Annotated in this window: 171 protein-coding genes, 2 tRNA genes, 33 pseudogenes and 1 riboswitch (2 of these 207 running past the window's edge); of the genes and pseudogenes, 89 read left to right on the top strand and 117 right to left on the bottom strand. The window is 34.0% G+C overall.

What is annotated here, in order from left to right; genetic code table 11:
* The 8 genes and pseudogenes from P5P87_RS12665 to murI form a co-directional block, all read left to right on the top strand.
* Nucleotides 1-482, top strand: partial view of a CBS domain-containing protein gene (locus P5P87_RS12665; protein ID WP_198854440.1) — the 3' portion only. Its footprint begins 178 nt before the window's first position; the window shows 482 of its 660 coding nt (coding positions 179-660); its start codon lies off the left edge, out of view; the stop codon is at nucleotides 480-482.
* 98 nt (nucleotides 483-580) lie between these two features.
* Nucleotides 581-1,465 carry an NAD kinase gene (locus P5P87_RS12670; RefSeq protein WP_198854441.1) on the top strand — a complete coding sequence of 295 codons (885 nt, stop codon included), beginning with the start codon at nucleotides 581-583 and terminating at the stop codon, nucleotides 1,463-1,465.
* Between the two features lie 173 nt (nucleotides 1,466-1,638).
* Nucleotides 1,639-2,331: a type IX secretion system protein PorG gene (porG, locus tag P5P87_RS12675; protein ID WP_278019533.1), complete on the top strand. Its 693-nt coding sequence runs from the start codon at nucleotides 1,639-1,641 to the stop codon at nucleotides 2,329-2,331.
* Between the two features lie 3 nt (nucleotides 2,332-2,334).
* A pseudogene (locus tag P5P87_RS12680) lies at nucleotides 2,335-3,074 on the top strand (isoprenyl transferase).
* 48 nt (nucleotides 3,075-3,122) lie between these two features.
* A complete protein-coding gene (gene bamA / locus P5P87_RS12685; RefSeq protein WP_422854071.1) occupies nucleotides 3,123-5,744 on the top strand; it encodes an outer membrane protein assembly factor BamA in 2,622 nt (873 codons plus the stop codon).
* A gap of 42 nt (nucleotides 5,745-5,786) precedes the next feature.
* Nucleotides 5,787-6,825: pseudogene (locus tag P5P87_RS12690) on the top strand (OmpH/Skp family outer membrane protein).
* A 14-nt stretch (nucleotides 6,826-6,839) separates the two neighbouring features.
* Nucleotides 6,840-7,344 (top strand): annotated as a pseudogene (locus P5P87_RS12695) (OmpH/Skp family outer membrane protein).
* A gap of 149 nt (nucleotides 7,345-7,493) precedes the next feature.
* Nucleotides 7,494-8,270, top strand: coding sequence for a glutamate racemase (gene murI, locus P5P87_RS12700; RefSeq protein WP_198854447.1), 777 nt, complete (start codon nucleotides 7,494-7,496; stop codon nucleotides 8,268-8,270).
* Between the two features lie 3 nt (nucleotides 8,271-8,273).
* Here the strand turns inward: murI and bamG are convergent, their stop codons facing one another.
* From bamG to P5P87_RS12720, 4 genes are read right to left on the bottom strand one after another with little or no spacing between them, the layout of a single operon-like run.
* Nucleotides 8,274-9,257, bottom strand: coding sequence for a BamG family beta-barrel-assembly machinery protein (gene bamG / locus P5P87_RS12705; protein WP_278019534.1), 984 nt, complete (start codon nucleotides 9,255-9,257; stop codon nucleotides 8,274-8,276).
* On the bottom strand, nucleotides 9,211-9,510 hold the full coding sequence (locus tag P5P87_RS12710) for a hypothetical protein (protein WP_278019535.1): 300 nt from the start codon (nucleotides 9,508-9,510) through the stop codon (nucleotides 9,211-9,213). Before P5P87_RS12710 ends, bamG begins: the two co-directional genes overlap by 47 nt.
* Entirely contained in the window at nucleotides 9,511-9,981 is a 471-nt protein-coding gene (locus P5P87_RS12715; protein ID WP_278019536.1) for a hypothetical protein, read from the bottom strand.
* 16 nt (nucleotides 9,982-9,997) lie between these two features.
* A complete protein-coding gene (locus P5P87_RS12720; RefSeq protein WP_278019537.1) occupies nucleotides 9,998-10,840 on the bottom strand; it encodes a DUF4270 family protein in 843 nt (280 codons plus the stop codon).
* A 417-nt stretch (nucleotides 10,841-11,257) separates the two neighbouring features.
* Here P5P87_RS12720 and P5P87_RS12725 point away from each other — a divergent pair, with 417 nt between their 5' ends.
* The 7 genes from P5P87_RS12725 to P5P87_RS12755 all read left to right on the top strand — a co-directional run bounded on the left by P5P87_RS12725 (nucleotide 11,258) and on the right by P5P87_RS12755 (nucleotide 15,910).
* Nucleotides 11,258-11,911: a DUF6268 family outer membrane beta-barrel protein gene (locus P5P87_RS12725; protein ID WP_278019538.1), complete on the top strand. Its 654-nt coding sequence runs from the start codon at nucleotides 11,258-11,260 to the stop codon at nucleotides 11,909-11,911.
* A gap of 105 nt (nucleotides 11,912-12,016) precedes the next feature.
* On the top strand, nucleotides 12,017-12,934 hold the full coding sequence (locus P5P87_RS12730) for a Kelch repeat-containing protein (protein WP_278019539.1): 918 nt from the start codon (nucleotides 12,017-12,019) through the stop codon (nucleotides 12,932-12,934).
* A complete protein-coding gene (locus P5P87_RS12735) occupies nucleotides 12,924-13,250 on the top strand; it encodes a DUF4907 domain-containing protein (protein ID WP_278019540.1) in 327 nt (108 codons plus the stop codon). The genes P5P87_RS12730 and P5P87_RS12735 overlap by 11 nt, the downstream gene beginning before the upstream one ends.
* Nucleotides 13,251-14,366: a sensor histidine kinase gene (locus tag P5P87_RS12740; RefSeq protein WP_278019541.1), complete on the top strand. Its 1,116-nt coding sequence runs from the start codon at nucleotides 13,251-13,253 to the stop codon at nucleotides 14,364-14,366. It abuts the gene before it with no gap.
* Nucleotides 14,367-14,378: 12 nt separating this feature from the next.
* A complete protein-coding gene (locus tag P5P87_RS12745) occupies nucleotides 14,379-14,768 on the top strand; it encodes a peptidase associated/transthyretin-like domain-containing protein (protein ID WP_278019542.1) in 390 nt (129 codons plus the stop codon).
* Between the two features lie 158 nt (nucleotides 14,769-14,926).
* Nucleotides 14,927-15,091: a hypothetical protein gene (locus tag P5P87_RS12750; protein ID WP_278019543.1), complete on the top strand. Its 165-nt coding sequence runs from the start codon at nucleotides 14,927-14,929 to the stop codon at nucleotides 15,089-15,091.
* 105 nt (nucleotides 15,092-15,196) lie between these two features.
* A complete protein-coding gene (locus tag P5P87_RS12755) occupies nucleotides 15,197-15,910 on the top strand; it encodes a LytR/AlgR family response regulator transcription factor (RefSeq protein WP_198854455.1) in 714 nt (237 codons plus the stop codon).
* 87 nt (nucleotides 15,911-15,997) lie between these two features.
* On the opposite strand, the gene P5P87_RS12760 is transcribed toward P5P87_RS12755, so the two are convergent.
* Nucleotides 15,998-16,516 (bottom strand): gamma carbonic anhydrase family protein, encoded by a 519-nt coding sequence (locus P5P87_RS12760; RefSeq protein WP_198854456.1) that lies wholly within the window; start codon nucleotides 16,514-16,516, stop codon nucleotides 15,998-16,000.
* Between the two features lie 10 nt (nucleotides 16,517-16,526).
* On the bottom strand, nucleotides 16,527-17,516 hold the full coding sequence (locus tag P5P87_RS12765; protein WP_198854457.1) for a PorP/SprF family type IX secretion system membrane protein: 990 nt from the start codon (nucleotides 17,514-17,516) through the stop codon (nucleotides 16,527-16,529).
* Between the two features lie 143 nt (nucleotides 17,517-17,659).
* Between P5P87_RS12765 and P5P87_RS12770 the strand changes: the two genes are divergently transcribed.
* The gene (locus P5P87_RS12770; RefSeq protein WP_278019544.1) at nucleotides 17,660-18,559 is read left to right on the top strand and encodes a NifU family protein; all 900 of its coding nucleotides are present in this window, start codon (nucleotides 17,660-17,662) and stop codon (nucleotides 18,557-18,559) included.
* Nucleotides 18,560-18,914: 355 nt separating this feature from the next.
* On the opposite strand, the gene P5P87_RS12775 is transcribed toward P5P87_RS12770, so the two are convergent.
* The 7 genes from P5P87_RS12775 to P5P87_RS12805 all read right to left on the bottom strand — a co-directional run bounded on the left by P5P87_RS12775 (nucleotide 18,915) and on the right by P5P87_RS12805 (nucleotide 24,668).
* Entirely contained in the window at nucleotides 18,915-19,499 is a 585-nt protein-coding gene (locus tag P5P87_RS12775) for a hypothetical protein (RefSeq protein ID WP_278019545.1), read from the bottom strand.
* Nucleotides 19,487-19,933: a hypothetical protein gene (locus P5P87_RS12780; protein WP_233074002.1), complete on the bottom strand. Its 447-nt coding sequence runs from the start codon at nucleotides 19,931-19,933 to the stop codon at nucleotides 19,487-19,489. Before P5P87_RS12780 ends, P5P87_RS12775 begins: the two co-directional genes overlap by 13 nt.
* 99 nt (nucleotides 19,934-20,032) lie before the next feature.
* Nucleotides 20,033-20,293 (bottom strand): hypothetical protein, encoded by a 261-nt coding sequence (locus P5P87_RS12785; RefSeq protein WP_278019546.1) that lies wholly within the window; start codon nucleotides 20,291-20,293, stop codon nucleotides 20,033-20,035.
* A gap of 26 nt (nucleotides 20,294-20,319) precedes the next feature.
* A complete protein-coding gene (locus P5P87_RS12790; RefSeq protein ID WP_278019547.1) occupies nucleotides 20,320-21,060 on the bottom strand; it encodes a DUF2931 family protein in 741 nt (246 codons plus the stop codon).
* A 58-nt stretch (nucleotides 21,061-21,118) separates the two neighbouring features.
* Nucleotides 21,119-22,810 (bottom strand): phospholipase effector Tle1 domain-containing protein, encoded by a 1,692-nt coding sequence (locus P5P87_RS12795; protein ID WP_278019548.1) that lies wholly within the window; start codon nucleotides 22,808-22,810, stop codon nucleotides 21,119-21,121.
* A 3-nt stretch (nucleotides 22,811-22,813) separates the two neighbouring features.
* Nucleotides 22,814-23,401, bottom strand: a complete 588-nt coding sequence (locus P5P87_RS12800) for a hypothetical protein (protein WP_422854098.1) — start codon at nucleotides 23,399-23,401, stop codon at nucleotides 22,814-22,816.
* Nucleotides 23,352-24,668 carry a contractile injection system protein, VgrG/Pvc8 family gene (locus tag P5P87_RS12805; protein ID WP_278019550.1) on the bottom strand — a complete coding sequence of 439 codons (1,317 nt, stop codon included), beginning with the start codon at nucleotides 24,666-24,668 and terminating at the stop codon, nucleotides 23,352-23,354. Before P5P87_RS12805 ends, P5P87_RS12800 begins: the two co-directional genes overlap by 50 nt.
* A gap of 224 nt (nucleotides 24,669-24,892) precedes the next feature.
* Between P5P87_RS12805 and P5P87_RS12810 the strand changes: the two genes are divergently transcribed.
* Nucleotides 24,893-25,303 carry a YtxH domain-containing protein gene (locus P5P87_RS12810; RefSeq protein WP_278019551.1) on the top strand — a complete coding sequence of 137 codons (411 nt, stop codon included), beginning with the start codon at nucleotides 24,893-24,895 and terminating at the stop codon, nucleotides 25,301-25,303.
* 86 nt (nucleotides 25,304-25,389) lie between these two features.
* The gene (locus tag P5P87_RS12815; protein WP_278019552.1) at nucleotides 25,390-26,202 is read left to right on the top strand and encodes a mechanosensitive ion channel family protein; all 813 of its coding nucleotides are present in this window, start codon (nucleotides 25,390-25,392) and stop codon (nucleotides 26,200-26,202) included.
* Between the two features lie 3 nt (nucleotides 26,203-26,205).
* Here P5P87_RS12815 and tsaB read toward each other — a convergent pair.
* From tsaB to P5P87_RS12850, 7 genes and pseudogenes are all read right to left on the bottom strand, one after another.
* Nucleotides 26,206-26,878: pseudogene (gene tsaB / locus P5P87_RS12820) on the bottom strand (tRNA (adenosine(37)-N6)-threonylcarbamoyltransferase complex dimerization subunit type 1 TsaB).
* Nucleotides 26,879-27,169: 291 nt separating this feature from the next.
* Entirely contained in the window at nucleotides 27,170-28,462 is a 1,293-nt protein-coding gene (locus P5P87_RS12825) for an efflux RND transporter periplasmic adaptor subunit (protein ID WP_278019553.1), read from the bottom strand.
* A 6-nt stretch (nucleotides 28,463-28,468) separates the two neighbouring features.
* Nucleotides 28,469-29,920, bottom strand: coding sequence for a TolC family protein (locus P5P87_RS12830; RefSeq protein WP_198854467.1), 1,452 nt, complete (start codon nucleotides 29,918-29,920; stop codon nucleotides 28,469-28,471).
* A 77-nt stretch (nucleotides 29,921-29,997) separates the two neighbouring features.
* Entirely contained in the window at nucleotides 29,998-31,122 is a 1,125-nt protein-coding gene (locus P5P87_RS12835; protein ID WP_278019554.1) for an efflux RND transporter periplasmic adaptor subunit, read from the bottom strand.
* A 38-nt stretch (nucleotides 31,123-31,160) separates the two neighbouring features.
* Nucleotides 31,161-32,427: pseudogene (locus tag P5P87_RS12840) on the bottom strand (ABC transporter permease).
* Between the two features lie 2 nt (nucleotides 32,428-32,429).
* Nucleotides 32,430-33,674 (bottom strand): ABC transporter permease, encoded by a 1,245-nt coding sequence (locus tag P5P87_RS12845; RefSeq protein ID WP_198854470.1) that lies wholly within the window; start codon nucleotides 33,672-33,674, stop codon nucleotides 32,430-32,432.
* Nucleotides 33,667-34,368, bottom strand: coding sequence for an ABC transporter ATP-binding protein (locus P5P87_RS12850; protein ID WP_198854471.1), 702 nt, complete (start codon nucleotides 34,366-34,368; stop codon nucleotides 33,667-33,669). The genes P5P87_RS12845 and P5P87_RS12850 overlap by 8 nt, the downstream gene beginning before the upstream one ends.
* Before the next feature lie 178 nt (nucleotides 34,369-34,546).
* Between P5P87_RS12850 and P5P87_RS12855 the strand changes: the two are divergent.
* A pseudogene (locus tag P5P87_RS12855) lies at nucleotides 34,547-35,954 on the top strand (DUF4403 family protein).
* A 22-nt stretch (nucleotides 35,955-35,976) separates the two neighbouring features.
* Here P5P87_RS12855 and P5P87_RS12860 read toward each other — a convergent pair.
* From P5P87_RS12860 to P5P87_RS12940, 17 genes and pseudogenes are all read right to left on the bottom strand, one after another.
* A complete protein-coding gene (locus tag P5P87_RS12860) occupies nucleotides 35,977-36,240 on the bottom strand; it encodes a hypothetical protein (RefSeq protein WP_278019555.1) in 264 nt (87 codons plus the stop codon).
* Nucleotides 36,230-36,772, bottom strand: coding sequence for a DUF420 domain-containing protein (locus tag P5P87_RS12865; protein WP_278019556.1), 543 nt, complete (start codon nucleotides 36,770-36,772; stop codon nucleotides 36,230-36,232). Before P5P87_RS12865 ends, P5P87_RS12860 begins: the two co-directional genes overlap by 11 nt.
* On the bottom strand, nucleotides 36,772-37,458 hold the full coding sequence (locus tag P5P87_RS12870) for an SCO family protein (protein WP_198854475.1): 687 nt from the start codon (nucleotides 37,456-37,458) through the stop codon (nucleotides 36,772-36,774). Before P5P87_RS12870 ends, P5P87_RS12865 begins: the two co-directional genes overlap by 1 nt.
* 13 nt (nucleotides 37,459-37,471) lie before the next feature.
* A complete protein-coding gene (locus P5P87_RS12875; RefSeq protein ID WP_198854476.1) occupies nucleotides 37,472-38,113 on the bottom strand; it encodes a hypothetical protein in 642 nt (213 codons plus the stop codon).
* A gap of 79 nt (nucleotides 38,114-38,192) precedes the next feature.
* A complete protein-coding gene (locus P5P87_RS12880) occupies nucleotides 38,193-38,543 on the bottom strand; it encodes a cytochrome C oxidase subunit IV family protein (protein ID WP_278019557.1) in 351 nt (116 codons plus the stop codon).
* 18 nt (nucleotides 38,544-38,561) lie between these two features.
* The gene (locus P5P87_RS12885; RefSeq protein ID WP_198854478.1) at nucleotides 38,562-39,545 is read right to left on the bottom strand and encodes a cytochrome c oxidase subunit 3; all 984 of its coding nucleotides are present in this window, start codon (nucleotides 39,543-39,545) and stop codon (nucleotides 38,562-38,564) included.
* A 42-nt stretch (nucleotides 39,546-39,587) separates the two neighbouring features.
* Nucleotides 39,588-40,175: a cytochrome c oxidase subunit 3 gene (locus P5P87_RS12890; RefSeq protein ID WP_198854479.1), complete on the bottom strand. Its 588-nt coding sequence runs from the start codon at nucleotides 40,173-40,175 to the stop codon at nucleotides 39,588-39,590.
* 5 nt (nucleotides 40,176-40,180) lie between these two features.
* On the bottom strand, nucleotides 40,181-41,083 hold the full coding sequence (gene cyoE, locus P5P87_RS12895) for a heme o synthase (RefSeq protein WP_278019558.1): 903 nt from the start codon (nucleotides 41,081-41,083) through the stop codon (nucleotides 40,181-40,183).
* Nucleotides 41,084-41,240: 157 nt separating this feature from the next.
* Entirely contained in the window at nucleotides 41,241-43,364 is a 2,124-nt protein-coding gene (locus P5P87_RS12900; RefSeq protein WP_278019559.1) for an energy transducer TonB, read from the bottom strand.
* Between the two features lie 19 nt (nucleotides 43,365-43,383).
* Nucleotides 43,384-44,127: a deoxyribose-phosphate aldolase gene (gene deoC / locus P5P87_RS12905; protein ID WP_278019560.1), complete on the bottom strand. Its 744-nt coding sequence runs from the start codon at nucleotides 44,125-44,127 to the stop codon at nucleotides 43,384-43,386.
* Nucleotides 44,128-44,240: 113 nt separating this feature from the next.
* Nucleotides 44,241-44,624: a VanZ family protein gene (locus P5P87_RS12910; protein WP_198854483.1), complete on the bottom strand. Its 384-nt coding sequence runs from the start codon at nucleotides 44,622-44,624 to the stop codon at nucleotides 44,241-44,243.
* Entirely contained in the window at nucleotides 44,617-44,997 is a 381-nt protein-coding gene (gcvH, locus tag P5P87_RS12915; protein ID WP_091492358.1) for a glycine cleavage system protein GcvH, read from the bottom strand. Before gcvH ends, P5P87_RS12910 begins: the two co-directional genes overlap by 8 nt.
* A gap of 86 nt (nucleotides 44,998-45,083) precedes the next feature.
* Nucleotides 45,084-52,299: pseudogene (gene sov, locus P5P87_RS12920) on the bottom strand (T9SS outer membrane translocon Sov/SprA).
* Nucleotides 52,300-52,324: 25 nt separating this feature from the next.
* Entirely contained in the window at nucleotides 52,325-52,906 is a 582-nt protein-coding gene (ruvA, locus tag P5P87_RS12925) for a Holliday junction branch migration protein RuvA (RefSeq protein WP_095927916.1), read from the bottom strand.
* A gap of 78 nt (nucleotides 52,907-52,984) precedes the next feature.
* Nucleotides 52,985-55,279: pseudogene (locus tag P5P87_RS12930) on the bottom strand (NADP-dependent malic enzyme).
* 152 nt (nucleotides 55,280-55,431) lie between these two features.
* Nucleotides 55,432-55,857: a CBS domain-containing protein gene (locus tag P5P87_RS12935; RefSeq protein WP_198854486.1), complete on the bottom strand. Its 426-nt coding sequence runs from the start codon at nucleotides 55,855-55,857 to the stop codon at nucleotides 55,432-55,434.
* A gap of 398 nt (nucleotides 55,858-56,255) precedes the next feature.
* Nucleotides 56,256-56,498, bottom strand: a complete 243-nt coding sequence (locus P5P87_RS12940) for a helix-turn-helix domain-containing protein (protein ID WP_278019561.1) — start codon at nucleotides 56,496-56,498, stop codon at nucleotides 56,256-56,258.
* A gap of 91 nt (nucleotides 56,499-56,589) precedes the next feature.
* Here P5P87_RS12940 and P5P87_RS12945 point away from each other — a divergent pair, with 91 nt between their 5' ends.
* Nucleotides 56,590-56,928 carry a hypothetical protein gene (locus P5P87_RS12945; protein WP_278019562.1) on the top strand — a complete coding sequence of 113 codons (339 nt, stop codon included), beginning with the start codon at nucleotides 56,590-56,592 and terminating at the stop codon, nucleotides 56,926-56,928.
* A gap of 60 nt (nucleotides 56,929-56,988) precedes the next feature.
* On the opposite strand, the gene P5P87_RS12950 is transcribed toward P5P87_RS12945, so the two are convergent.
* The 16 genes and pseudogenes from P5P87_RS12950 to P5P87_RS13025 all read right to left on the bottom strand — a co-directional run bounded on the left by P5P87_RS12950 (nucleotide 56,989) and on the right by P5P87_RS13025 (nucleotide 89,801).
* Nucleotides 56,989-59,001, bottom strand: a complete 2,013-nt coding sequence (locus P5P87_RS12950; RefSeq protein ID WP_278019563.1) for an OmpA family protein — start codon at nucleotides 58,999-59,001, stop codon at nucleotides 56,989-56,991.
* An 8-nt stretch (nucleotides 59,002-59,009) separates the two neighbouring features.
* A complete protein-coding gene (locus P5P87_RS12955) occupies nucleotides 59,010-59,921 on the bottom strand; it encodes a PorP/SprF family type IX secretion system membrane protein (RefSeq protein ID WP_278019564.1) in 912 nt (303 codons plus the stop codon).
* Nucleotides 59,922-59,969: 48 nt separating this feature from the next.
* Complete coding sequence (locus P5P87_RS12960; RefSeq protein ID WP_278019565.1) at nucleotides 59,970-70,346, bottom strand: T9SS type B sorting domain-containing protein; 10,377 nt, start codon at nucleotides 70,344-70,346, stop codon at nucleotides 59,970-59,972.
* Nucleotides 70,258-73,596, bottom strand: coding sequence for a beta strand repeat-containing protein (locus P5P87_RS12965; protein WP_278019566.1), 3,339 nt, complete (start codon nucleotides 73,594-73,596; stop codon nucleotides 70,258-70,260). Before P5P87_RS12965 ends, P5P87_RS12960 begins: the two co-directional genes overlap by 89 nt.
* A gap of 526 nt (nucleotides 73,597-74,122) precedes the next feature.
* Nucleotides 74,123-75,050: pseudogene (gene queG / locus P5P87_RS12970) on the bottom strand (tRNA epoxyqueuosine(34) reductase QueG).
* On the bottom strand, nucleotides 75,047-76,393 hold the full coding sequence (locus tag P5P87_RS12975; RefSeq protein ID WP_278019567.1) for a cytochrome P450: 1,347 nt from the start codon (nucleotides 76,391-76,393) through the stop codon (nucleotides 75,047-75,049). Before P5P87_RS12975 ends, queG begins: the two are co-directional and overlap by 4 nt.
* 61 nt (nucleotides 76,394-76,454) lie before the next feature.
* On the bottom strand, nucleotides 76,455-77,270 hold the full coding sequence (locus tag P5P87_RS12980; protein ID WP_198854494.1) for an alpha/beta hydrolase: 816 nt from the start codon (nucleotides 77,268-77,270) through the stop codon (nucleotides 76,455-76,457).
* A 6-nt stretch (nucleotides 77,271-77,276) separates the two neighbouring features.
* Entirely contained in the window at nucleotides 77,277-78,299 is a 1,023-nt protein-coding gene (gene ruvB / locus P5P87_RS12985; protein ID WP_198854495.1) for a Holliday junction branch migration DNA helicase RuvB, read from the bottom strand.
* A gap of 107 nt (nucleotides 78,300-78,406) precedes the next feature.
* Nucleotides 78,407-80,209, bottom strand: coding sequence for a cytochrome c oxidase subunit I (locus tag P5P87_RS12990; RefSeq protein ID WP_198854496.1), 1,803 nt, complete (start codon nucleotides 80,207-80,209; stop codon nucleotides 78,407-78,409).
* A gap of 30 nt (nucleotides 80,210-80,239) precedes the next feature.
* On the bottom strand, nucleotides 80,240-81,430 hold the full coding sequence (locus P5P87_RS12995) for a cytochrome c oxidase subunit II (protein WP_278019568.1): 1,191 nt from the start codon (nucleotides 81,428-81,430) through the stop codon (nucleotides 80,240-80,242).
* A 19-nt stretch (nucleotides 81,431-81,449) separates the two neighbouring features.
* Nucleotides 81,450-82,844: a quinol:cytochrome C oxidoreductase gene (locus P5P87_RS13000; protein ID WP_278022792.1), complete on the bottom strand. Its 1,395-nt coding sequence runs from the start codon at nucleotides 82,842-82,844 to the stop codon at nucleotides 81,450-81,452.
* Between the two features lie 27 nt (nucleotides 82,845-82,871).
* Nucleotides 82,872-83,417 carry a c-type cytochrome gene (locus tag P5P87_RS13005; RefSeq protein ID WP_198854499.1) on the bottom strand — a complete coding sequence of 182 codons (546 nt, stop codon included), beginning with the start codon at nucleotides 83,415-83,417 and terminating at the stop codon, nucleotides 82,872-82,874.
* Between the two features lie 8 nt (nucleotides 83,418-83,425).
* Entirely contained in the window at nucleotides 83,426-83,950 is a 525-nt protein-coding gene (locus tag P5P87_RS13010; protein ID WP_278019569.1) for a DUF3341 domain-containing protein, read from the bottom strand.
* Complete coding sequence (gene nrfD, locus P5P87_RS13015; RefSeq protein WP_008466839.1) at nucleotides 83,943-85,346, bottom strand: NrfD/PsrC family molybdoenzyme membrane anchor subunit; 1,404 nt, start codon at nucleotides 85,344-85,346, stop codon at nucleotides 83,943-83,945. The genes P5P87_RS13010 and nrfD overlap by 8 nt, the downstream gene beginning before the upstream one ends.
* A gap of 34 nt (nucleotides 85,347-85,380) precedes the next feature.
* Nucleotides 85,381-88,433 (bottom strand): annotated as a pseudogene (locus P5P87_RS13020) (TAT-variant-translocated molybdopterin oxidoreductase).
* Between the two features lie 32 nt (nucleotides 88,434-88,465).
* Nucleotides 88,466-89,801 (bottom strand): annotated as a pseudogene (locus P5P87_RS13025) (cytochrome c3 family protein).
* A gap of 220 nt (nucleotides 89,802-90,021) precedes the next feature.
* On the opposite strand from P5P87_RS13025, the gene P5P87_RS13030 reads away from it, so the two are divergent.
* Nucleotides 90,022-90,411: an SPOR domain-containing protein gene (locus P5P87_RS13030; RefSeq protein ID WP_198854503.1), complete on the top strand. Its 390-nt coding sequence runs from the start codon at nucleotides 90,022-90,024 to the stop codon at nucleotides 90,409-90,411.
* A 157-nt stretch (nucleotides 90,412-90,568) separates the two neighbouring features.
* Here P5P87_RS13030 and P5P87_RS13035 read toward each other — a convergent pair whose 3' ends face one another.
* From P5P87_RS13035 to rimP, 5 genes are all read right to left on the bottom strand, one after another.
* Nucleotides 90,569-90,907 carry a DUF4920 domain-containing protein gene (locus tag P5P87_RS13035; protein WP_340696557.1) on the bottom strand — a complete coding sequence of 113 codons (339 nt, stop codon included), beginning with the start codon at nucleotides 90,905-90,907 and terminating at the stop codon, nucleotides 90,569-90,571.
* On the bottom strand, nucleotides 90,879-91,079 hold the full coding sequence (locus tag P5P87_RS25910) for a hypothetical protein (RefSeq protein ID WP_340696558.1): 201 nt from the start codon (nucleotides 91,077-91,079) through the stop codon (nucleotides 90,879-90,881). The genes P5P87_RS13035 and P5P87_RS25910 overlap by 29 nt, the downstream gene beginning before the upstream one ends.
* 151 nt (nucleotides 91,080-91,230) lie before the next feature.
* Nucleotides 91,231-94,110: a translation initiation factor IF-2 gene (gene infB, locus P5P87_RS13040; protein ID WP_278019570.1), complete on the bottom strand. Its 2,880-nt coding sequence runs from the start codon at nucleotides 94,108-94,110 to the stop codon at nucleotides 91,231-91,233.
* 61 nt (nucleotides 94,111-94,171) lie between these two features.
* The gene (nusA, locus tag P5P87_RS13045; protein ID WP_125722262.1) at nucleotides 94,172-95,425 is read right to left on the bottom strand and encodes a transcription termination factor NusA; all 1,254 of its coding nucleotides are present in this window, start codon (nucleotides 95,423-95,425) and stop codon (nucleotides 94,172-94,174) included.
* Nucleotides 95,426-95,445: 20 nt separating this feature from the next.
* Nucleotides 95,446-95,910, bottom strand: coding sequence for a ribosome assembly cofactor RimP (gene rimP / locus P5P87_RS13050; protein WP_198854506.1), 465 nt, complete (start codon nucleotides 95,908-95,910; stop codon nucleotides 95,446-95,448).
* 174 nt (nucleotides 95,911-96,084) lie between these two features.
* Here rimP and P5P87_RS13055 point away from each other — a divergent pair.
* From P5P87_RS13055 to P5P87_RS13065, 3 genes and pseudogenes are all read left to right on the top strand, one after another.
* Nucleotides 96,085-96,910: pseudogene (locus P5P87_RS13055) on the top strand (universal stress protein).
* A gap of 169 nt (nucleotides 96,911-97,079) precedes the next feature.
* Nucleotides 97,080-98,501 carry an aldehyde dehydrogenase family protein gene (locus P5P87_RS13060; protein ID WP_278019571.1) on the top strand — a complete coding sequence of 474 codons (1,422 nt, stop codon included), beginning with the start codon at nucleotides 97,080-97,082 and terminating at the stop codon, nucleotides 98,499-98,501.
* A gap of 63 nt (nucleotides 98,502-98,564) precedes the next feature.
* The gene (locus P5P87_RS13065; RefSeq protein WP_278019572.1) at nucleotides 98,565-99,371 is read left to right on the top strand and encodes an AraC family transcriptional regulator; all 807 of its coding nucleotides are present in this window, start codon (nucleotides 98,565-98,567) and stop codon (nucleotides 99,369-99,371) included.
* A gap of 97 nt (nucleotides 99,372-99,468) precedes the next feature.
* Here the strand turns inward: P5P87_RS13065 and P5P87_RS13070 are convergent.
* Together P5P87_RS13070 and P5P87_RS13075 are read right to left on the bottom strand one after the other, a co-directional pair.
* A tRNA-Gln gene (locus P5P87_RS13070) sits at nucleotides 99,469-99,539 on the bottom strand.
* A gap of 109 nt (nucleotides 99,540-99,648) precedes the next feature.
* Nucleotides 99,649-99,719: transfer RNA gene (locus tag P5P87_RS13075), tRNA-Gln, on the bottom strand.
* Between the two features lie 245 nt (nucleotides 99,720-99,964).
* Here P5P87_RS13075 and P5P87_RS13080 point away from each other — a divergent pair.
* Nucleotides 99,965-103,245: pseudogene (locus tag P5P87_RS13080) on the top strand (glycosyltransferase family 117 protein).
* A 100-nt stretch (nucleotides 103,246-103,345) separates the two neighbouring features.
* A complete protein-coding gene (locus P5P87_RS13085) occupies nucleotides 103,346-103,987 on the top strand; it encodes a polysaccharide deacetylase family protein (protein WP_278019573.1) in 642 nt (213 codons plus the stop codon).
* Nucleotides 103,988-104,011: 24 nt separating this feature from the next.
* Here P5P87_RS13085 and P5P87_RS13090 read toward each other — a convergent pair whose 3' ends face one another.
* From P5P87_RS13090 to P5P87_RS13120, 7 genes are all read right to left on the bottom strand, one after another.
* Nucleotides 104,012-104,314, bottom strand: coding sequence for a thioredoxin family protein (locus P5P87_RS13090; RefSeq protein WP_278019574.1), 303 nt, complete (start codon nucleotides 104,312-104,314; stop codon nucleotides 104,012-104,014).
* 72 nt (nucleotides 104,315-104,386) lie between these two features.
* Nucleotides 104,387-105,622 (bottom strand): metallophosphoesterase, encoded by a 1,236-nt coding sequence (locus P5P87_RS13095; protein WP_278019575.1) that lies wholly within the window; start codon nucleotides 105,620-105,622, stop codon nucleotides 104,387-104,389.
* A gap of 161 nt (nucleotides 105,623-105,783) precedes the next feature.
* The gene (locus P5P87_RS13100) at nucleotides 105,784-105,969 is read right to left on the bottom strand and encodes a hypothetical protein (RefSeq protein ID WP_198854513.1); all 186 of its coding nucleotides are present in this window, start codon (nucleotides 105,967-105,969) and stop codon (nucleotides 105,784-105,786) included.
* A gap of 104 nt (nucleotides 105,970-106,073) precedes the next feature.
* The gene (locus P5P87_RS13105; protein ID WP_278019576.1) at nucleotides 106,074-107,402 is read right to left on the bottom strand and encodes a sensor histidine kinase; all 1,329 of its coding nucleotides are present in this window, start codon (nucleotides 107,400-107,402) and stop codon (nucleotides 106,074-106,076) included.
* Between the two features lie 10 nt (nucleotides 107,403-107,412).
* Complete coding sequence (locus tag P5P87_RS13110) at nucleotides 107,413-107,667, bottom strand: helix-turn-helix domain-containing protein (protein ID WP_278019577.1); 255 nt, start codon at nucleotides 107,665-107,667, stop codon at nucleotides 107,413-107,415.
* 46 nt (nucleotides 107,668-107,713) lie between these two features.
* The gene (locus P5P87_RS13115; protein ID WP_278019578.1) at nucleotides 107,714-108,088 is read right to left on the bottom strand and encodes a response regulator; all 375 of its coding nucleotides are present in this window, start codon (nucleotides 108,086-108,088) and stop codon (nucleotides 107,714-107,716) included.
* A 186-nt stretch (nucleotides 108,089-108,274) separates the two neighbouring features.
* The gene (locus P5P87_RS13120; RefSeq protein WP_198854515.1) at nucleotides 108,275-108,484 is read right to left on the bottom strand and encodes a hypothetical protein; all 210 of its coding nucleotides are present in this window, start codon (nucleotides 108,482-108,484) and stop codon (nucleotides 108,275-108,277) included.
* 313 nt (nucleotides 108,485-108,797) lie between these two features.
* Between P5P87_RS13120 and polA the strand changes: the two are divergent.
* Nucleotides 108,798-111,642 (top strand): annotated as a pseudogene (polA, locus tag P5P87_RS13125) (DNA polymerase I).
* A gap of 82 nt (nucleotides 111,643-111,724) precedes the next feature.
* Here polA and P5P87_RS13130 read toward each other — a convergent pair.
* Together P5P87_RS13130 and P5P87_RS13135 are read right to left on the bottom strand one after the other, a co-directional pair.
* Complete coding sequence (locus P5P87_RS13130) at nucleotides 111,725-112,801, bottom strand: hypothetical protein (RefSeq protein WP_278019579.1); 1,077 nt, start codon at nucleotides 112,799-112,801, stop codon at nucleotides 111,725-111,727.
* A gap of 73 nt (nucleotides 112,802-112,874) precedes the next feature.
* Complete coding sequence (locus tag P5P87_RS13135) at nucleotides 112,875-114,728, bottom strand: alpha-amylase family glycosyl hydrolase (RefSeq protein WP_278019580.1); 1,854 nt, start codon at nucleotides 114,726-114,728, stop codon at nucleotides 112,875-112,877.
* A 522-nt stretch (nucleotides 114,729-115,250) separates the two neighbouring features.
* Between P5P87_RS13135 and P5P87_RS13140 the strand changes: the two genes are divergently transcribed.
* The 4 genes from P5P87_RS13140 (at nucleotide 115,251) to P5P87_RS13150 (ending at nucleotide 117,914) form a co-directional block, all read left to right on the top strand.
* Nucleotides 115,251-116,006: a sensor histidine kinase gene (locus P5P87_RS13140; RefSeq protein ID WP_278019581.1), complete on the top strand. Its 756-nt coding sequence runs from the start codon at nucleotides 115,251-115,253 to the stop codon at nucleotides 116,004-116,006.
* Entirely contained in the window at nucleotides 115,993-116,595 is a 603-nt protein-coding gene (locus P5P87_RS13145; RefSeq protein ID WP_278019582.1) for a LytR/AlgR family response regulator transcription factor, read from the top strand. Before P5P87_RS13140 ends, P5P87_RS13145 begins: the two co-directional genes overlap by 14 nt.
* Complete coding sequence (locus P5P87_RS26140) at nucleotides 116,592-116,720, top strand: hypothetical protein (RefSeq protein ID WP_422854072.1); 129 nt, start codon at nucleotides 116,592-116,594, stop codon at nucleotides 116,718-116,720. The genes P5P87_RS13145 and P5P87_RS26140 overlap by 4 nt, the downstream gene beginning before the upstream one ends.
* 81 nt (nucleotides 116,721-116,801) lie before the next feature.
* The gene (locus P5P87_RS13150; RefSeq protein ID WP_278019583.1) at nucleotides 116,802-117,914 is read left to right on the top strand and encodes a hypothetical protein; all 1,113 of its coding nucleotides are present in this window, start codon (nucleotides 116,802-116,804) and stop codon (nucleotides 117,912-117,914) included.
* Between the two features lie 37 nt (nucleotides 117,915-117,951).
* Here the strand turns inward: P5P87_RS13150 and P5P87_RS13155 are convergent, their stop codons facing one another.
* Entirely contained in the window at nucleotides 117,952-118,977 is a 1,026-nt protein-coding gene (locus P5P87_RS13155; protein WP_198854522.1) for a LacI family DNA-binding transcriptional regulator, read from the bottom strand.
* Between the two features lie 208 nt (nucleotides 118,978-119,185).
* Here P5P87_RS13155 and P5P87_RS13160 point away from each other — a divergent pair, with 208 nt between their 5' ends.
* The 6 genes and pseudogenes from P5P87_RS13160 (at nucleotide 119,186) to tsf (ending at nucleotide 123,853) form a co-directional block, all read left to right on the top strand.
* A complete protein-coding gene (locus P5P87_RS13160; protein WP_278019584.1) occupies nucleotides 119,186-119,932 on the top strand; it encodes a ferritin-like domain-containing protein in 747 nt (248 codons plus the stop codon).
* A 25-nt stretch (nucleotides 119,933-119,957) separates the two neighbouring features.
* Nucleotides 119,958-120,770: a ferritin-like domain-containing protein gene (locus P5P87_RS13165; RefSeq protein WP_278019585.1), complete on the top strand. Its 813-nt coding sequence runs from the start codon at nucleotides 119,958-119,960 to the stop codon at nucleotides 120,768-120,770.
* A 191-nt stretch (nucleotides 120,771-120,961) separates the two neighbouring features.
* The gene (rplM, locus tag P5P87_RS13170; protein ID WP_095927953.1) at nucleotides 120,962-121,417 is read left to right on the top strand and encodes a 50S ribosomal protein L13; all 456 of its coding nucleotides are present in this window, start codon (nucleotides 120,962-120,964) and stop codon (nucleotides 121,415-121,417) included.
* Nucleotides 121,417-121,803: a 30S ribosomal protein S9 gene (rpsI, locus tag P5P87_RS13175; protein WP_035645327.1), complete on the top strand. Its 387-nt coding sequence runs from the start codon at nucleotides 121,417-121,419 to the stop codon at nucleotides 121,801-121,803. The genes rplM and rpsI overlap by 1 nt, the downstream gene beginning before the upstream one ends.
* Before the next feature lie 176 nt (nucleotides 121,804-121,979).
* Nucleotides 121,980-122,750 (top strand): 30S ribosomal protein S2, encoded by a 771-nt coding sequence (rpsB, locus tag P5P87_RS13180; protein ID WP_278019586.1) that lies wholly within the window; start codon nucleotides 121,980-121,982, stop codon nucleotides 122,748-122,750.
* A gap of 138 nt (nucleotides 122,751-122,888) precedes the next feature.
* Nucleotides 122,889-123,853: pseudogene (tsf, locus tag P5P87_RS13185) on the top strand (translation elongation factor Ts).
* A 64-nt stretch (nucleotides 123,854-123,917) separates the two neighbouring features.
* Here the strand turns inward: tsf and P5P87_RS13190 are convergent.
* On the bottom strand, nucleotides 123,918-125,981 hold the full coding sequence (locus P5P87_RS13190) for a M3 family metallopeptidase (RefSeq protein WP_278019587.1): 2,064 nt from the start codon (nucleotides 125,979-125,981) through the stop codon (nucleotides 123,918-123,920).
* A 169-nt stretch (nucleotides 125,982-126,150) separates the two neighbouring features.
* Between P5P87_RS13190 and P5P87_RS13195 the strand changes: the two genes are divergently transcribed.
* The 12 genes and pseudogenes from P5P87_RS13195 to P5P87_RS13250 all read left to right on the top strand — a co-directional run bounded on the left by P5P87_RS13195 (nucleotide 126,151) and on the right by P5P87_RS13250 (nucleotide 135,753).
* Nucleotides 126,151-126,813 (top strand): queuosine precursor transporter, encoded by a 663-nt coding sequence (locus tag P5P87_RS13195; protein WP_278019588.1) that lies wholly within the window; start codon nucleotides 126,151-126,153, stop codon nucleotides 126,811-126,813.
* A gap of 123 nt (nucleotides 126,814-126,936) precedes the next feature.
* A complete protein-coding gene (locus P5P87_RS13200) occupies nucleotides 126,937-127,509 on the top strand; it encodes a hypothetical protein (protein ID WP_278019589.1) in 573 nt (190 codons plus the stop codon).
* Between the two features lie 32 nt (nucleotides 127,510-127,541).
* Nucleotides 127,542-128,102, top strand: a pseudogene (locus P5P87_RS13205) (DNA-3-methyladenine glycosylase I).
* An 86-nt stretch (nucleotides 128,103-128,188) separates the two neighbouring features.
* A riboswitch (TPP riboswitch) is annotated at nucleotides 128,189-128,286 on the top strand.
* A gap of 66 nt (nucleotides 128,287-128,352) precedes the next feature.
* Nucleotides 128,353-128,559 (top strand): sulfur carrier protein ThiS, encoded by a 207-nt coding sequence (gene thiS, locus P5P87_RS13210; RefSeq protein ID WP_111426250.1) that lies wholly within the window; start codon nucleotides 128,353-128,355, stop codon nucleotides 128,557-128,559.
* Nucleotides 128,560-128,703: 144 nt separating this feature from the next.
* Nucleotides 128,704-130,525, top strand: a pseudogene (gene thiC, locus P5P87_RS13215) (phosphomethylpyrimidine synthase ThiC).
* A 31-nt stretch (nucleotides 130,526-130,556) separates the two neighbouring features.
* Complete coding sequence (locus tag P5P87_RS13220) at nucleotides 130,557-131,168, top strand: thiamine phosphate synthase (protein WP_278019590.1); 612 nt, start codon at nucleotides 130,557-130,559, stop codon at nucleotides 131,166-131,168.
* A complete protein-coding gene (locus P5P87_RS13225) occupies nucleotides 131,126-131,866 on the top strand; it encodes a hydroxymethylpyrimidine/phosphomethylpyrimidine kinase (RefSeq protein ID WP_278019591.1) in 741 nt (246 codons plus the stop codon). The genes P5P87_RS13220 and P5P87_RS13225 overlap by 43 nt, the downstream gene beginning before the upstream one ends.
* Entirely contained in the window at nucleotides 131,859-132,497 is a 639-nt protein-coding gene (locus tag P5P87_RS13230; protein ID WP_278019592.1) for a thiamine phosphate synthase, read from the top strand. Before P5P87_RS13225 ends, P5P87_RS13230 begins: the two co-directional genes overlap by 8 nt.
* Nucleotides 132,478-133,254, top strand: a complete 777-nt coding sequence (locus P5P87_RS13235) for a thiazole synthase (RefSeq protein ID WP_278019593.1) — start codon at nucleotides 132,478-132,480, stop codon at nucleotides 133,252-133,254. The genes P5P87_RS13230 and P5P87_RS13235 overlap by 20 nt, the downstream gene beginning before the upstream one ends.
* Nucleotides 133,255-133,404: 150 nt before the next feature.
* Nucleotides 133,405-133,782, top strand: a complete 378-nt coding sequence (locus tag P5P87_RS13240) for a GxxExxY protein (protein WP_278019594.1) — start codon at nucleotides 133,405-133,407, stop codon at nucleotides 133,780-133,782.
* Between the two features lie 39 nt (nucleotides 133,783-133,821).
* Nucleotides 133,822-134,973, top strand: coding sequence for a 2-iminoacetate synthase ThiH (thiH, locus tag P5P87_RS13245; protein WP_278019595.1), 1,152 nt, complete (start codon nucleotides 133,822-133,824; stop codon nucleotides 134,971-134,973).
* Nucleotides 134,974-135,042: 69 nt separating this feature from the next.
* On the top strand, nucleotides 135,043-135,753 hold the full coding sequence (locus tag P5P87_RS13250) for a HesA/MoeB/ThiF family protein (RefSeq protein ID WP_278019596.1): 711 nt from the start codon (nucleotides 135,043-135,045) through the stop codon (nucleotides 135,751-135,753).
* On the opposite strand, the gene P5P87_RS13255 is transcribed toward P5P87_RS13250, so the two are convergent.
* The 4 genes from P5P87_RS13255 to P5P87_RS13270 all read right to left on the bottom strand — a co-directional run bounded on the left by P5P87_RS13255 (nucleotide 135,750) and on the right by P5P87_RS13270 (nucleotide 138,586).
* Complete coding sequence (locus tag P5P87_RS13255) at nucleotides 135,750-136,544, bottom strand: MOSC domain-containing protein (RefSeq protein ID WP_278019597.1); 795 nt, start codon at nucleotides 136,542-136,544, stop codon at nucleotides 135,750-135,752. The genes P5P87_RS13250 and P5P87_RS13255 overlap by 4 nt on opposite strands.
* A gap of 2 nt (nucleotides 136,545-136,546) precedes the next feature.
* A complete protein-coding gene (gene aat, locus P5P87_RS13260; protein ID WP_278019598.1) occupies nucleotides 136,547-137,185 on the bottom strand; it encodes a leucyl/phenylalanyl-tRNA--protein transferase in 639 nt (212 codons plus the stop codon).
* A 121-nt stretch (nucleotides 137,186-137,306) separates the two neighbouring features.
* Nucleotides 137,307-137,678: a DUF3127 domain-containing protein gene (locus P5P87_RS13265; RefSeq protein WP_095927972.1), complete on the bottom strand. Its 372-nt coding sequence runs from the start codon at nucleotides 137,676-137,678 to the stop codon at nucleotides 137,307-137,309.
* A 32-nt stretch (nucleotides 137,679-137,710) separates the two neighbouring features.
* Entirely contained in the window at nucleotides 137,711-138,586 is an 876-nt protein-coding gene (locus tag P5P87_RS13270; protein WP_278019599.1) for a flavin reductase family protein, read from the bottom strand.
* Between the two features lie 160 nt (nucleotides 138,587-138,746).
* Between P5P87_RS13270 and P5P87_RS13275 the strand changes: the two genes are divergently transcribed.
* Nucleotides 138,747-139,898 carry a sensor histidine kinase gene (locus P5P87_RS13275; RefSeq protein ID WP_198854542.1) on the top strand — a complete coding sequence of 384 codons (1,152 nt, stop codon included), beginning with the start codon at nucleotides 138,747-138,749 and terminating at the stop codon, nucleotides 139,896-139,898.
* Nucleotides 139,899-139,952: 54 nt separating this feature from the next.
* Here the strand turns inward: P5P87_RS13275 and P5P87_RS13280 are convergent, their stop codons facing one another.
* Nucleotides 139,953-140,342 carry an HIT family protein gene (locus P5P87_RS13280; RefSeq protein ID WP_278019600.1) on the bottom strand — a complete coding sequence of 130 codons (390 nt, stop codon included), beginning with the start codon at nucleotides 140,340-140,342 and terminating at the stop codon, nucleotides 139,953-139,955.
* Nucleotides 140,343-140,404: 62 nt separating this feature from the next.
* Complete coding sequence (greA, locus tag P5P87_RS13285; RefSeq protein ID WP_111288069.1) at nucleotides 140,405-140,881, bottom strand: transcription elongation factor GreA; 477 nt, start codon at nucleotides 140,879-140,881, stop codon at nucleotides 140,405-140,407.
* 157 nt (nucleotides 140,882-141,038) lie between these two features.
* Here greA and P5P87_RS13290 point away from each other — a divergent pair, with 157 nt between their 5' ends.
* Complete coding sequence (locus P5P87_RS13290) at nucleotides 141,039-141,455, top strand: Rieske (2Fe-2S) protein (protein WP_278019601.1); 417 nt, start codon at nucleotides 141,039-141,041, stop codon at nucleotides 141,453-141,455.
* 51 nt (nucleotides 141,456-141,506) lie between these two features.
* On the opposite strand, the pseudogene P5P87_RS13295 reads toward P5P87_RS13290, so the two are convergent.
* From P5P87_RS13295 to P5P87_RS13315, 5 genes and pseudogenes are all read right to left on the bottom strand, one after another.
* Nucleotides 141,507-143,700: pseudogene (locus tag P5P87_RS13295) on the bottom strand (TonB-dependent receptor).
* Between the two features lie 310 nt (nucleotides 143,701-144,010).
* Nucleotides 144,011-144,415, bottom strand: a complete 405-nt coding sequence (gene arfB / locus P5P87_RS13300; RefSeq protein ID WP_198854546.1) for an alternative ribosome rescue aminoacyl-tRNA hydrolase ArfB — start codon at nucleotides 144,413-144,415, stop codon at nucleotides 144,011-144,013.
* A gap of 1 nt (nucleotide 144,416) precedes the next feature.
* The gene (locus tag P5P87_RS13305) at nucleotides 144,417-146,531 is read right to left on the bottom strand and encodes a DUF4301 family protein (RefSeq protein WP_278019602.1); all 2,115 of its coding nucleotides are present in this window, start codon (nucleotides 146,529-146,531) and stop codon (nucleotides 144,417-144,419) included.
* Nucleotides 146,492-147,114, bottom strand: a pseudogene (gene pnuC / locus P5P87_RS13310) (nicotinamide riboside transporter PnuC). Before pnuC ends, P5P87_RS13305 begins: the two are co-directional and overlap by 40 nt.
* 20 nt (nucleotides 147,115-147,134) lie before the next feature.
* Nucleotides 147,135-147,864, bottom strand: a pseudogene (locus tag P5P87_RS13315) (phosphoglycerol geranylgeranyltransferase).
* A gap of 94 nt (nucleotides 147,865-147,958) precedes the next feature.
* Here P5P87_RS13315 and P5P87_RS13320 point away from each other — a divergent pair.
* The 3 genes from P5P87_RS13320 to P5P87_RS13330 all read left to right on the top strand — a co-directional run bounded on the left by P5P87_RS13320 (nucleotide 147,959) and on the right by P5P87_RS13330 (nucleotide 149,320).
* Nucleotides 147,959-148,555, top strand: a complete 597-nt coding sequence (locus tag P5P87_RS13320; RefSeq protein WP_198854550.1) for a Crp/Fnr family transcriptional regulator — start codon at nucleotides 147,959-147,961, stop codon at nucleotides 148,553-148,555.
* Nucleotides 148,556-148,637: 82 nt separating this feature from the next.
* Entirely contained in the window at nucleotides 148,638-148,925 is a 288-nt protein-coding gene (locus P5P87_RS13325) for a hypothetical protein (protein ID WP_198854551.1), read from the top strand.
* Nucleotides 148,922-149,320: a group III truncated hemoglobin gene (locus P5P87_RS13330; protein WP_278019603.1), complete on the top strand. Its 399-nt coding sequence runs from the start codon at nucleotides 148,922-148,924 to the stop codon at nucleotides 149,318-149,320. Before P5P87_RS13325 ends, P5P87_RS13330 begins: the two co-directional genes overlap by 4 nt.
* A 44-nt stretch (nucleotides 149,321-149,364) precedes the next feature.
* Here P5P87_RS13330 and P5P87_RS13335 read toward each other — a convergent pair whose 3' ends face one another.
* Both P5P87_RS13335 and P5P87_RS13340 read right to left on the bottom strand, forming a co-directional pair.
* Nucleotides 149,365-150,015 (bottom strand): 4'-phosphopantetheinyl transferase family protein, encoded by a 651-nt coding sequence (locus P5P87_RS13335; protein ID WP_198854553.1) that lies wholly within the window; start codon nucleotides 150,013-150,015, stop codon nucleotides 149,365-149,367.
* A 5-nt stretch (nucleotides 150,016-150,020) separates the two neighbouring features.
* Nucleotides 150,021-150,284, bottom strand: coding sequence for a hypothetical protein (locus P5P87_RS13340; protein WP_278019604.1), 264 nt, complete (start codon nucleotides 150,282-150,284; stop codon nucleotides 150,021-150,023).
* A 306-nt stretch (nucleotides 150,285-150,590) separates the two neighbouring features.
* Here P5P87_RS13340 and ahcY point away from each other — a divergent pair.
* From ahcY to P5P87_RS13385, 9 genes and pseudogenes are all read left to right on the top strand, one after another.
* Nucleotides 150,591-151,909: pseudogene (ahcY, locus tag P5P87_RS13345) on the top strand (adenosylhomocysteinase).
* A gap of 279 nt (nucleotides 151,910-152,188) precedes the next feature.
* Nucleotides 152,189-154,291, top strand: coding sequence for a patatin-like phospholipase family protein (locus P5P87_RS13350; protein ID WP_278019605.1), 2,103 nt, complete (start codon nucleotides 152,189-152,191; stop codon nucleotides 154,289-154,291).
* 697 nt (nucleotides 154,292-154,988) lie between these two features.
* A complete protein-coding gene (locus P5P87_RS13355; RefSeq protein WP_278019606.1) occupies nucleotides 154,989-156,068 on the top strand; it encodes a hypothetical protein in 1,080 nt (359 codons plus the stop codon).
* Nucleotides 156,069-156,107: 39 nt separating this feature from the next.
* Nucleotides 156,108-156,440, top strand: a complete 333-nt coding sequence (locus P5P87_RS13360; RefSeq protein ID WP_278019607.1) for a DMT family transporter — start codon at nucleotides 156,108-156,110, stop codon at nucleotides 156,438-156,440.
* A 15-nt stretch (nucleotides 156,441-156,455) separates the two neighbouring features.
* Nucleotides 156,456-156,920, top strand: a complete 465-nt coding sequence (locus P5P87_RS13365; protein ID WP_198854560.1) for a GNAT family N-acetyltransferase — start codon at nucleotides 156,456-156,458, stop codon at nucleotides 156,918-156,920.
* Between the two features lie 115 nt (nucleotides 156,921-157,035).
* Nucleotides 157,036-157,878: a bifunctional helix-turn-helix domain-containing protein/methylated-DNA--[protein]-cysteine S-methyltransferase gene (locus P5P87_RS13370; RefSeq protein WP_198854561.1), complete on the top strand. Its 843-nt coding sequence runs from the start codon at nucleotides 157,036-157,038 to the stop codon at nucleotides 157,876-157,878.
* 91 nt (nucleotides 157,879-157,969) lie between these two features.
* The gene (locus P5P87_RS13375) at nucleotides 157,970-158,683 is read left to right on the top strand and encodes a 2OG-Fe(II) oxygenase (protein WP_198854562.1); all 714 of its coding nucleotides are present in this window, start codon (nucleotides 157,970-157,972) and stop codon (nucleotides 158,681-158,683) included.
* Nucleotides 158,684-159,071: 388 nt separating this feature from the next.
* The gene (locus P5P87_RS13380) at nucleotides 159,072-159,317 is read left to right on the top strand and encodes an Ada metal-binding domain-containing protein (protein WP_278019608.1); all 246 of its coding nucleotides are present in this window, start codon (nucleotides 159,072-159,074) and stop codon (nucleotides 159,315-159,317) included.
* Nucleotides 159,304-159,912 carry an alpha-ketoglutarate-dependent dioxygenase AlkB family protein gene (locus P5P87_RS13385; protein WP_278019609.1) on the top strand — a complete coding sequence of 203 codons (609 nt, stop codon included), beginning with the start codon at nucleotides 159,304-159,306 and terminating at the stop codon, nucleotides 159,910-159,912. The genes P5P87_RS13380 and P5P87_RS13385 overlap by 14 nt, the downstream gene beginning before the upstream one ends.
* 4 nt (nucleotides 159,913-159,916) lie before the next feature.
* On the opposite strand, the gene P5P87_RS13390 is transcribed toward P5P87_RS13385, so the two are convergent.
* A complete protein-coding gene (locus P5P87_RS13390) occupies nucleotides 159,917-160,237 on the bottom strand; it encodes an MmcQ/YjbR family DNA-binding protein (protein WP_198854565.1) in 321 nt (106 codons plus the stop codon).
* 31 nt (nucleotides 160,238-160,268) lie between these two features.
* Entirely contained in the window at nucleotides 160,269-161,024 is a 756-nt protein-coding gene (locus P5P87_RS13395) for an NUDIX hydrolase (RefSeq protein WP_198854566.1), read from the bottom strand.
* 283 nt (nucleotides 161,025-161,307) lie between these two features.
* On the opposite strand from P5P87_RS13395, the gene P5P87_RS13400 reads away from it, so the two are divergent.
* Together P5P87_RS13400 and P5P87_RS13405 are read left to right on the top strand one after the other, a co-directional pair.
* Nucleotides 161,308-161,565 (top strand): hypothetical protein, encoded by a 258-nt coding sequence (locus P5P87_RS13400; RefSeq protein WP_198854567.1) that lies wholly within the window; start codon nucleotides 161,308-161,310, stop codon nucleotides 161,563-161,565.
* Nucleotides 161,566-161,713: 148 nt separating this feature from the next.
* Complete coding sequence (locus P5P87_RS13405; RefSeq protein ID WP_278019610.1) at nucleotides 161,714-163,735, top strand: DUF3857 domain-containing protein; 2,022 nt, start codon at nucleotides 161,714-161,716, stop codon at nucleotides 163,733-163,735.
* Between the two features lie 51 nt (nucleotides 163,736-163,786).
* Here P5P87_RS13405 and bglX read toward each other — a convergent pair.
* The 15 genes and pseudogenes from bglX to P5P87_RS13480 form a co-directional block, all read right to left on the bottom strand.
* Nucleotides 163,787-166,016: pseudogene (gene bglX / locus P5P87_RS13410) on the bottom strand (beta-glucosidase BglX).
* A gap of 11 nt (nucleotides 166,017-166,027) precedes the next feature.
* A complete protein-coding gene (locus P5P87_RS13415; protein ID WP_198854570.1) occupies nucleotides 166,028-167,452 on the bottom strand; it encodes a glycoside hydrolase family 30 protein in 1,425 nt (474 codons plus the stop codon).
* A 1-nt stretch (nucleotide 167,453) separates the two neighbouring features.
* Nucleotides 167,454-168,293, bottom strand: a complete 840-nt coding sequence (locus tag P5P87_RS13420) for an endonuclease/exonuclease/phosphatase family protein (protein ID WP_198854571.1) — start codon at nucleotides 168,291-168,293, stop codon at nucleotides 167,454-167,456.
* Between the two features lie 156 nt (nucleotides 168,294-168,449).
* Complete coding sequence (locus P5P87_RS13425; RefSeq protein WP_278019611.1) at nucleotides 168,450-169,697, bottom strand: cellulase family glycosylhydrolase; 1,248 nt, start codon at nucleotides 169,695-169,697, stop codon at nucleotides 168,450-168,452.
* Nucleotides 169,672-170,193 carry a cellulase family glycosylhydrolase gene (locus P5P87_RS13430; protein WP_278019612.1) on the bottom strand — a complete coding sequence of 174 codons (522 nt, stop codon included), beginning with the start codon at nucleotides 170,191-170,193 and terminating at the stop codon, nucleotides 169,672-169,674. Before P5P87_RS13430 ends, P5P87_RS13425 begins: the two co-directional genes overlap by 26 nt.
* 18 nt (nucleotides 170,194-170,211) lie before the next feature.
* Nucleotides 170,212-171,219: a glycoside hydrolase family 30 protein gene (locus P5P87_RS13435; RefSeq protein WP_278019613.1), complete on the bottom strand. Its 1,008-nt coding sequence runs from the start codon at nucleotides 171,217-171,219 to the stop codon at nucleotides 170,212-170,214.
* Nucleotides 171,179-171,682: a glycoside hydrolase gene (locus tag P5P87_RS13440; RefSeq protein WP_278019614.1), complete on the bottom strand. Its 504-nt coding sequence runs from the start codon at nucleotides 171,680-171,682 to the stop codon at nucleotides 171,179-171,181. Before P5P87_RS13440 ends, P5P87_RS13435 begins: the two co-directional genes overlap by 41 nt.
* 28 nt (nucleotides 171,683-171,710) lie before the next feature.
* Nucleotides 171,711-173,161 (bottom strand): annotated as a pseudogene (locus P5P87_RS13445) (glycoside hydrolase family 30 protein).
* 91 nt (nucleotides 173,162-173,252) lie between these two features.
* Nucleotides 173,253-174,707 carry a glycoside hydrolase family 30 protein gene (locus P5P87_RS13450; protein WP_198854575.1) on the bottom strand — a complete coding sequence of 485 codons (1,455 nt, stop codon included), beginning with the start codon at nucleotides 174,705-174,707 and terminating at the stop codon, nucleotides 173,253-173,255.
* Between the two features lie 156 nt (nucleotides 174,708-174,863).
* On the bottom strand, nucleotides 174,864-175,352 hold the full coding sequence (locus P5P87_RS13455) for a hypothetical protein (RefSeq protein WP_278019615.1): 489 nt from the start codon (nucleotides 175,350-175,352) through the stop codon (nucleotides 174,864-174,866).
* Nucleotides 175,342-175,746: a hypothetical protein gene (locus tag P5P87_RS13460; RefSeq protein ID WP_278019616.1), complete on the bottom strand. Its 405-nt coding sequence runs from the start codon at nucleotides 175,744-175,746 to the stop codon at nucleotides 175,342-175,344. Before P5P87_RS13460 ends, P5P87_RS13455 begins: the two co-directional genes overlap by 11 nt.
* Nucleotides 175,747-175,775: 29 nt before the next feature.
* Nucleotides 175,776-176,171, bottom strand: coding sequence for a RagB/SusD family nutrient uptake outer membrane protein (locus P5P87_RS13465; RefSeq protein WP_278019617.1), 396 nt, complete (start codon nucleotides 176,169-176,171; stop codon nucleotides 175,776-175,778).
* Complete coding sequence (locus P5P87_RS13470; protein WP_278019618.1) at nucleotides 176,137-177,285, bottom strand: RagB/SusD family nutrient uptake outer membrane protein; 1,149 nt, start codon at nucleotides 177,283-177,285, stop codon at nucleotides 176,137-176,139. Before P5P87_RS13470 ends, P5P87_RS13465 begins: the two co-directional genes overlap by 35 nt.
* Nucleotides 177,286-177,299: 14 nt before the next feature.
* Nucleotides 177,300-179,786: a SusC/RagA family TonB-linked outer membrane protein gene (locus tag P5P87_RS13475; RefSeq protein WP_278019619.1), complete on the bottom strand. Its 2,487-nt coding sequence runs from the start codon at nucleotides 179,784-179,786 to the stop codon at nucleotides 177,300-177,302.
* Nucleotides 179,722-180,411 carry a carboxypeptidase-like regulatory domain-containing protein gene (locus P5P87_RS13480; protein WP_278019620.1) on the bottom strand — a complete coding sequence of 230 codons (690 nt, stop codon included), beginning with the start codon at nucleotides 180,409-180,411 and terminating at the stop codon, nucleotides 179,722-179,724. The genes P5P87_RS13475 and P5P87_RS13480 overlap by 65 nt, the downstream gene beginning before the upstream one ends.
* A 1,207-nt stretch (nucleotides 180,412-181,618) precedes the next feature.
* Between P5P87_RS13480 and P5P87_RS13485 the strand changes: the two genes are divergently transcribed.
* Nucleotides 181,619-184,498 carry a helix-turn-helix and ligand-binding sensor domain-containing protein gene (locus P5P87_RS13485; protein ID WP_278019621.1) on the top strand — a complete coding sequence of 960 codons (2,880 nt, stop codon included), beginning with the start codon at nucleotides 181,619-181,621 and terminating at the stop codon, nucleotides 184,496-184,498.
* A 39-nt stretch (nucleotides 184,499-184,537) separates the two neighbouring features.
* Here P5P87_RS13485 and P5P87_RS13490 read toward each other — a convergent pair whose 3' ends face one another.
* Entirely contained in the window at nucleotides 184,538-185,824 is a 1,287-nt protein-coding gene (locus P5P87_RS13490; protein WP_278019622.1) for a UDP-N-acetylmuramoyl-tripeptide--D-alanyl-D-alanine ligase, read from the bottom strand.
* 114 nt (nucleotides 185,825-185,938) lie between these two features.
* A pseudogene (gene gldJ / locus P5P87_RS13495) lies at nucleotides 185,939-187,622 on the bottom strand (gliding motility lipoprotein GldJ).
* Nucleotides 187,623-187,835: 213 nt separating this feature from the next.
* On the opposite strand from gldJ, the pseudogene porU reads away from it, so the two are divergent.
* From porU to P5P87_RS13560, 11 genes and pseudogenes are all read left to right on the top strand, one after another.
* Nucleotides 187,836-191,675: pseudogene (porU, locus tag P5P87_RS13510) on the top strand (type IX secretion system sortase PorU).
* A 41-nt stretch (nucleotides 191,676-191,716) separates the two neighbouring features.
* The gene (gene porV, locus P5P87_RS13515; protein ID WP_278019625.1) at nucleotides 191,717-192,922 is read left to right on the top strand and encodes a type IX secretion system outer membrane channel protein PorV; all 1,206 of its coding nucleotides are present in this window, start codon (nucleotides 191,717-191,719) and stop codon (nucleotides 192,920-192,922) included.
* Between the two features lie 79 nt (nucleotides 192,923-193,001).
* Nucleotides 193,002-193,485 (top strand): annotated as a pseudogene (cdd, locus tag P5P87_RS13520) (cytidine deaminase).
* 159 nt (nucleotides 193,486-193,644) lie between these two features.
* Nucleotides 193,645-194,644 (top strand): annotated as a pseudogene (gene pdhA / locus P5P87_RS13525) (pyruvate dehydrogenase (acetyl-transferring) E1 component subunit alpha).
* Between the two features lie 5 nt (nucleotides 194,645-194,649).
* Complete coding sequence (locus tag P5P87_RS13530) at nucleotides 194,650-196,290, top strand: pyruvate dehydrogenase complex dihydrolipoamide acetyltransferase (RefSeq protein WP_278019626.1); 1,641 nt, start codon at nucleotides 194,650-194,652, stop codon at nucleotides 196,288-196,290.
* A gap of 91 nt (nucleotides 196,291-196,381) precedes the next feature.
* Entirely contained in the window at nucleotides 196,382-197,197 is an 816-nt protein-coding gene (locus tag P5P87_RS13535) for a gluzincin family metallopeptidase (RefSeq protein WP_278019627.1), read from the top strand.
* The gene (locus P5P87_RS13540) at nucleotides 197,151-198,119 is read left to right on the top strand and encodes a M1 family aminopeptidase (protein ID WP_278019628.1); all 969 of its coding nucleotides are present in this window, start codon (nucleotides 197,151-197,153) and stop codon (nucleotides 198,117-198,119) included. Before P5P87_RS13535 ends, P5P87_RS13540 begins: the two co-directional genes overlap by 47 nt.
* Complete coding sequence (locus P5P87_RS13545) at nucleotides 198,106-198,231, top strand: hypothetical protein (RefSeq protein WP_278019629.1); 126 nt, start codon at nucleotides 198,106-198,108, stop codon at nucleotides 198,229-198,231. The genes P5P87_RS13540 and P5P87_RS13545 overlap by 14 nt, the downstream gene beginning before the upstream one ends.
* Before the next feature lie 470 nt (nucleotides 198,232-198,701).
* Nucleotides 198,702-199,010, top strand: coding sequence for a carboxymuconolactone decarboxylase family protein (locus tag P5P87_RS13550; RefSeq protein WP_278019630.1), 309 nt, complete (start codon nucleotides 198,702-198,704; stop codon nucleotides 199,008-199,010).
* A gap of 37 nt (nucleotides 199,011-199,047) precedes the next feature.
* Nucleotides 199,048-199,233 (top strand): carboxymuconolactone decarboxylase family protein, encoded by a 186-nt coding sequence (locus tag P5P87_RS13555; RefSeq protein WP_278019631.1) that lies wholly within the window; start codon nucleotides 199,048-199,050, stop codon nucleotides 199,231-199,233.
* Between the two features lie 94 nt (nucleotides 199,234-199,327).
* The gene (locus P5P87_RS13560) at nucleotides 199,328-200,206 is read left to right on the top strand and encodes a helix-turn-helix domain-containing protein (RefSeq protein WP_278019632.1); all 879 of its coding nucleotides are present in this window, start codon (nucleotides 199,328-199,330) and stop codon (nucleotides 200,204-200,206) included.
* 40 nt (nucleotides 200,207-200,246) lie between these two features.
* Here P5P87_RS13560 and P5P87_RS13565 read toward each other — a convergent pair.
* Nucleotides 200,247-201,489: pseudogene (locus tag P5P87_RS13565) on the bottom strand (glycosyltransferase).
* 113 nt (nucleotides 201,490-201,602) lie between these two features.
* Between P5P87_RS13565 and P5P87_RS13570 the strand changes: the two are divergent.
* The 3 genes from P5P87_RS13570 (at nucleotide 201,603) to P5P87_RS13580 (ending at nucleotide 204,996) form a co-directional block, all read left to right on the top strand.
* Nucleotides 201,603-202,184 carry a MiaE family protein gene (locus P5P87_RS13570; RefSeq protein WP_278019633.1) on the top strand — a complete coding sequence of 194 codons (582 nt, stop codon included), beginning with the start codon at nucleotides 201,603-201,605 and terminating at the stop codon, nucleotides 202,182-202,184.
* A gap of 53 nt (nucleotides 202,185-202,237) precedes the next feature.
* Complete coding sequence (locus P5P87_RS13575) at nucleotides 202,238-203,272, top strand: AsmA family protein (protein ID WP_278019634.1); 1,035 nt, start codon at nucleotides 202,238-202,240, stop codon at nucleotides 203,270-203,272.
* A 107-nt stretch (nucleotides 203,273-203,379) separates the two neighbouring features.
* A complete protein-coding gene (locus tag P5P87_RS13580; RefSeq protein ID WP_479724217.1) occupies nucleotides 203,380-204,996 on the top strand; it encodes a hypothetical protein in 1,617 nt (538 codons plus the stop codon).
* A 59-nt stretch (nucleotides 204,997-205,055) separates the two neighbouring features.
* Here P5P87_RS13580 and P5P87_RS13585 read toward each other — a convergent pair whose 3' ends face one another.
* The 3 genes and pseudogenes from P5P87_RS13585 to rplU form a co-directional block, all read right to left on the bottom strand.
* Complete coding sequence (locus P5P87_RS13585) at nucleotides 205,056-206,351, bottom strand: hypothetical protein (protein ID WP_278019635.1); 1,296 nt, start codon at nucleotides 206,349-206,351, stop codon at nucleotides 205,056-205,058.
* Nucleotides 206,352-206,481: 130 nt separating this feature from the next.
* On the bottom strand, nucleotides 206,482-206,742 hold the full coding sequence (rpmA, locus tag P5P87_RS13590; protein WP_012023622.1) for a 50S ribosomal protein L27: 261 nt from the start codon (nucleotides 206,740-206,742) through the stop codon (nucleotides 206,482-206,484).
* Nucleotides 206,743-206,766: 24 nt separating this feature from the next.
* Nucleotides 206,767-207,202 (bottom strand): annotated as a pseudogene (gene rplU, locus P5P87_RS13595) (50S ribosomal protein L21).
* 273 nt (nucleotides 207,203-207,475) lie between these two features.
* Here rplU and P5P87_RS13600 point away from each other — a divergent pair.
* Nucleotides 207,476-208,799, top strand: a pseudogene (locus tag P5P87_RS13600) (M16 family metallopeptidase).
* A gap of 12 nt (nucleotides 208,800-208,811) precedes the next feature.
* Entirely contained in the window at nucleotides 208,812-210,860 is a 2,049-nt protein-coding gene (locus P5P87_RS13605) for a M16 family metallopeptidase (protein WP_278019637.1), read from the top strand.
* Nucleotides 210,861-211,021: 161 nt separating this feature from the next.
* Here the strand turns inward: P5P87_RS13605 and P5P87_RS13610 are convergent.
* Nucleotides 211,022-211,889 (bottom strand): annotated as a pseudogene (locus P5P87_RS13610) (DMT family transporter).
* Nucleotides 211,890-211,991: 102 nt separating this feature from the next.
* Here P5P87_RS13610 and P5P87_RS13615 point away from each other — a divergent pair.
* Entirely contained in the window at nucleotides 211,992-212,369 is a 378-nt protein-coding gene (locus P5P87_RS13615) for a heavy-metal-associated domain-containing protein (protein ID WP_278019638.1), read from the top strand.
* 76 nt (nucleotides 212,370-212,445) lie between these two features.
* On the opposite strand, the gene P5P87_RS13620 is transcribed toward P5P87_RS13615, so the two are convergent.
* From P5P87_RS13620 to mutY, 5 genes are all read right to left on the bottom strand, one after another.
* The gene (locus P5P87_RS13620; RefSeq protein ID WP_278019639.1) at nucleotides 212,446-212,850 is read right to left on the bottom strand and encodes a helix-turn-helix domain-containing protein; all 405 of its coding nucleotides are present in this window, start codon (nucleotides 212,848-212,850) and stop codon (nucleotides 212,446-212,448) included.
* Nucleotides 212,851-213,007: 157 nt separating this feature from the next.
* Entirely contained in the window at nucleotides 213,008-213,568 is a 561-nt protein-coding gene (gene gldD / locus P5P87_RS13625) for a gliding motility lipoprotein GldD (protein ID WP_278019640.1), read from the bottom strand.
* Between the two features lies 1 nt (nucleotide 213,569).
* Nucleotides 213,570-214,865 carry a gliding motility-associated protein GldE gene (locus P5P87_RS13630; RefSeq protein WP_278019641.1) on the bottom strand — a complete coding sequence of 432 codons (1,296 nt, stop codon included), beginning with the start codon at nucleotides 214,863-214,865 and terminating at the stop codon, nucleotides 213,570-213,572.
* A gap of 26 nt (nucleotides 214,866-214,891) precedes the next feature.
* Nucleotides 214,892-215,329 carry a single-stranded DNA-binding protein gene (locus P5P87_RS13635; protein ID WP_198855513.1) on the bottom strand — a complete coding sequence of 146 codons (438 nt, stop codon included), beginning with the start codon at nucleotides 215,327-215,329 and terminating at the stop codon, nucleotides 214,892-214,894.
* A 36-nt stretch (nucleotides 215,330-215,365) separates the two neighbouring features.
* Nucleotides 215,366-216,412 (bottom strand): A/G-specific adenine glycosylase, encoded by a 1,047-nt coding sequence (mutY, locus tag P5P87_RS13640; protein WP_278019642.1) that lies wholly within the window; start codon nucleotides 216,410-216,412, stop codon nucleotides 215,366-215,368.
* Nucleotides 216,413-216,552: 140 nt separating this feature from the next.
* Between mutY and P5P87_RS13645 the strand changes: the two genes are divergently transcribed.
* From P5P87_RS13645 to P5P87_RS13655, 3 genes are all read left to right on the top strand, one after another.
* A complete protein-coding gene (locus P5P87_RS13645) occupies nucleotides 216,553-216,843 on the top strand; it encodes an HU family DNA-binding protein (RefSeq protein ID WP_007805026.1) in 291 nt (96 codons plus the stop codon).
* A gap of 385 nt (nucleotides 216,844-217,228) precedes the next feature.
* Nucleotides 217,229-218,773, top strand: a complete 1,545-nt coding sequence (locus P5P87_RS13650; RefSeq protein ID WP_066032867.1) for an Rne/Rng family ribonuclease — start codon at nucleotides 217,229-217,231, stop codon at nucleotides 218,771-218,773.
* 108 nt (nucleotides 218,774-218,881) lie between these two features.
* A complete protein-coding gene (locus P5P87_RS13655) occupies nucleotides 218,882-219,652 on the top strand; it encodes a hypothetical protein (protein ID WP_278019643.1) in 771 nt (256 codons plus the stop codon).
* A gap of 1 nt (nucleotide 219,653) precedes the next feature.
* Here the strand turns inward: P5P87_RS13655 and pbpC are convergent, their stop codons facing one another.
* The 4 genes and pseudogenes from pbpC to P5P87_RS13675 form a co-directional block, all read right to left on the bottom strand.
* Nucleotides 219,654-221,492, bottom strand: a complete 1,839-nt coding sequence (pbpC, locus tag P5P87_RS13660) for a penicillin-binding protein 1C (RefSeq protein ID WP_278022795.1) — start codon at nucleotides 221,490-221,492, stop codon at nucleotides 219,654-219,656.
* A complete protein-coding gene (locus P5P87_RS13665; RefSeq protein WP_278019644.1) occupies nucleotides 221,374-222,030 on the bottom strand; it encodes a transglycosylase domain-containing protein in 657 nt (218 codons plus the stop codon). Before P5P87_RS13665 ends, pbpC begins: the two co-directional genes overlap by 119 nt.
* Before the next feature lie 187 nt (nucleotides 222,031-222,217).
* Nucleotides 222,218-227,906: pseudogene (locus P5P87_RS13670) on the bottom strand (alpha-2-macroglobulin family protein).
* Between the two features lie 192 nt (nucleotides 227,907-228,098).
* A pseudogene (locus tag P5P87_RS13675) lies at nucleotides 228,099-228,544 on the bottom strand (nucleoside deaminase).
* 60 nt (nucleotides 228,545-228,604) lie between these two features.
* Between P5P87_RS13675 and P5P87_RS13680 the strand changes: the two are divergent.
* The 3 genes in view from P5P87_RS13680 to P5P87_RS13690 are tightly spaced (at most 20 nt apart) and all read left to right on the top strand, a layout consistent with a single transcriptional unit that may run on beyond the window.
* Nucleotides 228,605-229,576: an energy transducer TonB gene (locus P5P87_RS13680; protein ID WP_278019645.1), complete on the top strand. Its 972-nt coding sequence runs from the start codon at nucleotides 228,605-228,607 to the stop codon at nucleotides 229,574-229,576.
* Between the two features lie 20 nt (nucleotides 229,577-229,596).
* The gene (locus P5P87_RS13685; RefSeq protein ID WP_278019646.1) at nucleotides 229,597-229,905 is read left to right on the top strand and encodes a hypothetical protein; all 309 of its coding nucleotides are present in this window, start codon (nucleotides 229,597-229,599) and stop codon (nucleotides 229,903-229,905) included.
* Nucleotides 229,896-230,686, top strand: the 5' portion of a protein-coding gene (locus tag P5P87_RS13690; RefSeq protein WP_233074009.1) for an energy transducer TonB. Its footprint extends 22 nt past the window's final position; 791 of the gene's 813 nt are visible here — the first part of the coding sequence; its start codon is at nucleotides 229,896-229,898; its stop codon lies off the right edge, out of view. The genes P5P87_RS13685 and P5P87_RS13690 overlap by 10 nt, the downstream gene beginning before the upstream one ends.

The raw sequence follows: 230,686 nt of genomic DNA on the forward strand, positions 1-230,686 counted from the left end.
AAAAAGCAATTGATTACAAATACGCTTTAGAACGTTTCTTTGCCAGAAAATCGATGATTTGGCTAGATGTTCTAGAGGTTTTTGCAAAAAACCACACGAATATCCTGCCTATTCTTGATGAAAACAATAATTATATAGGATACTACGAAATGGAAGACATCATGAAGTTTTTTCAGGAAACTCCATTTTTAAAAGAACCTGGTGCCATTATTATTGTACAAAAAGGGCTTTTGGATTATTCTATGAGTGAAGTAACTCAAATTGTAGAAAGCAATAATGGTAAAATTTTAGGCTGTTTTGTTTCTGAAGCTGATACAGAAAATGTTCAAATCACTGTAAAAATTGGCTTGGGAGCAATCAACGAAATTATTCAGACGTATAGAAGATATGGTTACGAAATTATTTCAGAGCATCAAGAAGACAACTATATCAATAGCTTAAAAGAGCGATCAGATTATTTAGACAAATATCTCAACATATAAATTATGAATGTGCCAATGAGAAAATTAGTTAATTAGATAATTTTCGCATTTCCAGATTATCTAATTGACACATTGACAAATTATCTAATTTACAACGAATGAAAATAGCCATTTACGGACAATACTATCAGAATAGCACTGAACCTATTATAAAAGACATCTTCACATTTTTCAATACCAACAACGTCGAAATGGTAATTGAAGAAAATTTCCTGAATATGCTTTATGAAAAACAGCTTATAAAAAAAGAATACAAAACTTTTTCGCCAAGTACTGCTTTAGATAATAGTTTCGAAATGTTGATTAGTATTGGAGGCGACGGAACGATTTTAAGAGCCGCTGCTTTTGTTCGTAATTCTGGAGTACCTTTATTAGGTATAAATGCTGGACGATTAGGTTTTCTTGCCAAAGTTCAGAAAGAAAATATAGATATTTTACTTCAATACGTTATTGATCAAAACTACACCACTTCTGAAAGAACTTTATTAGGAATCACATGCGAACCTTACAACGAAGCTTTTAAAGAACTTAATTTCGCTATGAACGAAGTTACAGTGAGTAGAAAAGATACCACTTCGATGATTACAGTAGAAACCTATTTGAACAACGAATATCTAAATTCTTATTGGGCAGACGGATTAATCATTTCAACGCCAACCGGTTCTACAGGATATTCTTTAAGCTGTGGCGGGCCAATTTTAACGCCAGATGTCAAAAGTTTAGTAATTACGCCAATTGCTCCACATAATTTAACTGCCAGACCTCTTGTTATTCCCGACGATACAGAAATTACTTTGCGCGTAACAGGAAGAGAAGACCAATATTTGGTTTCTTTAGACTCAAGAATTTCTTCGGTAAAAAACGAGTCTATTTTAAAAATTAAAAAAACAGATTACAAAATTAAAATGGTTGAAATACCAGACGAGACTTTCTTAAAAACCTTGAGAAACAAACTGCTCTGGGGAGAAGATAAAAGAAATTAAACTCTTTTCTGATTCTTCACTATACGATAATACCACATTTTCTCGTTCTGCATGTAGTGAATCATCATTAAATGGCTCAAAATCATAACGTAAATTGAAAAAAAAGCACATTTAACTAAAGGAACTTTGATTCGTATTGATAATTATTATATTTGCACGCAATTTTGAATTAAATGAAGAAAATTTTTAATTTATTGTTATGTTTTTTCCCCTTTATTACACTTAATGCTCAGATCAATGAGATTGGTGTTTTTCTTGGCGGAAGCAACTTTGTAGGCGATGTTGGAAAAACAACTTATATCGCTCCAGAAAAATTAGCTTTTGGTGTTCTTTACAAATGGAACAGAAGCCCAAGACACGCATGGAGATTCTCATATACACAGTCAAATATTAGTGGAAACGATTACAAATCTGATGAAACAGGAAGAAATCAAAGAGGCTATCGTTTTGACAATGACATAAAAGAGCTTTCTGCTGGTTTAGAATTTAATTTTTTCGATTTTAATCTGCACGATTATCACACAAAAATAACGCCTTACGTGTTTACTGGTTTAAATTATTTCTTCTTCAATAATCTATACCGATACACTGCAACTCCCAATACCGTATACGAGCTAAAGAACAGAAGTTCTATGTCTATACCTATTACATTAGGTATAAAATCAAATATATCTCCACGTTTTGTTTTAGTTGCCGAAGTTGGTGCACGCTATACATTTACGGATAATATTGACGGAAGCAATCCAAATACAAGCAATCCAAGTATTATGAAATTTGGAAATTTAAATAATAATGACTGGTATATTTTTTCTGGTATGACTTTAACCTATACCTTTGGAAAAAAACCATGCTATTGCGCATACTAAAAAATGAATTTAATAGAATCGATAGATCACAAAAACTTACCTAGACACCTAGCCATTATTATGGACGGTAACGGCCGCTGGGCAAAACAACAAGGTTTCATGCGCGCGTTTGGCCACGAAAATGGCACTAAATCTGTAAAAGAGATAATCAAAACCTCAGCTAAGCTTGGAATTGAATATTTAACTCTATATGCTTTTTCTACAGAAAATTGGAATCGTCCAAAACTTGAGGTTCAGGCGTTAATGAAAATATTGATTAATTCATTAAAAAAAGAGCTAGTTACCCTTCAAGAAAACAATATCAGACTTAATGCAATTGGAAATCTTGATAAATTACCAAAAACAGCCCAAAAAGAACTTTTGGATGTTATGGAAAAAACGAAAAACAATACTCGCTTAACTCTTACTCTCGCTTTAAGCTACGGTTCTAGAGAGGAACTGGTAAATGCCGTAAAGTCAATTAGTGATAAAGTTAAAAATAATATAATTTCAATAGACACTATTGACGATTCAATTATAAATGAGCATCTTTACACGCAAAATTTACCTGACGTAGATTTATTAATACGAACAAGTGGAGAACATAGAATAAGTAATTTTTTGCTGTGGCAGATTGCCTATGCAGAATTGTATTTTACTAATGTCTTGTGGCCAGACTTTAAAGACCAAGATTTATATGAGGCTATTATTAGTTATCAAAAAGAGAACGTAGATTTGGAAAAACCAGTGAACAAATTAAATAATTTTTTAGTGTTGCAAAAAAAATACAAATAGTCTTTACCCTTTTACTATTGGGTAGTTTTTCACAAATTAAAGCACAAGAAAGAGTTCCTTTTGATCAAGGAAAAAAATATATTTTAGCTAAAGTTTCTGTTGTTGGTAAAATAAGCTTCAATGAGCAAACTGTCGTAACCTTTTCAGGACTTCAAAAAGGTCAGGAAATCACTGTTCCTGGAGAAGAAATTAGTAGTGCAATTAAAAAATTAGGCAAGCTAGGTCTTTTCGACGAAATCGCATTCTATGTTAATAAAGTAGAAAACGACAGTATCTATTTAGATTTAGATATTGTTGAACTTCCTAAATTAAATGAGGTTAAAATCATTGGTGTTAAGAAAAGTAAAATAGAAGGCTTAATTAAAGACAATAACCTGACAAAGAACAAAATTGTCAACGAAAACTTAATTACCACTACCAAAAATTACATCGAAAACAAATACAAAAAAGAAGGTTTTTATAACACAAAAGTTACTATTACCAATACTCCCGATAGTATTAACGGACACCAAGTTAATATGCTTGTCCGAATAGATAAAGGAGATAAAGTTAAAATCAGCAGTATTGATTTTACTGGAAACAAACAACTTACAGACAGCCAATTGCGTGCTGCGATGAAAGACACTAAGCAGAAAAATTTCATTCGTGTATTTAAGGCTTCTAAATTTATTCCAGAGAAATACAAAACTGACTTAGAAAAAGTAATCTCTGCCTACAAAGAAAAAGGATATCGCGATGCTCGTATTATCTATGATTCTGTTCAGTATAACAAGAAAAAGAATACTCTAGCAATTAAGATTAATGTAGAAGAAGGTAACAAATATTACTTCGGAAATATTAAATTCTTAGGTAATACAGTTTATTCAGATCAGCTTTTAAATCGTTATTTAGGAATCAAAAAAGGAGAAACTTATAACGGAGTTTTACTAGAAAAAAGAATTGCTGATAAGTCAAAACCAGACGCAGAAGACATTACCAACTTATACCAAAACAACGGTTATTTGTTCTCAAACATTAATGCTGTAGAGGTAAAAACAGTTAACGATACTATTGATTTTGAAATTAGAGTTACTGAAGGTCCTATTGCTTACTTCAACAAAATTACTGTTGTTGGAAACGATAAAACAAATGACCACGTTATTTACCGTGAGTTAAGAACTAAACCAGGTGAAAAATACAGTAAAGAACAATTGGTTAGAACTATCCGTGAGATTGGACAATTAGGTTTCTTTGACCCAGAGGCAATTGATCCTAAATTTAAAAATGTTGATGCCGGAGCTGGAACTGTTGATATTGAATATAACGTAGTCGAAAAAGGATCTAGCCAGGTCGAACTTCAAGGAGGTTATGGCGGTGGAGGTTTCATCGGAACATTAGGTCTTTCGTTTAACAACTTCTCGGCGAGAAAGATTTTTGACAAAGAAGCTTACAAGCCTTTACCAATGGGAGACGGACAAAAAGTTGCTCTACGTTTGCAAGGAAGTACATACTTCCAAACGTATAGTTTATCTTTCTCAGAGCCATGGTTTGGAGGGAAAAAACCTGTACAGTTTAGTTCATCTCTTTCATACAGTAAGCAATTTCTTAACAATTACATCACTCGAACTGTTGATAAAAGCAAAAGTTTTAATATTTTTACAGTACAAGTTGGTTTAGCGAAAAGATTAACTGTGCCAGATGACTACTTTGTACTATCACAATCTGTAAGTTATCAGCACTATGACTTGAACAATTATAATACAGGTTTGTTTACTTTTGGTAACGGAGCCTCAAGAAACTTAGCTTATACTATTGGACTTTCAAGAAGTAATAAAGGGGTAAACCCAATATTCCCAACTTATGGTTCTGAATTTAGTATTACTGCAAAAGTTACGCCTCCATATTCATTATTTAATGGTATTGATTATGGTGATTTGAAAAACCAAAAAGAATACAAATCACAATACACAGGTGTAAATACATCTGATGATTATGGCCAGCCACTTAATACTGGAGATTACATCAAAACAGATGCCTCTGGAAAAACTGTAAGTGTTGGATCAGATTATGCAAGTGCCGATACAGATGTGGCGAAAGTCGATCAGAAAAAATACAACTGGTTAGAATACTATAAAGTTAAATTTAGAGGAGACTGGTATACTAAAGTTTATGGAAAATTAGTATTAAGAACACTTACAGAGTTTGGTTTCTTAGGAGCTTACAATCAAGAAAGAGGTGTAATTCCGTTTGAACGTTTTTACTTAGGAGGTGATGGTATGGCCAACTACTCAATGGATGGTAGAGAAACTATCCAGTTAAGAGGTTATCCAAACAACTCTTTAACCCCTGTAAATGCTGCAGGTGATGCAATTGGAGCAACGATTTACAACAAATTCTCAATGGAATTACGTTACCCAATTACATTAAAAGCATCGGCTTCTATTTTTGCATTAACGTTCCTAGAAGCAGGTTCATCATACCCAACTTTTAAAGATTATAATCCATTCGATTTAAATCGTTCTGCTGGTGCTGGTTTACGTGTATTCATGCCTGCATTTGGTTTATTGGGTATTGACTTTGGTTACGGATTTGACGCTCTTCCAGGACAAACAAAAGCTAATGGATGGGAAACACACTTTATTATTGGACAACAATTTTAGTGAAATAACGTTTGGTTAAAAATCATCAAATAAAGTTATGTTATGAGAAAACAATTTTTATTTATATTTTTAGCCTTGATTGTAGCAAATACAAGTCAGGCACAAGGAAAGACTACTCGAATTGGCTACATCGACATGGAATATATTTTAGAAAATGTTTCCGATTATAAAGAAGCTAAATCACAATTAGAGCAAAAAGCTCAAAAGTGGAAACAAGAAGTAGAGGCTAAAAAATTAAATATAAATAATTTGAAAGAAAGCTTAAAAACAGAAAAAGCTTTACTTACAAAAGAATTAATAGAAGAAAGAGAAACAGAAATTAAGTTTCTTGAACAAGAAATGATGGATTATCAGCAGAAACAATTTGGTTCTGATGGAAATCTAATGAGACAGAAAGCGACTTTAGCAAAACCTATACAAGATCAGGTTTTTACAGCTGTGCAAGATATAGCAGAAGCAAAAAATTATGATTTTGTTTTTGATAAATCATCAGATCTTACCATGCTTTTTAGCAATAAAAGGTTCGATATTAGCGATCAGGTTTTAAGAATTTTAAACCGTACTGAAAAACGTGAGCAACTGTCTAAAAAACAATTGAAAGAACAAGAAGCTAAAGAAAATATTGAAAATGCAATTGACGAAAATCCAGCAATGGCTGATCGCCAAAAAGCACTAGATGAGAAAAGAAGCGACTAGAGAAAAGCTAATTCAGGACAGAAAATTAGAACAGGAAGCTAAGAAGAAAGAATACGACGACAGAAGAAAAGCACTGCAAGAAGAAAGAGAAGCGAAAAAAAATGGCACGGTTTCTGGAACAGCTACAACAGCAGTTCCTGGTGCAGCCGCAACAACAGGTGACGCTAAAACAAGCTCAACTGCTAAAACTGCAACACCTGCAGCTACGGGAGAAACACCTGCCGGAGAACAGCCTGCAATGACAAAAGCAGAAGAAAGACAATTACTTTACGAACAACGTAAAAAAGAATTGGAAGAAAGAAGAAAGAAAATTTTAGAAGAAAGAGAAGCGGCTAAAAAAGCAAAAGAAGCCGAAACGCAAAAAGCAAATACGACCAATAATTAATTAATATTTTAAAAATGATGAAACAAATCAAAACTTTACTAATTGCTCGCAATTCTTATTTTAGGAGCAAGTAACACAATGAACGCGCAAGCGAAGGTAGCACATGTTGATGTAAGCGAGATCATGGGGAAAATGCCTGCTATGCTAGATGCTCAAAATCAACTGCAAAAATTAAGTGGTACATATGATGCTGAATACAAAAAAATGGTTGACGAATATCAAGTAAAAATCAAAAAGTACGAAGCTGAAGCCGCAACTGTAACTGATGCTGTAAACGGTGAGCGTTCTAAAGAGGTTCAAGATATGCAAAAGAGAATTGTTGATTACAGAGACAATGCTCAAAAAGAATTACAACAAAAAGAAACTGATATCGTAAAACCATTAATGGAAAAAGTTAGAGCTTCTATCCAAAAAGTTGGAAAAGCTAAAGGTTTCCAATATGTATTAGACGGTTCTACTTTATTATTAGCTGATGGTCCAAACATCACTGCTGACGTTAAAAAAGATTTAGGATTCTAAGAAATTAAATCTCGATAATTAAACTGCTCAATTTGTATAATTTGAGCAGTTTTTTTTTACAAAAAATTAAAGCTAATCTTTCGTATTATTTCAAGATTTGACTTAACTTAGAATAACAATTTTATTTAAAAAATATTTAAATTTGCTTTATGATAAACAATAATCCTATAGGCGTTTTTGATTCTGGTATTGGCGGAACTTCCATTTGGAGCGCCATTCATGATCTTCTTCCAAATGAAAAAACCATTTATCTAGCTGACAGCAAAAATGCGCCTTATGGACAAAAAACCAAAGAAGAAATTGTTGCGTTAAGTAAAAAAAACGTAGAGTTTTTATTAGAGAATAATTGCAAATTAATTGTCGTTGCTTGCAATACTGCAACTACAAATGCTATACTAGAACTTCGTGCAGATTACAACATTCCATTTGTAGGGATTGAGCCAGCTATTAAACCAGCTGCAACCAATTCTCAAACACAGGTAATTGGAATTTTAGCTACAAAAGGAACACTTAACAGTGAGCTCTTTAATAAAACTGCTGAGATGTTTCACAATACAAAAATCATTGAGCAAGTTGGTCATGGACTTGTACAGCTTATTGAGGATGGCAATTTGTATTCGCCAGAAATGACACAATTATTAGAGTCATACCTTCAGCCTATGATTGAAGCCAATATTGATTATTTGGTTTTAGGATGTAGCCACTACCCTTATTTAATTCCTCAAATAAAAAAAATTCTCCCAGATCATATTAAAATAATAGATTCAGGAGAAGCTGTTGCACGCCAGACAAAAAATCTGCTTCGTGATAAGGTTGGTTTTTCTGAAAGTACAGATCACGATCCAATATTTTATGTAAACTCAGATCCTAAAGTTTTAGAATCAATTTTAGAACATAAATATCCAGTAATCAAAAAAGACTTTTAAGTATTATTCAAACTTTCGCTTGACGAACCAAATTCCGTCCAACGATAAATTGAGTGATATTTTATGGTAATTTTCTTTTATCAAATCATTCGCGATTCTACCTTTCTGCCCGTAAGAATAAGAAATATTGAGTGACGAAAATGTATTTTCAATTGGTAGGTTTAGTCCAATAGAAACAGATGCGCTATTAACACGCTGTCTGTCGACTTCGAGGTAACCGTTGTCAAAATTTACACCAGCAGCATACCCTACTCGATCCCAGTATCTTCTAACATTCTTTTTGGCGCTATAAGTAAATCCAAGCGCAAAACGATCCTGATTTACAAATTCGCCATACAGATCAGACTGTTTTGTATTTTTCCAAAAACTCTTCTCATAATCTAAAGTCATATTCAAATTATTCTTAAATCGCTTACTAACTCCAAAGCCCAATTCTAAAGGCATATAATAATCGTCGGTCTTTGTGGCTATATTCGTTTCTATAGCAGTTTCTACTTCATCTGCAATACTTGCAACCGACTGCACTTTTGATGCATTTATTCTTGCTGGAACTTTAATTGTTGTTCCTATTGTAAGGGTCGAATCTATTTTAAATTGAGCTCCTAATGTTGCCCGAACTCCGCTATAATCTGTTTTTTTATGTATCGTGGTAACTGCATTCGAAATAAGAAAAGCACGATCATCAATTGTATTTCCAAAAAGCACCGTTCCAGTTACTCCTACTGTCAATTTTTTTCCAAATCTATATCCGTATGAAAAATCCAGATTGTTTAAACCTCCAGATCCTTGTGCTGTCACGTAATAAGATTCCTGACTGTCTGCAATTGGGAGTTCTAAATTTGAGATTTTAAATACCGAGCTAGAATATGGACGAAGCGCCAAACTAAAACCAGAATTTTTAGTAACAGGAAAAGCAAAAGCTAAATGAGAAAATTGAAAATTATTTCGATTTTCTGTACGATTGTCTGCTTTGATATGTTGTGGCAATGGCTTTTCCTCCAATATCAAAAAGAAAATGATTTTGATACATATATCCTAAAGATGCCGGATTTAAATTATTGATAAAAGTATCTGAAGGTAATGCAATACCTGAACCGCCAATAGAAGGCAGATAACCAAAGTCTGAATCGTACAAGCTTCCAACGCCATAAAGCGAATATGGAGAACTTGAGATACTTTGAGAAAATGAAGTTAGCGACATTAAAAGGAAGCAACTCCATAAAACAACTTTATTTTTCATTTAGTAAGAGATGTAATAAATTTTTAGCTGAATTTTATTATCGGCATATTTTTGATTCCCCAAAACAATTCTGTTAACAGATTTGGAAATTCCAGGCAACGTTAAAATAAGAGACGACCTAGAATCGGATGCTTTAAGCATTTCTTTCTGAAGAAAAGCTCCAACAGGAATTGTATAGCCAATATTTTCGTTAAATTCATCGCTTTTTTTGTTCAATATCCCGTATACGGTAGTTCCGGCAGAATTTGTTAATGCTCCGCTTATTCTGTTCAAATTATCGCCAACAAAAACAGAAAGAGAATCGGCCAGTGGATATTTGTCAGAATAAGAGTTATTGACAGGCTTTAAAATTAGCTCTGCATTTACGATAGCGCCATTAGTCGAAATATTTTTAAACTGTTTAATATTCGGAAATTCAACTCTACAGGCGACTCCAGTTCCTGACTGAATAAAACCTTGATTATTGGTCAAGTTACTAGACAGATTACTACTCGAGACGGGAAGATTCTGCGAGCAACGTTCCTGTTTTATCTAAAGAAATAGAATTAAACTGTTTTGTTTTGTCTAAAATGGTATAATCCAGAATATACGACTCCTCATCTGTATCTGCCATATATTTTGAATAATACAATCGCATTTTGCTACTTCCAGCGCTAAATCCTATTATATTGGAAGAATTGGATGTTTCTGGAACCAAAACAAGACCTTTTAAGTATTCTGTAAAACTGTCAAAATCTGTAATTTCTCTTTTTTTAATTTTCTGAAAAAGAGCTTCTCCAAATTCTTTATCCATTTTAATATTAATAGAGTCCTTTTGTTTTGGTCTTGGTATAAAAGATATTTTTCCCAAGCTTTCAGTGCTATAACTTAAAGCAGAATTGTTATAGAAATTACTATCGTCTGTATTAGGCTTAACTTTTTGAAGCAAACGATGAATGTCAAATGTTTGAACCTTTGTAGTATCTCCGTAATAATACTTATCATATTTAAGAATCATCGAAATCGAATCGAAAACGTAATTAACCGCTTCAGTATCTGAACCTGTATTATTCAATGCGTAGGAAGCTCCTGAAAGCTGAAAATAGCTGTCCGACTTTACTTTTCCAAAAATAGGATCATCATAATTCCCGATCAAGATTCTACTTTTATTCGAAGTTACCAGCGAGTCAAAATTAATGGTTGACATTTCTACGGTCACAGTATCTATCATGATTACTTTATTACTCAAAGCCAAATAATCTGACCCAACCGTAAATTCTCCAGTGTCTGTATCTGTACCACATGAAAATAAGGTCAGTACAAAAAGTAGTATCAATATAAACTTCTGCATAATTTAATTTTTGGACAAATATAAATTGTGCACTTTGGCGACACACTATAACATATACTATTGCGCTTTTTTAGGCTACTAATTGCACAAAACGATCTATAACCCAAAATCTGTTCTCGAATTTTAATTCGACCTTAAAAACGGCTGTTTTGTCTATCAAAACACGTCATATATATATCTTCTTTTTTTTAAGAGCGCCATCCATCTAATTTTGAGCCAATAAAATAAATAATGAAAGTAAGGTTTATAATTTGTTCTCTTTTTTTGATTTCATTTTTAGGTTTAAAAGCTCAAGAAAATTTTAGTGCCACTCTAAATTTCAAAACGGAGCCGACAGACAAGATAAATTTTAGCGAAACAAACATCGCAGTCTTTTATCAGAAGAAACTAGGAACAAAAAGCAAAATAGCTAACACATTGGAATATTCTAATTTGAAGGTGAATTACGAGTTTAATCCCTATAATTTTTATGCGGATCAGGACAAATTCAACCAAGTTCAAGACAAGTTCGAATATTCATCTGAAATAACAGAGAAAACAAGATGGCAACTTTCTGTAGTTCCTACTGCCAATTTTCAGAGCAAACTGGATTTTTCAGATGTTACCGTTTTAGGAAGTTTAGAAATTAGCCAGCAACTGAGCTCAAAATTCAATGTAATAGTTGGAGCTGGGCGAACATCGATTTTTGGAGCGCCAAAGTTTACGCCAATTGTTGCTTTTGATTATAAAATGAACGAGAAAACCGATTTTGAAATTGGATTTCCAGATTCGAGAATTTCTTATTCTAATAATGATCGAAATAAATTTAGTCTGACGAATAGTTTTAATGGAAACTTTTATCATTTAGACGAAAAAAACGTAGACAATAATGCCGAAAAAGCAGTTTTATCGCAAATGACATCGGCTTTGGAATATGAAAGAAATGTTGCTGCCAATTGGTTTTTAAATTTTAAAGCCGGTTACGATTTCAACAAAAAATACAATTTACTAGATAGCAACGACCACAAAATTTACGATTACAATAATGGAAATGGTTACGTTTTAGGAATAGGGATCAAATACAAACAATAAATTTTAAATACACTATGATTAATCTAAAAAAAGGAATTTTATTCACAGCGCTTTTTTCAAGCCTCTTTTTGATAAGTCTGCAGCAATGATAATGACGATGATGATTTGGTAGGAAACTGGATTAAAAAATCAGCCTTTGATGGCCCTGCAAGATCTAGTGCAACAAGTTTCGTTATCGGAGATTATGCTTATGTAGTTGGCGGTTATACTGGCGATGTTTATTTAAAAGATTTATGGGTTTACAACTCAAACGGAGATTATTGGGAACAAAAGGCCGATTTCGGCGGTATAGGAAGAAGTTCTGCTTCTAGTTTTGCTTTAAACGAAAAAGGTTATGTTGGTCTTGGTTATGATGGAACAAATAAACTGAAAGACTTTTACCAATACGATCCTACTGCAAACAGCTGGTCGCAAAAAACAGATTTTGCAGGAACTGCTCGTTACGCCGCTGTAGGTTTTCAGGTTGGTGGTAAAGCGTATTTTGGGACTGGTTATGATGGAAATTACTTAAAAGATTTTTATCAGTACGATGATCAAGCTAATACTTGGACTTTGGTAAATGGTTTTAGCGGAAACAAAAGACGTAATGCAACGGTTTTCACAATTGCAGATAAAGCATATTTAGTAACTGGTGTGAACAATGGTGTTTATCAAGAAGATTTCTGGGAATTTGATCCGTCTACAGATGTATGGACAAGAAAAAGAGATATTGATAAAGACACAGACGATGATTATAGCTACAACGATGATTACGCAATTGTTCGTTCTAATGCATCTAGCTTTTCTATGAATGGATTAGGATATGTTGTGGGTGGTGAAAACATAAAAACAGTTTGGGAATATAATCCGTCAACAGACTTATGGGTAGAAAGAACTCCAATGGAAGGTGCTACAAGAACAGATGCTGTAGGTTTTGCCATCAATAATCGTGGATTCTATATGTTAGGACGAATTGGTTCTACTTATTTTGATGATGCTTGGGAATTTAAGCCATTAGACGAACAAAGTGACGATGACAATTAATAATAAACAATACTTCTGGAGTAAAATCCAGAAGTGTTTGATAGTTTTTGCCATTCTTCTTTTTATTGCTTGCGCGAAAAAAGAATCTTTGAGAACGGCTTCTTTTAAAACAAGTTCTGGTTGGGGATATACAATTGCCTACAAAGAAAAAGTTTTAATTAAACAGTCGGTTATTCCTGTAATAAGTGATACTAAAAGTTTCAAAACAGAAGATGACGCCTTAAAGGTTGCCGATCTTGTTAAGCAAAAACTCAAACAAAACTTATCGCCAACGGTAACCAAAAATGAACTAATTTTATTAAAAATAAAATTGTAAATGCAGATAGATACCATTAAAAATACCGGCTACAACAAAATATTATTCCATTTTGCGATATGGGTTTTCTTTATTTTGACTTCGTTAATTCAGTTTTACGAAAGTCCATTTAAGATTAGTAACGACTTTTATGTGCAATGGACAACCGGAATTGTTTTGTTTTATCTGAACTATTTTTATTTGGTTCCAAATTATTTATTGCAAAAAAAATACTGGCTCTACTTTACGTTTGCTTTTGTTTTAATTGCAACATTTATGATCATAAGGATAAATTATTTTATCCCTGAATTTAGGCATTTAAGACCAGAAAATATAATGCCTCCAAGTACAATGCCTCATGATCCGCATTTTTTCCCGCGAGGCGAAAGAATGCATCAGAGAATTGAAATGAGACAGCCTCTTTTCTTTAAAATTGGCCCATCGTTTTTCTATATTCTGATCATTACAATCTCTGCAATTATTAGAACATTAACTGAATTTTATAATAATCAGCAAAATAAACTGATTGCCGAAACACATAGAACAAATACCGAATTAATCTATTTGCGCAAACAAACCAATCCGCATTTTTTATTTAATTCTTTAAACAGTATTTATTCTTTGGCACACAAAAAATCTGATTTGGTCCCTGATGCCATCGTAACCTTATCTGAACTTATGCGCTATATGCTGTATGAAACAGATAACAAAACGGTGGCTTTAGAAAAAGAAGTCAATTATATCCAGAATTATATCGAACTACAAAAGCTGCGATTAAACAATATCGAAGACATCGTAATCAATGTTCATGGCGACACTAAAAATAAATATATTGAGCCTTTATTATTGATTTCTTTTGTTGAAAATGCCTTTAAATATGGAACTGATTACAAAGGCGCGGCTCACGTAAGAATTAAAATTCTAATTACGGATAACAATCTTGATTTCTGGATTGAAAACACCATTGAGAATTATGTAAAAGATCCTGAAAATTCAGGAATTGGATTAGTGAATATCCAAAGCCGTCTTGATCTTCTCTATCCAAACGCACACGAACTAACCATTACTCAGGATAATGAATATTACCGAGTTCATTTGAATTTAAAGTTGGACGAAATTAAAACCGCAATACATTAAACAAAACTGATTATGGACAGAAAAAAATTCATCCGAAATGGTATTTTGGGCATTGCATCTTTGGCAACAGCTTCAAAATTTTTAGAATCTTGTTCTAAAAGCGACAATGATGAAACCGACTCAAGCAATTCTGGAGACGGAAGTTGCACTGTTTCTCCTGCTGAAACAAAAGGCCCGTTTCCGATTAAAACGCCGAGTCAGTTGGTTTTAGAAAACATCAAATCTGATCGCGTTGGAATTGCGCTATTGATTAATTTAAAGATTGAAAATAAGAATAACAATTGCGAACCTCTTTCTGGAGTTTTGGTAGATGTTTGGCATTGTGACAAAGACGGAAATTATTCTGAATATGGCGGCACGCAAATGCAGACAAACAGACTATACTTCTGTACATTTTCTTAGAGGAAGACAAACTTCGAACTCTAGTGGAGAAGTTTCTTTTATCTCGATTTATCCTGGTTGGTACCAAGGAAGAGCTCCGCATGTACATGTAGAAGTATTATCAAGTTCAGGAACTTCTTTGCTGGTAACTCAAATTGCTTTTCCTGAAACAATTTCAAGTGAAGTATATTCAAGTACAAATTATGCTCGCACACGGACAAGCAGATACTGCAAATACAAAAGACAATGTCTTTGCTGATAGCCTAGCCGATGAGCTGGCAACCATGACAGGAAACTTGACAGATGGTTTTACGCTAACTAAAACTATAACTGTTAACGCATAATTTTAATTAGTTAACCAGTATTTTATGAAAATTTTAAAACTTAATTCACTGGTTTCAAACTACTTTTGAATGCAAAATGTATTTTAAAAAATTAATTCAGAAAAGATGAAATGTGTAATTATTGATGACGAACCTTTAGCTGTAGAATTATTACAGGATTTTGTCAAAAAAGTAGAAGCTCTGGAGCTTATAAACACTTTCAATAATGCTATTGATGCTGTTTCATTTATCAATCAGAATAATGTCGATTTGATTTTTCTTGATATTCAAATGCCTCATTTTTCTGGAATTGATTTTTTAAATACGATAGAAAAAAAACCTCTTGTTATTTTTACAACTGCTTATTCTGATTATGCGGTAGAAGGATTTAATCTTGGCGCTGTGGATTATTTGGTTAAACCAATTCCGTTTCATCGATTTCTAAAAGCTGTTGTAAGAGCACAGCAAATTTTTCAGCCTGCAGCAAATCTTGCAATTGCGGAAAACAATAATACACCTGAAATTGAACAGGATTTTATGTTTGTAAGAGCTGAATATGAAAATGTAAAATTAAATTTTGCTGATATTCTTTTTATTGAAGGATTAAAAGATTATGTCAAAATCTACACGACAGATAATAAATTTACGCTTACGCTAATTAGTTTAATCAAATTAGAAAATCTGCTTTCAAGCAAAGGTTTTGCGAGAATTCACAGATCCTACATCATAAATATCAAACATGTAAAATCGATTCAGAAAAACAAAGTTTTAATAAGCGATAAAAGAATTCCAATCAGCGAAAGCTATAAGAGTACTTTCTTTGAAAAAATCAACCTCTAAATTTTTTAAATTCCAATAAAAAAATTCCAAATTCCAAAAAGCTAAAACTCTTGGAATTTGGAATTTCTATTTTGGATTTTTTTATTTCTATTCTTCGTTTTTAAACCAGCTAGAATACATTACATAATTGTTCGAAATACGCCCTATTTCGCCTGCAAAATCAGATTGGTCAATGTCTTTAACTTTTTTAGCAGGAACGCCAGCATAAATGCTTCCTGAAGTTACAACTGTATTTTGTGTCACTACAGCGCCAGCAGCAATTATAGCATTACTTTCAACCACACAATTATCCATTACAATTGCTCCCATTCCAATCAAAACATTATCGTGAATCGTACAGCCATGCACAATAGCATTATGTCCTATTGAAACATTATTTCCTATAATGGTGGGATGTTTTTGATAAGTACAATGAATTATAGCCCCATCTTGAATGTTAACTTTATTTCCAATTTTAATAAAATGAACATCTCCTCTCACAACGGCATTAAACCAAACACTGCAAGATTCTCCAAAAGTTACATCTCCTACAATAGTAGCATTTTCGGCAACATAACAATCCTCTGGAATTAGAGGTGATTTTCCGTTTACAGATTTAATCAGCATAAAATATTTTTTAGTTAACTGCAGGACAATTACAGTCGTAACGTTCTTTTTTGCAGAATAAATTAATTCCTAAAGTAATTTGATGAAAAGCTCCCGTGTCAAACTTAACATCTCCCATTAGTTGAGTATAGGTGTAAGCGAACATAAAATTCTTGAAATTAACCCCAATAATAGGCGTAAAGTACTGTAATTTTTGAGACGACACTCCGGTTCCCGAAACATATTGTGCGCCATCAAAACCTCTTCTATATGATAAAGCTGCCCATAGACTCCCGAAATCCATGCTTTTATAGGCTTTCATATTTAAATCTAGTGTTTTTGCCTTTGTTTGATCAAATAGCTGAAAAAGAATAGAAGGCTCCCAAGTCCAACTGCTGTTTTTTCCAAATACATAACCAGCACTTAATAAAAACTTTCTAAGATTATCGCTTTCATAATCTGTATATAACTCTCTTCTTGTTTCTAACAATCCTTGAACTGTTGCGTGCGCATAAAAATCCAGATAATTATATGATGCTCCAACGTCAACATTGAAATAAGAATCTTTCTGAATTGAACCAAAAACAATTGGATCAAAAGTTCCTCCAAATTTTGTTTCGTCTAATTGACTTTGTATTAAACCTCCACTAATTCCAAAAGACAACTGATTTAAATCTAGTTCATCTCTCGAAAACATAATATGGTGTGCATATGTTAGTTTTACACCTTTTTGAGAATGATAACCATTTTTATCATTAAATAAAATTATACCAGCTCCAGAACGTTCTCCCACTCTACCGTTAAAACTTAAAGTCTGCAATGATGGAGCGTCTTCTTCTCCAAACCATTGTTTTCTGGCTGTCAATCTTATTTTAGCACAGTTGGCTGCGCCTGCCATTGAAGGGTGAATTAAATAATAATTATCAGACAAATAATCTGAATAAACAGGTATTCCTTCTTGAGAATAAGAATAAAAAGTAGTAATGAGAAAAATTAATAAAACCTTGATTTTAAATTTCATAAAGACAATTTTGTTTCTATATAATTTTCACTCTTGCAATTTAACACGATTTCTTTGAAAAGAGTCTTAATTATTTTATTAAAAAATCAAATATAGGTATTAGTAGAAAATAACTTTAGTAAATTTGCAAAAAATATACAACCATGACAAAAATCACTATAAAAGAGACCCAGAACCCGACCATTTTAAAGTTCGAGTTTGAAGACTTTATTACTCAAAATCAAAACTTTGAGTTCAAAAATATTGACGAAGCGCAAGCTTCTCCTCTAGCCCAACAATTATTCTATCTGCCGTTTGTTAAGACCGTTTATATCTCTGGAAATTTCATCGCTATCGAAAGATACAGCATTGTAGATTGGGATGATGTAAAAGATGCAGTTGCAGAGCAAATTACTGCTTTTGTTGACAAAGGTGGCGTTATCATTAAAATTGATGAAACAAAAGCAAAAAAACAGCCAATTACAGTTTACGGAGAAACAACTCCAAATCCTTCTGCATTAAAATTTGTGGTAAGCAGAATGCTTACTCGTAATGCAGTAGAGTATAAAAACATTGACCAGACTGCTTCTTCTCCGTTAGCTCAGGAATTATTCAAATTCCCTTATGTGAAAGAAATTTTTATTGATGAAAATTATATTTCGGTTACAAAATATGAAATCAATAACTGGGATGAAATTACTTTAGAATTAAGAACTTTCATTAAACAATTTATAGAAAACGGAGGAACTGTTTTAGATGAAAGTTTAATTCAAACTAAAGCCAAAACTGAAGCAACAAAAGATGAAGCTTTTGACAAACTAGATGTTACATCTCAGCAAATTATTAATATCTTAGAAGAATACGTAAAACCAGCAGTAGCCGCTGATGGCGGAAACATTGCTTTTGAATCTTATAATGAAGATGATAAAACAGTAAAAGTATTATTACAAGGTGCTTGCAGCGGATGTCCATCATCTACATTTACTTTAAAAAGCGGTATCGAAAATATGCTTAAAAGCATGTTGAATGATGAAGCGATCAAGGTTGAAGCTGTAAATGCTTAATTTCAAAAGAAACAATATACAAAGCGTCTCAATGAGACGTTTTTTTTTGCAAAATATATTTGACATCAAATTACCAAAAGAATCTGTGTAAATTACCAATATTTTCATATGCAAACTTTACAGTTCGATTAAATATAAATTTTGCTTCTGTTTGATTATTTATAACTTTATAGTATTTATATTTTCTTTGACATAAGAACATAAATACGTGATTAATAACAACTTTACCATATATTCTATGAACCACCTTTTTTTTATACCTGCTGGAGCGGCGTCTTGCTCGTGAACATCATCCTTAATAAATTCTGTTATATAAACTTTGCGTTAACGAGCGGGGTACTCGTACTAGCAGAGGTTATTTATAGGAGTCATTAAAATTCCGTTTACTGTTAGGATAAATTCTAATGCTGTCGACCTCCAGTTCTTGATTGTTTAATAAAATTTCCAAGCTTCTGTTGTCTTTGGCAATTTTTAACTGAATTTCATTATCTCCTGAAAGCCCTTTAAAACGGCTGAATATTTCATTTTGATTGAAGAAAATCCTACCTTCAAATTTTTCTCCTATTCCTGTTTCCCAGAAAAACTGAAGGACATTTGGCAGTGCCCTGTCTCTTATTTTGTTTTCCAGCAGCCATGGACGCATCATCTGGTCTTTTTCTCCATTGTAATATTCTGTATTTATTGCAAATAATCTGAAATTAGGATTCTCAGAGGTAATTACGGGTTTCCAATTGTATCGCAGACGAAACATATCCCATTGATCACAATTGGCATCTGGATTATATAGTTTTTTTGCTAATTCATCAAAATATTCAGGAGTAAACCTCCATGTTTCCAGATGTTTATTTTTTGCAGATTCCAATTCTTTTGGATCAGTTACTGCTTTAGCCTGATATCTGCCGATTTCTATCACCTTCAAGCCATAATTTACCCAAACCACACCATGCCTTTTGGCGCAAAATCAAAAACAAGACTGGACATTCTATCATAAGATTTGTGTGCCGCATCTGCATCTCTCAACAGATCACGATCACCCTCGTATTTGTACTCCTCAATTATATTATTTTCCGCTTCACAAAAAGCATAATTTCTCCTTACCAAATCTTTCATTCGCTCTATAGGAAAATCAATTTTTAGCCTATAAAAAGCATTGTCATAACCCGCATAATAAGTTAGGTCTGCGCCTATAGGAGTGCCGTGCTGCTCTGTCCTCATCTTGCCTGAGCTCCCCCATGTGCCTGAGGAGCTTCCATACGGCATGCCTGCACGAATGCCTTCGAGGGTAAAAATTTCGTCTTTTACCATTTGTACTCTATATTTATTTGCAGGATGGCACATTTCGGCATGCCACTCGGGTGTTTTTTCATTTTTCATTTGGCAGCTGTTTATCTGTATGCCTATTAAAAAGCATACTATTATTTTTATAGATCTATTACCCATAGTGTATTTCATTTGCAAAAAGTATTTCAAATGTTATTTATAGGAGTCATTAAATTCTCGTTTACTGTTAGGATAAATTCTAATGCTGTCGACCTCCAGTTTTTGATTGTTTAATAAAACTTCCAAACTTCTGTTGTCTTTGGCAATTTTTAACTGAATTTCGTTATCTCCTGAAAGCCCTTTAAAACGGCTGAATATTTCATTTTGATTAAAAAAAATTCTCCCTTCAAATTTTTCTCCTATACCTGTTTCCCAGAAAAACTGAAAGACGTTTGGCAGTGCCCTGTTTCTCATTTTATTCTCCAGCAGCCATGGGCGCATCATCTGGTTTTTTCTCCATTGTAATATTCTGTATTTATTGTAAATAATCTGAAATTAGGATTCTCAGAGGTAATTACGGGTTTCCAATTGTATCGTAGACGAAACATATCCCATTGATCACAACTGGCATCTGGAACAGAAAATTCTTTTGCCAACTCATCAAAACGGGCAGGCGAAAAACGCCAGATATCTAAATATCTTTTTTTTGCAGATTCTAATTCTTTTGGGTCAGTTACTGCTTTAGCCTGATATCTGCCTACTTCTATAACAGTCAAGCCATAATTTACCCAAACCACTACCATGCCTTTTGGCGCAAAACCAAAAATAAGGCTGGAAATTCTATCATAGGAATTGTAAGCCTCATCTATATCACCTGTAATATATTGCAAACCAGGATCGCCTTCATATTTGCATTCCTCGATTGTTTTGTTTTTTACTTCACGATAAGCATAATTGCGCTTTACCAGATCTTTCATAAGCTCTACAGGAAAATCAATTTTTAACCTGTAAAACACATTTTCATAACCGGCATAATAGGTTATGTCTGCCCCTATGGGAGTGCCGTGCTGTTCTGTCCACATCTTGCCTGAGCGCCCCCATGTGCCTGAGGAACCTCCGTACGGCATACCTGCACGAATGCCTTCTAGGGTAAAAATTTCGTCTTTTACCATATCTACACTATATTTATTTTCAGGATGGCACATTTCGGCATGCCATTCGGGTGTTTTTTCATTTTTCATTTGGCGGCTGTTTATCTGTATGCCTATTAAAAAGCATGCTATTATTTTTATAGATCTATTACCCATTGTGTATTTCTCTTTTTCTGTATCGGCCTTCATAAGCGCCGTCTTTGGCAGGTGCCTGGCTCTCGCGAGAACCAAGTCCCAGTTCGTTGGCTTTTACAGACCAGTGCAGATACTGGTTTCTTAATTTTTTCAATACTTCTTCGTCAATATAATTCAGATAAGATTTTCGTTTGAGCTTCGATAAATACTCTTCATTTATAGAATTTTTATCATACAAATCGCCATTGTACATTTCGACATAGCTATTCCGCAAATCATTACAGACGTTTACATAATTATTTAAACTGTTGCAGACTGATTTTATAAACTCATCTTCTATTGAATAGGAAATTAATTTATTCTTTCTATATTCAACTTTAGCATCTTTAGAAAAGTGAAACATTAAATGCAGTGGAATCTGGTCATAAGTATTATACAGATTTCGTATTCCTACTACCGCATAAAATCGCTCTAAATCTTCTACAGATCCTTTTTTTATTTTATTGTCAATAGCAGATTTATGCACAACTCCAGCTTCAATTTGGTGTTTTTTATACCAGCCTTCACTAATTACTATTTTTTTTAGTTTTTCAACTTCTTGATCAGAATGATGAATCATTTTGTTGTAAAGTGATTCTCTTTTATAGTAAAGAGCCGAAACTTCTTTGGCATTGTTTATATAAGAACCACCAATATCTGAGTGCACCCCTGGCAAAGTAAGTTCTAAACCATGCAAGCCGGCGCTCTCTATATTGACTAAATCAAAGTTTTCGCGATATTCATCATCAGATGACAGTTGCAAAACAAAACGTGCTTTTTTAACTGCATCTAAATGTAAGTCTATACTATCGTTACCGTGATAAAATCCATAAGAAGCTACGGTATCATACAGACCCACAAAATTGATCTCGATTTTTTTTATGCTAAAATTCTCTTTTAATAAACAAGCGGCGAAGTAACCATGCCGGTCTAAAAGTGGGTGATTCGGTACTTTAAGAATACTATATTCATTTTTCATACCTTGATAATATCCGGGGGCCATTACCTGTACTTTATTATCAGGAAGCTGACTGTATATAACAGCAGGACTATTGGCTATATGCAAAAAATGTCTGGCAGCGGTTGCGCCACGGCTAAAACCATAAACATTCAATTTTAAAACATTTATTTCTTTGCCTCCATATTCTTTCAACATTTCTGGTGTTTTTACACATGCTTTTACCACTTTTGCCACTACCCCGCGATAGCCCATACCTATTGCGACATCTGGAAAAACATCGTCGCTTTCTAGATTTTCGGTGCCAATTCCTTCAATATATAAGGCGCTTTGAAAATCAGCAGTGGGATCTATAGCATCGTAGCCTCTTGCGACATTAGTATAATCGTTTTCAAAACTGTCATCTTCCTTATTCCCTACTTTTAGATAAGCATCATGATCTTTTGAATCTTGTTTTTTAGCATCGGTATTGGTTTTATTATTTTGTGTTCCATCAAAAAAAATATTTAAGCTTACATTAATAGCGTTATTTAATGAATCTTCAGGATGTAAGGGCTCATAATCTTTCTCAAAAATTCCTTCTTCGCCACCATTCCAGCGGTTTTTGCCCAAAGCATGAACCGTATAATCTCCATCTATGGCACGCAAATCCATTTTTCCTGTTGAAGTGTTTATCATTTCACCTTCAACAATTCTTAGAATACTCATGATTTATGAATTTATTGAGTTTTCGCCGCTGTATTTATTCAGGTTTTTAGAAGCGTGCACGTTTATATGTTCTTCTGTACTTATTAAGGAAGCTGTTTTGGCAATTTCCTTTCTTTCTCCTGTTTCAGATTCTCTATTTCCTTTTATAAATTCTGTTAGATTACCCATTACTTTTGTCATAAAATCGATTCCTATAGCGAGAAATTTTGAGCCTGTAATACTTTGTGTATAGTTACCTCCAATAATATCAGTTTTATGAACCCCAACATTAATATCCATATTCTGCCCCGCATTTATGCTGATATTTTCTCCTGCGTTGATTGTTAAATTTTTGGGAGCATCAATAGTTGTGTTTCCGTTTCCATCCATAAAATATTTATTGCCACTTGGATCTTCAAGCGAAACGCTTCCATTGGCATCATTAAAAGTAGCTGTAATTCCAGAACGGGTTTTCATAACCTTCAAATCATTATTCGGCGTACTATAACCGCTTTTTTCTTTTCTGCTGGTCATAGTTCCTATTACAATAGGCAGTTCGGCGTTATTGCCCTGAAAATCTACAAAAACCGTATCTCCTATTTCGGGAATAATGTGAGAACCTCTGGCATCGCCTCCGTATTCTTCGCATTAACGGAATGTAAGGAGTGGTTTCGCCTTTGGCTTCCTGCCATGGCATCTGCACCTGTACGGCGCTGAGTCCGTCAGGGTCTGCGTTTGCCGTTACAATTGCCGTTTGGCTCTGGCAGTACGGCACCAGATCGGGGTCAGTTTCAGATGAAAATACAGAATTGTTGAAATTTATGGCTGTAAACTCGTTTTCGTAGCCTCCACCATCATCGCATATGTGTCTGATGTGGGTAACTCTGTAAGAGCTTTCGAGCTGCATATCGACACCGCTAATTCTTACTTTGTTTCCTATAGTAATGCCGGGAACTTCGCTTGATGCTGTAACCTCCATCAATCGACTTAAAACGGCACGCATTTTATTTTTGGTGTATTCTTCTGAGGTTGTTCTCACATATCCGCCAACAGGGTTCTGATTTAGCTGTATTACCGTTTCTTTATTAAAAACCCTGTTGCCCTTATTTAGAAAGTTCTGCTGGAAACCGTCGGTTTCTTTTCGGTAATTTAGGGTTTCGTCGGTTCTGTATTCCCCTTCGCGATTGTCATTTTCTATGGTTTTAAACATGGCAGGTATTAATTTCACCGTATAATTGAAATCCTGCATGTTTACGCCATAGACTAATTTAGGCTGTCCGCCAACCCCGCCCGGCGTGCCGAAAATAGTGGTGCGCCCGTTATAATAAAGCCATTGTCCGTTTCTTTTGGCCAGACGGTTCAAAAAACTGAAGCTACTTTCGTTGTACTGCACCGTATAAGGCAGGCTGTCTTTGTAAAATGGTCTTACGTCCATATCAATATCGACCCCTTCCTTAACTTTGTTTACAATATCTGCAAGAGGCATGCTGATAAAGGAATTGCACTCGGGTCCGTTCTCTAAAATTATGGTCGAACTATGGCCTTTTATGACAATGGTTTCTTCCATGTCTTTAATGCGGGATTTCTGAAGCTCGACTTCGGTTACCACGCCATAAAAATGCAGGACATAATCATCTGGATCTGCACCGATCATAAGATCTTCCAGTCCGTCTATGGGTTTTATCTCAATGCTTATCTTTTCGCCGTAAAGCTGTCGCGAAAAAGGCATGACACTTCTTAACTGCTCTACCAATAAATCCTGTCTTACCTGAAAAGAAAAAACATGGTGGTCGTGAATGGTCTGGATTATTTCCAATCCGCTGAAATTCGTAATCTGGATTTCGCCAACTTTAATCGTGGTAACTGTCTGTAATGCCATTAGAAAATAATATCAAGTTCGTACTTAAATAAATTCCTACAATTTAAACTACTTTACTAACTGACACAATACCTAAATTTAGGGATTTTTCTAAAGAATCTTTAAATCTTAAAAAGCTTCCCTAGAAAATCATATATTTTTAATAATCAATATTTTACACTAATTTTTCATTAAAATCATTTAAAAAGTTTAATATTGTATTCTTAACCAATCAATTAAAAACCATGGGATTATCTTCATTTTTTAAAAATTTATTTGGCTCAACCAAAGAGTCTGTAACTGAATTGGCAAATAATGCCGAAGAGACTTTTGAACAAGCAAAGGAAGCGGCGGCTCCTTATATCGAGAAAGCAGAAGCTTTTGCAGAAGAAACAATTGAAAAAGTAAAAGAGGTTTCTGAACCTATTATTGACCAAGCTGCAGATTATGCGGACAAAGCAAAAGATACTGTAAGTGAATATGCGGACAAAGCTACTAAAGCGGTAAATGATTTGGTTGATTCTGTTAAAGAAAAAGCAACTTCGCAAACAGCTACTGAGGCATCAGAAACTATTTCTGAAACCGTTGTTGATACTAGCGAAAAATCTGCCGAAGAGGTAGAAGAAATAGCCGACGAAGCTGCTGACAAGGCATAAACACACTTTTCTGATAATGTAAATATTTTTATATTTGCACCACTAATATACCTTCTCTTTTGAGAAGGTTTTTTTATTTAAAAATCATGAACCTGAACCCAGAACAAGTCAGTAAATACGTTACTCGTTTTGTTGACATTTTAGTTGATTATTCACCAAAACTGATTTCTGCATTTTTAATCTTATTTGTTGGTTTATATGCCATCAGATTGATTAATCGAATTATTAGAAAAATAATGATTCAGCGAAATCTTGATCCTACGCTTACAAAATTCTTATCTGACATTTTATTGTGGGCGTTGCGAATATTATTGTTTGTAACCTTTATTTCTAAATTAGGAATTGAGACTTCCTCTTTTGTTGCCATTTTAGGAGCAATGGGTCTTGCAGTTGGTTTGTCTTTGCAAGGATCGCTTTCTAATTTTGCTGGAGGAATGCTTATTATTGTCTTTAAACCGTTTAAAGTTGGAGATACAATAGAGGCGCAAGGCGTTGTTGCAACAGTTCTTGAAATTCAGATTTTTGTAACTAAAATGCTTACTGCAAATAATCAGACGGTGTTTGTTCCAAATGGTTCTTTATCTAACGGAAACATCATCAACTACTCGATGCAAGGAGAAAGAAGAGCTGATTTGACTTTTGCTATTTCTTATGATTCAGACATTAAAAAAGCAAAAGAAATTCTTTTAGATGTTTTAAATAATAACCCAAAAGTATTGAAGAAGCCTGCACCAGAAGTTTTTGTAAAAAACCTATCGGCAAGTTCTATCGATTTTGCAGTTCGTCCTTGGGCAAAAAATGCCAATTACGGAGCTGTTTTTTCTGAAACATTAGAGAATTGCAAAATTGCGTTGGATGAAGCGGGAATTGCAGTTCAACCGTATACGATACAGAAATAGTATTTATTGCTTCTTTGGAGGAGCAATCATGAAATCTTTCAAATAATAAGGTTCAAAATAAGCGACATCTACAGTGTCGCTTTTTTGATATTTATCAAAACTGATTTTACTCATTGCTTGCGCTGAAGGGTATTTTACATTTTCTAAAAACACCAAATTGTCTCTAGTCAAAACAGGCTTGCATTTATCGGCACAGTCGCCTACAAAGTAAAGCTTGTCTGTGTATTCTTGAAATGAATTTTCATCAATAATTTCAGCTTGAATAGCTCTTTCAACTGTCAAATCTGGATTAAAAATAGCACTGTAAACTTCCATACGGCGCGCATCCAGCATCGATACAATTTTTCCATCTTTAACTCCTGCCTGAGAAGCTAGAGTTTGCAGTGTATCTACAGCAATTAACGGAATATTTAATGCATAACACAAACCTTTTGTCTGCCGAAACACCAATTCTTAAACCTGTATAAGATCCTGGTCCTTGGCTTACGCCAACAGCCTTTAAATCATGTGCAGATATTCCAGCTTTTTTTATTGCCTCTTCAATAAAAACGTGAAGTTTTTCAGCATGCGAATATCCTTCATCTGCTAGTTCGGTACAAACAATGGTTTGACCATCTTTTGCAATAGATACAGAACAATTTTTAGTAGCCGTTTCGATGTTGAGAATATAAGACAAAGTAGTAAAGTGTTTTTATTAAAAATTGATCAAAAAGATTAATGCTACAAAAATAAGAGTTAACAGCCAAAATAACAGAAATGCTACACATAAATTTTCAAGTAAAAAGTCTCAAATATATAATTAGGCTTTTTTCTATTGAAAATAGGCAAATTCATTACTGTACTATTTTGTTATATAGAAGCTATAATACTCTCATATCAAGTATATAAATACACTAGAAAAAGTGACTGATAAAACCAAAAATCATTTTCGCTTAGAATTCCACTAAATGCAATTATATGCTATAATTTACTTCTTGGGCGCTTCTGCTTTCTTAAGCTTTACCTTATCACCAGAATTAAGCTCTTTAGAAACTGTTGTATATGGCCCTGTAATAACAACATCGCCAGGTTTTAAACCAGACATCACTTCGATGTTAGTGTCGTCTTGAATTCCAGTTTTAATGATTCTAATCTTAGCCTTATCTCCAACTTTGACAAAAACACATTCGAATTTTTTATCGCTTTTTGGAGCCGCTTTTTTATCTTCATTTGGATCCTCAACCTTAAAATCTTTTACAGCCGTAGTGTCCGATTTTACTACAACAGAACTAATTGGCACTGCCAAAACATTATTTTTTGTTGTTGTAATAATGTCAACCGTAGCAGTCATTCCAGGTCTAAAAGGAGAATATGTACTTGGTTTTCCTTCTAACAAATCTTGATATGAATCTTTCAGAATACGAACCTTAACTTTAAAATTCGTTACCTGATCTGATGTTAATGTTGTACTTGCCGAATTAGAAATACTAGTCACAACTCCCTTAAATTTCTTTTTTAAGTAAGCATCGACTTCAACATTTGCTTCATCTCCTATTTTAATTTTTACAATATCATTTTCATTTACATCAACTTCAACTTCCATGTTGTTTAGGTTTGCAACACGCAAAAGCTCCGTTCCTGCCATTTGCTGTGTTCCTAAAACTCTTTCTCCCAATTCTACATTCAATACAGAAATAGTTCCGTCTGCAGGAGAATAGATCGTTGTGCGTCCTAAATTGTCTCGAGCCTCTGTAACAGATGCCGAAGCACTTTGAACATTGTAATAAGCGCTTTGTTTTGTAGCTTTTGCAACTTCAAAAGTAGAAATGGCTTTATCCCAATCTGATTTTGAGATTACACCTTTATCATACAAAATTTTATTACGCTCGTAATTTGCTTTTGCTTCTTTAAAACTGGCGTCAGATTGAGTAAGGCTTGCTTTTGTCCCAGCTAAATTTGCAACAGATCTTTCTAATCCTGAGGTATATAAATCGGGATTTATCTTTACTAACAAATCACCTTTTTTAACCACTTGCCCCTCTTTTACATTTAAAGAAATAATCTCGCCCGATACCATCGAAGCTATTTTAATTTCAATTTCGGGTTGAATTTTACCTGTTGCAGAAACCGTTTCAACAATTGTTGAAGCTGTCACTTTTGCAATTTCTACTTCTTTTCCTTCGTCTTTATTTCCTATTACTCCAGTCTTAGAAAGGACAACCAAAGCTACAATAAGAATTACTGCAACTATTAATAAGAAATAAACAGTTTTTTTTTTCATAATGAATTATTTTGTAATAATTGGAACGATTGGAATTCCGAAATAAAACTCTAATATTTTAATTTTAAACATGTAATCATATTTTGTTCTAATTACATCAGACTGTGCATTAGTCAATAATGTTTGAGCTTGTGTAAAATCAAATGAGTTCATTAAACCAACATCATATTTTTCTTTTGCATAATTGTAAGCCTGCTGTCTTGCTTCTAAAGTTACAGTAGAAGATTCGTAAGTATTTAAAGCTCCTCTTGCATCTGTAAAAGCAGTATAAACGTTACGTTGCAAATCTAAACTTTTTTGCTCTAAATCTATTTTAGATTTTTCTAAACTTACTTTATTACGTTCTACATTATTACGGGCAGAGAAACCATTAAAGATAGGAACAGAAAGTTGGAATCCGAAAGATTGTCCCTTATTATCGTTAAACTGATCGAAAATTGGATCTGCTTTTCCTAAAACAGGAACATAATTATTTTGTAAAACAGCTTGATTAGTTCCTTCAACAAAACCAATTTGAGAAGTTGGATTTGCTGTATTTGGTGTAGATCCAGTTATAACATCTGAATAACTTGCTCTGGTATTAAAGCTATAGAAAGCGCTCAAAGTTGGCTGATATGCTCCTTTGGCAATAGCAACATTTTTCTCTGCTATTTCAAGATTTGCCTGCGCTAATTTTAGCTCTGTTCTTGTTTCTTTAGCTTTATTATAAATGTCAATTGGACTTTGAGCCAAGATGTTATTTTCATCCATTGCATTAGTATCGTCTACTACATCAAAATCTGCAAATTCTTTTAATTGCAAAAGTTGCGCTAAACTCAATTTAGAGATTAACAAATTGTTTTCAGAAACCGCAATATTTTGTTTATCTGTTGCTACAGTTGCTTTCAAATCAAATAAATCCCCACGCGGAATGGTTCCTGCATTTACCATTTCTTCAGAACGGGCAAATCTTTTCTCATCGATTATTAACTGTTCTTTTTTTACTTTTAAATCTTCTTTATTAGATAAAATCAGCAAAAACGCACTGGCAACATTTAAAGAAATATCTTCTTGCATTTTTAACAATTGATACTGCGAAGCAATAATTGACAATTTCGCTTTTCTAAGGGTATTTTGATTCTGAAGACCTTTATAGATATCTACTCCAGCATTTAATCCTACAGAAGAATATTGTGTAGTTGAATTACGTAAAATACCGGTTGTAACATCCTGGTTCAAACCAACGTTCCAAGAGTGAGAAGCGCTACCATTTACAGAAGGAAGGTATCTTCCATATGCCGCTTTCTTATCTATATCGGCATTTTTCAAGTCCAATTCAGACTGTTTGATTGTGATATTATTTTCGAGTGCATATCTAACACACTCTTCTAAAGTCCATTGCTTTGATTGCGCCTGTCCAGTTAATCCGAAACCGAATAACATTGCAAAAAACAGACTATTATATTTGTTTATTTTCATATACTTTTAATGAACGCGCAGTAAACCGAACTACGCAAATTTAACGTTTTTTAAAACCAAAAAAGATTCTTAAACTTTCAAACTAAATTATTTTTTTCTCCTTCATTGATTAAGCCTTGATTCCAGATTTTAATTTTATCCGTGTCCTTTATACCGCTTTTAACTTGAACGTAGATTCCGTCACTAACCCCAAGAACCAAATCTCTTCTTTGAAATTTCTGTGGAGCAGTTTCAACTTCTACATAAGGCTTTTGTGTTTTTTTATCAAATTGAACCAAAGATTCTTTTAGTGCTAGAACTTTGTCTGCTTTCTCCAAAATAATTGAAGCATTAGCGCTTAAACCAGCTCTAATAAAAGTATCATCTCTGTTAATCATTTGTGCTTTTATTTCAAACTGGATAGCACCATTTTCTGTAACTCCTTTTGGCGCAATATAATTTAAAACGGCATCAAACTTTTTGTTCTCGATAGCACCAATTGTAATCTCAATCGGCATTTTTTCTTTAATTTTTCCAACTTCAGATTCATCGATTTTTCCAATAAAAATCATTCTTCCAACATCGGCAACACTTGCAATTGTAGTTCCTTCGTTAAAGTTATTACTTTCGATAACTTGGTTCCCCACTTTTACAGGAACGTCTAGCACCATTCCATTAACTGTAGAACGAATTAATGTATTAGCATAACTACCCAAAGAAGAAGTTGTTCCTGTTTTAACAATATCTAATCCTTGTTTCTTTGCCAAATAGTTTTGTTTTGCTTGATTATAAGCCAGCAATGCGGCATCATAATCATTAGCAGAAATTACATCTTTCTCAAATAATGTTTTTTGCCTTTTATAGATTTTTTCCTGATTATCTAATGCTATTTTAGCGGTCTGCACTTGATTCTGCGAACTGCTTACATTCGAAACATTTGCTACAACTCTAATTTTAGCAATCATATCACCAGCTTTGATTTTTTCTCCAGCTTTAATATACACTTCTTCAATAATACCTGAGATATTTGGTTTAATTAAAACCTCTTCGTCAGGCTGAATATTACCTGTCGCAATAGTATTTTTTACGATAGTTTTAATTTCTGCTTTTTCCGTTTTAAATACAATCGGCGATTCTTGATTTTTAGCATACAAATAGTAAAGCGCGCCAAAAAAAACAATTGCAATAAATATTAAAATGGTAACGGTTACTCCTTTTTTCATTTGTTTTTGGTTTAATCGATTTTATTTTGATTGATAATTTATTCTGTTCTTAATGCATCTACAGGCTTAATACTAATAGCGGTCTGCGCCGGAATAAAACCCGCAAGCAATCCTGATCCTACTAATATTAATAATGCCACAAATACAACTCTCAAATCTACACTTGGATTGGCAAACATGGTGTTGCTTCCTGGCGGCATAGAATCTAAAGCCATATTTAAGAGTGCTATAATTCCTGTTGCAACAGCAATTCCGAGCATTCCTGAAATGATTGTTAAAAATATAGATTCTAATAATATTTGTCCTCTAATTGCTCCAGGAGTTGCACCTAAAGCTCTTCTGATTCCGATTTCTTTTGTGCGTTCTTTAACCACAATTAGCATGATATTGGAAATCCCAATTACTCCCGAAATCAAAACTAATGTTCCAACAAAGTAGGCAATTACTTGAAGGATGTTAAATAGACTTTGCACTTTATTAAACTGTTCGTACAAATCAAAATTTCCAACCGCACGATCGTCTGTTGGATTAACAGAATGCAACGCTTTAATTATTTCTAATATTTTTGGTTTTAAATCTGTTATAGATGAGTCATCATTTGCTGTAAGCGCCATCCAGCCCACTTTGTCTCCATAATTAAAAGCCTGTTGAAAAGTTGTAAACGGAATAAATATATTTTTTTGATCCTGTTCTGCATTACCTCCTTGCTGTTTGGATTTATAAACTCCAACCACCATAAAGTTTATGCCGTTAATTTTAATATAAGTTCCTATACATTCCTCCTCTTTGCCATAAAGCTCGCTAATAACACCTTTACCAATTACAGCAACTTTTCTTCTTCCTTCAATATCCTGCTGATTTACAAAACGGCCTTTAATAATATCCATTGGCTGTTGCTTAATCAACTCCGGATAATCTCCATAAACTGTAAAAGCAGAAGTTTTAGTTCCTCTAACGACATTATTGCTTCCGTTAAAATCTCCTAGCTGGTTTCTTGGAGAAACGTATAACAAATCTGGAATAGCTTGTTTTAATGCTCGCAACATCACTATTTCTAAAATCGTAACGTCGTGTTTTGGGCAAACCTTTGTAGGCCTTTGATGTTGTCTGACTCCACATAAACATAGTATTTGTCGCAATGCCATCAAAACCTTTTTTTACACCGTTTTCAAGTCCTTTTCCTGCAGCAAGCAATATCACCAAAATGAATATTCCCCAAAACACTCCAAAAGCAGTCAGAACTGTCCTGAAGACATTTGCTGTTAAAGCCTGTAATATTTCGTCCCAATTATCTTTACTAAACATGATTATTCGTCTCTAAGTGCTACAATAGGTTTAATTTTGGCTGCTCTGTAAGCTGGGAAAAATCCCGCCATTGCTCCTGCAAAAACAAGTAATACCAAAGTAGTTAGAGCAACACTAAAATCTACTTCAGGATTTCTGAAATATTCACTTTGAACCATCGGCCCAACAAATTCCAACAACATAAGGCTTGCCAATAAGCCGACAAAACCTGCAATGGTCGTAATAAAAATCGATTCATGAAGAATCATTGTAATAATAGAAATAGGTGAAGCTCCAAGCGCTTTTCTAATTCCAATTTCTTTTGTTCGTTCTTTTACAATAATAAGCATGATATTACTAACACCAACCACACCTGCTATAATCGTACAGATACCTACCCACCAAAAAAAGAGTCTGATATATAAGTTTAAATCGTAAAACTGCTTAGCGTCTTTAACAGAGTTATACACTCCTACACCACTATCATCGTCAGGAGCCACCACATTTTTACTCTTTAACAAGTCTTTTAAATCTTGTGTGAATTTTTCTGATTGAGCCAAAGCTTCATCATAATCGTTTGTCTTTTTTAGGGTAAAAAACAAGTTGCTAATTTTATCTCCACCACCAAATGTTTTCTGAACTGTAGTCAATGGCAAATAAGCACGTGTCTCTTCTCTTTCTCCTCCTGGATCTGTAAAAACGCCAACTACTTTGAAATTAATATTATTAATTAGGATCTCCTCTCCAATTGCCTCTTTATCTTTAAGCAAATCGGTTTTTAGTTTCATCCCAATAACCGCAACTTTGGCATTACTTTCTAAGTCTTTAGCATTTATATAACGGCCTTGAACTATGGTCAAATTCTCTATCCCACCATAATCTGGATTGACACCTCTAAACTGATAACTACCCGATTCTTTACCGTAAGAAAAAGGTTGTCCCCAATAATTATTTGTAGAAGCCCTTAAATCTAGTTTGTCTTCAAATTTCTGTACCGATTGATTGTAATCGCTATTTCGAAATTGAATTTGTCTTCCTGGATTTAATCCTTTATATTCCTTTGTAGTTGTTCCAGACCATACCTCAATAATACCAGCCGCATCACGTTCAAATTGTTTTTCAATTCCGTTTTGAAGCCCTTTACCTGCACCAAGCAGAATAACCAAAATAAAAATTCCAGAAGCCACAGAAATTCCTGTTAAGAATGTTCTTAAACGATTTTTAGAAATGGCTTCAAATATTTCCTGCCAACGTTCAATATTAAACATAAGACGAAGCTCTAATTTGTTCTACTTTTTTATCATCGATAATTAATCCATCTTTTAGGACTACATTTCTTTTGCACATTGCCGCAATATCAGGTTCGTGTGTAACAATTAAAATTGTTTTTCCTTCGTCGTTAATCCCTTGTATAAGCTCCATGACCTCATAAGAAGTTTTGGTATCAAGAGCTCCTGTTGGCTCATCTGCAAGCAATACTTTCGGATTTGAGGCTAATGCTCTCGCAATAGCAACACGTTGTTTCTGACCTCCAGAAAGTTCGTTTGGCAAATGGTGAGCGTGAGTTCCTAAACCTACCTTTTCCAAATATTTCATTGCTATTTCGTAACGTTCCTTTCTTTTAATACCTTGATAATATAATGGCATTGCAACATTATCTAATGCTGTCTTGTAATTGATCAAGTTAAAAGATTGAAAAACAAAACCTAAAAATTTGTTACGATATTTTGAAGCAATCGTTTCGTTTAATTTCTTTATAGGTGTTTTGTCTAAAATATAACTTCCAGAATCAGCTTCATCCAAAATTCCTAAAATATTAAGAAGTGTTGATTTTCCTGAACCTGATGACCCCATGATTGCAACCAATTCTCCTTCTTCTATATTAAAATTTATTCCTTTTAATACATGTAATTCTGAACTTCCCATTTTATAGGATTTGTGTAAATCTTTTATTTCAATCATGGTATTGTTAAATTTTTTAGACAATAATAACATTTTTATTAAGTAATTTATGATAATAAAAAGTTAATAATTATGTTACCTATTTTGTATTAGACTTCCTTTTTTACTTATTGTTACACTTTTTTAATAAAATATGATTGTTTTTGTAATTTTACCTTGTCTAAAAATTCATATTAAAATGAAGCTTACTTCTATTATTTCAATGTTTTCGGTGCTTGCCGTATTAACAAGCTGTTCTTCAACTTCAAAATTAGAAACATTAAAACCTGAACCAGACGATGCCAGTCCGCTCGTTTATGACAGTAGTCCATCATTCATCAACCTTCCGATTACGATAAAACTAAGCGATATCGAAAATCAAACAAATTCTCTTCTTAACGGAGTGATTTATGAAGACAACAACATCGAAGATGATGATATTCAAATTAAAATCTGGAAACAGGCTCCTATCAAAATTCAGAACGATCCATCAAATCCTAACAAAAGAATTAGAACCATTTTACCGCTTAAAGCGAATATCAAATATAGAATCGGAACAAAAAAAATGGGGATAGAGTTGTACGACGTTAGAGAATTCAACCTAAACGGAGTTATAACTTTATCTAGCGAAACAACTTTAAGCAATTGGAAATTAACTACAAAAACGGAGTTCAAATCCCTAAATTGGAATGAAAGCCCAACAATGACCATATTTGGTAAAAATATGCCAATTACTTATTTGATAAATCCTGCTATTTCTATTTTTAAAAGCAATCTAGAAAAAGAAATTGACGGGGCAATTGAAAAATCTATGGACTTTAAGCCTAACGTTCTTCAGGCGGTTGAAAAAATCTGTACTCCTTTTCAAATGAGCGACACATATGAAAGTTGGCTTCGTATTGTTCCTATTGAAATTTACTCAACAAACGCCAAGCTTAAAAACGATTCTTTTATTCTTGACATGGGAATGAAATGCAACATGGAAACCATTGTTGGAAAACAACCAGAAACTAAATATAGTGCAAACAAAATTGCTTTAAAACCAGTTGCCAAAATTCCAAGTCAGATTTCTGCTAATATTGCCGCTATTTCAAGTTACGTAGACGCGTCTAAGATTATGACCAAAAATTTTGCTGGTCAGGAATTTGGTTCAGGAAGCAAAAAAGTCACAGTGAAAAATGTTTCAATCTGGCATAAAGACGGAAAAATGGTTATTGCATTAGACGTTTTAGGATCTATAAACGGAACTATTTATTTAAACGGATTTCCATCATATAATCCTCAAACGAAAGAAATTTATTTTGACAAATTAGATTATGTTCTAGATACTAAAAGTAAATTAATGAGAACTGCAAACTGGCTTGCGCAAGGATATATTTTGAGAAAAATGGAAGAAAAGCTGCCGCTATTCAATCCAGCCAAATTTGGAAGAAGGAAAGAAAAGTATGGCAGGTTATTTAAAGAATTATTCTCCAATGCCAGGTGTATTTGTCAATGGAAAAATGGAAGACATTCAATTTGACAAAATACAGTTAACCAATCAGGCAATTATAGCCTTCATCAAAATAAACGGAACTGTAAACGTCTCAGTAAATGGACTTAAATAAAATAAAAAAAAGCAGTGTAAAATTACACTGCTTTTTTCTTTTTAGAATACATTCGATAAATCAAATATCCAATTATTAATACGAGTAAATAAGGAATAACCATTAAGTAAACAATTCCATCATTTACTGCTTCAGCCTTTTTTATATTAGAATCCCCTCCTAAAGCCGCGCGACACATCGCACATTGCGCATTGGCAGAAACTCCAATAAGGAAAAAACAAATTCCAAAAAACAAAACTTGGAACTTGGATTTTACGATTTGAAAATTATTTTTTTTAGTAAACATAATATGGTGAAATCATTAAGTAAACCACTACTCCTGTTACCGCGACATACAGCCAAAGCGGAAAAGTGATTTTAGCTATTTTTCTATGTCTGTCAAAACGCTGCGCAAGCGCTCTTACATACGTTATTAAAACAAGCGGAATAATAGCAATCGACAATAAAATATGTGTTACAAGAATAAAGAAATAGATATAACGTATAGCACCTTCTCCACCAAATTTAGTAGAATCCGAAGTCATGTGATACGCCACATACATTACCAAAAATGCAACAGACAGAGCAATAGCCAAAGTCATTAATCGCTCATGAAGTTTCTGGTTTCCTTTTTTTATAGCCAAAACAGCGACAACCAAAACTACAGCTGTAAAACCATTAATTGTAGCATAAATTGGAGGCAACATTGACAATGGCTCAACATTGTAACCAAAATCCTTAAGCTTAACCCCAAACAAAATTGCTACTACAACCGGAATTACAATTGAAACCGCAATAATAAACTTGTTATATTTTTTCTCTAAATTATTATCTTCCATTATTCTGCTAATAAAATTTTAATATCCTCTTGAATATCACGTACACCTTTTTTATCTAAACCATCGTAATAAATGTTCGGATTTCCGAACTCGTCTTTTCTGCAACGAATATTTCCGTCTTTATCAATCAAAGCAAACAAACCTGAGTGCTCAAATCCACCACTCACTTTATCATTTTCTCCTGCATAAAGATTAAAACCTTTATTTGACAAATCCATAATTACATTTCTATCTCCAGTCAAGAAATTCCAGTTTGAAGATTTCACTCCAAGTAACTTAGCATGATCTTTTAAAACTTGCGGAGTATCATGTTTTGGATCGATTGTAATAGAAACAATTCCAAAATTAGGATTGCCAAAAAAAGTCTTTTCAATCTCCAACATGCTCATGTTCATCTTTGGACAGATCGAAGGGCAAGTTGTAAAGAAAAATTCCAAAACATACACTTTTCCCTTATACGTTTCATTTGAGATTTTGACATTGTCCTGATTTGTCAATTCAAATTTTGGAGCTGAACCAATTGTCAAAAGCTTAGTGTCTTTTGAAGTTTTTGCCCCAACATTATCCAAACGATTTCCTTTTACAACGTCACCGTTTTTAACTCGATCAACAATTTTAGGAATAGCATAAATCCCAAAAATCAGAATGATAAAAGAGATTCCGATATATGATTTGTTTTTAAACATATAAAAATGATTTTTAAAGTTGCTTTGTAGCGTTATGATTCTTTTTTAATGCTGCGCGGTATTCGTATAAAATGATCTTGAAATCATCCAGCATTTCATTACTCAACTCAGATGGATGAAAAGTATCATATCCTTCTTTATATTCTTTTGGATCTTTCCTTCCTCTTAGATTACGCTCTTTATCGATGATGTAAACATTAGAAGTCCCAAGATCTCCATTTAATTTTTCTTTTAAATGCAAACCGTTGTAAAATTTCTGAATATCCTCTTTTGAAGCAAATACAAAATTCCAATTTTTAACATCGGTAAAAGGAGATAATGCATCAACAATTTTTTGCGCTTCTTTCTCCGTGCCTATTGGGCAAAGAACAACAAACTGAAGATCTTCGAAACCATTATAACGTTTGTAGATCTTCTCATTCAAATTAAAATAGTTACCTCTATTTTCAAGAATGTTTGTACCGGCAAAACCTAGCACCGTAATCTTTTTATCAAGGGAGATTTTTTTTCCGTTTAATGAATTCCAATCCCCAAAATCGGCTACTTTGGGAGTTATTACCGGAAGTGTTGTAAAACTATTTACACCAGAAGCAAAAAACAAATACGCTACAATTGGCAATACAAAAAGTACAAAGAGAACTATATTTTTTTTCATTGTATTAACGGAGAATTATTGAGGTACAAAAATAAAAAAAGCTCCGTTAATCGGAGCTTCTTTTCGAATTAATATCATGTTAAAAATTCCATTTAATAGTAGAATCTTTAAAAACCCCATAAATATAATGTCCTTCTGTTAACAGAATAAACAATAAATATAAAACTAGGAAGATAACAGGAGAAACTACAGACCATCTAAGGTTGCTTTTTTCACCTTCCATGTGCATAAATGCCCATACAATATAATATGCTTTGAAAACTGTAAGGATATAGAAAATCCAGTTTAACAGATTTAAACCAACAAAATGAGTAAATTCTAATGCTCCAGGTTTGTAGATACCTAAGATAACTTCAACTGTAGTAACTACTGAAAGTAATCCGAAAACAAACCAGATTCTTTTTGTATTTGATACGTGCTCGTGTGACATAATAATTAAATTCTAAAATTAAACTAGGTAGAAAACTGTAAATACAAATACCCAAACTAAATCTACGAAGTGCCAGTATAATCCAACTTTTTCTACCATTTCGTAGCTTCTTCTTTTCTCGTAAGTACCTAACAATACATTAAAGAAAATAATGATATTGATAATAACTCCAGAGAATACGTGGAATCCGTGGAAACCTGTAATGAAGAAGAAGAAATCAGCAAATAATTTATTACCGTACTCGTTTCTGATCAAGTTAGCACCTTCTACTACATATTTAGCAGTAGCTAAATGTTTTTCAGACTCTTCTCTTGATAAGATTGTTTTCTGTTTTTTATCTGTAAGTTTTTCTGTTCTAATTAAAATTTCAGGGTGAGCTTTAAAACCAGCCTGAACTTCAGCAACTGTATAAGTAGGAAGAGATTCAGCATCTTCCATAAACCAAGTTGAATGGCTTCTAGTTAAAGCTTCTCTTTGTTCTGGCAATTTAACAGCAAAATCAGCTAAAGCTACTCTTTTACCATCTTTGTCCACAAACTGAAGTAAGCTACCTCCAACTGTTTCAACTGCTCCGTATTCACCTTTAATGAAGTTTTTCCATTCCCAAGCTTGAGAACCAACGAAAATTAAACCTCCAATAATAGTTAAAAACATGTAGATTGCAACTTTTGTCTTTTTCAATTGGTGTCCTGCGTCAACAGCTAGTACCATTGTTACAGAAGAAAAGATCAAAATAAAAGTCATTAATGCTACATAATACATTGGGGCCGCAACACCATGCATAAATGGGAAGTGAGTGAACACTTCATCAGCCAAAGGCCAAGTTTCAATAAATTTAAATCTAGAAAAACCATAAGCTCCTAGAAATCCAGAGAATGTTAAGGCATCTGATACGATAAAAAACCACATCATCATTTTACCATAACTTGCTCCTAAAGGCTCATTGTGACCGCCTCCCCAAGTTTTTTCGTCGTTGTTTGCAGTAGTAACTGTCGCTCCCATAAAAGATATTCGTTAAAAAGTTCCCAAATTTACGTTTTTTTCTTATTTAAAGAAATATAAAAATAAAAATAAATATACCCATAATAAATCCAAAAAGTGCCAATACATCGCACCTAGTTCTATACCAAGAGTTTGAGTCGAATTGTATTTTTGTTTAAAATGATTATAAATTATAATTAAAAGTGAAATTAATCCGCCAGCTAAGTGTAACAAGTGTGTAACTGTTACAACATAAAGAAAAGTTGTAGTAATTGAACTACCTTCTCCCGTAAAGTAATACCCTTCAGAAACGATTTGTCCAAATCCTTTGAATTGTAATACCACAAATAAAACTCCTAAAGCCAAAGTTCCAAGAAGCAATCCTGTAACTGCGTTTCTATTGTCTTTCTGAATAGCTTTTTTTGCCAAATAAAAAGTAACGCTACAAGCTATAATTACTGCAGTACTCCAATAGAATGCCGAAGGAAGTTCAAAATTCTTCAACCAATCTGCTCTTGATTTGCTTACCACAAATGCACTTGTTAAACCAGCAAACATCATGGTCATACTAACCATTGCAAAAAGCAGAATCAGTTTTGCTGATTTTGACTTTCTTACTTGTTCTTCATTTGTTTTCAATGTCATTTCCATAACAACTATCTTAAAAATTTATCTACTATAAATACAATTTGTAAAAGCGAAATATACGAAACGCTTACAAGCATTAATGTTCTCGCAGCTTTTGCGGTTCTTAACTTATACAAACGAACTGCATAAAAAAGCATCCAAATCCCTAATAGAAACACTAAAACTGCTGCAATTGGAGAAATAAATAATTGCCCTGTAAAACCTAATACAGGTAATAACGATGCTATGATAAGCCAAATTGTGTACAATATAATTTGCAATGCAGTTCCTTTGTCTTTTTTACCTGTTGGAAGCATAAAAATTCCTGCTTTCTCATAATCTTCATACAAAAACCACCCGATAGACCAGAAATGAGGAAACTGCCAAAAGAATTGAATTAAAAATAAAGTTCCTGCTTCGATACCAAATTCGCCTGTTGCTGCTACCCACCCCAACATAAACGGAATTGCACCAGGAAATGCTCCAACAAAAACAGACAACGAAGTTACTGTTTTTAATGGTGTATAAACACTTGTATAAAGAAATATAGAAATTGCGACAAACATTGCCGACTTAGCATTTATCGTGTATAAAAGTGCAATACCAATAATAGTAAGCAAACTTGCCACTAACAAAGCTACTGTTGGAGACATACGACCAGAGGGAACTGGACGGTTTTTGGTACGATCCATTAAAGAATCGATATCTTTTTCGATTACTTGATTAAAAGCATTTGAAGCTCCTACCATGCAGTAACCTCCAACCGCCAAAACAGCCAAAACACTCCATTTAAAAGGATGCTCTGAATCCACTCCTAATAAATATGCGACAATAGAAGAAAACAACACACTAATAGCTAAACCAGCTTTAGTAATCTCTTTAAAATCTAGAAATATTGATTTGAGTGATAATGTATTTTTTGCGGCGTTCAATACCGTTGTATTTTGTGTATTTTTTTTGAGTGGTGCAAATGTACAAATTAGATTGTAGAATTTAAGCCTATAAAAATAGATTTTTTTCAATAAAACCTATACAAATTAAGATCTCAGCATTCTTTAACACTATTATTTCGAAAAATCTTATTAAAAACTAGTAATCAAAATACCAGTTGAAAATATCCGAACGTAATCCGATACTAAACCAAGTAGTACTTTGCTTAAAAGTTGTTGCTGTTTCTTGTGTCGGATCAAAATTTCTATAGATTAAACTTCCAAACAGCTTCAAGTTTGTCATCGGATTAATTAAATATCCTCCTTGAATATCTGCAATAAAAACATTAGTCTTGTTTCCTTGTCCAATTTTCACACCTGTGTCATATGGGCGGTTTACATCGTAACTTTTATAAATATTACTTCCATAATTATACGAATCTTCTGTAGTATCAAAGTCCAAACCTCTTGTTCCAACAGTTAGTTTCGCGTCTGCAAGCCAACGACCTTTATGGTATCTTGCAATTGCTACAAGCTCTTTAAAATTTCCTCCCCATTGGTGCCCCACACTCTGATTGTTATGCCCGTAATTTGTAATAACAGCACTATGCGAGTATACATAAGGACGTACGTTATTCAACTCAACCTGCAATAACAAATCTTTTACGTTAAATGCATTGAAATATTTTGCTCCCAGCTGAAATCCGAATTTATTTTTCCAGCTTTGATTTCCTGCGCCAACATCAGAAACAGAAAATTCATCGATCAAGAATTGTGAATAAAGATTTATGCTATTATTCCATTTGTATTTACCCGTTATTCCTAAAAGCGCATTTCCACTTTTTGATGAAGAACCAAACTCAACTGCTCTATAAAAAATAATCGGGTTAATAAAATTAGCATCAAAACCTCTATTATTGGTGTTAGTCCAAACTACAGATTCAAAAAAACCTAAGTTTACTCTATTTGAAACATTCCAGCTCAAATAGTGATTTGCCATAAATTTTGTTGCATATGTTCCTCCCTCTGTTACTTCTGGACGAACGTCTTTCATCCACATATATGTATTGGTATACTTAATTTTCCAAAATTTGGTATTAATCTTAAAATACGGATATGGGCTTGCTCCGTCACTTTCCAACAAAGAACGGTAACCGTCTCCTATAAAATTTCGTCCATAACCTAATTGGAAATCAAAAATTTTACCTGGCGCAAAAGTAATATTCGCTTCCGCTAAAGGAAAATCGTAAGCATCTGTTTTAAACCTTTTCGCAATTCCAATTCCTGGAATTATAGCTGGATTTCCTCCAGAAGGTTTGATAGATTCTGCGTAATCATTAAAATAACCCGCAAATCTTCCTTGGCTTTCAAAAAATGTAGTCGTAAAGTTAATCTGCTTCCCCAAACCTCCTCTAAAGTTTAGCGCTCTAGTATTTACATAAGTGTAAGATGCATCAAGATCTGAAGCTTTACCCATTTGCAAGTCTACAATTGGATTTAAAGTAAACCAATAATCTTCTCCCTGAATCTGCACTAAATTTTCATTCCACCATTTTCTTCCCAGCCAAGTTGAAGTTTTTTTCTGCAGCGACTCATTAACTGCTCTTAAATTATAGTACTTTGAAACCTCAGCATATGTATAAGGTTTAGATGCGGTATGATTATTACTTCCTACTTGATTCATTTCCGCATCAAATTGTGAATAATAACTATGAGAAAATGGAATATTTAAATGACTATCAAACTCCGGATTACGGTACTTTTTATACACAATACTATCCAATTCTGTCATTGGTTTTTCTACCTGTTTTTCAATTTCTCTTGCTGCCAAAGCTTCTGCCTCAAGCTGCGCTGAACTTTTTAGAGGAATATCAATAGAAATTGTGTATTTAGAATAAGTTGGTTTTCCGTTATAAGTTGATGGCTTAATTTTTGGAAATGCTCCAAATACTCTTTTTGCCTCTTCTGACAATTCTTCTGTTTCGGTAGAAACATAAATCACTTTAAATTCTCCTTCTGCATTTACTTCAAAAAGTAATTTTACTGCTCCTTTATAATTATTTTCTTTTAATTTTTGAGGAACCTGAAAATTGTTGAATACAAAATCTTGAACCTCTTTATAGAAACAATTTTCTAATTTTTTAGCTTCTAAATTTTCGCAATTAGGAAAAACTGGAAATTTCTCTGCAGAGAAACCAGGCTGAACTGAAGAATTACTATTTTGCTGAGCAGAAACAATAAAGAACGTAGAAATTAAAACAAGGGACAAAAAAAACTTATTCACTTAAAATTTGGGTATTTATTTAATATTGATTTGGGAAAATTTCTCCGTTTGCAATTGCTTTTGCGGCCGAAGTGCCAATACGTTTTACTCCTAAACGAATCATTTCTGCGGCTTCTTCAAATGAACGAACTCCGCCTGCTGCTTTTACTGAAAGTGGCGAGGCATTTTCAAGCATCATTATTATTGCTGGAACGGTTGCTCCATTTGGCAAATTATTATCTGTTTTGTAAAAACCTGTTGAGGATTTCACAAAAACAGCATCAAAATCATCTTCTTTAAAATTTGATACTACAACATGTTTTATTAAGGCAGATAACTGAATAATTTCTTTATCTGTTAGGGCGGCAATTTCGATAATCCATTTTACTGTTTTATCATTTGCCAATCCGATCTGTGTTCCAATTAAGACTTCTTTTTTTACCAGATCAAGATCACCATTCTTAAACGCTTCATAGTTACAAACAAAATCTAAATCGTCTGCTCCATTTTCAATGGCCTCGTTTGCTTCCTTAATTTTGGTCTCCAGATTTGATTTTCCTTCTGGAAAATCAATCACTGTACCAACTAACAAAACAGAATTGGCTTCTATGATCATTTTTTTTGCCAGAGAAACATATTCTGGTCGAATCATAATCAACTTAAAACCTTCTTGAATTGCTTCTTCAATTGCATTTTTAACTACAATAGTATTTTCCGCTTCTGAAAGACCAGCTTGCGATGCAGTTTTTAAATACGTTGAGTCTAAATATTGCTTTACGTTCATTTTGATTGAAGTTGCAGAAAACCAGCACAAAAGTACATTTTAAATTGAAAAAAACAGCTTTTTAAGTGCTTGATTTTCTTGTAATAAAAAACCCACCGAGGTGGGTTCTTAATTTATATTTTATCGATTTGCCTTTTAAATCCGATTGCAGAAAAAACCGCTGCAAGGGCACCAAGCGCATTTGCCAAAACATCTGTAACATCTGAGGCTCTTGTTGCGGTAAGAGCACCTTGAAGAATTTCGATTGTAATTCCAAAAAAAACAGAAAATATAAACGAAATCAAATAAGCTTTATAATCGTCTGCATCTTTTCCTTTTAATTCTTTTTTGAAAAACAAAATCCATGAAATTGTAAAACCAAAATGAAAACAGAAATGTACAATTTTATCAATGCTTGGAAAATTAATTGCTGGTATATTACTAGAATCTGTCAGACAAAAATAAGTAATGATTCCAGAGCAAATAATTGCCCAAATTAACAAGAGTTGTTTAGGCACCGATTAAATCTTTATAAGCTTGATCAGATAATAAAGTATCAATTTCTGAAGCATCAGCAATTTTTATTTTAATCATCCATCCAGCTCCATAAGGATCTGAATTTACAGTTTCAGGAGCACTTTCTAAATCTTCATTAAAAGCAATGATTTCACCTGTTAATGGTAAAAATAAATCAGAAACTGTTTTTACAGCCTCAACAGTTCCAAAAACTTCATCTTTTGAAAGTGTCTGATCTAAAGTTTCTACCTCAACATACACGATATCTCCTAACTCTTTTTGTGCAAAATGAGTAATTCCTACAGTTGCAACATCTCCTTCGATGCTAACCCATTCGTGATCTTTTGTGTACTTTAAATTTGCTGGTATGCTCATAATAGTTGTGTTTGAAAATTGATAATTTAAAATTTAAGCCACAAATGTAATAATCTTCTAATGAAATCTAGTTTAGAAACTAAAATTTAATTTCCGAAATTATAACGAAGTGTGAAACCTGATCTGATATTCGTTAAAGGGAAAGAAGTCGAAATAACTGCTTTCGAGAACGAATGATCATAATAGAATATTGCTGTTAAGTTTTTACTGAAAGCATAATCGGCCGTTAATTTTAGAGTCCAGATATTCTGTCCCGCTGCCAACTGATTATTATCGTAATCTAAATATCGAACCAAAGTTTCATTATTTCTATATGAAAAATCAGCTTTTATGTTGATATCACTTTTAATAATTCCAGTAGGATTATCTGCTAATCTCGACGAAATAATTACATCTTTAAAGCGATACCCTAGCCCTACAACATATTCTACTCCTCTTACTTCTGTCAATAAATTATTATCGAAACTCATAGACAAAGCACGGTCTTTTTTAACTTCTGTTAATAAACGGAATGAGTTTTTCAACTCAAAATCAACTCGAATAAGAGGACTAAACTGTTCTACTAAATTGACGTTAGACATGATTGTTTTATTAAAGAAATTCGTGTTTACATCCTGACCGTTTGGATTTTCTAAATAATCAAAATTTGATCTAAACTGGCTAATGGTGTAAGATGCTCTATAATTATGCTGTAACGAAAAACGTCTGAAATGGTCTTTGAAATACTTATAACGCATTAAACCATTATATTTTACATTCCAGTTCGGAATAGGGAAACTTCTAAAAATACTTGTCGAACTGCTTGAAGCGTCTTTCCCTGTATAAGCCGCCATGAATGAAGGCAATAATACAGCTTGATTACTTTTTGAAAAACCAATAGGATAACCTTCATTGGCTACATAAATTTTATAATTCGGATCTGATTCATCAGGAATTGGATTATTTACATCTCCGTACCTAGGAATTTCTGCTCCACCATAATGTTGTTCTGCCAAACGATTTGCAATAACTAAACGATTGCTTCTAAAATCATCAAACGCCGCTGATTCTGTTTCTGTACTTGTTGAAAAAGCCGTCTTAATCAAAACTGTAGAAATAGAAAACATTCCGTAACTGTATGGTGACAATGGCATATACTCGCCTGTATTTTGATCTACACTATATTGTTCTGATGAATTTTCAGAATAAGCACGATCCATAGCCAAATCAACTTTCAAATCAGGCAATAAATCTACATTGGCCGTTACTTTCAAAAGTTTATTACTTACCTGTGTAAAGTTTTGGTTGAAGTTTTGATAACTAGTCAACCATCCGTTTTTAGTCGCTTCAAAACGCACATCATCCTGACTACCAAATACGAATCCTAACGAAGGTTTAGATGTGCCAAAGAAACCTACTCCGGAATATAACCTGGTAAAACTGTACCACTATTTTTAGTATAGTTAATTTGAACATTTTTAATACTGGTCAAAACTCCAATCAAACCATCATAAAAAGGATTACTACTCGTAACTGGTTTAGCTGTATTTACAATTTTCTCACCTGGTTTTGGTGGTGCCACAGGCTTAGGTTTTGCTGGTTTTCCTCCTGGCGTCAATCCTAAATATTTATACAGCGTATTCATATTTAATGTTGTTGACAATGTATTCGAATTCGCATTTTGCACTGTATTTCCTAAATCCCATGATACTCCATTATCATCGACATATTGAGAAAGTGCCGTTGAAGATCTTTGCCAGTTGTAATCTGCCGTATAAGAATAAGTCGCTTTTACAAAACTAAATATTGGAATTTTATTAATTGGAATATCATAATTTAAAACCAATTGTCGCAAATGCTGGTTTGGTATACCAATATCAAAATAATCGTCCCAAATATTAAAATCCTGTTTTGGCGTATTATCGTCGTTCAAAAAGTTTCTTACAATATTATTAGACGCTGCTGTATAGTTTAATTTTAATGATTTTGTCAAATTAAATCCAAAACCATATTGGTAATTAAACGCAAAGTTTCTTCTATATAGCGGATCTAGTCCAATACCTTCTTCAACTTGTCTATATTGCTGACTGTTGCTCTGTCTTAAAATATTAGTATTAAATGAAACATTCGAAGGAAGATAATTAATATTAAAGTCACTTAACAATTTCCAATAATCACTTGTTTTCATGAATTTGGTTTGCTTAAACGGAACCACTTCTTTAGGTTGGAAAGTATAAGCATAATTAACAGAAGTATTAGACTGCTGATCTTCATAATTAGCAACTTCATAATCATGTCGTTCTACTTGATTATAAGATTGAGAGAACGTGAAGTTTTCTACATCATAAACATGCGGTTTCTGTTCTGGTGCTCTATCCTTTCTTACACCAATAAAGTTGATGCTTTTACGCTTAGTATAATCTATTGCTCGCGTTCTAATATTTTCTTTTTCTGCCGGATCTGTAGTTTCTTTAATCAATTGATCTAACTTGATATCCTGATTAAAAGGATCGTATTCTGGCGTTATAACCTCTTCTCCAATTGCGTAATTAAATGGAAGATTAATACCCCATTTTGGAGGAAGCAGTTTTCCTAAATTTATGTTTGTTACGATGTTGTACTGCTGAATATCTTCACGATCTCTTTCATTGGCTCCTTGTTCAAGAGAACCGAAACCAATTGTACTCTTTTTACCAGAAGCAGACAATGTCATCAAATCGGCCATATTGGTATCAACATTCAACAATGCTTGCCATACCTCCTTTATTTTCCAAATCAGACATACGAAGTTCGTTAAACCAAACCTCTCCCATAATATCTTTATGGTTTGTCGCACTTTTTACTCCGACCATTAAATTTCGAACCAAACCAAAATTCGGATTTCCTTTAATACCTAAAGTTAACTTTCCATCTTGGTCACCTCCTTCTACATCAGGATCTCGGTCAGGATAATAAATACCATTTATATCTCTTTTTGGAGAATTAATATCGATATTCATTCCTAGAACCTTCATTCTTGTCAATAATGACAGAGCAACATCAATATTGTTTTCTTCAAGCCAAACCTGATCTGGACTAATTGTACAAGATCCGCCTGTTCTTGTTACTTTTAACGGAATCTCGATTTGATAAAAGTTCTGGGTAAAATCGTTACCAAAACGAATAAATCCGATCATCTCGTCATCTAAAAGTTGCGTTTCATTTGGAAGTGATTCCGCGTGAAGGAACATTTTTAATTTTTTATATTGACGCATGTCAACACTTACATTTTTGAAAACTGCTCTAGAATCTTGATATTCTAATCCTCCGCCTCCTATTCGCAATGCTAAAGATTGCTCATTTTGGTTGATAATTGTATTGTTATTGTACAACTGCTCTCTCTGAACACCTGGTGGAATAACATAATTTACAGGACATTTTGTTCCATTTTCCTGAATATTTACAGCGGCAACATCAAATTGAGTTCCATCATCATCAGGATTTGTATCGTTTGCGTCTAATGTTCCTGTATACTTTCTCCATTCTCCTCTAACTAAATCTAAAGCTCCGAAACGAACCGTCATTTGATCATTAAATCCAGTCATAAACATACGCATGAAACGAATCGATCTAAAATCGGTAATATTTCCAATAGTGTTTTGAGGTTTTGAAACAGGAATTTTAAACTGAATCCATCTTGCATTAGTTGTGCTTCCGTTTGGAAGGTCTACATTTTGAACATCTCTAATATCTGTAATATAATTTTCTCCAACCTGCATACCTGGTCTTACATCAATACTATATTCATAATAAGCATTGATTGTACTCATGGTATTATCACGATTGATATCTTCAACATCTGGAAGAGTTGTCGACCCACGGTTTGGATCATCAATACTTACAGCAGAGTTTCCTTCAGTTCCGTTATATTGCTTATAACGTTGTAATACTCCTCCTTCTGTATTTAGAAAATATTTATAGTTGTCCGCTGCAGGATCTGCCTCTCCCGCATAATTAGTATAAATTGACCCTTCTCTTGCATCTGGCAAACCGTCTAAACCAACATCTTGATTTTTACGATTATCTGCATTGGTATCAAAAGCATAAATTAAAGACTGAGAAGCAGGTACATCTCCCCAAATTGGCTGTGGATTAACCATTACCTGATCTGGACCTAAACCATTTTCATATTGCTTTCTTCCATCTTTAAGAACGTCTTCAGAAACCTCTCCTAAATTGAAATAAATTTTTCCATTATTATTTCCCTGAGCCTGCCCTGTTCCAACATAAGGATCAAGCACCCAAAACTGAATGTATTCGACATTTCCTTGCTCAAAGTTTGTAGAGTTTAGTGCACGCATAATTCCTCCAAAATTGGCTGAAGCGGGACTAGAACTAAAATTAGGATTATTGTTATAAGGTCCTCTATCTGATGGATAGTATGTTAAATCTAGCGTATTAATAACCTGAATTTGTCCTTGTGCAATATCTGTATTTGGATAAAGTTCTTTACTATAAATTCTTCTTGTTGTATTTAAAGATAAATCATCGTTTGAAACTCCAGATGGTTTTGAAGTATAGAAAATCGGATCGATACTATACCACGACAATTTAGCACGCTTATAGCCATACTCTAGCGTATTTGAGTTGGCATTAAAAGTATTATCTGTAGCAGAATTAATAAATGGTGTTGAAGCCAAACTCCATGCATAAGCAGATCTCATATCAATTGTGGTCTGAGTACCTTCAAAATCATCAATATAAATAGTAGCTTCTCCTTCAAAATCACTTGCCTTTGGAGCATTTGGTTTCAAAAATGCGACTTCTCCACGAATAGAAAGATTAGAAGGAACATCTGTATCTATATTTGGCAGTTTATTGGCCAATCTTGTCAAAAACGGAACTTCGGTTGAATAATTTCCGTTAAAACCAAAAATAGTATTATTTACAGATTCTTGCCCATAACTTGATTTTTGAGTAAAAGGACGTTCTGTCATTTTTAAGAAAGTACCTCCAACAACAAATTTTTCAGAAATTTTATGTTCGATATTAAATCCCATAAACCTTCTGGTTTGCTGACCAAAGATTGAATTGTTTTCTAAAGAAACCTCAATTGGAGTATTTGAAGCTTGAAGCGAAGGATCTAATATCTGTACTCTTCCTAATTGATAATCCACACTATAATCAATACCTTCTACAAGAACACGTCCTGCTGCGGTTACAACAACAGACCCTTGCGGAACGTTGAATGCTCCAATAGGAATACCATTACTTCCAGAAGATTTATATTTTCCTCGCAATAAGAATTTGTTTTTATCACTATCCTGCAGTGCACCAGCTTGGGTATTCCTATACATGTTTCTAAATACATACTTCTTTTGATTCGCGTTGTATGTAGTTGGATCATTATAGCTTTCTCCAGAATTTGTAGTTTGTAATTTTTTAAACAAAAGCTCACCAAAAGGCTCTTTAGTTGTAAAAATAATTCTTGCATTCTGTACATCAACAGTTACTCCCGGAACATAATCGAAGAAACCATCTCCTCCCTTTTGCGGGTCATTAGTATAGTTTAACTGATCTAAGTTAAAAACATTTAATAATGGTGTTTTAGTAATATAATAATTACTTGGATTAGGGTTTGTAGGATCATCATCTGGAAAAAGAGTTCCTTGAACAGGCGTAATATAATTTATTGGCGAAGGATCGGTATATAGAATATTAAGTCTAAAATCTTCTTGTTTGATTTGATAAGCTTGAGGAATTTGATAAACGTTTTTCATCATCAAGTTCCAAACTGGATTTTGAACATTTGTCAAACTACTTTTCAGCATTTTCAAAACCAAACTTTGTGTTACGATTGCTTGATTAGAACTGTTGTTTCCTGTAACTACAGTTGCATCTACACCATCACTACCGAACTCTCCTACTTGGTATGTTTTTCCTCCAACAGTATATTCAAATGCAACTGCTAAAATTTCATCGTTAGCCAAACAGCTTGCTGTAATGAAATGTAACCCAATTGTGCATTAAAAGTAAATTCATTTGTAGTTAATTTTCTCGCATTCTCTAGAATAGAATAATCAGTTCCCTCGTTTGTATTGGCGTTATTAAATCCAGATTTTGCTGTTACAATTTCTCTAATATTAGAATTTAAATAACTTCCACCTTTTCCAATAGCTGCAGGATCATATTTGTTATTCGTATTATCAGTTGGAGAATCTATAGGATTATTAAAAAAGCCAACTGGATCTGTAATTACAACAACTTGATTATCTGGAACACCAGAAACTTGCCCTTCTCCTAAATCCTGAAGCGCAATAATATTTCTTAAATTGTTATTTGATGTACTTACTCTATTTTGCTTATTGGTAACCCATACTTCGATTCTTGTAACTTGAACACGGCTATCAATTAATGGATAATTTTTAAGAGAAGCGTCGTATTTATTTCTAAAGTATTGCGATAAGAAGAAATGTCGATCATTATCATAATCTAATGCAAATAAATCAAAGTTTTGGACTGTTCCTCCACCTTCTGCGACTATACTTTTAGTCTGAGACTTTTGTTCTGAGAAAACTCCTGTAACAGTTGTCTTACCAAATTGCGGCTGAGCCTTTACACCAAATAAACTTTGTGCACCTCGAATTAAGGTACTATTTAAAGGCATGCTCACATTACCTACCTCAACTTTCTGAACAATATCATCTTCTGAAGGTGTGTAAGCAAGTTTAAATAAATTCTGAAAAGCAAATGTCGATTGTGTATCATAGTTGGCATTTACTTCCAAACGAGTTCCCACTTTCCCCATTAAACTCATACTGATCCTTTGATCAAAATCAAAAGTTAAACTAGATCTATTTCTTGGAGAGAATGAAGGGTTGTCTTGTTTAGTGTAACGCATACCCAAGTCCATTTCTACTGATCCTGTGGGCTTTACATCTATAGTATTGTCGCCAAAAATACTTTCAAATAAACTTGAATTGATGTAATATCTTGGCAACAAATCTTTTTGGCTGCCTCAGCTCCATTTTTTTTACCGTCAATAGCATCAGATTTTTTTCTAAAGTAATCTCTTCTGGATTCTTTTAGAACTAAATCTTCATATTCTTTTGGAGTTAAAATTAAAGGGTAATTGATAGAGAAACCATCTACTGAGTTGGTGTAGATATAACGATCTGTAATAGGATCGTACCTGTAGGCAGAAAGCACAGTTGGAGGATCTCCAATCTCAATCTTACCAACCGAAAACTGAGTTTTAGTTGTATCTTGTGCCGGTGGTGTAATCTGTGCACGCAAAACATTACCGCAGAGCAATACCAGCAACAAAATACAAATTTTACGCATAGAATTCTTTTATATGAAATGAAATTTATAAGCTTTTTAAGGCCTTTTTGATAATTGTTTCAACGGTAGCTTCAGGATCTTCTTTGACAATTCTTTCTACCACTTTTTCAGAAGCTTTTCGAACAAAACCTAATACTTCTAGAGCAGATAACGCTTCATCTCGATTTCTATTGTTTTGGACAGCAAAAACTTCGTCAATATCGTACAATTTAACAACTTTTTCCTTTAAATCAAGTATAACTCTTTGTGCTGTTTTGTTTCCAATCCCTTTTATAGACTGGATTACGCCCACATCTCCAGATGCGATGGCGTTTATAATTTGCTTTGGTTCTATTGACGAAAGCATTGTTCTTGCAATTCCTGCTCCAATTCCTGAAACAGAAAGCAACATTCTAAAAATTTCTCGCTCAGATTTTTCGGCGAAACCATATAAAGTATGCGCATCTTCTTTAATTTGAAGATGCGTATACAATTTTATATTTTCAGAATTTGGAATTAAGGAGAAGGTATGTAGCGATATATTTACCTGATAACCAACTCCTCCACAATCAATTACTACTTCTGTAGGATTCTTTTCTACTAATCTTCCCTGCAAATGTGCTATCATAAATGTAATTTCTTAGTATCAAATATAACAAAAATGCCATAAAACTACGACAAATTTGTTCAATCCTTGCTAGAACGTTTATTGTGCTATTTTATTCTTTTTACTTTCTTTTTCTTGTGCATCAATAACAGCAATAGCAGACCATATTAACCATTTCTTCAACGCTAGCGCCTAATTGGAAAATGTGAACTGGTTTACCCATACCCATCATGATTGGACCAATTGAATTCACTTTATACAATTCTTTTAACAATTTGTAAGTGATATTTGCTGATTCTAAATTAGGGAAAACCAATGTATTTACTTTTTTTCCTGCTAATTTAGAAAATGGGAATTTCTCTTGAAGCATTTCTGGATTTAAAGCAAAATCTGCTTGAATTTCTCCATCAACAATTAACTCTGGATGGTTTTTGTGCAAGTAAGCTACAGCTTCTCTAACTTTTGAAGTACTTTCGCTAGTTGAAGACCCAAAATTTGAGAACGAAACCATTGCTATAACTGGCTCAATTCCAAACATTTTTGCTGTTTTTGCAGTCATAATAGCAATATTAATCAAATCTTGTGCAGATGGATTAATGTTTATTGCTGTATCTGATAAGAACATTGGCCCACGAGAAGTAAGCATCATGTTTGCAGTTGCCACTAAAGAAGCATTAGGTGCTTTTTCTATTAACTGAAGCATTGGCTTAACTACTGAAGGATAACTTCTAGAATATCCCGTTACTACTGCATCTGCCTCTCCTTCGTTAACCATCATTGCTCGCAAAATAGTTTCTTTCGCGCATGAATTTTTCAGCGTCTAATTTAGAAACACCTCTTCTTCCTCTAGCTTCCCAGAATGATTTTGCAAACTTGTTACGTCTTACGGCTTCCTCATCAGTTTTTGGATCGATAATTTCTAAATCGGCATCAAAACCTAATTCTGCTTTTAAATCTAAAATCTGCTCTTTGTTTCCTAGTAAAACTGGGAATCCGATTCCGTCTTCGTAAACAATTTGAGTCGCTTTTAAAACGTTTAATTGATCTGCTTCAGCAAAAACAATTTTCTTCGGATTTAATTTCGCTCGGTTTGTAATCAAACGCACCATTTTATTGTCGTTACCCATACGCTCACGAAGATGATCTTCATAAGCTGCCCAGTCTGTAATAGGATTTTTTGCCACTCCAGATTCCATTGCTCGCTTTTGCAACTGCAGGAGCTACAACAGTAATCAATCTAGGATCGAAAGGTTTAGGAATGATATATTCTTGTCCAAATCCAAGTTTCATTGCACCGTAAGCTACGTTTACTTGCTCTGGAACTGGTTCTTTTGCCAAAATAGCTAAAGCTTTTACAGCCGCCATTTTCATTTCTTCATTGATTTTTGTCGCTCTTACGTCTAGTGCTCCTCTAAAGATATAAGGAAAACCTAAAACGTTATTTACCTGATTAGGAAAATCTGAACGTCCAGTAGCCATAATAACATCTTTACGAGTTTCTACAGCCAAATTATAGTCGATTTCCGGATTTGGATTTGCCATTGCAAATACAATCGGATTGTTTGCCATTGTTAATAACATTTCTGGCGATAAAATGTCTCCAGAAGATAATCCGATGAAAACATCAGCGCCTTTTACTGCCTCTTCCAAAGGAATTTTAGCTCCGTCAATTGCATATTTTAATTGTAAATCTGAAAGTGCAGGATTATCTTTAGTTAAAAGTCCTTTACTATTGTACATTAAAACATTTTCAACTTTTACTCCAAGTAAAACATATAAATCTGTACATGCAATCGCTGCCGATCCTGCACCAGAAACTACTACTTTTACATCTTCTGCTTTTTTACCTGCCAATTCAAGTGCATTGATTAAAGTCGCAGAAGAGATAATTGCCGTTCCGTGCTGGTCGTCGTGCATTACTGGAATATCCAATTCTTCGATTAGTCTTCTTTCTATCTCAAAAGATTCTGGAGCTTTGATGTCCTCCAGATTGATTCCTCCAAAGGTTGGTGCAATATTTTTTACAGTCTGAATGAATTCTTCAACATTTTCGGTATCGATTTCTATATCAAAAACATCAATGTCTGAGAAAATTTTAAACAATAAACCTTTTCCTTCCATTACAGGTTTTCCTGCTTCTGGACCAATATTTCCAAGTCCTAAAACAGCTGTACCGTTAGAAATTACGGCTACTAAATTTCCTTTTGCTGTATATTTATAAACGTCTTCTTTATTTGTCGCGATTTCTAAACATGGTTCTGCAACTCCTGGCGAATAAGCCAATGATAAGTCTCTCTGGGTTGCATATTTTTTTGTTGGAACTACTTGAATTTTTCCTGGAGTTGGTTCTGCATGGTACAGTAACGCTTCTCTTCTTTTACTCTCTTTGTTCATTTTTTTAGCATTTATTCTAGCTTACAAAGATATAAGTCTTGTTTTAAAATGGCATCTTTTTAGCATTTTCTTTTTCTAAAATCTATTCGAATAAATAAAAAAGTCCAATAGAAATTGGACTCGTTTGAATTTTTATCGTTTTTAGGTGTGCTTTATTGAGAAATATAAGAATTCAAATGGTTGATCGTATCTTTTTGAATTTCTATAATTGCCTTCACTACATCGCTGATTGAAATGATTCCAACTACGATTCCGTCTTCGAGAACAGGCAAGTGTCTTATTCTTTTTTCGCTCATAAGTTCCATACAATCTTCAAGATTATCTGAAAGTTTTACTGTAAAAACATTACTTTCCATAATCTCATGAACAAAAGTTTCTTTAGAAGATTTATCCTTCAGAACAATTTTTCTGGCATAATCTCTTTCAGATAATATTCCTTTTAAAACGTTATCATCAATAATTAAAATTGCTCCAATGTTTTTTTCTCCCATAACTTTTAACGCATCATAAACCGTTAAATTGGAGACAATAGAATATACATTTCTTCCTTTTGCTTTAAGTATTTGATCTACAGTCATAATGAAAAATTTTTAGGTTTATAAAGTTAAAACAAAAACAAACACGATCTACAGCGAAATCGATTTTTTAAAACATAACTAATTCATTTTAAATATAATACACAAAAATTAAGATTTTCAAATTTATAGTGTAAAGAATGAATTTGTTTAGAATTGTTTTTTGAAGAAATTTAGATTTTTTAACGTTTACCAACCAGAAACTCCTAGTGGAGTTTTTTCATTTTTTTATAACCATTAAGAATGCCTCAAAGGAGCATAATATTTATAGTAGAGAAATTATAATAAAAGAAAAAGCTCCAGAGGAGCGACATATCACCCCGCTGGGGCTTTTGGATGGGATATAATATCTTTTCTATAAATATTTCGTCCCGCTGGGACTTAGGAAATAATAATTTTAGTTATGAATTTTCTAAAAATATTTTACTGATTAAAGCTGCCGACTCTATCTTCAATGCATCAGCTATTGAAAAAAGCAAACTGATGGAAATATTTTGTTCTCCTTTTTCAATTCGTTGAATAGTCCGCACATCAACATTGCACAATGTTGATAATTGTTCTTGTGTAATGCTTTCTTTTTGTCTGAGTTCTTTGATTAATATACCTAATCTAACAATTTCTAACTCGTATTTATTCTTTTCCACAAATCAAATCTATCAAACTGTGTCAAAAAACAACACGACATATATGTCATGTTAAAATTTAATATTACTTTTGTTTAAAAAAAATCTTACAATGGAAGCGAATGAAATTAAAAATTCAGACAAACTGAAAAAACTAACATCTTTATATTTTCGAACTTTAAAACCCGTAAATGATCAAACAAAAACAAATGTTGCTCAAATAAGTTTTTTGAACTATGCCGAATTGGGTTATGCCATAGTTGATCTGTTAAAACTTTGCATTCTAGCTTTAGAGCAAGACGCTCATAAAACTTCCGAGACTAACAAAAATGGAGCGATAAATGTGAGTCTTATTTTGGAAACTATCGTTGAGCTAATTCCTTTACATGAGTTTGAATTTTTAAGTGAAATTAATTATTTGCTTGCTGGAGATTCTACTATTAAGGATTAACTAAAAAACCCTTTTCTAAAGTTTAGAAAAGGGTTTTTATTTTATTTAAAGAAGTTCGTTTTACATTGCCACAATAATAAACTCGCTTCGTCTATTTTGCATGTGCTGTTTTTCTGTACATTTTACTCCATCTGCACATTTGTTTACTAATTGCGTTTCGCCATAACCTTTTGCTGTTAGTCTGTCTTCGCTGATTCCTTTTTGAATTAGCCAATTTTTGGTTGATTGTGCTCTTTTTTCTGAAAGAATCTGATTGCTCTCTGAAGAAGACCGGCTATCGGTATGAGAACGAATATCAAGTTTCATTGTTGGATATTCGTTTAAAAGATTCACCACTTTCATTAACTGCGGTTCTGATGTTTTCTTGATGGTTGCTTTACCCAAATCAAAGAAATTCATAGGCAGGTTTAATAGTTTTGCAATATCTACACCTACTCTTATAGAACCTACTTTTACCGGGCTTATCGCGACTTTTTTGATTGCTACCGTTTTTGCCGCAAGAGGTTTGAAAACTTTATTTAATGCAATTAATTGAGTAGTTTCTCCTTTTTCTTTACTAATAGTTACTACAACTTCTTTGGCATTGTAATCATTCTTAGCTGTTCTAATGGTATATTTTTTACCACATCTTAAATCAGGAAAAAGATAATTTCCTTTTTCGTCTGTTGTAATTGTTCCAACTGGATCAAATTTTTCATTAAAAAGAGTCAGAGAAGTATTCGCTAAGATTTCGTTTGATTCTGCATCAGTAACATTTCCAGATAAATTTTGTTCGCAGATTAATCTTCTAGTTTCTGTAAATCTGTAAATATCATCCATCCCTAGTCCGTTTTCTCTGTTTGAAGAAAAATAACCGCTTCTGGTTTTACTATCAATGCTAAAAGCAAAATCGTCTTGTTTGCTATTTACAGGTTCTCCAACATTTAGAACGTCATCATAAGTTCCGTTGGCTTTTATACGAGAAGCAAAAACATCCAATCCGCCTAAACCTGGACGTCCGTCAGAAGCAAAATACAATTCGTTGTCTCCAGAAATAAAAGGAAAAGTTTCTCTTGCTTCTGTATTAATTGTTGGTCCAAGATTTTCTGGCGTACCGAAAGTTCCGTCTTCATTGATCGCTACTTTATAAATATCCGATTGTCCTAAAGTTCCCGGCATATCTGATGCAAAATAAAGTGTTTTTTCGTCTACGCTTAAAGCAGGATGTGCCGTGCTGTATTGATCGCTATTGAACGGAAGTTCTGCAACATTTTTCCATTCGTTATCGATAAATTCTGCTTTGTACAATTTTAATAAGGTTACGTTTTTGTCGTTGCTACGTCTTTTGCCATCTGTGAAATTATTTCGGGTAAAATACATAGTGCGTCCGTCTTTTGTAAAAATTGGACTTGACTCATTAAAATTGTCTTTTTTTCTTTTTACTAAAAGTTCTGGCTTTCCAACACTTCCATCTGGCATTAAATCGGCTGTATATAATCTAGAGAAAGATCTGTTTGTCCATTGAAAGTTGGATTTCACGACTCCGCCTGTATCGCGCGCAGATGTAAAAACGATTTTATTGTTGTAAACTACACTTCCGTAATCTGAATATCTAGAATTAACTCCAGCATCGGCTATTTGAAATCGGCCTGAGTTTTCTTTTATATCTTCTAAATAATTTTTGTCTTTTCTAATAAGATCTGCCCTTTTCTCTGCAGTTGCTTTCTGATTGAATTTCTGCAAAATCTCATCAGATCTTCGATAATCTCCTGCCGATTTTAATGATTGGGCATATCTGTACAAATATTCAGCTTCTTGGTTTTCGTTTATCACGAATAATTGCTCATACCATTTTAATGCATTTTTTAACTCTCCATTAAAATAATATGAATTGGCTAAACGCTGAATTACACCTTCATTAGTAGTTTCTGAATTTACCAATGTCTCGTATACTTTTATAGCATCTGCGTAAGCGTACTCTTCGTATTTTTTATCTGCATATTTTATGTTCATTGTAGTAAATGGATTTTGTGCATTTACATTTGAAATAAAACTAAACAGTAAAAAGATCAATATTAATTTTCTAGCTTTCATAGGTTGTATTAAAAGAATCTTGGGGATATCATTTTATTGTAATTATTAAAGAACTCGAATCTTAAGAAAATCTCATGAGATCCAGAATTGTATTTTCTTAATTGTGTGGTTTCATGATCGTAACCGTAACCTATATACATTCCTTTTGATACCTGAAATCCAGCCATTGCACTAACAGATGCACTCCAACGGTAAGCAAGTCCTAAAACAAATTTATCATTGAACATAAAATTTCCTGAAACATCGACTTGCAAAGGAGCTCCTTCTACCATTTTGGTCATTAAAGCGGGTTTGAATTTTATGTACTCTAAACGGTCTAGATTAAATACATAACCTGCTATTAAATAATAATTGATTTTTTCTTTAAAAATAGCTACATCATCTGAGTCATAACGGTTGGTTTCGATAAAATTAGGAACCGATAATCCTACATATGCTCTGTCTGAATGAAAATAAAGTCCAGCTCCAACATTTGGCGAGAATTTATTTTTAAGATTCTGAAATTGCGGATCGTCTTGATCTTCATAACTCAATTTATTAATATCGATATTAAAAAGATTAGCGGTTCCTTTTATCCCGAAAGATAAATTCCATGTGTCTGAAGTTGGAATTGTATAAGACAAATCTGCCGATAAAGTATTCTCTACCGTTGGCCCGATTTTATCATTTACCAAAGAAACCCCAAGTCCTAAATCGCTATTTTTCAAAGGCGTATTAACCGAAAATGTACTTGTTTCTGGTGCTCCATCTAATCCAACCCATTGTGTACGATATAAACCAAAAACGCTTAATGCCCCTCTTGAACCTGCATACGCTGGATTGACTTCGATTGTGTTATACATGTATTGCGTATACTGCGCATCTTGCTGCGCATGTGACACAATCGAAAAAAACATAAAAACTAAAATTAACTTTTTCATTTATTAAGCTTTAGAACGGCTTAGAGCTAACTAAGCCGTAGTCCAATTTTATTTATTAAGGTATAAGTATCCAGATTCTTGATGAGACTTTTGAGCACTATCTTTGTATTTTAAGATATAGAAATACGTTCCGACTGGAAGACCATCTGTTTGTTTCACGGTTGAACGTCCGTTAGAATATCCAACAAAAACGCGATCGTTATTATTGTACTGATCTATGTTGAAAACTAGAACTCCCCAACGGTTATAAACTTCAACCGTATTATCTGGATAACATTCTATTCCTCTAATATAGAATCTTGCATTCTTGCTGTCTCCATTTGGAGAGAAAGCATTCATTACTTTAATAGAACATCCATTTAAGTCTAAGACAGTTGGATTATCTCCGCTATTGCTTGCATCGTCTGACTGATCTTCAACTACAACTCCTCTTACACTGCTTCCTTTTACAGTTGCCTGATTACTCACACTGCCTCTATTAATATCTTCTTGAGTGATTTTGTAAACCGCTGTAAAGTTTGAATTGTTAGATTCGTTAACATCTAAGTTTATTGCTTGTCCAGAAACGACTACTCCTGGCAACGGATCGTTAATCGTGATTCCAACAAGAGGTACATTTCCTGTATTTGTCACAGTAAATTTGTACGTAATTGTTTCTCCAGCATTTGCAAAACCGCTATTATTTTCGTCATTGAAAACTGCTGTTTTTATAACAGAAATAGCAGGCACTTCTACAAAAACATTTAATACAGCCGTAGAACAATTTGTGTTACTAGCTTTTTCACAAACCTGATAAGTTAAAGCATAATTTCCACCTGGTGTATTTGGCTTAACATTTACCGTACCGTCTTCATTCCATTCAAAATACGGACTGTCTGTTAAAGGTTTCACTACAACATCTGCAGGATTTATTGGTTTTCCGTTTATTAAATCATTGTCTAAGACATTTATAAATTCTAATGAACCATTAATTCCATCAACGCGAACATCATTATCGTCATTTAAAGTAATTTGATTTGCTGTTGGAGGCCCTGAGTCAATATTATTCTCAACAGTAATCTTAATCACCGCCTGACTGCAATTTGATGTATTCGCAGCTTCACAAATCTGATATGTTAATTCGTAAACTCCATCTGGTGTATTTGTCGCTATATTGATTGAACCATCAGCATTCAATGAAATATTTGGATGAACAACCGGAACTGATAAAATAACAGCTGAAGGATCGAATTTTACTCCATTTAACAAGTCATTTTCAAAAATATTAATCGTAGCATTTGCTCCTTTCTTAGCATCTACAGGTCCTGCCACATCATTATTTGCTTTTATAGCAAATGTTGGACGTGCATTACAATCTGGTTTAACAGGCGGATATGCAACAGAAACTGTAACAGTTGGATTTAATGAAAACTCGATTTTTACTCCATTTCTAGTAGCTTCAAATCCATCGGCACCTTCTGTCCATATACCATTATTTAAAATCCATCCTGGCCAATCAATTCCATTTCCGTTACTGTCAATTTCTGCTCCTGGCCATAGAAGATTTCCACTTAATGGCAGATTGGTCTGAGTTGCTACTACATTATTATTGCTATCAATCCATTTAACAGTTAATAAATTATTAGCTACGAAATTATCTGGTGAAACTGTATAATTAACATACGGAACATTATTTGAACAATAGCTTTCTGCTGTAATTGTCATTTTTGGTTCTGTCACCGTTACTTTTACAATATTTGAGGCACAGTTATCTGGATTCAATTTCTCACAAATAGTATATGTCAATTCATAATCTCCCGCAGGTGCATTTGGCGCTAGTGTAACATTTCCGTCTGCATCTACAGTCAGATATCCTTTTGGATCTGCTTGAATTACTTTAAGATCTACATCTGATGGCACTAATTTATTTCCATCTTTAGTATCATTCTCAAAAACGTTGATTACTTTCTGCGGAATATTTACTCCAACTGCAGGCACAAGATCTTCGTTTGCAACCAGATTTCCTGCCGTAACCGGAACAGTAATAGTTACCGAGTCGCAGTTCGTAGGATTGGTATTTTCGCAGATTTTGTATTCTACTTTATAATCTCCTTTTGGCGTATTTGGAGCAACAGTAATTGTATAATCTGAATTTAATGTCAATCCTGCAGGAAGCGTACCGATAATTTCAAACTTAACTTCTCCTGCTCCTGTTCCAACCGCTACCGCTTTTCCGTTCAATTTATCGTTTGCCGTCAATGAAATTGTTGTTCCTCCAATGTTACCATTGATTGAAGCTATCACATCTTCAACAGCATCGATTGCAGGCAAGCCGACTGTTACTTTAACAGTGTTTGAACTGCAGTTGTCCGGATTCAGTTTCTCGCAGATTTCATATGTCAATTCATAAGTTCCTGCTGGAGGATTTGCTCCTAAAACAATGTTTCCGTCCGCATCAACAGTCAGATATCCTTTTGGATCTGCCGCCGTAGTTTTAAGCGTAACATCTGCCGGATCTAATGGCTGATTGTTTTTAGTGTCATTCTCAAAAACATTTTTCCCTAATGTCTGAGGAACGTCCGATCCTAAAACTGATGGAATCTCATCTGCATTTGCAACCAGATTCCCTGCCGTAACTGGAACAGTAATAGTTACCGAGTCGCAGTTTGTCGGATTGGTGTTTTCGCAGATTTTGTATTCTATGCTGTAATTTCCTTTCGGCGTATTTGGCGCAACAGTTATAGTATGGTCTGAATTTAGCGTGAATCCTGATGGAAGCGTACCGATAATTTCAAACTTAACTTCTCCTGCTCCTGTTCCAACCGCTACCGCTTTTCCGTTCAATTTATCGTTTGCCGTCAATGAAATTGTTGTTCCTCCAATGTTTCCGTTTATTGAAGCGATTACGTCTTCAACCGCATCGATTGCAGGCAAGCCGACTGTTACTTTAACAGTGTTTGAACTGCAGTTGTCCGGATTCAGTTTCTCGCAGATTTCATATGTCAATTCATAAGTTCCTGCTGGAGGATTTGCTCCTAAAACAATGTTTCCGTCCGCATCAACAGTCAGATATCCTTTTGGATCTGCAGTCGTAGTTTTAAGCGTAACATCTGCCGGATCTAATGGCTGATTGTTTTTAGTGTCATTCTCAAAAACATTTTTCCCTAATGTCTGAGGAACGTCCGATCCTAAAACTGATGGAATCTCATCTGCATTTGCAACCAGATTCCCTGCCGTAACTGGAACAGTAATAGTTACCGAGTCGCAGTTTGTCGGATTGGTGTTTTCGCAGATTTTGTATTCTATGCTGTAATTTCCTTTCGGCGTATTTGGCGCAACAGTTATAGTATGGTCTGAATTTAGCGTGAATCCTGATGGAAGCGTACCGATAATTTCAAACTTAACTTCTCCTGCTCCTGTTCCAACCACTACCGCTTTTCCGTTCAATTTATCGTTTGCCGTCAATGAAATTGTTGTTCCTCCAATGTTTCCGTTTATTGAAGCGATTACGTCTTCAACCGCATCGATTGCAGGCAAGCCGACTGTTACTTTAACAGTGTTTGAACTGCAGTTGTCCGGATTCAGTTTCTCGCAGATTTCATATGTCAATTCATAAGTTCCTGCTGGAGGATTTGCTCCTAAAACAATGTTTCCGTCCGCATCAACAGTCAGATATCCTTTTGGATCTGCAGTCGTAGTTTTAAGCGTAACATCTGCCGGATCTAATGGCTGATTGTTTTTAGTGTCATTTTCAAAAACATTTTTACCTAATGTCTGAGGAACGTCCGATCCTAAAACTGATGGAATCTCATCTGCATTTGCAACCAGATTCCCTGCCGTAACTGGAACAGTAATAGTTACCGAGTCGCAGTTTGTCGGATTGGTGTTTTCGCAGATTTTGTATTCTATGCTGTAATTTCCTTTCGGCGTATTTGGCGCAACAGTTATAGTATGGTCTGAATTTAGCGTGAATCCTGATGGAAGCGTACCGATAATTTCAAACTTAACTTCTCCTGCTCCTGTTCCAACCACTACCGCTTTTCCGTTCAATTTATCGTTTGCCGTCAATGAAATTGTTGTTCCTCCAATGTTTCCGTTTATTGAAGCGATTACGTCTTCAACCGCATCGATTGCAGGCAAGCCGACTGTTACTTTAACAGTGTTTGAACTGCAGTTGTCCGGATTCAGTTTCTCGCAGATTTCATATGTCAATTCATAAGTTCCTGCTGGAGGATTTGCTCCTAAAACAATGTTTCCGTCCGCATCAACAGTCAGATATCCTTTTGGATCTGCAGTCGTAGTTTTAAGCGTAACATCTGCCGGATCTAATGGCTGATTGTTTTTAGTGTCATTTTCAAAAACATTTTTACCTAATGTCTGAGGAACGTCCGATCCTAAAACTGATGGAATCTCGTCTGCATTCGCAACCAGATTTCCTGCCGTAACCGGAACAGTAATAGTTACCGAGTCGCAGTTTGCTGGAACTGCACCTACTTCACATATTATATATTCTATATTATAATTTCCTTTTGGTGTATTTGGAGCTACTGTAATAGTTCCATTTGTATTTAGCGTTAATCCAGACGGTAAAGTGCCAACAATATTTATTGTAACTTCTCCTGAATTAGTCCCAATTACTACTTTATTACCGTTTAGTGTATCGTTTTCTACTAGAGATATTGTTGTTCCGCCAATGTTTCCATTAATTGGAGTAATAGTATCCAGTATTGCGTCTATTATATTTACAACCTTAACCTCTGCAACCGCGGTTTTGCAGTTTGAAGGGTTCGCATCCTTCTCGCAGATTTCGTATGTGATGCTGTAGGTTCCGCTTGGCGTGTTTGCAGCCAGAGTAACGTCTCCGCTTGCATCAACGCTCAATGGACCGTTGCCGCCAATTGTAACAATAGTGTTTGTGGATGTAACAGATGCTCCATCTAAAGTGTCGTTCGTTTTAACATTGCCGATTACTGATACTGTCGATCCGGAAGTTTTTGTTCCGAAATCGTCTTTAACTGCAATCAAACCGTTTTCAACTTTAACTTCCGCAGCTGCAGTTTTGCAGTTTGAAGGGTTCGCATCCTTCTCGCAGATCTCGTATGTGATGCTGTAGGTTCCGCTTGGCGTGTTGGCAGCCAGAGTAACGTCTCCGCTTGCATCAACGCTCAATGGACCGTTGCTGTCAATTGTAACAATAGTGTTTGTGGACGTAACAGATGCTCCATCTAAAGTGTCGTTCGTTTTAACATTGCCGATTACTGATGCTGTCGATCCGGAAGTTTTTGTTCCGAAATCGTCTTTAACTGCAATCAAACCGTTTTCAACCTTAACCTCTGCAACCGCGGTTTTGCAGTTTGAAGGGTTCGCATCCTTCTCGCAGATCTCGTATGTGATGCTGTAGGTTCCGCTTGGCGTGTTTGCAGCCAGAGTAACGTCTCCGCTTGCATCAACGCTCAATGGACCGTTGCTGCCAATTGTAACAATAGTGTTTGTGGATGTAACAGATGCTCCATCTAAAGTGTCGTTCGTTTTAACATTGCCGATTACTGATACTGTCGATCCGGAAGTTTTTGTTCCGAAATCGTCTTTAACTGCAATCAAACCGTTTTCAACTTTAACTTCCGCAGCTGCAGTTTTGCAGTTTGAAGGGTTCGCATCCTTCTCGCAGATTTCGTATGTGATGCTGTAAGTTCCGCTTGGCGTGTTTGCGGCAAGGGTAACGTCTCCGTCTGCATCAACGCTCAATGGCCCGTCGCTGCCAACAGTCACAACTGTATTAGTGGACGTAACAGATGCCCCGTCTAAAGTGTCGTTCGTTTTAACATTGCCGATTACTGATGCTGTCGATCCGGAAGTTTTTGTTCCGAAATCGTCTTTAACTGCAACTAAGCCATTCACAATTTCAACTTTAACCGTAGCCGTATTGCAATTTCCGCTATTAGCAATTTCACAAATTGAATAATCAAAAGTATAAGTACCCGTTGGTGTATTCGGTTTTACTGAAACAGCACCATTTGCAGTATTGAAAATTAACACTGAAGGTACAGTACCATTTACTGTAACATCAATATCTCCTCTATTTACTTTATCACAATTTAAAACATCATTATCAAAAACATTGGTAATAACTACTCCTCCAGCTATTCCATTTGATGAAGAAACACTATCATCATTTGCTGTAATTTCACCAATTACTTGAACGATTTGCGTGCAAGTCTCTGTATTTCCTCCTGTATCTGTTGCTGTCCATGTCACCGTAGTGTTTCCGACTGGGAAACTTGAAGGTGCATCATTCGTCACTGTTACAGTTCCAGAGCAATTATCCGATACTGTCGGAGTACCTAAAACAATTCCAGTTGCAGTGCATGAATTCGCATCTGCTAAAACTGAAACTGCCAACGGGCAAGTAATTGATGGCTTTTGAGTGTCTTTAACAATTACTTTTTGAGTCGCGGTTTCTACGTTTCCATTTCCGTCGCTAAAACTCCAGTTAATGGTATAAGTTCCCTGAGCATTATAGGTCAGAGGATCTGTCGTTGTTCCTGTAACTGTCCCTGCACAGTTGTCTGTGGTAGTCGGAGCCGTTGCTGTTGCAGAACATTCTCCCGTAATATCTGCCAATGTTGGCTGTACAGGTTTCTGAGTGTCTTTAACAATTACTTTTTGAGTCGCGGTTTCTACGTTTCCGTTTCCGTCGCTAAAACTCCAGTTAATGGTATAAGTTCCCTGAGCATTATAGGTCAGAGGATCTGTCGTTGTTCCTGTAACTGTCCCTTTGCAATTATCAGTCGTTGTCGGAGCTGTTGCTGTTGCAGAGCATTCTCCCGTAATATCTGCCAATGTTGGCTGTACAGGTTTCTGAGTGTCTTTAACAATTACTTTTTGAGTCGCAGTTTCTACGTTTCCGTTTCCGTCGCTAAAACTCCAGTTAATGGTATAAGTTCCCTGAGCATTATAGGTCAGAGGATCTGTCGTTGTTCCTGTAACTGTCCCTTTGCAATTATCAGTCGTTGTCGGAGCTGTTGCTGTTGCAGAGCATTCTCCCGTAATATCTGCCAATGTTGGCTGTACAGGTTTCTGAGTGTCTTTAACAATTACTTTTTGAGTCGCAGTTTCTACGTTTCCGTTTCCGTCGCTAAAACTCCAGTTAATGGTATAAGTTCCCTGAGCATTATAGGTCAGAGGATCTGTCGTTGTTCCTGTAACTGTCCCTTTGCAATTATCAGTCGTTGTCGGAGCTGTTGCTGTTGCAGAGCATTCTCCCGTAATATCTGCCAATGTTGGCTGTACAGGTTTCTGAGTGTCTTTAACAATTACTTTTTGAGTCGCAGTTTCTACGTTTCCGTTTCCGTCGCTAAAACTCCAGTTAATGGTATAAGTTCCCTGAGCATTATAGGTCAGAGGATCTGTCGTTGTTCCTGTAACTGTCCCTTTGCAATTATCAGTCGTTGTCGGAGCTGTTGCTGTTGCAGAGCATTCTCCCGTAATATCTGCTAAAACAGGTTTTACAGGTTTCTGAGTGTCTTTAACAATTACCTTTTGAGTCGCAGTTTCTACGTTTCCGTTTCCGTCGCTAAAACTCCAGTTAATGGTATAAGTTCCCTGAGCATTATAGGTCAGAGGATCTGTCGTTGTTCCTGTAACTGTCCCTTTGCAATTATCAGTCGTTGTCGGAGCTGTTGCTGTTGCAGAACATTCTCCCGTAATATCTGCTAAAACAGGTTTTACAGGTTTCTGAGTGTCTTTAACAATTACCTTTTGAGTCGCAGTTTCTACGTTTCCGTTGCCGTCGCTAAAACTCCAGTTAATGGTATAAGTTCCCTGAGCATTATAGGTCAGAGGATCTGTCGTTGTTCCTGTAACTGTCCCTTTGCAATTATCAGTCGTTGTCGGAGCTGTTGCTGTTGCAGAGCATTCTCCCGTAATATCTGCCAATGTTGGCTGTACAGGTTTCTGAGTGTCTTTAACAATTACTTTTTGAGTCGCAGTTTCTACGTTTCCGTTTCCGTCGCTAAAACTCCAGTTAATGGTATAAGTTCCCTGAGCATTATAGGTCAGAGGATCTGTCGTTGTTCCTGTAACTGTCCCTGCACAGTTGTCTGTGGTAGTCGGAGCCGTTGCTGTTGCAGAACATTCTCCCGTAATATCTGCCAATGTTGGCTGTACAGGTTTCTGAGTGTCTTTAACAATTACCTTTTGAGTCGCGGTTTCTACGTTTCCGTTTCCGTCGCTAAAACTCCAGTTAATGGTATAAGTTCCCTGAGCATTATAGGTCAGAGGATCTGTCGTTGTTCCTGTAACTGTCCCTTTGCAATTATCAGTCGTTGTCGGAGCTGTTGCTGTTGCAGAGCATTCTCCCGTAATATCTGCCAATGTTGGCTGTACAGGTTTCTGAGTGTCTTTAACAATTACTTTTTGAGTCGCAGTTTCTACGTTTCCGTTTCCGTCGCTAAAACTCCAGTTAATGGTATAAGTTCCCTGAGCATTATAGGTCAGAGGATCTGTCGTTGTTCCTGTAACTGTCCCTTTGCAATTATCAGTCGTTGTCGGAGCTGTTGCTGTTGCAGAGCATTCTCCCGTAATATCTGCTAAAACAGGTTTTACAGGTTTCTGAGTGTCTTTAACAATTACTTTTTGAGTCGCAGTTTCTACGTTTCCGTTTCCGTCGCTAAAACTCCAGTTAATGGTATAAGTTCCCTGAGCATTATAGGTCAGAGGATCTGTCGTTGTTCCTGTAACTGTCCCTTTGCAATTATCAGTCGTTGTCGGAGCTGTTGCTGTTGCAGAGCATTCTCCCGTAATATCTGCTAAAACAGGTTTTACAGGTTTCTGAGTGTCTTTAACAATTACCTTTTGAGTCGCAGTTTCTACGTTTCCGTTGCCGTCGCTAAAACTCCAGTTAATGGTATAAGTTCCCTGAGCATTATAGGTCAGAGGATCTGTCGTTGTTCCTGTAACTGTCCCTTTGCAATTATCAGTCGTTGTCGGAGCTGTTGCTGTTGCAGAACATTCTCCCGTAATATCTGCTAAAACAGGTTTTACAGGTTTCTGAGTGTCTTTAACAATTACCTTTTGAGTCGCAGTTTCTACGTTTCCGTTTCCGTCGCTAAAACTCCAGTTAATGGTATAAGTTCCCTGAGCGTTATAGGTCAGAGGATCTGTCGTTGTTCCTGTAACTGTCCCTTTGCAATTATCAGTCGTTGTCGGAGCTGTTGCTGTTGCAGAACATTCTCCCGTAATATCTGCTAAAACAGGTTTTACAGGTTTTTCTGTATCACTAACTTTTACTGTAGAAGCAGCAGAAGTGGCCTCACATCCAGTTGAAGAATTTTTAACTTTTACTTTATAATCTCCATCAGAATTTACAACTAACGTAGAAGAAGTTTGACTAGGAATAACGGCATTATTTCTATACCAAACATAAGTTGGCGAACTTGCATTTGAATTGGCTGTCAAAGTCGTAGTTAAACATGCCGTTAAATTTCCAGATATAGTTGCTGTAGGCAAAGCATTTGTTGTTACTGTATGAGTAGTTGTTACTGGTCCATTACATCCCACAGCACTTGCTGTGATTGTAGTTGTTCCCGACCACCCTGCAACATAAGTTACTGCTCCAGTAGCTGAATTTATAGTATTTCCGCCTGTGCTACTTGCAGAATCTAGGCTATATGTAATATTACCTGTTGAATTTGTTGCTGTTGTAGTTCTTGTTATTGTTTCAACTCCTTGGCAACGAGAAGACGTTGATGGTGAAAATGATGCAATTGTTACATTTGGTGATAAGGTAACTGTTCCTTGAATTGTTACTTCTACGCAAGGAGCAGTATGACCAACTGTAGTAATGATATAAGTACCAGCTGCTGTTGGATTTCCAGAAATTGTTACTGTTTTTGCATTAGTATCAACTGCAGCAGATAATCCTGCAGGCAAGTTAGATACTGTAGCATTTGTAGCACTTCCTCCAAAAGTATATACTGCATTTGGAACTGATGCTCCAGAACAAACTGTTGGATTTTGAGTACCACTTGTAAATACAATATTTGAAGCTGTATTTATAACTGCCGCGACAGCAATTCTAGACGTTGAAGTACAACCTGACGCTGTTACTGCTCCTACATAGTAAGTTGTAGTAGCTGTTAAAGTTGGAGTATTAAAAGTTGTTCCTGTTCCTAATACTGTTGAGCTTGTAGGATCAGCATACCAATTAATAGTCGCTCCAGTTGATGCAGTTGCAGTTAATTTCACTGATCCGGAACCGCATATTGAACCTTCTGTTGTCGAATTTATTGTTGGTACTGTATTTATTGTTGCTTTAACTTCTGTTCTTGTTGGTGTAGTACAGCCATTGTCTGTTGCTTCAACATAATAAGAAGTTGTTGTAGATAAACTTGGTGTCGTAAAACTTTCTCCTGTTCCTAAAGACGTTCCTCCTGTTGATGCTTGCATACCAATTAATAGTTCCTGCTGATGCTGTAGCTCCTAAAATTACTTCTCCTGCACCACAACGTGAGTTAGAAGTGCTTGTTGTAATTGTTGGTTTTGCATTAATAACGAAATTAACCGCCGCTCTACAATTTGAATTACCTGAACAAGTCGCATAATACGTTTTTGTTGTTGCTGTAGCGGTACTTGTCAATCCAGATCCTGTAACTCCCACTGGATTAAAAGAAGTACCTGTATAAATTGATGAACCTCCTGTAGATGTAGTATACCATTCAATTCCCCCTATAGTATAATTTACAGTAATCTGCATATAATCTACATAGGCAGTAATGTCATTATTTGATGTTCTAGTGATACTTGCAGATAAAGCAATTCCAAAATTTGCATTATTAATATCTGCGGGCGTCCAAGTGGTGTTCCATAAATCTGATGATCCACCATAATTTGCCACAGAAGTAGAACTTGTTGACCAATTAGATCCTGTGATGCTTTTATTTTCACCAATAACAGTTCCTGCTTTAATTAGACTAACAACATTATCTTTAACATTCACTGTAGAGCTGGCAGTACTACCATAACGACCAATTGTAACTTGAATTCCAGTAATTGTAGCATTAGTAGGAATATTAAAATCAAAATCTGTTCCTTGAAGAGACCTCGTAGCAACAGTGGTATTCCCTCCACTGCTAACAGTTGCAGATGCATAACTTGAATCATTAGAAGTCACTCTTGAAGGATTAGACCAAGAAAGTGATGTAGTGCCTACACTATTACCTGCTCTTGCAATTTTTGCTCCTGTGCTATTAGATGTTCCACATGGAGAAGAAGCTGTCAATGATCCAGTTCCATCTTGACAAATAGTTACACCTGTCGCCGTTGGCGCTCCAACAACTGCATTAATAACAATACCAGTGTTTGCAGCAGAAGTACATCCTTGTTCATTTGTTGTAGTTACAGAATAGGTACCTGGTACCAATCCAGAAAAAACACCTGTTGTACTATTTACTGAAGCAGAAACAGGATTTGTTCCCGTTAATGTATAACTTATTCCAGAACCGTTTGCAGGTGTATTAACAGTTATTGTACCTGTTGGAGCAGTACAAGTTGTTTGGGTTACACTAACTGTGGGAGCTGCAGGCAAAGCTAAAATTGAAATATCATCAACGGCAGTACCTGTTCCACTAAAATTTACACCTAGAACATTTGATTGGCCTGTACCTTCATACGTTTTATTTGCACTGCCATAAGCATTTGTAAATGCCGTTATTCTTCTAGTAGAATTGACTGTTGTACGTGTTGGATCAAGATATAAGGCTTGAGCATTTGCACTATAAGTTCCTGCCGCTATAGAAGCGGCTACTTTTCCAATTAAAGTAATGGTAACAACTGCATTTTGTGCAATGTTAAACCCTCCAAAAACAGGATTATTAGCCGTAGCTGTAGCCGAATTAGCTAGAGTTCCTGCTGGTCCAGAAGCTCCAGTAGAATAAACTGCTGTAGCTGAATCAAATTCGATACCTGTTGGAAAATTAAAATCCAACATCACACCTGCTGCGTTTCCAGCTCCCGTATTTTTTATTTCGATTTCATAAGAAACTTTTTCATCAATAGCATTACAAATTGCAGTTGCAGATAATGTTTTTACTTTCGTCTCAAGAACTGGAAAACAGTTAGCATTTACCTGTAAATTTGGCGGTACGTCTGCAACTGTAAAAGTTGAAACATAACCAACTGTTCCAGCTACAGCACCATGATTGATTCCTTTTCCTGCATTAGATTTACCTGCAGCCCCACCAAGCACACTAGTTGTAATGGTTACTGTGCTTGAAACATTATGGCAGATAATTCCTCCACCTCCACCTCCACCTGGTCCGTGTTCATTGTTATCGTCATTTTCAGTATTTCCTCCGTCACCACCGTTCGCTTCTATTTTTATACTTGCAATACTATTATTAGATACATTCAATAAAACTGTTCCGCCAGCTCCTCCTCCTCCTGCACCATCTGGTGAATTAGCATAAGTTCCTGGTGCTCCTTTTCCACCATTGGCATAAATGGTACCATTTCCTAAAACATTTCCAGCATTAATAAGAATAATTGCTCCTCCAACACCACCTTTTACACCAGTAGAGGCATCATTAGCATCTCCTGCACCTCCACCTCCGCCCATAATAAGCCTAGGAAATTTTTCAATTGTGGAATACGATTTTGATCCTGGTCTTCCTGCACCTGTAAGATTATTAGAAAGGAGATCTCCTCCTCCTCCTTGCCAGCCAGCTCCTCCAAGACCACCAAATCCACCATTACCGCCACCGCCTCCGCCAGTGTTATGGTCGTTACCGCCACCTCCAGCATTAGCAGGAGCTCCTCTTCCAGAAGAACCGCCTGGCATTCCTTCAACTGTATTTGCTACCTGATTAAAACCATCCCACATATATTTAGGTGTACCAGCTATTCCTTCTCCCTTTCCAGAAATTTTACTATTTCCTGAATCACCAACATAAGTTGTAGAATTATTAAGATCCGAACCTGCTTTTGGACTATATCCTCCTCTAAATCCTCTTGAACTACCATCAATACTAAAGCCATTAAAATTGAAAGTTCCAGAAACATTAAAAGCAATAATACCACCAGCAACTCCATTAAAAGGAGGCGTTGTGATATTAGCCGTCAGAGTTAAATTAGAGTATTGAGGCACTCTAACTACTTGAAATGTTCTTTTCCCTCTTGTTGTTGTAGCATCTGCATTATAAAAACTATTTAAGACACCACTATTATTACCAGTCCCTTTAAACGTTAAATTTCCTCCAGTCAAGGGCACATTATTTGTTGCGATTACATACTCAAAAACCCCAGTATTACCAAGAGATGTTAATCCAGTTCCTCCAAGATAATCTGGACCACTGTTCGTTGTACCAGAACCGTAACTAGTTGTATTGGTATAATTTATCGTAGCATCTTGCATTTGAATAATTAAAATCAAATCTCCTGCAGAGATTGGAGTTGCTCCAAAATTATTCGAGTATTGATCTGTTGCTGGTACACCTGCTAGATATACAGATTGCGCCCCTGCACTTAATGTAACATTTCCAGTAATTGGATAATATGTATTGACAGAACTTGACACAGCAACAGGTCCGTCAACTCCAGGAGTTCCACATACTTGTGCGAATGAAAATATTGGTAATGTGACAAATGAAATAAAGAAAATTAGCCTAGAAAATCCAGACTTACAAAAAGTAGAGTTACGCATAGACAACTTGGGTTTGTGGAACAGAAATTTCGGATGCCAAAAAATGGATGAACATTTTTAGCATATTGATGAGATACGTGAAAAAACAGAAAATGGATTTAAAAAAGCTTAGAACAGCTTTTTTAAGACATACATATAAAAAAGACATCATGTAGACCATTGTCATATAGTAAATTAAAGACTATAAAAGTCTTAACAGTTTTAAATTAAGTAGATTTGGAAAGCGCGAAAGTATATCGAGGAATGAAATCAATCCTCATTATTCCGACAAAATGCAGATAAAATCGTCAAACAACAGTTTTTAACAACTGTTCATAGCTTGAAAATCAAAAAAATATAAAAATACGACAATGAAATAGCAGAATTTTCTTAAAAATTTAGAATATTTTCAAATTCCTACAGAATTTATTGACAAATAAGTAATTTAACGTAAGAAATAAAAAACAGCAAAAAGGGAATCTTAAAATAATAAAACACTCATTATCAAGACTATAAATAACAAACATTAAACATTAAACAAAAATCCCTATTGTAAAAACTTGATATTTCGTTTTAGTCCATCAAATTTGGTTCTTTTGATAGGTGAGTTTTTAAAAACCTGTTTAAAAGTTTCTTCAGTAATTTCCATCCAGTCTTTTTTGGTAAAAGAAAGTAAATCTGGATTAGGGTTAAATAGCGGTTCTGAATGAGGTTTAGAAAATCGATTCCATGGGCAAACGTCTTGGCAGGTATCACAACCAAACATCCATTCATCGAATTTCCCTTTCATTTCTGCAGGAAGATTTTCTTTTAATTCTATAGTATAATACGATATGCATTTACTTCCGTCAACAATATACGGAGCAACAATTGCTTGAGTAGGACAAGCGTCGATACAAGCTGTGCAAGATCCACAATGATCTGTAACTGCATGATCGTATTCTAAGTCTAAATCAATAATTAGTTCGGCAATAAAGTAAAAAGAGCCGACCCTTTGGGTAATAAGATTACTGTTTTTTCCAATCCAACCCAAGCCACTTTTAGCAGACCCAAGCCTTATCTAAAACAGGTGCAGAATCAACAAAAGCACGTCCTGAAACTTCTCCAATATTTTCCTGAATCGAATGGAGAAATTCTTTTAATTTGTCTTTAATTACAAAATGATAATCTTGTCCATAAGCATATTTAGAAATCTTAAAACTTTCTTCATTTTGTGTAGAATCTGGATAATAATTCAGTAAAAGTGAAACAACGCTCTTACCATCATCAACCAATAAAGTGGGGTCTAGACGTTTATCAAAATGGTTTTCCATATAAGCCATCTGACCATTGCGATTGTTCTTCAGCCAATTTTCAAGCCGAGGGGCTTCTTTTTCCAAAAACCCCGCTTTAGATATGCCACAAGAAAGAAATCCAAGCCTTTTGGCTTCTTCTTTTATAAACTTTGAATATGTTTCTTTCGAATTAATACTCATCTTTTTGAAAATGAAACTTCAATATTAACAGGCTTTAAAGTCACTAAAGGATTAAAATTAACCGTTTCGTTTTTAGTTTTAATCTCGTACTTTTTTACAATTTGCGAAATTGTTAAACACATTTCATAAATAGCAAAACCAGTTCCTATGCACATTCTTGGACCAGCGCCAAAAGGATAAAAGTACTGCATTGACTTTTTCTTTTGTTCGCCTAAAAATCGTTCTGGAATAAATTGATCTGGAATATCCCAATACTTTGGATTGCGATGTAATTCATAAAATGATATTCCAATTAATGTACTTTTTTTGATTTTAAATTCAGTCAAAGAATCATCTTCAACATTTTCTCTATCTGTAATCCAAGCAGGAGGATACAAACGCATTGATTCATTTAAAACCGCATTGGTATAAGTCATTTTCTGAAGCTGTTCAATAACATTATCAGTATGAGATTCTATCTCCGTGATTTCATCAAAAATCTTTTGTTGGATTTCAGGGTATCTTCCCAAAAAATGAAGTGTAAAAGTTAAAGCATTCGCTGTTGTTTCATGACCAGCAATGAATAAAACCTTAATTTCGTCAATCAACTGCTGCATAGACATGCTCTCTCCCGTATCTTCATATCGGGTTTCCATAAGCATATTAAGAAGGTCGTTGTATTCTTCATTCGAAGCATTTCTTCCTTCAATAATTTCTTGAATAATATTATTATTTTCTTCTGCTAAATTTAAATGCTTTCTGACTTGTCCGCTTAATGAAAACCACAATGCCTTATGAGGAAGTCTGATTTCTTTAACTAAAAACTTCTGAACTTCTTCTATAATGAATTTTATTCTATGAAGCTTTTCTTCCGAAATTGAAAATTCAAATAATGACTTTGCAACAACATTAAAAGCAAGCTGACTCATTGCTGGAAAGACATCAAAAAATTTATTTTCATCTAAATTATCAACTTCAGCAGTAATTGTTTTGTTCATATTGTCAACCAGCTGATTCATCTTTTGTTTATGAAAAGCAGGCTGAATAAGACGTCTTTGCTTTAACCAAAAATCACCATCGCTAGTTAAAAGTCCTTTTCCCAAATATTTTGAAAGATATACAGACTGAAATTTGGACTTGTTATAATTTCTTTGATTTTTGACTAAAATATATTGCGCAATTTCATTGTCTCTGGATAAAATTATATACCTCGATAAGCCAATTCTAATAGAAAAAGAATCACCAAATTTCTCAAAATATCTTTTATGAAAAGGAATTGGATTTCTTCGAACACCTTCAGCATCTTTAAAAAATCTCAATATTGAAAGTCTGGTCGGGTAACTATAATTTATATGTTCAGACATCTTGAATAGAATTAAAGCAGTACTGTAAACAGTAATGATTATTTTATCTTTTTAATCAAATTTACTTATTATGCTGTGAAATCCACTCTGTAATATTCTTTATGTTCTGTATTTCAGTTTCAGGTGTATTCATTCCAACATCATGTGCTTTACCTTCTCTAATGATTAATTTTGTTTCTACTCCCTTTCTTTTTAATTCATTATAAAGATTTTGAGACTGACTAACGTTAACAACATTATCCGCGTCACCATGAATTAACAATGTCGGTACGTTTGAAATATTACTAAACGGACTTATCTTAATTATTGCACTATTGTCTCCGCTAGAATCTATTTTAGTTCCAGCTAATTTTTCAATAATATCAAAACGACCGTTCTTTTTTCTAAATTCTAATACTTCAGGAGAATCTAATCTTGAAGGTGCGCAAAGCGCCGTTATAGATTTCATATTCTTTTTAGTGTACCCGTATAATAATGCCAAATGTGCACCAGCACTAATTCCAACAATATGATAACCATTTTTAGTGTAACCATACTTACCAGATTTTTTTGAAACATAACTAACAGCAGCATCAATATCTGCTAATAAATCTTTAGCTGAAACACTATCATTTGCATAACGATAATCAACATTAGCAACAACAAATCCTTTATTAGCAATATCCTCTGCATGCTTTTTAGTATACTCAAGTCCACCCATTGACCAAGATCCTCCATGAATAAGAATAACTACTGGTAAATTTTTTAAATTTTCATTAGGAGCATACAAATCTAAAATCTGCTGAGATGATTTACCATAAGAAAGGTGGGGAAAATAATGAGTCTGACTAAAAGAGTTTAAACAAACAAATAGTACAAATAAAAAATAATGTTTCATATGCTTTTAAAATAAACCTCCTTGAATGTTAGTATTAACTTTTCCTAAATGTTTATAGGCTTTCTCCGTAACTTCACGACCACGAGGCGTACGCATAATGAATCCCTCCTGAATAAGGAAAGGTTCGTAAACTTCCTCAATAGTTTCGCTACTTTCAGAAACAGCAGTTGCCAAAGTCGAAAGACCAACAGGACCACCTTTAAATTTATTAATAATCGTCAACAATATCTTATTATCCATTTCATCCAAACCATGTGCATCAACATTTAATGCTTTTAAAGCATATTTAGAAATTTCCAAATCGATTCTACCATTACCCTTAATCTGAGCAAAATCGCGAACGCGTCTCAACAATGCATTTGCGATACGAGGAGTTCCACGGCTTCTGCCTGCAATTTCAATGGCAGCTTCCAGATCAATAGGTGTTTTTAATATAGAAGCACTTCTCTCAACAATCGTAGTTAAGAGTTCAGTTGTATAGTATTGTAAACGCGAAGATATTCCGAAACGAGCACGCATAGGTGCTGTTAATAATCCCGATCTTGTAGTAGCTCCAATCAAAGTAAAAGGGTTCAGATTGATCTGGACAGTTCTAGCATTTGGACCCGATTCAATCATGATATCAATCTTGAAATCTTCCATTGCCGAATACAAATACTCTTCAACAACTGGACTTAACCGATGAATTTCGTCAATAAATAAAACATCTCGTTCATCTAAGTTTGTCAACAAACCTGCTAAATCACCAGGTTTATCCAACACAGGCCCAGAAGTGATCTTAATACCTACTTGTAATTCATTAGCTAAAATATTTGCCAAAGTCGTTTTACCAAGACCTGGAGGCCCGTGAAAAAGTGCATGATCAAGTGCTTCTCCACGTTGGTTTGCTGCAGCAACAAAGACTTTTAAATTTTCCAAAACTTGATCTTGTCCAGCGAAATCATCAAAGGACAGCGGACGTAATCTTTTCTCAAGATCTAACTCTTCTGAGTTATATCCTTTAGTAGTAGGATCTAGATTTTCATTCATCCTACAAAGATATATAAACTAATCAGTTTGTAAAACAGTTCAACTCAACGTTTAGAACTTTAACTAAACAAAAAAGGCTGTCATTTCTGACAGCCTTTGATTATTTTTTAGTGGTGTAAAACTTCTTCACCTTCTTTCATTGGTACATTTTGAGGAACAAAATCTACATCGTGATTAGGGTTACTGTAGTCATACGGCCAACGATATACGTGAGGAATTTCTCCTGGCCAGTTACCGTGAATATGCTCAACTGGTGTTGTCCACTCTAAAGTTGTAGATTTCCAAGGATTTTGAACTGCTTTCTTACCGTAGAAAATACTGCTAAAAAAGTTGTATAAGAATACTAATTGGAATGCACCTCCTACAAGAGCAAATGTTGTGATTAAAACATTCACATTTTGTAAATCATCAAATAATGGGAAGTTAGTATTTGTATAGTAACGTCTTGGCAAACCAGCTAACCCGATAAAGTGCATTGGGAAGAAAACTCCATAAGCGCAAACCGCAGTTACCCAGAAGTGAATATAACCTAAGTTTTTATTTAACATTCTTCCGTACATTTTAGGGAACCAGTGGTAAATACCAGCAAACATTCCATAAAGTGCAGAGATACCCATTACTAAGTGAAAGTGAGCAATTACGAAGTATGTATCGTGAACGTTAATATCTAGTGTACTATCTCCTAAAATGATTCCCGTTAGACCTCCAGTGATGAAAGTAGAAACCATTCCGATAGAGAATAACATTGCAGGATTAAATTGTAAGTTACCTTTCCATAAAGTTGTAATCCAGTTGAATGCTTTTACAGCAGATGGAATTGCAATCAATAAAGTTGTAAAAGTAAATACAGATCCTAAGAAAGGATTCATACCCGAAATAAACATGTGGTGACCCCAAACGATAGTAGATAAGAATGCAATTGCAAGAACTGACATAATCATCGCTCTGTAACCGAAAATTGGTTTACGAGCATTTGTAGCCATAATTTCTGAAACAAGACCCATCGCTGGTAAGATTACGATATAAACCTCAGGGTGACCTAAGAACCAGAATAAGTGCTCGAATAATACAGGAGAACCTCCTTGGTAGTGTAAAACTTCACCAGCAATATAGATGTCAGATAAGAAGAATGAAGTACCGAAACTTCTATCGAAAATCAATAATAATGCTGCAGATAATAAAACCGGGAACGAAATAACACCAATAATAGCTGTTACGAAAAATGTCCAGATTGTAAGTGGAAGTCTAGTCATAGACATTCCTTTAGTTCTTAAGTTAAGTACAGTAACAATGTAATTTAAAGATCCCATCAAAGAAGATGCGATGAAAATAGCCATAGATACTAACCATAATGTCATACCTGTTCCTGATCCAGGGATTGCCTGTGGCAATGCACTCAAAGGAGGATAAATTGTCCATCCTGCAGATGCTGGTCCAGCCTCAACAAATAAAGAAGATAACATTACAACTGCAGATAAGAAAAACAACCAGTATGAAATCATATTCATAAATCCAGATGCCATATCTCTTGCTCCAATTTGAAGCGGAATCAATAAGTTACTAAATGTTCCACTCAAACCAGCAGTCAGTACAAAGAATACCATGATGGTACCGTGAATTGTAACTAATGCTAGATAAATATCATTTGCCATTACACCATCAGGTGCAAATTTATCTCCTAATAAAACATTAAATATTTTGAAAGACTCCTCTGGCCACGCTAATTGCATTCTGAAAAGCAAGGACATTGCAATCCCAATTACTCCCATAACAATACCAGTAATCAAGTATTGTTTAGCAATCATTTTGTGATCAATACTAAAAATATATTTAGTAATGAACGTGTCTTTATGATGATGTTCGTGCTCGTGATCGTGTCCGTGATCGTGACCGTGCGCTTCTGCTGACATATATTTGTACTTTAAATTTTCTTAATAATATTATTTTATCGCAACTTTAGCTACAGCTGCTTTTACAGTATCAACAACTGTTTTAACAGTGTCAATAATTTTTGCAGTAGTATCTGTAGTTGGTGCAGCTCCTTCAGCTGGTTTCTCAGCAGCAGCAGCCGCTTTAATATCTTGAGCTAAAGTAGTTTTCTCGCTTAACCATTTTTTGTAATCTTCTGGAGTATCAACTACAACTTTCATTTGCATATTATAGTGAGAAGCACCACAGATTTTATTACATAATAATAAGTAATCAAATGTATAAGGATCTAAAGCTGTACCACCTTTTGCAACTAACTCAACGCTTTTTTCAGCTCTAAGTTTGTTAATGTTAGCAACTTTTTCAACCATAAATGGTAATTCTCTATATTCTGCAGTAGTATAAGTAGGAATGAATGCAAATTCAGTAACCATACCTGGAACACAGTTCATTTGTGCTCTAAAGTGAGGAAAGTAAGCCGAGTGCAAAACATCCTGAGAACGCATTTTGAAGTGAACTTTTTTACCTTTAGGGATATGTAATTCTGAAACTACAATATCATCTTGAGCATTTGGGTCTGACATGTCAACACCTAATGTATTTACACCTTGGATTAAACGAACGTTAGCTTTACCTAAAACGTTATCTTGTCCAGCATATCTTGCAGTCCATTTAAACTGTTGAGCGTACAATTCGATTTCGATTACATCTTCATCTTTATCAACGAACATAATGTTATTCCAAGCATACAATCCATAAAGAATTAAACAAGCCAAAACAACAGAAGGAATAATACTCCAAATTGCCTCTAACTTATTACTATCAGCAAAGAATAATGCTTTTTTATCTTTATTACCTCTATTCTTAAAAGAAAACCAGTATAATAAACCTTGTGTAATAAATTGAACTAAGAAAATTAAAACCCAAGTGATATTCATTAAATTATCTACCAAAAGCCCATGTTCAGATGCAGGAGTATGCAAAGCTAAACCTCCCCATTTTAATAGACCGTAAATAGTAAATATATAAATGAAAGCTAAAAAGCCAAACATAATATATCCTTGAATGTTATTATCATTATCTGATGCAACCTGAGAATCGCTCGAAGAAGCTCCAACCTGAGTAAGATCAAATATCTTCGTCAATTGCCATAATGCAACTGCTAATAAAACTACAACTATAATTACCAACAAACTTGTCATCTGTTTACTTCTTTAAATATTAATAATGAAAATGTTTACTTTCTTCGATGAAAGGATTTCTTTTTGCAAGCAGAGGAGATTTAGTTAATGCAGTAAATACAACAAATATAAATAAACCTAAGAAGAAAAGAATCGATGCAATTTCAGGAACTCCGATAAACCATTTGTCTCCTACAGTTCCAGGCATAATCATATTAAAGAAATCAACATAATGACCTAATAATATTACAACACCAGCCATAACGATAACCCAGTTAAGTCGTTTGAAGTCAGTATTGATTAATATTAATAACGGGAAAACAAAGTTCATAACAACCGCTCCAAAGAAAGGAAGGTTATATAATTGAATTCTTGTTACAAAATAAGTTACCTCTTCTGGAATGTTAGCATACCAGATCAACATGAATTGAGAAAACCATAAATAAGTCCAGAAAATACTAATACCAAACATGAACTTAGCTAAATCGTGGATATGGCTATTATTTACAAACTCTAAATATCCTTTTGATTTTAAATAAATTGTTACTAATGCAATAGCAGTAATACCGCTTACAAAGAAAGAAGCAAATACATACCATCCAAATAATGTACTGAACCAATGTGGATCGAAAGACATAATCCAATCCCATGACATGATAGATTCAGAAACGATGAAGAATACCAAGAATCCAGCAGAAGCTTTGAAATTCTTTTTGTAATAAAGATCATCATTTGCTTCATCTTGCTCTAAACAATTTTTTCTTGAATAGTAACGATATAAGTTCCATCCTAATAAAAAGATTGCCGCTCTAGCAATCCAGAAAGGAAAGTTTAAATAACCAGATTTACCAGCAATAATAGCATCATAATTAGCATGTTTAGGGTCTGTTACACCCTCTCCCAACCAAACAAAAATATGGTTAAAGTGTAATCCACATAAAACTAAAATTATGAAGAAGATAATAGAACCAGCTGGTAAGTAAGCAGTTATACCTTGCATAACTCTAAACAAAACTGGAGACCAACCTGCTTGAGCAACTTGTTGAATAGCATAGAAAGCTAAAACCCCCATTGAAAGAAGTAAAAAGAAAATACAAGCTACATATAAAGCAGACCAAGGCTTATTTTGCAATTGGTGTAATACGTGCTCTAAGTGTTTTTCGTGCTCATTTGCACCAGAAACTTCTGCGTGCTCAGCTTCTTTATGAGAGTCATGTGCAACTTCAGCAGCCTCATGATGACCTGCTTCTTTGTGAGATGCCTCCGCTTTTTCTTCATGCGCCGCACCATGAGAACCATGTTCATCTGCAGCTAGTATTTTTTCAACTTCTTGAATATCTTTTGGTGCACTTAAAAAACCATACCCAATTCCTAATAACCCAACGGCCATTAAGATGATAGAAAAAGTTTTTAATTTACTTGAAAATGTATACATATCTATTACGATCAGTTTGTTCAACAATTATAATTGGCTTCTTAGTTTCAGAACATAGTCAGCAACTAACCAACGTTCGTGAGAACTTAATTGATTTGCATGTGAACCCATTGCATTTAAACCATAAGTCTCAACATGAAAGATACTTCCCTCAGTGATTTCTCTGTCTTTATAGCTAGGTACTCCAAGAAATTTTTCTCTTTCAACCAATTTACCTTTACCGTTACCAGCAGCACCATGGCAGCTAATACAATAAATTTCGAAAAGCTCTTTACCTTTTCCTGAGTTTCTTTCCTCTTCTGTCAAAGGTGATTTTAAATTAGCTTTTGCTAATTCATAACCAGCAGTTGAATTTTCATATTCATAAGGTTCAAAACCTCTATTGATAGTTCCTTCAACAGGAAGCTGTCCTTCTTTTCCTCCCTTAAATATTTTTGCTTCTGAATATGGCTCATAAGCAACAGACTCATACATATTTGGGAAATACTGATAGTTCGGTGCCGAATTATTGTGGCAAGATGAAACTAAAATAGTTATACCAACTAAAAGTGTTATTTTATATATCCTTTTCATAGCTACAATTAATTCTTTTCTATTACTTTAACTTCAACAGCTCCAGTTCCTTCAAAGAAAGAAACTAACTCTGTTTCGTTATCATTTACAGCAACCTCCATTAAAAAGTGGTCATCAGTTGTTCTTACGTCTGGGTTTTCAGCTTCTTTAAATGGCCATAATCTACTTCTCATGTAAAAAGTAATTACCATTAAGTGAGTCGCAAAAAACACAGTCATTTCAAACATAATTGGCACAAAAGAAGGCATGTTTTGGATGAAACTAAAACTTGGTTTACCTCCAATATCCTGTGGCCAGTCATGAATCATGATGTAACCCATCATTGTTGTTGCAACAGAAATACCAACACAACCATATAAAAAAGCACATATTGCTAATCTTGTTGGTGCTAATCCCATGGCTTTATCCAATCCGTGAACTGGGAATGGAGTAAAAACCTCTTCAATATGATGATGAGCAGCTCTAGTTTTCTTTACTGCATTCATCAAAACGTCATCGTCATTATAAATGGCGTATATAACTTTATTACTCATGATGTGAATCTTTACTGTTTGCTCTTTCTCTAATATAATTATCTCCTGTTCCTTTCAAAATTGTTTTAACCTCTGCCTGAGCAATTACAGGGAATGTTCTAGAGTATAATAAAAACAATACAAAGAAGAAACCAATTGTTCCAATGAAAATTCCAATATCAACAAATGTTGGTGAGAACATTGTCCAAGAAGATGGAAGGTAATCTCTATGTAAAGAAGTAACAATAATTACAAATCTTTCAAACCACATACCGATGTTTACAACAATCGAGATGATGAATGAGAACATGATACTTGTTCTTAATTTTTTAAACCACATGAATTGAGGAGAGAACACGTTACATGTCATCATTGACCAATATGCCCACCAGTAAGGTCCAGTAGCTCTGTTTAAGAATGCATATTGCTCATACTCTACACCTGAATACCAAGCTACAAATAACTCAGTGATATAAGCCACACCTACAATAGATCCGGTAATCATGATAATGATGTTCATTAACTCGATATGCTGTAATGTGATGTATGCTTCAAGGTTAGATACTTTTCTCATAACGATCAACAATGTATTTACCATCGCGAATCCAGAGAAAACTGCTCCAGCAACGAAGTATGGAGGGAAAATTGTTGTATGCCATCCTGGAATTACAGAAGTAGCAAAGTCCATAGATACGATCGTGTGTACAGAAAGTACAAGAGGAGTAGCTAAACCAGCTAATACCAAAGATACTTCTTCGAAACGTTGCCAATCTTTTGCTCTACCGCTCCATCCAAAACTTAAAATAGAATAAACTCTTTTGTTAAATGGAGTAATAGCTCTATCACGTAGCATTGCAAAGTCAGGCAATAAACCAGTCCACCAGAAAACTAATGATACTGAAAGATACGTTGAAATTGCGAATACGTCCCAAAGTAATGGTGAGTTAAAGTTTACCCATAAAGATCCAAATTGGTTTGGAATAGGTAATACCCAGTATGCTAACCATGGACGTCCCATGTGAATAATTGGAAATAGACCTGCTTGAACTACCGAGAAGATAGTCATTGCTTCCGCAGAACGGTTAATAGCCATTCTCCAACGTTGACGGAAAAGTAATAATACCGCAGAAATTAATGTTCCAGCGTGACCAATACCAACCCACCAAACGAAGTTAGTAATATCCCAAGCCCAGCCAACTGTTTTATTTAATCCCCATGTTCCGATACCGGTAGATACGGTGTAAATTATACAACCTAACCCCCAAAGGAAGGCTATTAATGCGATTGAAAATACAATCCACCATTGCTTGTTTGCAGGTCCCTCAACAGGTGCTGCTACATCTACAGTTACATCGTGATAAGATTTATCACCAATAACTAAAGGTTTTCTAATGGGTGCTTCGTAGTGAGACGACATAATCCTTTATATTGTTTCTTAATTAATAATTTTACTAAGTATTTCTAACTTTAACATGGTAAACCACATTAGGTTTTGTACCTACATGCTCTAATAAGTGGTATGATCTTTCGTCAGTTGCTAATTTAGCAACTTTACTTTCTTTATCATTTACATCACCAAATATCATCGCTCCTGAAGAACAAGCACTAGAACAAGCTGTTTGGAATTCACCATCTCTAACTGGACGGCCTTCGTTTTTAGCTTTTAATTTAGTAGCTTGTGTCATTTGGATACACATAGAACATTTCTCCATAACACCACGAGAACGTACGTTAACGTCAGGATTTAATACCATACGGCCTAAATCATCGTTCATATGATAATCGAACTCGCTGTTTTTGTTGTATAAGAACCAGTTAAAACGACGTACTTTATATGGACAGTTGTTTGCACAGTAACGAGTACCAACACATCTGTTGTAAGCCATATGGTTTTGACCTTCACGACCGTGAGAAGTTGCTCGCAACAGGGCAAACTGTTTCACAAGGTGCGTGGTTACAGTGTTGACACATTACAGGTTGGAATGCTACTTGTGGATTATCTCCTGCTTTTTCCATTTCATTAAATGTAGATAATGAACTAGATAAACCTGCAATTCCTTCTTTTCTTTCGTTATCACCTTCAAAAGTGCTTTCAGAAGAATAATATCTATCGATACGTAACCAGTGCATATCGCGGCTTCTTCTTACCTCTGCTTTACCAACAACTGGAACGTTGTTTTCAGCGTGACAAGCAATAACACAAGCCCCACATCCAGTACAAGCATTTAAGTCAATTGAAAGATTGAAGTGGTGCCCTGTTGTACGATCAAATGATTCCCAAAGATCTACAGTAGTAGCCTCTACTTCTTGGTGATCCAAAGATACCATCGGTTTTTCGTTCCAATGTTCAGCATCTTTAGTATTGAATATTTCTAAAGTAGTTTCTTTAATAATATCCCCTCTACCCATTAAAGTTTTCTGACCTTGAACACAAGCAAACTCATGTACTCCTCCAGCTTTAGCGATAGAAACAGATTGAACATTATTAAAACCTTTATATAAAGCGTAAGCGTTTAAACCTACTTGCATTTCTTCTTTAAGAGAAGCTTTTCGTCCGTATCCAAGAGCTAGACCTACAGTTCCAACTGCTTGTCCTGGCTGAACGATAACTGGAACATTCTCTAATTTAACTCCATCAACAGTAATTGTAGCATAACTACCGTTTAAACCACCGTTTGCAACAATTTCGTTTGATAAACCAAGTTTTTTAGCATCTGCATTAGAAACTGTAACGTAGTTATCCCAAGAAACTCTTGTAATTGGATCTGGGAACTCTTGCAACCAAGGGTTGTTAGCGTGCTGTCCATCTCCTAATCCTGTTTTAGTATATAATACTAATTCAAAATCACCAGCAACTTTAGATTTTGCAACAGCGTTTGCAGCTGCAGCAGCATCAATAGCACCTCCAGATAATGCCGTAGCTCCAAGAACAGCTACACCATCATGTAATACTTTATTCCAAGAAGCACCTGCAGTATAAGCTCCAGAATTTGCTTTTAAGTAGTCATAATAAGTACCAGCAGTACCGTTTACTGACAATAAAACATCTTGAAGTTGTTTTGTATTGAAGATAGGACGGATTGTTGGCTGAGTTAAGCTATAAGTTCCGCTTGTAAGTTCAAGATCTCCCCATGATTCTAAGTAGTGAGGAGCTGGCGCAGCAATTGAAACAATTGATGCAGTTTCGTCTTCTTTTAATGAAAAAGCAACAGACGTTTTAACTTTTTTCAATCCAGATACAAAAGAAGCTGAATCAGCTAAAGTGTAAACAGGATTAACTCCACTCATAATTAAAGTATGAACACTTCCAGCATTCAAATCTTTAATTAATTGCGCAACTGCAACATTAGAACCTTTTCTAATTTGTCTAGCTCCAGCAGTACTAAAAGCTTCACTAGCCAATACTTGATTGATAGCTAAAACTAATAATTGAGCATTTTTATCTTCAATTCCAGATACTAAAACTCCTTTTGAACCAGCAGCCTTAAGCTGTTGTGCGGCTTTTACTACTTCAGCTTTAAAGTTTCCTTCTAAAGCTACAGGAACAGAAGCACCTACAACAATATTATAAATTTGAACTAAAGCTTGCTTTTGAGCAGACTACAGTCATAGGAACACGCTTATCAGCAGCTGCTCCAGATAATGTCATATTTGATTCGAACTGGAAGTGACGAGACATTTTTCCATTTTGAGGAATACGTCCTTGTGCATAACCAGTATCATATCCTCCACCTTGCCAGTCTCCTAAGAAATCAGCACCAACAGACACGATTAATGAAGCTTTTGAAAAATCATAATCAACCAAAGCTCTTTGACCATAAACAGTTTCAAAAGCATCTAAAGCTTCAGATGATGAAACTGCATCGTATACAACGTGCTTAGCGTTTGGATTTTTCGCAATAAACTCAGCGATTAATTTATCTGTAGAAGGACTAGCTAAAGTATTAGTCAATAATACTACTTGACCGCCTTTAGTTTTTGCATCTGCTAAACTTGATTTAATTTTTAAATCAACAGCCGACCAAGAAGAATCTTTACCGTCTACTTTTGGCTCTTTCAAACGAGTGCTATCATACAATCCTAAGATAGATGCGTGAATTCTAGCATTCGCAGAAAATTTAGCTCCTGCAATTGTATTGTTTTCAATTTTAATTGGACGACCCTCACGAGTTTTTACCAAAAGATTAGCAAAATCAAACCCATCAAAAACTGTAGTTGCATAATAATCTGCAACACCAGGAATGATCTGTTCTGGTTGTAATACATAAGGGATAGACTTGTGAACAGGACCTTCGCAAGCAGCTAATGTTACAGCCGCTGTACTAAACCCTACGTACTTTAAAAAGTCACGACGTGAAGTCCCAGATGTAGATAAAGCGTCAGCGTTACCTAAAAACTCATCAGTAGGAATCTCTTCAACAAACTCGTTATTTCTAAGCGCCTCAACAATAGAGCTATTTTCTAGCTCTTCAACACTTTTCCAGTATTTTTTGTTTGATGACATTGTATATATATATTAAAATCTTAATAAATCGATTAATAGTGGCATTTACCACACTCTAAACCTCCCATTTGCGCTGCAGTTAATTTCTCTACACCGTATTTTTTAGAAAGTTCAGCATGAATTTTATCATAGTAAGCGTTACCTTCCATCTTAACATCAGTTTTTCTATGGCAATCAACACACCATCCCATTGTTAATTTAGAGTATTGCTTCATGATTTCAAATTCTTGTACTGGTCCGTGACAAGTTTGACATTCAATACCAGCAACAGAAACGTGTTGAGAGTGGTTGAAGTAAACAAAATCAGGTAAGTTGTGAATACGAACCCATTTTACAGGCATTGTTTTTCCAGTATAAGCTTGTTTAGTCTTATCCCATCCAACAGCATCATATAATTTTTGAATTTGAGCATCGTAAAACGCTTTGCTGTACTCAGGAGTAGCAGTAGTTTCAGCAACCTCTGAAATGTTTTTATGACAGTTCATACAAACATTTAAAGAAGGGATACCAGCTGTTTTACTTACACGAGCAACAGAGTGGCAATATTTACAATTGATTTCGTTATCACCAGCGTGAATTTTGTGAGAGTAGTGAATTGGCTGAATCGGCTCATAATTCTGATCTACACCTACTTGCATTAAGTATCCGTAAACAAAATAACCACTAGCCAAAAGCAAGAAGATTGCAGTTACCAAAACTAAGAATTGGTTTTTAGCGAAAGCTTTCCAGATTGGAAGTCTTTCTTCTTTTGGAGCGATTTCAATACCATTTTTGTTTGCAACTTTAGTTAAAACCTTGTTTACCATAAACAACATCACAACTAAAATAGCCATTACAAGAGCAAGAGCTCCAAGAATAATGTTATTTGAAATAGCGCCATCTTGAACATTTGTACCAGGAGGAGTTGCAGCACCTCCCGCAGCCGCAGCTGGTTCAGCCTTAGGCTGAGAAGTATAAGCTATAATATTATCAATATCACCTTCAGACAATTGAGGAAACGAAGTCATTACAGCTTTGTTATTTTCCTCAAAAAGTTTAACAGCAACAGCATCACCTGACTTAATCATGTCAGAACTGTTATGCACCCACTTGTAAATCCAAGCCATATCATGCTTAGCAAGCAACTCCCCTTAAAGCAGGACCAGTTGATTTAGCATCTAATTTGTGACATGCAGCGCAATTTGCATTAAAAAGTTCTTTCCCTTTTGCTGGATCACCGCCACCTGCAGCTGGAGCAGCCGCCGCAGCCTCAGGCGCCGCCGGAGCAGCAGCATCTTGAGCAAATGAAGTTAGGGAGAAAATTAACGTTAGCGATAAGCCAAGCGACAATTTTCTTGAGATCGAATTATGGTTACCCACCTTTTTCATATAGTATAAATAATTGTCTACTAATTTTTGGTATGATTTTTTCTGTACTAAATGCAGTAAAAATCTATACCCTCTTTTAAAACTTGCACAAAAATACGACTTATGAACTATTCTCAAAACCTTAAAATAGTCTTAATTATCAATTTATATCAATTCTAAATAATATTAAAATTTTACACTCAAACTTTAAATAGTATTTTTGCATAAAAACCATCACATTATGAGAATTTTAAGTCCATCGAAAAACCTTTTCTTAACAATTACAACGATTGCTTTCGCATACAACATTAATGCTCAAGACCAAAATTTAACATTGAATCAAGACCCTAAATTTGAGCAGTTACTTAACGAGAAGCGCAAAATTAACACGTCAATAAATACAAACGACACTTACAGGATTCAAATCTTTAGTGGCAAAAGCGACGAAGCAAAAAAAACGTTATCGGATTTTAAAAGAGAAAATTCAAATATCGACGGAACCATTATTTTCAGCACTCCTAATTACAAAGTAATTGTTGGAAATTTTAAAACCAGAATTGAAGCCGAACGAAATTTGGCCGAAATTAAAAAAAGATACAAAAGCGTTTTCCTACTTAAGCCTGGAAAGTAAAACATAGAAAAAATAAAAAAGCGAGATTTACTTCTCGCTTTTTTATTGTCTTTAAAATACCGCACCCCTAATATAATCAAATAAAGATCAATCCGTTTTATTGATGTCAAAAATTCTAGAACCTTTAGGATACAATCTCCTGATACAATCTCCTGATTTAATCTACAACTTTAATTCCGTTTGCTAAAAAACGTATTTCGTATTTAGAAGCTTTAATAGCGTCTATTTCTGCTTTACTTTTTTTAGCATCTTTGGCATAATGCTTCAACTCTTCAATAGATGTTACTTTTCGCTCTGCATCACCCTCTAAAACCACATTTTTACCCTTTAATGCCGTAGGAACAAAAAACGCATAATCTTTCATTTTAACAAAGAAAGACGCTCCATCTTCTGTCCTTACACTTATCCAACATCCTCTTTTAGGACAAACATCTGTTACCTCTCCTCTAACAGCAACTTTTTCTATTTTATTTGTAGTTTTTAAATCTTTTTCCAATTCTGCTTGCTGTAATCGCACTATTAATAAAAATACTTGAAACCTCTTCTCCGTAATAATCCCCTACTAAAGCATTACCATCAGGCGGAGCTACTTTATCTACAGTTTCTTGAGCAAAAGACAAAGCAGAAAAGCACATAAACACAATTATCGAGTAAAGTTCATTTTTCATATTTCGTTAATTTTTATTCAACTTACTAAAATTTAAATGAGTTAAAAATACACATTTGTCTCAAATCATTCTACACCATCACATCTCAAATTTACAAACACAAAAAAAAGCCTCAATTTACATTGAGGCTTTTAATTATATTAATTGAATTTTATTTCAATTTCTTTTTGATTGCTACTTCATGGTACGCTTCAATAACATCATTAATTTCGATATCATTAAATCCTTTTATTTGGATACCACAATCATAACCTTTAGTTACTTCTTTCACATCGTCTTTGAAACGTTTTAAAGCAACTAGTTCACCTGTATGGACCACAACTCCATCTCTAATAACTCTAATTTTAGAAGTCCTTAAGATTTTACCATCTGTCACCATACATCCAGCAATTGAACCCACTTTAGAAATTTTGAAAATCTCGCGAATTTCAGCATTACCTAAAATTTCTTCTTTCATTTCTGGCGCTAACATTCCTTCCATAGCATCTTTCAAGTCATCGATCGCAGCGTAAATGATAGAGTAGTAACGGATATCAATTTCTTCTTTATCCGCAAGCTGTCTAGCATTTCCAGCAGGACGAACATTAAATCCAATGATGATCGCATCTGATGCAGAAGCTAAGTTAACATCGGTTTCTGTAATTGCACCAACTCCTTTATGGATAATATTAATTTGAACTTCTTCTGTAGAAAGTTTAGAGAACGAATCTGATAACGCCTCAACAGAACCATCCACGTCTCCTTTAAGGATTACATTTAATTCTTTAAACTGACCAAGAGCGATACGACGTCCAATTTCATCAAGTGTAATATGTCTTTGTGTACGTACAGACTGTTCGCGCATTAATTGAGAACGTTTTGATGCAATTTGTTTTGCTTCTTTTTCGTCTTCAAATACATTAAACTTATCACCCGCTGTTGGAGCTCCATCTAAACCTAAAACAGATACCGGAGTCGAAGGACCAGCACTTAAAATAGTATGCCCTCTTTCATCATGCATTGCTTTAACTTTACCATGATGTTTTCCAGCCAACATATAATCTCCAATTTTCAAAGTACCTTGTTGTACTAAAATCGTAGACACATATCCTTTTCCTTTATCTAAGTAAGCTTCAACAACAGTTCCTTGAGTCGCTTTATTTGGATTTGCTTTTAGATCTAAAATCTCAGCTTCTAATAAAACTTTTTCTAATAACTCTTTAACACCTGTTCCAACTTTTGCAGAAATATCATGTGACTGAATTTTTCCACCCCAATCTTCAACAAGTAAATTCATACCAGCCAAACGCTCTTTAATCTTATCAACATTAGCATTTGGTTTATCAATTTTATTGATTGCAAATATAATTGGCACTCCTGCAGCCTGTGCATGAGAAATTGCCTCCTTTGTTTGTGGCATGATATCATCATCCGCCGCAACCACAATAATCGCAATATCGGTAACTTGAGCTCCACGTGCACGCATCGCGGTAAACGCCTCGTGACCTGGAGTATCTAAGAATGCGATTTTTTGTCCATTATCTAAAGTAACTCCATACGCTCCAATGTGCTGTGTAATACCTCCTGACTCACCAGCAATTACATTTTCTTTACGAATATAATCCAGTAAAGATGTTTTACCGTGGTCAACGTGACCCATTACTGTCACAATTGGTGCTCTTGTTACTAAATCTTCTTCTTTATCTTCTACAACTTCTATTGCTTCTTCAATATCCACTGTAATGAATTCAACATCGTAACCGAATTCATCTGCAACAATAGTTAATGTTTCAGCATCTAGACGTTGGTTCATGGTAACCATGATACCAAGAGACATACAAGTTCCAATTACTTTAGTAATCGGCACATCCATCATGATTGCAATTTCACCAACCGTAACGAACTCTGTAACTTTAATTGTTTTACTTCCTTCGTCAAGTGCTCTTTGCTCATCATCAGATTTCTGACGGTGCGTTTCTCTTTTATCTCTTCTATATTTAGCCGCTTTAGATTTTCCTCCTTTACCTTGAAGTTTTTCAAGAGTTTCTCTAATTTGGTTTTTTACTTCTTCTTCAGTTGGCTCAACTTTAGCAACAATTGCAGGACGGTTTCCTTTTACAAAACCAGGTCTTTGGCTTCTATTAGCATTATAACCTCCACCGTTATTGTTTTGAGTTGGTTTATTTGAATTTGGTGTTCCAGGCGCATTTCCTGTAGCAGGTTTTGGCGCACCAGGAGTACCCGGTTTTGGACCAATTCTTTTACGCTTATTTTTATTATTTGCGTTATTGTTATTATTACCAACTCCAGGAGTTCCAGGTTTATTCTGAGCTGCTTTAGGATCTTCTTTCTTTTTCTTAGGCTTATTAAATTGAGATAAATCAATTGTTTGACCTGTAAGAGTTGTTCCTGTAAGCTTTTGGTATTGAGTAGTAATAGTTTCCTCTGAAGTTGTTGGATCAGTAGACACTATTGGCTCCTGCGCAACTTTAGATTCTGCTTTAACTTCTTTTTTCTCAGTAATAATAGGTTCTTCTTTTTTTGTTTCAGAAACAGGACTAGAAACAACTGGTTCAGATTTAACTGTTTCGTTCTGAACAGGTTTCTCTGGTTGCACAGGCGCAACAACAGCTTTTGGCTCTTCAACCTTAGCTGGTTCCTCAGAAGGAGTAACGGCAGGTTTTTTAGGATTCAAGTCAATTTTACCGACTTGTACAGGCCCCGAAACAACGGCTCTTGCTTTAATTATTTCTTGCTGTTTTTGACGCTCTTCTTCTTGTCTGCGTTTGTCTTCAATTTCTTTCTCACGTTCTACACGTAACGCTTCTTTTTCCTTTCTTTTTTCTTCTCCAACCTCTTTAGAAGCCTCCTTATTCCCCTTATCGCCCGCAAATTGGCTTTGAAGGATATTAAATTCACTATCAGAAATTTTTGCATTAGGATTTGCATCAATAGCAATTCCCTTATCTTTTAGATAATCTACAGCTCTTTCTAACGAAATATTTAATTCCCTTAAAACCTTATTTATTCTTATTACTCTCTCTTCAGACATATAACCTTTTTATTATTACCTTTTTCGTTGTGTGTTGTTAGAGCAGATGGTCAGCTATTGCCTAGCTATCAAACTCTTCTTTTAGTATCTTCATAACATCTAGAATTGTTTCCTCTTCTAGGTCTGTTCTTCTTACTAAATCTTCTACGTCGTGTTTCAAGATACTTTTTGCAGTATCCAAACCTATTTTTGCAAACTCCTCAATTACCCACTCTTCAATTTCATCTGAAAACTCTGTTAATTCAACATCATCTTCATCCGCAACAGTTCCAGCCACATCGCCTTCACGAATAACATCTAATTCATAACCTGTCAATTGACCAGCTAATTTGATATTGTGACCACCTCTACCAATTGCTTTAGAAACCTCTTCTAATTTCAAGAAAACTTCAGCTCTTTTGCTTTCTTCATCAATTTTAATAGAAGAAACTTTTGCAGGGCTTAATGCTCTTGTAATAAATAATTGAATATTGTTTGTATAGTTAATTACGTCAATATTTTCATTTCCAAGCTCACGAACAATTCCGTGAATACGAGAACCTTTCATTCCCACACAAGCTCCAACTGGATCAATTCTATCATCGTAAGAATCAACTGCTACTTTTGCTTTTTCACCAGGAATACGAACTACATTTTTCACAGTAATCAATCCGTCGAAAACCTCTGGAATTTCTTGTTCAAATAATTTCTCTAAGAACTTTTCTGAAGTTCTAGACATAATAATTTGAGGTTTGTTTCCTTTCAATTCAACGCTTTCAATAATTCCGCGAACATTATCTCCTTTACGGAAAAAGTCAGATGGAATTTGCTTTTCTTTTGGAAGCACAATTTCATTTCCTTCATCATCAACTAAGATAACTACTCTTGGACGCACATGGTGCACTTCAGCTGTATAAATATCACCAATAATATCTTTAAATTGCTTATAAAGATTTGTATTATCGTGTTCGTGAATTTTAGATATTAGATTCTGACGAAGCGCTAAGATAGCTCTTCTTCCTAAATCAATCAACTTTACTTCTTCAGAAACTTCTTCACCTATTTCAAAATCCGCTTCAATTTTTCTTGCTTCAGTCAATGTAATTTCTTCATTTTCAAAATCAAGGTCTTCATCGGCAACAATTACTCTTCTTCTCCAGATTTCCATATCTCCTTTATCAGGATTTATAATGATATCGAAATTTTCATCTGAACCGTATTTTTTCTTTAATGCATTTCTAAATACGTCCTCTAAAATTGCCATAAGCGTTACACGATCAATAAGTTTATTATCTTTAAACTCTGAGAATGAATCGATTAATGCTAAATTTTCCATGCGAATTTTTTTAATTAAAATTAAAATGTTACCGTAACAACTGCCTCTTTAATTTCTGTATAAGGTATTTGTTGCTCTTTTTGAACTGTTTCTTTTCCTTTTCCTACTTTTTTCGGTTCTCTTGCTTTCCAAGACAAAATTATGAAAACATCATTAGCTTCAACCAATTCTGCTTCAATTTTTTCTGTATTTGTGGTAACAATCAACGTTCTACCAACATTTTTTTTGTATTGTCTTACCATTTTCAGAGGTGTTCCTACTCCAACTGATGCTACTTCAAGCGAAAAATCCTGTTCTTCACGATCCAGATTATTTTCGATTGCACGACTGATATCAATACAGTCCTGAAGCGCCACTCCATTATCTCCGTCTAAACCGACACTAATTTTAAAAGAATCCGAAACAGCCAAATCAACCAAAAAGATTGATGGTTTTTCCAGAAGAGCTTCCGCAATTAATCCGTTTACTTTTTCTTTAAATGTCATAATTTTATAAAAAGAGGGGACACTTAGTCCCCTCATTATTTAGATTTTAATAAATAACAGTGCAAATATAGTGTTTTTTTTATAAATCAAATAAATTGATTGCTCTAAAATAATTTCTTATCTTTATAATAGCATTAAAACACAGAATTATTCATAATTTTTAACCCTCAAATCATGAAACGAATTTTAGTACCTACCGACTTCTCAGAACATGCAGAAGACGCTTTAAAAGTTGTCAGCTCAAATCGCAAAAAAGAACAATTCTGAACTTATTCTTCTTCATATGCTTGAATTGCCACAGCAATCAAACGATGCCATAGTTGGCGGAACTAGCATCCCCGAAACTATGCTTTTTATGAAAAAAGCAAACGAAACACTTGATGAAATCGCCTCTAGAGAATACCTAGAAGGAATTCCGGTAACTGAAATTGTAAAAATGGACAAACCAATACACGGAATCACGCAAATAAGTAAAGATTACAATATTGATCTAATTATCATGGGATCTCACGGCTCTTCTGGCGTCGAAGAACTATTAATAGGCTCTAACACCGAAAAAGTAGTTAGAAATTCAGAAATCCCTGTTTTGGTCATCAAGAAAAATATTCCAAATTTTAATGCCTCTACTATTGTTTTCGCATCTGATTTTTCAGAAGAAGCAAAAAAACCTTTCGAAAAACTTTTAAATTTCACCAAACTATTTGATTCAAAAATACATTTAGTCACTATTTGCACTCCAAACAGTTTCAAACCAACTCATGTTAGCGAAAAAGCAATGGCCGATTTTGTTGCCGAATTTAACATTAACAACTATACGACTCAAATTTACAATGACACCAATATTGAAAAAGGAATCATTAATTTCTCTAACAGAATAAACGCCGATGTTATCGGAATGTGCACACATGGAAGAACTGGTTTCGCACATTTTTTCAATGGAAGCATTAGCGAAGGCTTAGTTAATCATGCCGTAAAACCAGTTATCACTTTAAAAATCTAACATTAATTTTAAAATACTCTCTTTAAAGCTTCTCAAACGAGAAGCTTTTTTTTGCAAAAACAATAAAAAAATGAGCTTCTCAACAAAGTTTAACTGAGCTTTACAACAAAACAGCCAGCGTACATAATGCAGAAATTTGTCAAATAGAAAATCATTAAAAAACAACAACATGAAAACAATAGACAAAATTTACATTAATGGCGAATTTACAACTCCTAAAGGAACAGAATATTTTGACCTTATTAGCCCGACTACAAATAAAACACTCGGAAAAGTTCTTTTAGGAAACACCGAAGACACACAAAAAGCAATTGAAGCGACCAAAAATGCTTTCAAAACTTTTTCAAAAACCACAACTTCAGAAAGAATCCAACATTTAAAAAACATTAAATCTTCTATCGAAAAAAGAAAAGACGATTTTATCAATGTTATGACGGAAGAATATGGCGGAACATTTCAATTTGCAAGCGTAAGCTACGATTATATGCTAAAAAGTTTTGACTCAGCTATCAACCTTCTTAACAACTACAGCTTCATCAAAACAATGGGAGAATCCGAAGTTCAGATGCCCCCTATTGGTGTTGTTGGAATTATCATTCCTTGGAATTCAAGCAATGGTTTTATATGCGACAAACTTTCCACAGCAATTGCTGCTGGATGCACAACTGTAATCAAACCAAGTGAAATGAGTGCTCAGCAAACACAATTAATTACCGAATGCCTTCACGAAGCCAATCTTCCTAAAGGCGTATTCAACATTGTAAATGGTTTGGGAGAAATCGTTGGCGCCGAAATTAGCCGAAATCCAGATATCTCCAAAATCTCTTTTACAGGATCAACTAATGTTGGAAAAATCATAGCAAAAGAAGCTATCAACACTATGAAACGAGTTACTCTTGAACTTGGTGGAAAATCTCCAAATATTATTTTAGACGATGCCGATTTCTCAAAAGCAATTCCACTTGCAATGGGCGCAGCGTTCATGAACAACGGACAAGCTTGCATTGCCGGAACTAGACTATTGATTCCAGAAAACAAATTAGAAGAAACAAAGCTTTTAATCAAAGAAACCGTTTCACACCTTATTGTTGGCGATCCCAAAAATCAAAATACCGCCATCGGACCAATGGTCAGCATAAAACAATACAATCGCGTTCAAGAATACATTCAGGCTGGAATTAACGAAGGAGCAGAAATATTGACTGGCGGACTAGGAAAACCCGAAGGATTAGAAAATGGAAATTTTATCAAGCCAACTGTTTTTATCAACGTAAACAATCAGATGCGTATTGCAAGAGAAGAAATATTCGGACCTGTTTTATCTGTTATTGCATATAAAACGGAAGAAGAAGCAATTGAAATCGCCAACGACACCACTTACGGACTACAAGCTTACGTAAACTCTTCGGATTCTGAAAGAGCACACAAAGTAGCTTCGCAAATCAATGCTGGCCGTGTACAAATAAACGGAATTGGTCACGACCCAATGGCTCCTTTCGGCGGATTTAAACAATCTGGAATTGGACGTGAATTTGGAACACTTGGACTAGAGGCTTATTTAGAACCCAGAGCATTAATTCAGCAAAAATAATCTCCACCAATCTGGAAATCTTTAACCGCAAAGATTTCCAGATCTTTTAGTATTTTTACAATTATGAGCACCAAACCAAATACAAAGTCTAAAATTCTCTACTCGTGTTATTACTCACGCAGTCGCGAAGGCGAACATTTTATACCCGAACATGTTTTTAGCTATCAAATTTCTGGCGAAATGATTGCTTCTGATAGCAAAAACACTTTCCATACCAAACCAGGAGATTTTCGTTTTAGCAGAAGAAATCATTTAGCAAAGTTTACTAAAATTCCGCCCGAAGGACGAGAATTCAAAACTATATCTCTTTTTCTTGATCAGGAAATTTTAAGAGAAATCAGCAAAGAATACAATTTAAAATCAGATAAAAAGCCCGATTCAAAAGCTATGTTTTCATTAGCTCCTCACCCACTTTACAAATCTTTCATGGAATCACTGATTTCTTACCTTGAAGTAGAACAAGAAAACAACGAGGCTTTATTCAATTTAAAAATTAAAGAAGCCATTCATCTTTTATTAAAAGTAAATCCAGAACTAAAAGATATTTTATTTGATTTTAACGAACCTGGCAAAATTGACTTGGAAGCTTTTATGAACAAAAACTTCCACTTTAATGTTCAAATGCATCGATTTGCTTATCTAACCGGAAGAAGTCTCGCCACATTCAAAAGAGATTTTCAAAAAGTATTTCAGCAAACGCCGGGAAAATGGCTTTTAAACAAAAGACTCCAAGAAGCTTATTATTTAATTAGCCAAGGAAATCTGCCATCAGACGTATATATTGGAGTTGGTTTTGAAGATCTCTCGCATTTTTCTTTTTCATTTAAAAAGAAATTTGGAATTGTCCCGTCGTCCTTAAACCACAAATAAAAACCAAAACAGCTAAAAATCAACACCCTAACAAAACAAGCATTTATTTTAAATGTACACAATAAAAAAAGCCTCTCATTTCTGAGAGGCTTTTCTGTTGGTCTACTAGGACTCGAACCTAGAAAGACGGCACCAAAAACCGTAGTGTTACCATTACACCATAGACCAGCAGTGCGGTTAAGCGGGTGCAAAATTAAAACTTTATTTAATTTATGCAAATTTTAAATGAAACTTTTTTAAATAAAAAAAAGTCTCTCATTTCTGAGAGACTTTTCTGTTGGTCTACTAGGACTCGAACCTAGAAAGACGGCACCAAAAACCGTAGTGTTACCATTACACCATAGACCAGCAGTGCGGTTAAGCGAGTGCAAATTTAAGTCTTTATTTAGTTTGTGCAAACTTTTTGAGCAAAAAAAATCATTTTTTTTGTATTTTTTCTCGACAAAATCTGATCGCGCACCAAAAACATCTCATAAACAACACGTTACTTTTAACTTATAGTTTTATAGAATTTTTTGTTAATGCTCGTTTCTTTACATAAAAAAACATTTTCTTTGTAGGATATAAAACGTTCAAATTTTTAACACCTAAATATGGCACAATTCAATTTCAATAAATGGAATACAATTATTGGTTGGTTTGCATTTGCAATCGCTTTAATAACTTATACATTAACAGTAGAACCTACAATGAGCTTTTGGGATTGCGGAGAATATATTGCTACCGCAGCCAAACTTGAAGTAGGTCACCCACCGGGAGCTCCGCTTTTCCAGATGATGGGTGCATTTTTTGCAATGTTTGCAATAGATGCTCAACATGTAGCTGTAATGGTTAATATGATGTCTGTCTTCTCTAGCGCATTTACCATATTATTTATGTTTTGGTCATCGTCTATGATTTTGAAGAAAATTGTAGCTCGTTTTGCAGAAATTAATCAAAACAATTCGATAGTAATTTTAGGAAGCTCTTTTGTTGGAGCTTTAGCTTATACATTTTCTGATAGTTTTTGGTTTAACGCAGTAGAAGCCGAAGTTTATGCAATGGCTTCTTTATTAATTGCATTGCTTTTTTGGCTTGGACTACGCTGGGAGCAAGATATGGACAAACCAAAAGGAAACAAATGGCTTTTAATTATTTCTTTGGTTGTTGGTCTTTCGTTTGGAGTTCACTTCATGGCTCTTTTAACTATCCCATCAATTGGATTTTTATACTATTTCAAACACTACGAAAAAGTTACGATCAAAAATTTCATTGTTGCTAATATTGTAGTTATTGGAATTTTATTATTTATCTTCAAATTACTTCTTCCTCTTACAATGGCATTTTTCGGAAAAACCGAAATCTTCATGGTAAACAGCATGGGACTTCCATTCAACTCGGGAACTATCTTTGTAGCATTATTATTTATTGCGTTTTTCTATTTTGGATTAAAATATACTAGACAAAAAGGCTTAATATTCTACAACACTATTATATTATGTATCTTATTCATTCTTATTGGTTTCTCAACTTGGTTAATGCTTCCTGTTCGCGCAAATGCTAATACAGTTATTAACGAAAACAAGCCATCAGATGCTACTGAAGTTTTAGCTTACTATAACCGTGAACAATATGGAGTTAATCCTTTATTTTATGGTCCTCAATACACTGAACTTTTTGCTGGTCTTGATGCTAAAACACCTTATTTAGACAAAAAACCAAACTACGAGAGAGATTATAAAACTGGTAAATACATTATTACCAACAATTATAAGAATGCAGAACAAAATTCTGATGACAACCAGAAAGCAGTTCTACCAAGAATGTGGAGTACAGAAACAGCTCATATTCAAAACTATATCAACTTTACCAATCCTCCGAAGTTCCGAATCAATCCTAATTATGATTACGATGAAGAACTAGCAAAATACGGAATTGACGCTAGTCAATTAAGTGAAGATGAATACAATAAAGCTACTGCTCAATTGCGTAATGAAGTTGAGAAAACAGTTTCTGAATTCAGAAAAGCTTATGCTCAAAAACAAATTGACAATGAAGGGTATGTTAAATTCTTAAACAGTTACAAAGATTATCTGATCATTGAAAAACCATCTACAGTAGACAACTTCAGTTTTATGTTTGAATATCAATTCGGATACATGTACTGGAGATATTTAATGTGGAATTTTGTTGGACGTCAAAATGATGTTCAAGGCAAATACGATAATTTGGATGGAAACTGGATTAGTGGCATCAAAGCTTTAGACTCTATTCATTTAGGTTCTCAAGATAATTTACCTTCTGATGTGTTAAACAACAAAGGGCGTAATGCTTATTATTTCCTTCCTTTTATTTTAGGTTTAATTGGTATAATGTACCACGCCAACAAGGATTTAAAGAGCTTTTATGTTCTCTTAGCTTTATTTTTATTCACAGGAATTGCATTAAAAATATACTTAAACGAAAGACCTTTTGAGCCTCGTGAAAGAGATTATGCTCTGGTTGGTTCCTTCTATGTTTTTGCCATCTGGATTGGATTCGGCGTTTATTCACTCTACGAAAGCTTGCAAAAATATATTGCTCCAAAAATTGCAGGACCAGTAATTATTGCCGGAAGTTTATTGGCGGCACCTGTTTTAATGGCTTCTCAAAACTGGGACGATCACGACAGATCTGGAAGATATACTGCAGTGGCAATGGCAAAAGCTTATTTAAGTTCTTGCGACAAAAATGCCATCTTATTTACCATTGGAGATAATGATACGTTCCCTCTTTGGTATGCACAAGAGATTGAGCATTTCAGAACCGATGTAAAAATTGTAAATACAAGTTTATTTATGACAGATTGGTACATCGATCAAATGAAAGCGAAGTCTTATGAATCTAATCCGTTGCCTATTTCATTCGAACATAGCCAGTATGTCGGAGATAATTTGGACTATACAGCTTATATTCAAAAAATTGATACTCGTTGGAATATTAAAGATTTTATCGATTTCATCAAAAACCCTAAATCGACTGTTGGTTTACAAAATGGACAAACCATTCATTTCTATCCAACAAACAAGATTAGAGTAAATGTGGACAAAAATACAATTATTCAAAATAAAGTAGTTAATCCTAAATATTACGATTCTATTGTTCCTTATTTGGATATTGACATCAAAGGAAGTGCATTATACAAAAACCGTTTAATGATGCTTGATATCTTAGCAAATAACAACTGGAAAAGACCAATTTACTTTAGTGGTGGTGCTTTTGATGATGAAGATTATCTATGGTTAAAAGATTATTTACAATTAGACGGAATGGTTTACAAATTGGTTCCAATAAAAAATGCTCGTTCTAAAGATGGAGGACCATTAGATATGGGACAAATCGATGCTGATAAAATGTATGATATTGTAATGAAATGGGATTGGGGAAATAGTGAAAGCGAAAAAATCTATCACGATCCTGAGACTAGAAGAAACAGTATTACATACCGTACAAATCTTTCAAGATTAATGAATCAGCTTATTGCAGAAGGCAAAATTGACAAAGCTAAAAATATTATCAATTTAGCGATGACCAAAATGCCTTTAGATAAATATGGCTATTATTCTTTAGTTGAAGCTTTTGCTGATGGTTATTATAAAGTAGGCGAAAAAGCTAAAGCGCAAGATCTTTTAAACAAATTAGTTCAGAAATACAAAGAGAACTTAAACTATTATAGCACATTGCCTCCTTCTGATCAAACTACTTTAGCAGTAGATATTATTACAGATATTGAACGCTACAGAAGCTTGCGCACGTAATGGATGACAATAAAGACAATGCTTTTTACAACCAGCACAAGACTACATTTAATACTTACGTAAATGTTTTTGAACGCTTTGGACGTGAAAAAGAATAAATAATATACGTAAATTTTACTTATTAAAAAAATGCGGCGCTATTTGATAAATAGTGTCGCATTTTTTAATTTTATAGATATAATACAACTTTAATTCAAAATGAGTTTCTATTGGGTCAAAACTAACGCATTTATCAAAAAGGTGTTTTCTAAATATTGCTGGGACATTCCTAACAACGAAAAGAAAATATACCTCACTTTTGATGATGGCCCTACTCCAGAAATTACAGACTGGGTATTGTCTGAATTAAAAAAATTTGATGCAAAAGCTACTTTTTTCTGCATCGGAAAGAATATTAAAGCAAACCTGACTTTATTTGAAAAGTTAATTACTGATGGGCATTCTATTGGCAATCACACAATGAATCACGTGAATGGATGGAAAAGCCACACAAATGAATACATCGAAAACGTAAAAAACTGTCTTGCTATTTTGGATGAGCAAGAAAAAGCGCCTCACCATTTATTATTTCGCCCTCCTTACGGAAAAATCAAAAAAGCGCAATCTAAAATCCTTAGAAGTTTAGGGTATAAAATTGTAATGTGGGATGTTTTAAGTGCTGATTTTGATCAAAGCATTACGCCCGAAAAATGTCTTGAAAACGTAACAAAAAATGTAAAATCAGGTAGTGTGATTGTTTTTCATGACAGTATTAAGGCTTCTCCAAATTTAAGATTTGCCTTGCCTAGAACACTGCATTTTTTAAAAGAAAACGGATATAAGTTTGATATTATTCACTAAATAACATCAATAAAAAGTAGTTGTTTAGACGTTAAATTGTTCCTGAACAATTCCGATTATAGTATTCGCATCAAGCTCTCCAGATTGTCTCCAGATCATTTGTCCCTCTTTATAAATCATTAAAGTCGGAAGTCCTTTAATACGAAGTGCTTCTGCAAGTTCCTGATTTTTATCTACGTCTATTTTGATTACTTTGGCTTTATCACCAAGCGCAGCGACTACATCCTTAATAACAGGATGCATAGAAACTGAAGATTCATTCCAATCTGTGTAAAAATCAATTAACACTGGAACTTGAGCATTTATTAGTTCTCCAAATTTTGACATAAAACCAAAAATTAAGTTTTTTAAATCTTTAAAAAGAAATAAATATAATACAAATTTAGCATTTTTAACGAATTAAGCGACATTACGGCCCTTTTTTAGTTCAATGACTGTTATTTCAGGCATAATACCAACTCGTCCTGGATAGGCATGAAAACCAAAGCCACGGTTAACATAAACGTATCTTCCGACGTTTTCGTACAATCCTGCCCACTGTTTATAAATATACTGCGCTAAACTCCATTTAAAATACCCAGGAATTTCAATTCCGAACTGCATACCATGTGTATGGCCTGCAAATGTAAGATGGAAATTCTTTGGATGATCTTTAATTTCAGCTTCCCAATGACTTGGATCATGGCTCATTAAAATTTTAAAATCGTCTTGGTCTACATTTTCAGATGCTTTGTTCAAATCGCCTGCTTTCTTAAAATTCACTCCCCAATTTTCAACACCAATTAAAGCGATTTTATCATCTCCTTTTTGAATGTAAGTATGCTCATTCAACATAAGATTAAAGCCAATTTGACCGTATAAATTTTTAATTTGATGAAAGTTCTCATCTTTTTCCTTTTCAGACGGCCACGTTACATATTCGCCATAATCGTGATTCCCTAAAACTGCAAACTTTCCGTATTTATAATCTTTAATACGATTAAAAGTTTCCAACCAAGGATGCATTTCTTTAGCATGTGTATTTACAATATCTCCCGTAAACAAAATTAAATCTGCTTCCTGTGCATTAATTAAATCAATTGCGTAGTTAATCTTCTCAGGATTATCAAAACTACCACTATGGACATCTGAAATCTGTGTGATTTTAAACCCATCAAAAGCATCTGGAAGATCTGGAAAGAATACAGTTTGCTTGATTACTTTGAAATTATATTTTCCCTCAAAAATTCCATAAATAATAGAAAGAAACGGAATTGCGACCAACCCTAAAGCTATCTGGCTAACAAATTTCCTTCTATCGGGCATCATTTCTTTTCGAGGAGTATTGTAAACAAAATAATTTAAGATGCTTGCTCCTATCCTAAAAATATCTTCACCAAACATGATCAGCGTAAGCACAATTTTAGGCACATATACCGTCAGCATTAAGCCTGTAGTAAACATAAATTGTTTAGTCTGACCAACTGATCGGTCTACTTGCGAAAAAGAATATATAATAAAGATTAAAATCAGTAAGCTTATAGCTTGGTAACTAATCAAAACCCAACGTGTTTTGATTAATGTTCGAAAAGCCTGATATGAATAGAACTCAATAAATAATAAGAGAGCGCATAGAATTATAAAACGAAAGATCATTTAATTTATAGTTTTAAACAAAGTAACAAAGAATGAGAATTCTATTTCTTTTTATTATAAAAAATTTAACGCTGTAAAAATAAAAAAGCTGAAAGATGGCTCTTTCAGCTTTAACCTACCAACCTTTAAAACTATTTAATCTTAAGACTTAAAATCTCGTTTTATTTTGCTTTTGGAGCTTCTGGTTTTGCAGCTTCTGCTTTTTTCTCACCTTTAGCTTTTTTGTCTGCTTTTTTATCGTGTTTTTCAGTTTTTGCTTCTTTTTTTGCTGGTGCTGGCGTTGTTTGTGCGTTTGCCATTGCAAATGTTCCTAAAACTGCTACTGCTAAAATTGCTAATTTTTTCATGATTTTAAATTTTTATTGATTGTTAATTCATTATTTATAAGCCAAAGATATAATCGTAAAATGAAGACAAAATGAAGATAAACTCTTACAATAAATTTTAACTTTTATTTGGCTTTTTCGAACAACAATGTAAAAGTAGTTCCTTGGTTTAAAACCGATTTTACTTTGATTTGAATATGATGAAAAGTAGCAATACTCTGTGCAATTGCAAGCCCTAACCCCTGCCCTTCCTGATCTGAACTGATTCTGGCAAAACGGCTGAATATTTTTTCAAGTCGCGATTCATCCATTCCTATTCCAGAATCTTTTACCGAGATAAAGTAATGTTCATCGGCAAAACCGTCCTCTATAATTATTCCTCCTTTAGGCTTATTATATTTGATGGCATTAGTTACGAGATTATATATAAGAATATGAACCAAGGTTTTATTTCCTGTAAAAACAAAATCGTTTTCTATTTCGTTCATGAACTGAATATCTTTATCCTCAATTCGATCTTGAAGATCTTCCTGCAAATCAGAAACAATTTCTCTGAGATTGATTTCTTCATCTGCTATATATTGATTATTATCTATTCTCGAAATCAGCAGGAGATTATTAATGATTTTTTTCAGCATATCTAATGTTTTCAACGAACCTGCAATTTTATCAACTGCATTATCGTCTAAAGATTGATTCTGCAACAAATTTTCAAGTTTGTTTTTAAGCAGTGCAATTGGCGTAAGAAGTTCATGCGAAACGTTCGAAATAAATTGTTTTTCCTTTTTAAAAACTTCAGTAATTCGATCCATCATTTGGTTTAAAACAAAATCCAATTCTCTAAAATCTCTTGAAGTTGCTTTTATTGGAGTATGGTCAAATGTTTCCGGTTCGTTTACACGCCTGATTTTGGTATCAATAATTTTATAAAATGGCTTTAAAAGATATTCGATGTAAAAAGTATCTGCCAAAAAAGTAATAAATAGAATTATCACAAAAACAATTATAATAAAAAGCTTGATTACAAAAGTTAAATCGTTAACCTCGCTCAAACTGCTTCCTATTTCAAGCTGATAATCTTCGCCATCATATGTAAAATGATCTTGCAAGATTCTATACTCACTTTCCTCTCCTTCTATTTTTCGGTATTCATTACTGAAAGTTGTTTTTTTCTGATGTGGTTTTATCGAAACTCGGGATAGCACCAAAAACTCACTATGAAGCGTCGAAAACTCGGAGAAAGTATCGGTTGAATCCTCTGGGTTTTCAATAAACTCATTGATCTCTTCTTTATTTAAGTGCTGAATAAATTTTTTCTTCTTTTCAACTAGCGTATTATTAATATGATGATACACTACATTTTTTACTAAAATAGGAAGCATCAGCCATAAAATCAAAATGACCAGCAATCTGCTCAATGCGTTAAAAATAGCTAATTGGTGTTTTATTTTCACAAGAATCGATTTATTCGTTTATACGATAACCTACATTTCGAACAGTTTCGAACCAATCAATAGAAGTGTGTTTATCCAATTTTTTTCGGAGATTACGAACGTGCACATCTATAAAATTAGAGTCTGAGTTAACCTCCAAAATATCGCCCCAAATATGCTCTGTTAATTGCAATCGTGTAATAACACGGTTTTTGTTTAGAACCAAATACTGAAAAATATCAAATTCTTTTTTAGTCAGATTAATTAGCTGGTCGTTAAAACTCACTCTATAATCCTGAAGTTGCAATAAAAAACCATGAATGCTTAAATTATTAAGAGTAAATCCATGAATTCTGCGAACTACTGCAAATATTCTTGCTCGCCAATTCTGTCAGAGCAAAAGGCTTTGTCAAATAATCATCAGCTCCAAGATGAAGTCCGTTTATTCTATCATCCAATTCTCCGCGAGCAGTAAGTACAATGACCGCAATTTTTGATTTTGTTTTTCTGATTGCCTGCAAAACCTCAAAACCATCTCCATCAGGCAGTCCAAGATCCAAAAGCATAACATCGTAATCATTGCTACCGAATTCTTCAAGAGCCTCGGCACAATTATTGGCAATTTTACAGATGTATCCTGAGTTGCATAAAAAATCGTAGACCTCTACAGCAAGTTCTTTATTATCTTCTACAATTAAAACATTCATAAGCCCACTATTTAAGCGAAATTAAAATTAATCAATTATCAAAAATTGAGTAGTGTATTATTAAAAAAATTAACGAACGAAAAAAGCTGACAAATTTCTTCATCAGCTTCTTCAATCGCGTTCTCATAATCATTATTCCTGTTTTGCCTTCGTTACAACGCTTCGAAAACAAAACGAGAGCAATTTTTATTTAGCTTTTGCAGGTTCTGGCTTAGCAGCTTCTGTTTTTGGAGCTTCAGTTTTTGCTGATTTTGCTTTTTTATCAGATTTGTGTTTAGGATGTTTAGTTGCTTTTACTTCTTTAGCCGGAGCTTCTTTTCCATCTTTTGCAGGAAATGCGTGAACCATTGCACTTGTTCCTAAAACTGCTACTAATAACATTAATAAATTTCTCATGATTTCTAATATTTATGAATTAATAATTTTTATTTTACAGATCAAAATTACCCTCAGAAAATGAAGCCAAAATGAAGAAATCACTGAATAAAAAATTTTAACTTGATATTAACTCTTTGCTTATTTTCTGGCTAATAAGTTGCATAAATTCATTTAATTGCCTACTATTCTTTACAACATTGAGAAGATGCAATGTATTGCATTTCTACTAAAATGAACTTATACGACTTATATGGTTTAAAAAATTAATTTTCGAAAACCAAATCGTTTTTTAAAACCCAATTGTTTATTTTTACAGACTAATATTTTTAATATGTCAACTCAAAAACGCCTTTTTCTTCTAGATGCTTACGCATTAATTTTTCGTGGTTATTATGCCTTCATAAAAAACCCGAGAATCAACTCAAAAGGAATGGATACATCTGCAATTATGGGTTTTATGAACTCACTTTTGGATGTTATTAAAAGAGAAAAACCAGACCACTTGGCCGTTGCTTTCGATAAAGGCGGAAGCCATGTAAGAACAGAAATGTTTGTTGAATACAAAGCCAATCGTGATGCTACACCAGAAGCAATTAAAATTGCTGTTCCTTATATTCAAGAATTATTAAAAGCCATGCATATTCCGATTATCGAAATCGAAGGCTGTGAAGCCGATGACTTAATTGGAACAATCGCTAAACAAGCAGAAAAACAAAATTACAAAGTCTTCATGGTAACGCCTGATAAGGATTTTGCGCAACTAGTTTCTGAAAATATTTTTATGTATAAACCTGCCCGAATGGGTAACGGAATCGAAATATGGGGTGTTCCTGAGGTTTTGGCAAAATTTGAAATCGAAAGACCAGAACAAGTAATTGATTTCCTTGGAATGATGGGCGACGCTGTAGATAATATTCCTGGATTGCCAGGTGTTGGTGAAGTTACAGCTAAAAAAGTTCCTGAAAGAATTTGGAACCATGGAAAACCTTTTAGAAAACACGCATTTACTAAAAGGCAAAATGAAAGAGAACATCGAAGCTAACAAAGAAAAAGGGATTCTTTCTAAAAAATTAGCGACAATTATTACCGATTGTGATGTTACTTTTAATGAAGAAGACTACGAACTTTCTCGCCCAGATATCGAAAAAACTGATGCTATTTTTCAAGAATTAGAATTTAGAAGAATGGCAGAACAGTTTGACAATTTATTTAAAACTGATGGTACACAAACTGCTGCTCCAGCTCCTGATGCCAAATTATACAAAAAAGCACAGCCTAAAAATGAAGACCAATTTGATCTTTTTGGAGGCGGAAATACGAATGGAGAAAACGCTGAAATCGAAAGAACTTCGTTTTATAGTACTTTAGAAAACACAGAGCATTTTTACCAAACCATTCAAGGCGATTTAGGCATTAAAATGCTTTTGCAGAATTTACAAAAACAGACTTCGGTTTGTTTTGATACTGAAACCACAGGAATCGATGCTTTGCACGCAGAATTGGTCGGAATGTCTTTCTCTTACGAAAAAGGAAAAGCATTTTATGTGCCGTTTCCAGAAAGCCATGAAGAAGCAAAAGCTTTAGTAGACAAATTTGTTCCGTTTTTTGAAAATGAAAACATTGAGAAAATCGGACAGAATTTAAAATACGATCTAAAAATTCTTTCTAATTATGGTGTAACCGTAAAAGGAAAACTTTTTGATACGATGATTGCGCATTATCTAATTAATCCAGATATGCGTCATAATATGGATATTTTGGCAGAAACGTACTTGAAATATTCTCCAAAATCTATTGAAAGTTTAATTGGTAAAAAAGGAAAAAATCAGCTTAATATGCGCGATGTTCCTTTGGAAGATATTAAAGAATATGCTTGCTGAAGATGCCGATATTACTTTACAATTAAAAGAAATATTCACAACCGAATTAGACAAAACAGAAACTAAAAAGTTATTTGACGAAATCGAAATTCCGTTAGTAAGCGTATTGGCAGACATGGAAACTGAAGGAATTCGTTTGGATGTAGATTTCTTAAAAGCAATGTCTTCTGAAATGGAAGTTGAAATCAAAGCTTTAGAAGAAAAAATATATGAAACTGCTGGCGAAAAATTCAACTTGGCTTCTCCAAAACAATTAGGAGATATTTTGTTTGATAAACTAAAAATTGGCGGCGCAAAACAAAAGAAAACCAAAACGGGACAATATGCAACTGGCGAAGAAGTTTTGACTTATTTGGCCAATGACAACCCAATTGTAAAACAGATTTTAGATTGGCGCCAGATGGTAAAACTGCAAAGCACTTATATTTTGGCTTTACCAGAACAAGTTGATAAAAAAACGTTACGCGTTCATACCGATTATATGCAGACTGTTGCGGCAACTGGACGTTTGAGCTCTAATAATCCGAACTTGCAAAATATTCCGATTCGTACCGAAAGAGGCCGTCAGATTCGTAAAGCTTTTGTGGCACGCGATGAAAATTACACTTTAATCTCTGCCGATTACTCGCAAATTGAATTAAGAATTATCGCTGCTTTGAGTGGTGAAGAAAATATGATTGCGGCTTTCCAAAATGGAGAAGACATTCACAAAGCAACCGCGAGCAAAAGTTTTTGATGTTCCTTTAGAAGAAGTTTCCCGCGAACAAAGAAGTAATGCAAAAACAGTAAACTTTGGAATTATATATGGTGTTTCTGCTTTTGGTTTGAGCAACCAAACTTCACTTTCTAGAAGCGAAAGTGCTTGCATTGATTGATGCTTATTATAAAACATATCCTCGTCTTAAATCTTATATTTCAGAACAAATTGAATTTGCACGCGAAAAAGGTTACGTACAAACTATTTTAGGCCGTCGCAGATATTTAAAAGATATTAATTCTGCTAATGCTGTTGTAAGAAGTGCGGCAGAACGAAATGCTGTAAATGCCCCAATTCAAGGAAGCGCTGCCGATGTGATTAAAATCGCAATGATCAATATTCATAAAAAACTTCGTGACGAAAACTGGAAATCTAAAATGTTACTGCAAGTACATGATGAACTTGTGTTCGATGTTCACAACAACGAACTCGAAAAAATCCAGCCAATGATTAAACACGAAATGGAAAATGCTTTTAAAATGTCGGTTCCTTTAGAAGTTGAACTCGGAATGGGTAAAGATTGGTTAGAGGCACATTAATATTTCAGTAAAATTTCGGTAAAAAATAAATCCGCCAAAAGTGAATGCTTTTAGCGGATTTTTAATTTATAACAGTTTCAGGCTAGTATTTATCTGCCTCTGCATATTTTTTTGAAATATCTCCATAGTCTTTAATTTGTTTCCAATAATCTTTTAAGTTCTTTGGCCGAGGTCTCCAGTCTGGATCTGCCATGTTTTTTTGTGCTTCATTCCAATTATTAGCCGTTAAAAAATTTGGATCAATATCGCATCCAGAAAGTTCTTTAATTGGTTTTAGAAATACATAACCATCATAAAAATTTTCTAATGTAAAATTGCTATGACCGAGAGAATAGTAACTATCATCTCGTAATTTTCCAAGAGGCGTATTAATCAAATCGAATCCGATTGGTTTATTTTGCAGTTTTTGCATTATAATTTCTATTTTTCCATTTGCTGGCGAAACCAAATTTGGTCTAATTTCAGGTCGATTAGCAAAAGGTTTATGCAATAAAATAGAATATACTAACTGCGGATATTTTGCATACAACTGATTTCCAAAATAACCATCCTCCAACCTCACAAAATCCTGTCCCAGAAAATCATACACAGGAAATTTATATTTTGTAAATGCATGGATATCTCCTGTAAGAATCAAAATTTTCTCTTGCTTGGCAATAATTTCTTTCTCTGTAATTCCAAATCGAAATGTTTCTGTATTTCCTCTATAAAATACCTTTTTCATTTTCTCAGGAGTTCGCTGTCCTAAAAACGAGGACCAATCGTAACGGTAACTTAAATTTAAGATTCTGAATTTCTTTGCAGATTTAGGCAGTGATTTATTTAACTCCCAAGCAGCCTTGTACAAATCAGTATATCCTTTAAAAACCCAGCCTGAATTATAGTTAAACATTAATTTTCTAACTAGATCTTCATTATACTCAGGAGCAGAGACTAAAGAATCTAATTTTATCTGATCCTCACTTGCCCCAAATTCCATTCCCAAATTATAGACGTTGTTTTTATACAGAACAGGAATCAAATTCTTTACTAATAAGAGGTTTTCTTTAACTCGATGTTCCTCGGCCAGTAGGATTATATCTTTTTCTGCAAACTTTGAAACAATATATTCTTCAGGGCTTTTGTAATTATTTGACAAATATTGAACTGAATTCTCCATTTCATCAGACTGACAAAAGATACAGAGAGGAAAAAGAATCGAAAGAAAAACTATACTTTTTTTAAACATCTTTTTATTTATTTAATTCTAAAACCCACATTTTTGTTGATGGAATAATTGTCTTTTTGGAAGTTGAAAAACTTTCTTCGGTAATCACATTTTTAGCAGAAGTAAAACCAGCAGTTCTTTCATCATATTTTTGAAAGTCAATTTCTTTTTCAGAACTACTTGTATTCATCACACACATTATTGTTTGGTTGTCGTCATATCTAAAGTAAATATATAAGCCTTCAACAGGTGTATAATGCATCATTTTTCCTGTTTTTATTGCTGATGCATTTTTTCTAAAATTAGCCAGTTTACGAACCAACTCTTGTGTCGATTTTTCATCATCCGTCATTCCTTTTCCTGTAAAAGCATTTTTTTCATCTTCTTTCCATCCTCCTGGAAAATCAGCTCTTAGTAAGCCATCTGGATTTTTAAATCCCTTCATCAAAACTTCAGATCCATAATATAGCTGTGGAATTCCTCTGCAAGTTAGCAACCACTGAAAGCCCATTTTTTGCTTTTCTACATTTTCTCCCATTAATGAAAAAAATCGAGCCTCGTCATGATTGTCCAAAAGCAATACTTTCTGCATTGGATTTTTACTCAAAAAATCACTGCTCAAAGTATAATACAATTGATTAACTCCGCCTTTCCACCCAAAAGGTTCTGTCAAAGCCGGAATGATTCCGTAATACAAACTCTGAAAATCTACAACTGAAGGCAAATTGCTTTTGAACGGTGTATCTATATTATTTTCCTCAAAATAAGCCTGATTTGCTACCCCGTGCACCATGATTTCGCCAAAAATGGAAATCTTAGGAAACTCATCCATAATTGCTTTGTTGCGGCGATTGGCAAAATTAAGATCATTATAAGTATAAGTATCAAGACGCACGCCATCAATACCAAACTTTTCAATATGCCAAATGCAATTTTGGATAATGAAATTGGCCATAAACGGATTATCTTGATTAATGTCTGGCATTATTTTATCAAACCATCCATCGCTCATTTTCTTTTTATCTGATTTTGTTCCATAAGGATCAAAAAGCGGGATTTCTCTATAATTGGTTTGAGTATATTCTGGCCAGCGATGAACCCAATCATTTGCTGGAGGATCTAGTTCTAGAAAATGAAATGATCCAATATGATTATAAACAGCATCAAAAATAAGCTTCATTCCCCTTGAGTGAAGCTGATTACTCAATTTTTCATACATCGCATCTCCACCATATCTTTGATCAATTTTGTAATGATTTGTAATTGCGTAACCATGCTCTGTTCTTTTCTCCATATCATTTTCCATAACTGGAGTAAACCACAATGCTGTAACTCCAAGCCCCTGAATATAGTCCAGATTATTAATCACACCTTGTAAATCTCCGCCATGGCGATCATACATTTCTTTTCGGTCAAGAGATTGGTCTCTCATTCCTTTTACTTTGTCATTTGTAATATCTCCATTACTAAAACGGTCCACCATAATTAATTCGATAAAATCACTGGAAGTAACTCCTTGCGCATATTGTGTTCCATTACCCGATTTTCGATTATAAAGAGGCCATTTGATTTTCTGTTTTCCTGACTTTTGATTCAATTCAATAATTACATCACCAGCAACAGTTTCTGGCGCAATAGTTATATCAATAGCAATATATTTTGCATTTGGAAAAGAATATGTTTTGTTAATCGTTATTCCGGGATAATTAATGCCTACTTTATCTATTGTGAAAGAATCATCAATACTTCGAATTAATAACTGTATAGAATTAGTTTTCATTCCTACCCACCAATTTGTCGGGTAAACTTCAGTATTCTTGGCATTTATTACCCAAGAAAAACAAAATAGCAACATTAAAGTTAAAGCGGTTTTCTTCATAATAGTTTTTTTAAATTATATTAGTCAGCGAAAGATATTATGCTTTTCTACCATCAAAAAGACACTTATTTAAACAACATGCTTTGTGTTGCAAACAACAACACAAAACTACTATGTCATTTAAACAAGAAAACTGTTTTCTACCACATTACGATTTTAATTCTAAAGCAAAACCACTAGCTTTACAATTAAAGAAACAAACTCGATAATGAACGAACTGGCTATTTATCCTGAAAATACATTTCAAAAAATAAGACTTTATATCAGCTACTGGTTGGGATATATTTTATTATTCAGCTTAGTGCAAGGTTTGCCAACAAATGATTTTTGGAGGGCTTTTTATAATGAATGTTATAGTGTTTTCCCTAAAATTATATTTGTTCTACTGATTGTAGAAGTAGCAATGCCAAAATTGTTTTTCAGAAAAAAAAGACGCTATTTATTTTTATTTATTTGATTTCGATCCTCTTCTTTGCATTCCTTCAGCGGTTAATTGACAATTATATCATTATTGCATTCTATTTGACCGAGTGGAAATCGGAACCGCTTTTTTCTGCTCCTGTATATTTATATAATGTAATTAAACTGCAATTTGTTGTCACGGTTCCTTTAATCATTAAACTTGTTTATTACATTGCCGAAGCCAAAAACAAAGTGCGACTGATTATTTCCGAAAAACTCCAAGCCGAATTGTTTTCTCTTCGAAATCAGTTTCATCCCCACTTTTTATTTAATGTTCTCAATAGTCTGTATTCAAAAATTTTAAGTAAATCTGACGATTCTGCAGATATAGTCCTTAAAATCTCAGATTTTCTCCGATATTCTGTTTATGAGGTAAATACCAAACATATTCCTTTGGAGAAAGAAATTGAATATCTACAAAATTATATTTCACTTCAGCAGTTAAGATTTGATAACAGACTCGAACTAAGTTTCAGCACAAACGGAATTACAGAAAATCAAGTTATTGAGCCTTTCTTAATTCTTCCTTTTATAGAAAACAGTTTTAAATATTGTCTGGATGATGTCAGTCTAAAAGCATGGATTACAATTTCAATAACATTTTCTGAAGAATGGCTAATAATTAAAATTGAGAATAGTCTCCCACAAGATTTTTTCGAAAACAAAAAAACTAAAAATCCATATAGCGGTATTGGAATTTCTAATGTTAAAAGGCGTTTAGAACTTCTTTATCCTCAAAAGCATATTTTAAATATCAAAAATGAAGTTGAATCTTTTTTTGTCTCTTTAAAAATTAAAATTAATGACACCAACTAGAATAAGCTGTATTATTATAGAAGATGAACTTCCTGCATCTATATTGCTTGAAATGCATATTGCCAAATTTGATTTTTTGGATTTGAAAGGAAAATTCATGAGCACCAATAATGCCTTGGGATATCTGAAAACCAACAATATAGACTTGCTTTTTTTAGATATTAATCTGCCAGGCAAATCAGGGATTGAATTTGCTAAATCACTGCCAAAAGATATCGGAATTATTTTTACAACTGCCAATTCACAATATGCTGTCGAAGGATTTGACCTAGAAGCTATTGATTATTTATTAAAGCCCATCTCTTTGGAACGATTTTCAAAAGCAATACAAAAATATAGTAAAATCCAAAAAACGAATCAGCAGTTTGAAAAGCTGGCACAAGCTGAAATTGAACAGCCTTTTATATTTGTCAAGTGCGAAAGAAAAACATTAAAAATATATCTGAACGAAATAGATTATTTTGAGTCACAAGGCAATTATTTAATTATTCATACAGAAAAAGATTCTTTTAAAACGCATCAGTCTATTACCGAAATGATTGAAAAATTACCCGAAGGTTTTTTTTCAGAATACATCGTTCCTTTTTGATTCCGTTAAAAAAGGTTTCTCAATTTAATAGTCGCTCTGTAACTATTAAAAACAAGATTCTGCCAATTGGAAGACTATATAGTAATGCAACAATAAATTCTTTACAGTTGTTTAATTCTAACTAGTTTGAAATGGATATTTACTAAAAAACACATTTTTCCATATTGTAAATATTTTCTTTCTTTACTAAATCTTATAATCAAAAAATGAAAAAACTTTATATTCTATTTTTTTTACTTTATTCAACAATTTCATTTTGTCAGGACAAGATTTATTATCTAGAAGGAACTTTAGGCAAAAGTACAATCTTTATGACGCTTCAGGTTTATAAATCTGACAATGAAACTAACCTAACTGCAGTTTATTTCTATAAGAATTCGCTAAAAGACATTAAACTCGAAGCAAAATTAAAAGACAATAATTACTCATTTTATTTTAAACCTAGCGATGTTATTACCGAGAAGTTTTACCTGAAAAAATCGGGTAATAATTTTGACGGATTTTGGTATGATGCCAAAGAGAAACAATTGGCTGTTCATCTTGAACCTGTAAATTTTGACAACTACAAATCGAATCTAAAAATTAGATTTGATGACGAACGTTTAAATCTAGTGAAATACAAATTCCTTGAATTCAAAAAACAGAAAACCACACTGTATAACAATAAAGAATTTGTTTGGTATTCTGAAAAACATTGCAATTCTGATTTTTTTAGATTAGGAAATAACTTCACAGAGAAAAACAAAGCTTTGATCAATCCCATTTTAGAACGCATACATATTGAAAATACATTAGCACAGCTTAATTGCACATCTAGTTTTGAATACAGCCAAGGAAAAGGAATTGAAGGAAATTCAACAATTAACTTTCTGAACCATGATTTATTAGGTTTTCAAATTTCGATGTTTTGGGATTGCGGAGGCGCTCATCCAGATTTCGGAAGCAGTGGCTATCTAATCGATTTAAATAACGGAAAACAATATGGAATTGATGATATTCTAGCTTTTGACAAAAGTGTGACTGGTGACAGTGAAAACAATTTTGATGCTTTTTCAAAATATCGAAATGATTATTTTGCACCGAAATTACTTGATGTAATTAATTCTCAGGAACATTTTGAAAAACCAAAAAATGAAGATGATTATTGTGATTACACCAATGCAGAATACTGGCGTTACGCAGCTTGGAATTATACAGAAAAAGGAATAGAATTTACTCCAAGTTTCTACAGAGCGACCAGAAATTGCGAAGAATCTTTTTTAGTTCCTTTTGAGAGATTAAGAAAGTACAAAAATCCTAAATTCCCATATTCATTATAAAATAAAAAAACCATCAGTTTTTGCTGATGGGTTTTCTTTATACTTTTCTAGTAGATTCTCTTTCTTTTAATTTTGTTTTAATGACAATCGTTTCATATTCAGAAACTGTTCCTTCAGGTTCTTCCAATCTTTCAATTAATCTTTTTGCTGCAACTTCTCCAATTTCAACACCATGCTGACTTACTGTTGTCAAACTTGGCGATAAACGTCTTGAAGCCAAAATACCATCAGCAAAACCAATAATCGAAATATCTTCTGGAACTCTGTAGCCTTTTTTCAAACTTACTCTTAAAGCTGCAACCGAATCATTTTCGTCCAAAGCAAAAATTCCGTCGATTTTATGATCAAAAATAGAATCAATTTTAGCTTTCATATCATCTTCAGAATCTGTACGAAGAATAATTTTTTCGTTAACTGGAATATTATTGTCTTTTAAAGCTTTTAAGTATCCGTCAGCTCTTAATTTTCCAACACTTAAATTGTCTACAGAAGAAATTAAAGCAATGTTTTTGCATCCTAAATTTATTAAATGCTGTGTTGAGTTTAATGCCGAATCAAAATCATCTACGACAACTTTATCGCAGTCTACTTCATCTGCAATACGATCAAACATTACGATTGGCGTTCCGTCGTTAATTATTTCAGAAAAATGATTGTAATCTTGAAGTTTTTGGGCTTCTTGAGAAACCGAAAGGATAAATCCGTCAATAGTTCCGTTACTCAACATTTCAAGCGTATGAATTTCCTTTTCTAAAGACTCATTAGAGATACAGGTAATTACATTATATCCTTTTTTATCGGCAACTTTCTCAATACCACTAAAAACTTTCGCAAAGAAAGAATTTAAAATATTAGGAATAATTACTCCAATCGTTTTTGTCTTACGATTCTTAAGATTCAAACCAATAACATTCGGCTTATAATTTTTGAGTTTGGCATACTCCTTAATCTTAACCTTCGTTTGTTCACTAATTTCAGGACTGTCATTCAATGCTTTAGATACAGTCGAAACAGAAACACCTAGTTCCTTGGCAATTTGTTTTAGAGTTGCTTTAGCTTTCATCCTATTGAATTTTATGTAATTAATACAAATATAGTAGAATTACCGAAAATAAAACAAAAAGAAGCTATTAGTATTTAAAAACATAAGTCTTTTCGAAATAATAATTAAATAAAGCTATTTCTCAAAACCGTACTTACAAAAATTTCGTTAATAATTAAATACCAGATAACTAGAGACCAACTGTTGTTAACTATTAAAAAACTTGATTATGAAAAACGAAGTTAAAATTCATGAAGTAGATCCTTCATTGAATAGTAGAAGGAGCTTTCTTAAGCTCAGTGGATTAACCCTGGCAACCACGGGTTTAATTCTAGCTGGCTGCAGCGATAATGACAACGATAATGATATGCCAGACAATTCTTTGCCAGGAATAAGAAATGGTGTTTTCGATTTAGGCTCTGGAGATTTTGGAGTACTAACCTATGCGTATGCTCTAGAACAATTAGAAGCCGACTTTTATACTAAAGTAGTTAATGGAAGTGGTTTTAATTCTGTCTTCAGCAGCGTTGAACGCGAAGTACTAACAGACTTATATCACCACGAAGTAGTTCATAGAGATTTTTTTAAAGCTACTTTAAGCGCATTACTTCCAAATCCGAGTACTCAATTACTTCCAACTCTGGCTTTTAATTATGGCTCCTTAAATTTTAATAGCCGTACCGAAGTTTTGGCGACTGCAAAAGCATTAGAAGACACAGGAGTTGCCGCCTATAATGGAGCAGGAAAATTAATTAAAACTGCGGACTACTTATTATTAGCTGGAAAAATTGTTTCTGTAGAAGCAAGACATGCCTCAGCAATAAGAAGTTTGATTAATCCGAATTCTAAAGATTTTGCCGGAGATGATATTGTAAATATGTCTACAGGTTTAGATGATGCCAAAGATCCTTCTAAAATTCTGCCGATTCTTGCTGGTTTTATCACTACGAAATTTACAGCTAATTATTTGCCTTAATCTTAACCGCTAAAACTTAGAAATTATGAACATTTTAAAATTTATAGAATCCTTTACTGATGACAATTTAATGAATAGTACGGGTTCAAGAAGAGACAGTTTTACACATTTTGGAAATATTGGTAAAAATTTAGCTTTAGCCTCAATTCCTTTCGGATTATCAGCTCTAACCAATAAAGTTTTTGCACAAGACATTACAGCAACGCCTGCAACTCCAATCGGAGCTTTACAATTTGCTTTAACCTTAGAATATCTTGAAAACGAATTTTATGCTATGGCATTAGATTCTGGAGTAATACCAGCTTCTGAAAATGGCGGGCGCGATTTAAAAGTATTTCAGCAAATAGTTGCGCACGAATCTGATCATGTGAAATTTTTAATTGCTGGATTGGGTGGCACAGCCAGTGCTAACTTCGTTCCAAAGCCTACTTTTGACTTCACTGTTGGAGGCGCTTTTGACCCTTTTCATGATTATCCAACCTTTTTAGCTTTGGCACAAGCTTTTGAAGATACTGGAGTTAGAGCTTATAAAGGACAAGCGACAAATTTAATTACAACACCAGATTTATTGACTGCAGCATTACAAATTCATTCTGTTGAAGCACGCCATGCTTCTGAAGTTAGAAGATTACGAGGTTTAAAAGGATGGATATCAAACGCCGAACGAGGTGCTGGAATGCCAGCTGCAACGCAAGCTGTATATGATGGCGAGGGCGTAACTACGCAGGCAGGATTTAATACAGCAACAGCATTTGGAGCTGCAGCGGGCTCAGAAGCTTATGATGAGCCACTTACAACCCAACAAGTGGTTGATATTGCCAACATATTTATTGTATAATCTTTTTTTCAAAATATTTAACCGTCTTTACTTTATTGTGGAGACGGTTTTTTTATTCACTAAATAATCAAAAAACTGAAGCCCTGATTTTCAGCAGATAAAATATTCTTTCAGGTATTTGGTTTTAAAATAATTAATTGTACTTTTGCATCCCCTTTATTGGGGATGGAATGTTTAATTAAAATAATATTATGGACGCATTAAGCTACAAAACAGTTTCAGCAAGTAAAGCCACTGTAACTAAAGAGTGGATTGTTGTTGACGCTGAAGGTCATAACTTAGGACGTCTTGCTTCAAAGGTTGCAATGATCTTAAGAGGTAAGTACAAACCAAGTTATACACCACACGTTGACTGTGGAGATAACGTAATTGTTATCAACTCAGAAAAAATTAACCTTACAGGTACAAAATTGAATGACAAAATTTACATGCGTCATACAGGTTACCCAGGAGGACAAAGAACTTTAACTGCTAAAGTATTGCAAGCTAAAAACCCTGCATTATTAGTAGAAAAAGCTGTAAAAGGTATGTTACCTAAAAACAAATTAGGAGCTGAACTTTTTAGAAATCTAAATGTTGTTGTAGGATCTGAGCACACTCACGGAGCTCAAAAACCTAGAACTGTTAACCTAAATGATCTTAAGTAATGGGAGTTATTCACAAAATCGGTAGAAGAAAAACCGCTGTTGCACGTGTTTACGTTTCTGAAGGAACTGGAAACATCACTGTAAACAAAAAAGAATTCGCAACTTACTTTCCAACTGCAACTTTACAGTACAAAGTTTTACAACCGCTTTCTATGACAGAAAACGCTGGTAACTTTGACGTAAAAGTAAACGTTTACGGAGGTGGTACAACTGGTCAAGCAGAAGCTGTAAGAATGGCATTAGCACGCGTAATGTGTGAAGTTAACGCTGAAAACAGAGGAATCCTTAAACCAGAAGGTTTATTAACAAGAGACCCAAGAATGGTTGAACGTAAGAAATTCGGTCAGAAGAAAGCTCGTAAGAGATTCCAATTCTCTAAACGTTAATATTAGCTGTCTTGTTCAAATGAAACAAGACATTATCAATTATTTATTGAAATTAAAAAACACAGTTATTGTTGCTCTCCTATCGAGGTAGGATATAGTTTAGCATCTAAATGTATAAAGCCAGAGAAATCGCCATTTATACATTGCTAATCAACAGAACGTAAACTAGTACAAAAATGGCAAACAAAATAGAAGTAAAAGAATTACTAGAAGCAGGTGTTCACTTCGGACACATGACTAGAAAATGGGATCCAAATATGGCTCCTTACATTTATATGGAGCGTAATGGTATTCACATTATCAATCTATATAAAACTGCGACTAAAATTGAAGAAGCTAACGAAGCTTTGAAAAAAATCGGCGCATCAGGTAGAAAAATCTTATTCGTAGCTACCAAAAAACAAGCTAAAGACATCGTTGCTGATAAAGCAAAAGTCGCAAACATGCCTTACATCACTGAAAGATGGCCAGGTGGAATGTTAACTAACTTCGTAACTATCAGAAAGGCAGTTAAAAAAATGTCTTCTATCGATAAAATGAAGAAAGATGGTACATTCAACACTCTATCTAAAAAAGAGCGTTTGCAAGTTGATCGTCTACGTGCTAAATTGGAGAAAAACTTAGGTTCAATTGCTGATATGTCTAGACTGCCTGCAGCATTGTTCGTAGTAGATATCAAAGCTGAACACATCGCAATAAAAGAAGCTCAAAAATTAAACATTCCAGTTTTCGCAATGGTTGATACGAATTCTGACCCAAGAGAGGTTGATTACGTAATTCCTGCAAATGATGATGCTTCTAAATCAATTGACAAAATTTTATCTTTAGTGACTACTGCAGTAATCGAAGGTCTTTCAGACAGAGGTGCTGAGAAAGAAGTTGAAGCTGCTGAAGAAGCTCCTGCTGCTGAGGCTGAAGCTGCTCCTGCAACTGAAACTGAAGAATAAATCAAATTTTAAATTCCAAATTTTAAATTCCAAATTCCAAATACAAAATTAAAAACGTTATGTTGATAATTTAATAAAATTGGAGTTTGGGATTTAGAAGATGGAATTTTTACTTTTAACATTAAAATTCAAAATATTATGGCAACAATTACTGCTGCAGACGTAAATAAATTAAGACAATCTACAGGTGCCGGAATGATGGACTGTAAAAAAGCTTTAGTTGAAGCTGATGGAGATTTCGATAAAGCTATACAAATCCTTAGAGAAAAAGGACAAAAAGTTGCTTGCTAACCGTTCTGACCGTGAGTCTTCTGAAGGAGCTGCTGTTTCTTTTATCAATGCTGACAACACTAAAGGAGCTATCCTTACTTTAAACTGCGAAACTGACTTCGTAGGTAAAAATGAGGCTTTCGTTACTTTAGCTAAAGATTTAGTTGAAAGAGCTATCAACTTCTCTTCTAAAGAAGAATTTTTAGCTTCTGATTTCAACGGAATCACTGTTGCTGAAAAATTAATCGAGCAAACTGGAGTTATTGGTGAGAAAATCGAAATCGGTGGTTTCGAAATTTTAGAAGGTGCTTTCGTTGGATCTTATGTTCACGTTAACAAAATCAGCTGCTTTAACTGCAATTTCTGCTCCGATCGCTAATGCTGAGACTTTAACAAAAGACGTTTCTATGCAAGTTGCTTCTATGGGAGCTGATACATTATCTTACAAAGATTTTGATCCTGCTTTCGTTGAATCTGAACTTGCTGCTCGTATTGCTGTAATCGAAAAAGACAATGAAGAGGCTGCTCGTTTAGGAAAAACTTTGAAAAATGTTCCTAAATACATCTCTTTCTCTCAATTAACTCCTGAAGTTATCAAACAAGCTGAAGAAGATGCTAAAGCTGAATTAAAAGCTGAAGGAAAACCAGAGCAAATCTGGGATAAAATTCTTCCAGGAAAAGTTCAACGTTTCATTTCTGATAACACTACTTTAGATCAAGAGAAAGCTTTATTAGATCAAAACTTCATCAAAGATGACAGTAAAAAAGTAGGTGATTACGTTAAAGGATTCAATGTTGAAATTACAGGTTTCAAAAGAGTTACTTTAGGTTAATATATTATTTTTTCAATATTAAAAAGCCCGAATATTTAGTTATTCGGGCTTTTTTTATTTCATTTTAGCTTTCAATTGGAAAGTTTCTAGCTCGCATCAACGCATCTGATTGTGGAGCATGTCCTCTGAAATTCTTGTACATTTCTTCATTATCAATCGTATTTCCAACACTCAAAACTGTTTTATAAAGACGTTCAGAAATCTTCTTATCAAATGGCCCTCCAGCTTCTAAAAAAGCTTCATAAGCATCTGCATTTATTACATCTGCCCATAAATAACTGTAATATCCCGCTGCATACCCATCGCTCGAAAAAATATGAGCAAACTGCGGAATTCTGTGCCTCATTACAATTTCTGACGGCATATTAATTTCATTCAAAACTTTCTTTTCAAACGCATGCGGATCAATTATTTCGGTTGTCAAATGCAATTTCATATCGACAAATGAACTTGAAATCGTTTCTACTGTTGCAAAACCTTCATTAAAATTAGCGACTTTTCCGATTCTCTCTACCAGCGATTGAGACAAAGGCTCGTTTGTTTTATAATGAAGCGCGAACTTGTTTAAAACCTCTGGAGTTGCCAACCAATGTTCTAATAACTGCGACGGAAACTCTACATAATCTCTTGCAACCGAAGTTCCCGAAAGACTTGGATAAGTGACATTTGAACACAGCCCATGTAAAGCATGCCCAAATTCATGAAACAAAGTTGTTGCATCATCCCATGAAATTAAAACAGGTTCATCACTATTTCCTTTAATAAAATTGCAATTATTTGACACAATAGGAAGCACATTTCCTTTTATCTTCTGCTGATCTCTATGCGAATTCATCCATGCGCCTGAACGCTTACCAACTCGCGCATACGGGTCAAAATACCATAATCCAATTGGTTCTCTAGTATTTTTATTATTCACTTCCCAAACACGAACATCAGAATGATAAACGGGGACATCAAATAATTGCTTGAAACCTAAATCGAATAATTCGCCCGCAGTCCAAAACATTCCTTCTCGCAAATTTTCTAACTGCAAATATTGCTTAATTTCATTCTGATCTAGATCATATTTAGCTTTTCGTACTTTCTCAGCATAATAGCGATAATCCCAAGGCTGAATTTTAAAATTATCCCCATCATTATCTACCATTTCCTGCATCGCAGAAACATCATTTTTTACTTTGTCTACAGCGGGTTTCCATACCGAATTCATTAAATCGAGTGTCTTCTGCGGATCTTTGGCCATTTTATTAGACAAACTCCATTCAGCAAAATTAGCAAAACCTAAAATCTTAGCTTTTTCAGCCCTCAATTTCAAAATAGAAACAAGTATTTCATTAGTGTCATTTTCGTTTTTATTATCGCCTCTCTTTACAAAAACATCAAAAGCTTGTTCTCTCAAACTTCTTTTGTTGGAAAACGTAAGAAACGGTTCGATTGAAGATCTTGTATTTCCAATGCATCCTAAAACATTTAGATTTCTTTCTTTAGCTTCAGCGATAGCGGCATTTTTAACTTCTTCAGGCAAACCATCAAAATCAAGTTCTGTTTTTAATTCTATATACTGATCATTTTCTTCTGCTAGTAATTTTTGACTAAAAGCAGTAAAAAGTCCTGCCAATTCCTGATTTATTTTAGCAACTTTATCTTTGTCTTGTTGGTTCAACTCTGCTCCTTCTCTAACAAAATCGGTATAATATAACCAAAGTAAACGCTGCTGTTCTTTAGTTAAATTCTGTTTTCCATCAGATTTGTATAGGGCTTCAATTCTAGAAAACAATTTCTCATTTTGATACAATCTATCACTAATCTCAGCCAATTTCGGCGACATTTCAGTGTCAACAATATTAAATTCAGGAGTACTCAGATTAGATCTATAAATGCCGTAAACTGCATGAATTCGATCTAATTTATCACCAGAAAGCTCTAAAGCCTTGATTGTATTTTCAAATGTTGGTTTCTCTGGATTATTTGTGATGGCATCAATTTCTTCTAATTTTTCTTTTATAGCAAATTCTATTGCTGGCCTAAAATCCGAAACTTTATAAGCTGTAAAATCTGGAACGCCTCCATAAGGCCCTGACCAATCTCTTAACAACGAATTATCTAATTCTTCTGGTGTTTTCATAAACAAATACATTAATTAATTCTGTGCAAAATCTAACTCATAAAAAATGCAACAGTATCTCAAAATTAGTCAATCGGAAGCAAACTTCATATTTTAAAGGATTATAAAAATAGGTTTCAAAGATTTAAAAGAAATAGTTTATTTTTGAAATATCAATATCAAAAATCAAATGTTTAAGACCAGAAGAGAAATTGTTTTTGTAATTTTAGCAGGAATATTTATAACCAATGCCGTTGTGGCTGAGTTAATTGGAGGAAAGCTAATTCAAATTGGCCCCTTTGTTATGAGTATCGGAATCTTGCCTTGGCCAGTTGTATTTCTAACTACCGATTTGATTAATGATTATTTTGGAGAAAAAGGCGTAAAAAAACTTTCGTTCATAACTGCTTGCCTAATTGCTTACGCCTTCTTGATACTTTTTATGGCAATCACTATTCCAGTTGCAAAAGGAATCAGTCCCGTAAATGATGATCAGTTTCAGGCAGTATTCGGACAGAGTATGTGGATTATTGTTGGAAGTTTAATTGCTTTTATGGCTTCTCAGCTCATTGACGTTTGGATATTTTGGTTTTTCAAAAATAGAACTGGCGAAAAGAAAATATGGCTCCGAGCAACAGGCTCTACCGTAATTTCGCAATTATTTGATTCGTTTATTGTATTAGGAATTGCTTTTTGGCTTCCTGGAAAGATCGATTTTGACACCTTTATATCTTCAGGATTAATAGGTTATACTTTTAAACTTGCAATAGCTATTTTATTAACGCCTGCAATTTATCTAGGCCACCATCTAATTAAAAAATATCTAGATGGAGACCCTGCACATAAAAAATAAAAAAAACATTTAGGTCATGAAAAAAAATTATCTACTTATTTTATTCTCTGTTACCTATCTATTTTTAAGCTGTGGCAATGGCGAAAAAAACAACCTAAAAAAGTCATTCAAGCTGTCAATAAATTGACACCAGTTGGCACGAAAGTGAGTCCTAAAGTTGCTCCAAAAAGTATTACTGCACCAAAAGAATTTGACTCAAAAAAAACTATTGTCCAAAAAAATCCTTTTGCAATCAAAAATCCGATAGAAATTAAAGCGGTAAGTTCTCAAACGGAAAATAATATTGCGAATCAACCAGTTTCTATAAAAAAAGAAGCCAATGAGGAATTATTAAATTTTGTTAATGTTCGCAAAATCTTAGCGAAATGCAAAATGGGCCAGACTATAACTCAAAAACAGCTAACAGAGCATTTTGAAATTCCTGAAGAAGCTGTCAAACTAGTAAAAAGTGTAACCAAAACAGCTGAAAATGAATTGGCGGTAAAATGGCAATCTACTTGGCTTGTTGAAAGAGTTTCTGATGCCGAACTTGAAGATGGCAAAATGAAAGTGGTTTTTAAAGCCAATAAAATGTATACTTCTGGAAATGCAATTGGCATTAAATATAATAGAAAAATTTATACTAATTTGGTAATTGTTGGACGTTCTGCTTACATTCCGAGTGTAAAAGGATATAGTTGGCAAATTGGCAGATAATAATTTTATAAAATTGCACAATATCAAATCAAATGGAACCAATAAGATGCAGCTGGTGTTCTGCCAGCGATTTATATAAAAAATATCATGACGAAGAATGGGGCGTTCCCGTTTATGACGACCCGACTTTATTCGAATTTTTAATTTTAGAAACTTTCCAAGCTGGTTTGAGCTGGATTACAATTTTAAACAAAAGAGAAAATTTTAGAGCTGCATTTGATTATTTCGATTATAAAAAAATGGCCAATTATTCTGAAGATAAAATCGAAGAGTTAATGCAGAATACTGGAATTATTCGGAACAAATTAAAAATTAAAGTCTGCCGTTTCTAACGCTCAAGCATTTATGAAAGTCCAGGAAGAATTTGGAACTTTCTCTGATTATATTTGGAAATATACTAACGGAAAACCGATCGTCAACAATTTGAAAAATTCAAAAGATGCTCCCGCGACTACTCCACTTTCAGATGAAATTAGCAAAGATTTAAAAAAAGAGGCTTTAAATTTGTGGGTTCAACCGTTATTTATGCTCACATGCAAGCCACCGGAATGGTCAATGATCATGTGGAAGATTGCTTTACGAGAAAAAAATAATTTTCAGTCGCAGTCGCAGTTTTCAGTTTTTTTTGAACTTGAAATCTGAAACTTGAAACTTTCAAACAAAATTTTATTACATTTGCTTCACACTTTAGGGGTGTCTACAAAATTGTAGGCTGAGATTTTACCCTCTGAACCTGATCTAGTTCATACTAGCGTAGGGAAAAGTAAGATGACTTCTGCGCGCATTTTTATGCGTTCTTGTAGCCATTCCTAAGGTGTATCTATACACTAAACTCAAAAAGGAATGGAACTAAAAATCAATCAACAAACTAAAAAATTCAATGCTGAATCGCTAAGCGTTCAATCATTGCTCGATCTCGAAATTCCGCATAAACAAAACGGAATCGCTGTTGCTGTCAACAATACTGTTGTTCCAAAACTCAAATGGAACGAATTCTTCGTACAAGAAACCGACGAAATTTTAATTATTTCTGCAACTCAAGGAGGTTAATTTTTGAAATTCCAATTCAGAAAAACAAATTCCAATTATATACTGGACATAGACGCACTGCAGTGCGTCTCTACAAATAACATTACGAAATAAACACAATCAGAATCAACTTTAAACCTGAAACCTGAAACAAAATCAACAAAAATGAAAGAAGAACAAATATCCAGAACCCCATTTCCGAATTCTAAAAAAGTATATATCGACGGTGAAATTCACCCTATAAAAGTAGCAATGCGTGAAATTACTTTGAGCGACACCAAACTTTCAAATGGCGGAATTGAGAAAAACCCACCAGTAACGGTTTACGACACTTCGGGTGCTTACACAGATCCGAATATCGAAATTGATATTAGAAAAGGATTGCCACGCTTACGCGAAAGTTGGATTCTAGAACGAAATGATGTTGAAATTCTAGAAGAAATAACCTCAGATTATGGCTTAAGCCGATTGAAAGATGAAAGTTTAAATCATCTTCGTTTTGAATATTTACATCAGCCAAAACGAGCTAAAAAAGGTGCAAACGTAACACAATTGTATTACGCTAAACAAGGTATTATCACTCCAGAAATGGAATATATCGCGATTCGTGAAAATCAGCGAATAGAACTTTTAAATGAACAAACCAAAGCAATGCAATGTCAGCATGGCGGAAATAGCTTTGGTGCAAACACTCCAAAAAACAAAATCACTGCAGAATTCGTTCGCTCTGAGGTGGCTTGCGGAAGAGCTATTATTCCAAACAACATCAATCATCCAGAAAGCGAACCTATGATTGTTGGTCGTAATTTCTTGGTAAAAATCAATGCCAATATTGGAAACAGTGCTGTAACTTCGAGCATTGAAGAGGAAGTTGAAAAAGCAGTTTGGGCTTGTCGTTGGGGAGCTGACACGATTATGGATTTATCCACAGGAAAAAACATTCATGAAACCAGAGAATGGATTATTAGAAATTCTCCCGTTCCAATCGGAACTGTTCCGATTTATCAGGCATTAGAAAAAGTAAAAGGAATTGCAGAAGATTTAACCTGGGAAATTTTCCGCGATACTTTAATTGAACAAGCAGAACAAGGTGTTTCCTATTTCACGATTCATGCTGGAGTTTTGCTTCGTTACATTCATTTAACAGCAAATCGTGTTACAGGAATCGTTTCGCGAGGTGGATCAATAATGGCAAAATGGTGTTTATTTCATCATAAAGAAAATTTCTTGTATACCCATTTTGAAGAAATCTGCGAAATCATGAAACAATATGATGTTGCTTTTTCTCTTGGAGATGGTTTACGTCCAGGTTCCATTGCCGATGCGAACGATGCTTGCACAATTTGCCGAATTAGAAACTTTAGGCGAATTGACAAAAATTGCTTGGAAACATGATGTTCAAGTTTTTATTGAAGGCCCAGGGCACGTACCAATGCACATGATTAAAGAAAACATGGACAAACAATTGGAACATTGTCATGAAGCGCCATTTTACACTTTAGGGCCTTTAACTACTGATATTGCGCCAGGTTACGATCATATTACTTCGGCAATTGGGGCAGCTATGATTGGCTGGTATGGCTGTGCAATGTTGTGTTATGTAACACCAAAAGAGCATTTGGGCTTACCAAATAAAAAAGACGTAAAAGATGGCGTAATCACTTATAAAATTTCTGCTCATGCTGCCGATTTGGCAAAAGGTCATCCCGGAGCACAATATCGCGATAACGCATTAAGCAAAGCCCGTTTTGAATTTCGTTGGGAAGACCAATTTAATTTGGCCTTAGATCCAGATACTGCGAGAGAATTCCACGACGAAACACTTCCTGCGGATGGCGCAAAAGTGGCGCATTTTTGTTCAATGTGCGGGCCAAAATTCTGCTCTATGAAAATATCTCAAGAAATTAGAGATGTCGCTGCTGCGGAAAAAGGAATGCAGGAGAAATCAGAAGAGTTTATTGAACAGGGGAAAGAGATTTATATTTAAGTGAAAAGATAATAGAATCAAGAAGAAAGATATGATTGTAATTTCTAGTCCTTTTGTTGTTGCAAATGAAACGAAGATAGTTCAATCTTTATTTGAAGAAGGATTGTCTTTGTTTCATATTCGGAAACCTGATTTTTCTGAGTTAGAAATGGTGAAGTCTATTCTCCAAATAAAAACGGAATATAGAAATAAACTGGTTTTGCACAATCATCATCATTTAGCAGAAGATTTTGGTATTGAAAAACTCCATTTTTCTGAAAAAGAGAGAAAAAGCAATCTTAATGATTCTGCAAGGTTTTCAAAACCTTGTAGGTCTAAATCAACATCGACACATTCGGTCGAAGATTTTAATTCGTTAGAAAATGATTTTGATTACGCATTCTTAAGTCCTGTTTTTAAAAGTATATCTAAAGAAAATTACCATCCAAAAATCGATCTATTTGAAGCTTTAAAATCAAAAACAAACAGTAAAACAAAAGTCATTGCTTTAGGCGGAATTGATGCCGAAAACATTCAGAAAACACTTGAAAACGGCTTTGATGATGTTGCTCTTTTAGGAAGCATTTGGAATAACAAAAATCCATTAAAACAATTTAAATTATGTCAACAAATCGCCCGTTCGTACTCACAATCGCAGGTTTAGATCCTTCTGGAGGAGCTGGAATTTTGGCCGATATCAAAACATTTGAGCAACATAAAGTGACTGGTTTTGCGATTTCTACAGCCAATACAATTCAGACTGAAAATCAATTTTATGAAATTCAGTGGACTGATTTGAGTTTTGTTATTCGTTCTATCGAAACGCTGTTTTTAAATTATAAAATCAGCGTTGTGAAAATTGGAATTGTGTCTTCTTTACCTGATTTAAACCGAATTGTTTCGACTATAAAAATGCTTTCTTCTTCAACAAAAATCGTTTGGGATCCCGTTTTAAAATCAACCACAAAATTTGAGTTTATGAATATTGAAGATCGTTTAGATTTAAATAAAATATTGTCAAAAATCGATTTGATTACGCCTAATTATCATGAAGCTGAGATTCTATTTCCAGATTTCCCTTCTAATGAAAATAGATTTTCAACAAACATTTTATTGAAAGGCGGACATAACAAAAAAGCCTTAGGAACAGATTTTTTATTTCTAAAAAAGGAAGCATTAGAATTGCTTCCGTCAGAAAAAAAATGCTTTGAAAAACATGGTTCTGGCTGTGTACTTTCTTCTGCAATTACTTCGAATTTAGCTTTAAATCAGACATTAAAAGAAGCCTGTGAAAGCGCTAAAATCTATATCGAAAATTACTTGAGTTCAACATCAACTTTAATCGGATATCATTATGTATAGCAAACTTCAATATATCTCGCAAGGCGAAACTATCGAAAAACAATTGTATAATATTCATCAAGCACTCGACGCTGGATGTAATTGGGTGCAAATGCGTTTTAAAAACCAAACACAAAAAGATGCTTTCACTTTAGCGGAAGCGGTAAAACCTTTATGCGAAAAGTACACAGCCAATTTTATTGTAAACGACGATTTACATCTTACTAAAGAAATTGACGCAGACGGTATTCATCTAGGCTTAACCGATACCAAAATCGACGAAGCAAGGGCTTTTTTAGGCACTGCAAAAGTAATTGGAGGTACTGCAAACACTTTTGAAGACATTGAAAATCACGTTAAAAATGGTTGTGATTATATTGGATTAGGCCCTTTTAGATTTACGAATACAAAAGAAAAACTGAGTCCGATTTTAGGATTATCGGGCTATTTTGATATTCTTCAAAAATTGAAAAAAGATAAACTCGAAATTCCGGTTTATGCTATCGGAGGTATTACATTAAGAGATGTGAATCCGTTAATGGAGACTGGGATTCATGGAATTGCCATTTCTGGAATCATTACCGAAAGTGATGAAAAAGAAAAATTGATTCAACAACTAAACGAAAAATTATATGCAAACATCATTGTTTAATATAGGAGATAAAGCCTTTAAATCTCGCTTGTTTCTTGGAACGGGAAAATTTGGTTCGAATGAAGAAATGGAGCAGGCAATTTTAGCTTCGGAAAGCGAATTGGTTACGGTTGCTTTAAAACGCATTGATCTAGAAACTGATACAGATGCCATTTTATCACATTTAAAACATCCAAATATTAATTTATTACCCAACACTTCAGGAGCAAGAAATGCCAAAGAAGCTGTTTTTGCCGCACAATTGGCTCGCGAAGCTTTAGAAACTAATTGGGTAAAACTGGAAATTCATCCTGATCCAAAATATTTAATGCCCGACCCGATTGAGACTTTAAAAGCGACAGAAGAATTGGCTAAACTCGGTTTTATTGTACTTCCGTACATTCACGCCGATCCTGTTTTGTGTAAACATTTAGAAAGCGTAGGGACATCGGCTGTCATGCCTTTAGGCTCACCTATTGGAAGCAATAAAGGTTTAAAAACGATCGATTTCTTAGAAATTATTATCGAGCAAAGTACTGTTCCCGTTATTGTAGATGCAGGAATTGGAGCGCCTTCTGATGCTGCAAAAGCAATGGAAATTGGTGCAGATGCTGTTTTGGTGAATACCGCCATTGCCGTTGCGGGAAATCCAAAATTAATGGCTGAAGCTTTTAAAGAAGCCGTAATTGCAGGTAGAAAAGCCTTTGAAGCTAAAGTTGCCAATCAGCAGAGTTATGCTTCGGCTTCTAGTCCGTTGACTTCTTTTCTTTATGAATAAATTGATTTTTCTCCCGCAGATTCTGCAGATTTAGCAGATTATTGTTTCACAAATCTTAAGTCAAATAAATCCATAGAACCTGCTAAAGAACAATTTTGTTAAAAAGTAAGAAATTTCATTGTTTTTGATTGAGAAATCAAATAAAAAAATATGTCAGAAAATGAAATTTCATATAAAATTAGAGGAGCAATTTTCAAAGTATATAACACTCTTGGTCCTGGGCTATTAGAATCTGTATATGAAAACGCTCTTTATTATCAATTGAAGAAAGACGGATTGCAAGTAATCAAGCAAATTGATTTACCTGTAAAATATGATGATGTTTATCTAGATATAACTTTTAGATTAGATATTTTAGTAGAAGATAAAGTAATTATAGAATTAAAAACAGTAGACGAAATAAAACCTATTCATTTTAAACAATTAAATACATATTTAAAATTGACTAGCAAAAAACTTGGATTATTAGTCAATTTCAACTGCTCCAATATTCTTGAAAATATTCATCGTGTTGCAAATAAAATTTAATCTGCATGATCTGCAAAATCTGCGGGAAACAAATAAAAAATGAAAACATTCAAATCTATTTTCGAGCAATATAATTGGGATGAAATCCAATCCAGAATATATAAAACCACATCAAAAGATGTCGAAAGAACTTTGGCTAAAACTAAATACAATCTCGATGATTTTTTGATTTTAATTTCTCCTATTGCTCAAAACTATTTAGAACAAATGGCACAAAAATGCCATGAAATCACAAAAAAGCGCTTTGGAAAAACGATTCAAATGTATGCGCCACTTTATTTGAGTAACGAATGCCAAAACATTTGCACCTATTGTGGATTTAGTTTAGACAATAAAATCAAAAGAAAAACACTTTCTGATGCTGAAATAAAACTTGAAGTCGAAGCTTTAAAAAACGCTGGTTTCGATCATGTTTTATTGGTTACCGGCGAAGCGAATTATACAGTAAACATCAATTATTTTCTCAATGCAATCAACTTAATTAAAGAAGATTTTTCGATTATTTCTGTTGAAGTACAACCGCTTTCTACAGAAGATTATGAGCGTTTACATGATGTTGGAGTATATTCGGTTTTGGTTTACCAAGAAACATATCATCAGGAAGTTTACAAAAAATATCATACCAAAGGCAAGAAATCTAACTTCGAATATCGATTGGAAACTCCCGACCGAATTGGAACTGCAGGAATTCATAAAATTGGTTTGGGCGTTTTATTAGGTCTAGAAGATTGGCGAACTGATAGTTTTTTCAATGCTTTGCATTTAGATTATCTGCAGAAGAAATATTGGCAAACTAAATATTCCGTTTCTTTTCCGCGTCTTCGACCTGCTGAAGGTATTATCGAACCGAATTTCATTATGGACGATAAAGATTTGACACAATTAATTTGTGCCTACAGATTATGGAATGAAGATTTGGAAATTTCGATTTCGACGAGAGAAAATGAGAAATTTAGAAATAACATTATTCCAATTGGAGTTACAAGTATGAGCGCAGGTTCTAAAACAAATCCTGGTGGCTATGTAGTTGATCCGCAATCTTTGGAACAATTCGAAATTAGCGATGAACGTTCTGCCGAAGAAATTTCAAAAATCATAAAAAATGCAGGCTATGAACCAGTTTGGAAAGATTGGGACAAATCATTTAGTCATAAAGTTGGAAAGCCGAAAGTCATAAAGTCTTTTACTTAGATAAATACTTTTTTGACTTTTGACTTTCGACTTTTGACTTTCGACTTTAAAAACTTTAAGACTTAAAAAATGAGTATTATTCAAGAATTCCTTCGTTATAACAGACAAACTATTCTTCCTGAAATTGGTGACGAAGGTCAGGAAAAACTAAAAAAAGCACGAGTTTTAGTAATTGGAGCAGGTGGATTAGGTTGTCCCATTTTACAATATATTGCAACTGCCGGAGTTGGTTTTATCGGAATTATGGATTTTGATACTATTGAAATTCATAATCTTCATAGACAGATTTTATATACTGAAAATGAGATTGGCCAACAAAAAGCAATTATTGCAAAAGAAGTTGTTTCTAAATTAAATCCGTTGATTGAAGCTGTGGCAATTAACGAAAAAATTACAGCAGAAAATGCATCAAAAATAATTGAACAATATGATATTGTTGTAGATGGGTCTGATAATTTTTCAACTCGTTATTTAGTCAATGATACTTGCATCGAATTGAAAAAGCCTTTGGTATATGGAAGTATTTTAAAATTTGAAGGACAAATTGCTGTTTTCAACCATAACGGGAGTAAAAATCTTCGCGATTTGTTTCCAGAAATGCCAGATCCAAAAGATGTTCCAAATTGTAATTTAAACGGTGTTTTAGGAACATTGCCTGGACTTATAGGCAATATGATGGCACACGAAACATTGAAATTGATTCTAGAATTACCAACTTTAAATAACGAATTGATACTTTTTAATACTCTCGATTGGAATTTTACAAAGCTAAATTTTTAAAAAATGACCTCATCGCCTACACTGATAATCCCTGAATTCAGACTCACAAGATTAGTTCCGAATAAAACTGAATTATCTACATTTCTGTATTTGCTCAAGGTTTTTAGAGGTTCTTTTTTTACAATTCCTTTCTGCGGATCGTTGTTTACCATAATACATCTTCCGCAAGGTTTTATGTTTTTAAACTGAACTTCTCCAATTTTAAAATCCTTAAAATCATCTTCTTCATGAGCATTTTTCGTACTTACAACAATGTTTGGACGAAATCTTTTAATGGTGATTTTTTCTTCTAATTTTTCATTTAAAAAATCAAGACTTTCAGTTCCAATTAGCAAATAAGGATAACCATCAGCCAAACTCACATTATAGGTTTCGTTTGTTCTGGAACTTTCATGTTTACGATCTCCAATATTATTGATTTTCACCAATTTGCATTCAAATCCTAGTTTGTCGCTAAACCATTTTGAAGAGTTTTTATTTACTTCGAAAACCTCACTTTTATCGTCCCAAACTTGAGATTCTATTGCATTTTCTAAATGTTCATTAATAGAAAAATCATGCGTTTCTCCTTCAAAAGTAATTTGAATTTTATCTCCCAAAATCTCAGGATAAAACTGACTCATTATTGGGTATTCTCTTTGCGTAACGTGAACATTTTCTGTATTAATCAGCATCCATCTTCGATCATTTTCAAAACCCATTTCTTCAGCATTGGCACTTTTTAGACTAATGCCTGCCAAGCTTTTTATTGGATAAATATAAATTTCTTTTACACTATAGACTGCACTCATTTTTATTCACTTTTTAAAATAGCCATAAATTCCTCTCGATCAATTTCGCGACAACCCAAACTATCCAAATGCGGGTTATAAACCTGACAATCAAGCAATTTATAATTTTCTTCTTCTAAATGTTTTACTAGGGATATAAAAGCCACTTTTGAAGCATTTGATACTTTAGAAAACATACTTTCTCCGCAAAAAACATGTCCCAAATCGACGCCATACAAACCTCCAACTAAAACATCGTCTTGCCAAACCTCAACCGATTTTGCAATTCCTTGACGATTAAGTTCGCAATACGATTCTACTATATCATCTGAAATCCAAGTTCCGTCCTGACCAATACGTTGTATTTTTTGGCAATTCGAAATTACTTCTTTAAAGTTGGTATTAAAGGTAACTGTAAATTGTTTTCTGTTTAAAATATTCCGCATGCTTTTAGAAATAACTAATTCGTCTAAAAACAAAACCATACGAGGATCTGGCGCCCACCAAAGAATAGGTTCACCTTCATTAAACCAAGGAAAAATTCCTCTGTTGTATGCCAGTTTTAAGCGCTCAGGACTTAAATCACCACCAACAGCCAGAATACCTTCTTCATCGGCTTCTGAAACGGGCGGAAAATATAAATTATCAAATACGAAATACATTATTTAAATTTCAATGATAAAATTCTACTTAGAAGTATTAATTCAAAAACAAAATTCCAAATCCCAAACTCACGTGAATGAATTGGAATTTGGAATTTAAAATATTGTAATTTCTAAACTCTTAGAACGGTAAATCGTCTGGTTCGTCTTCGTTTATACTTGTTGCTGGTGCAAAAGTTTCGGCAGCTGGCATTGGAGCTCCTTGCGCTGGTCCTTCTGGAGCTAATCTTTCGATTCTCCAACCTTGAATACTATTGAAATATCTAGTTTCTCCTTGTGGGTTAACCCATTCTCTTCCTCTTAAATTGATAGAAACTTTTACTGCATCTCCTTGTTTATAGCTACTCAACAAATCGCATTTATCTTGTGTAAATTCGATTAAAATATGTTGTGGATACTGCTCCTCAGTAGTAACAACTAACTCTCTTTTTTTGAATGAGGCACTAACTTGCTGCTCTGGGTTAACCACTTTTACTTTTCCTGTAACTTCCATCTTCGTCTATTTAATTATTGTTTCTATTTCTTTTATTTCTTCGCTAAAAGCACTTTCCATGCCGATTCTACATCGCCATTATCCAGATATTTTTTGGCTTCTAAGTGCACTTTTTTCTGATCGTCTGAGCTTAAAACTCCTTTGACTGCAAAATTTGCTTTCACAAATATAGTAACTTCTTCTGTTGTAGGCAAGGCTTCTATATTCCCTAATTTTCCTAAATCATTCCCATCAAAAACATCGCTTTCTTTTACAAAATTTGGTATTGCATCTACTCCTACTCCTAGTGTTGTTAAGGGTTTTGCAACTTCAAAAAGTCCTTGATTTGATCTTGAATACCAATTATTTCCAAGTCTTGAAACCAAGTCAATTTTATGCTGGTCTATTGCTCCGTTTTCATCTAAAATCGATTCGTCAATATGAATTTTAACAACTTCGCATAAAATCAAATTTCCCGCTCCACCTTCTGTTCCTAACGGAATAATCTGCGTAATCTTGCATTCAAACTGAACTGGAGATTCTTTTACGCGATATGGCTTTACTAAATCTGATGGAATTTGCGTTAATCCTGCTTTGATAAATTCATTTACGCCATCTCCGTATTCTGTGCTTGCTAAAGAAGTTTGCTGTACGATATCGTAATTTACAACATTTATTACTACTTCTTTAGTCGCTTCGGCATTAATTAAAGTATGCTTAATTGTATTATCTCGAACACGTCTTGAGGGCGAAAAAACCAAAATCGGAGGATTTGCACTGAACACATTAAAGAAACTAAACGGAGATAAATTTGGAACTCCAGTTTCGCTAATTGTGCTTGCAAAAGCAATAGGTCTAGGTCCGATTGAACTCTGCAGATAGCCTTGCAATTTGGCTGTTGGAATCTCTTTTGGGTTAATGCTGATCATACTTTAAAATTTAAACAGAATCTCATTTTAGCGACTACAAAAGTATTGAAATGGTTTAATTAGAAGAAATAGTTTTGCAGATAAAAACGAAAAATCTTTCAGCATTGGCAAAATATAAAATGTGTATATTTCGTTATATTTATACCACAAAATAACTGATATGTCTTTTTCTGAAAGAACAAATACTACGCGCTGGATTATTATTTCGGTTTGCTTTATAATCATTTCTCTAATTCTTTGGAATACTTATACTTTCTTCCAGATTTTTAAAAATGAGGAGCGTTTAAAAATGAACCTTTTTGTAAATGCTCAAATCACATTGGTTAATGCTAATGAAAACACTGATGTAGAATTGCCTCTTCAGATTTTTAGCAATAATACTTCTATTCCGGGCATTATAATGCTTTACGACAATGTAGTGAGTTCTGTAAACGTTCCTGATGAAATACTTAATGACAAGAAAAAAAGAACGGCTTTCTTAAATAAGCTTAAAAATGAAAATGAACCAATAACTTTTGAATACGCTCCAGGAAAATACCAGACTTTATATTATGGCAATTCTGCGTTGCTAAACAAACTCAAATATTATCCAATTGCGTTGCTTCTTATTATTTTCCTTTGCATTGCATTAATTTATAATTTCTATAAAAGCACCAAAATGGCAACTCAAAACAAGCTTTGGGCAGGAATGGCAAAAGAAACGGCACACCAAATTGGCACTCCGCTTTCTTCATTAATTGGCTGGGTTGAAATTTTAAAAACAGAAGAAATTGATCCTTCTATTAGTATCGAAATTGAGAAAGATATAGAACGTCTTCAGACTATTACAGATCGTTTTTCTAAAATTGGATCAGTGCCAGTTTTAGAACTTCACGATATTGTCGACGAAACCAAAACGGCTTATGAATATTTGCAATCTCGTTTTTCTAAACAAGTTACATTTTCTTTTCAGGCCCCAAATGAACCTATTTTAGGAATGATAAATCCAACATTACACAGTTGGACTATAGAAAATTTAGTAAAAAATGCAATTGATGCTATGAAAGGAAAAGGAACTCTTGATCTTCAAATTGAACAAGATGCTCATCAGGTAAAAATCAATATTAAAGATTCTGGAACTGGAATTCCAAAAAAACAATTTAAAACCATTTTTGAAACTGGTTTTACGACTAAAAAACGCGGTTGGGGACTTGGACTTTCTTTAACTAAAAGAATTGTCGAGGAGTATCACAACGGTAAAATCAAAGTTCTTCATTCTGAAATTGGTAAAGGAACTACTTTTCAAATTTCATTAAATAAAAAAGTGCAGTAATAAATTTTACTGCACTTTCTTCACTTTATTGTCAGGTTGAGCGAAGTCGAAACCTTATAAATTTGATTGAATATCCTTTGCTAAAGCTTCAAATTCTTCTTTTGAGAGTGCAACTTTATCAATAAAACGCATTTCGTCCATGTGGTTTAACGGAATCAAATGTACGTGTGCATGAGGCACTTCAAGTCCTACAACCGCTATTCCGATTCTTTTGCATGGAACTGTTTTTTCTAAAGCTGCGACGACTTTTTTAGAAAATTTCATTAAACCTAAATACAGCTCTTCATCCATATCAAAAATCTTATCGATTTCTTGTTTCGGAATACAAAGCGTATGTCCTTTAGCATTCGGATTTACATCTAAAAAAGCTAAGTAGTTTTCGTCTTCTGCAATTTTGTAAGCTGGAATTTCTCCGTTTACTATTTTAGTGAATATTGTACTCATTGTTTATTCGGTTATTTGGTTAATCGTTTAACCGATTTAACGATTAAACGGTTAAACTAAATTTAGTCTCTTGAGATTTCTAGAATTTCAAATTTAAGAACTCCATTTGGAACTGTAATTTCAGCTACTTCTCCAACAGATTTCCCCAGCAATCCTTTTCCGATAGGAGAAGTTACAGAGATTTTTCCTGTTTTTAAATCTGCTTCGCTTTCAGCAACAAGCGTATATTTCATTTCCATTCCGTTGCTTTGGTTTTTAATTTTTACATTCGATAAAACCAAAACTTTAGAAACATCTAGTTGAGACTCGTCAATTAATCTTGCATTTGCATATACCTCTTCAAGTTTAGAAATTCTCATTTCTAACAAACCTTGTGCTTCTTTTGCGGCATCATATTCCGCATTTTCAGACAAATCACCTTTATCTCTTGCATCCGCAATATCTTGAGATGCTTTTGGACGCATTACACTTTTTAAATGCTCCAATTCATCTTTTAATTTTTTTAATCCTTCTGCTGTATAATAAGATACTTTACTCATAACTTCATCGTTTATATAAATACAAAAAATCCCATCGCGACGGGATTTTCTTACCACAAATATACTATAATTTTTAATAGTACATAATTATATGTTAATCATATAGATTTCAAATCTAAATAAATTATTTTTGTTTTAACTAATTCTTATTCAAATAATGAAAAAAATCTGGTTTTTTATCGCTTTTACTGCTATTTTATTCTCTTGCGGCGACAACAACAGAAGTAGCAACAATCCTTACATTCCTAATTATTCTATAAACGCATATCTTGACACTAATTTACCAACGTATAACAAATTATTATATCCAAGTAATCCTGTTTATGTAGCCAATTATGGCGCAAAAGGGATTATAGTCATGAAAACAGGCGAAGGAACTTATACTGCTTTTGATGCGGCCTGCCCAAACCAAGCTTTAACTTCTTGCACAGCTATGACAATTGACGGAATTTACGCTGTTTGCTCCTGCGATAAAACGCAATATAACTTATATACAGGACTTGGCGGAAAAGAATATCCGATGAAACAATATCGTGTCGAATCTTCTGGAACCGTAATTCACGTATACAATTAAAAACAAAAAAGCCTGAAAATAATTTCAGGCTTTTTTTGTGTCTTAACTTAATTAGAATTTCAAACTCAAACCAATTAAGAAGTTTGTTCCTGCTTGCGGATAATAGTATGGGTAAACATCCCACATAGCTCCGTTTGAAACATATTTTTTATCGAAAATATTATTCACCAAAGCTGTAATGGTTATCGATTGAAAAATTGTTTTTGGTTTTATTTCATATGATGCATTAAAATCGTTTACAAAATAATCTGCCAGTTTTGCCGCCGGAAGTTCAATATTGTTCATGTATTGTTCTCCAACATATTTTTGCAGTAATGAAAGATACAATCTCTCCATAGGTTTATACACAATAACGTTTCCTGCAATTACTTCTGGAGAATAGGCAATTTTTGTAGTTCCGTAAAATTCTCCATCAACAGCCAAATCTACGTTTTTGTTGCTTGCTTAAAGTAAAGTTTGGTCTTAAAGTAAATTTCTCAGAAAGTGCAATCGTCGCATCAAACTCAAATCCTAAACGGTAGCTTTTCTCTGTATTAGCGCGAATTGGGTTTCCAACATCGTCTAATCTTCCCGTTAAAATCAATTGATCTCTATATCCCATATAATACAGATTCGAATTCAATTGAAATTTCTCTGAATTGAATCTCCATCCTAACTCAAAATCATTCAGTTTTTCCGGTTTTACATTTCCACCTTCGTAATCTGTTCTGTTTGGTTCACGATTCGCTCGTGCGTAAGAGAAATACAAAGTGTTTTTTTCATTGAAAGCATAATTCAAACCAGCTTTCGGATTAAAGAAATTAAAATTATCGTCTACCAAACCAGTCTCTTTACTATTTGCTTTATATTTCACATTTCTGTATTGCAAATCTCCGTAGAAACTTAATTTTTCTGTGAATTGATAATTTGCTTTCGCGAAAACATTACCATCCGTTTTTGACGAATAATCATCGTAGTAATGAGCTCCTAAAGCTGACTGATCTGAGTATTGCGCCCAGATTACTTTGCCAAAATGATCACCTTCATATTTGTTCCAACCTCCGCCTAAAATAACATTTAGTTTTTCTGTTACATATTTAGCAGAAAAAGTCGTTCCGTAGAAATCATTATCCAACCATTTTTGACGAATCAAATCGGTTACTGGAATTAAATTTCCGTTATCATCTTCAACTGTTTTTGTTGGTTGAATTGGTCCATAACCTTCAACAGGTTCATCTTCTTTATAATTTTCGTAATATCCTTTTCCTTTTGTATAATGAAATGCTAGGTTTGTACTCCATTTATCAGAAATAGATTCACTCCAGTGCAATTGATAATGATCCTGATTGTAATTATCGGTTTCGTTATCATAAAAATGAACATTTCCTGCATCGTCTGTGTACATTCCTGCAGAATTAAAAGTACGATTTGTATTAAGAGTCTCTGCATCGATTCCGTTCCAAGATTGGTACGTTTTTTCAGTTCCACCAAAGACTAAAGCTTTTATCAAAGTCGTTTTGCCTACGTAAGTTCCTTGCAAAAAATATGATTTTAAATCGGCGCTTCCGCGATCAATATATCCGTGCGTTTTTATTGTAGACAAACGTCCTGCAATCTCAAAATGATCATTTAATAAACCTGTACTAAACTTTACAGTATTTTTAATTGTATTGAATGATCCTGCAGAACTTGAGATTTCACCTGTCGCTTTTCTAGCATAACTATCGGTCAGTAAATTTAAACTTGCTCCAAATGCTCCTGCCCCATTTGTAGAAGTTCCAACTCCGCGTTGCAACTGAAGACTTTCTACAGAAGAAGCAAAATCGGGCATATTAACCCAAAATGTTCCTTGGCTTTCTGCATCATTGTAAGGAATTCCGTTTATAGTTACGTTTACACGTGTAGCATCACTTCCACGAACGCGAATTCCTGTGTAACCCACACCGTTTCCAGCATCTGAAGTCGTTACAACTGAAGGCATATAATTCATCAGAACAGGAATATCCTGACCTAAATTTCTATACTTAATTTCTTTTTTATCCATATTACTAAAACTCACTGGAGTCTTAGAGGTAACACGAACTGCAGAAACCAAAACCTCATCTAGAGAATTTACTTTTGTAGAATCTTTCTGCTGTTGTTGTGCAAAAGAAAATAGAGTAAAGAGTAAAGAAAATGAAGAAAAAACAAATTTGGCTCCGACTACATTTTGAGCCTGTGAACCTTTGTACCTCTGTGCCTTAGCACCTAAAAAAACAGTTTTCATTCGTAAAGAATTACGAATAAAAGGGGGAATTATTCTTTGTTAAATTAATAAATGTGTTTCACGACAAAATAAAGTGTGCACGCTCGATAGTGTCGTTTTCCCTTAGCAACATTACTCGCTCAGGTTCTTTGGGTATGATCTCAGCTCGTTATTTGGAGCACCCCTTTGAGACAGTGCAAATGTAATGTTAAAAAGTTAAATTCCAATATTGAAAATTTCAAATTCCAAAAATTCAAGTAGATTGAAATTAAAATTCCAAATTCCGACATTAAACTTAGTTGTTGGAATTTGGAATTTATAAATTGAAATTTTACTCTATATTCGGTTTTCTTCTAGATTGTTTTAGATCAGAAATATTCTTTTTATCCTTGATTCTTTTCTTAATTACAGCTTTGGGAACTTTTGTAGCTTTTCTAACTTTCGGAACATACAATCCCTTTTTGATAATTTCCAAAAATCGTTTGGTTACAATTTCTTTATTTTTAAGCTGACTTCTGTCTTCATCGCAATTTAAAATCAGGGTCTTTTCAGAAGTTAAACGCCCTGAAATATTAGTTAGCAAAAGAAATTTTTCTTCATCAGATAAAGCTTGAGAAGCATTCAGATCAAAACTCAAAACTACTTTAGACGAAACTTTATTTACGTTTTGTCCTCCTGCTCCACTGCTTCGAACGGCTTTAAAGTTTAATTCTGAAATGATTTTTTCTCTATCCATATTATTGTGGCTGATGCGCCGCTTTTAACAAATCGTTTACCGTTTTTACAGGATTAAAAGTAATTAATGGAACAGCCACAAAAATAGTTAGCCAGTTGGCCATTGATCCGTTCCATAAACCAGGCAATTCATAACTTTTTACCGTTTTCCCGTCAACACTTTTCTCTACAATAAAACCAGCTTTTTGATCTACAAACTGCAATAAATCAAACTTTTCGTTTTTATAATTTTTAATACCGCAAACTAAATCTACTGGATTAAAATGTGTTGATTCAGTTAAAATTAACTGCTGTTTTTTACTTGTCAAATCTACCTGAGATGTTTCTACAATTTGAAGAGAAGCCACTCCTTTATCATTCATCACCCAAAATGGGCCACCTCCTGGTTCTCCCTCATTTTTTACCATTCCGCAAACACGAATTGGTCTATCTAAAAGTTCTTTAATCTTACTTATTTTATTCTCGAAAGTAAATTTATTGAAATCATTGTTCATCTCAACATTTAGCGCTTCTTTTAAAAATAGAACAATATCTGCTAAATGATTTTCTTCAATCTTATTTTGGTCAATTAATTGTAAATAAGAAAAAACCTTTTGTCGCACTTCGATTAAAACGCCTGCCAATGCTTTTTTGTACAATGTAATTTTATCAATATGGTTCTGAATTACGTTGTCGATATTTTTAATGAAAATCACATCAGCATCAAGATCATTTAAATTTTCAATCAAAGCTCCATGCCCGCCTGGTCTAAAAATTAAACTACCGTTTTTATCTTTTACCAATTTGTTTCCTTCGTCGATAGTAATAGAATCAGTGCTTTTATTTTGATACGAGTATCCGATATTGATTTTTACACCAGATGGCTCTTCAATTTTTTCTATAACCTCATCAACTCCCTTATAAAATAAGTTTTGGTGAATTTCTGAAACTGTAAAATGCAAATTGGATACCTTGTTTGAAGTTGCATAATGTATGCACTCATTTAGATGCTCTTCAATTGGATTTGCAATATGAGTTTCATATAAATGAAAAGGCAATACTGCTTTTGGCTTATTAGCAAAATCAAAATAGTCTGGAGATAATAATAATTTTATAAAATAATAATTCTTATAGTCTCTCTCGAGAGTTTCAAAATCAAGATATATTTCTCTTAATTTTTGATCTACTGTCTTGAAAAAAGGAAATTTATCCATTCCAATAATAAAAATGGCTAATTCTTTATCTTTTTTTCTATTGATATAACCGTTTATTGTTTCTTTTTGAATATCAAAATCATTCAAAAAAGCCGTCAAAAACTTAAACATTCTTGTTGCCGCACCAGAAGCCGGAACAAACTTTTTAATCTTTAATTTTTCTTTTTGGTCATCAAAAAAAATAGCTTTTTCTTCAAAATCTTTTTCTGATAAACTTAGAATTCCATTACCAATTTTAGCAGGACTCACTAAATTGCTCTTTACAATTCCGTTTTCAAGAAACTCTAATTGTTTTAAAATAGCTTCAAAAGAAATTCCTCTATTGTATATCTGTACAAAATCACTTGGCAAGAAATCATGCTCTTTTGCAATAGTCAAATTATCAATAATTGATATTGCTTTCGCTAATCTCGTTTCTTTATCACCAGATAAAATTATGAAAGGTTTATTGGTATCTATTAAAGTCTGTTTAAAAACAGAAAATACGCTTTCTCTACCTTCAGGAGTATCACGAATGTCGTCTTTTTCCCAAGGAACATCAATATCTGTAAGGAAAAATAAATCGTATTCGTGTTTTAGTGCTGCTTCATTCAAAAGCGAATCACAAAAACCGTAATACATTTCAGAAAACACTTTGGTTACCATCAAATTGGTATCACAAAACAAGTATTTATTTGCTTTTGCTAATCTTTCATTTTCCAATGCAGTCTGACCATATGCAATTGGCATCATATCATCTGCTACGCAAATATGCTGGTTTTCTTCCCATTTTTCTTGCAAATAATCACGTGCAAATTCAGGAACCCATTCTGTTTCGTAGTAATCTGCAAGCTGTTTTGCTAGGGTTGTTTTGCCTGTACTTTCAGGCCCAAACAAAGCAATTTTTATGATGGTTGTTTTTTGCTGTCTAAGATCTTTCTCCATTCTAAATAAGCTGAAATAGCCAAAATTGTAAAAATTATATACTGAAGTGACAACATCCCTAAGCCGCGATAAGCATAAAGAGGCACAACAATAATATCACCAATAATCCAAAGTGTCCAGTTTTCTATTTTTTTCTGGCCATGTACCACATTCCAGCAAAAAATATTCCAGACGAAATCATATCAACATAATTGTCTTTATGAATTTCATAATCAAAATATTTATAAATCCCGAAAACTACAAAAACAGTTACAATAAACAGTAAGATTCCGATTATTTTTTCATTAAAATTTGTACGGGTAATTGGCAAATTGTCTTCGGCTGTTCCGCCTTTTGCCCACACATACCAGCCGTAAATGCTCATTATTGAGAAATAAGCATTAATAATCATGTCTCCTATATAACCTGCAATATAAAGCAGATAAACTGATATAACAGTTGCAATTAATCCTGTTGGATACACCCAAATGTTTTCTTTTTTAGCAAACCAAACACTTAAAATTCCGCAAACAAATACTAAAAACTCTAAAGCAATATGCCATAGCGGTGCGTTTTTATAACTGTCTAAAAAAAAATCTATCATTAGAATGTGGTATTTGGCGTTTATTGTTCAAAAAAATGACTGTTGTTTTCAAAAGCTGTTCCAATAACAACCAAATCTGCACCAGCCTTATAGGCTTTCTGAATTCCCTGCAAATCTACAATTCCTCCACCAACAATAACAGGAATTTCAATATTTTGAGAAATCATCTCAATCATTTCTGTCGGAACAGGCTCTTTTGCGCCGCTTCCGGCTTCTAAATAAATCAGTTGGTTTCCTAACATTTCCCCTGCCTGCGCTGTTGCCAAAACCAACTCAAGATTTTTTCTGCTTAAGGGTTTTGTTTTACTTACACGAGCCACAGCAGTTTCGTTACCACTTTCTATTAAAATATAACCTGTAGAAATGACTTCTAGATTTGTTTTTTTTAGAATTGGAGCAGACTTGAACCTGGTATTCAATCAAATAATCGGGATTTCGACCCGACAATAAAGACAGAAATAAAATACCATCGGCCTTTACTGAAATTTGAGAAGGGTCTCCAGGAAACAAAACAACAGGAAGATTCGTTTTTTGCTTTAACTCCGAAATCAATTCTTCTAAAATGTTATTCTGAACAATACTTCCTCCAACAAAAATATGAGTTGCAGGCGAACCATTTATTTTCTCAATTAAATAATTAACATTTTCTAATACAATTTTATCAGGATCCAAAAGCACTGCCAGTAATTTTTGGCCATTGCTTTTAGCTTCTAAAATCTGTTGTCTTATAGTGAGAATTTGTTCTTGCATACAAGGTGTAAAAGTAAAAGATTTTTAGTGCAGAAGAACTATTTTGAATGAATTATATTTGTTGTACGTCTTTTGATAACGTAAACAATGCATTATGATTACAGTAGAATTACTAGAAAAATACGGTGTAGTTAAAAAATCTTTCGATAAAAATGATATTATTTTTGAAGAAGGAAATCTTCCATTACATTATTACCAAGTTATTTCTGGCGAAATAAAAATGAGCAATTACAATGATGACGGACGTGAATTTATTCAAGGAATATTTTACAATGGACAATCTTTTGGCGAACCTCCTTTATTCTTAAATCAAAAATATCCAGCAAACGCAATTGCGGTAGAAAATGCAGAAATTTTTATTCTTCCGAAAGAGAACTTCATGAAACTTTTAGAAGAAAATCCAAAAGTAAGCATTAAAGTAATTGAGAATCTTGCGCAGCGATTGTATTATAAATCGATTATGGCCGCAGAAATCTCAACACACGAGCCAGAACATCGCGTATTGAAACTTATAGATCACGGAATTGCTTACTTCAACTTTCAAAAAGATAAAAATGGTTATCTTATCAATTTTACCAGACAGCAAATTGGAGATTTAACTGGTTTACGTGTAGAAACCGTTATTAGAACCATAAAAGCATTGGAGAAAAAAGGAGAATTGAAAATTATTAACCGAAAAGTATACAGATAAAAAAAATCCCATTTTATGATTAAAGTCATAAAATGCAACACTATTTTCGTCGTAATTTTGTTCATATAAAAAACTGAATATCATGACACTATATCAAACAACATTCGACATTTTCAATAGAAATTATATGGGTTCTGCTGCAATGGCAGTAATTGGACAAAGCTGTTTAGGAGGCGCTGCTGCTATGTATGTTTTAGCCAACGGAACTTCTATCCCGCAAATGATTCAATTAGGAATTATTGTTTTAGCTTGTGTTTTTGCAAATACATCTATATTGGCACAAATGAAACATAAAGTAGTTTTCAATCTTATTATGCTAAGCGCAACTTTAAGCTTGTTTTTTATACTTTTAAATAGTTTGATTCTATGAAAAAACAAATAGAAAATAGAACTGATGTGTCTTTTTTAGTACATCAGTTTTATACTAAAATAAGAGCCGATCGAGAAATCGGCTTTTATTTTAATGAAATAATTTCTGATTGGGACGCACATCTTGAAAAACTAACTGATTTTTGGGAAACAAATCTATTTGGTGTTCGCAAATACAAAGGAAATCCACATGAGGTTCACAATGAGGTTGATGCTCATTTTGACGAAAAAATTACACCAAACGAATTTGGAATCTGGCTTAATCATTGGTTCCAAACTATTGATGAACATTTTGAAGGTGAAAATGCCGATACATTAAAAAGACGCGCTCAAAAAATGAGTACTTTTTTATATATGAGTATGTTTCAGCATCGCCAAAAAGAAAGTGAAGTTTAAATAACTCATCGCAAATTATGAAACCTGATACTGCGCCTTAAAAGTTATTTTTCAAAGGCATAAACCAAAGTAAATATCCCTTCAAAATTATCCGATCTGACTTCCTGATAATGTACATCAAAATCTTTTATCAAATCATCAAAATGGAGGCTAGAAACGGTTTGATTTTCCTTTAAAGAAAAATTATTAACGTTGATATGGTCTTTAAAACTGATACCTTTTTCATTTCTAATTTTAAAGATTGCCTCTTTGGCTCCCCAAATCACGGTAAGTTTTTTTATGTATTCTTCTACAAATTCTGGTTTTAAATAACTGCATTCAAAATCAGTGAATTTATCTGCAATTCTCTGAATTTTTTCGCGTTGCAATTCCATATCAATTCCAACTTTTTCGTCACTTATAATAATTGCCGAAAAATGGTACGAATGCGTAATTGATATATGGTTATGACAATCAAAATATGGTTTCCCAAACTCGTCATAATGCAAATCTTTATCAGTAAAACCCATTTCCTGAATCAGCATTCGAACACTTAAAAAAGCACGCTGATGCATTTGAGACTTCATTCCTTCCAATCTCTTTTGCGTTTTCTCTTTCAATACCACTTTACTCAATAATTCTTCAAGAGATTCTGTTATTTCCCAAATTAAGATCTTGGTTGTTTTGTTAAATTGTATGGTTTTATATAATGGCATTACTTTTAATTTGGAGGAGTTATATCATCTTCTACTTCTGAACTTAAACCTGTAATATCATTTTCATAAGGCATTACATAGTAAAAATTCCACTTTTTATTTGCTTTCTTACAAGCTGCTATATAAGTGTTTTTATAAATTTCTTTCAAAAAAAGATCCTCACACTTATCTAATTCTTTACTAAACACTAATTTACTAAATATTAAATTCTCTGCCTCCGTAGGTTTTCTCCACGGATTTTCCAAAGACACCTCTTCCCCTGCAATCATTACTGTCTCTGGTTCAATAAGTCTATTACACACCTTTGTTAAAAACAAAACAAAAACAACTATTAATATATATTTAAAAAATTTCATCTAATTAATTATTCTTTCTCTATATATGCAATACAAGTACTTACTCGATCGACACTGCATAAAAGATGCAGGAGATAGCATAATTAGCTTTTAAAAACCTTTACAACTAACTTTCTAAAGATTAAGAAATTAAAGATTTCACAAATCTGACAGAAATTAGTAAAATTCAAAAGCTATTCCCTAAATTTGCAAAAATTTTACAATACAAATATACTATAAATGAGTACAACGACTACGCCTTATGTGGCTTATAAAGTAAAAGACATTTCTCTAGCGGCTTGGGGGAGAAAAGAAATTGAACTAGCTGAAGCTGAAATGCCAGGTTTAATGGCACTTCGTGCTGAATACAAAGACGAACAACCATTAAAAGGTGCTCGTATTGCTGGATGTTTACACATGACGATTCAAACTGCTGTTTTGATCGAAACTTTAATTGCTCTTGGTGCAGAAGTTACTTGGTCTTCTTGTAACATTTTCTCTACTCAAGATCAAGCTGCTGCTGCTATTGCTTCTTGCTGGAATTTCAGTTTACGCTTGGAAAGGTCTTGACGAAGAGTCATTTGATTGGTGTATTGAGCAAACTTTATTCTTTGGGGAAGAAAGAAAACCATTGAACATGATTCTTGATGATGGTGGAGATTTAACTAACATGGTTATTGATCGTTACCCAGAATTAGTTCCTGGAATTAAAGGTCTTTCTGAAGAAACTACAACTGGTGTTCACAGACTTTACGAAAGAGTAAAAGCTGGAACTTTACCAATGCCTGCTATCAATATTAACGACTCTGTTACTAAATCTAAATTTGATAACAAATACGGTTGTAAAGAATCTGCTGTAGATGCTGTACGTCGTGCAACTGACTTAATGTTGGCTGGAAAAAGAGTTGTTGTTTGTGGATATGGTGACGTTGGAAAAGGAACTGCTTGCTTCTTTCAGAGGTGCTGGTTCTATTGTAACAGTTACTGAAATCGATCCAATTTGTGCTTTACAAGCTGCAATGGACGGTTATGAAGTTAAAAAATTAAACACTGTAATTGCTAATGCTGATATCATCATTACAACTACAGGAAACAAAGATATCGTTCTTGGAGAGCACTTCGAACAAATGAAAGACAAAACTGTTGTTTGTAACATTGGTCACTTCGACAACGAAATTGATATGGCTTGGTTAAACAAAAACCATGGTGCATCTAAAATCGAAATCAAACCTCAGGTTGACAAATACAACATCAACGGAAAAGATATCATTATCTTGGCTGAAGGTCGTTTAGTAAACCTTGGTTGTGCTACAGGTCACCCAAGTTTTGTAATGAGTAACTCATTCACAAACCAAACTTTAGCTCAAATCGAATTATGGAACAACAGCGCAGCTTACAAAAATGAAGTTTACATGTTACCAAAACATTTAGATGAAAAAGTTGTCGCTTTACACTTAGCTAAATTAGGTGTTGAACTTGAAGTTCTAAGAGAAGATCAAGTCGCTTACATTGGTGTTGAAGTTCAAGGTCCATTCAAACCAGAATACTACAGATACTAATCTATTTAAGATTGTAGATCTTAGATTTAATTACATATTTCAAACCCGACAGGTTTTAAAAACCTGTCGGGTTTTTTGTTTTTATGTTTCAGGCAAAACATTTCTATCAAAAAATTGTACTTTTATAAATATCTGCTTACTTTTAATAACCAGAATAAGAATCTATTTATCAAATACTTAAATAGTAAAAAATTGAAAAAAACATCTTATTTATTCGTCTTCTTATTTTTACTAAGTCTCCCACAAATTATTTTTTCTCAGGAAAAAAAGCCTAAAGTTGTGTTAGTACTAAGCGGTGGCGGCGCAAAAGGAATTGCACATATTCCTCTTTTGCAAAAATTAGATTCACTCCACATCGTTCCAGATCTTATTGTTGGAAATAGTATGGGAAGCATCATTGGCGGTTTGTATGCAATGGGCTATTCTGGAGATAGCATCGAAACAATGACCAAAAACATTAACTGGGATAAACTCCTTGGCGGAGGTCAATCGTTGCGAGCTGTAAGTGCCGAAGAAAAAAGAGAATTTCAAAGATACCTCGTAGGAATAGGCATTAAAGACGGAAAACTTAATAGTATTGGTTCTTTATTAAACGATCAAAATCTTAGAGAATATCTTTCTGAATTGACCTTTCCTGTTTATAATGTTAAAGATTTCGATAGTCTCTCCATACCTTTTAGGGCTATGGCCACTGATCTTGCTGAAGGAAAAGAAGTCATTTTAAGCAAAGGTAGTTTGGCTTATGCCATGAGAGCTAGTATGTCTTTACCCGCTATTTTTAAACCAATGCCTTACGAAAAATCAGTATTGGTAGATGGTGGAGTACTAAATAATTTCCCAACTGACGTTGCCAAACAAATGGGTGCTGACATTATTATTGGTAGTGACGTAGGTGGCGGAATGGAGCCCGTTGATAAGCTGAACAATATTATGACCGTATTAATGCAAACCAGCATGTTTCCGAGTAATATTAAAAACCCTGCAAACCGTGATTTATGTACCATTTTAGTTGATCATCTGCCCAATCTGCGTTTCTCCACAGCCGATTTTGCCGATAGCAATGAAATCTATAAGGATGGAAAAATAGCAACAAATCAAAACCTTCCTGCTTTAGTTGCCTTATCTGAAAAGTTAAAAGCATTTCCGCAACGAACTCACAAATTGCCTGATATGCCCAAGGAGTTTGTTCTTGACACTATTGTCTACAAAAAAATAAGTCCAGAAAACCTTCCTTTGGTAATTGGAAGAGCAAATCTTAAAACACATGTAAAATATACCACAAAAGATTTGATTGCTGGTCTTAACAGGGCTATGGGTACTAATCTTTTTGAAGAGATAACATACAGTTATTTTATAAAAGACGAAGACAAACTCGGAATTACTTTGTTTGGATTTGAACGTGCTAAAAACCAACTGAACACCTCAATCCATTATGATACTTATAGAGGTGTTGGAATCATTTTTAACTACACCGGAAGAAACGTTCTAGCAGACGCTTCTCGCCTTTTAATCACCGCTGATATTGCAGAACAACCAAAAGCTAGAATCAATTATCAGAAAAATTTTGGTGGACACCGAGAATGGTGGTGGATGACTGAAGGTTATGGCGCCTTATTAAGACAAGAGATTTACATTAATGGCAAGGCTTCAGACAATATGCTTTATAATACTTTTGAATTTAACAATGAAATAAATAGAAATCTAAACTCTCTGAAAAGCTATTTTGGTTTTGGCCTAAACTATCATTACACTCATGTTAAACCAAAATATGATCGAGAATACAATCCGAATTCCCTTTCAATAAACGATTACAATTTTCACAACATTGAATTCAACATGCATTATTCTTATAATGATATGGATAAGGTATATTTTGCTACAAACGGAACAATTATAAAATCAAATCTCGCACGATCATTTCTAGCAGATATTAACGCTACTTTCTCCGATCCAGCCTTAACAAACATTTCTGGAGCGACAAATAATTATACTAAATTTGGTTTTACTTTTGAAAAAAGAGCACTCTTAAAAAAGAAAATCACAGGAATTATAGGGTTTGATTCTTATTTTATTTTTCAGGATAAACTTAAAGAAGATCAAATTTCATTTTCAGAATTTGGTTATGCTTCAAAATATTTCTTAGGCGGAATAATTCCAAGCTCCGGAAGTAACCGCTTTCAATTGCCTGGCCTGCACGAAGACGAGCTCAATGTTACACAATATATGGGGCTCAAACTGGGATCTCAAATAAATCTTATCGGAAAAATTTACCTAACCCCCATTTTAATATTGCTACAGTTGGTTTCAGTACTTTTGACAATTATATTAACCATGCATTTAATCCAAAAGGCAACTGGGACGATAATATTGAACCAAGCCTAGTAATATCTGGAGGCGCGGCCATATCTTACGAATCCATTTTAGGCCCAATCCACTTTGATACTTCATGGATCAACAACATCGACAAAGTGAGATTCTTTTTTAGCGTGGGCTTATCCCTTAATCCTTAAAAAAAAATAGCTTTAGGTTTTGTTTTTTTAAACAAACTGACACTTCAGACAAAAAAATTATCTGGGCGTGCCATCATCACGACAAGAGGGCAAAAATACTTTCTGCTTATTCGCCCTCTTGTCGCAATGCCGTCGGGCTATCCGCACTACTTCGGTAGTTTGCTCCTATCCCTCACGCACACGTAAACCAAGAACCATTTAAATTAACAAGACATTTACAGTTTTTTTAGTTTATAACTTTAAATTTGAACTTAAAGCCTTTTAAATTCAAAAAATGATCGAAAAAATTTCCTGTGACATTCACGGTTCAAAAGAAATGTCTTTTACCTGCATTCATATCGCAACTGCAATAGATTCAAAAATCAAGTCGGATTTTTCTATTCAGAAGCCGAGGAAGATCTTCCACTAATTGCTTGGTGTGGTTCCTGCGAGCAATATCTTTTGGATAATGGTGAAGAATGGACAGAAACTTTTCAATCTCTCGCCGATTTCAAAATGCTTTGCTCCGATTGTTTTGAAGAATCAAAAAACAAGGAAGCAGAAGTTCATCTTAGATAAATTCATTTCACATGAAAAAGATTATTGCTCTTTTTATATTCGCCCTTTTTACTTGTTCAGTATTCGCCCAAAGTAATGACATTTGGACTGCATTCCCAAATAAAGACAGCACGCTTACTGGATTTAAAGACAAAAACGGAGTAGTCAAAATAGAACCAAAATTTACTGGATTTACAATCGCACAAAAATTTGAAAACATAATGGCCGTTTCTGAAGAAGTAAACGGCAAATGGAACAGCTATTATTTAACCAAACAGGGAAAAATTGTTGGAGTAGACAGCTTGTATGTTTTTGACAATGGACCCGATTGTGAAAATGAAGGATATATTAGATTTAAAGACCGCAAAACAGATAAAATGGGAGTCTTTAACAGCGAAGGAAAAATTGTAATTTCAGCTCAATACAGTAATTTGACCAAAGTAAGAAACGGAATGATTAGTGCTTTAAAAGATGCCGAAAAGCAACAAGATGGAGAACACTTTTTCTGGAAAGGTGGAAAAGAGTTTTTAATCGATATAAACAACAAAATTCTTATTGAAGATTTTGCCTATAATGATAATTTAAATTTCTATTCTGCAGAAAAATCAAAAGAACCTAACAAAGATCCAATAAGAGAAAGCTTTCTTGGAGTTGACGGACAATACTATTCTTTTATAAATTTCGATAAAGAGTTTAAACATTGGCTCGAAAACACCTTGCTTAAAGACTTATCTAAAGCCAATTTAGAGAAACATTCTTTCGATAAAATCACCTATTGGAAAGAAACAGACGGCTGGATCCATGCCCCAAAAACAAAATTTATCAATCAGAATTATACTTATTTAAAACTAAAACTTCAGGAACTTAAAAATCCAAAAACAGATTATTTTATTTCTTCTGGCGGATTAAATCAGTTTATTTTTGAATCGGACGAATACGACATTTATTTCAACAATTGTAACGAATCTAAAGATTGGATTTATCCAACAATGGATATTGTTATCAATCCAAAAAACAAAACCGATCGTGGGCAAGATCATTTTGAATTTTTAAGAACAGAAAACGGATACAAGCTAATAAGTGTTTCTTCTAGAACAGATAATCTTAAATAATTTTCAGCTTTAAAATTTACCTTTGTAAAAAAGTGAACTATGAAGAATTTTCTATTTTTATTTCTCGCTATAATCTTCGAAATCATTGCTACGTCAGCATTAAAAAAATCCGAAGAATTTACCAAAATGCTTCCAAGTATTATTACCATAATTGGCTATTGCGGTGCATTTTATTGTTTGAGTTTTGCCATTAGAACCATTCCTGTTGGTTTTGCTTACGCTATTTGGTCTGGGGTTGGTATTGTTTTAATTACGATTATTGGCGCTATTTTCTTTAAAGAAATTCCAGATTTGCCAGCAATTATAGGTCTTGCATTAATTGTAATTGGTGTTATTGTGATCAATGTTTTTTCTAAAACAACGGCACATTAATTTAAATTTCAAAAAATGTTTTTTAGAAAAGCTCTACTTTCTGATCTAGAAGAAATGCAAAAATTATTTGCAGAAACCATTCAATCTGTTTGCAAAAGCGATTATAATTCAGAGCAAATTAAGGTTTGGGTTTCTGGTGCAAAAAACAAAGAACGTTGGCTCGATGTAATTAACACACAATTTATCGAATTGGCAATTATTGACAATAAAATTGTTGGGTTTGGAACTCTAAAAAACGAAAACTATATTGATCTATTGTTTATTCATAAAGACTTTCAACGCCAAGCAATTGCAGATAAAATTATAAACAAATTAGAATTCGAAGCTAAAAAAAATCATTCAAAATTTATAACTTCTGATGTAAGCATAACTGCAAAACCGTTTTTTGAGAAGAAAGGTTATATTGTAAAAGCAGAACAAAAAAACATTTTAAAAGGAGTAGAAATCATAAATTATAAAATGAAAAAAGTACTTTTTTAATTGTTGTAGATTTTAGATTTGAAACTTGAAACTTGAAATAAAAGCAATTTCAGCAAGTTTCGGATTTTATACCTTTAAAAACCAAACGATATTTGTATTATAAAATTGAATGAAGATGAATACACAGGAAACCATCAATTATAATCGTATCGCTGAAGCTATAGATTATATCAAAGCTAATTTTAAAGATCAGCCCAATCTGGATGAAGTTGCAGAAAAAGTACATTTAAGTCCATTTCATTTTCAACGTCTTTTTAGCGAATGGGCAGGAACGAGTCCGAAGAAGTTTTTACAATATACGAGCATCGAACACGCAAAAAAACTACTCAAAGAAAGTCAGGCAACCATTTCTGAAACAGCTTTTGAAACAGGACTTTCAGGAACAAGTCGTCTACATGATTTATTTGTAAATATTGAAGGTATGACACCTGCCGAATATAAAAACGGAGGAAAAAATCTTGAAATCAACTACAGTTTTGCCGAAAGTCCGTTTGGAAATATTGTTGTTGCCTCTACTTCAAAAGGCGTTTGTTTTATGGCTTTCGCCGAAGATGAAATAACTGGATTTATCGCTTTAAAAGATAAATTCCCGAATGCCCAATTTTCGAAAAAACTGGATTTATCTCAACAAAATGCCTTATTCATTTTTCAAAACGACTGGAGTAAATTATCAGAAATTAAATTGCATTTAAAAGGAACCGATTTTCAATTGAAAGTATGGGAAGCTTTGCTAAAAATCCCAATGGGACAGCTTTCTACTTACGGTTCTATTGCACATCAAATTCAAAAACCAAATGCTTCTCGCGCGGTTGGAACAGCAATTGGAAGTAATCCTGTTGCTTTTTTAATTCCTTGTCACCGCGTTATTCAATCTTCGGGAACATTTGGCGGTTACATGTGGGGAAACACTCGAAAAACAGCAATTATTGGCTGGGAAGGTGCGCAAATAAATCCATAGTTTTTTTGCCACAAATTCACGATTTTTTAGATCTATGCGAATACAATTCGTGAATTTGTGGCGGAAAAAAATCTCAATCTAAAACTTCTTTATGCAAAATATACAATCAAAAATTGCTTCTCAAAACTGGGAAAGCATTACCGAATCTATGCACGAAAATGGCTTTGCTATTATTTCAAATGTGTTGAATAATGAACAATGCGAAGACTTAAAATTTGATTATGACAATCCCAATTTATATCGAAAAACAGTTGTTATGGAACGTTATCGATTTGGTTTAGGAGAATACAAATATTTTAATTATCCTCTTCCTGATTTGATTGAAAAAATTCGGTCTTCGATTTATCCTAAACTGGCTCCAATTGCTAATTCTTGGATGAAAGTTTTAAATATTGACACGGTATTTCCAGAGAAACATGAAGATTTGCTAAAACAATGTCATGACAATAACCAGCTCAAAGCTACAGTTCTAATTCTAAAATATGGAAAAAGCGGTTTTAATACTTTACATCAGGATTTGTATGGTGATGTTTATTTTCCTATTCAAATTGTGCTTTTCCTAAACGAACCCGATGAAGATTTTACGGGTGGTGAATTTGTTTTGACACAGCAAACTCCACGAGCACAATCTAAAGCGATTGTTTTGAAACCCAAAAAGGGAGATGTTTTAGTTTTTACAACCAATTTTAGACCTGTAAAAGGCACGAAAGGCTACTATCGTGTAAACATGAAACATGGTGTAAGCGAAGTGCATTCTGGTGAAAGATATACGTTAGGTATTATTTTTCATGATGCGTTAAATTAAGGTTCAAAGGTACAGTGACGCAAAGTTTTTTTCTCATTTTATTTCATTTCGACGAAGGAGAAATCTTCTCGAGAAGCTCGACAAAAATTGGATTTTCGTTACGGAGTTACTTGCGAAGATTTCTCCTTCGTCGAAATGACAAACTATATAGAAACTGTATCAAAAAACTTTGCGTTTTCGCGACTTTGCGAGAAATTTATCCGCTCGAAAGACGCATTGCAATGCATCTACACAACGTAATCCACAAAGACATTTTCCTCGCAGATACCAAAGAATTAAACAGATTTTTAATCATAATAATTCCTCTAATCTGTAGCAGATTAAAAACCAATCTTTGCGTAGACGCACTGCGGTGCGTCTCTACAGAATAAAATATCTATAAAAATAAATGGTAAAACATAGCAAAATAACCGATTTGGACCTTCTAAATAAAATTAAAAAAGGCGAAATTTGTTTCGGTGGCAACCAGAAATTAAAAATCTACGGAACACTGAAATGTACTTCGGGGAAAAGAATGAAAAGAGAAAATCGGGTTTTCTTTTTATCTGAAAATGAAGCGAGAGAAAATGGTTTCAGACCTTGCGGACATTGCATGAAATCAGAATATCAAAAATGGAAAAATGGACTTATTTAATCCTCAAATAGACGAAACAACCAATCTGCTTCCGAAAGATGGAACGGTAAATTATTATGGAAAATTATTCTCTAAAACAGAAGCCGATTTCTATCGTGACACTTTACTAAACACAATCGAATGGAAAAATGACGAGGCAATAATCTTCGGGAAATTAATCTTAACCAAACGAAAAGTAGCTTGGTATGGCGATCAGGAATTTGAGTATACGTATTCGAATACCACCAAAAAAGCGTTGCCTTGGACTCCTGAACTTTTAGAATTAAAAAAAATCATTGAAGAGAAAACAGGTGAAATTTTTAATTCTTGTTTGCTAAATTTATACCATACTGGCGAAGAGGGAATGGCGTGGCATAGCGACGCTGAAAAAGATTTAAAGAAAAATGGAGCGATTGGCTCTGTAAGTTTTGGTGCCGAGCGTAAATTTGCATTTAAACATAAAGAATCTAAAAAAACTGTTTCTCTAATTCTGGAACACGGAAGTTTATTGGTTATGAAAGATGAAACGCAAACGCATTGGTTGCATCGATTGCCTCCTACAAAAAGCACTCAAAAACCAAGAGTAAATTTGACTTTTAGAACTATTGTGAGATAAAATTTTACTTCTTTTTTGTCGCAACATTTTCATACGAAAGTATCAGCGCATCTTCAAACATTTCGGGTCTTACTTTTGAAAGTTCGACAATTGTCCAACCTTGTTTACCCCATTTATTTGGAACTTCATGGAAAATTTTTTCGCTTGACGCACAAAAAACAGACTGATCTATTTCGTTTAATTTTATTTCTACCTGATTTCTTTTTTCGTCTAAAGTGGCAAAGATTTTCTTTTTTATTCGAAAGGAAGTTTTCGTAAAATGGGGACCTTCGGTCGCATCTGGAAATGACATTGCTAATTTCCTAACTTCTTCAATTGAAACCATAATCACAATTTTTAAAGATTAAAACTCACTCTTACCAACCTTGGTTCAATCCATTTTTCAGCACTTCATCGTATTTTTCTTTATCAAAAGAATATAAGTTTGGAGCTTTGTGCGCTACGTTGCTTTTCTTTTCATCCAATTTGGTCAGAATTCCAATATTGGTAATTTTACGCAAAAAGTTTCTTCGGTCTAGCTTTTTATCCAAAATCGTTTCATACAATTTTTGCAATTCTGGAATTGTAAATTTCTCAGGCAATAAGTTGTAACCAATTGGCATTAAGTTCAATTCGATTCTTAAAGTATCGAGAGCTTTATCCAGAATTTCACGATGATCTAAAATAAGTTCAGGAACTTCTTTGTGGTCAATCCATTCTACAACTTCATGCCTGCCGGCCGGATTTGGAAGAATTTTCGAAAAATCTACCAAGGCATAATATCCAATCGTAACAAAACGACGCAGGAGCCATTTTCCTTTTGCTTCTTCAATTTTAAGATATTCCAACGTCTTTTTATCAAAGTGCTGTTTGTTACGATCTACTTTTCCAAAGGTTGCAAATTGTCTTAAAAAAACACCATCAACCCCAGTTCTGCTATTCAATACCGTGATTGCAGCCGTATCAATATCTTGATCTACAGGGATAAAACCACCAGGCAAAGACCATTTATTGGCTCGTTCCACTTTAATCAATAAAACTTTTAACTGATTATCATGAAAGCCAAAAATGACACAGTCTATAGACAGCCCTGGCTGGTAATTTTCGTTATTATCTATAATGTCCTTTAGCATCAGATTGGTATAAATTCTTTCTTCTAATAACTCTGCAATTTACTTCATTTTTATAAAACTGAAATGTCTTCTAAAAACAAAGGACCGATTTTCACTAAAACAAAAGTGTTGAAACTACAATTTTAACGAAAATTTAAAATCAAATTTAAAAAAATAAGTACATTGCGTCATAATAACACATTAACAATTTTAATTGTTAAAAATAGAATCAAATACAAAGAAAAATAATGCAAGCTGTTCCCATTTTTCTTCAAGTGAGCGTAGAAATTTAAATACAGAACTTATGATTAACAATCCTTTAAAACACATCGGTAAAAAAATCAGAACCAGAATTTGGTCTTCATTCGGATTTGTTTCAAAAACATATCTTCTGGAAGAATCTCTAAAATATAGCGAAGAACAAGAGAGAATTTTCAATGAAATGATTGTTGAAACTGACGCAAAAGATAAAAAAGCAAAAAGAGAAGCTTACGAAAAAGCTTTGTATGCCTCTTATAAAGGAATTGGCGCAATGGATTTTATAAATATTGTTTTGAAATAAATACCTACACATCTATATAATTTATAATGCTGGCCCCACTTTTGTGGGGTTTTTTATTATAAATTTTACACTAATATGAAAGAAAATGGTCTTTTATTAGTTATTTTAGCCGTTTTAAAAGTAAGAATATACACCTATAGAAAGAATCATGGAAAATATCATTGAACCAGAAAGTTACAAAATTCAAAAACCAGAAAACTGGGCACCTACAATTAACGATGATCAACTTATTGACTATATACAAGAATCGGATTTCTCCAACAAACAGGTTGAAGAAGGTCGCGATTTCTGCTACTTCTTGGATAAAGTTTACTACACAAGCGATACTGAAAATAGCGAATATGCTTGCGTTGCCTACACACTTAACGAACCTTCAAACCTTGAAAGTGCTTCAGTAAGAGATGTTGTTGTTGAAGAAAACGAAACTTATTTGATACACCGAATTAGCGTGTTGAGAGATGGTGTTTTGATTGATAAAATTGCTGATACTAAAATTAAAGTTCTAGATAGCGAAAATCAGAGTGAAGGCGGTATTTTAAGCGACAACAAAAAGGTAAATATTACGATTAAAGATTTACGCCTTTATGATGTTTTAATTACAGAAGATTCGCGTACAAAGGTCTTTACAGATCGTGATTTTATGCGAAAAGAATTTCTTAAATATGTCTATGTAACACCTAGCACTTACTGGGCTTACGGCAAATACAAGTTTTCTTTTATTAATGATAGAAAAGAAAAGATTGCATACAAAAAGACATTTTATAGAGATGAAGAAGGAAATGTATTGCAACCAGAAATTAATTTCTTAGAAAAAGGAGAACGATATGTAATCGAAAAAGAAAATTACATTAACTCTTTTGATTCAAATAGAGAAATTGCTCCTTTTATTGATTTTGCAACAAATCGCAACTGGATTGATTTATCAAATTACATTTCTCCTCTTTACGAAGAAATATACAGTAAAGCCTCTTTGGCTGAATTTGCCCCAAAACTGGTAGAAAAACTAGATGCAATTGCAGATCAAGATGAGAAATTACAGTTTGCTATTGATTATGTTCAAAATCACGTTTACTATATTTATAATGCTGATGAAATGAATGGTCACAAACCGCAAGAACCATCAGTAACTTATGAAAATAAACAAGGAGACTGCAAAGCAAAATCAGTTTTGTTGAAAGTAGTTTTAGATTATATCAATGTTGATTCTTCTGTGGTTTTGGTTAACTTCAATTCAGATCATTACATTAAATATTACCTTCCGTCACTATTAACTTTTAATCATGTTATCGTAAAAATCAATTACAAAGGCGGAGTTTATTTTGTTGATGCTACTTCGAGAGATGAATTTGGATTAATTGAAAATCGTGGTTACATCTATTTTATGCACTATTTGGAAGTGAAACCAAATCTTGAATTACAAATTAAAGAGCCTTACAGATTTCCTTATTATGGTATAAATGAAAAAGCAGATTTTAATGCTCAAAACAATACGGGAACATTAAAATTGGTTACGACTTACAAAGGAAACCGTGCCAATTATATGCGTAAATATTTCAAAAACACCAACAAAAGAGAAATCATTGACAGCTGGAATAATTTCTTGTTCTATACTTTAAATTATTCAAATGATAGAAACGGAACTGATATTAGAACGATTTTTAAAGGTGCAGCAATCGAAATTGTAAGTGATGACAAAAAACAGAATGAATTTACGATTCAGTATAATGCGTCAATCGAAAATCCGTATTTTACAGATGCAGAGAAAAATCGTTTCCTAATGTATTTTGATCGCAATGTGGTTAAAAATGGAGCTCGTGATTTTATGCATACTGACCTTTTGTTTTGGCATAATTTTGACAATGAGAAATACGAAATTAATCTCACGACAGATCAAAAAATAGATACTCAGGAGAAATATACGATTCAAGAAAGTACCATCACAAATCCTTACTTCGATTTTACAAGTCGTAAAAAAGTAACTAAAAATGGTGCTTCTATAAATATCGATTACAAACCATTAATCAACTTAGAAATTCCGAGTGAGGATTTTGAAGATTTTAGAAATGCGCATCACGAAGTTGCAGATAGTAATTTCGGAATTGGAATTGACATTATCGAAGAAGGTTTATTGAATATGCTGAAATACAGTTTCAAGAAACGTCTTAAATAAATTTGACATATAAAAAACGGGGCCTTTTAGGACCCCGTTTTTTGTTAAAACTTAATCTGCTAATTCAAAATCAGATCTCAATTTAATATCTGCCGATGAAGTTCCGATCATTACTTCAAAATCTCCTGGTTCAGCAACCCATTCTAATTTATTATTGTAGAAAGAAAGTTTCTCTTTGTCTATTGTAAATTCGATTGTTTTAGTTTCTCCAGCATTTAATTTCACTTTCTGGAAATCTCTTAATTCTAATACTGGTCTTACAACAGAACCAAATTTATCTTTCAAGTACAACTGAGCTACTTCTTCTCCAGCTACTTTTCCGGTATTTTTCAATTGGAAAGAAACTTTAATAGTTTCGTTGCTTTTTATTTTGGTAGAAGAGAGTTTCAAACCAGAATAATCAAACGTTGTATAACTTAACCCATATCCAAAAGGAAATTTCGGAGAGTTCTTCAAGTCGATATAAGCCGAAACGTAATTTGTTGAATTTTCGTCTTTAGCAGGTCTTCCTGTACTGAAATGATTGTAATAAATTGGCACTTGTCCTACTTCTCTCGGAAAAGTCATAGGTAATTTTCCAGACGGATTATAATCTCCAAACAATACATTTGCAATTGCATTTCCTGCTTCAGTGCCTAACCACCAAGTGTATAGAATTGCTGGAACATTATCTGCAGTGTAATTAAAAACTAATGGTCTTCCAGCATTTATTAAAACTACAACTGGTTTTCCTGTTGCCATAACCGCTTTTACTAAATCTTCTTGAACTCCTGGCAAATGAATATCGCTTCGGCTTTTTGCCTCACCGCTCATATCGTGTCTTTCGCCAATACTTAAAATTACAACGTCAGCTTGTTTGGCTGTTTCAACTGCTTCTGCAAAACCGTCTTTATTGTCGCCAGTAACATCACATCCTTTTGCGTACAATAATTTAGTGTTTTTGCCTACTTTATTTTGTAAACCGTCCCATTGCGAAACTACCCATTGATCGTATTTTACTTCTGGAAGTTCAACAGCCCAAAATCCCATATTGGCTTTGTACTCTTTTACCATTGGTCCAATGAAAGCAATTGTTTTTACACTTTTAGAAATTGGTAAAGTCTGGTTTTCATTCTTCAATAAAACGATACTTTTCTCTGCCATTTCTCGAGCCGCTTTTCTGTGCTCTAAATTGTTTAATGCTTTTTCTTCGCGTTTTGCATCAGAATATTTATAAGGATCATCAAATAGTCCTAATTCGAATTTCTTACGAAGAATGCGTCTTACAGCATCATCAACTAAATCAACAGAAACTCTTCCCTCTTTTACTAATTGAGCTAAATTATAACGGTAAGCATTGCTTTCCATATCCATATCGCTTCCTGCAGTAATTGCAGAATAAGCCGCTTCTTTGAGATCTTTAGAGTAACCGTGAGCTACCATTTCGCCAATTGATCCCCAATCTGAAACTACGAAACCTTGAAAGTTCCATTTTCCTTTTAAGATATCTCTTTGCAGATGTGCATTTCCTGTTGCCGGAATTCCGTTAATATCATTGAACGAATTCATGAATGTTGCTTGCACCAGCATCTAAAGCTGCTTTAAAAGGAGGCAAATACGTTTCCCAAAGCATTCTTTCGCTCATGTCAACAGAGTTGTAATCTCTTCCTCCAACTCCTGCTCCATAAGCGACAAAGTGTTTTACGCAAGCCATAACCGAGTTTAAATCTCCCAATTTATTTCCTTGAAAACCTTTTACTCTCGCATAAGCAATTTTAGAACCTAAATAAGTATCTTCTCCTGCACCTTCCATTACACGTCCCCAACGAGGATCACGACTGATGTCTACCATTGGAGCAAATGTCCAATGAATTCCGCTTGCCGCAGCTTCTGTTGCTGCAACTCTTGCTCCTAATTCGATTGTCGCTAAATCCCAACTTGCCGCTTCCGCTAAAGGAAGAGGAAAAGTTGTTTTGTAGCCGTGAATAACATCTTGTCCAAACAACAACGGAATTTTAAGTCTTGACTGCATTGCCAATTCTTGATATTGTCTGGTATATTTTGTTCCTATAATATTTAACATCGAACCAACTAAACCTTGTTTGATTTCGGCTTGTTTGTTCGGGTTAATGGTAATTGGTCCAGTTGCCTGATTATCGCCAGTGTATTGATTCAGCTGGCCTACTTTTTCTTCAATTGTCATTTTCTTCAACAGATCATTGACTTTCTGATCTATTGACTGCTGCTGTGCCGACGCAATAAGCGAAAGCATAAACAGCGTAACTGTGGTTATTCTTTTCATAGTTTAAGTTTTTACCAAACGTAAGTAGCTACTGCTCCAGCATTTAGTGTGGTTGTGGTTTGTTTTTGATTGTATTTAATATTAAATGTTTCTGCCGAAGCTCCATCATTTTCTACAATTAAAACAGTTTGACCTGATGGAGTTTTGAAAGCTACATTATATAAGTTGCCTGCAATATTACTACCAATTCTTACCGAACCTTCTGGAACAAATTTAGAAGCGTGTCCGATAATATAATATCCCACTTCTCTTTTGATGTTTTGATTTTGATCAATCATCAAAGCTCCTTTACAGGTTGAACATCCTCCTGGCGTAAAAGGTTTGTAGAATTCATCATTTGCTAATCCCCAAGAAAGTGCATTTTTACTCCAGTTTCTCATAGAACCAATAACCACATTTTTCACGCTCCATTTTAAATCAGTTTCAAAATTGGTTCCTGTTCCTGTATATTGTTCTGTAAAATACAAGTCTTTATTTGGAAATTCATTATGAACAGTAGTCAAAGCACTAATATCTCCTTCGTACAAGTGAAAAGCTGATCCTGCTACAAACGAATTTGCTTTTGGATCTCTTAAAATTGTCAAAGGATATTCTGGTTTATTACAGTTGTGATCGTAAACAACAATTTTGGTTTTGATTCCAGCTTTCGCGAAAGCAGGCCCTAAATTATTTCCAATAAAATCTGCTTGCTGCTCTGCCAACATCAATAAACTTGGATTGTTTCCTGGGTGCAAAGGCTCGTTTTGAGGCGTTATAGCGTCAATAACAATTCCGTGAGATTTCATTGCTTGAATATATTTCACAAAATATTCTGCATAAACTTGATAGTATTTTGGCTGTAAACTTCCGCCTTTTGAGCTTCCGTTGTCTTTCATCCAAACTGGTGGAGACCACGGAGAACCCATTATTTTAATTTTAGGATTTATAGCTAAAATTTCTTTTAAAACCGGAATTACATCGTCTAAATCTGGTCCAAGATTAAAATGTTCCAGTTTCAAATCGGTTTGTCCTTCTGGCATATCATCATACGAAAAAACTTTTTCATTCAAATCAGATGCTCCAATACTTATTCTTAAATAACTTAAACCAATTGCGTTGTCTTTTCTTGAGAATAATTCCTGAAGTAAAGCTTCTCTTTTTGGCTTATCCAATTTTTTAATGGCTTGAGCACTTCCTCCTGTTAATGAAAATCCGAAACCTTCTACGGTTTGAAATTTTTCAGCTGGATTTACTTCAATAGTCTGATTTGAATTTGTTTCTGACGCAAAAGCTAAATCAGTTTGTTTTTTAAGTTTTGAGGTCTCGTCTGTAGTGGTAATCCAAGAAGAAACTTTTCCAGTATTTTTTACAGCATTTGTTGAAGATCCACAGTTGAACTGCATTGCAATTAATGGCAGTAAAACTAGAATTTGAAGTTTTTTGTTGATGTTTTTCATGTTAATCTATTTCTATTAAGACAGGCAAATGATCTGAGGGATATTTTAAATCTTTAGAATCACTTAACACTGCGTGTTTTTGAATTTTTAGACCACTCTTTTTTGAAATAAAAATATAGTCTAACAATAATGTTACGGGTTCATTGTGTTTAAAATCGTTGAAAGTTCCTGAAGGTCCAAAAGGTTTTTCTATTGAAACGTCTTTAGTATCATCCATCAATTTCTTGATTTCTCCAATTTGCGTTGTATTGGGTTCAGAATTGAAATCACCCATTAGAAAAGCAGGATAATTTTTTGTATTCAATTCTTTTATTTTAGAAAGAGCAAGCTGTACGCCTTTAACCCTTGCTTCTTCTCCCATATGATCTAAATGCAAATTGAAAACCCAAAATGACTTTTTAGTTTTTAAATCTTTAAAGAGTCCGTATGTACAAACTCTGTTGCAGGCTGCATCCCAACCTCTTGAAACTACGTTTGGGGTTTCAGATAACCAGAAAGTATTTGATTGCTCAACTTTAAAACGGTCTTTTTTGTAATAAATCGTACAAGCTTCTCCTAAACCTCCTTCTTCTCTTCCTACTCCGAATTTGTTATAATTTGGCAAAGCCGATGCAATATCTAAAACTTGATTTGGCGTTGCTTCCTGAACTCCGAAAATGTCTGGGCTGTAAAAACCAATTTGAGATGTAAAATAATCCTTTCGGTTTGGCCAAGCATTTTCTCCGTCTGAAGCAACGTCCAAACGGATATTATATGTCATAATTTTTAAATTCTGACCATAAAATGAGTTCACGGTTAAAAGCAGAATTACTGCAAAAACAAGTTTGTTTATCTTTTTCATGTTAAAAAATTTTAATCTTGTAAAGCTAGTGTTTACGAGGCTTTAAAGAGAAAAATCTATTTAAAAGTTATGTTAATTGTATACTCGTCCATAATCATTTTCATCTTTTTATTATTTAAATGATTTATTTAATATTAAAGCAACTATTATTCTTTTTTACTTCTTCGTTTTATTAATAGCAAAGTCAAAATAGTTCAGATTAAAACCTCCTTTTTCAAATACAACTTTTACTTTGTTTGAACCCGATTTTAATGCTATATCAGATAAAATGACAGTCTTCCATTTATTGTCTCCAGCAGTTGCAGAAAGTGTAATTTCTTTAGATTTTATTCCATCAATTTCTACATACAATTTCCCTTCAGCTTTTTCGCTTGAATAACGAATAGCAACATTATAATTTCCCTGTTTTGCATCAACGGTATATTGAATCCATTCTCCATCTTCGATAAATGAAACTTGATAACCGTTTGAATCTTTGTCTTTACAAGGCAAAATATCAACTCCGTCATTTCTCATGCTGTTGCCAAGATTCCATCTTTCATCTTTTCCGGTTACTGATCTATAATTTACAAAATCATTGTCGAAGTAAGCTTTTCCATTGGTTCCTAAATCATAGTACGTTGCGACAATTTTTCCTGGAACTGTATTCTTTTTGTATGGTTTTGTATCGTCTGTTTGCACTTGTCTAAACATGGCATCTACAACATCTGGTTTAACGGTTACGTTTTCCATTTTATAATTGTCCGCTATTTTCATCAATGTTTTTTTAGCGAATTCTGGAGTTGGTTTTTGGCCGCCGTCTCTCCAATATTTCAAGAGAACATCATACTCTGGAATTTTAGTAACAGAGGCTACTCCTGCAATGTTGTCTATTTTTTTCATTGGCCAGAAAGCCCACCCAATATTGTTACTTTCAACTAAAGTCAAAACATCTTTGAACCAAACATTAGAGTTTTCTCCACTTTCTCCCATCCAAATTGGTACATTGTATTTCTCTCTGTAACCTAACATCGTTTCGATTGAAGCTTTGTCATTATAGTTCCAATATTTGTGAAAGCTTAAAGCTAGATTATCATCCCAAAGAGGAAAAATTCCGTTATAATTATTTCCCCAGCAATTTCCTTCAATAAAAATTAAATGATTTGTATCTACTTCACGAATGGCTTTTGTAACAGCAACCATTAAATCTCTTAAAGGTCCGTTTGAATTTTCGTCGCAACCATTTTTGTTTGATCCGGTAAAATTCCAGTTTGGTTCGTTGATAATATCGTACGCTCCAATCCAAGGATTATCTCTGTATCGAGAAGCCAGTTTTTTCCATAAAGCAATCATTTTTTTCTGATTGGTCTCACTTTGCCAAAGTCCAGGTTTTGTGGTATCAAAATCTGAAATCGCGAGCATCATTTCCTTGTCCGCCAGGAGCTGCGTGTAAATCTAAAATCAAGTAAATTTTATTTTCGGCACACCACTTCAGTAAATTATCTGTCATGGTGAAACCTTCTTCAATCCAAGTGATTTCTCCATTTTTCTCCTGCTCGATTGGCGGAGTATACAAATTGTAATGCATAGGAAGACGAATAGAGTTGAATCCCCATTTTGCTAAAGAGTCAACATCTCGTTTCGTAATTCCGTTTGCTTTGTAGACCGCATAGAATTCTTTTGTTCCTTCTTCGCCAATAACTTCCTGTATTTTTTGTCTAATTTGATATTGCGGACTAGCAAATGGTTGAGTCTGTAACATATAACCCTCTTGCACCATCCATCCACCAAGACCCAAACCTCTTAAAAGAACATTTTTACCATTTCCATCTACTATTTTTTGTCCGTCTCTATGCAAAAAGCCTTGTGCCAAAGAGGCAATCGAAACAAAAAGCAACGATGTTAAAAGTATTTTTTTCATATAAAATAGTTTATCAGATTATTTCCAAGTATAAGTCCCAACAGATCCTCCTTCAAGAGAAGTTGTAACCCATTTTCCATTGAATTTAATATTGAAAGTTTCTGTTTCCGAACCATCATTTTCTACAATTAATACTTTAGAACCTGAAGGCGTAATGAAAGCAACATTCTGTAAGTTTCCTCCTGAGTTACTTTGTATTCTTGTTGATCCCATTGGAACAAATTTTGAAGCATGTGCAATAATGTAATACCCTACATTACGCTCAAAACTATCTCCTGAAGTTATAGTTATAGCACCTTTACACATATTACATCCGCCATCTGTATGAGGACCAAAACTTGAATTATTGGCTAGATTCCACTCTAATGCATTTTTACTGTAATTTCTCATCGATCCGATAATTACATTTCGAAGATGCCATTTTAAATCGCCATCAAATTTCCCATCAGAAGAAGTCCATTGTTCTGTAAAATATACGTTCTTAGTCGGATAAGAATTAAAAACGTTAGTTAAGGCACTAATATCTCCTGCGTATAAATGGAAAGCCGATCCGTCTACAAATGGAAATGCATCTGCATCTGCCAAAATTGCTTTTGGATAATTTGGGTTATCGCAGTTGTGGTCGTAAGCAATAATTTTTACGTTTAGATTTGTCGCTTTAAATGCTGGGCCTAAACTGTTTTTAATAAAAGCTCCCTGATCTGAGGCAGACATATACATACTTGGATTGTTTCCGTCATGCAAAGGTTCGTTTTGAGGAGTTACAGCATCGATTGTAATTCCTTCTGCTTTCATCTGCTGAATATATTTTACAAAATATTTAGCGTATACATCATAATACTCTGTTTTCAGTTCTCCTCCTTTAAAACTAGCTACGTCTTTCATCCAAATCGGTGCAGACCAAGGTGTTGCCAAGATTAAAATCTTTGGATTTATGACTAAAATTTCTTTTAGCATAGCAATTAGAGTTTTGTCTTTTTCTAAACTAAATTTTTCTAGGTTTAAATCTGTTTCGCCAGCGAGCAAGATCGTCGTAAGTAAACGGTGTTGCATTTAAATCTGAAGCTCCAATACTGATTCTTATGTAGCTAACTCCAATTGAATTTGCGCCAGAACCAAACAGTTCCTGCAAAAGAGCCGTTCTTTTAGTCGCGTTTAGCTGGTTTATAACCTCCACACTTCCTCCTGTTAAAGTATATCCAAAACCATCAATGGTCTGATATTTTTGATTGGCATTTACTTCAATATTAGCATAAGTATTTGTTGTTGTACCAAAACCCAATATTCCCGATTGTTTTGCCAATAAAACAGTCTGATTGCCTTTTGTTAGCCAAAAATCAACATCGTTTGTAACTACTACTGGAGGTGTCACTGGAGGATCTACAGGCGGATTTTCTACTGGATCACTTGAAGAAGAACATTTTACTTGAGCCAATACGGCTGCCATAAAGAAAAATGCTTTTATGGTATTTTTTAAATTGAATTTCATTTTTTGCGGTTATTTAGTTAGCTGACAATTAATAAACAATTGTCTGTATAGCGTGTGCGGAATTGTAATTGTTGTTTTTTCTGTTTGATTTTCTAAAGAATAAACAATCTCTTTTTCAGATTGATTCATCACTACAGTAATCAATTGTCCGTCAGAATTTTTAAAAGATGTGCTTAATAAAGATTTGTCGCTTATGGTTTCAAGTACTCTTTTTGCATTGGGTCTAATGAATTTTGAAAAATGCCCAATATAGTAGTACATTGGCGTATAAATTAACTCATCTTTTGTTATGTCGGCATGAATAGGCGCAAAACAGAAATTTCCAACATGATTTGGTCCTCCTTTTTGATCTAGAAGAATATTCCAATCTGTCCAACCAACAGTTCCGTTATTAAAATCATTAATTATATTAATTCCGTAACGCTCTGCATTTCCCCAAAATTGATATTTTGTAGCATCAAATTTTTCAATACAGCCTTCTGTAAAAAGAAGATTTTTATTTGGAAAAGCTTCATGAACTTTTGCAACAGATTCGAATTGAGGTGGCCCTCCATTCCAAGTTTCATACCAGTGAAATCCAATTCCCCAAGCATATTTAGAAACTTCAGGATCTGAGAAAACAAGATTGGCTCTTTTGATTAACATATCTCCTCGATTATGATCCCAAATAATAACGTTTTTAGCCCCCAATCCTTCTTTTTCTAAAGTTGGCCCAAGGTAATTTTTAAGAAAATCTCTTTCTGCTTCTGGAGTATAAATACAAGATTCCCAACTTTGTTTGGCCATTGGTTCGTTTTGAACTGTCAATCCCCAAATTGGAATTCCTTCTTTTTCGTACTCTTTTATAAACTTCGTATAATATAGTGCCCAAGCTGGAGCAAATTCAGGCAACAAAACGCCGCCGTGCAAAATATCATTATTGTCTTTCATGAAAGCTGGGGGACTCCATGGACTAACAAATAAGGTTAGTTTTCCGCCGGCTGTTTTAATTGCTTTTTTAATTAGTGGAATTCTATATTTGCGATCGTGGTTTATATTAAAAGTCTTTAGTTCTTTGTCTCCTTCAGCAACATATGTATAGCTATCACTGCTGAAATCACAGCTGTGAATGTTTGTTCTAGCCAAAGTATACCCAATACCTTTGTTTTTATCGTAATAAGCAGTTAAAAATTCCTGTTGTTTTTTAGGCGATAATTTTGCAAAAACTTCTGCACTTGCATCTGTAATTGCTCCTCCTATTCCGAGAAAGGTTTGGTCTGTTTTTCCAGTATTTACAATAATAGATACTGTTGATGTTTTTTGTTGTGTAGTGTTGTTTTTCGAAATAAAATCATTTGACAATGATAATTTCAAATTGGTATTTTCGGCAGTAGTATAAACCTTTATTTTACTGTTTTTTTGAGCTGTTATTTTTGGGGTAAAACAGCTTAATTGTATTAGAACAAAGGCTGATAAAAATATTTGTGAGGTAACTTTCATGTTGCTTAAATAATCGTTTTAAAATTAAAAGCAAGAGAAGACTAAAATGGATGATTCAAATTAGTCCTCTTCATTACTTTACTGCAAAATATTAATAAACAAGTGTTTGTATAGCATGTGACGGAATTTTCACTTCTGCCTTTTTATCACCAATAATTAAATTGTATGTAAGATCATTGGCTGATTGGTTCATGACAATAGTTGCCATTGTTCCGTCAGCATTTAAAAAAGATGTGCTTAATAATGCGCTTTTACTTGCAGCTGTACTTACACGAACTGCATTTAAGCGAATGAACTTTGAAAAGTGTCCAATGTAATAATAAGATGGAGTGTAAATTAATTCTCCAGTTGTTGTATCTGCATGAATTGGTGCGAAACAGAAATTTCCAACATGATTTGGACCTCCATTCTGGTCTAGAAGAATATTCCAGTCTGTCCAAGCCACGGTTCCGTTATTAAAATCATTAATCATGTTAATTCCGTAACGCTCAGCATTACCCCAAAATTGATATTTTGATGCATCAAATTTTTCGATACAACCTTCCGTAAACATCAGTTTTTTGTCTGGATAAGCTTCATTTACTTTCCCTACGTTATCAAACATTGGTGCACCGCCAGACCAAGTTTCGTACCAGTGAAATCCCATTCCCCAAACATATTTTGATGCTTCAGGATCTGAGTAAATTACATTGGCGCGATAATTCATCAAATCACGGTTATGATCCCAAACGATAATTTTTTTATCTCCAAGATTTTCTTTTTTCAAAGTTGGCCCAAGATAATTTTTGATAAAATCTCTCTCAGCTTCAGCTGTATAAATACAAGACTCCCAAGTCTGAACCGCCATTGGTTCATTTTGAGTAGAAGTTCCCCAAATCGGAATGCCTTCTTTTTCGTAAGCTTTAATAAATTTTACATAAAAATTAGCCCAAGTTTGGTAGTATTCAGGAAGTAAAGTTCCTCCTTTTAATACATTCTTATTGCTTTTCATAAAAGCATTTGGTGACCAAGGCGCAACATAAGTTGTCAATTTTCCACCAGCTTTTTGAATGGCTTGTTTGATTAAAGGAATTCGATATTGTCTATCGTGATCAATAGAAAAAGTTTTCAGATCTTTATCTCCTTCTTCGATATAAGAATAGCTTCCACTGCTAAAATCAGAACTTTGAATTGTTGTTCTTAGCAAAGAATAGCCTATACCTTTTTGCTGATCGTAGTAAGCATTTAAAAATTCTGCTTGTTTTTCTTTTGAAAGTTTAGCAAATATTTCGGCACTAGCATCTGTGATAGCCCCTCCGATTCCCATAAAAGTCTGAAACTTTTTAGATGGTTGGACAAAAATAGAATTTTCGGTTTCTAGAGGTTGTTTTGCGGCAGAAAAAGTCAAATTATCTGTAGTAGTTAATCGTAACTTAGAGTTTTCTGCAGTAGTATAAACGGTTATTTTTTTACCGTCGGTTGTGAACTCTTTTTTTGTTTTTGGCTGTTGTGCAAAAGCCGCAACAGAAAACAAAAGGCATATAATTTTTAGACTATTTTTTTTCATTCGCTTCTAATTATAATGTTTTTAAATTGAAGTTTAGAAGAAATCAAAAAAATGAGTTCTACCATTGAAGGATTTAAAAAATAGCCCATACTCATAATGATTATGGGCTATTTACAACCAAACTTAAACTTAAACTTAAACTTAACTTAATCTTTATTATTTTGCTCTCATTTCAATTCTTCCAATTGTAATTCCATCTTTTGTAAACTTATTACCACTACCACCACTTCTGATAACTAAATAAATTTTACCTGTTGTGTCGAATTTAACTACATTAGAAACTGAAGCCGTTCTGTCATTTTTAACACATCCAACAATTGACAGTCTTCCTAAAAATGCACTTTTAGCACAACCATCCCAAGTACTCAATCCCATAACTTTGTTGTCTTTGTACTCAACACCATCTACAGGGACTGTTTTACCAGCATATACTTCAAACCAAGTTTCGTCAGATCCGCTTGGAGATGAAACCAACATATCAATTGTATATTCTTTATCTTTTACAACATCAATTGCTTGGTAGATACCTTCTTGTGCACCTCCTCCAGCAGAGTGAATTGTTGCGCTTCCAGTTTCAAAAGACCAAAAAGCAGCCCCAGTCGGACTTAATTTTGCAGATGTCCATTGTGCAATGTCAGCAAGCATTATTAAAGAAACCGCCTTTTACTAAATTAGGTTTCGCTGGATCAGAAGTTTCTACTACAATTGGATGAGACACATCTGCACTTGCTCCTCCTGCTCCAACTGCAATATGTTTAACAGTGTAAGTACCTGCATCTGGCAACACAATTTTTTCAGTCATTTTCCCTAAGTAAGGCCCATATCCAATATCCCAATAAGAATCAATAACTCCTTTTATTTGAGATGTTAGCATATAGGTGTTTACTTCTCCTGCAACAGGTGTTATGGTAAACGAAGGATCAACATTTGTAGCCAAAAGAGGGTTCTCATTAACTTCTTCGCTACAGCTGTTTAGTGTTCCTAATGCTAAAATTAGCATTAGGTATACACTTTTTCTAAAATATATATTTAGGTTCATTTCTTTTTATTTTGGTTAATTAGTAAATACTATTGGTAATTAGGATTTTGTTTTAATTTAGTACCGTTAAGTTCTGTGTACGGAATTGGGAAAATCTCATCTGTTCCAGCATCAAAACCTCTATCAGATAAAGCTGCTGCTGCATCTCCCCATCTTACTAAATCAAAGAATCTATGTCCTTCACCCGCTAACTCCATTCTTCTTTCGTGCTTAATAGTCGCTAATGTTACAGGAACAGGAGTTAATCCGGCTCTTTTTCTAACCGCATCAAGTAAAGCTTGTGCTCTTGTTCCAGATCCTAACGCTTCTGCTTCCATTAAGTAAGTATCTGCAAGTCTGATTACATAAGAGTTTTGTTTGTAGTTCAACTCTGAGTTACCTCCACCTGTACTAACATCTGTCTGTCTTGGAAGATATTTGTTCAAGAAATATCCAGTGTCTTGGTAAGCTGGAATATAATCTGCTTTTCCTGCTTGCTTTTAATGCTTTTAAATCAAGAATTGTAGCATCCTTACGTGGATCACCTTGCATTGCATCATATAATTTTTGAGTTGCAACGTTAAATGCCCATCCTGCTGGAAGATCTGGAGCATCAGAACCTTTTGGTCTAGAATACCCTCTTGGTCCAACCATGATGTTTAAAGAGTTTCCTTCATCTTTACCTTGTCCCCAGAATGTCCAATCAGAGTTACCAGCACTACTGTGAGATACTTCAATTAATGATTCTGCGTTAAATTTGTTTGATGTAATCCATAAATCGCTAAAGTGATCTAACAATTTATTACCGTATTGGTTCACTCCTCCAGGAGTACCGTTTACTTCTGCTAAAACAGCTGCTGCCTGAGGGTTTTTACCTTCAAACAAATACACTTTTCCTAAAAGCGCTTGAGCAGCTCCTTTGTTAAATCTTCCAGCCTCAGTTTTTGCATCCACTTTATTTGGTAAAGCGACAATAGCTTCTGTCAAATCTTTTTCTATTTGAGCATAAATTACCTCTGGAGCAACTTGCTCAGGATTATAAATTGTTTCTGTAGTTAACGGCTCTAAAACTAATGCAAGGTTTTTGAACAGTCTTACTAAATTGAAATAGTAAAATGCACGTAAAGTTTTAGCTTCAGTCGCAAATCTGCTTCTTACTCCATCATTCATTGAAGCTGCTGGTAATTTAGCGATCAACATATTTGCTCTAGAAATACCTTGGTAATGATCGCTCCAATAGCTACCTGGAATAGTAATTGAAGTAAGTGAGTGTGTAGAGAAATTCTGGATTCCGGTTCCATCTGTAGAACTACCTCCACCAGCATAAAAATCATCAGAACCAGCATTTAGCATCGCTACTAAGTTTTCAAAACCTCCTGTGTTTTTTCTCAACGGATCGTAAACTCCAATTAAAGCCGCATAGCATTGTTGCTCATTAGAAAAATAGGTACTTGTATCGAATTTTCCTTTTGGATCGATAGTCACAAAATCTTCAGAGCAAGATCCTAGAACAGCCATTGCCACGGCTACATATATATATTTAAATTTTATCGTTTTCATGATTCTTTAATTTATTAAAATTGAACGTTAGCTCCAAACAGAATAGATCTTGCTTGCGGATAAACTCCTTTATCTATACCAAAAACTTGACCTCCAATTTCTGGATCATATCCAGTGTATTTTGTAAAAGTGATTAGGTTTTCTCCTGTTAGGTAAAAACGTAATTTATCTGCTCCAATTTTAGATGATAAACTAGCTGGCATTGTGTAACCAAGAGTTACAACTTTTAGACGCAAATAGTTTCCATTTTCAAGATAAAAATCAGACATGTTAGTGTAATTTTTATTTGGATCATTATTTGTTAATCTTGGATAATCGTTTGAAGTTCCTTCTCCAACCCAACGCTCTAAAACTTTAGTTTGATAGTTTGCATTAAGTACATCTAGTCTTCTTAAACCTTGGAAGATTTTGCTTCCTGCAGCACCTTGAGTAAATGCCATAAAGTCAAAGTTTTTGTAATCTAAGTTTACTGTAAAACCAAAAGTATATTTAGGAATATTTGTTCCTAAGAATTGTTTATCGTCATCAGTAATTTTTCCATCTCCATTAGAATCTACCCAGCGGAAATCTCCAGGTCTAGCATTTGGTTGCATTAAAGCTCCATCTGCATTTTTATAAGCGGCAACTTCAGCTTCATTTTGGAAGATTCCAGCTGTTTTAAATCCGTAGAATTCGTTAAATGAGTGTCCAACTTGTGTTCTAGTTACAGGTCCCATAGATTGGAAAGTAGCATCTCCAACAATGAAATTAGTAGATGAACCTACGTAAGTAATTTCGTTTTTCAAGTAAGCAAAATTCGCATTAACACCTAAATTAAAATCTCCAAGTCTTTTCTTGTATCCTAATTCAACCTCAAAACCTTTATTATCCATATCTGCAATATTTGCAGAAGGCGCATCAACTACTCCAACGTATCCAGGAATTACAATATTTCTTAAGATTCCTTTTGTTGTTTTTTTGTAGTAATCAAGTGTAAGAGTAAAATCATTAAATAATTTTGCATCAAGACCTACAGTTGTTTGAGATGTTTCTTCCCATCCTAAGTTTGCATTAGGCAAAGTAGAGTTTCCGTAACCTGTAGTAATGTCTCCTGTATTTCCAACAGCATAATTGTAACCTCCAACAACCAACGCTCTATATTTAAAATCATCAATGTTATCGTTACCTACAACTCCGTAACCTCCACGTAATTTTAATGTATTAACTACATTGTTTTCTTTCCAGAAGCCTTCTTTAGAAAGTACCCATCCTAGAGAGAATGAAGGGAAAACTCCCCATTTTTTGTTTTCACCAAAACGAGTTGATCCATCACGACGAACGATTCCTGTGAAAAGATATTTCTCCATGTAGTCGTAGTTAGCACGTAAGAACAATGAAGCCAATTTGTGTTCTACTTTATCGCTTGTTCTAGTTGATCTGTCAGATTGAGGAACATCAAAATTCCAAGAAGCATCTTTGTAGCTTGTAATTGGAAGACCAAACATTGTCGTTCCGATAGTAGTTCCAATATTTTCAACATAAGCTCCTTGTCCAGCTAAAACACTAACGTTATGATCTCCAAATTTGTTAGCATAAGATAAAGTATTCTCAAGAGTCCAAGAAAGCGCTTTTTCGTTGTTTTGATTATAGTTATTTCTATCAGCTTTCATGTTTGGGTTTAAGAAGTTAACCGGAGTAAACATTTCATTACCCCAATATGCTAACTTACCACCAAGTGTTGTTCTAAATTTTAAATGACTTGTAATGTTAGCCTCTAAGTAAGCATTACCAACAAAATCATCTGACCAATCATATCCTCCTAATCTAGTTTGAGTATATGCTAAAGGGTTTGTCATTTCTTGTTGCACTAAAGAAGATATTCCGTAAGGATTACCGTTTGCATCTCTAATAACATTCGGGTTTGTATAGTAACCTGTATTTGCAACAGCAGGATCAGTAACCACTAATGGAGTAAGCGGATCTAAATTAACTGCTGAACTTAAAGGTCCTCCAAACTCACTGTTTACGTTACCAATACCTTTAGTTTTTTGGTGTGTATATCCAAAAGTCTGTCCGAAAGTAAAGTAATCAGAAATTTTGTGTGTTGAGTTTAATCTGAAGTTTTTCTTTGTATAATTAGAAATATCAGTAGTAACGATACCTTCTTGATCTTGAATTCCGAATGAAGCGTAGAAAGTAGATTTTTCACCACCGCCACTAATGCTTAACTCGTGTGTGTATCTGAAAGCAGAGTCATTAAAAATTGCATCTTGCCAGTCTGTACCTTTACCAAAAGAAGCTGGATTTGCATATTTAATACCACCACCATCATTTAAAGATTTTTCATTCATAAGAGTTGCATACTGAGTAGCATTCAACATATTTAATCTTCTAGCTGGAGCAGAGATACCTGCAAAACCATTATAGTTTACAGAAATTTTCCCTGATTTTCCTTTTTTAGTAGTAACTAAGATAACCCCAGTAGCCGCACGAGTACCGTAGATTGCAGCAGAAGCGAGCATCTTTAAGTACCTCGATAGATTCAATATCAGATTGATTAATAAAACCAACTGCACCAGCATCTACAGCAATTCCGTCAACTACCCATAAAGGATCATTTCCACCTTCTCTAAAGGTAGTTATACCTCTTACACGAACTTTTGAAGCTGCACCCGGCTGTCCAGAAGTAGTCGCAACAGAAACCCCCGCTACTCTACCTTGCAAAGACTGTTCAACACGTCCGTTTGGCACTTTTTCAAGATCAGTTGCTTTTACACTAGAGATTGCACCAGTTACAACAGATTTCTTTTGAGTACCATATCCAACAACCACAACTTCATTTAAAGTTTGTGATTCTGGTTTCAACTGAATAGTAATTTTTGTTCTACCATTTACTGCTTCTGTTACTGTAGTGTAACCAATAAACGTAATTGTTAATGATCCATTTGAAGGTACCTGCATCTGGAATTTTCCGTCAAAATCTGACGCAGTAGATTTAGTAGTACCTTTTAATAAAATTGTTGCACCTGGAACAGGCATACCAGTTTCATCTTTAATCATTCCATTTACTGTGACATCCTGAGCCACAGCGATAACCGAGAATAATAAAGATGAAATACAAAAAACAAGTAATTTTGTTAATTTCATTTTTCTAAAAATTTTGGTTAATTAATTAGTAATTTGATGCAATACTAAAACTAAATTTTTACTTTTCACATCTTAAATTCACTACAAAAACACATCAAAAACAAAAAAATAATATTATAAAAACACATCAAAAAAATAATAATTAGCTGTTTTTCAACAGTTTAATTGAATAAAAAATAATGCTAAAAAAAAGTTAATTTCAAAAAATAACACTACATCATATTATAAGAACAAATAGTTACTTTAAACCATCAAAACTACAACGTGGTAGTAAGGCAAAAAGAAACATAATAAACTAAAATACAGATGATTACATTTAAAAAAAAATGATTTTTTCTAAATTCTAAAAAATAAAGAATATGATATTTTTACCTCACTTTTTTTTCATTTTTAATAATTATTTTTAACTACAGAAAATTCTTATTTTAAAGTATTTTATAGGAAATAATTTATTTTTAAGTCGCTATTTGAAGCTTAGTCTTAAAAAATAATGAGGCGAAATATTAAAAAAAAGCCTTTTTTAACGCAAAAAGAGAACCGAAATCTATTATGAAGAAATTGCGATTTAATCCAGTCATCTATTTTTAAAAGCATTTTTTTTAAACAAAGAAGTATTTCTGCATGCATTTCAGTAGCAACAATAAGGATTGGTTCTCAAACCAAACTTAAAGCATCCTGATTTTACTTAGCCGTTTCAATACTGACTTAAAGAAATTGGAATGAAATACAGCCTCAAAAATTGTTCTATTTTTTCAACTCTTTAAGGTGTGCTGTTATTAAATACGTAGAAACATCTCTAATCTGCAAATGTGAGAAGTAAAGAGCAGTTAATTCTAAATACAAGAATTTTATAAATTTCATTTTTCTAAAATTTTGGGTTAATTAATTACTAATTCAATACAATGCTAATATTGAACTTTACAAAATTCATATTTAGAATCTTTACAAAAAACACTTCATGCTAAATAGTAGCATATAACAAAAACACTACATTTTTATTTTTAAAACACTCATTTTATGAATATTACATTTTTTGAAAATTTGTTACAAAAATGTTAATTAAAAAAAATGTATATTACATAGGTTTACAGTATATAATTACTTTATATTTTTGAAAAAACAAAAAAATACATTTTATCGCAATTGATAAATCAATAACATAAAAGTCAAATAAGCTTACTTATAATAAAAACATATTTAAAATATTATGAAATTTACAATTCGGCCTTTTACGCTAATTTTATTACTATTCTTATATTTAAAAGGTTTTTCACAGGTAAAAAATATTGGAATTCCAGATATAAAAAATTATAAAAGATCTGAATATAAAGGTGGAACTCAAAACTGGAGCATCGATCAGGACAAAAACGGAATTATTTATTTTGCCAACAATAGCGGATTAATTCAATTTGATGGTTCAAACTGGCATAAATACTCTTTGCCAAATAAATCAGAAATTAGAAGTTTAAAAATAGATGCTTTAGGAAGAATATTTGTTGGAGGAAATAACGAATTTGGGTATTTTAAAAATGATGAAAGAGGAATTTTAAAATATCATTCTCTATACAATCTATTAAGTCCAACAGACAAAGAAAACATCAACCTTATATGGAGGATCCATATTTTTAATGGAGAAGTCATTTTTCAGTCTTTTAGCAAAGTGTTTTTTCTAAAAAACGAAAAAGTCACAACACTTACCGCTCCTCATAACTTTCAATTTTCATTCTTAGTAAATAATCGTCTTTATTTTCAAGACAAAACATTAGGCTTACTTGAGTACAAAAACAGAAAACTTACAGCAATTAAAGGCACCACTTTTTTTAATGACAAAGAGATATGGTCTCTTTTTCCATTGCCAAATAATAAATTGCTTTACGCTACTTTAGAAAAAGGACTTTTTGTATCTGAAAATGGTATTATCAAACCATGGGCAACAGAAGCTAACGAATTCATTAAGAAAAATACTTCACTTGGCGGATCCATTATTAAAAACAAATTTATAATACTTAACTCTGTATTAAATGGGGCAATTATTTGCGATTTGAACGGAAAAATAATCCAGCACCTGAATAGACAAAAAGGCATCCAAAACAATACAATTTTAGCTTCTTTTGTTGACAACAAAGGCAATATTTGGCTTGGCCTTGATAATGGTATAACATTTATAAACGAAAATTCGCCTTTCTCATTTTTTGACTACAGTTATAACATAGGAACAGTATACGCTTCAACAACCTACAACGGGAATCTTTATGTTGCAACAAACCAAGGACTGTTTTATCATACATGGGGAGGCTCATTTCAAGATAGTCCATTTACAAGGGTCGAAGGAACGATCTCTCAAGTTTGGAATATTCAAGTCTTAAATAATGTATTAATATGTGCAAGTAATAGCGGAGCACTGATAATTGAAAACAATAGAGTTTCAAAAATTTTAGACAATAAAGGATACTTTGGATTCAAAAAAATACCTGATCACGAAAACTATATTATTGGCGAAAGTTATAACGGATTTTCAGTCTTTAAACGATCTGCAACTGGTTACGATTATTTACATCAAGTAAAAGGATTTGATGAAACGACCAACAATTTTTCTGTAGAAATAGATGCCAATTATTTATGGCTAAAGAAAAATCCGTTCTTGTATCAGGTAAAATTATCTGAGGACTTGGAACGATTCGATTTTATAAAAAAACATGTTAACATATCTGAGAAGTATAAGGGAATAAACAGTCTACAGAACATCAACGGTAAAGTTTATTTTCAAGCAAAAAATCATTTTTTCAGATATTCTGTAGAACAAGAAGCATTTTTTGAAGATAAAAAAATGACAAATCTATTTAACGGAATCCCAACTATTAACACAGTAATTGAAGATTCTTCTGGAAATCTCTGGTATGCATTTAATGAATCAATTGGTGTATTAATTAAAAACAAAAACGGAACTTTCACTAAGAAACAAGCTATTTTTTCAAACTTAACTGGAAATTTGGTAAACAATTATATTTCTATAAACGCGATAGATCCTCAGAACATTTTTATTGGATTAACAGATCGTTTGGCGCACTATAACTCTACAATTCCAAACACTTTTATGACAAAACCAAAAGCTTTTATTGAAAGCTTTTCGAATCCTGGAGATACTATTTTAACGGGCAATTTGACCCGAAAACTAGAATCATATAGCATTCCTTATAAATATAATCGTGTCAAATTTACTTTCGCTTCTCCAACTTACGAAAATCAGGAAAACGTAATGTATTCGTATAAGTTAGAGCCTTTTGAAGAAAACTGGCGAGGCTGGTCGCCTACAGCAATAAAAGAATATACCAATTTAAGAGAAGGCAATTATGTAATGAAATTAAAAGCCAGAAATAGTTACGGCATAGAATCTAACATTACTGAAGTAGAATTTACTGTATCGCCGCCGTGGTACAGACACTTTTTGGCTTATTTGTTCTACCTAGTACTCATTTTACTTGGTGCATATTTAATTTCGGTTAGAATTAAACTTAAGATTAGAAAAAACAGGTATTATGAAACTATAGAACAAAGAAGACTGTATCTTGAAAAGGAATCTAAAATCAGACACGAGCAACATGATTTGGAAAAAGAAATTGAAAAACTGAAAAATGATAAGCTCCAAATTAAAATCTTAGCCAAAGACAAAGAACTGGTTAACAATTCCTTACAAGTTGTAAAAAAGAATAAAGTTCTAAACGGAATCATTCATAAACTAAAAGATATTGATACTGGAATCTTAGATGAAACCACTAAAGCTGAATTTAGCAAACTGCATAAAAGCATCGTAAAAGAAGTAAATACCGACAAGAGTTGGAAAGACTTAGAAAAACACATTAAAAACGTTCATTTTGAATTTTTGAAACGATTAAAAGGGCAATATCCAACTATTTCTCCACGAGAATTAGATTTATCTACTTATTTATTAATGAATATGTCAACCAAAGAAATAGCTGAAATTATGAATATTTCAACAGGCGGAGTGGAATTAGCCCGCTATCGTTTAAGAAAAAAATTAGGGCTAAACAAAAAAGAAAACCTAATCGGATTTTTAATGAGCATTTAAAAAAAAAGCCATTCAAGTATTTGAATGGCTTTTCTTTTTTTATTGAATATAATCTAAAGTTCGTTCTAAGGCCATACCCCGAGAACCTTTTATTAGTATCATATTAGAACCAAATTTGAATGTTTTCAAAAACGCCGCAAAAGCATCGAATGTTTCGAAAAACTGAATATTTTGATTCGAAATCTTATTAGCAAAAAATGCTTTCCCAATTAGAAAACATAAAGCGTGATTTTGATCTGCCAAAGAGTCAACTATAACTTTATGTTCATGAAGACTTTCATCACCTAATTCGAACATATCTCCAAGAATCATAATTTTATTTTTCTTGTCTAATTGCAGGAAATTCGTAATCGCGACAGCCATACTGCTTGGATTAGCATTATAAGCATCTAGAATGATCTCATTCGAACCTTTTTGCATCATTTGAGATCTATTGTTTGCCGGAATATAATTCTCAATAGCGCTCTTGATATCGCTTTCTTTTACATCAAAATATTTACCTATTGCTGCAGCCGCATTTATATTATTAGCATTATAAAGACCAATTAAATGAGACTCAATTGTAAAATCATTGTAGTCAATAGAAACAAAAGGATTTGCTGTAATGTTTTGGATATTTAAATCAGCATTTTCTTTTTTTACTCCAAAAGTAAACGCCTTTATACCTTTTGATTTCTCAATCTGAATTGGATCTTCCAGATTTACAAAAACAGTTTTTTGATTTGTTGCAAGATACTGATACATTTCGCTCTTGCCAGCAATTACACCTTCAACTCCACCAAAACCTTCCAAATGTGCTTTTCCGAAATTAGTAATATACCCAAAATCAGGCTGTGCAATTTGGCAAAGAAATTCGATTTCTTTTTGGTGATTAGCCCCCATTTCAACAATTCCGATTTCTGTCTCTTTCGTAAAAGAAAGTAACGTTAATGGCACTCCAATATGATTGTTTAAATTGCCAATTGTCGCTTTTGTTCTAAATTTTTTCGACAATACAACATTGATCAATTCCTTTGTTGTAGTTTTCCCGTTGCTACCTGTTAACGCAACAATTGGAAGCGCTAAATAAGTACGGTGAAATTTGGCCAATTCCTGAAGTGTTTCTAGACTGTTTTTTACCAAAATCGTTCTGTCATCAACAAAGTAAGATTCGTTATCAATAACAACAAATAAAGCACCTAAATCTAAGGCTTCTTTAGCAAATGTATTAGCGTCAAAATTCTCTCCTTTGATAGCAAAAAACATAGAATTCTTTTCAATTTTTCTTGTATCAATAGACAGCGAACTGCATTGTAAAAATAAGTTATGAATGTCCTGAATATTCATTTATAATTTTTTTAATATGTCATAAAAGTAGAAAAAAACAACAAAAAAATTCCAAATTCCAGACTGAAAATTCAGCTTGGAATTTGGAATTTTTGATATTATAATTCCTAAATCTTAGTTTCTAGGAGATTTTCTTTTTTCAGCTTTAGAACCTACTCTAGACATTGCACATCTGAAACCAATGTAATCAGTTGCCATATCTTGTGGGAAGTATCTTCTTTGAGCCGGATCTAACCAGTAAGCTCTATCTCTCCAAGAACCTCCTTTATAAACTCTTACTTTATCATCGATTAAAGTAGTACGCTTACTAGAGTTATCATATTTTCTGATCATTTTTCCTAAACTGTCTGTTGTTACATTATGTTTAGGAGAGTTGTACATTGCCTGTTCTGCTTTTGAACCAGACTCTGAATCACCAAAATCAAAATATCTAGAAGATTGTTTATCACCATCTCTGTAATTGATGTTGTTGCTTGTGCTAAAGTTTTGTCTTAAATAAGTCTCTTGTTCGTCAACTGGTACTTGAGCAATTTCTCCTGGAAGGTTTCTTGCAACAACTTTACCATTACTTAAAGTATCATATTTAATGTTAGCAGTTGAAACGATTTCAAGTTTACCGTCTTTACCGATTTTGTTTTTAGCATATTGGTTACCTCTGAAGTAGTTGAAATCATTTGCTTCGTTATCGATAATAGGTCTGTAAACGTCAGCCACCCATTCTGCAACGTTTCCAGCCATATCATAAAGACCGAAATCGTTTGGAGCATAACTTTTAACTTCATTTGTAATATCAGCTCCGTCATCTGACCAACCTGCAATTCCACCGTAGTCACCGTTTCCTTGTTTAAAGTTAGCCAATTGGTCGCCTTTATTTTTACGTTTGTTAGAACGTGTATAATCTCCAGACCAAGGATATTTCTTTTGTCCTTTGTAAATGTTGTATTCTCTTTGTCCAACATCAGCAGCAGTGCATATTCCCATTCTGCTTCAGTAGGAAGTCTGTACTCTGGTAAAATAATACCAGAAGAACGCTGAGCATAAACGTTTTTCTCTTCAGGAACTACACCATCTTTACCAGCTCTAGGTTTTCTTCCGTTAGGTTTTTCTTTAACACTAATTCTTCATTTCCACCATAAGTAGTAGATGGAGAAGCCATGTAAGCTTCAGTATTAAATAAACTTTCAGCACTTACATCATTTGTTTTAGCACCTTTTTTAAGATATCCATTTTTTTCTAAAACAGCCTCGTTAACACGGTCTGTTCTCCATTTACTAAATTCAACTGCTTGAATCCAGTTAACACCAACTACAGGATAGTTAGCATAAGATGGGTGTCTTAAATAGTTGTTAGTCATCGTTTCGTTGTATCCTAAACGATTTCTCCAAACTAATGTATCAGGAGACGCTCCTTCGTAAATGTTTTTGTAATTTTCTTCTGTTGGCGGGAAAACTTTCTTTAACCACTCTAGGTATTCTAAGTACATACCGTTTGTAACTTCGGTTTCATCCATATAGAATGATTGAACGTGTTGTTGAGTTGGCGTGTTATTCCAATCATGCATAACATCATCCTGTACTTTACCCATAGTAAACGTACCTCCTTCAACAAAAACCAAACCAGGACCAGCCTGTTGTTTTTTACCTGCATTTCTGGCAGCAGTTCCATTCTGACTATCTACATCCCAGCCTGTAGCTCTAGAAGCATGGCTCGAACTCGATTTTTTGCTACAACTAGCCGTGCCCAACATCAATACCATTGACATCATTAACTGCAAGACTACAATTTTGTTTACTTTCATACTCATTCTTAGGTGATAAATTTAGGTGCTTGCAATATAATAATTAACATTTAATTGGCAACATCTGTTCTCATAATTTTATTTCGCTGTTTTTTCCAGAAAATAACCTTTAGTTACGAACGCAAAAATATACTTTTTATTATTTACTGTAACATGAAATACTATATTTTTACTTACTAATTATTTTTTAATTAAATTTCGGTTTTTAAACTCATGAAACAAGTAATACTTATCTCTCTTTTTCTTCTCCCAATTCTCTCATTTTCCCAGATAAATGGGGCTATAACGATAGATTGGCAGAATAAAAAAGAGGTAAATTATGGCGAAAATAAAATCGTAATTCCTTACTTCTCCGGAAGCAGTTTTCGCTTTGACACTACAAAAAAAAGCATAATCGTTGCTCCAAAACTTAAACCAATCTAACGTTTCAGGCAACAGTTCTTTGCAAATTAACAATGTCATTTATGAGTCGGTTTCCAGAGCAGATTTAGGAGATTTAACACTTGAAAATATCCCTGAAAAACCAAATGAATCTGTAATAGTTACGAATGCAAGAGACATAAAATATTCTTTCCTTTCTTTATCTCCTATAATTAAGGAAGGAAATAGCTACAAACGAATTAAATCCTTTTCTTATTTCATTAGCAATGCAACTGGACGAACTGCATCTACATCTTCATTTCAAAAATCGGCAAGCAATTTCAAATTCTGTTTTGGCTTCTGGCGATTGGTATCGTTTTTACATTCAGAAATCAGGCGTTTACAAAATAGATCGTTCTTTTTTACAAAGCTTAGGATTTGACGCCTCCAAAGCTAACCCAAGAAGAATCAAAATTTACGGAAATGGAGGAAGAATGCTTCCTCTTCCCAACGACACATATTATCCTAACGATTTAACAGAAAATGCGATACAAGTAATAGGAGAAAATGACGGTGTTTTTAACAACGAAGATTACATTCTTTTTTATGCAGAAGGAACCGACACTTGGAGCTCTGAAAACCAGACTAACCTAAATTTATACGACACCAAGTCTTACTATTACATTACGGCTTCTGGAGACGACGGAAAAAGAATCCAAAACCTAAATCAGCCAATAGGAAATAGCACTTTAGAACTAAACACGTTTGATGACTATCAATATCATGAAATAGATCAAACCAATATTGTTCACCTTGGTCGCCAATGGCTTGGAGAGTCTTTTGACATTAATCAGGAACAAGAATTCTCGTTTAATTTTCCAAACTTAGACACTTCAATACCAGTAAAAATAGAAGCAAGCACTGCATCTGCATCTTTAACTACGACTTCTTTTGCAATAGCAAGCAAACGGACAGAATATCGGAAATATAAATTTCACACCCTTAATTGCAGGTTCCGACACGAAATATATAACAGGAAAACTACCAGCAAATACAGTATTTACTGGGACAGATAATATTAAAATAAAACTCACCTATAATAATAATGGTGTTCCGGGATCAAAAGGCTACTTAGATTATATTAATATCACGGCAAAACGAAAACTTTTAGGATTAGGCAAACAATTTCTTTTTCAGTACAACTCTGCAGGCTCAACAGCCGGAATTGTTAATTATACAATTGGAAATGCATCTGGAATAGCTCAAATATGGGATGTTACAGACCTATATAATGTGTCAAAAATAGAAAATGCCAACCAAGCCTCTTTTAGTTTTAAAGCTAATTTGGGAGAAGTTAGAAAATACATTGCAATAGATCCTTCCGATTATTACAGTCCGTTAAAAGAAAATCAACCGAAAATTGCCACCCAAAATTTAAAAGGAACGGTTTTCAGAAATAATCAAAGCTCTTTTCAGGATATCGATTATGTTATTATAACTCCAAAATTTTTAGCTTCACAAGCCGAAAGATTAGCGAGTTTTCATAGAACTAATTCTAATTTAAATGTAAAAGTTATCACATTAGAAAACATCTATCAGGAATTTTCTTCTGGCAAACAAGACATAGTCGCTATTAGAAACTTCATTCGATATATTTATGACAATGCTTCTTCGTCAGAAAAAAGGATTCGTTATGTAAATTTATTTGGAGACGCTTCGTTTGACTACAAAGATCGCATTTCGAACAACACTAATATTGTACCTATATATCAATCCCTAATAAGCAACACAGTCGGCGAAGCTTCTTTTGCTTCTGATGATTTTTATGGATTGATGGATTCTAATGAAGGAGTTATTATTCCGTCTCTTGCAGGGATTGATATAGCCATAGGAAGAATGCTAGTTTCTGACAATGCTCAAGCACAGGAAATGGTCAACAAAGTATTTGAATATTACGACACAAAATCATACGGAAATTGGCGAAACAATGTTGTTCTAATTAGCGACGACTCGGACAAACCTGGCGATCAAACTTTACAAGCAAACCAAAATGCACTTGCAGATCAAATTGCAACTGAAAAACCTTTTTTTAATATCGACAAAATATTTTTAGATGCATATACGCAAGAAGCTTCTGCTGGCGGATCTCGATATCCTAAAGCAAGAACAGACTTTTTTAATGCTTTTGAAAAAGGGGCTTTAATATTTAATTATTTAGGGCACGGTGGCGAAGACGGGTTGGCTAGCGAGAGAATCTGGGAAAAATCGGACGGGCAAAACCTGACCAACCAATACAAATATCCTCTATTTATTACCATTACTTGCGAATTTTCCCGTTTTGATGATCCGACCAGACCAACTGCTGGTGAATATGTTTTCTGGAATCCAAAAGGAGGCGCTATTTCCATGCTGACAACAATTCGTGAAATCGGACAGGCTAATGCCGAAGAATTCAATAAAACGCTTAGCAAAAACCTTCTTTCTTATGGCTCTAACCAATATAACTCCATTGCTGAATCTTTAAGAATATCTAAAAACGAAAATCCAAGTTCTTCTAGCAATGTTGTTTTTTACTTAGGTGATCCTGCATTAATGCTCGCTATTCCAAAACCGCGAATTAATTTAACGAAAGTAAATGATATTGTGATTTCGCAAGCAATTCCTGACTTAAAATCATTGTCAAAAATTAAAATTTCAGGAGAAATTACAGACGAAAACAACACACTTTTAAGCAATTACAATGGAGAATTAGCAACTGCTATTTTTGATAAATTAATTACAAATACTACTTTAAACAATGACGGCTATAGTCCTCCAATGCAATTCAAAACTTTAGGAGAAACCATTTTTAGAGGGAATGCTTCTGTAACCAACGGACAATTTGAATTTAGCTTTGTAGTTCCTAGAGACATTAGAATTCCTGTTGACAATGGAAGAATCAGCTTTTATTCAAAGAAAAATGAGGCATTAGAAAACCAAACAGGATACAACAATACGATTAAAATTGGAGGAATTAACGAAAATGCACCCCAAGACAATATAAGTCCAAAAGTGAAGTTATATATGAACGATGAAACTTTTGTATCTGGCGGAATTACAAACGAATCGCCTTTTCTTTTAGCATTCTTAGAAGATGAAAACGGAATCAATACAGCAAGCGGAATCGGACATGATATTGTTGCTATTTTAGATGGAGACGTTAGTAATCCTTATATTTTGAATGATTATTACCAAACAAAATTAGACGATTACACCAACGGAAACCTACGTTTCCCACTCCGAAATTTAGCCCCTGGTTTACATACAATAAGTTTTACCGCTTGGGATGTTTATAACAACCCTGTGACGAGTGAAATTCAATTTACAGTTGTAGGAGACGATTCCTTAACTTTATCACACGTTCTTAATTACCCAAATCCTTTTTCTACTTATACGCAATTTTGGTTTTCACATAACAGACCGTATGAACCATTGGAAGTACAAGTGCAGGTAATGACCATTACAGGAAAAGTGGTTTGGACAAAAAACCAAACTGTTACAACAGAAGGATTTTTATCAAGAGAAATAACATGGGACGGAAGAGATGATTTTGGCGACAAAATCGGAAAAGGAGTGTATATTTACAAACTGACTGTAAAATCCAATTTAACAAATAAAAAAGCAGAAAAATACGAAAAGCTTGTCATCCTATAATATTATATATATTTGCACCACCAAAAACATAAGTCCCATAAATGAAAAAACTATCACTTCTATTAATTTGTATTTTTAGCATTTACAATTCAAGGGCTCAGGAATCAAGACCAATTGTTACTGGAGTACCTTTTTTACTAGTCGCTGCTGATGCTAGAGCAGCAGGTTTGGCAGACCAAGGTGTCGCTACTTCTGCCGACGTTTTCTCTCAACAATGGAACCCTGCCAAGTATGCATTTTCAGAAGATGCACAAGGCCTTTCTATTAGCTACACTCCTTATTTAACAGATCTTGCCAATGACATCTCATTAGGTCAGATTACGTATTACAACAAAATCAACGAAAAAAGTGCTTTTGCAGGAAGTTTCCGTTATTTCGGTTTTGGAGACATCGAATTAAGAACTACAGGAGATCCAACTGAGCCTACAAGAACAGTTTCTCCAAACGAATTTGCCTTAGACGGTTCGTACTCTCTTAAATTAAGTGAGAAATTCTCGATGGCAGTTGCTGGACGTTTTATTAGTTCAAATTTAAAAGTTGCTTCAGAAGAAGTTGATGCTACATCTGCAAGATCTTTTGCTGTCGATGTTGTCGCTTTTTATCAATCGGAAGAAATCGCTTACCAAGATTTCAATGGTAGATGGAGAGCTGGAGTTAACTTCCAGAACATGGGGCCAAAAATTAGTTACGACAATGATGATATTAGCACAAACTTCTTACCTGCTAATTTAAGATTAGGGGGAGGATTTGATTTTATCTTTGACGACTACAACAAACTTACATTAAGCGCCGAACTTACTAAACTTTTAGTTCCAACTCCTCCAGGCATGCAAGCTGCTATCGATGGAAATGGCGATGGAGATTTTGACGATCCTGAAGACATTACACAGCAAGAAGCTACAGACGCTGCTTACAGAAACTACAATAAAATTGGCTGGTTTGAAGGAATGTTTAAATCTTTTGGAGATGCGCCAGGAGGTTTTAGCGAAGAACTAAAGGAAATCACGTATAGCCTTGGAGCTGAATATGTTTATCAAGATGCTTTTGCTTTCCGTTTAGGTTACTACCACGAAAGCCCAGAAAAAGGTGCTAAACAATTTTTCTCTTTAGGAGCAGGATTTAAATACAACATTATGAAAATTGATGTTTCGTACTTATTCTCAGCATCAAAAATAAAAAACCCTTTAGAAAATACACTTCGTTTCTCTTTAACGTTTAACTTTGGCGACAAATACGACACTTATTAAAGAGAAAAGATCAAAATAAAAACAACTTAATCCAAATTCCAGCATTTTAGGAATTTGGATTTTTTTCCCTTAAAAACAAATGAAAGAGATCAATATAACAACTTCGTTTACAATATTTGATAATTTAAATGAACTTCCAACCGAAATTCAAGATTTAATGAATCAAGCGGTTGAAATCAGAAAAAAAGCTTATGCTCCCTATTCTAAGTTCAGAGTTGGCGCTGCTTTACTTTTAGATAACGGAAAAATTATTCTAGGTTCTAATCAAGAAAACGCCGCATACCCTTCTGGACTTTGCGCAGAAAGAACTGCAATTTTTTATGCTGGAAGCGCTTATCCAGAAGCAAAAATCTTAAAAATGGCAATTACAGCAGACTTCAGACACCAATCAAACCACTGCCCCTATCCCACCATGCGGATCTTGCCGACAATCAATAGCAGAATACGAGATAAAACAAGACACACCTATTGAAATCTATTTTATGGGTGAAATTGGTGAAATTTATAAATCATCATCCCTCAAAAATTTACTCCCATTGATGTTTGATAAAAAGTTCTTGTAAAAAAAAGCCAAAAAGTATCGTTTTAATTTTAGTTCTTAAATGTAATGTCTTATTTTTGCATCCCGACCTTTCGGGCGCAAATTTGTGGGAGGAAACTATTTTGCGTTACAGGCACAATAATCGATAACACAAACAACTTTAGCAAAAGAAAGAATTCAGATGAAAGAAGTTACAAAAGAGGTATATTTAAAGTGGTATGAAGACATGCTACTTTGGAGAAAGTTTGAAGACAAACTTGCGAGCATTATACATTCAACAAAAAGTTAGAGGTTTTCTACACCTATATAATGGTCAAGAAGCTGTATTAGCTGGCGCACTGCACGCTATGGATTTGACCAAAGATAAAATGATTACTGCTTACAGAAACCACGTTCAGCCAATTGGTATGGGAGTAGATCCTAGAAACGTAATGGCAGAACTTTTAGGAAAAGCAACAGGAACTTCTAAAGGTATGGGAGGTTCTATGCACATTTTCTCTAAAGAACACGGTTTTTACGGTGGACATGGAATCGTAGGTGCTCAAATTCCTGTAGGAGCTGGTATTGCTTTTGCAGACAAATATTTCAACACTGGCGGTGTTACCATGACTTACTTTGGTGATGGTGCTGCTAGACAAGGTTCTCTTCACGAAGCTTTCAACATGGCTATGTTATGGAAACTTCCAGTTGTATTTATCGTTGAAAACAATGGTTACGCAATGGGAACTTCTGTAGAAAGAACTGCAAACCATACTGACATCTGGAAATTAGGTTTAGGTTACGAAATGCCTTGTGGACCTGTTGACGGAATGAACCCAGTAAAAGTTGCTGAAGCTATGCACGAAGCTATTGAAAGAGCGCGTCGCGGAGACGGACCAACTTTCCTTGAAATGAAAACGTACCGTTACAGAGGACACTCTATGTCTGATGCACAATTATACCGTTCTAAAGAAGAAGTTGAAGAGTACAAAAAAATCGACCCAATTACTCAGGTTTTAGACGTAATCTTGGATCAAAAATATGCTACTCAAGAAGAAATTGATGTAATTGACCAAAAAGTTAAAGACTTAGTTGAAGAGTGTGCGAAATTCGCTGAAGAATCTCCATACCCAGACTTACAACAATTATACGATGTAGTATACGCACAAGAAGACTATCCATTTACACCTCATAAATTATAAGAATTATGGCAATTAAAGTAACTATGCCTCGTTTGAGCGATACAATGACGGAAGGAACGGTAGCAACTTGGCTTAAAAAAGTAGGCGACAAAGTTAGCGAAGGAGATATCCTTGCTGAAATTGAAACAGACAAAGCAACAATGGAGTTCGAATCTTTTAACGAAGGAACTCTTTTACATATCGGAATTCAAGCGGGAGAAACCGCTCCTGTTGATTCATTATTAGCAATCATTGGTAAAGAAGGAGAAGATATTTCTGCTCTTTTAGCCGGTGGTGATGCTCCTGCTGCCGAAGCTCCAAAAGCGGATGCTCCTGCTGCTGAAGCAAAAACTGAAACTGCTGCTCCTGCAAAAGCGGCGACTGAATTGCCTAAAGGAGTTGTTGTTGTAACAATGCCTCGTTTGAGCGATACCATGACTGAAGGTACAGTCGCTAGCTGGTTGAAAAAAGTTGGTGATGCTGTTGCTGAAGGCGATATCTTAGCAGAAATTGAAACAGACAAAGCTACTATGGAGTTTGAGTCTTTCAATGCTGGAACATTATTATACATTGGAATTCAAGAAGGAAATACTGCGCCTGTTGACAGCTTATTAGCGATCATTGGACCTGCAGGAACTGACATCTCTGGAATTGCTGAAAATTATACTGCTGGAGGCGCTGCCACTGCAAGTGCTCCTGCTGCTGAAGAAAAAACTGCACCTGCTGCTGAAAAAGCACCAGAAGCCGTTGCTGAAACTTCAAACGGAGGAAGAATTTTAGCTTCACCTTTAGCTAAAAAAATCGCTTCTGATAAAGGAATTCAATTAAGTCAAGTTAAAGGATCTGGAGAAAACGGACGTATCGTAAAAAGCGATATCGAAAACTTTACTCCATCTGCTCAAGCACAAACTTCTGCTGCGGCACCAGCTGCTAAACAAGAAGCATCTGCTCCTGCTGCACCAAAAGTATTCGTTCCTGCTGGAGAAGTTTACACAGAAGAGATCAAAAACTCTCAAATGCGTAAAATCATTGCAAAACGTCTTTCTGAATCTTTATTCACTGCACCTCACTATAACTTAGTGATCGAAGTAAGTATGGACGAAGCAATGCAAGCTAGAGCTGCTATCAATAGCGTTCCAGATACAAAAGTATCTTTCAACGATATGGTAATCAAAGCTTGTGCTTTAGCATTGAAAAAACACCCAAAAATCAACTCTACTTGGAAAGAAGATGCAATCATCATCAACCACCACGTAAACATTGGTGTTGCTGTAGCTGTTGAAGACGGATTAGTAGTTCCTGTATTGAAATTTACAGATGCTATGAGTTTATCTCAAATTGGCGGTTCAGTAAGAGATCTTGCTGGAAGAGCTAAAAACAAAAAACTTGGACCACAAGAAATGGAAGGAAGTACTTTTACAGTATCTAACCTTGGTATGTTTGGTATTACTGAATTTAATTCAATCATCAACCAGCCAAACTCTGCAATCCTTTCTGTAGGTGCAATTGTTGAGAAACCAGTAGTTAAAAACGGTCAAATCGTAGTTGGAAACACAATGATGTTATCATTAGCTTGTGACCACAGAACTATTGACGGTGCAACTGGAGCTCAGTTCTTACAAACATTAAAACAATACATCGAAAGCCCAGTTACAATGTTGGCATAATCGTTGTTAATTTTATAATTAAATCCCGTTTTGTTTATTCAAAACGGGATTTTTTGTTTAATTTTCATCCTCAAATTCAAAACCTCACAAAATGAAGAAACTAATTCTTGTCGCTTTATTTCTGACAGCAATTGCTTGCCAGAAAAAAGAGCAAACAGAAAAAACAGCTGCCGTTACAGACGAACACAGTTACTCTAAACCAGAACTTGCTGTAGCAAAACATCTTGACCTTGATATTAAAGTTGATTTTGACACTCAGACTATTTCAGGAAAAGCATCTTGGACAATTGACAACATCAGTAAAGGAAACGAAATTATTTTCGACGAAAACACTTTAAATATTACAAAAGTAACTTTAGGAGATGATGAAAAAGAAACCAAATTTGAGCTTGGAAAAGACACTGAATTTCATGGCAAACCACTTCATATCACAATCGAACCAAATACAACCAAAGTAAACATTTATTACAGCACCACTAAAGATGCTGTAGCTTTACAATGGTTAAAACCAGAACAAACTGCAGACAAAAAGAAACCTTTTGTTTTCTCTCAAGGCGAAAGTGTTTGGTCACGCACTTGGATCCCTTGTCAAGATTCTCCAGGAATTCGTTTTACTTACAATGCAAAAGTTACCGTTCCTAAAGATTTATTGGCGGTTATGAGCGCTGTAAATCCGCAGAAGAAAAATGACACTGGAGTTTATACTTTCAAACAAGACAAAGCAATCCCTTCTTATTTAATGGCAATTGCCGTTGGAGATATCGAATTCCAAGCAATCGACAACAGAACTGGAGTTTATGCAGAACCATCTGTTCTAAAAAGTGCCGCTTATGAATTTGCCGAACTTGGAAAAATGGTAAATGCTTGCAGAAAAATTATATGGACCTTACAGATGGGGACGTTATGATGTTTTGGTTTTGCCTCCAAGTTTCCCTTATGGCGGAATGGAGAATCCAAACCTGACTTTCTTAACTCCGGGAGTAATTGCTGGAGATCGTTCACTTACGAGTTTGCTTGCACACGAATTAGGTCATAGCTGGAGCGGAAACTTGGTTACAAATGCTACATGGGATGATATTTGGTTAAACGAAGGATTTACTACTTACGTTGAGCACAGAATTGGAGAAGCAATTTTTGGCAAAAAAGAATTTGATATGCAGAATGTTATCACCAACAAAGAATTGATTGATAATGTTGCTGAATACGGAGATACAAATCCAGACACAAGATTAAAAGTTAGTTTGACAGGAAGAAATCCTGACGACGGAATCAGCATGATTCCTTATGTAAAAGGATATGCTTTTTTAAGAGTTATTGAAAATGCCGTTGGGCGCGATAAATTTGATCCGTTTATCAAGAATTATTTCGATTCTCATGCTTTCCAATCTATCACAACAGAAGATTTCGTTAAATACATCAATGAAAATCTTATTAAAGGCGACAAAACTTTAGCAGATAAAATTCAATTAGACAACTGGATTTACAAACCAGGAATTCCTTCAAATATTGTTCCAGTAAGTTCAGCTGACTTTGATGCTATCGATGCTATCCAAAAAAGCTGGAGAGAAACTGGCGTTGCAGGTTTGAGTAAAAAAATCACAACTACTGCAGAAAAACAGCATTTTATTGACCATCTTCCTGCTGATATTACTGTAAAGGAAATGGGAGCAATTGATAAAGAATTCAACTTTACTAAGGGCGGTAATTTCATTATTAAACGCCAATGGTTTGTTCAAGCAATTCGTCATCAATACAAAGCTGCCGATCCTGCAATTGAACAATTTTTAATTGGAAGCAAGCAGAACCGGCTCTATCATGATGCTTTATAAAGAAATGGCTAAAACTCCAGAAGGAAAGGTTTGGGCTAAAAAAGTTTTTGATAAAGCTAAATCTGGTTATCACGCGACGACAATTCAAGATGCTGCAAGTGTTTTGAAATAGTTTTTTCAAGATTATAACTCTAAAAAAGAGGCTGTTCTTTAGGAACAGCCTCTTTTTTTTTACGCCTTATTTGTCATTTCGACGAAGGAGAAATCTTCACAAGAAGCTCGACAAAGATCGGATTCTCATTACGGAGTTACTCGCGAAGATTTCTCCTTCGTCGAAATGACAAGATTGTGTTAATTGTTTGCAGAATTTCTAAGTGTGATCCTTTCTTCGTCAGGATGACAAACTATTGTAAAACAATCTTATAAAAATGAGAGTCCTAGCCCAGATAGAAGTGGAAATCCTTTTGTGCCGGGGTTCGGCACAAAAGATTGGAACGGATAGCGGGAAATAGCTCCCAAAAAACAGCGGGGAAAATTATCCATCATATAGCGTACATTCTCCATGTTTTAAAATCTGCAATCGTCGCAACTTTGTAATGTCAAAAGACAACAACAAATAACAACTTTAAAAAATTAAATAAAATGACACGATTAACAGCTTTAAACCCAGAAGAAGTAACAGGAAAAACTAAAGATTTATTCAATGCAGTTCAGGCAAAATTAGGCGTTGTTCCAAACATGATGAGAACAATGGGAAATTCGCCAGCAGTTCTTGAAGGATATTTAAATTTAAGCGGTGCTTTAAGCCACGGAAAATTAAGCGCAAAAACGGGAGAATTAATTGCTTTAGCAGTTTCAGAAAGCAATTCTTGCGACTACTGTTTAGCCGCGCACACTTTTATTGGAGAGAAATTAGTTAAAGCAGATCCAGCAGTTTTAAAAGTCTGCTAGATTAGGAAAGTCTGACGATGCCAAAACAGAAGCCATTTTGCAATTGGCCAAAACTCTTATTAGTAAAAATGGTTTAGTAAACGACGAGGATGTAAACAAAGCTAAAAACGCAGGAGTTGCAGATGCTGAAATTGCAGAAACTATCGGACATGTAGCTTTAAACGTACTAACCAACTACTTTAACAACGTAGCAAAAACAGAAATTGACTTTCCAACAGTATAATTAAAAAGTATACATTCACTATAACAAGAATCAATATGTAAAGATAGTTGTGAATTTATTTCATGACTATCTTTACTTTCAAAAACCAAATAATATGAGTTCGCAACAAGTTTTTACTTTAATAAATCCGCAAAATGGCAATTTAGCTTTCAAGATACTTTCTTTTGACGACAACAGTCATTTTGATCATTTACAGCGAAACAATTATTACTCGCTAATTTGGGTCACCAAAGGAAAAGGCAAGGTAAAAGCCGATTTTGCCGAACATCATTTTGAAGAAAATTCACTTCTCGCCTTTTCACCTTATCAGCCATTTATGCTTTGTGTAAACGAACCAATCGAAGGAATTGCCATTCATTTTCATCCTGATTTTTATTGCATTCACATGCATCAAAAAGAAGTTTCTTGCAATGGCGTTTTGTTCAATAATATTTATCAACCTCCTTATGTAAAGGTTACTGAACAAGCATCACTAACTTTCAATATGGTTATTGACCAAATGAAAACTGAAATTCAAAATGCAGAATTGGCACAATATGAATTGCTTATTTCTTATTTGAAAATCTTTTTAATTACAGCTTCAAGGCTAAAAACCGAACAACTAGAAGAAATGAAATCGATTCCAGATTCGAAAGAACCTATTATTCTTCAAAATCTAAAAGATGCGATCGAACTAAATTTCAAAACCAAACATTCAGCAGGAAATTATGCCGAATTACTGAATATTTCTCCTAAAGCTTTGGCTAAATTATCTAAGAATTATTTCAATAAAACGTTGACAGATTTAATTTCAGAAAGAATTATTATTGAAGCTAAAAGAGAATTATATCTAACCAACAAAACGGTTAAAGAAATTGCATATGAGTTAGGTTACGATGACGAACATTATTTTAGTCGTTTCTTTAAAACCAATGCCGATGTTTCGCCACAAATTTATCGTGAAACAGTAGGTTTTGGAAAAATGGAAGCTTAGTTTAAAGTCTCAGTTTACTGATTATTGTGAACTGTTCTGATTACTTATTTTTCGCTTCAATCCATTTTGACATGTACATCGTACTTTTAAATGCATGATGCTTGCAATAAATTCCCCATAAAATTATGAAGACGATGACTTTCTGAATCCTCTATAAGCGAATTTACCAGTGAAAGCAATTGACTAGAATAGTTGCTTTTTTGGTAGCATTTATTAATGATTTCAATTCCATTTTTTTGAGATTGCTTCCAAAGATTTTCATCTTCATAAAGTGCAATTGCTTTTCTAGCAAAATCAGTTGGATCATCTTCAATGAAACCATTCCAAGACAACTTTCTATGCATTGCTTCAGAGCCGATAGAAGTTGTTGCGCTTGGCGTCCCGCATTGCATTGCTTCTAAGAGTTTGCCTTTCAAACCTGCTCCAAAACGTATTGGCGCTAAAACAACTCTAGATTTTTTCACAATTTCATTAGCCTCTTCTGCTCTTCCCATGATATAAAAACCATTTTTAGGCTGATGCAATTGCAGTACTTTTTGCGAAGGATACGCTCCGTAAACTTCCAAAACAGCTTCTGGAAAATCTTTTTTTATAGAAGGCCAAATTGCTTCTTTTAAATATTGGACAGTGTTCCAATTCGGTTCATGAAGAAAATTTCCGATGAAAACAAAATGCTTTCTTTCTTCAAAAGAGGGCAATTTCAAAAGCTCTTCTTCCTTCATTTCATCAACCAAAAACGGAAGATAAAATAATAAGTCTTCATTAATCTTAAAAACATCTTTTAGAACATTCATTTCAAATTCAGAAATAATCAAAGATAAATCACATCTTAAAATACTGGCTATTTCGCGTTTTGCAACTTCCTCAGATAACAAATCTTGAATTTTAAAAGTTCTGTTTTCTTTAAACGCTTTTTGCCTTGCAGTTCTCAAACAATGCACATCTTCGGTATCTAAAATTCGGATTGCTTTCGGACATTTTTCAATCACGCGCCATCCAAATTGTTCTTCAACCATAAAGCGATCAAACAAGACAACTTTTGGATTTAATTCGGCTACAAAATCATCAAAACTTGAAGAATTAAGTTCGATGCTTTTTTTTATTACTCCAAATTCAGACAAATCAACCATAAAATTGCTATCCTGAGCAGCGCTTGCAAATGTAATTTCAAATCCATTTTCTTTGAAAATAGAAATCAATTGCATCATTCTTCCACCTGCCGCAGAAGACTTTGGCTCAGGCCAAACAAACCCAATAATTAAAAGTTTTTTTATCTGTTTCATTTTATTTGGTTTCATTTTACAAAATAATGCTTTTTTGCACATTTTTGCATCATATTTACTGACTTTCGGTTGTAAAAAAACACTAATTTTGCAAAACTAAATTCTTAGAAATTATGTTAGGATTAAAATTAGCTACAGACCCTCGATGGGTAAATATCGTCGAATCGAATATCGAAGAAATTTTAACTGATCACGCATGGTGCGAACAAAAAGTCGCTTCAAACGCTATTAGCATTGTGACGTATAATTCTGAAATCGAAGAATTAGTAACCGAAATGCTTGAAATTGCCAGAGAAGAATTGGAGCATTTTCAAATGGTTCATAATATCATAAAGGAACGCGGACTTACGCTAGGACGCGAACGAAAAGATCATTACGTAAATGAACTGTTTAAATTCATGAAAAAAGATGGTAGCCGTAGAGATGCACTTTGCGACCGATTATTGTTCTCTGCAATGATTGAAGCCAGAAGTTGCGAGCGTTTTAAAGTCCTTTCAGAAAATATTAAAGACGAAAAACTAGCTACATTCTACAGAGATTTAATGATTTCTGAAGCGGGACATTATACTACATTTTTAGGCTTTGCCAGAAAATACCAAGACAACATCGACATTGATAAAAGATGGAAAGAATGGATTGAATATGAAGGTTCTATTATTACCAATTATGGTAAAAGTGAAACCGTTCACGGATAAATTACGCTCTTTTTTTATTACTCTATTTTCATATTTAAACACCACTATTCGCTATGCAGAAAAGTAAATCCAGATCAATCGTTTTTAAAATTGCGAAGTATTTCGGAATAACTTTCGCGGTTATTATAGGATTATTATTTTTAATGCCTATCGTCTTTGAGGACCAAATTAAAGAGCAAATAAAGAAAACAGCCAATGAAAGATTAAGCGCAGAATTAAATTATTCTGATGTTTCTGTTTCATTTTTTCATCATTTTCCTTCTCTTACTTTAACTTTAGATAATTTAAGTTTGAATGGTTCTGCGCCATACAAAAACGAAAAATTCATCACCGCAAAAGAGGTTTCTTTTGGAATCAATGTGGCAAGTCTTATTTTTAGCAAATCGGTAAAAATTGACCAGATCTATTTATCTGATTCTTTTATAAACGTAAAAGTAAATCCAAACGGAGAAGCAAATTACAATATTTATAAATCGCAAGAACAAGCTTCACAATCAAATGACAGTTCTGATACTGCTTTAAAGCTAGAACGAATTGAAATTTTGAACAGTAAAATTATTTACGACGACAAATCGACAAAAGTTCATTTTGATGCTTATGGCTTCAATTATTTAGGAAAAGGAGATTTAAATAAAGCCGTTTTTGATTTGTATTCGAAAGCCAAAATCGAAAAATTGAATATCGTTTACGAAGACGAACCGTATTTAATGAATAAAAAAATTGATGCTGATTTGATTACCAAAGTCAACATTAACTCGCTTTCTTTCTTTTTCCAACAGAATAACCTTAAAATCAATCAGCTCTTGGTAGACTTTAAAGGTAAATTTGATATTTTGAAAGATGGCTACAACATGGATTTTGTTATTAAATCTGATAACAGTAATTTATATGACGTTTTTACCGCCTTTCCTCCAAAATATATTACTTGGCTTTCTAAAACTGAATTAAAAGGAAATACGAATCTTTTATTGACTTTAAAAGGAAAATATATTGCGTCGGAAAACATTGGTCCAGATTTGGATTTGGATGTAAAAATAAACGACGGATTTGTCAATTACAACAAAAGCGCATTTCGGTTTCAAACCTAAATTTAGACATCAAAACAACTGTTCCGTCTTTAAACCCTGATTTAGTTATTGTTGATGCTAAAAATCTTTCTCTAAATATTAATCAGGATTATTTAAAATCTAAGTTTTTGGTGAAAGGAATAAACACACCAGAAATCAATGCCGATTTTAAAGCTAAAATTGATCTTGAAAAACTAACCAAAGCACTTGGAATTCCTGATATTGAATTAAAAGGAGCTTTAGCTGGAGATATAAAAGCAAATGGAGTATTTGACCAAAAGAACAAACGTTTTCCTGTTACAAACGGAACCCTTAATTTGGATAATGGATATTTAAAAACACCTTACTATCCAAATCCTATTACAAATATTACGATTAAATCTAAAATCGTAAACCAAAAAGGAACTTTTGAAGATTTAAAAGTAAGCTTAACACCAACTCAATTTACTTTTGAAGGAAAACCAGTTTTTGTACAAGCCGATTTAAGCAATTTTGACGATTTAAATTACGACATAAAAGCAAAAGGCGAATTGGATGTTAGCAGAATTTATAAAGTTTTCTCTCAAAAAGGACTTGATCTGGATGGTTTCGTAAAAGCTGATGTATCGCTAAAAGGAAAACAAAGCGATGCAGAAAAAGGAAATTACAGCAAGTTAAATAATAGAGGGACACTTGAATTAAGAAACATCGGAATTGCTTCTGAATATCTTCCAAAGAAATTCATCATCAAAGAAGGTATTTTCAAAATTAATCAGGATAAAATGTCGTTCAATAATTTCTTGGCCGCTTATGGACAATCAGATTTTAAAATGAATGGTTATTTACAAAATGTTTTCAATTATGTAATGACCAATACAGGCGTTTTAAAAGGCTCTTTTAAAGTTTCTTCTCGATATATCAATGTTGATGAATTTATGTCAAGCGTAGACCCAAATACACCTGTAACGCAAAGCTCTGCTCCAAAAACAGAAGTAAAACAATCAGACAACACACAAACTGGCGTAATTATTATTCCAAGCAATCTGAACTTACAGCTGATTGCAAATGCCCAAAAAGTAAATTTTGACAAATTAAACCTGCAAAATGCAACTGGAAATTTAACCATGAAGAATGGTAAATTAACAATGCAGAATACTGGCTTTAATTTAATTGGATGCAATGTTTCTATGAATGCCAATTATCAAGCTGTAACTCCGCAAAAAGCAAATTTTGATTATGCAATAAAAGCTACAGATTTTGATATTAAAAGAGCCTATAACGAAATTGAAGTTTTCAGGAAAATGGCAAGTGCAGCAGAGAAAGCGCAAGGAATTGTTTCTTTAGATTATCAATTAAAAGGCCGTTTAAACGCAAATATGGATCCTGTCTACCCTTCTCTTGTGGGCGGCGGAACACTTTCTGTAAAAGATGTAAAAGTAAGAGGTCTGAAAATGTTTAATGCCGTAAGTAAACAAACAAATACGGAATCTATAAAAAATCCAGATCTTTCAAAAGTTGATATTAAAACAACAGTTAAAAACAATATTATTACCGTAGAACGTTTTAAATTTAAATTTGCAGGCTTTAGACCAAGAATCGAAGGGACATCAAGCTTAGATGGAAGACTGAACCTTAAAATGCGTTTAGGATTGCCTCCTTTCGGTATTTTCGGAATTCCGCTGACAGTTACAGGAACACAAGATAATCCAAAAGTAAAAGTGGGAAGAAAGACTGAAGATTTAGAGGAAACTAAGGATACTGAATAAGGATTTAAAAATTCTAATACAAAAATAAAAACCGAGGCACAAGCTTCGGTTTTTTTATTTTAAACTCTATATATGATTTTAGAAACATATAAAATTCCTTTAGCCAACAACCACAATAAGGCTGCCACCCCTAGCAGTTTCCAAGCCCAAGCTTTACTTCTTTTCCAATCAGAGAAAAACGAAAATATTTCAAAATATTTAATGACTACATAAGCACTTGTTCCTATCAGCGAAAACCAAACAACTTCATTTAAATGATAACTGAAGCCGTACAAGAAAGTTAAACTTAAAAAAAGTACGGTTACAAATTGCAGATAGTAATAATTTCTGAAATCATATCTGTAGTTCATTTTCAAGGACAAAATTAAGAACGATATCGCCAACAAACTTATTAAAGCGGCAATAACATTATAAAAAAGAAAATTGTCTTGAAAAATCAGCACTAAAACTACAACAACAGCAATTACAGTACATCCGCCAAGAGAATTTATACCTCTTTCTCTTCTATCATTTTTAAAGGGAAATAAAACCGGATATAAATACTTTTCTAAAGTACGCCAAAAAGGCAAAGCATAAATTGTCGCAATTCCTGATAATACAATTTCGTAGTTATAAAAAATGTCTTGCGGAACTCTGTATAGCACATACAAAAGCGCAAGCGTAAGACATAAAGCAGGAAGACAAATTGTTTTTACCGCTTCCCAAGAGTTTTCACCCCAAAAGTTATTTTCTATTTTAAAAATATACCGTTTAATTAAATATTCTTTCGTAAAAAGAGCTGTAGATTGACTCCACAACAAACACAGTCCTACATGAATCACAACTGTACGAAGTACAAATTCATCTATAGAAACTCCGTAATAGATACAAAAAGCGCTTGCAATCAGCAATTCGTAAGTCAACAAGATTGGTGAAAATAAAAACTTTAATAATGGCGCTAAATGCCTAATAACAAAATCAATCAACAAACTCCAATATCGCTTAAACAAAGCTAGAATAGCACAAATAGCAATAAATGCAGACAGATAAAACATCCAATTTGCCAGCGATTGCGCTTGTAGCCAGAATTGAACTGCAGAACCTTTTGGCGGAGCATACACTATTTTAGAATTAGCAAAAACTTCTAAAGCTAATTGATCTCGTACTTTATCATCAATTTTTGAAAATTCATTTTTGTGTTTCATCCAGAATTGTTCTGTTTCAAAACCGTTCTTTTTAAGAACTTCAAATTCATACAAAACATTTTTCTGTTCTTCGCTTAACGAATTTAAATAACTGCTAACATTATTATCTGAAACAGCTTTTCCGTAAGCACTAAAACAACACAGCAGTATAAGTATTATTATTTTTTTCAACTTTTAATATTTAGGACAATGAAAACAAACATAAAAGTAAATATAAGTTTTAAAGTCTTTATAAAAGTATAAAAAACAAAAAACCCGATCATTTCTGAACGGGTTTTTTATAAAAAGTAATCTATGATTATTATGCCTCGAATGGGATAATAGATACATAAGATTTGTTATCTCTTTTCTTTTGGAACTTAACAACTCCAGCAACTCTTGCGTGAAGAGTGTGATCTTTACTAATGTAAACGTTTTCACCTGGATTGTGTTTTGAACCTCTTTGTCTAACGATGATGTTTCCAGCAATAGCGGCTTGACCACCATAAATCTTAACGCCTAGACGTTTTGATTCTGATTCTCTACCATTCTTCGAACTACCGACACCTTTCTTGTGAGCCATGACGTATGAGTTTAAATATTGTTATTATTCTTTAGTAGCTTCTTTTTTTGCTTTTGGAGTCGCTTTTTTGCTTTTGGAGCTTCTACTTCTTCAGTAGTCGCTTCTTCTGCTACAACTGCTTTTTTAGTGCCGCTTTTTTAGTTCCTCCTGCTGCAGTAATACCTTCAATTACAATTTGTGTAAGATATTGTCTGTGACCATTTCTTTTTTTGTATCCTTTTCTTCTTTTCTTTTTGAAAACGATAACTTTATCACCTTTTAAGTGTTGTAACACTTTAGCTTCTACTGAAGCACCTTCTATAGCTGGGGCGCCTAAAGTTACATTTCCGTTATCATCTAATAAAAGAACTTTGTCAAAAGAAACTTTTGAACCTTCTTCATTAGCTAAACGGTGAACATAAACCTTTAAGTCTTTGCTTACTTTAAATTGTTGCCCTGCTATCTCTACGATTGCATACATACCAAATTGATTTATTGATTTTTAAGGTTGCAAATATACAACTAATAATTTACTGTGCAATCCCTAAAAGCAAAAATATTTTTACTTAAAAAAACCTTGTTTTTCAGGCAGTTCTACATCAAAAACAAAATTATTTTAAAGTAAAAGATTGTTAAAATCACATTAATTTAAAAACAAATCTGTAATACCTAATTAAAAAAAACTATTTTTGGTGTAACCAAAATCAACTCTTGTCTACCTACTACTGTTGATATTTTAAAATTATTAATCTTTATGAAAAAATCAATAATGATGTTAAGTGTCTGCATTAATGCTTGGCGGAGTGGCTCATGCCCAAAAAGTAGCTTTCGAAGAATACGATTTAGACAATGGGCTACATGTCATTTTACACAATGACCCTTCGGCTCCAGTCGTGATCACTTCGGTAATGTATCATGTTGGATCAAAAGACGAACGCCCAGACAGAACTGGTTTTGCACATTTTTTTGAACATCTATTATTTGAAGGAACCCAAAATATAAAACGCGGAGAATGGATGAAAATTGTTACTGCTAACGGAGGTGTAAACAACGCAAATACCTCTGATGACAGAACATATTATTATGAAGTTTTTCCATCTAACAGTTTAGAACTTGGTCTATGGATGGAATCTGAAAGACTGATGCATCCTATTATTAATAAAATTGGAGTTGACACGCAAAATGAAGTAGTTAAAGAAGAAAAAAGAATGCGTTACGACAATCAGCCATACGGAAATATTCTTCCCGAGGTTAAAAAGAATATGTTCAAAAATCATCCTTACAGATGGACCACTATTGGCTCTATGAAAGATTTGGATGCTGCAACTCTTGAAGAATTCCAAGCTTTCAACAAAAAATTCTATACTCCAAATAATGCCGTTTTAGTGGTTGCTGGAGATTTCGAAAAAACAAAAACAAAAGAATGGATTCAGAAATATTTTGGACCAATTCCGCGAGGCGAAGAAGTTAAAAAACAAACCTATACAGAAGATCCGATCACTCAAACGATTAAAGCTACTTACGAAGATCCAAACATCCAGATTCCGATGATTGTAGCTTCTTACAGAACGCCTTCAATGAAAACAAGGGATGCAAGGGTTTTAGATTTAATTTCATCTTATTTAAGTGATGGAAAAAGTTCTAAACTGTACAAGAAAATTGTAGACGACAAAAAAATGGCGTTGCAAATTGGTGCTGTAGGTTTTAGCCAAGAAGATTACGGAATGTATATTCTGTATGGTCTTCCAATGGCTCCATACACAACAGCCGATATTTTAAAAGAAATGGATGAGGAAATTGTAAAAATTCAAACCGATCTTATTTCTGAAAAAGATTACGAAAAATTACAAAACAAATTCGATAACAATTATGTAAATGCCAATTCGAGCGTAGAAGGAATTGCAGAAAATCTAGCTTCATATTATTTACTTTATGGCGATGTAAATCTGATTAATACCGAAATCGACATTTATCATTCTATAACAAGAGAAGAAATAAGAGAAGTTGCCAAGAAATATTTAAACCCGAACCAACGTTTGATTTTAGATTATGTTCCAACTGCCAAATCTCAAAACTAAGAATATCGAATCATGAAAAAAATATATCCTTTTTTAATCCTTATTTTCCTAACTGGAATTATGCAAGCACAAGATCGTCCACAACCCAAACCAGGAAATGCCCCAGTAGTCAACATCAAAAAACCGCAGACCTTTGTTTTAGCAAACGGAATGAAGGTTTTGGTTGTTGAAAACCATAAATTGCCTAGAGTTAGCTTTACACTTACTTTAGACAACGCTCCTTTTACTGAAGGCAACAAAAAAGGCGTTGACGAATTAACTAGTAGCTTAATTGGAAACGGAACTAAAAAAACAACCAAAGAGGCCTTTAACGAAGAAATTGATTTTTATGGAGCTAATATCAATTTTACTTCTCAAGGTGCTTATGCAAGTTCATTATCAAAATATTCTGCACGCGTTTTAGAACTTTTAGCAGAAGGCGCTTTACAGCCAAATTTCACTCAAACCGAATTTGACAAAGAAAAAGCAAAACTTTTAGAAGGCCTTAAAGCTGACGAAAAAAGCGTTCCTGCTATTTCAAACCGAGTGGTCGATGTTTTAGCTTTCGGAAAAAATCATCCAACAGGAGAATATCTTTCTGAAGAAACTGTAAAAAATGTAACGCTTGCAGATGTTCAAAACAACTACAATACTTACTTTGTTCCAGAAAACGCTTATTTAGTTGTTATTGGAGATATCAAATTTAAAGAAGTAAAAGCTGCTGTTGAGAAATTATTCAGCGGATGGAAAAAGCAAGCGACACCAAAAAACACTTACCCAAATCCGACGAATGTTTCAAACTTACAAATTGATTTTGTTGATGTTCCAAATGCGGTTCAATCTGAAATTTCATTAGTAAATACTGTAAATTTAAGAATGAGCGATCCCGATTTTTTCCCTGCAGTAATTGCAAATCAAATTCTTGGAGGCGATTTCAATAGTTACTTAAATATGAATTTACGCGAAGAACATGCTTGGACGTATGGCGCAAATTCTAGCATTGGAAGCGGAAAATATGTTACCAAATTTAAAGCTTCATCAGCAGTTAGAAACACTGTAACAGATAGTGCTGTTGTTCAATTTGTAAAAGAAATAAAACGAATTAGAACAGAAAGAGTTGATCCAGAAGTTTTAAGAAATGTAAAAGCTGGATATATTGGAAGATTTGTAATGCAAGTTGAAAAACCGCAAGCTGTTGCACGTTACGCTTTGAACATTGAAACAGAAAAACTTCCTGCCGATTTCTACGAAAAATACATCCAAACAATCAATAATGTTACTGCAGACGATATTTATCGTGTTGCAAACAAATATTTCTTATTGGACAATATGCGTATTGTGATTGTCGGAAAAGGATCGGATGTAATTTCTGGTTTAGAAAAATTACAAATTCCGATTTATTATTTCGATAAATATGGAAATCCTGTTGAAAAACCCGCGACAAAAAAAGAAGCTCCTAAAGATATTAGCGCTAAAACAGTTTTTGAAAACTATATCAATGCAATTGGAGGAGAAAAAGCGGTTAGCGCAGTAAAAACTTTATACATGAACGGCTCTACAACTGTTCCTCAAGCTCCTACTCCATTAACTTTTACTTCTAAATTAGATTCAAAAGGAAAAATGATGGTTTCACTTTCAATGGGAACTATGAATTTAATGAAACAAGTTGTGAATGAAAAAGGCGCTTATGTAGAACAACAAGGAAAAAGAAAAAACCTTGAAGGCGAAGATTTAGCCGAAATGAAAGCAAATGCAGCGCCATTTGAAGAATTACAACTTGCAAAGAGAACCGACCTAAAAGTAGAAGGAATTGAACCAATTAACGGAAGTGATGCTTACGTAATTAAAGACGGTAAAACAAAGTATTATTATGACGTTAAATCTGGCTTAAAAACAGCCGAATCTAAAGTTCGTGAGCAAGGCGGAAAATCAGTAGAACAAATCACCAATTTTAACGATTATAAAGAAGTAAAAGGCATTAAAGTTCCTTTTAATTTAGTTCAAAATGTTGGCTTTGAATTAGATATCAAAATGTCTGATATTAAAATAAACGAAGGCGTTTCTGAGAAGGATTTTCTTTAAGGTGCTAAGGTTCTGAGATACTAAGTTGCTAAGTGTTTAAGATTTTAAGGCTTTGTCAAAGTTTGAAACTTTGACAAAGCCTTTTTTTTATTACCAGGTTGTCAGTTTGAACGAATTAGAAGTCCGCTCATAACTCATAACTCATAACTCATAATTCAAAATCACTTCTTAGCCGATAAATAGACTCCAATCAAAATAATAAACGCTCCTACAGACTGAATTGGTGTCAACATTTCGTTATCTAATAACCCCCAAAAGAAGGCAACTATCGGAATCAAATATGTTACCGATGTTGCAAATACAGGCGACGACATCTGAATTAATTTAAAGAAAAGAATATTGGCGATTCCAGTTCCTAAAACACCTAAAATTGCCACAAAAAGTATAGAATCTTGCGTTTCTGCAAAATGTATTTTCTGGCTAATATCGGTTGTGCTTAAAATGATTAATGCCGGTAAAAGCAAAACTGCAAAATTTCCTGTTGTAATACTTACAGAATTTAAATCGTGTAAATATTTTTTAATTAAATTGACATTGATTGCATAACTAAGCGTCGCAATTACAACCAATAGCACATACAAATAATTTTGAGTTCCGCTAGAAGAATCTCCGCTTAAAACCAAAAGCAAACAGCCAGCGAGCCCTACGAAAACACCTAAAACCTGCCTTTTTTGAAACTGAATCCCAAATGCTATAATTCCTAAAATTAAAGTATTTAAAGGCGTAAGCGAATTCAAAATCGCCACAATAGAGCTATTTACTTGGGTTTCGGCAATAGCAAAAAGATAAGCTGGCATAAAAGTTCCAAACAGTGAAGTTATCGCAACATATTTCCACTGACGACGCGAAATCTTTTTTAAGCTATTAAAACCTACAATCAACAGAAACAGCGCTGACAAAAATAATTCGGAACGAACCGACTTGAATTGCCGTTAACCCAATCAATCCCTTTTTTATCAGAATAAAAGAACTTCCCCAAATAAGAGAGAGAATAGTTAAGTAAACCCACTTTAACTGTTTTGTTTCCATAATTTGTATTTTATTGCAAATTTGTAATTATTTTACGAACTAAGCATTCTCTTTTTATTAATTTTGCAAGAATCTAATTCGCAATTTTTAAATTTATATATAATGAAAATTTCAAAAATCTTAATCGCCGCAACAATCGCTGGTTTAGTATTTGTTGGTTGTAAAAAAGCAGAAGACAAAAGCCTTGAAGTCGTAAATGCAGAAAAAAGTGCTCCAAAAGAACACAAACCAATCGTCGCTGAAAATCTTCAAACTGCAAGTTTCACAATTGACGGAATGACTTGCGCTGTTGGATGCGCTAAAACAATTGAAGAAGAATTAGCAAATCTTGACGGAGTTGAAAAAGCAACTGTTGATTTTGACAAAAAAACTGCAACTGTAAGTTTTGATAAAACAATCCAAAACTCAGAATCTTTAACAAAAGTAGTTCAAGAAACTGGAGACGGAAAAACATATAAGGTTTCGAATTTTAAGTCTTAAATTCTAAATTAATAAACTTAAAAAGGCGTTCAAATTTGAGCGCCTTTTTTAATTCATTTAATATTTTAACTAAAGATTACTTCTCTTTAAATCCTTTCTCTAAATAAGCATTTTTCTCTTTTTCCGATTCTAACAGACGCTCATATAGTTTTCTATTTTCATCTACAAGTTCCATCATTTTATCTAACGGATTGAAAGTGCAATGATTATTGAAAGTTCCTGCACTATGATCAGTAAAAGTATTAAAGTAATTTATCATATTTTCTTCAGAAAAATTCTTAATTGCTTCCACAGTTACGCCAAGGGCTTTTGCCACTTCTTTGAGTTTATCATCATCAATAGTTTCACTGTTTTCCATAGCAGATATTGCTTGTTGATTAGTTCCTAAAGCCTGAGCCAATGCTTCCTGCTTCATATCTTTCAGTTCACGAATACGGCTTATTTTTCGCCCTATATGACTTGGTTTCGTTAATATGCTCATAATTCAAAGATAATTATTAGAAATAAAAAATAAAGCAATCCGTAAAAAACACCAATCTTTCTGTACGTTACAGATTCAATCTATCAACTCAAAACAAAAGTATAATTTTTCTTACGCTAAAAAAATAAAAAGGATTCAATTTGAATCCTTTTTATTTTTATTTCCATTTCAATGTTTCCATCAAACGCTGCATATCATTCTTAACATAACTCGCTGCAGGCATAATCGAATCAAAGTTTGGTTTTGCATAAAAATATACCGAACCAATTAAAAAGTGTTTTGTACTGTCGGTAACGTAGAACTGAGAATTTGTCGCTGCATTTCCATCAACTTGATAAAACATTCCGTAAACCTTTTTCTCTGGATTTAAATACGGTTGTTCTAAAATATCATCAGCTTTAATAACGTGCTCGTAAGTCAGCTTTTGGGCGTCACGTAGCAATTTATCAATATTGCCATTTACTGGCTTGTACGTCAAATAAATGGTCGCTTTCATCTTTGGATAGGTAATTGCAAAACCACATTCTTTTTCGCCTTTTATAATAGCGTCTTCATTCATCTGAAAAGCAAATGGGCAATTGTTTTCAAAATTCACATATTTTGCTTCTGGATAATCCAATCGCAGATAACTCGCAGGTTTTGGCAAAACATCATTTTTACAGCTTATAACCGTTAGAGCAAGCAAAATTGCTGTTATTGAAAGTATTCTATTAAACATTTTAATTTATGGTTACTTTTATTTGTTTTACACGCTTTTTATCTACTGTTTCTATTGTGAAAATACAGTTTTTAAAAGGTACTTTTTGATCTTTTTTCGGAAAATTACCTAAAATTTCTAGAATAAATCCAGCTAATGTTTCGGCTTCTCCTTTATGAGCTTCAAAAACATCTTCGTCAACATCTACAATTCTATAGAAATCTTTCAGGTTTATTTTTCCTTCAAAAAGAAAATTATTCTCATCTATTTGTGAGAAGTTCAGGTTTTCATCGTCAAACTCATCACTAATATCTCCAACAATCTCTTCAATAACGTCTTCTAACGAAACCAATCCAGACGTTCCTCCATATTCATCAACCACAATTGCCAAATGGCTTTTTAGGCTCTGAAAATCCTTCAAAAGGTTGTCCAATTTTTTATTCTCAGGAACAAAAAAAGCTTCTCTGATTAAAGAAGTCCAGTCAAACTCTTCTTTATCAATATGAGGCAATAAATCTTTCACAAAAAGCACTCCTTCAATCTGATCAATATTATCACGATAAATAGGAATTCTCGAAAAACCAGTTTCAATTATTTTGGGATAAATCTCTGAGAAAGTTTCTGATATTTCCAATGCAAAAATATCTATTCTCGGACTCATTACTTGCTTTGTATCTGTATTTCCAAAAGAAACAATTCCTTCTAAAATCTTTTGTTCTTCTGTCGAAGTTCCTTCAGAATCTGTTAATTCTAAAGCCTGAGAAAGCTGATTAATAGAAAAATTATTCTTTTGCTTGCCTAATTTATTCTGTAAATATATTGTAAATGCACGCATTGGCAAACTTACTGGAGAAAGCACTTTATCTAAAAATGCCAGCGGATAAGCGACGCCTTTAGCAAAACGAATGCTGTTTCTGCTTGCGTAAACTTTAGGAAGAACTTCACCAAACAATAAAATTAAAAAAGTTACCAAGATAACTTCTAGAGTAAATTTAAAAGCTGACGAACTTACATTGGCAAAAATATTCTGCCCCATGTAAGCAAATAAAATGACTACGCCAATGTTGAAAAAATTATTAGCAACCAACAAAGTCGCCAAAAGCTTTTTAGGCTTGTCTAATAAGTTCGAAATAATTTTACCTTTTGCAGGATTATCGTTTAAAGAATCATCGATATCTTGCTGTGATAAAGAAAAAAGGGCTACTTCGGCACCAGAAACGATTGCCGAAAGAAATAATAAAATAAAAATTCCGACGAAACCAATAATTAAATTAGCGTCAAGATTTGTAGAAAAAAGTAAACTGGGCTCTGGGTCCAAATTGTATAAAATTAGTTAAACATCACTTAAAAGGGCAGATCATTAATCGGGAGCCCTTCAGGAGCGTCAAAGTTAGTATTTTTTGGCGACTCTGTATCTTGGTTTTGTTTTGTATATGCAGTTTCTTTTTTGGTTGTCAGGAAAGTAAACTCAGTAACCTGAATTTCTGTAGTATATTTAGTGGTTCCATCTTCTGTTTGCCATTGACGAGATTTTATTCTTCCCTCAACATAAATCTTATCTCCTTTAGAAAGATATTTTTCGCAAATCTCTGCGGCTTTATTACGCACAACCAAATTATGCCATTCTGTAGAAGTAATCTTTTCATTGGTCGTTTTATTGATATACACCTCATTGGTAGCCAATTGAAAACGTCCGATGCAGTTTCCTCCATCAAAATAATGCATCTTTACATCATCGCCTAAATGGCCAATAAGCATCACTTTATTTAATGTTCCGTTCATAGTTTTTGGTGGTATTTCTCCCAAAGATACATTTTTTTAGCAATTTATTTCTTGCTTTTCTATAAAATTATATATCACAATAGGAAAAGGAAAAGTTTTTAATTTTTGAGAATCTATTCCGTTTTCGATTTTATCTTGCACTCTAATTTTCCAGAATTGTATGTGCAGATGCTGATGCGAAAGTTTATGAATTACGGTCGATTCACTGTAATCTTCTATACTTATAATAGTATAATCTGAAAAAATTTCGTTCTTGGCTTTTTTAGAAACCAAATCAAAATCGGCAATAGTTTCTGTTTCCAACAACGGAAACTCATATAAATTATGCCAGATTCCTTTTGCAGTTCTTTTTTGAATTAATGTATTTCCTAAGACATCTTCTAATATCAAATAATTAAAGTAACGATTGGTCACTTTTACTTTTTTCGATTTCACGGGAAGCTTGTTAACTTTTCCTTTTTGCAATGCAGCGCAACTTTCATTAAAAACGCAAACAGAACAATCAGGACTTTTAGGAACACATTGGAGCGCGCCAAACTCCATTATGGCCTGATTAAAAATTGCAGGATTATCTTTTGGCATTAATTCTTGTGCTAAAGCAACAAACTCTTTTTTAGTTGCCGGAAGCGCAATATCAGATTCTATATCAAAATAGCGAGATAATACTCTAAATACGTTTCCATCTACAACAGGAACAGATTCATTATACGAAAAAGAAGCTATTGCGGCAGCTGTATATTCGCCAACACCTTTAAGTTTTAAAAGCTCTTTATAAGAATCAGGAAAAACTCCATTTAGATCATTACTTATATATTGAGCAGTTTTATGAAGATTTCGAGCACGAGAATAATATCCTAAGCCTTGCCAAAGTTTCAAAATCTTCTCTTCTGGCGCATCTGCCAAATCTTTTACAGTAGGAAATTCCTTGGTAAATGAGAAAAAGTAAGGCATTCCTTGCGCAACTCGCGTTTGCTGAAGCATAATTTCTGAGAGCCAAATTTGGTACGGATCGACCGTTTTTCGCCACGGTAAATCACGCTTGTTCTGTAAATACCATTTTATCAATATGTTATAAAAATCCATTGCAAAATACTTAGATTGCAAAAGTAAATGTTTATGTAATTAAAATTTAACGAATTAGCTTGATTAATTATTTTTTTAATTCCTATATTTGCAAACTCAAAAAAATAGTACACCATTTATAAAATAAAATAGGAAAGAAAATGACGAAAGCAGATATCGTAGCGAAGATTTCAGAGAAACTAGGTCTTGAAAAAGGAGACGTTCAAGCAACAGTAGAAACTTTTATGGAAGAAGTGAAGACTTCTTTAGAAACTGGAGACAATGTATACCTTAGAGGTTTCGGTAGTTTTATCGTTAAAACTAGAGCTGAAAAAACTGGAAGAAACATTTCTAAAAACACTACTATTAAAATTCCAGCACACAACATTCCTGCGTTTAAACCTGCAAAAGTTTTTGTAGAAGGGGTTAAAACAAACAACGAAGCAAAATAATATTAATTAACATAAAATCTGACACAATATGCCAAGTGGTAAAAAAAGAAAGAGACATAAGGTAGCGACTCACAAACGTAAAAAAAGAGCGAGAGCTAACCGCCACAAAAAGAAAAAAGTAGTTTTAAACTACTTTTTTCTTTTTAAACGTTCATTGAAATTGGAGTTCTATAGTCTCAGTCACAGATTACAGTTTGCGACTTGAAACTGCTTACCGGAACTAAAAACTGACAAAATAACTCCTTCGGGTTAATACCTGTTAAAATATTGTTTAATCCATCTGTAGATAAGATTTTAGATTTTAGACCTAAGATTTTAGATTTTTATAATCTATACTCTTCTCTCTTTTTTCTATTTTCTGAAAAAACAGATAAAAATTTACAGTGTGAATAAAGAATTAATCATTAGATCTAGTTCTGATGCCGTAGATTTTGCCTTATTAAAAGATGGAAAACTAATTGAATTGCACAAAGAAGAAGAGAAAAGCAACTTTCAGGTTGGCGATATTTTTATTGCTAAAATCAGAAAACCAGTTGCCGGACTTAATGCTGCTTTTGTAAATGTAGGCTTCGAAAAAGATGCCTTTTTACACTATCATGATTTAGGTCCAAACTTAGCTTCCCAACTGAAATTCATAAAACTTGTAAGCGCAGGTAAATTAAAAGATTTCTCCCTAAAAACCTTTCAGTTTGAAAAAGAGATTGACAAAGATGGCATCATTACTGATATTTTAAGTGCCAATCAATCTGTTTTAGTTCAAGTAGTTAAAGAACCTATATCGACCAAGGGTCCAAGAATAAGTGCTGAGCTTTCTCTTGCCGGAAGATTTATCGTTCTAGTTCCTTTTTCTGATCGTGTTTCTATTTCTCAAAAAATAGAAGACAAAAAAGAAAAGGATCGTCTAAAAAAACTTGTTCTATCTATCAAACCTAAAGGATTTGGTGTTATTGTTCGTACAGTAGCAGAAGGCAAAAACGTAGCCGAATTAGAAAAAGATTTGCAGAACCTGCTTGGCAGATGGTCTGCAATGTGTAAAAAATTACCAACTGCTCATCATCCATCAAAAGTATTAGGAGAGCTAAATAGAGCTTCTTCAATATTAAGAGATGTATTCAATGATACCTTTAGTGGTATTCAAATAGATGATGAAGAGTTGTACCATCAAACGAAGGAATATCTGCAAGAAATTGCTCCTTCAAAACAATCGATTGTCAAGTTTTATCAATCAAATGACACTCCGATTTTTGAGAAATACAATATAGAGAGACAAATCAAAACTTCATTTGGCCGAACTGTTTCCATGAGTAAAGGTGCTTATCTTATCATTGAACATACCGAAGCTCTTCACGTTATAGACGTAAACAGCGGAAACCGTTCTAATAAAGCGACCAACCAAGAAGACACAGCCATGGAAGTAAATATGATTGCCGCTGCTGAAATCGCAAGACAACTACGTCTGCGTGATATGGGCGGAATTATCGTAGTTGATTTTATCGATATGTCTAATCCAGAAAACAGGAAAGTTTTGTTCGACTTCTTGCGAGAAGAAATGAGCGACGATAAAGCAAAACATAAAATATTACCGCCTAGTAAATTTGGTTTGGTCCAGATTACAAGACAGCGCGTAAGACCAGAAGTGAATATCAAAACCAGAGAGGAAGATCCTAACAAACATAATGGTGAAATTGAAGCTCCAATTTTAATCATTGATAAGATCACCGCTGATTTAGAAAGACTTTTAAAAACCCACAATAAAGTTGTGCTTAATACACACCCGTTTGTGGCTGCATACCTCAGCAAAGGTTTTCCATCATTACGTTCAAAATGGTTTTTTGAACATAAGAAATGGGTGAAAATCATACCTCGTGACGCTTACACGTATTTAGAGTATCATTTCTACGACAAAAAAGGAAATGTTATTACAGAATAAAAAAAAGAACCGCCTTTCGTGAGATTGGCGGTTTTTTTGTTTTAAATCGCATTATTTTTAATATTATTCTTACATTTACAAATTAAAATCTTTCTTTTAATTTGCAAAATGCTTACCTATTCTTTTTTTATACGTTTTAAGACAGTTAGTCTTATTCTCATTCTTTCATTTTTAAACCTTTCAAGAATATCTGCTCAGAATGATACCATTTTCGTTGATCAAAATTGGAAAATAACGACGAAAGATAAGGCCGTTTATTACCGAATCAAACAGCAGAACAGACCTATTGGAGCCTGCTGGCTTCAAAGAGGAGTTAAACAGACGTATCCTCTCAACTATTATTACATCGGCACAAATAATCTTCAATTCGAAGGTTTTTCGACGGATGAAAATGGAACCTATTTAACAGGAAATGCAAAATGGTATAATCAAAATGGAACGCTGACAGACTCTGCTTTTCTTTCACTTAAAAAGACTTTAGACTTTCCTTTAATTTTTGATTTAAATTATTCAACAGCAAATAAAAGCTTGTTTAGTGCCGGAGTTGAATTGTGCTTAAATACAGATAGTTACAATAAATTCTTTTTAGGAGCAGGATACGGAATTACAAACAGTTACAACGGAAATTATTTTGGTCTTCCTGATTTTCATTTATCCTACAATACTCAATATTTATTGTTTTTAAAAGGAGGTGCGTCTACTAAACATGCATATATTGTTTCAGGCTTGACATTATTTAATATGATGGATTTAGGATTCGGCTATTCAAAACCATTTTCAGACAACAAAATACCAGAAATAAAAGGGTTCACTATCAATACAACATTTAGACTTACTACTAAACCAAAAAAGATTTATACACAAATGAAAATGATGTAACTTATTCTCTTACAATTTCGATTTTTCTTCTAATTTCATTTCCTGAAGCATCTACAACCGTAATATAATGCGTTCCTGTTGTTGGAGTTATAGGCAGTTCATGAAAGGTTTTAGTTGTAGCCTTATATACATCATCAACATACCAAAACAATTCTTTATCCCTTTCAGAATACGCTACTTTTAAAATTACAGGCTGTATATTGCTGTTAAAATCCTTTGTTAAATATATTTTACTATTTGCTTTTGGATAAATAAAATCCATCGTTGTGGTTTGTGTTCCTTCACAACCTTCTTTAAAAGGAGGCAACGGCAAATATTCTATATGCTGGCTTTTGTAATACCATGCCATAACAGGAGGCAGAACAAACCAGTTTTTAGTCACAATATTTTCAATGCTTTCGCAACTGCTGTTTACTTGAAATTGTTCTGTTTTATCTAAATGAACGGTTTTATGATAGGGACATACTTTGGTTGATTTCCCTTTTTTAGGAACCCATTGTTTGATTTTCGGACAATTGTCTTTTGCTAAATAGCCGCTTAAACGGCAAACCTCAACTTCGGATAAATCTTTATACGGTGTATCAAACCATCTTTGTCTTGGCAGTAAATTAAAAACATCAAATAAAATTGGCGCGGCACTGGTAACTCCTGTTAGAGTTGGCCTCCCCTCGCCCGTTGCGTTTCCTACCCAAATTCCAACTACATATCTTGAATTGGTTCCAATTGCCCATGCATCACGATTTCCAAAACTTGTTCCTGTTTTCCATGCAATTTTAAGCGAACTGTCATAAAACTTCCAGGCTTCATCTCCTTCAGGTCTGTTGACTTCCTCCATTGCGTTGTATGTTAGCCAAATTGATCCAGCGCCTAGAATATTCTTTTGATCTGTTTCTGAGCCAAAATCGGGCTTAAAATCGTTTTTATAATTTAACTCTGTGAACTCATTCGTCCTATATTTTGCCTGATGTTTTGCAAAGTAATTTAATGTAGAAGAAAGATTAGCGTATGTCCTGCATAAATCCCATAAATTACTTTCGGCTCCTCCCAAAATTAGGGACAAACCGTAATGATCAGGCGTTTTATTTATGTTTTTTAATTTGAATTTTTGAAGCTCTTCATAAAACTTGTTTACAGTAAATTCCTGAAGCATCAAAACTGCGGGAATATTGAGTGAACGAGACAATGCACGATGTGCCGGAACAGCTCCGTCAAATGTCAAATTAAAATTTTGAGGTGTATACCCTGAAATTTGCGTTGGAATATCGGCTACTAAAGTATTCGGCAATAACTCGCCGTCATCTAACATCGCTCCATACAAAAGTGGCTTTAAAATACTTCCTGTACTTCTTGGTGCATCAATAATATCGACATCTTTTTGATGATCCGCATCTGCTGGAGAATTCCCAACATAACTCATTACATTTCTACTCTGAACATCTATTACCAAAATAGCTAGATTATGAACTTCATTCTGCTTATACTGATTGTAATAATATCTAGCAATTTGATTGACACGATTTTGTAAAGCATAATCAATTGTAGTTTTTACTCTTGTTCCTTCTTCATTTTTCGCCACTCTCTGCAACAAATGTGGTGCTATTTGAGGCAGATCGTATGGCTTTTGAGGAAGAGGTTCTTCTATAGATAGTTCGTACGTCTGTTTGTCTATTATTCCTTCCTGATGCAGTTTTAATAAAAGACGGTTTCTTTTATTCAACAATTTAATTTGATTTTTTCCAGGATAAATTAAACTTGGCGCATTCGGTAAAACTGCCAAAACTGCATTTTCTGCCCAAGATAATTGATTGGACTGAACGCCAAAATAACGCCACGAAGCCATTTCTAATCCCACAACATTTCCCCCAAATGGAGCATGTGCTCGCATACATTTCTAGAATTTCATTTTTAGAATAGCCTAATTCTAGTCTTGTCGCGAGAATAATTTCTATTATTTTTTCAAAATAGGTTCTGTTTTTTCCTTTTCGGGATAATCGAATGACTTGCTGAGTCAGCGTACTCCCGCCTCTAACTACTTTTCCTGCTTTTCTGTTTTGTTTAAAAGCATTTATCATCGCTCCGGGATTAAAACCTGGATGGTTATAAAAGTATTCGTCTTCAAAATAAACAATGCATTTCTTGAATTTATCAGGAACGCTATCTTGTGCCGGAAAACGCCATTGCCCGTCACGTGCAATTTTCGCTCCTAGAAGTTCTCCTTCTTTGCTTTCTATTACTGTCGAGTAAGGTTCCTTGAATAACATTCGGGGTATCGAAAAATAGTAAATCAGCAAGAGCAAAAATGCAATTGCTGATTTTATTTTATTTTTTTTAATCCAGTTTATGATGCGTTGTAAAAACGCTTTAATTTTATTTTTCAATGCTTGTTTTTTTAACCGCAAAGGCGCAAAGTTCGCAAAGTTTTTCTCTCACAGATTTAGCAGATTTTATTTTTATCTGCTTGATCTGCAAAATCTGCGGGAGACCTTTTATCACAAAGATTTTTTACCCACAGATTACACAGATTTAAAATCCTTTTAATTCGTATAATCTGTGGCTAAAAAAACTTTATTTCACCACCTCAACCCAGAATCCTTTTGTTCTCGCTAAGAATGTATTATCATACATTGCTTCACATTGCAATCCAGGCAAATAATAGTTTCCTAAATACGATGCGTTTAGCAGAATTCGGAAAACTTTAGTTTCTCTGGCTTTCATTCCGAAATAGAAATTTGTTCTATCGTCTCGAATATCAATATAATCGGCGATATTATTTACTGCGTCTCCGTAATCTGTGAAACGAGTATTTACAATTTCGAATCCTGAAGGCAGAATTTGTGATAATGCCACGTTTTGAACACTTTCTCCTCTTTGATTTTTAATTGTAACCTCGGCAACAAATTCAGTTCCCTGATTAATTCTTGAAACATTGATTACACTTCCTTTTCTATTTTTGAAAACTATAGAAGCCGTAACGTCACTTTGAACCGCATTTTCTTGTCCGATTGGCAATATTCCTGTGTTTAATACACGAACATATACCGTATTGGCTTTATTGTTTTTCAATGTAATACTGTTTGTACCAGAAGCAGCAGACAAACTACGATCTGCAACCGATTTACCTGTATTTATTGTCTCACCTTTTCCGTTTTTACTGAATTGGATATTGATTCCTTTTGGGCCATTACTCACTGCAAATTTTGACATTGCATACAAACAATAAGCCGTTGTCTGGGTACTCATCCATTGATTAGCCGACATTTCTTTAGCCAATTTCGTTGCTGTTACAAACGCCTTTTGTTTTTGATCTAATAAAAGCATCGTTTCTAATGCCATTGCTCTATTTCTTTCGCTCGAACCATAATAGTAATAACTGTAGCTATCTGAACTTCCATCAATGCTGGTTTTCAAGAATAAACTTTGTCCCGCCGATTTTTGACCTGCTAAAACATAAGCCGCTGCCAAACGAAGCATACTTTCGTTCGAAATACCTTTTGTTTCTCTCAATCTGTTCATTGCTGATAAATCGGCATTTCCAGCTAAAGCTAAAGTATACAAACGATACGCCTGAGCTAAATCATTTCCATATTTTGGTTCAAATCGCCATTGTTTCGCTTCTTTCTGCTGATAACCTAACCATTTTGATTTGAAATTAATTGGCAATACATACCCTTTTTTCTCTGCTTCGATCAAGAAATGTCCTGCATACGAAGTTCCCCAATCGTCTGCAATTGTATTTCCTTGCCAGTAAGGCATTCCACCATTTGATAATTGGAAATTACCCAATCTTGCAATTCCGGTCGCAATGTTTTTCTGAATCAGATCTTTTCGTTTTGCATCAATATCTGCTACATCGTCTAAATACAATTGTGGGAAAACAGATGAAGTTGTCTGTTCTACACAACCATGTGGGTACTGAATTAAGAATTGCAATCTTCCATTCAAATTCATTGACGGCATTGACGAAACTTCTAATCTTGCTTTATTACTTCCAGCAATTCCAAATGTTTTCCATGAAATTGTTTTAGTGCTATTTGGCGTTAAAACAACATCTGTGAAAGTACTTGTAACTGGATTCGGATTTGTCATATCAATTTCAACATCATAAACCGATTTCTCGCTTCCAGATGTTGCAATTACCTGAACTTTTGCAATTCCAGTAGCAGATCCGACAACCAAATTAAAGTAAGCCATTTTTTCATCTGGCTGTGCAAAATTCAAGCTTTGAACCGCACTTCCCATTACTTTTAATCCATTGCTTGTTTTTACCTGAATTGAAACATTTTTGATCTTGTTTTCAGTTGCAAAAACCGTTACAGGCAACGTTACTTTTTCAGAAGGTGAAATTTTTCTTGGCAACGAAGCCAACACCATCAACGGACTCTTAACTTGTGTTGCTTTTTCTACACTTCCGTAAGCGCTTGTTTTTGCATCGCCTGCCACAACCATTGTTCTAACAGAACCAATGTATTTAGGTAGTTTTAATTGATGTGATTTTGTTTCTCCTTTTTCTAATTTGAATGGTCCGTAATACAATACAACAGGTTTAAAACGGTTAGCTTTTTTAGCTTTTCCACCTCCTAAATCTTGATCTCCACCAATACTGAAAATCTGATTTATTTTTCCGCCATAAGCGCCAATTACATCATCGTAAATGTCCCAAGTTTTTACACCTAAAGCTTCACGAACATAGAAACTATCCCATGCATTTGGTGTTTTAAAGCGAGTTAAATCCAAAAGCCCTTCATCTACAACTGCGATTGTATATGTCATTTCTTTGCCTGATTTCTCACCTACTTTTACTGTAAATGGCTGTTCTGGCCTTAAAACATCTGGCATATTAATCGTTGGCGCCAAAATAGTGTTTTTATCTACAACTTCAACAGGAACAATCCCATACATACGAATTGGCGAATCGTTTTTGGTTGAAGCGTGTGGTCGCAATAATGTAATATTAAAATATACGTTTGGTGCCATTGCACCTGTAATTGGAACCTCAACTTTAGTTTCTCCTTTTTTAGTTTCAGCCCAAATAGTCTGCACTACTCTTGATCCGTTTTCTATTGAAATTAAAGCGCGTCCACCTTCACTTGAAGGGAAAGAAATCTGAGCTTTCTCTCCCACTGCATAATTTTTCTTATCGGTAGAAAAAACTAACATATTAGCAGTTGAAGCGTCTCTATTACGTGTTTTTCCAGACCAGATTGGCCAGTCAATATTTACTGTCAATGAAGCCGCATGACCATCTTGCTGGTCGGCAACACGAATTAAATAACGTCCCCATTCTTCGTCTGTCAAGGCAAATTGAAAACTTCCTTTTCCGCTTGAATCGGTATTGATTACAAAAGTTTTGTACGAAGTAGTTGCATTCGACGAGTTATAATTTGATAAATTATCGCTTGAAGAATCCCACCACCATCTCCAGTCCACTTTGTAAACTCGTACTTCGAGATTATGAACTGATTTTGGCCTTCCGTTTTCATCAACCGTTACTACGTCAAAACGATTGTTTGTTCTCGTTTCGAGCATGCTGTACTTGTTCAGTTCAGGTGTTTTAAGTCCAACGTAGGTTTTGTACGGAGAATAAGTCGTTGACATTACATCTGTACTAAAATCTCCTCCTTCTTCATACACTTTTGTAATAAATGAAGCGCGAAGCATTCCTGGCGCCTGACCCTGTAATCTTGGCTGAATGTTTACCGATGCTTTTCCGTTTTCGTTTAATTTTCCTGAAAAAACATTAATTTCTTCTGTGCTGAATTGACGAGCTAAATCATCAAAAGTATATTTTTCATAACCTTTAAATGTTGTGCTTTGCTGAGAGAATTTAGCCTGCATTTCTACATTCAAATTCTTTGCAATTGCACCGTGAAGCCATGTTACCTCAAGATTGTCTGTATTTGGATAAGATGCCGAAAGTGTTTTTCTGCTAAACGTATTCTTAATTTTTAAACGATTTGGTTTAATCGTCTCAATCTTAATGCTCTTATAGAATTTTGCGCCTCCAACGCTTACCATTGCTTCCCAGTTTCCTGTTGGCGCATCTTGATTGGTTGGAACTACAAAAGCATAATGGTTTAGATCATTTGTTTTTTGAACGGTTTGATAAACTGTTTTACCATTCGGATCGTTTAATCTGAATTTGATTGGATGAGATTTCGGAAGTTTATTCGCAGCATCATTCAAAATAAATGACAGATATAGATTATCTCCCGGACGCCAAACGCCTCTTTCTCCGTAAATAAATCCTTTTAAGCCTTTTTGTAAAGTCTCTCCGGCAACATCAAAATTACTTACTGATAACGAAAGTCCATCGTCCAGTTTCACGTATGTCGACTGATCGCCTAAAGTTACAATTGCGAAATAGGCAAATTTATCCAATTGAAAAGATGCAATACCTTCGCTGCTTGTTGCTTCTGTTGCAATTTTTTGTTGTTGGAAGTTGTATAAATCTACTCTTGCGTTTGAAACTGGCTCAGTTGTAACGATATTGTTTACAGCAAACAAGTACGATTTATTTTCGCCTCTTTTTGCAATAACCCCTAAATCTGAAGCTAAAATATTAGTTGCAATTCTGGCATTATAATAGTAAGAACCTGTACAAGGATCCTGACTTTCTCTCCAGTCGTAATCGTCATAATAATAGTAATCGTCGTAAGAGTTTCCGCTGTAGTTTACATCATTTTCATCCACTTCTTCTTCCTCAGTTTCATCGTCATTTCCTTCTGAAGTTTCACATTTGTAAAGCGAGTATTTCTTTTTTATAAACAAACTCTACTCTGTAAATTACTCCCGGTTCTGGTTTAATGATTTTAGATAAATCTAAAGCATACGTATTCCATTTAGAGAGATTTACGAGCGTACTTTCTTTTAAATTCAGTGTTGTTTTGGCAATTGGCTGGGCGACTTTCTTTAGATTTTGTCCGCCGTTTAATTCATTGTATTGAAGAAATTGCAGAATGTTATTTTTGTAGATTTTGTACACCTTAACATCTACAGCACTCAGATTTACAGCTTCAAAATTTAATTTTAAATTGTTTGAACTTGGCAGAATCGTTCCGTTTTTAATAAAACGAACATTTGGTTTTATCTGATCAAAAGAAATTTTATCAGAATAATTGTTTTCCAGTTTTTTACCATATTGGCTTTCTATTCCTTGAAAAACTTCCAATAATAATTCGCCCGTAACAACTTGTTCTGGTTCTTCGTCTGGCACATATTCAACAGCATCTTCTACAACTGCGGCGGCAGAATCAACTGCTACTGCAGCAGAATCGACTACAACTGCTGCGGAATCTACAGCTACTGCAACTGGTTCTTCTGCAACTACTGTTACAGTCTTTTCTTTTTTAGGTGCATTTTGATTCGTAAAATATACTTTTAGTAAATTTCCTTGTGTAGAAAATTTCAAATTATTGGTATTCTGAATCGAAACCAATCCAGCAAAATCCTGACCTTTTTCTAAAGGCTCGGAGAAATTAATTAAAACCTGCTGATTGTTTCCATCTGGAATTTCAACCTTTATAACTTTAAATTCGTTGATGCTTGTAATCGGAAAATCGATTTGTCCTTTCTGATCGATGTCGAAATCATTTCCGTCATATATAATTTCTAAATTCGAAGCTTCTGACTGGCGTTGTATACTATCTATTATAAAATGAAATTCTTTTCCTGAAGACACATTTTTATCGAACTTAATCTTAAGATCGCTTCCGTTATGTTTAGCTTTAACCAGCTTAATGGCGGTTTCCAAATCAATATTATCTGCAGTCTTTAACGTACAATTTAAATATTGATATTCTTTGCTGTACGACTGCACATCGCCAGTATTGATGGTAAAATCCTGTTTAACGGTTTTAACTGTAAAGTTGAATTTAGAAAGTTCTTTTTCTTTCTCTTTAGGAATGGCTGTCAGTTTATCTAAGTTTAAAGTAACTTGATATTCTGTTCCCATTTTAAGTTTTTTCTCTGGAATAAAAGCTAAAGTATTTGTTGAAAGTGCAATAACTTTTCCGTGAACACTTGGCGAAATATCAAACAAATCGTCGTCTAATTCCTGATTAGGTTTCCAATCGTTTTTATCGAAAGCCAAAACCACGCGAATATCAGAATCTGCAGAAACGATACCGCCAGTAAAACTAGTAATGTAGTCTTTGAATAATGAAAAATCGGAATTGAAATCGGCCGCTGATTTGCGCCCGCAGGATTGAAAAATAAAAAACACAAAAAATACGAGAAATAATCCTTTTGCCTTCACTTTTATCTAGAGTTAATGGTTAACAAATTGAGAATTTAATGCGCTATACCGTTAAAAATTACAACAGCAAAACACGAATTAAATCACGATAAAAGTAACGTATTTTTCGGGTTAATTAAGAAGAAAATTCTCTAATAATGATTATTTAACTTTTGTTGAAGTTTATAAACTACCCTACAAGGTATCTAAAGCTTATTTACGTCTTTCAAGAAAAAAACGTTTCATCAAATCTCGTTGCTTCATTTGCCATTACACCAGAAACAACAGTAGTTTTAGGATGCAGTTTTGTTCCCATATTTAAAAATCCGCGTTGTTCATCGCGTGCACCAAAAACAATCTTTGAAATCTGACTCCAATACAAAGCACCCGCGCACATTTGACAAGGCTCTAGTGTAACATAAAGCGTACAATCTTTTAAATATTTTCCGCCAAGAAAATTAGTCTGCCGCGGTGATGGACTGCATCTCAGCGTGTGCCGTTACATCATTCAGCAATTCGGTCAAATTATGACTTCTTGCAATTACTTTATCAGCCACAACAATTATAGCTCCAACAGGAATCTCGCCTTTTTCGTAAGCGATTTCGGCTTCCTGCAAAGCTTTTTTCATAAAATACTCGTCGGTGAAAGGATTTATCATACTTGCAAAAGTAAAACTTTACTCATTATTTTTACTACATTTAAATTTTGAAATTTGAATATGGAAAGAAAACATAAAATCAGTATACCTGAACCATGCTCTGAAGACTGGAACAAAATGATGCCAAATGAAAATGGCCGTTTCTGCATGAGCTGTTCTAAAACTGTTGTTGATTTTACATCGATGCTTCCTGAAGAGATTCAGCATTATTTCATTCAAAACCAAAACCAAAAAATTTGCGGCAGATTTAGAAAGTCACAATTGGAGACTATTACTATTCAAATTCCGGATCGTGTTTTATATTCTCAAACCCATTATCATAAAATGTTTTTATTGGCATTATTTGTCGCCATGGGAACCACTTTATTCAGTTGTGCCGATACCGAAGGCAATAAAATGAAAATTGATAAAATAGAAGTGGTAACAGACAATGAACCAAAAAATCCTGATCAACCAAACAATGAAGACCGTTTGGTTGAAAAAACACCTCCTGCACCTCATTTATATGCCAACATAGAGCCTATAAAGGCCGTTCCGGAAGGATCTATTGCCTATATCGAACCTCATTACGAAACCATCACTGGCACTCCTGCTATTGAAAATTTTGAAGTATTACCTGCATATCCTGGGGGGCTAGAGAGATTTAGCACATACATTCAAAATGAATTTAAAATTCCTAAAAAAGCCAGACGAATTACAGGAGAAATTGAGGTTTCTTTTGTTGTAAATAAAGCTGGAACTTTAGAACAATTTAAAGTTTTTGACAATATTGGTTATGAAACTGGAGAAGAAATAATTCGAGTTTTAAAAAGTTCAAAAGTAAAATGGATGCCAAGAATAATTAATGGAAAACCTACTCTTGATACTATCAGAATGAATATTGTTGTTCAAAAAGACAGTTTAAACATTGAAAGAAAAAACAGAAAGCTTTCAAAAATAGTCGCAATTAATTTTGTCAAAAAAAATGATAAACTGTCATATAATGAAAATCAGCCTTTATGTGAAAAAAAGTACCACAAGATCTCGCATTAGAAGATGATTCTGTGTTTTATATGGGAGCTGCAATCGAAACAAAAGCAGACTATCCAAGTGGTATTAACGCTTTCTATGAGTTCTTTGCCCAAGAATTTAAAATGCCTGAAGAAGTAGAAAATGCAAAAGATCGCATTATTGTTTCATTTGTAGTAGAAAAAGATGGTTCGTTGGTCGCATTTCAATTTCCAAAAGATATAAATCCTAAATTAGAATCAGAAATAACACGTGTTTTAAATCTGTCACCTAAATGGATTCCTGGTGAACAAAATGGAAAAAGAACAAGAGAAAAAATTAGTTTCCCAATAGTGCTCGAAAAATGGAAATAGTACACAAAATCGAAATACCAAAGCCATGCAATGAAAACTGGGATCAAATGACTCCAACTGAAAATGGGCGTTTCTGTGTAAGCTGTTCTAAAACGGTTATGGATTTCACTTCTATGCTTCCAGAAGAAATTCAGCATTATTTCATTCAAAACCAAAACCAAAAAATTTGCGGAAGGTTTAAACAATCACAGTTAGATCACATTACGATTCAAATTCCTAATCGCGTTTTATATTCGCAGACAAACTACCATAAAATATTTCTTCTCGCTTTGTTTATTGCAATGGGAACCACTTTGTTTAGCTGTGCAGATAAAGAAGGCAACAAGAAAAAAATTGATCAAATTGAAATTGTTGACAATCCAACACAAAATCAAGATGAAGATGTTTCCTCCTGCTATGGGCATCAGATTGAATCTAAAAAAGAAAAAACAAAAATACCAAGAGAAAGAGTCACAATGGGAATGGTAGTTCCTTCTAAACCTATTGAATATTATCGTTTTAAGTATAGCATTATATATAATTCAGTTGATTTGGATATTTTACCTGCTCCAAAAGGCGGAATGAAAAAATTCTATTCTTACTTTGCAAAAAATTACACTGCTTCAAAAAAAGGAGAAATGTCAATCTTATTTGTAGTAGAAAGAGATGGCACTTTAACTAATTTTCAAGTAACCAAAAACGAATCTTCAGAAAATGAAGCAAAAGTTATTAAAGTTTTAGAATCTGGTCCAAAATGGATTCCTGGAAAAACAAACAATGGGGATGTGCGATCAACTTTCAT

The sequence above is a fragment of the Flavobacterium ginsengisoli genome, assembly GCF_029625315.1.
In the GTDB taxonomy this organism is placed as follows: domain Bacteria; phylum Bacteroidota; class Bacteroidia; order Flavobacteriales; family Flavobacteriaceae; genus Flavobacterium; species Flavobacterium ginsengisoli.

Coding starts and splice junctions, on each gene's coding strand:
- P5P87_RS12795 (WP_278019548.1), bottom strand. CDS start 22,810: ATGAGTATTCTAAGAATTGTTGAAGGTGAAATGATAAACACTTCAACA.
- P5P87_RS13680 (WP_278019645.1), top strand. CDS start 228,605: ATGGAAAGAAAACATAAAATCAGTATACCTGAACCATGCTCTGAAGAC.
- P5P87_RS12755 (WP_198854455.1), top strand. CDS start 15,197: ATGAAATGTGTAATTATTGATGACGAACCTTTAGCTGTAGAATTATTA.
- P5P87_RS12875 (WP_198854476.1), bottom strand. CDS start 38,113: ATGAAAAAAAATATAGTTCTCTTTGTACTTTTTGTATTGCCAATTGTA.
- P5P87_RS13425 (WP_278019611.1), bottom strand. CDS start 169,697: ATGATGCTCGCGATTTCAGATTTTGATACCACAAAACCTGGACTTTGG.
- P5P87_RS12995 (WP_278019568.1), bottom strand. CDS start 81,430: ATGACAAGTTTGTTGGTAATTATAGTTGTAGTTTTATTAGCAGTTGCA.
- P5P87_RS13360 (WP_278019607.1), top strand. CDS start 156,108: ATGAAGAATTTTCTATTTTTATTTCTCGCTATAATCTTCGAAATCATT.
- P5P87_RS13155 (WP_198854522.1), bottom strand. CDS start 118,977: ATGAAAGCTAAAGCAACTCTAAAACAAATTGCCAAGGAACTAGGTGTT.
- P5P87_RS12965 (WP_278019566.1), bottom strand. CDS start 73,596: ATGCGTAACTCTACTTTTTGTAAGTCTGGATTTTCTAGGCTAATTTTC.
- P5P87_RS13415 (WP_198854570.1), bottom strand. CDS start 167,452: ATGAAAAACATCAACAAAAAACTTCAAATTCTAGTTTTACTGCCATTA.
- ruvA (WP_095927916.1), bottom strand. CDS start 52,906: ATGATAGCACATTTGCAGGGAAGATTAGTAGAAAAGAATCCTACAGAA.
- P5P87_RS13220 (WP_278019590.1), top strand. CDS start 130,557: ATGATTGTAATTTCTAGTCCTTTTGTTGTTGCAAATGAAACGAAGATA.
- P5P87_RS12975 (WP_278019567.1), bottom strand. CDS start 76,393: ATGTCTGAACATATAAATTATAGTTACCCGACCAGACTTTCAATATTG.
- P5P87_RS12760 (WP_198854456.1), bottom strand. CDS start 16,516: ATGCTGATTAAATCTGTAAACGGAAAATCACCTCTAATTCCAGAGGAT.
- P5P87_RS13570 (WP_278019633.1), top strand. CDS start 201,603: ATGTTAGGATTAAAATTAGCTACAGACCCTCGATGGGTAAATATCGTC.
- P5P87_RS13255 (WP_278019597.1), bottom strand. CDS start 136,544: ATGAGTGCAGTCTATAGTGTAAAAGAAATTTATATTTATCCAATAAAA.
- P5P87_RS13530 (WP_278019626.1), top strand. CDS start 194,650: ATGGCAATTAAAGTAACTATGCCTCGTTTGAGCGATACAATGACGGAA.
- P5P87_RS13545 (WP_278019629.1), top strand. CDS start 198,106: ATGATGCTTTATAAAGAAATGGCTAAAACTCCAGAAGGAAAGGTTTGG.
- P5P87_RS12870 (WP_198854475.1), bottom strand. CDS start 37,458: ATGTTTAAAAACAAATCATATATCGGAATCTCTTTTATCATTCTGATT.
- porG (WP_278019533.1), top strand. CDS start 1,639: ATGAAGAAAATTTTTAATTTATTGTTATGTTTTTTCCCCTTTATTACA.
- P5P87_RS12950 (WP_278019563.1), bottom strand. CDS start 59,001: ATGAAAGCTAGAAAATTAATATTGATCTTTTTACTGTTTAGTTTTATT.
- P5P87_RS12885 (WP_198854478.1), bottom strand. CDS start 39,545: ATGGGAGCGACAGTTACTACTGCAAACAACGACGAAAAAACTTGGGGA.
- pbpC (WP_278022795.1), bottom strand. CDS start 221,492: ATGGCTTCGTGGCGTTATTTTGGCGTTCAGTCCAATCAATTATCTTGG.
- murI (WP_198854447.1), top strand. CDS start 7,494: ATGATAAACAATAATCCTATAGGCGTTTTTGATTCTGGTATTGGCGGA.
- P5P87_RS13365 (WP_198854560.1), top strand. CDS start 156,456: ATGTTTTTTAGAAAAGCTCTACTTTCTGATCTAGAAGAAATGCAAAAA.
- P5P87_RS12810 (WP_278019551.1), top strand. CDS start 24,893: ATGGGATTATCTTCATTTTTTAAAAATTTATTTGGCTCAACCAAAGAG.
- P5P87_RS13265 (WP_095927972.1), bottom strand. CDS start 137,678: ATGGAAGTTACAGGAAAAGTAAAAGTGGTTAACCCAGAGCAGCAAGTT.
- P5P87_RS12980 (WP_198854494.1), bottom strand. CDS start 77,270: ATGAAACATTATTTTTTATTTGTACTATTTGTTTGTTTAAACTCTTTT.
- P5P87_RS13340 (WP_278019604.1), bottom strand. CDS start 150,284: ATGATTGCAGGGGAAGAGGTGTCTTTGGAAAATCCGTGGAGAAAACCT.
- P5P87_RS12740 (WP_278019541.1), top strand. CDS start 13,251: ATGCAGATAGATACCATTAAAAATACCGGCTACAACAAAATATTATTC.
- P5P87_RS13615 (WP_278019638.1), top strand. CDS start 211,992: ATGAAAATTTCAAAAATCTTAATCGCCGCAACAATCGCTGGTTTAGTA.
- P5P87_RS13485 (WP_278019621.1), top strand. CDS start 181,619: ATGAAATTTACAATTCGGCCTTTTACGCTAATTTTATTACTATTCTTA.
- P5P87_RS12735 (WP_278019540.1), top strand. CDS start 12,924: ATGACAATTAATAATAAACAATACTTCTGGAGTAAAATCCAGAAGTGT.
- P5P87_RS13275 (WP_198854542.1), top strand. CDS start 138,747: ATGTCTTTTTCTGAAAGAACAAATACTACGCGCTGGATTATTATTTCG.
- P5P87_RS13420 (WP_198854571.1), bottom strand. CDS start 168,293: ATGAAAAAGATAAACAAACTTGTTTTTGCAGTAATTCTGCTTTTAACC.
- P5P87_RS13475 (WP_278019619.1), bottom strand. CDS start 179,786: ATGCTCGCTTCTGCTGCAATCTACGGTACTCGTGCGGCTACTGGGGTT.
- P5P87_RS13395 (WP_198854566.1), bottom strand. CDS start 161,024: ATGCTAAAGGACATTATAGATAATAACGAAAATTACCAGCCAGGGCTG.
- P5P87_RS13190 (WP_278019587.1), bottom strand. CDS start 125,981: ATGAAAACACCAGAAGAATTAGATAATTCGTTGTTAAGAGATTGGTCA.
- P5P87_RS13405 (WP_278019610.1), top strand. CDS start 161,714: ATGGAAAATATCATTGAACCAGAAAGTTACAAAATTCAAAAACCAGAA.
- P5P87_RS12770 (WP_278019544.1), top strand. CDS start 17,660: ATGACAAAAATCACTATAAAAGAGACCCAGAACCCGACCATTTTAAAG.
- P5P87_RS13005 (WP_198854499.1), bottom strand. CDS start 83,417: ATGAAAAGGATATATAAAATAACACTTTTAGTTGGTATAACTATTTTA.
- P5P87_RS13290 (WP_278019601.1), top strand. CDS start 141,039: ATGAAAAAAATCTGGTTTTTTATCGCTTTTACTGCTATTTTATTCTCT.
- P5P87_RS12830 (WP_198854467.1), bottom strand. CDS start 29,920: ATGAAAATAAACAAATATAATAGTCTGTTTTTTGCAATGTTATTCGGT.
- P5P87_RS13685 (WP_278019646.1), top strand. CDS start 229,597: ATGGGAGCTGCAATCGAAACAAAAGCAGACTATCCAAGTGGTATTAAC.
- P5P87_RS12745 (WP_278019542.1), top strand. CDS start 14,379: ATGGACAGAAAAAAATTCATCCGAAATGGTATTTTGGGCATTGCATCT.
- P5P87_RS13090 (WP_278019574.1), bottom strand. CDS start 104,314: ATGTCAAAATTTGGAGAACTAATAAATGCTCAAGTTCCAGTGTTAATT.
- infB (WP_278019570.1), bottom strand. CDS start 94,110: ATGTCTGAAGAGAGAGTAATAAGAATAAATAAGGTTTTAAGGGAATTA.
- nusA (WP_125722262.1), bottom strand. CDS start 95,425: ATGGAAAATTTAGCATTAATCGATTCATTCTCAGAGTTTAAAGATAAT.
- P5P87_RS13030 (WP_198854503.1), top strand. CDS start 90,022: ATGAGAATTTTAAGTCCATCGAAAAACCTTTTCTTAACAATTACAACG.
- porV (WP_278019625.1), top strand. CDS start 191,717: ATGAAAAAACTATCACTTCTATTAATTTGTATTTTTAGCATTTACAAT.
- P5P87_RS12860 (WP_278019555.1), bottom strand. CDS start 36,240: ATGTTTACTAAAAAAAATAATTTTCAAATCGTAAAATCCAAGTTCCAA.
- P5P87_RS12960 (WP_278019565.1), bottom strand. CDS start 70,346: ATGCAAGCATCAACAGGAGGAACGTCTTTAGGAACAGGAGAAAGTTTT.
- P5P87_RS13560 (WP_278019632.1), top strand. CDS start 199,328: ATGAGTTCGCAACAAGTTTTTACTTTAATAAATCCGCAAAATGGCAAT.
- P5P87_RS13535 (WP_278019627.1), top strand. CDS start 196,382: ATGAAGAAACTAATTCTTGTCGCTTTATTTCTGACAGCAATTGCTTGC.
- P5P87_RS13120 (WP_198854515.1), bottom strand. CDS start 108,484: ATGAGAAATTTATTAATGTTATTAGTAGCAGTTTTAGGAACAAGTGCA.
- P5P87_RS13335 (WP_198854553.1), bottom strand. CDS start 150,015: ATGCCATTATATAAAACCATACAATTTAACAAAACAACCAAGATCTTA.
- deoC (WP_278019560.1), bottom strand. CDS start 44,127: ATGAACGTAAAGCAATATTTAGACTCAACGTATTTAAAAACTGCATCG.
- P5P87_RS13230 (WP_278019592.1), top strand. CDS start 131,859: ATGTATAGCAAACTTCAATATATCTCGCAAGGCGAAACTATCGAAAAA.
- P5P87_RS13375 (WP_198854562.1), top strand. CDS start 157,970: ATGCAAAATATACAATCAAAAATTGCTTCTCAAAACTGGGAAAGCATT.
- P5P87_RS13450 (WP_198854575.1), bottom strand. CDS start 174,707: ATGAAAAAAAATAGTCTAAAAATTATATGCCTTTTGTTTTCTGTTGCG.
- thiS (WP_111426250.1), top strand. CDS start 128,353: ATGGAACTAAAAATCAATCAACAAACTAAAAAATTCAATGCTGAATCG.
- P5P87_RS13645 (WP_007805026.1), top strand. CDS start 216,553: ATGACGAAAGCAGATATCGTAGCGAAGATTTCAGAGAAACTAGGTCTT.
- P5P87_RS12865 (WP_278019556.1), bottom strand. CDS start 36,772: ATGGAAGATAATAATTTAGAGAAAAAATATAACAAGTTTATTATTGCG.
- P5P87_RS12880 (WP_278019557.1), bottom strand. CDS start 38,543: ATGTCACACGAGCACGTATCAAATACAAAAAGAATCTGGTTTGTTTTC.
- P5P87_RS13100 (WP_198854513.1), bottom strand. CDS start 105,969: ATGAAAAAATTAGCAATTTTAGCAGTAGCAGTTTTAGGAACATTTGCA.
- rpsI (WP_035645327.1), top strand. CDS start 121,417: ATGGGAGTTATTCACAAAATCGGTAGAAGAAAAACCGCTGTTGCACGT.
- P5P87_RS13130 (WP_278019579.1), bottom strand. CDS start 112,801: ATGGAGAATTCAGTTCAATATTTGTCAAATAATTACAAAAGCCCTGAA.
- P5P87_RS13430 (WP_278019612.1), bottom strand. CDS start 170,193: ATGAAAAAAATACTTTTAACATCGTTGCTTTTTGTTTCGATTGCCTCT.
- P5P87_RS12990 (WP_198854496.1), bottom strand. CDS start 80,209: ATGTCAGCAGAAGCGCACGGTCACGATCACGGACACGATCACGAGCAC.
- P5P87_RS13470 (WP_278019618.1), bottom strand. CDS start 177,285: ATGAAAACGATAAAATTTAAATATATATATGTAGCCGTGGCAATGGCT.
- P5P87_RS13455 (WP_278019615.1), bottom strand. CDS start 175,352: ATGCTTGCTGACATTGCACAATGGACATCTGCAAAATTAAGTCCGACT.
- P5P87_RS13480 (WP_278019620.1), bottom strand. CDS start 180,411: ATGAAATTAACAAAATTACTTGTTTTTTGTATTTCATCTTTATTATTC.
- P5P87_RS13280 (WP_278019600.1), bottom strand. CDS start 140,342: ATGAGTACAATATTCACTAAAATAGTAAACGGAGAAATTCCAGCTTAC.
- rpsB (WP_278019586.1), top strand. CDS start 121,980: ATGGCAAACAAAATAGAAGTAAAAGAATTACTAGAAGCAGGTGTTCAC.
- P5P87_RS13380 (WP_278019608.1), top strand. CDS start 159,072: ATGGTAAAACATAGCAAAATAACCGATTTGGACCTTCTAAATAAAATT.
- P5P87_RS12955 (WP_278019564.1), bottom strand. CDS start 59,921: ATGAAAAAGTTAATTTTAGTTTTTATGTTTTTTTCGATTGTGTCACAT.
- P5P87_RS13250 (WP_278019596.1), top strand. CDS start 135,043: ATGAGTATTATTCAAGAATTCCTTCGTTATAACAGACAAACTATTCTT.
- P5P87_RS13150 (WP_278019583.1), top strand. CDS start 116,802: ATGAAAAAACTTTATATTCTATTTTTTTTACTTTATTCAACAATTTCA.
- P5P87_RS13085 (WP_278019573.1), top strand. CDS start 103,346: ATGAGTTTCTATTGGGTCAAAACTAACGCATTTATCAAAAAGGTGTTT.
- P5P87_RS12890 (WP_198854479.1), bottom strand. CDS start 40,175: ATGGAAATGACATTGAAAACAAATGAAGAACAAGTAAGAAAGTCAAAA.
- mutY (WP_278019642.1), bottom strand. CDS start 216,412: ATGGATTTTTATAACATATTGATAAAATGGTATTTACAGAACAAGCGT.
- P5P87_RS13490 (WP_278019622.1), bottom strand. CDS start 185,824: ATGAATATTCAGGACATTCATAACTTATTTTTACAATGCAGTTCGCTG.
- aat (WP_278019598.1), bottom strand. CDS start 137,185: ATGTATTTCGTATTTGATAATTTATATTTTCCGCCCGTTTCAGAAGCC.
- P5P87_RS13330 (WP_278019603.1), top strand. CDS start 148,922: ATGAAAAAACAAATAGAAAATAGAACTGATGTGTCTTTTTTAGTACAT.
- P5P87_RS13400 (WP_198854567.1), top strand. CDS start 161,308: ATGATTAACAATCCTTTAAAACACATCGGTAAAAAAATCAGAACCAGA.
- P5P87_RS25910 (WP_340696558.1), bottom strand. CDS start 91,079: ATGAAAAATGAACTTTACTCGATAATTGTGTTTATGTGCTTTTCTGCT.
- P5P87_RS13195 (WP_278019588.1), top strand. CDS start 126,151: ATGTTTAAGACCAGAAGAGAAATTGTTTTTGTAATTTTAGCAGGAATA.
- P5P87_RS13010 (WP_278019569.1), bottom strand. CDS start 83,950: ATGAGTAATAAAGTTATATACGCCATTTATAATGACGATGACGTTTTG.
- P5P87_RS13305 (WP_278019602.1), bottom strand. CDS start 146,531: ATGGAGAAAGATCTTAGACAGCAAAAAACAACCATCATAAAAATTGCT.
- P5P87_RS13635 (WP_198855513.1), bottom strand. CDS start 215,329: ATGAACGGAACATTAAATAAAGTGATGCTTATTGGCCATTTAGGCGAT.
- P5P87_RS12845 (WP_198854470.1), bottom strand. CDS start 33,674: ATGTTTAATATTGAACGTTGGCAGGAAATATTTGAAGCCATTTCTAAA.
- gcvH (WP_091492358.1), bottom strand. CDS start 44,997: ATGAGCATACCAGCAAATTTAAAGTACACAAAAGATCACGAATGGGTT.
- P5P87_RS13145 (WP_278019582.1), top strand. CDS start 115,993: ATGACACCAACTAGAATAAGCTGTATTATTATAGAAGATGAACTTCCT.
- P5P87_RS13240 (WP_278019594.1), top strand. CDS start 133,405: ATGTCAGAAAATGAAATTTCATATAAAATTAGAGGAGCAATTTTCAAA.
- P5P87_RS13000 (WP_278022792.1), bottom strand. CDS start 82,844: ATGTATACATTTTCAAGTAAATTAAAAACTTTTTCTATCATCTTAATG.
- gldD (WP_278019640.1), bottom strand. CDS start 213,568: ATGTTTAATAGAATACTTTCAATAACAGCAATTTTGCTTGCTCTAACG.
- P5P87_RS12815 (WP_278019552.1), top strand. CDS start 25,390: ATGAACCTGAACCCAGAACAAGTCAGTAAATACGTTACTCGTTTTGTT.
- P5P87_RS13135 (WP_278019580.1), bottom strand. CDS start 114,728: ATGAAGAAAACCGCTTTAACTTTAATGTTGCTATTTTGTTTTTCTTGG.
- thiH (WP_278019595.1), top strand. CDS start 133,822: ATGAAAACATTCAAATCTATTTTCGAGCAATATAATTGGGATGAAATC.
- P5P87_RS12780 (WP_233074002.1), bottom strand. CDS start 19,933: ATGAAAAATGAAAAAACACCCGAGTGGCATGCCGAAATGTGCCATCCT.
- P5P87_RS13605 (WP_278019637.1), top strand. CDS start 208,812: ATGAAAAAAATATATCCTTTTTTAATCCTTATTTTCCTAACTGGAATT.
- P5P87_RS13460 (WP_278019616.1), bottom strand. CDS start 175,746: ATGAACCTAAATATATATTTTAGAAAAAGTGTATACCTAATGCTAATT.
- P5P87_RS12825 (WP_278019553.1), bottom strand. CDS start 28,462: ATGAAAAAAAAAACTGTTTATTTCTTATTAATAGTTGCAGTAATTCTT.
- P5P87_RS13355 (WP_278019606.1), top strand. CDS start 154,989: ATGAAAAAGATTATTGCTCTTTTTATATTCGCCCTTTTTACTTGTTCA.
- P5P87_RS12945 (WP_278019562.1), top strand. CDS start 56,590: ATGGAAGCGAATGAAATTAAAAATTCAGACAAACTGAAAAAACTAACA.
- P5P87_RS13540 (WP_278019628.1), top strand. CDS start 197,151: ATGCTTGCAGAAAAATTATATGGACCTTACAGATGGGGACGTTATGAT.
- P5P87_RS13550 (WP_278019630.1), top strand. CDS start 198,702: ATGACACGATTAACAGCTTTAAACCCAGAAGAAGTAACAGGAAAAACT.
- P5P87_RS13165 (WP_278019585.1), top strand. CDS start 119,958: ATGAACATTTTAAAATTTATAGAATCCTTTACTGATGACAATTTAATG.
- P5P87_RS13370 (WP_198854561.1), top strand. CDS start 157,036: ATGAATACACAGGAAACCATCAATTATAATCGTATCGCTGAAGCTATA.
- P5P87_RS13270 (WP_278019599.1), bottom strand. CDS start 138,586: ATGATCAGCATTAACCCAAAAGAGATTCCAACAGCCAAATTGCAAGGC.
- ruvB (WP_198854495.1), bottom strand. CDS start 78,299: ATGAATGAAAATCTAGATCCTACTACTAAAGGATATAACTCAGAAGAG.
- P5P87_RS13320 (WP_198854550.1), top strand. CDS start 147,959: ATGATTACAGTAGAATTACTAGAAAAATACGGTGTAGTTAAAAAATCT.
- rpmA (WP_012023622.1), bottom strand. CDS start 206,742: ATGGCTCACAAGAAAGGTGTCGGTAGTTCGAAGAATGGTAGAGAATCA.
- P5P87_RS13655 (WP_278019643.1), top strand. CDS start 218,882: ATGCTTACCTATTCTTTTTTTATACGTTTTAAGACAGTTAGTCTTATT.
- rimP (WP_198854506.1), bottom strand. CDS start 95,910: ATGACATTTAAAGAAAAAGTAAACGGATTAATTGCGGAAGCTCTTCTG.
- P5P87_RS12935 (WP_198854486.1), bottom strand. CDS start 55,857: ATGACTGTAGATCAAATACTTAAAGCAAAAGGAAGAAATGTATATTCT.
- P5P87_RS13225 (WP_278019591.1), top strand. CDS start 131,126: ATGTCAACAAATCGCCCGTTCGTACTCACAATCGCAGGTTTAGATCCT.
- nrfD (WP_008466839.1), bottom strand. CDS start 85,346: ATGTCGTCTCACTACGAAGCACCCATTAGAAAACCTTTAGTTATTGGT.
- P5P87_RS13390 (WP_198854565.1), bottom strand. CDS start 160,237: ATGGTTTCAATTGAAGAAGTTAGGAAATTAGCAATGTCATTTCCAGAT.
- P5P87_RS13115 (WP_278019578.1), bottom strand. CDS start 108,088: ATGAATGTTTTAATTGTAGAAGATAATAAAGAACTTGCTGTAGAGGTC.
- P5P87_RS13060 (WP_278019571.1), top strand. CDS start 97,080: ATGAAAACAATAGACAAAATTTACATTAATGGCGAATTTACAACTCCT.
- P5P87_RS12710 (WP_278019535.1), bottom strand. CDS start 9,510: ATGAAAAATAAAGTTGTTTTATGGAGTTGCTTCCTTTTAATGTCGCTA.
- arfB (WP_198854546.1), bottom strand. CDS start 144,415: ATGGATAGAGAAAAAATCATTTCAGAATTAAACTTTAAAGCCGTTCGA.
- P5P87_RS12785 (WP_278019546.1), bottom strand. CDS start 20,293: ATGAGAAACAGGGCACTGCCAAACGTCTTTCAGTTTTTCTGGGAAACA.
- P5P87_RS13160 (WP_278019584.1), top strand. CDS start 119,186: ATGAAAAACGAAGTTAAAATTCATGAAGTAGATCCTTCATTGAATAGT.
- P5P87_RS13095 (WP_278019575.1), bottom strand. CDS start 105,622: ATGATCTTTCGTTTTATAATTCTATGCGCTCTCTTATTATTTATTGAG.
- P5P87_RS13325 (WP_198854551.1), top strand. CDS start 148,638: ATGACACTATATCAAACAACATTCGACATTTTCAATAGAAATTATATG.
- P5P87_RS13440 (WP_278019614.1), bottom strand. CDS start 171,682: ATGAAATTCAATTTAAAAAATACCATAAAAGCATTTTTCTTTATGGCA.
- P5P87_RS13575 (WP_278019634.1), top strand. CDS start 202,238: ATGCAGAAAAGTAAATCCAGATCAATCGTTTTTAAAATTGCGAAGTAT.
- P5P87_RS13235 (WP_278019593.1), top strand. CDS start 132,478: ATGCAAACATCATTGTTTAATATAGGAGATAAAGCCTTTAAATCTCGC.
- P5P87_RS12765 (WP_198854457.1), bottom strand. CDS start 17,516: ATGAAATTTAAAATCAAGGTTTTATTAATTTTTCTCATTACTACTTTT.
- greA (WP_111288069.1), bottom strand. CDS start 140,881: ATGAGTAAAGTATCTTATTATACAGCAGAAGGATTAAAAAAATTAAAA.
- P5P87_RS12670 (WP_198854441.1), top strand. CDS start 581: ATGAAAATAGCCATTTACGGACAATACTATCAGAATAGCACTGAACCT.
- P5P87_RS12720 (WP_278019537.1), bottom strand. CDS start 10,840: ATGCAGAAGTTTATATTGATACTACTTTTTGTACTGACCTTATTTTCA.
- P5P87_RS13065 (WP_278019572.1), top strand. CDS start 98,565: ATGAGCACCAAACCAAATACAAAGTCTAAAATTCTCTACTCGTGTTAT.
- P5P87_RS13620 (WP_278019639.1), bottom strand. CDS start 212,850: ATGAGCATATTAACGAAACCAAGTCATATAGGGCGAAAAATAAGCCGT.
- P5P87_RS12850 (WP_198854471.1), bottom strand. CDS start 34,368: ATGATTGAAATAAAAGATTTACACAAATCCTATAAAATGGGAAGTTCA.
- P5P87_RS12790 (WP_278019547.1), bottom strand. CDS start 21,060: ATGAAAAATGAAAAAACACCCGAATGGCATGCCGAAATGTGCCATCCT.
- P5P87_RS12835 (WP_278019554.1), bottom strand. CDS start 31,122: ATGAAAAAAGGAGTAACCGTTACCATTTTAATATTTATTGCAATTGTT.
- P5P87_RS12805 (WP_278019550.1), bottom strand. CDS start 24,668: ATGGCATTACAGACAGTTACCACGATTAAAGTTGGCGAAATCCAGATT.
- rplM (WP_095927953.1), top strand. CDS start 120,962: ATGGACGCATTAAGCTACAAAACAGTTTCAGCAAGTAAAGCCACTGTA.
- P5P87_RS13385 (WP_278019609.1), top strand. CDS start 159,304: ATGGACTTATTTAATCCTCAAATAGACGAAACAACCAATCTGCTTCCG.